Genomic DNA, 230,686 nt, shown 5'->3' on the forward strand with positions numbered 1-230,686 from the left:
TTTTAATTTATCTTTTTCATACACCTTAGAAATCCCAAAACTGCTTCCGGCTTTGTTGGCCTTGACAAAACATGGCAACCCGACTTTAGATACTATCGCATCTTCATCAATAATGTCGCTTAGGTTGAGGTAATAATTTTTAGCAGTTTTTATTCCGAACGGTTTCAATACAGAAATCAAATCCCGCTTATTAAAGGTCAATCCAGCCTGATACATGCTACAACTCGTGTGGGGAATGTTCAATAATTCAAAATAGGCTTGCATAAAACCGTCTTCGCCAGGCGAACCATGAATAGCATTGAATACGCATGCAAATGAGATTTTTTCAGAATGAACCATTACCGAAAAATCGTCTTTATTTATAGGGAATTCGGTTCCTGCTTCATCTACATAAACCCATTTGTTCTCAAAAATATGAATGGCATAAGGATTATAAACGGTGGCTTTCAGTGTTTCATAAACCACAGCCCCACTCTTCAACGAAATTTCGTATTCGCTAGAATAGCCTCCCATTATTATGGCAATATTTTGCGTCATCTTTAAGTTAACTTATACTACGTAAATGTATTATTTATTTTGAAGCAATGTCATCGATTTTTCAATTTTCAACGTAACTAATAGCGTGTTTACCAAATGGCGTATTCCATAAATTGATTAGATTTGCCATTATTACCCATCAGCCTATGAGTTTTATAAAATTTTTGACCAGTAAAACCTTTCTGAAGCAAATCGCTTTAGCGGTTGTCGCTTTAATTGTGTTGGTCTTTTTTGTTTTGAAGTGGTTAGACATTACTACCAATAATGGCGAATTTGTGGTTGTTCCGGAGTTAAAAGGAAAATCTCTGGAAACAGTTAAAATTGAATTAGATGATGCCGATTTGGTGATGGAAATTCAAGATTCCGCCAATTACAATCCTAATTATCCAAAATACGCTGTCATTGAACAAGACCCGCTTGCTGGCTCTCAGGTCAAGGAAAATAGAAAGATTTATCTCACCTTGAATCCTTCGGGCTACAGAAAAGTGGGAATTCCAAATATTGTGAACCGTACTTTTAGACAAGCCAAACCAACGCTTGAAGCTGTAGGCTTTAAAGTCGGGGAGAAAACCTATATTGATAATATCGGGAAGGATGTGGTTTTAGGCATTCGCCATAAAGGAAAAAAAATGAAGGCTGGTGATGTATTACCAATGACGTCAACCATAGATTTGGTGCTTGGTAACGGAAACAGACCATCTTCAAACTAACATGCAAGAAGACGAACTTAACGACCAACAAGATGACCTTTATGAGCATTACGCTTTTAAGGTTGAAAAAGGGCAAACCCCTTTACGTATCGATAAATATTTGATGAACTTTATTGAGAATGCCACACGAAATAAAATTCAGGCTGGCATTAAAGATGGCAGTGTTTTTGTCAATGATGAGCCTGTAAAGTCCAATTACAAGGTCAAGCCACATGATGTGATAATTGTTAAGTTTGAACATCCGCCACACGAAAACTTATTGGTTGGCGAGGATATCCCTATTGACATTGTTTATGAAGACGATGATTTGCTTGTCGTCAATAAACCTGCGGGGATGGTCGTGCATCCTGGGCACGGTAACTATTCCGGAACATTAATCAACGGTTTAATTTTTCATTTTGAAAATCTTCCAAAAAACTCAAGTGACCGACCAGGTTTGGTACATCGAATCGATAAAGACACCAGCGGTTTGTTGGTTGTTGCCAAAACCGAACACGCCATGAATCATTTGTCTAATCAGTTTGCTGAAAAGACGTCGGAGCGTGAATATGTGGCAATTGTTTGGGGAAATGTTGAAGACGATAAAGGAACGGTAGTCGGCCATATTGGGCGACACCCAAAGAATAGACTTCAGAATACTGTTTTTTTAGGCGATGAAGCCTATAAAGGAAAACCGGCCGTAACCCATTACGAAATCATTGAACGTTTGGGCTACGTTACCCTTCTAAAATGTAAACTCGAAACTGGGCGTACACACCAAATTAGAGTCCACATGAAGCATATTGGACACACACTTTTCAACGACGAACGCTATGGTGGTGAACGCATTTTAAAAGGCACTACATTTAACAAATACAGACAGTTTGTGGATAATTGTTTTAAGATACTGCCTCGTCAGGCTTTACATGCTAAGACCTTAGGATTTGAGCATCCAACCAAAGGCGAGTTTATGCGTTTTTCTTCGGAATTGCCCGAGGATATGTCTCTGTGTATCGAAAAGTGGCGCAACTATGCTAAGCATTTAGAAGATTAAGTCTAAATAGGCAACCCTTATAACCGCATCACTAAAATCGTTTTAAAACACTTTCAATCTGAAGGCGAAGGTTGTATTTTTACATAGCAATAGAATTAGAAAAACCTTCAAGCGCCAAACATGAAATTAGTTTTATCCCCAGCAAAATCTTTGGATTTCGAATCGAAATTACCAACAACCAAGTCGACAAAACCTCAATTTTTAGAGGACTCTGAACGCTTGAATAAAATACTAAAGAAGAAATCAGCTAAAGGATTATCGAAACTGATGAGTATTTCGGACGCTTTGGGGCAGTTGAATTATGAGCGCAATCAGGAGTGGGAATTACCATTTACCAAAGACAACGCCCGGCCAGCGATTTATGCATTCAGCGGTGATGTTTATAGAGGTTTTGATGCCTACTCGTTTGATATAAAGAAAACGAAAAATCTTCAAGATACGGTAAGGATTCTATCGGGTTTATATGGAATTTTAAGACCATTAGATTTAATCCAACCATACCGTTTGGAAATGGGCACTAAAATGCCTGTTGGACGTAAAAAGAACCTCTACGAATTCTGGCAAAAGAGCATAACAGAATCCTTGAATGATGAGTTAAAGGACGATGAGCTTTTCGTGAATTTGGCGAGTAATGAATACTTTAAAGCTGTAGATAAAAAACAGTTGAAAGTCCCTGTAATTCAAATTGATTTCAAGGAATTTAAGAACGATAAATACAAAATCGTAGCCTTCTTTGCCAAGTATGCACGTGGCTTAATGGCTCGTTATATTGTTGATAACACTATAGACTCGCTAGACGGATTAAAGGGCTTCAATGCTGAAGGTTATGGCTTTAGTGAAGACTTGTCTAAGCCTAACCATTTGGTCTTTACGAGATAGATTTAGCCTTTCGTTTTCTTTTCTATATTGATTTTCGCTTCGGTAGAGATACGCTTTTTAATACGTGGTCGTCTTACGCCGAAAGTGCCTCTATGAATTTTACCGCGTCTGGTTTTTTTGTCGCCTTTTCCCATGGTACTAGTTTTTTGTTCCCTATAAGATAAAGAATTTTCATAGATTTATGAAATACTAACCTAACTGCTTCATGCATTATTATTTGATTATAGCTTTTCAGGCATTTTGTATTTATCATGTCATTAAAAAGCGGAATGAATATTATTGGATTCTCCTCATCATTTTTTTGCCATTAGTAGGATGCTTAATTTATCTGTTCACACAAGTTTTAAATCGGAATAACATAGAATCGGTACAGCGCGATATTAGCAATACCATTCAGCCAACCCGAAAAATAAAAGAGCTCGAAAAGAAACTTCAATTTTCTGAAACCTATGCTAATCGCTTAGAATTGGCGGATGCCTATTTCGATTTGAAGGATTATAACAATGCCGTAAGTGAATATTTGAAAGTTCTTGAAGACCCAATTCAAGATGGTACTTATGCACAGCAAAAATTGATTGAAGCCTATTATCATTTAGACCAATTTGAAGAAATCATTTCATACAGTACATCGCTTAAAGACCAAAAAGCATTTGACACACCAAAAGTGAACTATTATTACGGATATGCTTTAATGAAAACGGGGAAAGTAGATGAAGCAGAGGAAGCCTTAAAATCTATAGATAGACCCTATTCAAACTACAATGAACGCCTAATGCTAGCTAAATTCTATTTAAGTCAAGATAGAAAAGAGGAAGCCAGAACACTGTTGAATGAACTTTCATCCGAATCTGCCAACCTAACAAAAGACAACCGTAGAAAATTTAGAGCTACGATGCTCGAAGTTGAGCGCGTTTTAAAATCGCTCTAATGTTCTTTCATCAACATCCTTACAAACCATTCATTCCCAAAAACGCTACCAAACTCATCGTTGGGACTTTACCACCGCCGAGATTCACTACGGGAGACCTGAAGCCAGACGACGTCAATTTTTGCTATGGCAGTAGAGATGGACAGCTATGGAAAATTTTAGACCAAATTTTCAGCCTGAATTTAACCTTTGAAAACACCGAAAGCGCCATCCAAGAGCGAAAGAATTTTCTAATAAAACATAACATTGGGATTTGTGATATTGTTGAATCGGCGGAACGTGATAAGATTGACGCTTCAGATTTAGGTATGCAAAACGTAAAATTGAGAGATATGATTTGGTATCTTCAAGAATATCCTAAAGTGGACACCTTATTATTTACGGGTGGTAATAGCAAGAATGGTCCAGAATATTTCTTTAGACGCTATCTTAAAGATTACAATTTGAAATTACAGGTCGTTTCAGACAACGTCCCGCGAATCCACGAGTTTCGCCTTCCAACGAAATCCAACCTGTCACATCGAGCGGAGTCGAGATGTGACACTTCTCTTAGGACCATAAAAACCATTTCCCTAACCGCACCTTCTGGCGCCGCAAATAGAGCGGTGGGAAGTATGGATTTGTACAAGCAACTAAAAACACAAAACCCGGATTTCAATACTTTCGATTTTAGGGTGATGCAATACCGAGCATTCTTCTTGGATTAAAACAGGCTGTTTTCTAACATTTTGATAATCAGTTTTTAAGATTTCAGGCATTACGGTTCACTTACATGTCCTTGTAATTTCAAAATAGGCAGAAAATTCCACAAAGGATTAAGGATTTCAACGCTATAATTTGTATTTGGTAGAATATATTCAATAAAAGGGTTTATTTATTGAAAATATTAAAACCGACCTCATCATAAGTGCGTAAGTATCTGTGAATGTAAATATTAATTAAAACTAACATCCAATGAAAAATTTAAAAATTTACCTATTATTCGGCGCATTTGCTGTCGCCACCTTTTTTGTTATTGCGGCAGATCATATTGATGCGCCAGCAGTAGCAGGTGGTCGCAGTGATATCACCGACTTTTATGCCTTTCAAGGCGAGAATACAGATAATCTGGTTTTTGTAGCTAATGTTCAAGGATTATTAAGTCCTAACAAAACAAATAGCGCAAAGTTTGACCAAGATGTCCTTATTGAGTTTAATATCGACACTGACGGCGATGCTATAGAGGATTTGGTCATTCAGGCGGCGCCACGTGGCAACCGCATGTTTTTTAGAGGACCAATTGTTCCGGATCAAACAGGTATTGTAACAACGTACAACCCAGATGCTGGGACAGATGTTAATTCTGTAAAGATTACACGATATGGTCAAGATGCCATCATTGAAAATGCTGATGGTATGAGCTTTTTTGCCGGTCCAAGAGACGATCCGTTCTTTTTTGACTTCGGTCAGTATACTGCGATCCTAGCTGGCGAGGCTACTTCATTTAAATCTGAAGGTGTAGATACCTTCGCGGGGACCAATGTTTTATCCGTTGTTGTTGAAGTACCAAAAGCACTGCTTGGGGACGGCGATAACATAAATACTTGGGTAGAAACAAAAAGAAAACAATAATCACTAAAGAATTAATTATGAAAACTATAAAATATATATTTGGAATGCTTGTCTTAGCGACACTATTCTGTGCTTGCAGTAAAGACGAAGCTTATAATGCCAATGAAGAAGCCAATTTTTCGGCTAAAGGCAATTCAGATCCATTTAGCGGTAACACTTGGATCCAAGAAGACCAAATGGGAAGACCAGCTGTAAATACAGTGTTTGTATCATCTGGAAGTAAAGATGATTTCAATCTTACAGTACCTTCGGAACAAGGTGCCGCTTTTCAACAAATGTTTCAAGATAATTTAATGTTCTTGAGCCCAGCTTTCAACGAGCCAGGCGACTTAAATGCTCTTGAATTGGATGCTAAAACATTTTCTTCGATTTTGGCTACGGATGTATTAACGGTTTCTAAAACGGGAACAACTACGTTTTTTGATGGTGATAATACACTAACTGGTCGTGCTTTAGCAGACGACGTTATTACGGTAGAACTTATTTTAATCTTTGGAGGTGAAACTGGTCTGAGTGATCCTGAATTTCCTGGATTATCAGATGATAACGTAGATGCTAATGATAAGGAATTCTTAACTTCATTCCCTTATTTGGCAACACCTTGGTAGAACTTAAATAAATAAAATGATATGAAAGACTGGTATTTTACCGGTCTTTCTTTTTATGTATGATACCTAATGCTTAACTTTTGAATTAATATTCAATGTATTTTGAACAACATAATAACACTACTGTTCTTAATTTTGAATAAAATATAATCAACATGAAAAAGACCCTTCAAATTGCCAATGGCGTGGCATTAGTATCTACGATTATTGTCAATTATCTTTCTAATACGGGATTACTTAACGGTAGGACGATTGGTGATATATCGGATAATATCCGTTCGTTATTTACGCCAGCAGGTTACACCTTCGCTATTTGGGGTATTATTTATTTGATGCTTTTTGCCTTTGCTATTTACCAAGGTCGAAGTCTATTCGTTAAAGTGAAAAACGATGATTTTGTGCTAAAAACGGGTTGGTGGTTTGTTCTTTCTTGTATGTTTAATTCGTCTTGGGTTTTTGCGTGGTTGTATGGTTATACGGGGCTCTCTTGTGTTTTTATTTTCTTACTGCTTTTGAGCCTGTTTAAAATTGTAATCAATAACCGAATGGAATTAGACGATGTTCGTTTTCCTGTTATAGCCTTTGTTTGGTGGCCATTTGTGATTTATAGTGGTTGGGTTACGGTTGCGAGTATTGCCAATGTATCAAGCTATTTGGTTAAAATTAATTGGGATGGTTTTGGGCTATCACCAGATGTTTGGACCATCATCATGATTATTATTGCAAGCCTTATAAATATTTATATGGTGTACAAACGAAATATGCGGGAATTTGCCGTTGTCGGTGCTTGGGCACTTATCGGGATTGGTCAGGCTAATGCCAATAACCATCAAACCATAATGGTGCTGTGCTATGTCTGTGCTGTAATTTTATTAATTACGGTCGCTGTTCATGGGTTTAAGAATTTTTCGACCAACCCGTTTATAAAGTTTCAACAGTGGCGGAATGAATAGTTCCTACAAATCATTAGAGCGAAAAAATTAACTGTACCTTTGCCATTCACAAGTCGATAACACATTTTGCGACTTATTAATAACCATCTATGTCATTTCAAAATTTGGGGCTTTCTGCTCCAATATTAAAAGCCATCTCAAAACAAGGCTATACAGAACCTTCACCAATCCAAGCAAAAGCCATTCCGCCCATTTTAGATGGAAACGATGTTCTGGCTTCAGCCCAAACAGGAACCGGAAAAACAGCAGGATTTACCTTGCCTTTATTACATCATCTTTCCACGACACAAGGTCAAGGCTATAAAGCTGTGCGTGCATTGATTTTAACTCCAACGCGTGAATTAGCCGCTCAAGTCCACGCCAACGTCAAAGCCTATAGTGAATTCTTAGATGTAACGTCGGCGGTAATATTTGGTGGCGTTAATCAGAATCCTCAAGTTAAGAAACTAAAAGCTGGGGTGGATGTACTCATTGCAACGCCAGGCCGATTGATAGATTTGGAGAATCAAGGCTTGTTATCATTAAGGCATGTGGAAATATTTGTGTTGGATGAAGCCGACCGTATGCTAGATATGGGGTTTTTAAGGGATATTGAACGTATTATGAATCTAATTCCCGCGAAACGGCAGAATCTGATGTTTTCGGCGACGTTTTCTAAAGACATCAAAAAATTGGCTTTCAAAATTTTGAATGACCCAATTCAAGTTGAAGCGACTCCCGAAAATACAGCAGTGGAAATCATCGACCAACAGGTGTATCGCGTTGCCAAGACTAAAAAGACAGGATTGATTATAAAACTTATTTCTGAAGGTAATTGGCAACAGGTTTTAGTATTTACCCGAACGAAGCACGGAGCAAACCGTTTGACTAAAAAAATGGTATCGGCTGGGATAACCGCAGCGGCTATTCACGGCAATAAAAGTCAGGGGGCAAGAACCAAGGCTTTGGATGGATTTAAGAAAGGACGCATTAGAGTTTTGGTAGCCACCGACATTGCGGCGAGAGGTTTAGATATTCCATTATTGCCACACGTTATAAATTTTGAATTGCCCAACATCTCCGAAGACTATGTTCACCGAATTGGAAGAACAGGGCGCGCCGGCGCAAGTGGGAAAGCCATTTCTTTGGTAAGTGCCGATGAGACTTCATTTTTAAGAGGGATAGAAAAACTAATTGACCAAAGGATTCCGGTAGAGATTATTGAAGGGTTTGAACCAGACCCCGATGCGTCCACGGAACCGATTAAGCCTGGGCAGAATAGACAAGGTAACCAAGGCAGGAGGAAGAATTCGGATTCAAGAAACTCAGGAGGTGGAAACAGTCAAAAGTCGAAGCCAAGACGGAACAGGAATCGTAATCGTAATCGATAAATAAGACTGGTGATAAAAGGTAAATGTATAAGATTTTGTTTTTCTAAAATTTCGGCAAACCGTCATTTCAACAGATAAATAATGTCACAACCTAACAATCCTTTACATGGCGTTAAATTAGAACAAATCATCAACGAGTTGGTGGCGCATTACGGTTGGGAATATATGGGCTATCAAATTAATATTAGGTGTTTCACTCATAACCCATCAGTAAAATCGAGTTTAAAGTTTTTGAGACGCACTCCTTGGGCAAGAGACAAAGTAGAAGAGATGTATCTAAATATGATACAAAAACGCCTATTCAAAGGAAATGAATAGGCGTTATTACAGAATTATTAAACAGTTATTGTTTATTCTGTTGTTTTTTGATGGTCGCTTTATCAATATCAAATTCGTTAGTCTTTTGATTGACATTTGCCGTTAAGTTCGTAGGATTGGTTTGTTCCTTTGTTCTCTTAAATTTCTTTTTATCTTCAATAATTCCCATAGTATTTTAATTTTTTAGATTCAAAATCAATATACGCAGAAACGAGTATGTACGCTTGTTCTAAACCATTGAAGATTGACGCAAAGCATTTTAGGCACAAGTTAATGTCCCAAAAAAGGTTTAACGAAGCGGTCTAAATTCGCAACCCCATGTTCAGTGACATGTTTTATAAACGCACTTCCGATGATAGCACCTTTAGCGTGCTTAGTCGCCTGAGTAAAAGTCTCATGGTTGGAAATGCCAAAGCCAACAATTTGAGGGTTCTTAAGATTCATGTTTGTGATGCGCGAAAAATAATCCGATTGCTCATTACCAAAACCAGATGTGGCACCAGTAGTACTCGCTGAACTTACCATGTAGATAAATCCGTTTGAAACTGAATCGATATAACGAATGCGCTCTTCGGAGGTTTGTGGCGTAATCAAAAGGACATTGATAAGACCGTATTTTTCGAAGATTAATTTGTAGTCTTCATGATAAACATCTACCGGTAAATCAGGAATAATTAATCCGTCTATGCCAATCTCTTGACATTTTTTACAGAACGCTTCCACACCATATTGTAACATAGGATTAAAATAGCCCATGATAAGAAGTGGGATGGAGACCGTTTCCCGAATATCTTTTAACTGGTTGAACAGCACTTCTGTAGTCATGCCATTTTTTAGGGCTTTTGTAGAACTATCTTGTATGGTTGGTCCATCTGCCAAAGGGTCGCTAAACGGTAAGCCAATTTCTATCATATCAACACCGCTTTTCTCCAAATTTTGAATGGTTGTTACTGTATCATCAATAGTTGGGTAACCTGCCGTAAAATAGATAGAGAGCAGTTTTTTATCTTCTTGTAATTTTTTATTTATTCTGTTCATATTTATTTCCCGTGGAAACGGGAATCTCTTTAAGTTGTATTTTGATTTGTAAGATGCTGAATCTAGTTCAGCATTTGAGCTAAAGCTCAAAATAATCTATATAATTCTGTAAATCCTTATCGCCTCGTCCAGAAAGATTAAGTACTATGATGTCGTCTGGCTTGAAGGCTTTGTGCTCAAAAACGGCCAAGGCGTGGGAGGTCTCAATGGCAGGAATGATACCTTCCAGTTGTGTGAGTTGCAATCCAGCGGTCATAGCATCATCGTCGGTGATAGAAATGAATTCGGCACGTCCAGTTTTATACAAATTGGCATGCATTGGGCCAACGCCAGGATAATCCAGTCCCGCAGAAATGGAGTAGGGTTCGGTAATTTGCCCATCATTAGTTTGCATCAATAATGTTTTACTCCCGTGGATGATACCTTCCTTACCCAAAGCAGAAGTAGCGGCACTTTCGCCAGAATGCACGCCTTTGCCAGCGGCCTCCACGGCGATGATGTTGACATCCATATCATCTAAATAATGATAGTAGGTGCCAGCGGCGTTACTGCCACCGCCCACGCAGGCAATAACGTAATCTGGTTTTGTTGTGCCTTCTTTTTCTTGGAGTTGCCATTGAATTTCTTCAGATACCACAGCCTGAAATTTTGCTACCATATCTGGATACGGATGTGGGCCGACTACGCTACCTATTATGTAATGGGTGTCTATGGGATTGTTAATCCAATCTCTGATGGCTTCGTTGGTAGCATCTTTTAGCGTACGACTTCCAGATAAGGCAGGCACTACTTTAGCACCTAGCATTTTCATACGGGCGACGTTCGGGGCTTGTCTGGCAATGTCTATTTCACCCATGTATACAATACATTCTATCCCCATTAATGCACAAACGGTTGCCGTGGCTACGCCGTGTTGTCCGGCACCTGTTTCGGCTATGATTCTGGTTTTACCTAGACGCTTTGCCATTAATATTTGACCTATAGTGTTATTGACCTTGTGCGCGCCAGTATGATTTAAATCTTCGCGCTTTAGGTATATTTTGGTGTTGTATTTTTCAGAAAGGCGCTTTGCAAAATATAGCGGTGAAGGTCGTCCCACATAGTCTTTTAAAAGCTGATTGAACTCTTCTTTAAATGAAGGTTCATTCATAATCTTAAGATAATTTTGGCGTAATTCTTCTACATTAGGGTAGAGCATTTCTGGGATGTATGCGCCTCCGAAATCACCGTAGTAACCTTTGTCGTTAATGTTGTATGTCATGTTTGAATTTTTCTAATTCTTCAATATGTTTTAAACCAGGTTCAATTTCAAACTTACTGTTAACGTCAATGGCGTAGCAGTATTTCGATGCTGGACTATTTTGAAATTCTTTCAGTTTATTCGTGGTTTCCAATCCAATACCACCACTTAAAAAATATGGTGTTTTGGATGGATAATCGTTTAGGACTTTCCAATCGAAGGTAAAGCCATTTCCGCCTGGAAGTTGCCCTTTTGTGTCGAAAAGAAAGTAATCAACGATACCTTCGTAGGGTTGTATTGCTTCAAAATTGAAGTGGTCTTTGATGCTAAATACCTTTATCAATTCTATTGCACTTCGACTGCGCTCAGTGTGACAGTGTTCTAAGATTGAAATCTTTAATTTCTTACAGAATTCAGCAGATTCTTCGCCATGTAATTGCACGGCTTGCAATTCGTGTTTTTTAATTAAATCAATGACCAAATCCATTTCCTCGTTCACAAAAACGCCTGTTTTTTTAATAGATTTTGAAACACTTGGAATCTGTCCATCAAAATATCTTGATGATTTATCATAGAAAATAAAACCCATATAATCGGGTTGAAGCCAGGAGAGCGCTTCAATATTATCTCGATATTTCATACCACAGACTTTTAGTTTCATGCTTCTAGCTGTTTAATGAATTGACTCGCTGATTCTCCAGGATTATCCGTTTTCATAAAACTCTCACCAATCAAAAAGCCTTGGTAGCCGTAGGGTTGTAACTCTTTTATGGCGTCGACAGAGCTAATCCCACTTTCGGAGACTTTTACAAAGCCATTGGGGATTAATTCGCTCAACTGCTTTGAGGTATTCAAACTGACGTCGAAGGTTTTTAGATTCCTGTTATTAACGCCGAGCATGTCTAAAGATGACATGATGGATTTCTGTAGTTCTTCTTCGTTGTGGACTTCTAAAAGAACATCGAGATGTAGTGACTTAGCCAATTCTGAAAACTGCTTTATCTCATATCTAGTTAAAATTGAAGCTATCAGAAGAATTACATCAGCACCATAGGCTTTGGCTTCCAAAATTTGATACTCGTCGATGATGAATTCCTTACGTAATAAGGGCAAGTTGCAACTAGCTCTTGCCGTTAATAAATCATCTAAGCTTCCTCCGAAATATTTCCCGTCAGTTAACACTGACATGCCACAAACACCAGCATTTTCGTAACCTTTGGCTACGTCTTGTGTATTTAAATTTTGGTTAATGGTCGATTTTGAAGGGGAACGTCTTTTGTGTTCGGCGATAATGCCAGAAGTGCTGTTTTTTAAGCGTTCTGCCAAGGAGATGGTGTCTCTGGCGAATAAGACGGACTTCTCGATCTGGCTTGTTGGAATTAGGGATTTCCTTAAATCAACTTCGTTGCGTTTGTCTTTTACTATTTTGTCTAGTATGGTCATATTAACTTCCTGCGGAAGCAGGAATCTTTTTAATTAATCTAAATTATTCTGTTTTTCTGTTCATTTTGCCTTGATGCAAAACGAACCAAAAAATCACAATCAAAATATAGGGAATTGCTCTCGCACCACTCGCTCTCGGAATTACGTGCTTAAAGCTTCGCTTTGCATCTCCATTCCTTCGCTCATTATTCCTGAATTTTGATGCTTCCGACTAGGTCGGAATTTGGGGGCATTCATATTTGCTTGATTTATTCCCTTTCATTTTGTTTCTACACTCTACACTCTACACTCTACACTCTTTCTTCTAATTACTTAACGACACTAATTTGTCTAAACTCACCTTCGCTCTTCCGCTTAGTAAGGACTCTTTTGCTAATTCAAATCCTTCCTTATGGTTGATTTGTTTTGATGTGGCTATGGCCAATCCGGCGTTAGCACAAACCACATTATTTTGGGCTTCGGTGCCATTTCCTGAAATAACATCCACGAAAATTTTTGATGCCTCCGCTACGGTGTTTCCACCGAATATCTCAGACTGTTTAATGTCTTTTACATTTAAATCTGAAGGCGAAAACAAGGTTTCAGAGGTGTTTGAAATTATTTTTGCTTTTCCTGTTAAGGAAATTTCATCATAGCCATCGAGTGCATGAACAACAGCATAGTTTTTATCGGATTCTTGATAGAGATAGCCGTATAATCGAAGCAATTCCAGATTGAAAACACCTACCATTTGATTTGGTGGAAACGCCGGATTTACCATAGGCCCCAACATATTGAAAAAGGTTTTTACACCAAGCGCACGACGAATTGGTGCTACATTTTTCATGGCAGGGTGGAAGAGTGGTGCGTGTAAAACACAGATGCCGGCTTCGTCTATGCTCCGCTTTAAAAAGTCTTTATCGTTGGAAAATTTTATACCCAAATGCTCCATCACATTTGATGAGCCACATGCCGAAGAAACACCATAATTCCCGTGTTTGGATACATTGACTCCAGCACCAGCCGTAACAAATGAAGCCAGTGTTGAAATGTTAAAGGTGTCTTTGCCGTCTCCACCTGTTCCGCATAAATCGATAGGATTGTAGTCTCCTAAATCTACAGCGATGCATAGTTCTAAAAGCGCGTCTCTAAAACCTCTTAACTCGTCTAAGGTGATGCTACGCATCATATATACTGTGAGAAATGAAGCAATTTGGCTTTCGTTATATTCGCCGTTGGAGATGTTTACCAATACGGATTTTGCCTCCTCGCTGGAGATGCTTTCTTGGTTAATGAGCCTGTTTAATATGTCTTTCATTCCTATCCCTAACCCTTTCCTGAGGAAAGGGAACTGTTTTGGTTATTATTTCATTTTACTACCAACTAATCAACTCTCCAGCCAATTCTTCAAAATCTGTTTACCGTTTGGAGTTAATACCGATTCTGGATGGTATTGAACGCCTTTAACATCATAAACTTTATGCCTTAAAGACATGATTTGTCCGTTCTCATCATAAGATGTGGCTTCTAAACTATCGGGCAAATTGGTATCGACAACCCATGAGTGGTAGCGTCCGACTTCAATTGTTTCATTCATATTATTGAATAAAGATTCATCATTGACGCATTGTCTTACTGTGGTTGATACGCCGTGATATACCGTATCTAAATTTTTCAAAGTGCCTCCGAAGACTTCACCAATGGCTTGTTGGCCAAGGCATACACCTAAAATACTTTTTATTGGTGCATATTCTCGGATTATTGATTTAAGGAGTCCAGCTTCATCTGGAATCCCAGGTCCCGGTGACAAGACGATTTTTTCGAATGGCCGAACGTCTTCAAGTGTTAGCTTGTCGTTTCGTTTTACTGTCACTTCGCAATCTAGTTCCTCTAGGTAGTGGACAAGGTTGTAGGTGAAACTGTCGTAATTGTCTATAACTAGTACTTTTTTCATAAGCCTTTCCTTACTCCTTTCCTAAGGAAAGGAAAATGTTACGGGTTAAAATTTTATTTATTGTTTTCAAAATAATCTAATTTTTTACTGAACACTGAACACTGAACACTGAACACTGAACACTGAACACTGAACACTGAACACTGAACACTGAACACTGAACACTGAACACTGAACACTGAATACTGAACACTGAACACTGAACACTATATCTCCTCCGCCATTGTAATCGCCTTTGTCAATGCGCCGAGTTTGTTGTATACTTCTTGCAATTCGCTTTCGGGTTTTGATTTGGCGACCAATCCTGCGCCAGCCTGCCAATAGAGTTTGTGGTTTTTGCTTAGGAAAGTCCTAATCATGATGGCATGATTGAAGTTGCCTTTAAAATCCATAAATCCTATAGCGCCCCCGTAGAAACTTCGACTTGTTTTTTCGTATTGTTCTATGAGTTGCATGGCTCTGTGCTTTGGGGCACCGCTTAAAGTTCCCGCAGGGAAGGTATCAGCCACCACTTGCATAGTTGGTGTATGCTCGTGCTTTTTTCCTACAACTTTACTCACCAAATGAATAACGTGCGAGAAAAACTGTACCTCGCGGTAAGTTTCAACCTTCACATCGCTCCCGTGTCTACTTAAGTCGTTTCGTGCTAAATCCACTAACATCACATGCTCACTATTCTCCTTGTCGTCTTTAACTAAAGCTTCGGCAGATTCTGCATCTTTTAAGTCATTGCCTGTGCGTTTAAATGTTCCTGCAATTGGGTGAATTTCCGCACTTCCCTTGTTCACAATCAATTGTGCTTCGGGTGAGCTTCCAAAAATCTTGTAATTCCCATAATCGAAATAAAAGAGGTATGGTGAAGGGTTGATACTTCTTAATGCGCGATAGACATTAAATTCATCGCCCTTAAACTCTTGCGAAAAGCGTTTAGATAATACCAATTGAAACACGTCGCCTCGTGCACAGTGTTTTTTGGCGAGTTCTACGTGTTGCTTGTAGTCGTCATCAGATAAGTTAGAATCAATTTTCGATGTTGTCTTAAAATTATATTGTGCGTATTGTTTAGTCTGAATGAGTTGTTTTAGTTGTTCGCAATTGTGCTTGCCATTTAGCGTATGCGAAAAGATATAAGCTTCATTCTTGTAGTGGCTAATTGCAATAACATTTTGATAAACGGCATAATAGATATCTGGAATATCAATAGAATTCGGTTTTTTCGAAATTTCAATATCTTCAAAATAACGCACCGCATCGTAATTGGTGTAGCCAAAAATCCCATTGGTAATGAATTTGAAATCTTCGTTGACGTCTGAATTAAATCGAGTTGAAAAATTATGAATCGCTTCGGTAACATTGTTTGGCGTGGCTTCTTCCGAAGACATTTCGCCATCAGGAAACTGCTGTGTAATAACATCGTTAGTGACGTTAATGGACGCAATGGGATTACAACAGATGTATGAAAAACTATTGTCATTGGCGCGGTAATCGCTGTTTTCCAATAAAATACTATTGGGGAAAACGTCACGTATTTTCAAATAAATATTGACAGGCGTAATGTGGTCTGCCAGCATTTTGGTGTAGTCGGTTTTTAAATGGTATGTAGTCATAAAGACGATTAAAATAAAAAAAGGCCTGTCGTGAATGACAAGCCTTTTTGATATGTTTTCACACAATGGACTATTTCACGAAACTTTCGTTAGTAAAATTCCACCACCATGTTTTGTTTGTTTGCATTGTTTTAAATATAGCTCAAATATAGAGAGGATAAAATTGAATTCAAAAGAGTTTTAAAAAAAAGATTCCCGAGCGGACTATAGGGCAATCGTTTCGGGAATCATAGAGCCTTTATGTGCTATTTCATCAAAAGGAATTTAAAAATAGGGTAACATAAAGGTCAAATTCATCATTAATGGCGCTATTCTTCAAGTTATTGAAGAAGCTTTTAGAGCCGTATCTTACATCGTATTTTGTGCGGTCTATGGATAATTCTGAACTTATGGAATCTTCCGCGACGGTAAGATTAAAGGTTATGGGTTCAGTGATATTTTTTAAGGTGAAATCGCCAATGACCTCATAGCCATTATCGGTTTTAGTGACTTTGGTAAATACCAATTTGGATTTTGGATGTGTCTCAACGCCGAAAAAATCTTCAGACTTCAAATGACCTTCTAGCTTGCCTTTGGATTTGCCATCTAAGTCCGTGACATTGATAGAGGTCATGTCAATGATAAATTCGCCACCTACCAATTCATCATTCTTATATAGAAGCTGACCAGATTCAAAATTGATAGTGCCGTCATGGCTTCCGGTAATTTTATGGCCTTTCCAAATGATGGTGCTCTTGTCGGTATCAATCGTTTTATTTTGGGCCGAAAGCGTATTCAGACTAAAAGACACAAAAAGTATCAGAGGGATTATGTTTTGGACTATTTTAAACATTGAGCTTTGCAAGTAATTTGTTTAACTGTCTGATTTCTTTGTCGTTAAGATTTTCGGTTACTTTCATTTCGGCTTTATCAATCAGCGGGTCGAGGGTTTTGAGAACTTCTAAGCCTTTTGCCGTGATGGAAACATCAACCTTTCTGCGATTGCTCTTGGATGGTTTACGCTTTGTAAATGACTTGTCAATGAGTTTATCTACAAGACGTGTTGTATTGCTAGATTTGGCGACCATTCTTTCGTTAATGTCTTGTAAATTCAAAGGTTTTCCGTTTTGTCCTCTTAAAATCCGAAGAACATTAAACTGCTCAATGGACAAATCGTAAGGTTTTAATTGCTCGGTTAGCGCTTCTTTAATTCCCATGTTTGAAAACAATATATGAACCACAGCAGACTTACTGTCGTTAATATCGCTAGTCAATTTTAATCTGTCCTTCAATTGTTTCATATACAATTGTTGTATATACAAACATAGGGTTCAAGTCATTGATATCCAAATTAATGTTATGTTAAATTGAAACGTTTTTAATGGCTCTTACTTAATTTTGAAATATGAAATATGTATTACTTATAATCTCAATGTTTCTTTTTAATTGCAACGAGCAAAAAAAAGGGGAGTTTAAGACAGATACCATTGCAAAGTCTGATGTTGAAAATGAAGCAGTCAATACTCAACTGCCTGAAGAACCATTGAACATCGCCGTCCATGATTATGCTGGTTTAAAACCTCTAATAAATAAGAAAGACGACGAACTTCACGTGGTTAATTTTTGGGCCACTTGGTGTGCGCCATGCGTTAAGGAATTGCCTTATTTTGAACAATTACGGGAAGAATACGCTGACCAAAATATTGATATGCTTTTGGTAAGTCTGGATTTTCCTAAACAATACACCACGAGATTGCAACCTTTTTTGGAGAAGCATAATTTAAAATCTGAAGTCGTGGCCTTTGATGATTTGGACCAAAACACGTGGATTCCGGATATCAATGAAAACTGGTCGGGTGCCATCCCTGCAACGATTATTTATAAAGGGAACAAACGAAGGTTCTATGAGCAATCGTTTACCTATGAAGAACTTAAAACTGAAATCGATAAATTTTTAAACTAAATCTCAATCATTATGAAAACATTCAAAATTTTAGTCGCAATATGCGGTTTGGTTATGTTCTCAGCCTTTACAACGTCTGATGTTGCAGATGGCTATAAAGTAGGGGACATCGCTACCGATTTTTCACTAGAAAACATTGACGGGAACATGGTCTCATTGGCTGATTATAAAAACGCCAAAGGCTTCATCGTTATTTTTACTTGTAATACCTGTCCTTACGCTGTTGCTTATGAAGACAGAATTGTGGAGCTCGATAAAAAATATGCTTCAAAAGGGTATCCCGTCATTGCCATTATGCCAAATAATACCGATGTAAAGCCAGGTGATAATATGGATGCCATGAAGGCTAGAGCCAAAGCAAAAGGATTTACCTTTCCGTATTTAATGGATAAGGGACAGAAGATTTACCCGCAATATGGCGCTACAAAAACCCCTCACGTTTACATTTTGGAAAAAACAAAAAAGGGCAATGAAGTGAAATATATTGGTGCCATTGATGATAATTATCAGGATGCAAGTGCTGTAAAAACAAAATATGTTGAGAACGCAGTAGACGCTCTTTTAGGTGGAGGAGATGTACCGTTAACCGAAACTCGCGCCATAGGTTGCTCCATAAAAGTGAAGTAATTTCATAAAAAAATCAAAGAAATTTGAATCCGAAGTGTAACGCTTCGGATTTTTTTTCGTCTATATCATAAGGAAATGTTAATTTTGTAAAGCAAAATCCTTATTAATGAACGATTTATCACAGCAAGAATGGACAAAACAGCTTAATGAAGCTCATGATGCTGTAATTATTGATGTACGTACTGCTGATGAAGTGGTGGAAGGTATGATTCCAGAAGCCTTACATATTGACATTTTTAAAGGTCAAGGGTTTGTTGATGAGATAAACGAATTGGATAAGACCAAATCCTATTTTGTGTATTGTAAATCTGGTGGACGAAGCGGACAAGCCTGTGCGGTAATGTCGCAGTTGGGTTTTGAAAAAGCTTACAATTTGGTCGGTGGATTTACGGAATGGCAAGGCGACAGCGTTTTGCCCTAGTACAAAAGTCTCAGTCAAACAGTCGCAGTTGGCAGTAGAATGTTTGAGTTACATAATTGAGCTGAGAATTAATTGATAATGTCTTTAGTAACTTAAAGAGCAAAAGGGAAAGACCCTGATTTCGACATAGTCGGAAGCATCAAAATTCAGGAATAGTGAACGAAGAAATGTAGATGCGAAGCGAAGCTTCAAGCACGAAATTTCGAGAGTGAGCGGTGCTTTAGCAATTCCCTAATTTTGATTGTGATTTTTTGGTTCGTTTTGCATCAAGGCAAAATGAACTATATAAAACAGATATTAATCACTAAAAACTGTCCTCTTTTCGGGGAAATGAATATGAAAAAAATAGTCTTCTCAATTTTAGGTATAGCGATGCTAGTAGTTACAAGCTGTATCAACGAAAAAAGTTTAGCTTCCGAAGTAAAATTAGTCACACCTGAAGAAATGGAAAGCATCCTTGAACTTGAGGATGTTCAGTTGGTGGATGTACGTACGCCAGACGAATATGCCCAAGACCACATTGAAAGTGCCCAAAATATAGATTTCAGCTCGCCAACGTTTGATGATGATATCGCTAAGCTCGATAAATCCAAACCAGTCGTCTTGTACTGCAAAGCTGGTGGGCGAAGTGCCAAATGCGTCAAAAAAATGGAACAAGCAGGGTTCCAAAAAATCTATGACCTTAAAGGTGGTATCTCTACTTGGAAACATTACAACTCGTCAAAGCAGGAAAAGAAGTCCTAGGGAGTTGGCAGTCTCAGTTTTCAGTCATAGCCTAAGTTTAGTTTTGCGTAAAGCGAAATCAGTAAACCTAAATCAGAGACGAATTTCACATTACACTCTAAACCTCACACTTTACATTAATCCCCTAAATAACCCAATAACTAATTAACCCCTTATACAGGGTTTTCATAAGGTTTTTATAAATTAGGCGACATAAAACCGTAAATATGTTTGCAAATTTTACATTTGTCATTCAAGCCTAAACCAATGCTAAAACAATTATATCTCGCAGTACTCTTTTGTACGGCTATTTCTGCCCTAAGTTTTGCACAGATTCTCGAACCTGTAAAATGGAAAGGCTCTGCCAACAAAATTTCCGATACAGAATATGAGTTAGTGTTTACGGCTACCATTGACGATGGTTGGGCCATTTACTCCCAGAAGGATTTAGGTGGATTTGCACCACAAACCTTATTTGAGTTTGAGAAGGAAGCTGGAAAATATGAGCTCATTGGAGAAACCTCAGAACCGCAGGTAGCACCTAAGTTTGATGAGATTTTTCAAGAAGACGTTATAAAGTTCAAGAAGCAAGCGGTATTTAGGCAACGCATAAGATTACTTGATGAGACTCTTAATATCGTAAAGGCTTATGTAGAATATCAAACTTGCGATGATGCCAAATGTATTCCAGGAGATTTTGACTTTAATATCGCCTTAGACGGCTCCAAATTTGCTATTGAAGCGGTAGAACTCGATGAGCGAAGTAGGGCGCTTTCAGAGGCTCTAAATCTTAATATAAAGGGGAAAGACAAGTACGAAGCCACAGTTAATGTTGAGGAAAAAACAAGTTTAGGCATTTTCTTCTTGGGCTTTTTAGGTGGATTGATTGCCTTGTTGACACCTTGCGTATTCCCTATGATTCCATTGACGGTATCGTTTTTCACCAAAAGTTCAGGTGAGAATAAGAAGGGGGTTTTTAATTCCATCCTTTACGGCGTATTTATCTTTTTAATTTACGCCTTACTGAGTCTGCCATTTCATCTAATTGATTCCCTAGACCCCGAAATTCTCAATAACATTAGTACAAATGTTACGCTTAATATCATTTTCTTTGCTGTTTTCATTGCTTTTGCTTTTTCGTTCTTTGGCTATTATGAATTGACTTTGCCCTCTTCTTGGAGTAATGCCTTAGATTCTAAAGCGAATAAAATCGGTGGTTTTATCGGTATCTTTTTTATGGCATTGACACTGGCCATCGTGTCTTTTTCTTGTACTGGTCCCATTTTAGGGACGCTTTTAGGAAGCTCGCTAACAGCTGATGGTGGCGCAATGCAATTAACGCTTGGGATGAGTGGCTTCGGCTTGGCTCTCGCTTTACCATTTACACTGTTTGCCATGTTCCCTAAGTGGTTAAATACCTTACCGAAATCTGGCGGGTGGTTGAATACCGTGAAAGTAGTTTTAGGTTTTATAGAATTGGCATTGGCCTTAAAATTCCTTTCGAACGCTGACTTGGTCGAGCACTGGGGACTTTTAAAGCGTGAAATATTCATAGGCCTTTGGATTATCATCGGTATTGGATTAGTCTTGTATTTATTTGGAAAGATAAAATTCCCGCACGATGGCCCTCTAAACAAACTCGGTGGTTTCAGAATCACAACAGCCATTTTGTTTTTGGCTTTTGTCATATATCTAATTCCTGGGTTGACCAATACCAAATACGCGAATTTGAAGTTATTGAGTGGTTTCCCGCCACCTTTGTTCTATAGCATTTATGACAAGGATTCTGAATGTCCACTCAACTTAAATTGCTATAAAGATTTAGACGAAGGCATTGCTGTTGCTAAGGCAGAAAATAAGCCTATAATGTTGGATTTTACGGGTTGGGCCTGTGTCAACTGCCGTAAGATGGAAGAACAGGTGTGGAGCACATCTGATGTGTACGATATGTTGTCTGAACAGTATGTGGTCATTTCGCTATATGTTGACGATAATAAGGATTTACCAGAGTCGGAGCAGTTTCAATTTCTACGGCCTAACGGTTCGGCTAAGACCATAAAAAGTATTGGAAATAAGTGGGCGACTTTGCAAACGATAAATTTTGAGAATAACTCACAGCCATTCTATGCTTTACTCAATCATGATATGGAATTACTCAACGCTACAAAAGGCTACACGCCTGATGAAGATGAGTATTACCAATGGTTGTTAGAGGGATTGGGGAATTTTAATAAGAACTAAATTCGTTTATAAACTTCCTCAAACGGAACTCGAAAACGAGGTCCGTAAATGCCTTTTTCGTTTCGGATACCACAGCTAATCACCATATTTATTTCTGCACCTCTCGGAAGATTTAATATCCGTTTTACGCGTAAGGTATCACTACCTTCCATGGGGCAGGTGTCATAACCGATGGCAGCCATACTTACCATAAAATTCTCAGCGGCCAACCCTGCACTTTTATGAGCTACAACACGCATATCGGATGCTCGTACTTGTCGATAAATAGGTCTAAATAAGCCTACAATTTGGAATGTGAAGTATTTTAGATACCCCAATATCCCAAGAAAGTCAGTATATACTGTAGGGATGAGTTTTTTGTAATAATTGGTTGCCATTTTTTTGCGTTTCAGGTCGCGCTCGCTCAAATTCGGTTTGTTATAAACCTTTCCTAAAAATTCAATATTGGCTTTAGCTCTTTGTCTCCAGAGGTCTTTTCGTGCTACTACAACAAGCAGTTGTTTTGCCGTTTTTGCGGCGTTTTGATCCAAACAGGCCTTTGATAGTTGTTTTAATATTTCGGTATCTGTAATATGGTAGAATTCCCAAAGTTGCAGATTACTACTTGTTGGTGCTAGTGATGCGTTATACAGGCATTGTTTGACTTTTTCGGTGTCTATCTCTTGGTCGGTATAAATCCGTGTAGAGCGACGGTAAGCAATAGCTTCGGTAACTGTTTTTTCCATATTTACGTCCTGTGAGAACAGGAATCTCTTTTAAATTCAAATTTAATTTAGCCTAAAAGTAAGTGATAGATTTTATCTCCTACAACATAGCCTAAAGATAATAGCATTGGGTATAATAAAAGCAACCACAAGTAATCCATAAAACGTGTTGCAGAAAAGGCTTTGGTACCATCATCGATAAAGTTGTTAATAGCTTCATACCATGACATGAGCCCCAATTTTGAAGCCAAGCCATTCGCCAAAATAGCAATGATTAATATGAACAAGCCAATAAGGTATAATCTAATCATGAATTATTATTTTCAATTTATAGCACTAAAAAATAAAGGTTTACAATCAAACTACTGTATGCTTTCAAACTAATTTTATTAAAAACAAAAACTATGAAAAATTTGAGTAATAAAGAAGCCGTAGAAAAACTGAGAGATTTGGCTACGGATATCGATTTTGCCATCTTGTCCACCAATTTGGGACAAGCAAAATTTGACGCCACACCGATGAGTACCAAAAAAGTAGATGACGAAGGGAATATTTGGTTTTTAAGCGGAAAGAAGAGTAATCATTACAACTACATCAAGGAAGATAATAAGGTAGCATTGATGTATTCCAAGCCAGGTAATATGTCGTTTATGAACGTCTTTGGAAAAGCCGAAATCGTCAGTGAGCAGTCGGTAATTTCAGAATTATATGGAACTGGTGATGATATGTGGTTTGATGGTGAAAATGACCCAAATATTTGTGCTCTCAAAATAACACCTGATGAAGCTGAATATTGGGAACCAAAACAAAATAAACTGATTTCATTCTTTAAGTTCGGCATCGCAACCATTAAGGGTGAGCAACCCGACTTGAGTCAACACGGTCATATTACCGTATAAAATTATTAATTAACTAAATCTTGTTAGAATAAATCCATGGAAAAATTACTTAGAATCATCGGTGCCGCTTGGGGTGCCAAAAAGATAGGCGGTGGCAAATGCGGTTGCTTTGGAACCATAATTGTATTCATCATCCTGTATTGGTTATTGGGCTATGTCTTTAAAGTGTTTTAAGTTTTTGCCAAACAGCGTCAAGACGCATATTCCTTTTTGTAAATTCTCACAAATAACAATAGTAAGCTGACCAACAATGGCCCAAAAATCAGACCTAAAAAGCCGAAAAGTGGAATACCAACCAGTACCCCAAATAAGGTTATAAGTGGGTGAACATTATCCAATTTTTTAAGGACAAATAGTCGAATAACGTTATCTGTTGCCGCAACTACAGTCATACCATAGATAAGTACGCCCCAAGCCTGAAACGAATCACCGTTGGAATAGCTAAGTATAAAAACAGGTATAGTACCCAATAAATTCCCAACAAAAGGAATCATGGAGCCAATGGCGACTACGACAGCCCAAAACGCAGGGTCATCAACGCCAAATATTAAAAAACCAATCAGTGCCACAATACCTTGAGCTATGGCAACAAGAGGGATTCCAAATGCATTAGATTTTACAATATCGTAGATTTCGGAACCCATAATTTTCAAATTGTCGTCTGCAATCGGGATGTAACTGAACAGGGATTCTCGTAAACGTTTTTGGTTCACTAGCATATAATATAGAATAAAATACATGATGGAGACTGCGATGAAGCCGTTAAAGGCATTCCCTAAAACTGCTTGTGAATTACTTGAAATCCAACTTGAAACTTTTTCGAGATTGATTTGAGACGTCAAATCGAAATTGATGTAAGCTTCTAAATGATTCAAATTGGCTTTTACCGCACTTATTATTTTTTCAGAATTAGAAATGGCATCGCCAACTTTATTGCCTAGCATCAATGCAATCGCTACTAAAGGCAAGGTTATAACAATGAAGGATATAAACATGAGTGTCAACGCCGCCAATGCAGGTCGCCATCCGCGATTAATAAGGCTTTGCATGTATTTTTTCATCAACACGTACAAGGTAATGGCGCCCAATATTCCGGAAAAGTAAGGCATAAGCTCTCTAAAAATAAGAACTACAATGACAAGTATCAGAATGATAATAAACGTTTGTCTTATGGTACTTTTTGCAATCAATGTTCGAGGTTTAGTTGTTAAGTATTATTTCTGCTGAATAGTTTTAGAATAGGATTAAATTTAGGTGAAATTTATAATATAGGCGAAGGATTATAGTTTCAGTTTAATGATTATGTTTCCATACCATAATAGTTATTTAATAAAATCAAATTATGGGATTAGCATTGATTATTGTAGTTTTAAGAAATGGTAAAAAATTAATTTATTTTGAATATCCTTCATATTTCTGCCGAATGTTATCCTTTGGCTAAAGTCGGTGGACTGGCCGATGTGGTTGGCGCTTTACCAAAATATCAGAACGGGTTAGGCCAAGAAGCATCGGTAATTATGCCGTTTTATAATCTCAAATTTTTTAATGAGAATACATTTGATGTGGTTTATAAAGCCAGATTGAAAATGGGTGAGTCTAACATCGATTTTTCAATTCTTAAATTGACCTCGCTTAATCTGGGCTTTGATATGTATTGTGTGGATATTCGTCCATTACTCTATCAGGATAATGTGTATTCAAACGATGATACTAAACGTTTTTTGGCGTTTCAGATTGCGGTTTTAGATTGGATAAAATCATTGACTAAAAAGCCGGAAGTCATCCATTGTCATGACCATCATACAGGTTTAGTGCCTTTTATGGTGCAACAGTGTTATGACTATAAAATATTACGCAATACACCTACGGTACTTACCATTCATAATGCACAATACCAAGGCTGGTTTGGTTATGAACATTTAAATTTGCTTCCAGAGTTCAACCATGATCATATTGGTTTATTAGATTGGGATGGTACCATAAACCCTTTAGCTGTGGCTATAAAGTGTGCCTGGCGCGTTACAACGGTTTCTCAGTCGTATATGGAAGAATTACAAAATGAAGCGAATGGTCTGGAAGCCCTATTAAAACACGAAAGTGCTAAATGCATAGGTATTCTTAATGGTATTGATACCGAAGTTTGGGATCCCATGAACGATGAATACTTAGAGAAAAACTATAAAGTTACGTCAGTGCTTTCAGGAAAAAAGGGAAACAAAAAATACTTATGTCAACAATTTAATTTAGACCCTTCAAAACCTTTGATATCTTTTATCGGACGGCTTGTTGGTGAGAAAGGTGCCGATATTTTACCCCAAGTTTTTGAATCTATCCTTAAGCAAGAGTCTTGTAATATACTATTATTAGGGTCGGGGTTTGATGAAACAGAAAAAGCGCTTCTTGCGTTAAAAGATGAATTTAAGGGTAACTATAATGTCTATGTAGGTTATAATGAACAGCTATCGCATATCATTTATGCCGGATCCGATTTTTTAATCATGCCCAGTCGTGTGGAGCCTTGTGGTCTTAACCAAATGTATGCCTTACGATACGGCACTATCCCAATTGTGAGAAGTATCGGTGGTTTAATAGATACGGTGACTGATATTGATGATAATGGTTTCGGAATCAGGCATAAAGAGGTCTCTGTAAAGAGTTCGTCAAGAGCTATTGAGCGAGGCATAGATTTGCACGCAAACACTACAAAATTTAATGACATCCGAAAACGCATCATGAAGATTGACCATTCATGGGATGTTTCCGCAAAAGCTTATGTATATTTATACAATTCAATAATCAACCCATGATAAATCAAAAAGTAATTTCCATAATTTTAGGTGGTGGTCAAGGCTCTAGACTTTATCCGCTCACCGCGACACGTAGTAAGCCTGCAGTACCAATTGCAGGAAAATACCGTTTGGTAGATATTCCTATTTCAAACTGTATTAATTCAGACATCAAACGCATGTATGTATTGACGCAATTTAATTCAGCGTCTTTAAATCAGCACATTAAGAATACTTATCACTTTAGTTTCTTCAGTTCAGCCTTTGTCGATGTATTGGCGGCGGAACAAACCATACAAAGTGATAAATGGTTTCAGGGAACGGCAGATGCAGTTCGCCAGAGTATGCACCATTTTTTGCAACACGATTTTGATTATGCCTTGATTCTGTCCGGCGACCAACTTTACGATATGGATTTTAATGACCTCATTAAAAAACATCGGGAGAGTGATGCCGAAATATCAATCGCCACCTATCCAGTAGATGCCAAAGCGGCAACTGGATTTGGGATTTTAAAAACAAATGAGGAGAACGTCATCACCTCGTTTATTGAAAAACCAGAGACTAAATTATTGCCAGATTGGACTTCGGATGTGAGCGATGCTATGAAATCCCAAGGCCGTCACTATTTGGCATCGATGGGTATTTATGTCTTTAATCGCGATTTATTGGTTGAGTTGATGAATAATCCTGATACGATTGACTTCGGAAAGGAAATCATTCCACAATCCATCAATAAGCATAAGACGGTTAGCTATTCTTACGAAGGCTATTGGACCGATATCGGAACCATAGAATCTTTTTTTGAAGCCAATTTGGGCTTAACGGACGATATCCCTCAATTCAATTTGTACGACGATAATAGAATTTATACCAGAGCTCGGATTTTGCCGACTTCAAAAATATCCGGAACAACGTTAAACAGAACGGTAATTGCAGATGGTTGTATCATCAATGCGGCACAGATTGAGCATTCGGTTATTGGTATTCGGTCTAGGATAGGAGATAAGTCTGTTGTGACAAATACCTACATGATGGGCTCCGACTATTATGAAACCTTAGAGGAAATGAAACCTGGAAAAATTTTGATGGGTATCGGTAAACGCTGTATAATCAATAATACCATAATGGATAAGAATTGCCGTATAGGTGACGATGTAACCATCAATGGTGGCAAGCATTTAGACGATATTGAAACAGACCAATACCTCATTAAAGACGGTGTGGTTGTCATTAAGAAAAATGCTGTAATACCTAACGGATTTTCAATGTAATTTATGGCAGAGGTTAAGGCATTTAGCTTGTTTTCAGAATTTGACATCAACCTTTTCAAAGCTGGAAAGCATTACCGTTTATTCGAAAAAATGGGGTCACATCCTGTTACTTACAATAATGAGGATGGCACCTATTTTGCGGTTTGGGCACCAAGTGCTAAAAAAGTGTCGGTTATTGGTGATTTTAACTATTGGAATGCCGAAACACACCCTTTAAAAGTCCGTTGGGACGAAAGCGGGATTTGGGAAGGCTTTATTCCCAAAGTGGGAAAAGGAACTTTATATAAATATAGAATTGAAAGTCATGCTGAAGGTGTGACCACCGAGAAAGCTGACCCTTATGCCAGACGCTGTGAGCATCCGCCAAATACAGCTTCTATTGTTTGGGATGATGATTACCATTGGAAAGACGCTAAATGGCTAAACACACGAAAAAAACATAACAGTCTTGAAGCCCCATTTTCAGTTTATGAAGTGCATTTGGGTTCATGGAGACGCCATGCCAAAGAAGAACGGTTTTTGTCTTATTACGAATTAGCCACGGAATTGGTAGATTACGTAAAGGACATGAAGTTTACCCACGTAGAGTTTATGCCCATTATGGAATTTCCATATGACCCGAGTTGGGGGTATCAAATCACAGGGTATTTTGCGCCTAGTTCGCGTTTTGGTTATCCTGAAGAATTAAAATATCTCATAGACGAGCTTCATAAAAATGATATTGGCGTCATCTTGGATTGGGTGCCTTCACACTTTCCTGAAGATGCCCACGGATTAGGTAATTTTGATGGCTCTTGCTTGTACGAACATCCCGATAAGCGCAAAGGTTATCATCCCGATTGGAAGAGCCTCATCTTTAACTATGAGCGCAACGAAGTACGCTCCTTTCTCATATCAAACGCTATTTTTTGGTTAGACCAATACCATGTGGACGGACTGCGGGTTGATGCTGTGGCCTCCATGCTCTTCTTGGATTATTCTCGAGAAGACGGCGAATGGGAACCAAATAAGTTCGGAGGACGTGAAAATTTGGATGCGATTTCCTTTATGCAGGAATTAAATACCGAAATCTATAAATCCTTCCCGGACGTGCAGACTATTGCCGAAGAATCCACATCATTTCCCGGTGTATCAAAACCCGTAGATTTGGGTGGCTTAGGATTTGGCATGAAATGGATGATGGGTTGGATGAACGACACATTACAATATTTTTCCAAAGATTCAATATATAGAAAACATCATCAGAATGATTTAACATTCAGTATGACCTATGCGTTTTCCGAAAACTTTATGTTGCCTTTAAGTCATGATGAAGTCGTCTACGGAAAACACTCTCTTTTGGATAAAATGAAAGGAGACGAATGGCAACGCTTCGCCAATTTACGTTTGCTGTATGGCTATATGTTTACGCATCCTGGCACCAAACTGCTATTTCAAGGTGGGGAATTTGGTCAAGGCAATGAATGGAACTTTCAGCAGGCTTTAGATTGGTATGTGTTGCAATATCAACCTCATAGTGGCGTACAACATTTGGTAAAGACACTCAACGGTTTGTACAGAAATGAGCCTTCACTTTATGAAAAGCAATTTTCCCATGAAGGTTTTGAATGGATTGACTACACCGATGCTGAAAACTCAGTCTTGGTCTACATTAGAAAAGGTAAAAAATCGAAAGATGACCTAATCGTAGCCTGCAATTTTACACCAGTACCTCGAGAGCAGTATCGCATTGGTTTGCCACGGAAAGGCAAACTTACCGAACTGTTAAATACAAACGCAAAAGTATTTTGGGGAAGTGGGGATTTTCAGAATGAAAAACTTATTTCAGAAGCTAAATCTTGGCATTCAAGAGCAAATTCAACCTTGATTAATATACCGCCATTGGCCCTTGTGATTTTAAAATACTCCAACTAAAACCAACTAAAACGTTTTCGTTAATAAATCGTAGAAAATAGTGAGGAAGAAAGCTGTGGATGCGGAATTTTTTCACGTTTTTTAATGCTTCAAATTAGACCATCATTATATGATTGTAAATACTGAATTAGAGCAAAAAGGGAATTTATTTCCATCTCAAATTATAGATTATAGCAAAGATGTCGACCAGCTTTTTTTTCATACGGAAAATGACGTGGTCCTTCAAATCACCATTCTTCGCGATAGCGTTTTACGCTTTAGATATACCACAACGGGGACATTTGAAAATGATTTTTCTTATGCCATAACCCAATATGCAAGTACGGGTTATAACCGATTGGATATAAAGGAAAATGAGACCCATTATGTCATCACCACTTCTAAATTGATATGTAAAGTGGCCAAAAAAGACCTTCATATTTCATTATATGATGCGTTGGATGAGACCTTGCTTTGCGATGATGAATTGGGCTTTCATTGGGAAGAAAATTATGAGTTTGGTGGCAATGTAGTGAAGATGAGTAAAGTCATCAACGACCGCGAAAGTTATTATGGTTTGGGCGATAAACCAGACCATCTAAATTTAAAGGGCAAACGCTTTCAGAATTGGGCAACGGACTCCTATGCCTATGGGAAGGAAACAGACCCTATTTACAAGGCGATTCCATTTTATACAGGCTTACACCATAACAAAGCCTATGGTATATTTTTCGATAACTCCTTCCGTTCGTTTTTTGATTTTGGTGGCGAACGTCGCAATGTCACCAGCTTTTGGGCGCATGGTGGCGAAATGAATTATTACTTCATTTACGGCCCTAAAATGCAGGATGTCGTAGAAAATTATACTGATTTAACAGGAAAGCCTCACCAACTGCCGCCACTTTGGGCATTGGGCTTTCATCAGTGTAAATGGAGTTATTATCCAGAGTCCGAAGTCAAAGAGATTACCTCAAAATTCAGGGAATTACAGATTCCGTGCGATGCCATTTATTTGGATATTGATTATATGGACGGTTTTAGGTGTTTTACTTGGAACAAGGAACATTTTCCAGACCCAAAACGCATGGTAAAAGAGTTGGCTGATGATGGGTTTAAAACGGTAGCAATTATTGACCCCGGTATTAAAATCGATAAGGATTATTCGGTTTTTACAGAAGCTTTGGAAAAGGACTATTTCTGTAAGCGTGCTGACGGGCCTTATATGAAAGGTAAAGTTTGGCCTGGCGAATGTTACTTCCCCGATTTCACAAATCCTGAAGTGAGGGATTGGTGGTCTGGCTTATTTCAGGAGCTAATTGAAGATATCGGTATAAAAGGCGTTTGGAACGATATGAATGAACCAGCCGTTATGGAAGTACCGAACAAAACATTCCCTAATGATGTGCGTCATGATTATGATGGCAATCCCTGCAGTCATAGAAAAGCACATAACATTTATGGTATGCAAATGGCACGGGCGACGTATCAGGGATTAAAGAAATTCAATTATCCAAAACGTCCATTCGTAATAACACGTTCGGCTTATTCTGGTACGCAACGGTATACTTCAACATGGACCGGCGATAACGTGGCCACTTGGGAACATTTAGGTATAGCGAATATTCAGGCACAGCGTATGGCCATGTCTGGCTTTAGTTTTGTTGGTAGCGATATTGGCGGATTTGCAGAGCAACCGCAGGGCGAATTGTTCACGCGTTGGATACAGTTGGGGATTTTTCATCCGTTCTGTCGTGTGCATTCCTCGGGCGACCATGGCGACCAAGAACCTTGGGCCTTTGATGAAGATGTTACGGATATCTGTAGAAAATTTATTGAACTTCGATATCAATTATTACCGTATTTGTATACCTGCTTCTGGAATTTAGTAGAGCACGGTACGCCGATTTTACAGTCTTTGGTAATGTTTGACCAAGAAGACCATCAAACCCATTACCGAACCGATGAGTTTATTTTCGGTGATAAAATTTTAGTGTGTCCTATACAAGAACCAAATGCCAAAGGCCGAAGAATGTACATTCCGAGAGGACAGTGGTATAACTATTGGACGGACGAACTTGTTGAAGGAGGCAAAGAAAAATGGGTGGATGCTGAAATCGATTCTATGCCAATTTTTATAAAAGAAGGCGCCATCATTCCAAAATATCCGGTGCAACAGTATGTCGGCGAAAAGGAGATTAAAGAATTGTCATTGGATGTTTATTATAAAGAGGGCAAGGAGCGCTCCACGTTGTTTGATGATGCTCATGATGGCTATGATTATACCAAAGGTCGCTTTAGTCTACGGACCTTTCAGCTTAATGGAAAGAATAAGGAATTGATTATTAGACAACATAAGGAAGGAAAGTATACCACGACTTATGAAACCTTTAAATTCAACATACACGGTTTACCTTTCAACGTAAAGGAAGTAGAGTTGGATGATGAGGTTATTTCATTAAAATATATAGAAGCAGACGGCACATTGTCCATGGTGATTGATAAGAATTTTAATACTATTCATATTAAGGGGAAGTAGATTCTCAGCTATTACAAGATATTTTTATTAGCCATTTTGTCAACCAAAATTAAAAACCTTTGAAATCTCTGTGTTTTCAAGGGTGTTTTGTGGAGTCGCAGAGATTAGCTTCGCTGTTCTCTATTAACTCCCATGCTGTAAATGTATCTTATGATAATTAACATCTTTAAACAACAAAGCGCAATCAAGTAAAACTTGTTGCGCTTTTTATGCGTAAAGCTGTTATTAAGCTACGCTTAATTGTGGAGTCGGAGAGAATCGAACTCTCGTCCAAACAAGTAACCAAAGGGCTTTCTACACGTTTAGTCTATGCTTGTTTTTTCGATTGTAAGCTGGCCAAAGACAACCTACTTACAACTTATCTTCTTTATCTCAATAAGGCAACAAAGCACTGCCCCATCTTGGTCAATTTTTACGATGCCTCTAAAAAGAACGCCACTAACCAAGGCTTTCTGGAGACATTTAGCCTTCCTACCTAGTAGGAATGAGCGGAAATCTTACTATAATTCAGATTACGCAGCTAAAGCGTAGTTATTCTCGCCGTTTAAATGTTTGGTTCAGCCTTTTACGTGTTTCAAAACCATTACACGACGTGCTTACCATCTAATTAATCTCGCTGTCAAAACCAGTCGACCCCTTAATCAAATAGTAATTTCCTATTATAAATAATCGAATTTATCTATAAAAAAGATTCGGAATTTAGACAATATACCCAATTTATTAAAAAGAATCAAAAAGTATTCCAACTTGTTATAAGTGAAATTGTTACTTATTATTTAATACTCATTATATCCAATCTGCCTTCATAAACTAGTATAAACTTTATTTCCAATGTTAAATGGTGTTTATCGATTTTTAGTTATAAAACAACCGAAAACATCAGTTCATTAAAAATTGAATGGTAAAATTAATTATAATTATTTTTATACCAATTTAGCATTTCATCTTTTAAATTTATAGTCGAAATATCAAGTTCTAAAAGTTGATCATAACTCATTACCTTAATATCTAAGCAATATCTAACAAATAACCAATACTCATAATAGCTTTTGGGAGCAATGGTATTGTCGTCAAGTTCTATATGCCAACTTGTTGGGTTATTTATATTTGCGATGTTATATTTGTCAATGTAATATTGAAGTGGTTTTTGATTAACGTTTTTTCGAGATATATATTCGGCATAACCTTCCCATTTCCAATGTGCATGATCGCCTAAAGGATTAGAATTGAATAATCCAAGCTTAAGAAACTGAAGGCAGTGTGTAAGCTCGTGAGCCATTAATTGCTCTAAATTCCATTTATATCCTCTTAAATTTATTTCATTTTTTGTAAAGTTAAAATCTCCTCTAAAAGTTGCAATATTATGAAATCCCCAACCAAAAGCAGGACCTCGTAATATTTCCATTAGTCTTGGATAAAAAGAGCCATCATTAAGGCATAATTTAAATTTTAGGTTTGAATTAAAATATTCACTTTTTTTTATGTAATAATCTACTTTGTTCAAACGGCTCTGAAATTCGGGCTCTAGCTCGGAAGAATGATAAATAATGTATTGCCCAAATTCTGTTTTATGAGTATAAAAAATACTGGGATTAAGTATGGCGAAGACAACTGTAGTAAGCGTCAAGGAAAAGATTATGAGTATTGTAATAATCCACTTTTTTTTGTGTTTGCTTAATTTAAAACTTTTCATTTTTTGACTATAATAGTTTGCAGGACTTTATCATTACGGGTATAAAGTCATCAATACAAGTATATTTATCTTTGTTTGATTCAAAATATTGCAGTTGTTCAATGAAGTGATCTAAGTAGATATAAGCTTCATGTTTATTTAAAAGATTTTGGTAATTCGTATCGTTTCTATTTAAAGCAGCAACTCGTATTTCAAAGGCAACTGCTAGGTGTTCTGAAAACATTGAATACCAATTTTGAATCTGTGGCTGGCCTTCAATAGGCTTATACAAATGTGAATACTTATCTAAAGCTTCTAAATTCTTTTTTCTATTTAGTGAATAGTTGAAAAAAAGATGAGAATATTCGTGCACAGTCCATTCTAAAATATGCTTTTTACTATCGTATCCTACATGATTTACAATGCCTTGTTTGTCAATAGATGCTGGTAAAAAAGGAGAAATAAAAGTAATATTATCAATTAAATTGTCTTTTCTCAACTGGTGAGCCATACCAAACTCAGTTTTAAAGAAAGGCATAATTATAAATTTATACGAGGCATGTCTTTTATTAAAATATTTTTCAAGAAATAGTATAAAATCTTGTTTTGGCAGATTAGCAAGAATTTCATTTTTTGCTTTTAAGTATACATCTTCATTCAGAGAATTAAATTTCTCGAATCCTGATACATTATAAAAATCTGAAATATGAGTCATTAAATTATCAATCTCCATTAGAGCGAGTTCATAATTTTCATTAATATCTTTTGTTAATATTTCGGGAATTTTTCTTTTTCTTTTTACTTGAGGAAAATCCTCGTAATAGAACGCATATAGAAAAAAGTCAGTGCCACTTCTTTTCATAAAAGACTTTGATTTAGAAATAGCTATATGATTTTTAAATCGATTAAAAAAATCATGGTTTTTTTTCATTAAGAAGGTGTTTTCAATCATTTCTTTTGAAATACCGTCATCCGAAAAAGGAGTCCATATTTGATTGTATATAGTAAAAAGAACTTCGAGATTTTTATTTCTTAAGACTTCTATATCTTTATTATTGGGATTCTTTGAAAGTGGACTTAAAGTCGATAAAACGAGTAATGATTGAATAATAAAGTTCATTTTTTTTCTTTATAGATTATTTAAATTTATTTAAAATAAAAAGTGTACCTGCAGTTTTTTCCAGTAAGTAATAATTATTGCTTTGGATTATTTGGATGCTTTATTTTCAAAGAGTCTGTAAACAGACAATGTTATATTGGTGGCGGCGGTGGAGGTGGCGGTGCTAGTTTTTCGGAATTATCATTTTTAACTAGAATATTTTTTGAGTTTAAATAGGATATCATATTAAATGCCTTATTAAAAACTTTTTCAATATTACCTTTTTTATCGATAATTAAATGAGTTGGATAAACGTTCAATCCCAATTTGTTTTCTATCAAGTCTTTTTGTTCTGCAATGACATTGTATTTAAATGATTTCTTTTTTAAGAATTTATTTAACTGTTCCTTTTTGTCCAAAGCTAGACTTAAAAACTGAATATTTCTATTTGGTTGATAATCCTCAACTAATTTGTTTAGTTCAGGAAACTCTGCAACGCATGGCTTGCAAGCTATAAACCATGTTTTAATTACCGTGAGCTTACCTTTTAAAATATCATTGTTATAGGTGTTTTTATTGATATCGGTAACATTAAATTTTGGAAAGGGTAGACCTTCCATCTTAAAATATTTATATTCGGTAGCTGTCGTATTTTTTATTGTATTAGCAATAGTTTTATGAGTTTTTTCGTTGAGTAAAAATAATTTGTAAGCAGTGGTTTTAATCTCTTTGGACTTAACTTCAATAACAATATAATTACCGGACATCACCCTTTTTAAAAATTCTGATTTTTCAATCTCCGTATTGTCTACGTCGTAAGCCAGAAAATCTTTACTTAAATCTATCTTATGATAGTGATAACTCCACCATGTATTATAGTTTTTGGTAAGATTATTAAACGCGATTACGGGTTTTAAATCTTTGCTTGGCTTAGTATTATTACTAGTGGTTTTAGATTCTGAACAACAGAAAAACATCAGTGCGATGGTAATTATTAAAATTCTTTTTATTAACATATTTTATTCTTTTAGCTATTTGCCCCTTAATAAATCCATCTAATAACTCAACTCGGTCAACTATTCCCGAATCATTAGTTAAGAAACGCAAAGCAGCATCTCTATCTGGCATGTAAAATTGATTCTTAGATTGGGGTATTAAATAAACTTCTTTAGAACCTAAAATTGTATATAAACTATCATTTCTGGTTATTATATCGAAATTGATATGCTTATTAAGAGCGTATTTCCCCTCGTAATCAGAAAGTAAATTTCTATTGATATCAAATGGTTGTCTTTTTAATGGAACTTTATAAGGTCTTCCTTTAAGTATTGAATCTATACCGTTTGTAATTTCTTTTGCCACAGGATGTCTAAAATTACTAAGTATTATAATGCATGTTTCATTTTTAGGATTATTGTAAAGAGAAAAACTGAATCCGTCATTTTTCATGTATCCGCTAACATCAATTACCTTTTCATCATTATATTTTGCAATTTTAAGTAAGTCTTTAGTAGTTGACTTAATGCCTCTTGAGCTAAGTGTAACATTTAAATCAGGACTAGAAGTTTTTTGTAATTCAAGACCATTGTTTCTGTAATTATGATATTGATATCCAATAGCGGTATTTTTGTCTAGCGCTGAATAGTGAGTGTTTTTTAAGTCTAATAAATCACTATATAAGTCAAGATTCTCTTGAAAAGATTTTTTACTTACCCGCTCAATCAGTAATCCCAGAATATTATAATTAATAGCGCTTTCATTTGTGTTTATAATTGAATCTTTATAAGAATTAACAGGCTCAATAAAATTATATTCTAAATCGGGGAGCTTTTCGATTAAAATATCAGTAGATGGGAAATGTGTTTGGTGATTAAGTAAATCTTGGATAGTATATTTAATATTTAATTCTGGTATATAGTCTGAGATACTGTCATTTAGGTTAATCTTTTTTTTCAACGCTAATTCTTCAACAATATTTTTTGTAATAATCTCAGATAGAATTCCAATCTTAAAAGCAGTTTTGTTTGTAAATGGTTTTGAGTGCTCATAATCAGCCAAACCAAAATTTGAGTCGTAAACTATAGTGTCGTTTTTTGAGACTATGATTGCGCCGCTAAACCGTTTTAGTTCACCGTATCTTTTTACAAGTTTATCTATCTTATTCTCAACAAAATCATCATTTTTACGCTTCTCACATGAGAAAATGAATATACCAAATAGTATGAATAAAGTTATAATTCTCATTAATTTTCTGGGTTAGGATATTTTCTCATCCATTTCAAAATATCACTATAGATATTTTGAAAATGTAAATCATCATCATTGATATTGTTTGAGAGTCGAATAAGTTCTCTATTAAACGCTTTAAAATGAATAAATTTTCTGTTTTCTACCATGAATTTCTCTTGAATACTTATAATCGTATCTCTATTTTTTTCTGAATACGTTTCTTTTGCAAATATGCTAAACACACCCCAAGTCATATATTCATTAAATGTTGATATCTTACTATTATACCCGCGCTTTTGTTTGTTCCAATCGCTGTAATCCATGATTGAGCTTTCTATAGATTTACTAAATGTGTCTGATAATGGATTAACGTAATTATGATTCATTTCAGTAAATAATTCTCTAGTAAACTTACTTTTAATTATTTCGAGTTCATCTTTTGTAAGTGTATCAATTTCAATATTTGGTGGTGCAGAAACAAAGAGCCAAGTTTGTTGCAGTCCTGTTTCTTTGTCTTTTAAACCTGGAAGTGTATTATGAAATCCTCCAGTTAAAGGAGAAAAAATGATGCGATACGAATTATAGCTTTCTGTAAATCGGTTTTCCAAAAAATTCCAACTGACTTTTATATCACAAAGCTGGTCAAAATCTGTAATCAATTTTTGATAATAAGATTGATGTTCTTTATAAAATTTACTAAAATCAGTTGCCTTAGCAAAATCCTCGATTAAATCTTCATATTCTGCATAATAAAATAGTTTGTCCTTAAAAAGTTTGATAAGTAGTTTATTTACATGAAACACTTCATTATGCACTAAAGTATTAGTGTCATCTATTTCATAATTTAAAGAAAAAAAGCGTATTGTTGGCTGTATTTGGGAGTATGGATTTGGTTTTAATTTATCTTCTAAGACTTGGATTAAATCATGATTTTTAAATTTTGAAAAATGAGATTTTACATCGTTTAAATATTTTGGAACTCGTTTACTAATTAAATTTGAATCATTCTGAAATGTCTCAGTTAAAGAACAGGCAATATACATCAGCTCATACATTTTTGGGATTTCAATCTTATAGGAATCGCTATATTCCTTTGCAATAGTAACCTTTGGATAAAGAAGCTCTATTGCAATATCTTCCATTAATTTTGGTTTAATTAAATAAGTAATAGTTATTAAAAGGGAGAAAACTATAATTGGTAGGACTACCCATTTTACAATTCTTTTAATTATTTTTTTAATGGACATTAAACTATCTATTTAATTTTGAGAATGGCTTCTCTAACTTTAAACGTGTCTGGTTGGTGATTAACACATTTCTGAACGCTATCCGGCGATAATTGCTTTATAAAATCATTATAATCTTTACATGATTTAAATATGTTGAATTCTTTATTTTTAAAATCCCAAACAATGCCTTTGCCTTTAATTAATTTACTTGCTGCAATTCTACCACCAATACCTAATTGAGAAAGGGATTGTTTTGCCCATTGATTTTTTAATTTTGCTTCAGTGTATAAGTAATTGTTCCCGCCAATGATAGTTCTTACAAAAGCGTTAGGAATGTATGTGGTCTGTGCTCTGTCTGTTTTGTTTCTGTTTTTTAAAATAGCTTTTAATTGAAAATATAGATGACCTTTATAAGAAACCGCAAAGACGTTTTTTATTTTTTTGTTCGTTTTCTTAAAATAAAAATAGGCACTATGATTTATGGCTTCGGATGAATCGATTTTAAATTTCTTGATTTCAAAGTCTTCTTTTGTAGATGGTGTTTTGTTTATAAATTCTTCCTTGGTAAAATAGATGCCTTGAGGATAATTAGGTCTGAATAATGTGTCGTTTTTTTCTTCTAGATAGTGAAAATGATTTTCTTTTGATTTTTGACTAAATCTATTTTGTTCATTGATATTAAATATTAAAACCAACAGCGGTAATGAAACTATAAAAATGATAATATTTTTCATACTTGTTTATAGTTGAATTTTACGAATACCACCATTAGGCCCGTATTCAGAGATGTAAAGTATTTTATTAAACTTATCACTTGTTATTCCGTTAGGGTAGTTGAGTGCAGCGTTCATAAGACTTCCATCTTTCGTTTTTCCCTCGCCGTTTCCTGCAAATATTTCAACCTTACCCTCAAGTGAAATTTTAAAAATTTTATTAACAACAATGCCGGTGGCATAAATATAATCATCGAGTACAGTGAGATGACCAATACCCCAACCTTGCTTGACAATATCTTCTAGATGAGCAATTTCTCTTATTTTTCCATTGGGCTTAACTGAAAATACTTTGGCTGTAGCGAAATTAGCTATAATTAGGTTGCCCTTTGAATCAAAGTCTATCCCTGCACTACCAATAAAATCATCGTGCTTTATAAAAGTACTAACCAAACCAGTCTGGTCTATTTTATAAATATTTGGTGTGTTGTAATTGGTTAGATATATATTGCCCTTTTTATCTATTTTCATTCCAATTGGCCATCCTTTTACTTCTGCAAATGGCGTCTGGTTGCCTTCCTTGTCAATTTTTAATATGATACTTCGTTTGGTGTCGTTGTCATTATTAATGTATAGATTTCCTTTTGAATCTTTCAATGTGCCAATTGGACCAGAAAGTGATGTGATGGAATCTAAAAGTTTTCCATGAGGTGAGATTTTATAAAGTCTAGTGCCACTTCCTCCGATTTGAGTGAAAACGCCATACTCTGAAGCATATAAATTGCCGTCTTTGTCTACATTTAAAAACCCGTTTGCAGGAAAGTTTGGAAGCAGAGTTTCTACATTTAATTCTGTGTTCTGGGCATTACTAATAAAAGAGATAGTGAGAGAAAGAACAAAGACGAAATGTAATATTAATACCTGTTTGAATTTCATATTTAATCTTGATTTATAAATTAAATCTAAAGTTAAAATGATCTTCTGAATTGCGCGTTCGTTTGCGTACAAACGAACATATTCCTTTCTAATTATTATTTATTTGTTTAATGTATTCGCCAGGAGTTGTGTCGGTTGTCAATTTAAAGGCTTTGTAAAAAGTGGACTTTGAGTTGAAGCCAACATCTAAAGCGATAGCAGTAATAGTATGTGTTTTAGAATCCCCGTTTTTAATACGTGTTATAAATTCTTCGACTCGATAACGATTGATATACTCATAAAAATTAGTGTTAAAACACGTATTAATTAGCCAAGACAAATCATTGTTGGAGATTTTTAACATATCCGATAAATCACTAAGTGATAAATCGCTTTTATGATAAACTTTTTCTTTTAATAATAAGCTATTCAGGGTTGTTTCGAGCTCTAAAATTTTATGTTCAGGAATGCGATTTTGATTATTCTTTTTAGAAGATGAGTTTATCCTAACTTTAAATATTTCTGGTTGTGTCAGAACATTAAGTCCAATAGCGTAAATAAAGACAGGTATAAATATCCAAACACTATCGTAACTTAAAAATTTGGAATAATTTTTAAAAAGATATAAATTAATGAAGCTGATAATCCAAAAAAATATACATAGCGCATATGCATTTAAAAAGTAATTTGAAAATTTTATTATGTTTTGATTAAAGGAAAAATTTTGTTTAACAGAATATTTGTATATACCTATAGTTTTATGGCTTTTATAAACAAAAAAACTATTGGTTATTATGCCTAAGATTTCTATGTAAAAATAATATTTGTTTAAGGCTCCGGAAGTTACTCTATTGTAATATGTTTCTATGCCTAGATTGTAGGTCCATATTGAAAAAAGCAAGTAGATAAGACTTGGTAGAAAGAACCAAGTTTTTAGTTTAGAGACATTTTGATTTTCAAATAAAAAAATGTTCAAAAAGTAGAATACTAATGGACCAAATATAAATACAGTTACATCGACTGTTGTGCCAATTCTGAAAAGTATAATATCGTTAAAATAGCGCAAATAAAAAACTCTGCCTATTAGCATAACTACAGCCAATAGAATAATGGTGGCTAGTATCAAATTCGCTTTTGTATTATTTCTTTTTATCAATAGCAATGCGCTTGCTATAAAAAGACCAATACTAATGCCAAAAAACAAAATGAAATCTACTACGCTGTCCAAAGTCATATGGTTTGCAAAAATAGTATAAATGATAAAATTTTTATTATGAATGTACACATTAGGACAAGTAGAACTTGAATTATGTCTAGTTTTAATTATTAAAGAAAATAAAATTTCATAATATTAAATCCTAGATAAAAATTTTCAATATAGATTAATATAATTCTGTAGGAATTTAAAATAGACTTATGAAAAAGTTGGTATTTGTCCTTTTTATATTACCCATTTCTTTTAATATTTCATCTCAAATAAAAGATGAATCATATCTCGATATAGACTTTTGGGAGTTTAAAACAAAACTCAGTTATGCTGTTTTAAAAAAAGACAAAGTCTTATTAGAACTTCTGCTTCATGAGGTCGTAATTGATTGCTGGGACGCTTTTGACTGTGCAGGTAAAGGAGGTTGTGGTAAAAAACAATTTATTGAAGTTTTTTTTAATGATAATGAAAGTGATCAATGGCAAATTCTAAAAAGTATATTAAGATTTGGTTTTAAACGAAAAAAAGATTCACTTGGTTATAATTTTAGTGCGCCGTCTTATACTGTAATGGATAGAAGCATTGTGATTTTGGCTGAAAATTTAAATATTAGAAAAGCACCTCGATTAACTGCTAAAGTTCTGGGTCAGATAAGTTTTTCAACTGTTAAATGTGCATTGGATAGTGAAGGTAATCCAATAATTTATAATAGAGAATGGGTAAAAATAATTCTTGAAAATGGTTTTGAAGGCTATGTGATGAAGCAATATACGTCTTCCGTAATTGATCGCAGACTAAAGGTGGCCAAAATTAATGGTGAATGGAAAATAGTAGAATATTATTGCTTAATGAATATTTAAAATTAATACTTATGAAACAAGTAAGATATTTCTTGCATATCGTTGTATTTTCTTCTCTGACTTTACAAGCTCAAGACCCAAGTTGCAATTATGTAGTAAATATATCAGAAATAAATACAAATAAATATGACTATCAAATATTTGTTCACGATAATAAAGAAAAAGTATCTATTAACAATCTAAAAAAGATATTACAAACAAACTGGTCAGACTACGACAATGGCAAATTATATCAAACAGTTTTAACTTCTAATAAAGGTAAAGAATTATTAATTGCGTATTCAAGAAACTATTGTTATGATTATCCATCAAACGAAAAAAATAAAATTAGAATTGTAATATCAAGAAAATTAAAGCGAAATTCAAAAATTAAATTAATGTATGCAAAATTTCCAATGCATTACGAAACAACAGAAATCAATATTCAAAGTTTTAGTTCTGGCGAAAGGAATATTGAAGAGATAGCTTATAAACCAACCAAAAATGATCGATTTGAAAGTAGTGGGTTTCAATATTTCTTGTCAGTTTTACCGAGAAAAATTTATATAAAATAGAAAATTTGTTTCACGCCACGCGAAATTTACGCTAACGTTATATTGTTAAAATTTCAGTGACAGAACTTATTCATCAATTATAGCTTTTTTACCTAAAAATAATTTTACAATTGAAAGACTTTAAAAGTGATGTTCAAAGAAGGTGTTTCAATGTATAAGGCTGAAATATAGTTTAGTAGGGGGGCTAGCGATTTATAGAATTTGGTCAATATGCATGTTTTGTTCTCGCTTATATGGGTTTAAAAGCGTTATGTTTATGCGATCTCTTGACGTTTAATTAACGAAAGAAAGATTTAAGGCATTAATGCAAAAAAAAGCAAAAGGATGCCGTTTCAATCCCTACCTACCTGCCGGCAGGCAGGCCTAACGCACTCACTCAGCCGAAAAATAGCTTTCGGAACAAGCGAAAGTGTGCGAAATTACTAAAATTATTAATGCAATAACTCTACCATCCGCATTTTATAAAAGCCTTAAGACAATATGTCTAGGCTGTCTTATACTTTTAATACAAATTAAAAACTATGATTAAAGAAGGAACCAAAGTAAAATGGAATTGGGGCAACGGCACCGCAGAAGGTAAAGTCATTGAAACTTATACCAAAGAAGTTACAAAAACTATTAAAGGAAATAGCGTTACTCGAAAAGGGGAGGAAGGGGACAAAGCTCTTTATATAGAACAAGAAGACGGCGATAAAGTCCTAAAATCCGAAAGCGAAGTCAGTAGAGTCGACTAGATTTTTCAGTTGGTAACACCGTATTATTCTTTTATTTTTGCGAGACTTAAAACCATACCATGAGTATAGCATTCGCCATTATAAAAGAACGTAAAAATCCGCCAGACCGTCGTGTCGTTTTTTCACCAGATATGCTGGCAGAGGCCAAAGCTAATTTTCCTGATGCCAAGTTCATTGTAGAATCTTCGGATATTCGGATTTTTAAGGATGAGCAGTATGCTTCAAAGGGATTTTCGGTTCAGGAGGACGTTTCGGCTTGTGATGTGATGATTGGTGTTAAGGAAGTGCCGATTGAGAGTCTTATTCCCAATAAAAAGTATTTTTTCTTTTCGCATACCATTAAAAAGCAACCGTATAATCGGGAGTTGCTCAAAGCTATTCTCGATAAAAATATTGAGCTCTACGACCACGAAACCATTGTAAAGGAAAGCGGTGCTAGACTCATAGGATTTGGACGCTACGCCGGATTGGTCGGTGCCTACAACGGATTTAGAGCTTTGGGTTTACGTGATGGATCGTTCAATCTTCCTAAGGTGGAAACGCTTGCGGATTTAGATGCCGTAAAAGCCGAACTCGATAAAATCACCATTCCAAGCATCAAAATTCTCCTTACCGGAACAGGGAAAGTTGCCAAAGGCGCCAAAGAAATTTTGGACCATTTGGGTATAAAGGAAATTAGTGACGCACTTTATCTCACTTCAAAATTTACTGAGCCAGTTTATGTCCGTGCGGATGTGATGGAATATGCCAAACGTGTAGATGGAAAAGTAGGAGATAAGTTTAAATTCTATAAAGACCCAAGTGGTTACGAAAGTAATTTTATGCCCTACGCTAAGGAAACCGATATGTTTATCGCGGGCCATTTTTACGGTAACAATGCGCCATATTTGTTTACTAGAGAGGATGCCCGTCATCCCGATTTCAATATCAATCTAATTTCTGATATTTCGTGTGATGTGGATGGTCCTGTAGCGTCAACCTTACGTGCTTCAACTATCGCTAAGCCTTTTTATGGCTATGACCCAATAAAAGAATCTGAAGTTGCTTTTGATGCCAAGGATGCTATCACCGTAATGGCTGTGGACAATTTGCCCTGTGAACTTCCAAAAGACGCTAGTGAAGGTTTTGGCGAAGCTTTTTTAGAGCATGTGATTCCGGCGTTTTTCAATGGCGATGCAAAAGGTATTTTAAAACGCGCCAAGATTACCGAAAATGGAAAACTGACAAAACGCTTTGCCTATCTTCAGGATTTTGTGGATGGGAAGGAATAGATGTGCAAAATCTTATTTTATTGGGTTATAGCTAGTTATTTTGAGATTTGGTTTTGAGAAATCGACAAATTTGTAACTTATCACATCGCTCTTATCAAAAACTCCATTTTTGTTTGTGTCAGAAATATATCTGAAGTAAAGCGTATTGTTAACTTCCAAATAATCCCAGTCAATAATTTGACTCATATCTGGGGTAAGCTTTTTAAATTCTGAACCATCGATTTTGCTGATATAAAGAGAGAGGACATCACTATAATTTAACTTTGAATCGTTGTTGGTGTCTGTGTCCCTTATCTTATATATTAAGTAGTTTTTTCCTGTTTGCTTTCTTAGTTTTTCTAGATAGGTCACAGACGAAATTTCGATAATTTCATCAGTTAATGCCGTTGTTTTTAATTCGTTAACATGTTGAAATATAAGATTGCTGAGCGTGCCATTAATGGTATATCCATTATGATTTGCCACGGAAAATGAAGTGTATCCTCTTTCGCTTCCATAACTAGAAAACCGTCGCCCATATTCCTCAACATTACCGATGGGATGAATTAAATAATCAGTACTATCTATATGTACGGGAAGGTCAGCTATTTCAATTTTTGAGCTATCTTTCTTCAGTTCTTTAATTTCAGTTTTATCGTGATTTATTTGTGTTTCACGCTTTTCGCAACTTGTAATAAGACAAACAAGTACTAGGAGAATAAGTTGTTTCATGATTTTTAATTTAATGATTTGTTGAATTTGTTAATTATGAATAGTCCGATATAAAGAAACCCACCAAAAGCCAAGGTAAATAACCAGGCTTCGGAATGCAGTTGAGGCTTTGTAATGATATCCCAAACGGTATTGGTTATCAATTGAGGCTGTGACAGCACATCCCAAGAATTAAAGCGAATAAATCGCCCTAAAAAGACTCCGAAACTTGAAAGTAGGAGTAATGTTGCAATAAATAGACTTTGTGATATCTTGGGAAAATGTTCATTCACGATAGCCTTCATATCGTTTAAGGAAAGATAAAACAACAATAAGCCTGAAAGCGCAAAAGAGAGTAATACTAAGATGTCTAACCACAGAAAACTCGTATTGGATACGCGTAAATGCAGAAAATCTGTAATAATATATGGCGCGTTGGGCAAAAACAAGAGCCATACTGCAAAGCTTAATCCCAATTGCCACTTTTTCAACCTTACGGTTTTTAAATACATAGTAATGGCGTAGGGGATGAGTGCCAAAAACGCATTCCAGACGAGGAACAAATAGAAAAAGGACTTATTCAGCTTCATGCGAAGCATTAATGTAAAAACACTGAATACCATGGCGATGAAAATGGCTGATAGGGTTTTAAAATCGGATTGTATGAGTTGTTTTATCGGTTTCATGCTCTAAGATGTTCAAGGATTAAAATGGAAATGACACCTAAAGTGTAGGCGATAAGGTCGGTTACTTGAAATGTGGTGCCAAAAACCAGTTTCAAAATGGAATGTTTTTCAAGACCAAGATGCTCAAGGATATTCAATAATTGGAGAAATTCTACTGCGAAGGCAAAAGCTAAAACGAAGAGTGATGCCTTCAAACTAGAGATATCAACAAAAGCTTTAATAAAACAATACACCAAAAACACCACCAAATAATCCCCGAAGGTGTGACGGACAAATCCGGATTTTAGATATACCGCTATCAGCACTTCAACTAACAAAAAGAACAGCGCTAAGAGAAAGTACAGTTTATTGAATTTGAATTTTATCTTCATTACAGTAAGGCGATTAAAATTATAAAATAGAGTATAGCAACGGGAATATTGAACAAAATTTGTCCAATCACTTTCAATAATTTGGGACGACGTTGTTTGTAAACAGCGATAGCCGAAATTAAAATGATGAGCATAGCCAGATTTACGAAAAAGGCCCACACCACATAGTATTGACCGATGTCAAAAATGAGTTCGTATTTGGGGAAACAGAGGTGCCAAAAAAACAAGACACTCCCAGCACTGAGGCTAATGGATGCCACGTAAGTTCCGATGATTTCTATGTCTTTTAGAAGATTCATGATTCAAAATAGTGGTTGAGCAACCCCATTCTTCCAAGTTTTAAGTTTTCAGAATGAGGCGCATCACACCAACTAATTAGTGGTTATTCCAATCTATTTTTCGAGAGACATACATCACACTGGCCAAGATGAGGAAGAGTCCGACGCTTCCTACCAAAAGCGCATAGTTTTCCAGCTGAATAATGACATATACAAAGCTGTAAAGTACCGTTAAGGATAGTCCGATAAAAGCCGTAAATCGGAACGATTTTAAAATCGATTTAGAGTAAAGCGTTATCAAGGTCACCACCGAAACACCCGCAATGAGATAGGCTTTGAGAAAACTACTATGCTCCGAAATGGACACCAAAAGCGTGTAAAACATAATCAATGCCAAGCCAATCATTAAATATTGAAACGGATGTATGCTGATTTTACTTAAGGTTTGAATGAGGAAGAATACCAAAAACGTCAACCCAATAACCAAGAATCCATATTTAGCAGAACGTTCGCTTTTTTGATAGTCGTCTACAAGAACCACGAATTTCGTCCCGAAGGCATACTCATCCAAATTTGGAATATTATTAGTGTAGGTCTGTGAAAATGGTCTATTGATGGAAAGTACTTTCCAATCGGCTGAAAAGCCTTCGGGTGTTATGGATTTAGTTTCATCGTTTGGGGCATAGCCACCGATGAAACCTGGGTCTGCCCAATTGGAGGTCATACTCAGGGTTGTTGTTTTTCCGACCGGAACGATTTGAAGTTTTTCACTGCCATCGTAGGTCATATTCATATTAAAATTGAAGGGTTCTTTAAGCACTTCAGAATCCATAAACGATGTTTCCAATTCATCCATACGATAGGCGCGATTTTGATGGTTTGAAAACTTGGTTTCAAAAGGTAAGCTGTTTTCTCCTACCGCAATTTCCATCTCGGTTTTTATGCCCTTCAGGTTTGTAGTTTTAAGTATAAAAGTGGCTTTTTCCCAATCAATAGATGCTGAGGTGATGCCTTTCTTTTCCAAATCGGGAAGGGCAAATGACCCATTCAATTTTAAATCCGAAGTAAATACCGCCGTCTCAAAATTGCCGAGGTGTTGCGTCTTTGATTTTACATTAGATGTTACGTTGAGCTCTTCAGGAAAAATATAGACATAATTCTGAACGGCCTCGCGCTCGGTTTTATAGCTTTTCGATTTTTCAATATACACTTGGGTTTCCGTATAGGTCGTGTAGGGCAACTTTAAAATTGGTCCATAGAGTAGAACTTCCGAACCCCATTTGGTGTTGATTTCAGTTATGACATCGCGTTGTCGGTGAGAACGTTCCGAAATTAAAACGTTAACGTAGGTTAGGGGAATGAGTAAGACTAAAACCAACGCGCCGACAATGAGCATGCGTGCTGTGATTGATGTTTTTAGCCAATGTCCGAATTTGTTTTGCTGTTGTACCATGATGTGATGTTTAAGTTAAAAGTACTTTGTATTTCAAAGCGAATGATTAAAAAAATTTGTTGTCGTCCTGAGCGCTCCCGACATTTCGGGACGAAGCGCATCTATTTATGTTTTACGAATGAGTTTTTCCAAAGCGTCGATATGTTTTTTGAATGCTGATTTCCCCAATTTGGTAGCGCTGTATTTGGTGTTGGGTTTTCGCCCGATAAAGGATTTTTCCACTGAAATATAGTCGGCCTTTTCCAAGGCCTTTATGTGACTGGCAATATTACCATCTGTTGCGCCAAGTAACTCTTTCAGGCTTGTAAAATCCATGGATTCATTCACCATAAGCACAGACATAATCCCAAGGCGAATGCGATGGTCAAAGAGTTTATTTATGTTATTGATGATGCTCACGTTAATTCAAAGTTCGGGGTTTAAAGTTTTAAGTTCAGTTCTCAGTTGATGTTTTTAGTCTTTAGTTTTTTAAAAAGAATATAGATTAAATATAAAATTGATACGACATTTAAAACTATCCATAGATAATATGAAATGTAGGCTATTCTTTCTGTCCAAGTCATGCCTCTTAAACTGAAATATGGTCCTTTAGTTGAATCCCAATTATCTTCATAATTGAGTAAAATCATTCCTATAATTATCCATAAAATCAAGTCTACTACAAGGATTGTAAATACCCAGCCAATTAAATTCAATATTCTTGATTTAAACATTTTCAAAATTTTTAATTATAAGTTTTTTCGAGTATGCTTTGCGTCTTAGCGACTTCGCGAGAACTATTTATCATATTTAAAATGCATCCAGGTCCCATAAACGATATGCATAATTCCGAAACCTACGACCCAAAGCCAAAAGCCATAACCTGGGTATAATGTGGCAATGAGACCTAAAATAATCTCTGCAAATCCTAAATATTTAATATCCCCAATACTGTATTTTGAAGCATTTACTAGTGCCAATCCGTAAAAAATAAGCATCAATCCTCCTGTTTGTCCATAACGGCCTTGACTTAATATAATAAGGCAATATAGTCCACCTACGACTAAGGGAATCAAAAAATTAAAGAGTAAACGTCTTGAAGAACTGTCCCATATTTTTTCATTGTTCTTTTTGGCTTTTCGGGTCGTTAAAATGATTCCTGTGACGATGCTAAAAAATGCGACTAGGAACAGAATTAACATAGCGGTTCTAAAAACCCAGCCATCGAGATATAGTTCGCTATTACTGTAGGTGTTTACCAGCCAAAAGGCAATTGTGGCACCGATTAAGGCATAAATACCCGCCATAATTCCGGATAAACCGCTTAAGGATATAAAGCGGGACGACTTGTTCATGAGATGTTTTATCTCGCTGATGTCTTTTAAATAATCTTCGTTACTCATAATTAAAAGTACTTTGAATTACAAAGTAAATAAATTTATTTGAATTCTGCTTGTTAATTTTTTTGTAAATTTAAGTCAACCAACTAACATAAGTCATTATGGGATTACTACTAATTATTGCGCAACTCTCTGGAGGTATTTTACTAGGATTAGCCACACTAGACAAATGGGATGGTGAGCGCAATTTCTTCAACAAAATTGCAGGTGTCTTGGCACCGTTTCAAACCGTGATAGGAGGTGCTTTGGTGATTTTGCCTTTATTTTCCTTTTGGAGTGGATTAATATTTAACATTGTAAGTATGCTTGGTGGCTTCTTGCTACTCACACACGTTTTTGGAAAAGTACCATCCATGGAAGCCTCACTTAGAAAGTTTTCTGATAAGTTGAGTCCTTTTAAGGCTATTATTGGAATTGCTTTAATTGTTATTGGGATTCTGGGGATATTTTAATTATTCCAGCACTTCATAAATTGTAATAGGATTGGCTTTATTTTTTAGGTCGATGCTTCCTATTTTACTGCATTTAAAGGACTCCTTTACCTTTTTATAACAATCCTCAGAGATTAGGATTTGATTTTCTTCGGCGACGTCTTGTAGCCGTGATGCCGTATTCACGGTATCTCCAACAACCGTATAGTCTAAACGTTTAAGGCTTGCAGAGCCGATATTTCCCGAAACCATTTCGCCACTTTTTAAACCAATGGACACTTTGGGTACAAATTTATATTCCGAATTTTCAACCGCAAAGTTTGATATTTTTTTACTGATAGCAAGCGCCGTATCAATGGCTCTATCTAAATGATAATCGCCTCGATACACCGCCATAATGGCGTCACCGATAAATTTATCGATATGGCCTTCATTCTCAATAATTTCTTTTACCATTTCATCAAAATAGCTATTGATTAGGTTAACCACCGTATCTGCTGATTCTGTTTCGCTAATTTTAGTAAATCCGCAAATATCAATAAACATAACCGTTCCTTCTATAGTTTCGTTAGACATGATGGTGGATTCAAACTCACGTTGTCCCATAAAATTCAACACGTTCTCGTCCACATACATCTTTAGGATATTATTTTCCTTTATGGCTTGTAGTGTGTCTTTCACGTATTTTGAATGCTCCAAGGTCTTTTCCATCGTAATGGTAAGGTCTTCAAAATTTATGGGTTTTGTGATAAAATCGAAAGCACCAAGATTCATGGCCGTTCTAATGTTGTCCATATCGCCGTAAGCTGAAACGATGACCGACTTTATCAACGGACTAGATACCTTAAGTTCCGATAGGAGCGTAAGACCATCCATTTCTGGCATGTTGATGTCGCTGAGAACAATGTCAATCTCAGGCGACGCCTTCAATTGTTTTAACGCCTCTACGCCATTTTCAGCAAACAGAAACTGGTATTGATTCTGCCGAATTTGCTTTCTGAACTTTTGCTTAATGAGAATTTCTAAATCTGCCTCATCATCAACTACTAAAATTGTTGCCATTATATATTCTGAATTAATTTTTCCTTCAATAGTTTGAAATCTACCGGTTTAGTTAAAAAATCATCCGCTCCGAGGGATTTTGCCGTGTTGTAATTTTCGTCATCGCCATAAGCCGTTACCATCATTACAACGGGTGGCGGTTCGTTAAAGTCGCGTTTAATGGTTTTCAATAATTCCAGGCCAGTCATTCCTGGCATATTGATATCCGACAAAATCAGCACTGTTTCATGCTTAATATCGTCCAACACTTTTAAGGCTTCCTCGCCCGAAAAAGCAAAATGAAAATTCAATTCGCCTTTGCGTATTTCTTTTCTAAACCTTTGTTGAAACAGGATTTGTACGTCCGTTTCGTCATCGACTACTAGTATTTTTGCCATGCGTTTATGTTTTTATGGGCAAGCTGATTTCAAATGCAGTGAATTCGCCTTGCTCTGTTTTTACGTTTATAGTTCCTCCGTGATTTTTTATAATGTCATAACTCATAGAAAGGCCCAATCCGGTGCCTTTACCTGTAGGTTTGGTTGTGAAAAAGGGCTCAAAAATTTTATCAAGTACATGCTTTGGGATGCCGTTACCATTGTCTTTTATGATGAGTTTTGCAATGTCTGATTGTTTCTCAGTCGCCACAGAAACGGTCGGAGCATAGCTTGCTTTCTCGTCCGGATTTAGGCTTTTTTGTTTTTCGTCCACAGCATAAAAGGCATTGGTAAACAAGTTGAGGATAACACGTCCAATCTCCTGTGGCACCATGGATATAAGGCCTAAGTCTGCGTCAAACTCTGTTTGCAAAGTAGCATTAAACCCCTTGTCCTTAGCCCTAAGTCCGTGATAGGCCAAGCGCATGTATTCATCAGCGAGTTTATTGAGGTCGGTAGGTTCTTTCTCTCCAGACGTGGTTCGGCTGTGTTGCAACATGCCTTTTACAATGGAGTCCGCGCGCTTCCCGTGATATTTGATTTTCTCTAGATTCTGTTTTATATCTGAAGCAATGGCCTTCACTTCTTCTAAATCGCCATTCTCTAATTCTTCATTCATCTCGTCAATCAGTTCGCTACTGACTTCTGAAAAATTATTGACAAAGTTCAACGGATTCTGGATTTCGTGGGCAATGCCCGCCGTGAGCTCTCCGAGACTTGCCATTTTTTCAGATTGAATTAATTGCGATTGCGTTGCTTTTAATTCTTCCAACGATTGGTTGAGCGATGCGGTACGTTCTTTAACTTGGCGTTCCAAAACTTGATTCTGATTGGCCAGCAGTTCCCGTTTTTCATTTGTGACTTGAATGACTTTGGAGGCCTCTTCTTCAACTTCCTTCAAAATTTCCTTAAATCGAACAGAAATGTAAACGAGCAAACAAAACGGCGCGGTCAGTACTATGATGGCATAGATGAGTTTTTCATATTCATTAAAAAAGTCGAGCGAATATTTATGTATAGCGATATAGACGAAATTGGTTGCAATGGGAATGATAATTGCCAAGAGCAACACCAAATTTATACCTCGAATTGAAGCACGATGCTTATAAAACAAGCGCGTAAAATATGTAACTAAGGTGATGAATACTAGGGTAAACGGCCAGGATACGGTAAATAGATGTGCATAAGTGCTAGTGGTGACTAAGCTAATTAAAAGTGCTACTGAAACCCACGATATGCGTTGGGTTAAGACCCATTCTAAAATCAAAAAACCATAGATAACCGCAACGGCTTGAAAGGTTACCGCGATAAAAAACCGAATCTTTTCGGCCGAATACCCCAACTCCACAAAATAACCAAGAAAGAGTCCGACTGCTGTGATGCATAGCACCGTAAAAAAGAAAGCAATATGCCGAAAAATCTTCTGGTCTTTATTGAGTCCTGATAACAGCCAAAATAGAAGACATAACAAAAAGGTGATACCAATACTTAAAGCGCCATAAACATAGGTTTTCTTTTTGTCGGTTTCAACCCAGGTTTTGTAATCTGGTCCGGTAAGATTAATAAATCGTTTTAAATTTTCGGGTTTAAGGCGAATCTCACGTTGTGTTAATGAGGTTTCGTAATCAACAAAATGAATTGCCAACTCATAGACTTTACCAATCTCAAGGTCAATCGGTACAGGATATTTCAAGACTGGGTTATAAGCTTCGTATGGATTGCCGGTATTTCCGAAAGCGTGAAACAGCTCGCCATCTACATACACATCGGTGGATGCCCAAAGGGTTCTAGAGATACTAAGCGGTATACCTTCTAGGCTCGCATCTAATTTCAATTTTGTTTTGAACCAGCCTTCAATACGACCATTTTCGTCTTCGAATTCTTTGGTAATCTCTGAGGGTTTTAGTTCTTGCCAATTGCTAAAGTCTGTAGTTGTTTTTCCCCAGTCGGGATTATGCCCTTTTCTAAAATACCAATTGCCTTTTTCCGCCAGAAAGATACTTTGGTTAGCTTTAAAATCATCTTTAGTCAATACAGTGATCTCGGTCTGCCCAAAAACAGGAAGACTATACACTATTAAGATACTAAGTTGTAGAATTAATTTTCGCATATTATTCAATCGGTAATAGTATAGTAAAGGTGGTGCTTTTCCCTTCTTCTGTTTGTACCTTCAAATTGCCACCATGTCCTTTGGTAATGATATCATAACTCATGGATAAGCCTAGCCCAGTACCTTTTCCTGTTGGTTTAGTGGTAAAGAAGGGTTGGAAAATTTTATCTAAAACATGTCTGGGAATGCCATTTCCGTTATCAGTTACTGTAATTTCAACGTAATCCTTAATCTGCCTTGTGGCTACTGAAACTGTGGGTTTATACTTATTGTCAGAAGTCTTGGCTAAAGACGACTTTTCGTCAACAGCATAAAAGGCATTGGTAAAGAGGTTAAGGATAACTCGGCCAATATCTTGTGGAATGACATTTATTGTTGGTAAATCAACACCAAAATCAGTGTTTAAAGTGGCATTGAATTGTTTGTTTTTTGCACGTAATCCATGATAGGCTAAGCGCATGTATTCGTCAGCCAATTTATTAATATCTGTCGGTTCTTTTTTATTACCACTTGCTCTGCTGTGTTGCAACATGCCCTTAACAATGCCATCGGCTCGCTTGCCATGGTGATTTATTTTTTCAAGGTTCTGAATAATGTCATCCATAATGGCTTTGACCTCTTCCATATCGCCATTTTCTATTTCTTCGAGCATTTCATCTAGTAACTCCTTGCTTACTTCTGAAAAATTATTTACGAAATTCAATGGATTCTGAATTTCATGCGCAATGCCAGCCGTTAATTCACCCAAACTCGCCATTTTCTCGGATTGGATGAGTTGTTTTTGGGTGGTTTGTAGTTCAGATAATGTATTTTCCAAACGTTGTTTTTCATTTAGAATTTCTATCGCTTGTTTTTCTTTTAATTGAAGGTCTAAGAATCGTGTATACGTAAGGTCGAACACCTTGGTAAATCGTTGGCTCAAATCAACGAGGTTATCATTTGGTTCTTCGGTAATCAATAATAGGTAGCCATGCTTAAAAAATCCAACATAGTAACATTGTTGTTTTGGTAGCGTAAGCCCAGAATCTTCCATTACCTTGATGGCTTTTGCAACAGAAGGAATGGTTCTTAAAAACGCATAATGCTCTTTCAAGGCTTTACCATTCCATACTTTGTGATATGAAGGTTCTTTTCTGAGAGAGGCCTCGTAGATATCCCGATGGGTGGGTTCTTTTTTATAGGGAATTAACATTGGTGGTAATAAGCCACCAGAATCTGCTCCCATCCATAACTCAACGTTGTCATTATCTTGCCAAATACAAAAGCCACAACTCCAAGTTTCTGAAGCGAGTTCCTTTATTTGCTGAAATAAAACGGCTGACGTTTCTGCCAATTCATCAGACTTTTGCATGCCCATTGTTCTAGAGCGTACACGCTCTAGCGCCATATCTATTTGGTTTTCGTGCGCTCTTTTTTCAGCTTTTTCAAGGTCCATAAAACGGATGTAAGCCTGTTCAAAAACCTTGGCAAAGCGCTTTAATATATCTGCATCGCTTTCAGAAGGACTAACTTCCGTGAATGAAGGAATTAATATGGCTGAATTTTTAGACCAAGCCGCCGTGATTCTATGGTTTTTAGCTTGAAGTGCATGTTGTTTAAACGCATCTGGAAAGTGCTTATAATCACTATGTTCAAAAGCATATTCGAAAAAATCGTTTTTGTCCTTAACCGAAAATTCCTTTGAAAAATAGGTGTCACCTCTATTCTTGGATTCCCAAGTATCTTTAAATATGGTGGTGTTGAAATAGGGTACCAAATAATTTCCCGAGTATGAAAAGTCTTCTGCGGCAATCCAGTGCATCACATCTTTATTATCTGGAAAATAGGTACAAAGAATCACGCCACCTGCATCGAAAATGACTCCTAAATCTCTAAGTTTTTCGGCAATTAAGGCGATTAACTCTTGTAATTCATCTGTAGAATGCATGGCCAAGGAACGTGATCGTACTTTCTCAAGCGCAGTTTCAATCTGTGCTTCCAGTGTCTGGGCCTCAGCTTTTTGAAGGTCGAGAAAACGTGTATAGGCTTGTTCAAAAACCATCCCTATTTTCTTAAAGATCGACGATTCTTCTTGAGAAAAAACGTCTCCGTTGTAACGACCAAAATGGAGTACCGAATTTTTGGAAATAATTGAGGCTCTATTCCAATTTTTAGCCTTCAAAATCATTTTCTTTCTTTCCTCTGGCATGTATTTCAAATCTGAATACTTCCAAGCCAAATCAAAATAGCTCTTAATGTCCTTTTCAGCATAGGTCTCTTCAATATATTCAACATTATTTTTCAAAGCTTTATATAATGATTCTGTTGCGCGATGTTTGAGAAACGGGACATGAAACTTATTCAAATACTTATCAGTGGCATTGTTGATGATAAATCCGTCATTAGGCTCATTGGTGAAGTCGGTTATAATCTGACAATAGGATACTGAAATGCCCAAACTGTTCAATTCTTGATGCAATTGCGAAACTACTTTAACAAGTTCTGAACTAACATGCATCGCCATGGAAGACGCCCGAATTCTTTCGAGTGCTGCTTCGATTTCTGCCTCTCTCGCTTGGGCCTCGGCTTTTTGAAGGTCGAGAAAACGTGTGTAGGTTTGCTGAAATACCTTATTTACCCTTGTCAATATTTCATTTTCTTCCCTTGAATATATAATCTTCCTATAGTTCCACATTGTAATACCAGCGTGTTTACCTAGTGCGGCAGAACCTGATATTCCTAAACCTTTGGCAATATGTTCTTTACGTTTTTTAGGAACATTTATACCTTCGGCTTTAGCATAAAAGTGCTCGAAATATAAATCCCTTGATTTTTCATCTTCATCGATGCTAAAGAATTCTACATTATTTTGTCTTGCCTCTTTGTTTAGCTGATGAATAGGATGCTTAAAGTAGGGTAAATGTACTTGCTCAGGATATATCGCAGTACCAGTACCAACCCAGATATTAAAACCGCGATTATCTTCATCAAATATATCGATGTAACAGGTGTCAATTACTAAGTTCAATAATTCTAATTGGCTGAACAATAACACAATTACTTCAGAGAGTTCATCTGTTTTGTGCATGGCCATGGAACGCGATCTAATTCGTTCGAGTGCAGCTTCAATTTCTGCCTCTCTCGCTTGTGCTTCTGCTTTTTTAAGATCTTGATATCTTCGATAAGTTTGGCCAAAAACTGAAGCAAATCGTCCGGGAATTTGCTCATGTTCCTGTAACATTTTTTCATCGATGAATAAATAAATAAAGCCTTCATTAAAATTAAAAGTGTAACACCATTCCTTTTCAGGTAAGGTGTCCAAATTAAACTTTACAGGAATATCAGTATATTTATTTAGTACCGTATAGTATGCTTCTAAATCATCTCCAATTAGTGGATATATGGTACCTGAATCTTTGTTTTTCCATGCTTTATAAACTTGTTTAGTCAAGTCATGAAGGCTCATGTCTAATTTCCAGGATATTAATTCAACTACATTATTTGTATTTGGTTTAGCGGTCCATATTTCACCATGTTCTTCTTCATCTTCATCTAAAATTATTATTCCATTTCGATTTGCTTTAATGCCTAAGCTTTCTAGCTCTTGGAACAAAAGAACCATTGTGTTACCGACATCCAGACTTGAATGCATCGCCATGGTTCGGCTTCGTACTTTTTCTAATGCTAATTCTATTTGTGTTTCGCGTGCTTGTTTTTCAGAATTTTGAAGGTCTTCAAATCGTTTGTAGGCTAAATCAAATACAGAAGCAAATCGAACCAAAATATCAATCGACGCCTGTGGTGGATTATCAATCTTTCCGGCGATACTAAAACCAATTTCGCCATGTGTAGTACGTGCAATAATAAACGTAAGACCACCAATGTGCAGTATGTCTTCTTCCGATGGTGCATTTGGATCAACCAACTTGTACTGACCATAGGTGTTCATTTTTTCGATATAGTCCCAAGCGTCTTTACCATTAAGTGCGAGCACAAAATATGGACTGTTGCTTTTTTCCCATTGAAATAAATCGTCCATTTGCTCATGAACAAACTTTGGAACTGTAATAATCATACCTAGGCGACCACCATCTTCGGCGGTCATGCACATTTCATAGTTGTCTTCGGCCCATTTCATATGCCAGAAATAGTCCGCTTCATGGCCTAATGAAAGGAACTCATTCCGCATGGTCACTACGACATCAAACAAATCAGATGATTTTTGCATGGCCGTTACGTTAGAACGAATGCGCTCTAATGACAATTCAATCTGGGTTTCCTTAGCTTGAGCTTCTGCTTTTTGAAGGTCTAAAAAACGTTGGTGTGCCAAATCAAATGCGCCCGCAAATTTTACCAAAATAGCAATATCTCCCTGTGCCGGTTTTTTTACTACGCCTGGTAGACTATATCCAATTTCGCCATGCGTCGTCCGCGCCATTATGAATGTTAAGCCTCCTATTTGCTCAATTTCATCATGCGTAGGTGCTTGTGGATCTATATTTTTAAAATCGCCCAAAGCCACCATTTTATCCACATAGTCAATTGCTTCTTCTACGTTCATGGCGTGTACAACGGTGGGTTTCTTACTTTTTTCCCATTTGGCCAATAGCGGAATGTCACCGTGCATATGCCTTGGTAAGGTCATCACGAAGCCTATTTTACTGCCATCACCAGAGGTCATGGCTTTTTCATAGGTTTCGGGCAACCACATCATGTGCCAAAAATAATGTGCTTCGTGCCCTAACTTTATAAACTCGTTGCGCATGGTAACGACGATATCTAGCAAATCTGAGGATTCTTTCATTGCTACCGCCTGTGCTCGGATACGCTCTAAAGCGGTCTCAACTTCGAGTTCTCGGTTTTTGGCTTCGAGCTCTATGGTGCGTCGTTGTATGGCTTCTTTTAGTTGTCTGTTTTCTGCGTTGATGTTGTCAAAACCAATGGTTTGTCCCACGTCTGATTTAGAATCGGGCACAGAGAAGTGTTGCAATACGAAACGCCATTCCTTATTGCGTTTTTGCATGACGGATGAAAACCGAAAACGTTGGTAATAGAGCCATTCGCCTTCATTAAGAAACCAGGCATCGAAGAAATGATGAAGTAGGATGGAGTCGCCAAATTCTTCAAAAACCTTGATGCTGTTTCTTAGGTCAGTCTTTCCTGAAAGTTGCTCGCAAGTTTGTCTAAAAAATTCTGTGGTCTCTTTTCGATCTAAGAACTCTTCATTATTTGTAGAACCTATAAAGTGGTAATCCTTATCAAAATAAGCGTCATAAGTTTTTACGTCGGCATTAATATAGGCATGAAGCCATGTGTCATAAATAGTCCAAATTGTGGCTTCCTCTTTCTTTGTCATCAAGTGGTGCGGTGTGGTTTAGTCAATGCCACAAAAAAGGGTTAAGTCTTAAGGTTTGAGATTGAGGGAGATAAAGTTTAAATTTAAGGAAAATACCTATGCAACACGTAAAGTATTTTCATGTAATTTTAAAGTTAAAAAATGAAACCCGCTGAAGCCTACATCTTAAATCAGGACGAGCCCTATCGCTCCATACTTCTGCAGTTGCAGATGATTATTGAATCTGTCGTCCCAGATTGTGAATTGTATTTTAAATGGCGGATTCCGTTTTATTATTCGAGAGACTTACCTCTGTGCTATCTCAATCAATCCAAAGACTATGTAGATTTGGCCTTTTGGCATGGGGAGCAATTGGAAAAATTTCAGGATAACTATGTGAAGACCAATCGGAAGTCTGTGATGTCTCTGCGTTATAAGAGCTTAGACGACATTGACGATGAAATCGTGGTTTATGTTATTGAGCAACAGCTTAGAATCAACACCAATCCCTTCAAAATGATTTTGGGCTCTAAGAAAAAATTAAAGTGAGTTTACGGTTTGTCTAATAGCGACTAAGTTAGACAATAAGGCTTCCAAGTTATCTAAGTGCAACATGTTTGCACCATCACTTTTAGCATTGGCAGGGTCAAAATGGGTTTCCATAAATAAACCGTCCACCTTATTGACCACGCCGGCCCTTGCAATGGTTTCAATCATATCTGGTCTTCCACCAGTTACGCCAACATTTTGGTTGGGTTGTTGTAAAGAATGCGTAACGTCTAATACCGTTGGTGCCATCTTCCGCATGGTTGGGATTCCTCTAAAATCCACAATCATATCTTGGTAGCCGAACATAGTACCTCGGTCTGTAATCCAAGCGTTTTGATTCCCGGCATCTTTAACTTTCTGTACCGCATGTTTCATGGCCTCGGGACTCATAAATTGTCCTTTTTTCAAATTGACGACTTTTCCTGTTTCAGCAGCGGCGACAACCAAATCGGTTTGACGCACCAAAAAAGCTGGGATTTGTAAGACATCCACATATGCAGCGGCCATGGCGGCGTCAGAGGCTTCATGTATGTCGGTTATTGTAGGCACGTCAAAAGTTTCAGATACTTTACGTAAAATTTTCAAGGCTTTTTCATCACCGATACCTGTGAAGCTGTCGATGCGACTTCGGTTTGCCTTTTTAAAACTACCTTTAAATACATAAGGAATATGCAATTTATCAGTAATTTCAACAACCCGTTCAGCAATGCGCAAGGCCATTTCTTCGCCTTCAATGGCACAAGGACCACAAAGCAGAAAGAAATTATTAGCATCTACATTTTTAATCTTGGGAAGATAATCAATCATATCATTCTATATTAAATGACAAAGATAGGTTTTAAAATTCTGGATTAAGACTACTTTTTATAATCCATAATGACATGAAGAAATTAGTGACAATCATAACTCCGCTAAATAGAAGAATATTGTCAATGGTGGTATTAACTTCCACTAAATTAAGATTATCGAAAAGATACATGATGATCAAGTATGCCGATGAACAGGTAAATGTGAGCCCAAGGTAAAAATTAATCATTCGAGATGGCTTAAGCAATTGCCATATAAAAGGTATGGCCAATAGAAATATAGGGTACGCTGTAATACCTTCCGTTTTATTTACAATGGTAAACCAATATGGAATTATCATTAGAAAGTATAAATAAGGCACGTACTTTTCATAGAATTTAAACGCTTTCATAATTTATTTTTCAGGTTTTCTTTAATTTACGTAATAGAGTTGGTAACAGATCTTTCCTTTAGAAAACGATAACAATCTTTAATAAGTATTAACATCTAATAATAATAACATATTATTAACGTCAAAACGATTATAGTGCGTACCTTTGCGCGCTTAAAATCAGCATATCTTATGGCTACGATTAAAAATATTGCAATTATCGCGCACGTTGACCACGGTAAAACCACCTTGGTAGATAAAATTATGTATCACTGTCAGTTGTTTCGTGAGAACGAAAATACGGGTGACCTCATTTTGGATAACAACGATTTGGAGCGTGAGCGTGGTATTACCATTACTTCTAAAAACGTTTCGGTAATTTATAAAGACACAAAAATTAACATCATTGATACCCCTGGTCACGCCGATTTTGGTGGAGAAGTGGAGCGTGTTCTTAACATGGCCGATGGCGTATTGCTGTTGGTGGATGCGTTTGAAGGCCCAATGCCTCAAACACGTTTCGTATTGCAAAAAGCTATTGATTTAGGTTTAAAGCCATGCGTGGTCATCAACAAGGTGGACAAAGAAAACTGTACGCCAGATGAGGTACATGAGAAGGTGTTCGATTTAATGTTTGAATTAGGCGCAGAGGAGTGGCAATTGGACTTCCCAACCGTTTATGGCTCGGCGAAGAATAACTGGATGAGTGACGATTGGAAGGATGAAACCGAAAACATCGAACCATTGCTAGATATGGTTATCGAGCATATTCCGGAACCAAAAATTGAAGAAGGCTCCACCCAAATGTTAATTACCTCTTTGGATTTTTCATCCTTCACGGGACGAATTGCCATCGGGCGTTTAACACGTGGTGATTTAAAAGTAGGGCAACAGATTTCTTTGGTAAAGAGAGATGGCTCTATTGTGAAAAATAGAATCAAGGAACTACACATTTTTGAAGGTCTTGGCCGTAAAAAAGTAGAGTCTGTACAAACAGGTGATATATGCGCGATTGTAGGTTTGGAAGGTTTTGAAATTGGTGATACAGTCGCTGATTTTGAAAATCCGGAAGGCTTAAAAACGATTGCTATTGATGAGCCAACAATGAGTATGTTATTTACCATTAACGATTCGCCGTTCTTCGGAAAGGATGGAAAATTCGTCACCTCTCGTCATATCAAAGAGCGTTTAACCAAGGAATTGGAAAAGAACTTGGCACTACGTGTTGAAGAAACGGATAGTGCGGATAAATTCATGGTCTATGGCCGTGGTGTACTCCATTTATCGGTATTGATTGAAACTATGCGTCGTGAAGGCTACGAGCTTCAAATTGGTCAACCACAAGTAATCATTAAAGAAATCGATGGTGTAAAATGTGAACCGTTTGAAGAAATGACGATCGACCTTCCTGAAAATGTATCGGGTAAAGCCATTGAAATGGTAACGATGCGAAAAGGGGAGATGTTGAGCATGGAAGCCAAAGGTGACCGTATGGTTTGTGAATTCATTGTACCATCTCGTGGTATTATTGGATTGCGAAATCAATTGTTAACGGCAACTGCGGGTGAAGCTATTATGGCACACCGTTTTAAAGAATATCAACCCTTAAAAGGTGGTATTCCTGAACGTCAGAATGGGTCATTGGTATCCATGGAAAATGGACAAGCCATTCCTTACTCTATTGACAAACTGCAAGACCGAGGGAAGTTTTTTGTTGACCCGGGAGAAGATATTTATGAAGGTCAGGTCATTGGTGAAAATTCACGTGGCGATGATATGGTTGTGAATGTCACCAAAACTAAAAAGTTGAGTAATGTACGTTCTTCGGGAGCGGATGATAAGGCCAAGATTGTACCAGCCATTAAATTCTCTTTGGAAGAGGCTTTGGAATACATTCAAAAAGACGAGTATGTTGAGGTGACACCAAATCACTTAAGACTACGTAAAATCTTTTTAAAGGAAGTTGATAGAAAGCGTAACAAATCTATCTAACCTAGAAACTAATTGTCATTCTATCCTTATTTTTTTGGGATGGATTCAAGATATATATTATAAAAAGAGAAGCTTTTGGGTTTCTCTTTTTTAGCTTAAGTATTAATTATAAGTTTACCGCTTTTGCGGCAACAAGATGGAATTATTCGGAATTACGGGAACAGAATATATAGGCTATTTGGCGTCATTTATGGTATTAGTGTCTTTCACTATGAAAGACGTTAAGAAATTACGATTAGTTAATATGACGGGTTGTGTTCTATTCATAATATACGGTTTTTTAATGCCTGCACTTAGAATAGGATTGCCTATTATTATCGCTAATGCGGCAATTTTTGCGGTAAATTTCTACTACTTATTTTTTAAAAAACCGAGTTAGTCTTTATTCTTTAGGCCTAGAATACTAAAGAAAAAACTAAACAAAATAATCTGTACGCCGAGTTGTAAACTCATCACTGCAGGAATAACAATGCGTAGGGTTTCTGTAGTGTTAAGATTTCCGAATGCGACGTCTTGCCATTCAAGATAGGCATTGACGCTTAGAGATATTCCTATGATCAGAATCAGGAGACCAAGTAGCAAACCCCGTTCAAGATTTAAGAATTTAAACAGATTTGCGTATCTGGAACTTTTGGGGAGTAGCCCGTTCTCCACCGCAAATATTTTGGTAAGTCCATAAAATACCACAAATTGAAATCCGATCAATATAAAAGCTGAGGCATAGAGTAGACTATGCACATCTAAAGTAATACCATTTATATCGGTGGGTTTAGCTCCAATAAATAGGAAGCCTAAAGTGCCAAATAGCATTAACACGATTCCTGGGAGTAAGAATAGCCAGTTTGGACTATAAAGCAGTAAGAAGCGCAGATGTCTCCAACCATCGCTCCAAGTATTTAAGTGAGGTGGCCTAGACCGGCCATCGACAGATAAGGTAGTTGGAACTTCAGTAATTTTTAAACCTTTCAATTTCGATTTTACGACCATTTCTGAGGCAAACTCCATCCCTGTCGTTCTTAAATCCATCATGTTATACGCTTTCTTGCTAAATCCCCTAAGTCCACAATGAAAGTCCCTGATTTTAATTCCGAAGAAAAGTCGACCTAAAAAAGACAATACAGGATTGCCTAAATATTTGTGTAGAAATGGCATGGCATTCTTTTCAACACCTCCTTTAAAACGGTTGCCCATAACCAAATCATAGCCCTCACGTAATTTTGAAACAAAAGGTTCTAAATCTGAAAAGTCATAACTGTCATCGGCGTCCGCCATAATGATGTATGTCCCTCGACTAGCTTCAATACCGCCTTTTAATGCATTTCCGTAGCCTTTTTCAATAACATCCACAACTTTAGCGCCATGCAATTTGGCTATGTCCTGAGACCCGTCCGTACTACCATTATCAGAAACAATAATTTCAGCTTCAATTGCCATTCCTGAGATGGAAGTCTTAGCCTTTTCTATACAAATGGCTAAAGTTTCCGCTTCATTTAAGCAGGGCATCACAACGGATAATTCAATCATTGGTCACCATTATTAATTGATGTAAAAGTACAAGGCCTGCTAAGAGCAACATAAAGTCATTATAAAATAAGTAACGCGAAATGGAATGACAAGCTACAGCAACAATCGTGGCATTAGATACCACCAATAGCACTGTAAGCATAACTAATCCGTTTAATGCAGTGAACTCCTTAATGGATTTTGAAAACGCCCATATTCCAAGAATTATGATGATAATGAGCAAAGGAATAGATTTTATACCATATGCAATACTTACTGCATAAAGCGTAGCATACTCTTTAAAATTAGACTTGATTAATGGCCACATGAGATTTTTACTGGTTTGCTCCGTCTTTATATAGCTTTCGGCAGGTGTAAAGCCTTTATCTATATAGTAATGCACTCCACCACTATGGATGTTTTGATTGCAAATCAAAGGGAAATCATTGTGAAAACGCATATACCTAAAGTACGGTTCTGTATACATGTTTTGGCCTTTGACTTTGGAGCTTAATAAATTAAGACTATCAATTCGGGCATATGCAAATTTAAAAATGGCTTTATCATCCTCATTATTAAATAAATCGGAGTCGTGTTTTTCTGAAACAAATAGAGGTAAAGCTACTGCATTAACATAGCTGTATGGTGTGCTAACAAACTGGTCATATGCTAAATACCTATAGGTCTTATCTAATAATTTTACTGACAAAGGAAGCAATAGCAGTACAGCTAAGAGCATGATTTTTTCTTTGCTTAAAATCTTCTTACGATGTTTTAAGCCATAAATAAAAGCTATTATAAGTGAGCACACGATAAACTGACCACGCGTAAGACACAACAAAATGAAGCTTGTTGCCACGAGCCAAAGCAGGTTCTTTCTTTCATGAAAAATGAATTGTAGACTGGAGCATATAAAGACAATGTAAAAAGGGAAGGCAAGACCTTCAGACGTTAAATTGTTGGCCACATAAATAGATTGAAAATATGGGCTTAATAAAACAACGAAGAGTGCAAGTTTAAAACCAACATTCAAATTGAATACTGATCCCAAAGTTTTTAAAGCATAACGTATAGCGCAAAAGCCAAGGATAAGTTGAAAGGCAACTAGAACGTATTCAAAATAACTTTGAAATACAAATCGAAAAAGATTGATGCAGATAACATAACCAGGGAAACGGGATATTTCTGCGTTTAAATAACTGTTAGTGTCATCCGTAACAATAGGGCCTTTAAATAAAAGTAGAATAAATGATACAGCAAAAACAACACTATATATGTGCTGTTCTCTTTTTTCTAAAAAGGTCTTGATTTGCAGAATCATTAAATCCTTAAATGATACCCAAATCTACAATTTAAAAATAGGATTTATCTATATTTACCTTTGAAGATCATCTTTAGGACATAAGCCATTTACACAGTAAAAACATATTCGGAATTAGACAAAAACAATTGGGATCACTTTATCTCAAAAGCGTGTAACGCCACATTTTTGTTTCAACGCGATTTTATGGAATATCACAGAGATCGGTTTGAAGACCATTCCTTGATAGTATACGACAAAGAGAAACTTGTAGCAGTTTTGCCTGCCCATAAAACGGGAAAGACTGTACTTTCGCATCAAGGATTGACTTATGGTGGATTAGTGTTTTTGCGCAATACGAGATTGGTAAAACAAGCAGGAGTTTTAAAATCTGTTTTGGAGTTTTTGGCGGATTCAGATATCGAACAGCTATCCATAAAATCATTACCAAATTTTTACAAGACTGAGGCAGAAGATGGGCTAGATTATCTTCTGAATGCCATAGGTCATTGTGAAAAACAGCAACTTTATTCCGTAGCAAGCATTGGTAATGTTGTTTTTTCCGACTCCCGAAAAGAAGGTTTTAAGAGAGGAATGTCTCAACAATTACATTTTGAAGAAACCAACGATTTTGCAGACTTTTGGGGTTCTATACTTATACCAAATCTTCAAAAAAAGCATAGTGTGAAACCCGTACATTCGCTTAAAGAAATTTCAAGATTAAAACAAAAATTTCCCGATAACATAAGACAATTCAATATTTATCATAACAACGGGCTTGTTGCTGGAGCGACTATTTTTGAAACAAAGCACGTGGCTCATCTTCAATATATTTCTGGCAATTCAGATAAAAACGCGTTGGGAAGTTTGGATTTTTTAATCACTAAGTTGATGACAGAAACATTTAATCATAAACGCTATTTTGATTTTGGAACATCCCACAACGCCGATGGCAGTATCAACGAAGGGCTTCACTTTTGGAAGGAGGGTTTTGGGGCTTTAAGTGCTATTCAGAATTTTTTTCGTGTGAATACCAAGGATTATAAGAAAATAGATGATTTGTTTAAGTAGTTGGGATGGCGGTTTTTCAGATTTTTCGTAGACTTGTAGCTGAATCGTATTTTGATGCTTCCCTCTAACCATCAGAAACCCTAACTAAGACAGATCACTTTGGGAAAATTTAATAACTACATCAATAAAAATGTTCTTTTTAATGTAGCTAATCTCAATTCTACTTCACAAGCCATAAAGATTTTAGCAGGGATATTTACCTCCAAAGCTATTGCTGTTTTTATTGGTGCGGAAGGACTCGCCTTGGTGGGTAACCTCAATAATTTTTTAAAGGCATTTCAGTCGCTCTCCACCTTAGGTTTTTATAAGGGACTTGTAAAATACATTGGACGCTACAAAGAGCAAGATGAGGTTTTAAGTAAGTTGCTGTCAACGGCTTATTTCTCAGGCTTTTTTGTGGCTATGGGTATTTCCATTCTTTGCTATTTTAATGCAGATTTGGTGAACAATTTTCTTTTTGGGGCGAGTTATAATTACGCCTATATCATAGAAATTTTGGCTTTAGCGTTACCCTTTTATACGCTCAATATGTTTTGCTTTTCCATAATGAATGGGTTTTCAAAATATAAGATTCTACTCATTATAAGTATTATTGGTCAGGTTGTTGGGTTATTAGTCACTCTATTATTGATTTGGCAAGACAATATAGACGGTGCCCTTATAGCTATTGCCATTACTCCGGCATTGATATTTTTAATCACGTTAGTTGGCATTTTATTTAGAAAGAATTTAATCTCTTTTATAAAGATATCGGAAGTCTCACAATCCATGTTTACAAAACTGGGGCCTTATTCATTGATGGCCTTAGCAACAACGGTAGCTGTTCCTATGGTAATGATTTTGATTAGAAATTACATTATTTCAGAAATTGGAATTAAGCAAGCGGGCTATTGGGAAGCAGTTAACCGTATTTCAGACTATTACCTTATGTTCGTGAACTCTCTGATAGTTCTGTATTTAGTACCTAAACTGTCCTTGCTTAATACTAAAAGAGAGTTTAGGGCGGAAATCGTCTCATTTTATAAAAGCCTAATCCCTTATTTCGGCGGGCTTTTGCTATTCCTTTATTTCACTAGAACATTTGTTGTACGACTTGTGTTTTCAAGAGAATTTCAGCCAACGGAAGATTTGTTTTTATGGCAGTTGGCCGGTGATTTTGTGCGCGTTTTGGCCATGGTTATTGCCTATCAGTTTTTAGCAAAGCGCATGTTTGGCCATTTTATCATCTTGGAGGTTTTCTTATTTGTAACGCTTTATTTTTCTAGTATTTATTTAATTGATGTTTTTGGACTCGAAGGTGTAGTCATAGGGCATTTCCTCACACATTTAATGCATTTTGGTATTGTATTGCTTATTTTTAGTAGTTCACTATTTGGTGTAATTTCAGATAGGGACGACGATACGGTTTCTCATGATTAAATTTTTGGATTTAAAATCGGTAAATGAACGCTTCAGGTCACAGTTTGAAGCCTTGATGCCTCATTTTTTGGATTCAGGCCATTATATTTTAGGTGAAGACGTTTCTAAATTTGAATCTGAATTCGCCTCATACTGTGGAACAAATTATTGTGTAGGAACTGCCAATGGTTTAGATGCTTTAACTCTGATTCTTAAAGGCTATTTAGAACTAGGTAAATTAAAGTTGGGAGATAAAGTTATGGTACCTGCCAACACATATATGGCAACTATTTTGGCTATTATTAATGCCGGATTAGAACCTGTTTTAATAGAACCAAACGACAAGACTTTCAATATTGATATTGAAGATATTGTTAGAAAACACAATCCAAATATCAAGGCCGTCATGGTGGTGCACCTTTACGGCCAATTATGCGATATGAAAGCGATTTCTGAGTTTACTAAAAAACATGGACTGTTGCTTTTTGAGGATGCCGCACAGGCACATGGTGCAATTGCTATAGACGGTATTAAAGCTGGAAACTTCTCCGATGCGGCCGCCTTTAGTTTTTATCCGACAAAGAATCTTGGTGCCTTAGGTGATGCAGGGGTCATTACCACAAATGACCATGAATTGAAAGAGGTTTTAAAGAAGCTTCGAAATTATGGAAGTTCTAAAAGATATATCAATGATTATTTGGGTTTAAACTCCAGGTTAAGTGGTCTTCAAGCTCGAGTATTATCTATTAAATTGAAGTATTTGGATGCTGATAATGATAAACGCCGAGCTATTGCCAAACGTTACTTCCAAGGGATTGTAAATCCGAAAATCACCTTGCCTAGCTATTCTGGCAGTTTGGATCATGTGTTTTATTTGTTTGTGATTAGGGTATCTAATCGTGATGCATTTCGAAATTACATGACTTCAAATGATATTGAGACTTTAGTACATTACCCGGTAGCACCACATCAACAGAACGCTTTTTCAAAATTTAAAGCTCTATCGCTACCGATTACTGAACGTATGCATGAGCAGGTTGTGAGTTTACCGATCTATCCAACAATGCCTCAAAATTTGGTAAATTCTGTTATTGATGTTGTAAATGCCTATTAATTACCACTGTTTTTATTCCAAAGTAATTTCCTGAAGTAAACATTTTTTAGTACAAAGTGAATGACATTCGTAATAAAATAAGCTATGGAAACACCAATGAAACCATAGTAATTCACTGCAAAAAGTGTTAGGGTTATAAACACCACTGCCCAACCGATTTGAAAGGCAATAAATGCCTTTGTATCCGCTTTTGCAATTAGAACATTTCCCAACACCCATGTATTAATTTTAAAGGCATCACCGAGTAAATGGAATAGGATAATGGTATTGATTAGTAGGAATTCTTCACTAAACAGTAAAGGGATAATAAAATCTCTGAGCAGATAAATCGTTAACGTGATTAATAGGATTGTGGGAATACTCAACCGCCAAACTTTAAATATTTCTCTCTTCAGAGCATTACCAGACAATTCTGAAAACGTAGGCAGTAAATAAAATTTAAAGGTAGTTGCCAAAAACATAATATAGATAGCAGACAAACGCCACATACCTTCCCAAGAGCCAGCATAGTCTTCTCCTAAATTCTCATTAAGATAAAACCTTACAAAAAGTGTGGCGCCGATTAAACAAAGAGGCGCAACCAATGCCATGAGGGAAAATTTGGTTAAGTTTTTAAAATGTAATGGGTCAACTTTAAGTTTGAAATATTTAAGACTAAAACCTTTCACTCTATGCAAGAAAAATAAGCAGAGCACCAAAACCAAAACCTGATGAAGTGCAATGGCGTAAAAAGCTCCGATGATATCATAATACATAACTAAAATAACCATTAAAACCGTTGATAGTACAGAACTGATTATGGTAATTGTTATATAGGTTTTTATCAGCTTTAAGCCATTGAAAACGGCCATAAAAAAGCTGTATAAAGCAACAGTCACAATTGATACTGACAACAAACCTAGAGTAAAGGCATATTGTGTGTCACCAAACAGATATTGAGACAAAGGCTGTCTAAAAAAAAAGGTCAACAAACAAACGGCTAAAGACGCATAGAGATGGAGTTTAAACCCTGTATTTAGTAAAGGTTTTAGATTTGCGTTATCTGATTTGTATTCGGAGGTATATTTAATGATACCATTGTCAGTACCAAAGCTACCTGTCGTTTTTGCCAACTCTAAAAAATCTTTGAGTTGCCCAAGTAAAAACATACCATTAGTACCCAAATAGACCGCAATTATTTTATTGGTAACAAGTTTAGTCACCAGTGAAACGGTGGTGCTAATTCCTGAGTAGAATGTCATTCTCAATAACCCCATAGTTAGCAGTTAAAGTCCTCCCAAAGGTTAAAATTTACACCGGTAACTTTTTTTAAATATACAACATCATTAATATAAAGCGATTTAAGATAGTTACGATCTTTAGCTGTCAAGGGCGGATAAGATGACTTAGAGGTTTTATTCAAAATGAAGGTATTAACATTTGATCTTAGAAACCGTTTTACTTGGCTTGGAACTACAGGATGAAGTGGTTTTAATAGTGATGAGCGCCCTCGATTTAAGTCTTGCAAAACACTATATAGTTTTGGATATTTTAAAAGCTTGGTTGTGTTGGTCTCCACAGTTGGAATATCTCTCAAAGTCTCAAGATTCAAAAACTTAAAACAGTTATTTAAAGTATTTAATTGATTTTTTACTAAATCTTCAAAAAGAATAATCTTGATTTGTGAAGTTTCAAAATTTGAATAAAATCGATCTAACCAATACCCGTAGCGCCCAAACTGATAGTAGTGCTTATACTTACCGTTTTTATGTCTAGAATATACGGTTGGTTCTATATCAAAATCGGATTGAACAGCAGATTTTAAATCGAGATGTTCGTCGCCCAAGCCCTTTAAATACCAATAATGAGAATAAAGTCTATCAATAGGGTTCCTAAGAATGAATATGAATTTTACTTCACTATAATTAGTGTTTTTAATTCGGTCAATAAACTCTGGTAAAACCATATAGGACGTGCTAGATTCACCTTTTATGGTACATTCATCTTTTAAATTGAATAATTGAAGATATGCTTCCCGAGCATTTAAATCCTTAGAGCTATACTTCGTGTCGACCCAATAATGCGGTTCTTTCTTTGACGACATACATATCTTGGGATGCAATTGCAACAAATCATGAAGTGTGCTTGTACCAGATTTGGCAGCACCAGGTATGTAAAGGTTGGGAAAACTATTTTGGTTCAAAAGCGTCAACAACTAATTGTGACCCTAAAATAGAAATTCAATGGCAGAGTATTGACGCTATCTGATATTAATTTCTTCAAGCTGTCCAAATCTTGATGTATGCCTCTGCTTGCTTTTTATGATTATGCTCGGTTTCTACAAAGCGTTTGGCACTCAATTTAATGCGTTGCCTTAATTCTCTATCCTTAATAAGACCCTCTAATTTTTCGACGAGATAATCAACATTTGGTTCAGCGTTTATAACAACCGAATCTTTTTCTATATTAAAATACGCTAGCCATCTATCTTCAGCTCCAGAAAATACGATTTTACCTTGAGACATGGCTTCTAACGCATTGTAGCCTTGCGAGTAGGAGTATACTTGGTCTAGCAAGATGTCTGCAGATTTTGTGGCTTCTATATATTCTTGGTAGGGTAAATCATGGGTTTCAATAACCTTAATCTGCTCACCATATTTGTTTTTAATGATGGCTAGTGCTTCTTCAAAAATGTGATTTCCCTTTTTATAGTAATTGAAAGAATTTATACCGTGAAAAATTGTCAACTTTTCAGCTTCGACAATTTCTTGTTCATCTAAATTCATTTTAAACGGAAAAGGAACATAACCTAAATAGCGAGGTGTATTTGCATAGGCCATAGCATAGTCCATATTTGCAGCAATAATCCCTGCGCAGTTTGAAATAACATAGTCATGCAACAATTTCTGTGAAGACTTGAGGTATTTTAAACTATCCCTGAAAAACTTTCTTTTGTTTGAATCTTCAAAATACGGATCGAGTATAGAATACTTGAGGTCATTGGTTTTTAAGTAATTATTGTATTGGTAGTCATCGCCACAAGCCGAGAGAAAAACCTTAGAATTATTCTTAAATAAGAATTGGAGAATATTTTTCTCTAATTTGGGATGGGTCTGAAGCGGAAAAGGATTAATTAAAAATACCACATCAAAATTAGTAAACCGATGTCTATTTCTTTTGAAATTCTGATAAACCTTAAGTCCGGAGATATCGTAATTAAAGATTTTGTGTATAGCCTTTCTAAACAAAAGCCAAGTAGTGTTGTTTCTCCTTTTGTCTTCAAGATTTATATCAGTAGCATAGGCCTTAAAACCGTCTTCTCTAGCAGCGAGTGTTACCGTGTGTCCCAATTCAATAAGCCCGGATTTAAGGTGGTTAAAAAAGCCACTATATTCGCCAAACAAAAGTATATTCACTAAGAATCGATATTTTTGGGCAAGTTACTTAAATAAATACTGTTGCAAAACCAAAATAAAAAGATAGGATTGATTGTGGATTGTCTGTCTTTTGGTGGTGCTGAGCGTGCCGCAGCAATCGCATCGCAATTGTTTCATAAAGCAGGTTATGATGTGCTCATTGTGACATTAAAACCAGAAGTTTCCTATAACTATTCAGGACGTTTGGTGCATCTAGGAGAATCAGTTTCTTCAATTAAGCCAATAAAGCAATTTCAAAAACTTTGGAGACTGCGAAAAATCATTAAAGAAAACCCCAATACCATTTGGATTGATTATAGAATGCGAAACCGCTGGTGGATGGAGTATTTGATCTATCAAACTAGTTTTAAGAACGAAACTGTTATTTATACCGTTCATAATTATCATATCGACTACCATATCCCGAAAGGTGATTTTTTCAGAAAGCTTTATGCCAAAGCCACTGTGACTTCAGTTTCTAAAGGCATTCAGACGCGATTAAAAAACGAAAAAGGTGTAGATAGTCATTATTTGCCGAATCCTATAGATCGTCAGAGGATTTTTGATAAATCAATGGCACACTCTGTGGAAGGTAATTATGTTGTTGCCGTTGGGCGGTTATTAAATAGTGTGAAGCAGTTTGATTTGCTGATTGAAGCCTATTCAAATTCTAACTTAAGAACGAAAGGCATTCGTCTTAAAATTCTAGGTGAAGGGCCAGATTATGATGTATTAAAACGTCAAATAGCTTCATTGGGATTAGATAATCATGTGGAACTTCTAGGGTTTGTGGAAAATCCTTATCCGTATATAAAAAGTGCAAAATTTCTCTGTCTAACCAGTAAGTTTGAAGGCTTGCCAATGGTAATTCTCGAAGCTTTGAGTCTAAAAACACCAGTTTTGGCTTTTGATTGTCCTTCGGGCCCATCAGAAATGATTATTTACAATAAGAATGGTATTTTAGTAGAGAATCAAAATACCAATGATCTTGTAGATACGTTGAACACCTTGGCCGAGGATTCTGAATTCCTAAATAAACTGTCGGAAACTAATCCTGAAATTGATTTAAAAAACTACAGTTTAGAGCAACACTTAGAATCTTGGAAAGTAATTTTTAAAACTCTATGAACACTAAAATAACCGACTGCATAACAAAGCATTTACCTAAGATTGAAGACCATCGCGGCAATATTTCCGTGATTGAAAAAGACGTACTGCCCTTTGCAGTGAAACGGGTTTACTATTTATATGACGTACCGTCTAACTCAAGACGTGGCGGTCATGCCCACAGAGAATTGCACGAATGTTTGGTGGCAGTCAGCGGTAGCTTTGATGTAATTCTGAATGATGGTGAAAATTCAAAGACTGTGACACTTAATAAACCTGATATTGGTCTTATTATTCCGGATGGTATTTGGAGAGAGCTTGAAAATTTTTCATCGGGTTCAGTGTGCTTGGTTTTGGCCTCACAAGAATTTAATGAAGACGAATATATCAGGGATTTCAACGATTTTAAAGCGCATAAATTCAATTAAGCTTAACTTAGAATGCGCTTTGTTGATTTTATTGTTTTTAGCAACCAAGGAGGCAAAGCTAATAGTGTTTTCTGTTTTGTATTTAGATTATTAGGATTAATAGGTTTTGTTATTATTTTAAATCGTTCAATATTTCCAAGTGCTTTGTAATCAGATCCAAAACAATAGCGGTAAAAATCAATAAATCGTTTTAGACTTTTATTTTTTTTAGCTATAGATTCATACTTATCTAGATTAATGATTCTTTTTTTAGTAAAATCTGTTGAGGTCATTTGTCCATCAACATGTGTTCTTACAAAAACCAATTCAGAATGGTCTATGGCTAAAGTTTCAGTCTGAAAAAGCTGTATGTACATATCAATATCTTCAGCATAGTCGATGGACTCATCATATTTTATAGTAGGATATAGCGACTTTTTAAAGCCGAAACTACTTTGGGATATATATGGCCCGTAACGACAGGTTTTAAAAAAATCAACGATGAGTTCGGTACTATTAACCTTTGATTGTTTTGAAGGATCATTTCTATTTTTAAAACGTCTAAACCGACTTCCAAAGCAATTTGTATCGGGATAAATATTAAAGAGATATACCATCCGTTTAAGAAATTCTTCATGCCAAAAGTCATCTGCATCTAAGAAAAACACCAGTTTACCGTTACAATGTTCAATACCCGTATTCCTAGCATTACTCAAGCCTTTATTGACTTGTGAGATGATGTTGTAATTCAGTTTTTTTTCAGTTGAATTAAAAAATGCCTCAATGCAATCTAGGCTATCATCGGTAGAGCCATCATTGACAATTATTATCTCAAAATTCTCGTAGGATTGGTCTGCAATACTTTTCAAAGTGGCTTCAACAAAAGCAGCTTTGTTGTAAACAGGTATGACTACAGATATTAAGGGATTCATCTAATGCGTTTAAATTCTAGACGTATGCAATCGTAAATTTAAAGTATTGATTGTTTAATTTAGATTAAATTTGGGCAAGAGTTACCACAACCTTTCAAATCAATTTGTGAATAAACACCTCCACATTGTCGCTTTTGATAATCCGTACCCACCAAATTACGGAGGTGCGATTGATGTTTTTTACAAAATCAAGGGGCTTTACGAGTCTGGAATACATATTCATCTTCATATTTTTATAAAGGAAAGAAGAGATTTATTACCATTAGAAGACTATTGCAAAAATGTGTATTCCTACCCTCAAAAATCGGCATTTTCAGCTGTTTTTTCACGTTTGCCGATACGCCTAATGGTTAGGGAAAATAAAACTCTATTTCAGCGACTAAAAAAAACTAATGACCCAATCTTATTCGAAGGCTTACACACCACACACAGCTTAAACGTTCAGGATTTAAAATCAAAAATCTTGGTAAGGACACATAATATTGAGCACGATTATATGCAGGGTTTAGCCGAAAGCTCTTCGTCATTTATCCGAAAATTCATTTATAAATTTGAAGCCCGAAAATTAAAGGCTTATGAGCCAATCTTAAATAAGACGGACCATATTCTGGCATTATCCCATAATGATTCAGATTATTTTGAATCGCAGTACGATGCAAAAGTATCTCTCCTTCCAGTGTGTCACGGATTTGAAAAAGTAACGTCTAATGAGGGCTTTGGAAAATATGCAATTTTCCATGGTGACTTAACAACAGCTGATAATATAAAGGCCGTAGAATTTTTAATTGAGGTGTTTGCAGGATTGGATTTTCCATTGAAAATTGCAGGTTCAGACTTACCAAAAGCGTTGGAATATAAAATAGAGCGCCAGTCAAATGTCTCTTTGGAACGAATTGCGAATAGAGATCAACTAACTTCATTAATTTCAGAAGCCCATATCAATGTGCTTTATTCCTTTCAAGAATCGGGCACAAAACTGAAGGTGTTTTATGCCTTGTATCAAGGACGACATTGTATTGTGAATTCCAATATTATTGATGATAAACAAATTCTAGGGCTTTGCGAGATTGCAGAAAACGTCACAGATTATCGCGCAAAAGTTCAAAGCTTGATGGGGAAAGAGTTCATACTAACTTCGGAACGAAAAGAAGTCCTCGAACGTTACAAGACGTCTGTAATTATTGAAGATTTGGTTGAGATTTTGAACGAATAATCATCATCTAGATTTACATTGGCATCATTCTTGAAATTTCATTCAATATGAAAAAACTACTCGCCATTTTCGTTCTGCAATTATTTCTTTTGCCACTTTTTGCGCAGAAGGAGTTTCATGTGTTTCCTACAAATCATAAAACAACCAAAGGCACACCAAACGGTGACGGTAGTCTGGCAAATCCATGGGATTTACAAACGGCGCTCAATAAAAAAGCTGAAGTAAAGGCCAAGGATATTATTTGGTTGCATGGCGGTGTTTACAAAGGCCGTTTTTCAAGTTCTCTTTCAACCAATTCGCCTTCAGAAAGAATTACTGTAATGCCTTTTCAGGATGAAAAAGTGGTGCTAGATGGCAATGTGAAATCGGGTAGGGAAGCTGTGTTGGATGTCAACGGGAATGGACTTATTTTTAAAGATTTTACAGTGACCTTTCATGGTGAGTTTCCAAGAAAAACTTCAGATGCAGGCTTTAAATCCATTACCGGAATCAATCATAGGCAAGGTCGAAACTGTGTGTTTCAAAACATAACGATTCACAACGTGCCAGGCTCTGGATTTGGAAGCTGGAAACGTACAGGAAATACCGAAATTAGAAACTGTATTATCTATAACAACGGTTACATGGGTAAGCGTGGTCATGGAGTTGGGATTTATGTTCAGAATGAAAGTAATGAGCAACGACTGATTGAAGGTAACATCATTTTTTCGAATTATTATAAAGGCATACAAGTGTGGTCAGCGTCTAACGGCGGTGGCAAACAGTTTGTGAAAAATGTGATTTTAAAGGATAATGTGGTGTTTAATTCGGGTCAGCCAACGGGTCGGTTTAAGGATAATCTCATAGTTGCGACTGGTGACGGCAAAGGGCAACATATAGCTCATGACATTGTGGTAAAAGACAACGTATTTTATCATAATACGGATATCAAAAACGGTGAAATAATCGGTGGGGGAATGAGTGTAACCCTTGGCTTCAATAGGAATGCGCCAATCCGCGATGTTCATTTTTTAGAAAATGTCGTCGTCGGAGGGAAAGATGGACTACGATTAATGCATGTTAAAGGCTTGGAATTTAAAGGCAATACGGTGTATTCGGAATTTGTAAGATTGAATCCTGAATTCCTCAAAAAAGATAACAACTTTAAGTTTTCAAACAATAGCTATTTTACGAGACGTGCCACGGCTTTCCGATTTTTGAAAGTTGGCGATTATAATTTAGACCGATGGCAAAACGAATTGAAATTGGATTCCGATAGTAAATGGGGACCTTCAAAAGCCTTCAAGACAGAATCGGTTTTAAAGTTGCTTCAGATTAAAGACCGTCCGAATGAATTTTTAGTAAACATCCTTCAACCTGAAGCGGGAACAGTTGCCGTAGATTTTTCAAACTACAGAGATTTAAAAGGGCAAAATTTCAAGATTTATGATATTGAAAATCCTGAAAAAACCATAGCATCAGGTCAGCTTGCCAATGATTTAGGCCTCAATTTGGACATGACAAAGGCATATACTCTTAACCCTTCAGACCAGAAATCATCGCCCAATTTCGGGGTGTATAAAATCGTGTTTGGTGATGTAAAAATGGCGTCTAGTTCTAAACAGAAGAGAGGCTCTTTTATAAAACGGCTTTTTCGAAATCTCGGGTTTTAAGATTTACGTTGCACCACTTCAAACACCTTATTTTCATCACACTTTAGCGTCTTACTTGGGTATTTAAGAAGAAGAGCATAATCGTGCGTGGCCATTAAAATAGTGTTACCGTTTTTATTGATGTCTTGCAACACTTCCATAACTTCAACGCTTGTCTGTGGGTCAAGATTTCCTGTAGGCTCATCGGCCAAAATCAATTGAGGGTCATTGAGTAAAGCACGTGCAATGGCAATACGTTGTTGCTCGCCACCTGAAAGCTCGTGCGGAAATTTAAAGCCCTTGGTTTTCATGGCGACTTTGTCTAATACCTTTTCAATTTGGTCCTTGATTTTGTCTTTCTCTTTCCAGCCTGTTGCCTTTAGAACGAATTCCAAATTCTGGTTAATAGTTCGGTCGGGAAGGAGCTTAAAATCCTGAAAAACAATTCCCAACTTTCGTCGTAGAAACGGAATGTCTTTCTCCTTCAAGGTACGCAGGTTATAATCCACAATAGAACCTTGTCCCTTTGTTAAGGTTAAATCACCATATAAGGTTTTCATAAAACTACTTTTACCACTTCCGGTTTTTCCGATAAGATAGACGAAATCGCCTTTTTTCATTTCAAAATTAACATCAGAAAGGACCATGTTATCACCTTGATAAATGGTAGCATCTTTGAGTTCTAAAATGGTTTCAGCCATAGTTGGGATTTGTATTAACCTTGCGTAAAAGTATTACTAAAATTGAGCAATATCAAACGATGTTTCAAAAGATAACGCGTTGCAGTTGCATTTAGTTTGAAGGCACTTGGTTTTCAGTTAATAGATTATCGTAATATTGCAATATTACGATAGATTGATATCAAATCCCGAATTCCAAAACCAAAACCCAAATTTCAATCTTCGAGTTTGAAGTTCAAAACAGCTTGAATAAAGAATAGAAATAAAAAATAACTCATGTGCTTAGCAAGTGATAACTGCCAACTGCGACTGAAAATCGAGACTTAACATTGCAATGATATCCAGCGACGTCAGCCTAAAGCCAAATTCAAAAAAAAGTAACCATCAACTCCCCGAATTCACTCTTTTTCATAAGTCGTTTATAATTATATGCCGATTACGGCGTTATAGATTTGGTATTGATTTATTTTTGAATTGATACTTAATTCATCATAAAAACGAAATCAAAAAACGATGCTAATGACGCTAGTAAAAAAACGCCTATTATTGGTTTTTCTTGTCACTACTACCTTCCTTTTTGCTCAAAAATCCGCCATTTACACAAGTGACCTTCTCGATTATCAGAAGGCTCTGACGTTGTACAATAACCAGCAGTACAAGGCGGCCCAATCCCTGTTTGACGACGTAAAACGTGAGACCGAGGATGAGAATTTAAAATCTGATTGTACCTACTACATCGCCAACTGTGCGGTGCGACTCAATCAGAAAAATGCCGATAACCTCATAGAGGATTTTGTTGAAGAATACCCAACGAGCACCAAGCGAAATACCGCTTTTGTTGATGTTGCAGATTACTATTTCGAAAATTCGAAATATGCTTACGCCCGAAAATGGTATGAAAAAGTAGATGAAAACAGCATCAGCCGTTCGGAGCGTGAAAAGTTCAATTTCAATTATGGCTATTCCAATTACGCTACGGGTAATAAAAATGGAGCGAATAAGTATCTGAACCGTGTTGTGAATTCCAAGGAATACGGTTCGCAAGCAAAATACTACATTGGTTATATGGCCTATGAAGGCGATGATTACGACCGTGCCAATGAGTATTTTGAACAAGTTAGCGATAACGAAAAATATCAGGAGAAACTGAACTACTATCAGGCCGACCTAAACTTCAAATTAGGAAAGTTTGAAAAAGCCATTGAACTCGCCGAAGCACAATTACCAAATAGTACGCCTGAAGAAGTTTCAGAATTGAATAAAATCATTGGCGAAAGCTATTTCAATTTAAAGCAATATGAGACGGCAATTCCGTATTTAAAGGCCTACAAGGGCAAGCGTGGTAAATGGAACAATACTGATTTCTACCAGCTTGGATATGCTTACTACAAGCAGAAAGATTACGAAAATGCCATTGCCGAATTCAACAAAATCATTGACGGCACCAACGCTGTAGCACAAAACGCCTACTATCATTTAGGTGAAAGCTATATCAATTTAGATAAGAAACCCGAAGCGCTAAACGCCTTTAGAAATGCATCCCAAATGGATTTTGATGAGCAGATTAAAGAGGATGCTTGGTTGAATTATGCTAAAATCAGTTATGAAATTGGAAACCCCTATCAATCCGTACCTCAAGTACTTTCGGGCTACCTTGAAGCCTATCCTAAAACCGAATATAAAGAAGAGATTGAAACGCTTTTAATCGATTCATATATCACATCAAAAAACTACAAAGAGGCTTTGACCTTATTGGAAGAACGTAACAGTTTTGAAAACAAAGTCGCTTACCAAAAGGTAGCGTTCTATCGTGGTGTGGAATTGTACAACGAATCTAATTACGCTGAGGCTTCAGAGATGTTCGATAAATCCTTAGGCCAACCACGCGACCCCATTTTTACGGCACGAGCTACATATTGGAAAGCCGAAACCGATTACAATCTTACCAATTACAACGAGGCTTTGATTGGCTTTAAGCAGTTCAATCAATTCAGCGAAGCTTCAAGCTTAGAAGAGAACAAAAATCTCAATTATAATCTAGCATACACGTATTTCAAACTAAAAGATTACAATCAATCGTCTCGCTATTTCGACAGTTTTTTGACCAAAGCCGGTGATGACAAACTCCGAAAAAATGATGCGTATCTAAGATTGGGCGATGGATATTTTGTGTCGAGCAATTATCAAAATGCCATTAATGCTTACGATAAGGCCATTTCCATTAATGAGATAGAAACTGACTATGCGGCCTTTCAAAAGGCGATGAGCTATGGCTACATTGGGCAGGGCAGTACCAAGATTAAGCAATTGAATAGTTTTATAAACGGCTATCCAAAATCAGGATTACGGGACGATGCCATGTATGAGTTGGCCAATTCGTATGTCAAAGCAAATGAAACCACTCAAGCCATGAAAACCTACGAACGATTGGCAAAGGACTATCCGCGGAGTGCTTTTATCTCCAAAGCCTTGTTACGTCAAGGTTTGGTGCATTACAATGGCAATGACAATGAGCGCGCGTTGAGTAAATTTAAACAAGTGGCGAGTCAGTACCCAAATTCTGAAGAAGCCGTACAAGCCGTATCTACTGCACGCTTGATTTACATTGACCTCGGTCGTGTGGACGAATATGCCCGTTGGGTTCGAACTCTTGATTATGTTGAGGTTACGGATGCCGAATTGGACAATACGACTTATGCTGCCGCAGAAAAGCAGTATTTAGATGGTAATACAGATGAAGCGATTCGTCAGTTCAATAAGTATCTAAATGCTTTCCCGAATGGCATTCATGCCTTGTCATCACATTTCTATGTGGCACAATTGTATTATAAAAAGGAATTATTTGAAAATGCTCAACCGCATTATGCTTATGTTGTTGACCAGGCTAAGAGTGAGTATACCGAGCAAGCCATGGTAAAGCTGAGTGAGATTTATTTGAATAAGTCAGATTGGAACAGAGCCATTTCAATTTTGGAACGTCTTGAAAATGAAGGCGATTATCCGCAAAATATCACCTATGCGCAGTCTAATTTAATGAAGGCCTATTACCAGACTGAGAATTATTCCCAAGCAGAAACCTATGCCGAAAAAGTGCTGACAACTTCAAATTTAGATAGTAAGATTCGGAGTGACGCACAACTCATCATTGCGCGTTCAGCCATTAAATCGGGTGATGAATCAAAAGCAAAATCGGCCTATGCAAAAGTGGAATCATCAGCTACAGGCAGTACCGCGGCGGAAGCTTTGTACTACAACGCTTATTTTAAAAATAAGGAAGGCAGTTATAAAGCCTCTAACACGGTCATTCAGCGATTGGCCAAGGATTACAGCAGTTATAAATTGTATTCGGCGAAAGGCTTGGTCGTTATGGCGAAGAACTTTTATGCTTTGGATGATGCTTTTCAAGCGACCTATATTTTGGAAAGTGTGATTTCGAATTTTCCAGAATTTGAAGATGTCGTTGCAGAAGCGCAACAAGAATTGCGACGTATTAAATCCGAAGAAGCCAAAACAAATTCATCAATCACAACAGGAGATAACTAAAAATTAAGTAGAAGCCTTTTTAATTTGAAGGCCATCGACAATGAAACAGTTATCATTCAAATCAAGAATCACAATGAAAATCACATATAGTTTTTTAGTAACCACCATCCTAAGTTTGAGTTTCTCCTTTTCCCAGAATCGGGAAAAGGATACCATTGACAGCCAGACCGTGAATGTGGTTAAGCCTTATACGCCGACCATTTCAGATGCTTTTAAAATTAAGGACAATCCGTCTTTGGAGGATAAAAACACCATTCAAAAAAAGGAGGTGCGCTACAATATTTTTTCTATCCCTGTGGCGTCAACCTTTACACCAGCCAAAGGTAAAGCGGCCAATGTAGATAAGCGCCCACCTGCAAAATTGTATGATAATTATTTAACCGGCGGTGTTGGCTCATTTACAAATATTATGGGCGAGTTGTATTTAAATCATGCGCTAAACAACACCGAAAATGTTGGCGGTTATTTTAGTCATCATTCGTCAGGTGGCGGTATTGAAGGCGTACAGTTAGATGACAGCTTTTCAAAAACGGCATTAAACGCTAATTACTCCCAAAAGTTAAGTGACTTTAGTTGGAAAATAGATTTGGGTGCCGACCTACAATCCTATAATTGGTATGGCTTGCCCGAAGGTGTATTTGACCAAACGGAAATCAATATGATTGACCCGAGTATTTCCTACACAGGTTTTGAAGTGGGTGGTAACATTAATTTTGAAGATGCGATTATCGAAGGTGGTAACGTACGTTTTAGACGTTTTGGTGATGCGCGTGATTCGGGCGAAAATCGATTTTTAGCAGATACCCGTTTCGCAATTCCAATTTTAGATGAAGAAATAAAAATAGGTTTACGCGTCGATTATCTCAACGGCAATTTCGATAGAAATTATATCACAGAGGAAGGTCTCAACTACGGCAATACCACTTTTGGCGCCAGTGGTTATTATGAAATGATTGAAGACGATTTAACTCTGCAATTGGGACTTAATTTCGTCTATTTACGCGATTCTGAAACGGAAGATAATGAGTTTTATATCTTCCCAAATTTTGAAGCTTCGTATCGATTGGTGGATGATATTCTCATTTCCTATGCGGGAATTAAAGGCGATTTAATTCAGAATTCATTCTACGACATCACACAGGAAAATCCATTTGTAAGTCCGACGGTGTTGATAGCGCCAACCGATAGAAGCTACGATGCCTATTTAGGTTTAAAAGGGCGTTTGTCTAATAATGTGAGTTACAATATCAAAGGCCGTTACATCGCTGACCGTTTTAAACCATTATTTAAATTGAATGATGCGCAGACCTTTGCCGAAGAGGATTATCAGTATGGGAATTCCTTTAATTTGGTATATGACAATGTCAAGACTTTATCGGTTGCGGGTGAGTTGAATATTGCTGTGAATAGAAACTTCAATCTTCGAATTCAGGGCGAATACTTTAACTATTCAACGACCAATGAACGAGAAGCATGGAACCTCCCAGATATCACAGGGAATGTCTTTTTAGATTATCAGATTTCTGAAAAGTGGTTTGCAGGAGGAAGTCTATATTACATGGGACAGCGTAAGGATGAGTTTCAGTTAGACGGAACGCTTGTGGATACCGACCCAACACTCATTACTTTAGATGCGTATTTTGATGCCAATGCGCATGTGGGTTATAAGATTACCGACCAATTCTCGGTGTTTGCCAAAGCGAATAATATTGCGAATAATAATTACCAGCGTTGGGCCAATTTCCCAGTACAGAATTTTCAGGCCTTGGCTGGTGCGACGTATCAGTTTGATTTTTGACACATTTTCTCATCCTGAACTCGTTTCAGGATCTCATTCAAGATAACGTTGAATTAAATTCACATGAGCAAGAAAATATGAATTAGAGTTTATTTCAAATTACTAGACCAAAAGTTAAAAGCGTTTCCATATGAAGCGCTTTTCTTATTTTTAAGTCGGACTAAATCATTAAAATCCTGAATTATGAAATATATAGCCACACTCGTTATTTGTTTGTTAAGCCTTCAATTAGCAACAGCGCAGAAAACCAACCCTAATTACGATGCCGAATTGGCAGAGAAAGTTGGAGCAGATGAATATGGTATGAAACTCTACGTATTTGTAATGCTGAAAACGGGTGAGAATACATCAAAAGAAAAAGAGCCGATGGATAAAGCATTCGCGGGCCACATGGCAAATATCAACCGATTGGTAGAAGAGGGGAAACTTATTGTTGCTGGCCCCATGCAACCAAATGATAACAACTATCGAGGTATCTTTATTTTAGACGTCAGGACTATTGAAGAGGCCGAAAAATTAATGCAAACCGACCCAGCGATTAAAGCAAAATATCTCAAGCCAGACCTATATCAATGGTACGGCTCAGCGGCCTTGCCGGAGTATTTACCTGCTTCTGACAAGGTTTGGAAGGTTGGTTTTTAAGTTATGTCGCGGAGGAACACCGGGGAGTCACAGAGATTCACGGAGATGTTCGGGGTTAATATTGAATACTGAAATTCTCCGCGCATCTCCGTGTTAACTCCGCGGAACTCTGCGTTACCGCTCAAAACAGTCGCGCCAAATAATCATAATGCTCGCCATCCATTACCTTTTCGCATTGAAGCCCTACGGCGGTGCAGGCGGTTTTTAAAGTGTCAAAATCGAGATAAAGCCATTTTAGTGGGATTTCTTCTTCGCCTTTGTAGCTGAGGTAATAATCGAGTTCACCGAAGTAACGTTCAGAATAATACGCATCATACATGTAGCTAATATCTGAGGAATCAATTAGGATTTGTCCGCCAGGATTTAATATCGATTTTAAATGCTTCAAATAAAAGCCAACCTGCTTTAGTTCTTGGAAGATACCCGTCCCATTCATAAGCAGGAGAATGGTATCGAAGGTTCGAGTTTCATCGGATAAGGCTTTTAGCTCAGCATGTTTTACACCTCTTGCTTTGGCAACGCCTACAGCACCTTGGGAAATATCTATAGCGTGGACGTCTTTTCCTCTGTTTTGTAGCCAAAGACTATGACTACCACTCCCGCAACCGACATCTAAAATTTTTCCTTTAGCGAGTTGTAGTGCTTTCTGTTCGAGCTTTGGCATGTCTTTAAATGGTCGGAATAGGTAGGGCAGTGGTAAGACATCTTCTTCTGAAATGTTGGTCCATGTAATGAGGTCTTCGGTATAGTTTCCAGCGTGGTAATCTATTAATGCTTTTCCGAAGAGGTCTTTGGTCATGTTTAGTTTTTGATTGTAATATTATATTTGATTCTGTAATGTAATTTAATTATTGATTTTTTTGAATTTCGCTTTCTAACAAAGCATTGATTTTATCTAATAATTTATCTGTCTTTCCCATAGCTGAATAATAATTATCAACAGCTATGACTAAATTTTCAATCAAATTTTCGAATTGAAGCGCACCCAATAAATCCCTATTATCTGTTTTAAAACCAGATATTGGGAATGTCACATTTCTAATTCTTTCATCTGCTTGATCTGCATTAAGCCAACTACCACGTTCAAGAATATAGAAATTTAAGAGATCTTCATTTTTATCTACAGTGTTAAATTGTTCTGTTAAAATGTCTACTTCTGGCTTCCAAGATGACAATAGATTTCTCAATTCTGTATTTTTAAATATTCCAAGTTTACCAGAACTTAACAGGTCATCTAAAAAACCATTTTGCGGGTAATAGGGTGTACTGTTAAATAAATCATTTATTAGATCATTAAATCCATCTTCAGCCTCTGGTTTAGTTTTATTTCCGGTATGATTAAGGATTTGTACGCCTGAATTCATCATTAAAAATGATTTTGTTTTCACGTCATCAAGAATGGCTTTGTTTTTTAAAAAATCGCGATGAATATTGTTTAAGGCATTTTGTTCTTGGATATCAGATTTTCGATTTTCATTCCAGTTATTAATTTGAAGTGCAATTAAAATACCAACAACGACAAGGACGATCTCGCCAATAGCGTATTTGAAATAGCGACCCGTACGATTGGCGAGTATGGATGAACCTGTTTTATTATTTTCCATAATGATGGTTTGACGGATATGACGGAAGAATTTAATCACGGTTTTTAATATCCTGTTTTAATTGCTTCAACTTTTTTTGTCTAATTTCTATTTTGCCTAAAGCATTGTAGGTTCTACCCATATCACCAATAATGTAATTTTCCATTCGAGGGTAGTTCAATAAGTCTTGATAATTGTAGTCTATATTTCTTTTGTCCGGTATGGATGCAATTTTTTTATAAAACCCAGTAACATCTGATTGATTGATCACGAGTTCACCCGTATTTTCGTTCATGTAACCTTCAGGAAGGCTGTACATCATTGGTTCAAACTGGTTTTCGATAAAACGTTCAAGGGAACTGAAATTATTCTTTACCAGCATAAAGTCAGCGTAATACTCAGATAGGTTTTTGAGCAAAGTTTTATCTGAAATAACACTAAAAGTGCCAGCAGACTTGGCAGATTCAAATGTAGCATCGTTAATGGTTGGTTGTTCCGAATAGAAAATTGGCTCAACGTACTTACCAAATTTGTCAATACCCATTATTTTTTGTGGGTTTCGCACATATGCTAAGAGCGTATCTAAATATTCGATGCGTTTTATACAGAAACGTTTGTAATAGTTAAGTTTTTTTTCATCCTTTTCTAAATCCATCAGAATATCTCCATAGAATGTATTTTGCGTGACTCTTGCCTTACGTTGCTCGTTATAGTTATTTATCTGCAGTGCAATGAGAATACCAATGACTACGAGGATGATTTCTCCAATGGCATAAATGAGGTATTTGCTGAATCGATTCTCTCTAATGAGTCGTTGGCGTATATGGCGGAAGAATTTAATCATCTAATTCCTGTTGAATTATATTTATAATAGTGTCAACAAGTGCAATTGCATTTTTAAGTTGTTCAACACTTCCATTCCAGTTGACCTTGTTAAGTATCAATAGATTCCTCACTTCGCCACCTTCATTTAAAGCCTCATAGTCTGCTAATTGTAAAAACACCCCAAAATTTTGAGCCTCTACGTTCTTTTTAAGTATAGGAATCCAATCACCTATAAACATAATTTCTAGGTCTTTGCATGCTTGGGTAATTCGTAAGGATTCATCATCGTAATAGGTGCCCAATAAAAACTGTAGTTGCTTATTAGATACCTGGTCTATGCCTTTGGATTTGAGTACCTCAAAAGCATTAGTTAAAGGTCTAAACCTATCAAAACGTACAATATCGCCTAACCAATATTTTATGCTGTCATTAGTTTGCCAGGCATTAGTTACGCTAAGTATCTTATCTGTGGATTGAACTGCTTTTTCACCATTTTGAGCATATGTCCTAAGCGTTTGTCTATCCTTTTTAAGATTAGCTTCTATCTGTTTTAGTATTTCCTTCTCAAAAACTACTCTTTTTTTGCTCTCATTCCAATTATTAATCTGTAGCGCTATAAGAATACCAATAACAACGAGGATAATTTCACCAATGGCGTATTTAAAATAGCGAGCTGATTTTGAGTTTTCCATTATGATGGTTTGTCGTATTTGGCGGAAGAATTTAATCATGGCTAGTTTCATTTTCTATAAGCATTAAAACCGCCTTTGTTTTTTCTAAAACTGCTTTAAGCTCCCTTGTCATTAGCCTGTACAGATTTCCCTTAGAAGTTCCCCAGCCGTTTAGCCTCAGTGCGAGATCCTTTTTATCTATGTCAGACCACATCAGTTCTCTTATTTCTCCAGATTTTATAAACGAAAAATCTAAAATAAACGGATAACGTTCGTTTAAATTCATAATATGATCCACGTATATATCACTGTATTTATTGAGGGTAGATTGCACTTTTTCTTGTAAAACAGAAAGTTCGAATAAGTTATTTTTTAACTTATTATTTATAATTTCAATATTTCCTGATGATTTTGCTGAATTGTATGCATTATTATTAAAACCTTCAAAAGGATTATAAAATTGAGATGCCTTATTTGTGAAATTGACTAAGGAATCCATCGTAAACGAAACACTACTTATATAGTCGCTTTGTTGTTTCAGTGTATTTTGATCTTTGATTGTTTCTTCTAACAGGTTACTTAACATTAAAACATCGGCGCTTAAATCTTCTTTTATAGAGGTTATCAATTGCTTTCTTTCTGCCGATAGTTTCCTTTTTTCATTCCAATTATTAATCTGTAATGCTATTAAAATCCCAATCACCACAAGAATGATTTCGCCTATGGCGTATTTGAAATAACGAGCTGATTTTGAGTTTTCCATAATGATGGTTTGTCGTATTTGTCGGAAGAATTTAATCATGGTTCTAACTCTGATTTTATAATATCCAATAGTTCTACAATACGTTCTCTAAGCGCATAGGACTGGATATTTGTGAGTTCTGAAAAGCTAACGCAATCCGCAATATACCCTTCCAATCCATAATCGTTCAGAACAACGGCACTATCAAAATTTGTTTTTGACTTCGCTAACTTGAATGTGGTTGTCTTGCCTTTATCTAAATGAAAAGCACTCATTCTTCGGTTTTCCCAGAAGGCATGACTGATTGTTCTTCCAGGGACTAAAGTGTTTAGATGAGGTAAAAAATGATTAGCACTAATGTTGCCCCAAGAGATCTCTTCTTCTGTAACCTGAACGACTTCGCTTGTCCAACGTGCTAATTTTTCTTTCAGCACTTGATTTTTTATCAACTGCATTTGTCCAGAACTTACTAAGTCGTTTACGATGGGATCAAACGTAGGTACCATCTGTGTAATCGATAGATATGCAATTAAACTGTCTTGATTTGCAGTTTCGGGATCGTCGAAATAGGCCAGAATCTTAAGTGATGCATTGAGCATATCATCACGAAGGCGTATTTTTTGATCGAGCTGGTCTAAGTTGCTTTGAAACTCTGATTGTAACTGGCCCAGCAATACCTGTTCTTGCTGACGTTCTTTTCTGTTTTCGTTCCAGTTGTTGATCTGTAAAGCAATGAGAATACCTATAACCACGAGAATGATTTCGCCAATGGCATATTTGAAATAGCGGGTTGATTTGTTTTGCATAATTAAGTTGTGACGAATATGACGGAAGAATTTTATCATTGCTAGTTCTGAATTATAATTATTCTTTTAATTCTGTATTAATTAGCCTCACAATGGTGTCAATTTCCTTTAGCATATCTTGAAAATTAGATACGGATTCTTGTTCGGATATGCTCTTCCATCGATGTACTCCCTCATAGACGAAAAGTACCTCCCTCAAATTTTGATCTATCTTAAAAAAATCTTTCATTTTTGGCTGATGTTTAAGTCTTTCGATTAAGGTTGTGGACCCCAACAATGGGTTTAAATTTTGAATGATGGCGTTTTTACCTTCGTTTGTATAATTGGCTCTCATTATCGTAAGCTTTTGTTGACGTTTTAAATCGATTAATCGGTTTCTTATTTCTGAGGGAATTAAACTGATATCACCACTGTTTTGCAACGTTTCTATGGTACTGGAGTTGAAGGTAAATGAGGTGGATAAGACCGGAAGCTTAGAGATTTGCTTGTATGCTTCTTCAGGCATAAGCACAGAATCTTGATAATATGAATTGTTATAGGTTGCGAGATCATTTAAGTAGTTATCAAATTTTTCTATAATTTGATGTGCAAAACTGACGTCCTTGTTTAGGTCGTCCAATAATTGCACATAGTACTCTTGTGTTTTTGCTTCTAACTTTTTTACTTCGTTCCAATTATTGATTTGCAATGCAATCAATATTCCGATAACTACCAAAATGATTTCCCCAATGGCGTATTTAAAATAGCGCGAGGTTTTTGAGTTTTCCATGGATTTATAGCGTATATGGCGAAAGAATTTAATCATAGTGATTCTTTTTTTATGATCTCAAGTGTAGATTCAATTCTGCATTTTAATTCTTTTAGCCACGCTTTCTCTATCATAAATTTTGTGTAATATTTATGTAGCAATTGATACGTCTCCGGCTCTTTTAAATAGTCAATTAAGGCTTGCTCATTTAAAACCAATTCTGGATGCCCTAAAAGATTTGTTTCTGGATACGATACATTATGAAAGTTCTCTAACGAATTAAACCGAATGATCAAATGCGACCAATCTTCATCAAAATATGAGTTTGTAATATCTATAAATCTCAGATAATTCGTTACATAAGTCTCATAATCTGTAAGTGATGTGGTCATTTTTTCTGATAACAAACTGAATTTACCAGATGATTTTGCACCACTTATTCTCGAGTTATTTAATTTTGGAACTTCAATTATTAATACATTTGTAACATAGGATTTTAAACTATCTAATGGTTCATTTGTGCTTGAAGTAGCCGAAAAATTTAAGACCTTAATAAGGTTTTTATTTACATCATCTAAGCGCTTAATTCTATAGTTAAATTGATTTAAGTTTTCATTAAGTTCCTGTTTAATATTGGCAGTTAAGGCTAACCTTTCTTTATTTTGTTCATTGTTTATATTAAGATTATTAATCCAAAGCGCAATCAGAATACCAATCACCACAAGAATGATTTCTCCAATGGCGTATTTAAAGTAGCGCGCTGATTTTGAGTTTTCCATAACTATGTTTTGACGTATTTGGCGAAAAATTTTAATCATTTTCACTTTTTAAATTCAGATTCTATTTTACCTATTAAATCCTTAATCTCTTTGATACATACTTTTAGCGCCTGTATTGTATATTCATCATGGTATTTTTGATAACGAATTAAATTTAAAAACTCTTTGTTTTGAATAAGTTCATCATAGTTTAAGGGTTTAAAGGATACATAGAATGTAGATAAATTGCGGTCATAATCAGTAAAATAAAGTTTATAAACAGGATTAAATTGTTCAATACTTATTTTATTGTTTTTCTCTCCCAAATCATTAATAAATCCGTACCATCTATCGTATAGGTCGATAATAGATTTTCGTAAAGAATCGTTTGAAATATATTCAAAACCTCGAGATTTAAGATTTTCGAAACCGCCAGTATTTATGGTGAGTTGTGTGTTGTACTGCACATTGCCAAAATGTAAGTTAAGAGAATCATGATATGGTTGTCCGAGTTGAAGCACATCATTTATCAGATTATTTGAAGCTATTGTTCTAGTGTTCAGATATACGTCTTCCTCTAAAGACATTAGGTTTGTCTTTGAATCACTCAACAATTCCTTTAATATAGAAAGTTCAATAGCTTTACTTTTTCTATTCTCATTACAATTATTGATCTGAAGAGCAATCAGAATACCAATCACCACAAGAATGATTTCGCCTAAGGCATATTTAAAGTAACGACCTGTTTTTTCTGTTTCCATTAATTTAAATCTTATGTTTCTAAAAAACTTTATCATAGTTAACTATTAATGCCGGCGCGGCAGTCTGGTCTCTTCACTAAAATAGTCCACTGGTCTATTTATTAACGCTCGATTCTGCAAGATTTTTAGCATCATTAGAGGTTATTAAGTTCTTCATTAATCAATTGAATGAGCGTTTCTGCTTCTTTTTTAGTTTGTTTTGCAATAGCAATCCCAAGTGTCTTTCTGTCAATATTATGTCTTAAATTATTTCTGCCCAGATTCGATTCTGTTTTTTTAATGATGGCTTTTTTTCTTAGCTCCTCACTTTCTATGTATGGGAGGTTCATGTTTTTGGCAGATTTGTTATGGAGTAGGTTGATTTCGTAATCATTTGTAAGAAACCAAAAATCATCATCTCTAGTAGAACGCTCTTTATCATATTGCAAGTAGGTACTTAATCGATCTATCCCGTTTGAATAATAGTGGTTTATAGCATTATTCAATTCTTTGGAACCTAGGTTATCAGAGAGCCCTGAATTTTTTATTTTTTGATACGTTTGATCTACAAATTGATGCATTTCAAAAAGACTGGTGATACTGTAGACAATTGAATCTAAGGGCAAATCTTGATAGTTTTCATCTTTGAATATTAAGGTATTGGCTTCGACTTGACGCTCAAAGTTCCCAATGATTCTATCATATGCCAGAGTATCGCTATTTAAATCTATGACCATGCTATTTAAATAGTTTTTGACTTGGATGTTTTGTCTTCTATTTTCATTCCAATTGTTGATTTGCAGTGCAATGAGAATACCAATAACCACAAGGATGATTTCACCTATGGCATATTTAAGGTAGCGAGACGTTTTACCTTGGGAAATAAGGTTATGGCGGATACGCCTAAAAAATTTCAGCATTTACTTTCTGTCTTGAAAGCAGATGAGGTTGATGGTTGTAGATGAGTTTGGTAACTAATACGTATATAAATATAGTAATATGTTACAGAAGTCATTAGCCTTGTGCTCCATAATTAAACTTTAACTAAATTTACATTATGCAAGACGTCCTAGAAAATCTGCCAGAAAAAGCCCAAGAAAAACATAAGGAAAACAAGGCTTTTTTCGCCAAGCTAAAAAAGAAACCACCCAAGCAACTCGATTATATCATGCAAGAGTTGCACGAGGAAGAGTTTAAGCGTACCGATTGTCTTAACTGCGCCAACTGCTGTAAAACCACGGGGCCACTATTTACCGACAAGGACATTACGCGCATTGCAAAACACCTTAAAATGAAGCCCCAACAGTTTACGGAACAATTTTTGAGGGTAGACGAAGACAATGATTATGTGTTGCAGTCGGTGCCGTGTACGTTTTTGGGAGCCGATAATTACTGCTCTATTTATGAGGTAAGACCAAAGGCCTGTAGGGAGTTTCCGCATACGGACCGCAAGAAATTTCAACAGATTTCTAACCTTACCCTAAAAAATGTTGCTATTTGCCCTGCCACGTATAACATTGTAGAAGCTATGAAAAACCGAATTAAACTATAATCTATGCGACAATTTTTTGCGCTCTGCCTAATGCTTTGCTCTTATGTTAGTCTTGCCCAACAGCAATGGTATACCTCTTTGGAGTTTGCCAAAACCAAAGCCATTTTAGAAAATAAAATGATACTGATGATTTGGGAGGATGCTACCCAAATTCCCTATCCGGTATCAGTGGATAGTGATAATGGAGGAAGTGTTTTCGTTGAAAACCTGTTTGAAAGTAAAGCCCTTTACGACTTGCTTTACGCTAATTTTGTGCCTGTTATTGTGAGTGAGGATATCTATTCAGATTGGTATTTCAGCATTAAAGACAAACGCAGTTTTGATTATATGGCCCAATTCGACGACCAAAATTTTAAGGTGCTAGATGCCGTCGGAAACATCCTCAATACCAACGAACCCCTAAACATTTTTTTCGGCGACTATTTTAAACTTACCATGTTTATTGAGCGTTACGCCTTAAATACAGCTTTACTTAAACAGGAATTACTCAATTATAACGCAAAACCTGATTTTTACAGCGCCTATTTTTTGGCTGATAAGTATCTCGATTTTACGGTATTCAACCAAAAGAAGCTCCGAGGGGAATTGTTGAATTTATTTGATATTTATTTGAGCGAAGCGCGCTCCTTTATTTCCGAAACAGAAGACGCTAAGCTCTGGCAACGCTGTGAATTGTTAGAACTGAAAAAGGATTTGGTATTAAACCGCCCAGGTAAGGTATTACGCCAGCTTAAAAAAATGCAAGACCAAACAATCGATACCGAAAATGATGCATTTGTGGCCATGCTTTATTATATTTCGTACCGATTAAAAGGTGATGTTGATGAGGCTTCGCCTTATGAGTCTGGTTTAAACGGCCTCCAGAAAAAGGTAGCCAGCTCAATCATCAATATAAATACCAAATAGACTTGGAAACTATTTTTAATTATTTTGAAACCATTCCGTCTTCACACCGAAGCCTAATTTTGGTTGGAGGCATTACCTTCTTTTGGTTGTTGGAAGGTGCTGTGCCTTTAATTAAATTCAATTATAAAAAATGGCGCCATGCATTGCCGAATCTGTTCTTTACGGCGACGACAATCATCATCAATTTTGGTCTGGCGTTTCTACTTTTAGGTACAGCCGATTGGGTGGTAGCAAATGACTTTGGCCTTATTAATTGGTTGCCCGAAATGCCTTTGTGGTTATATGTATTCTTGGGCGTATTGTTTTTGGATTTCTTTGGCGCCTATTTGGCACATTTGGTGGAGCACAAAGTAAAACCATTATGGATGGTACATTTAGTCCATCATACAGACCATAAGGTGGATACTACAACGGCGAATAGGCATCATCCTATTGAGAGTGTCATTCGGTTTTCATTCACATTATTGGGTGTGTTTTTGGTGGGAACGCCGATTGCTATCGTTATGCTGTACCAAGCCATGTCATTGATATTTACGCAGTTTACCCATGCTAATATTAAAATGTCTAAGAAACTGGATAAGGCCATAAGCTATGTGTTAATTTCCCCAGACATGCACAAAATCCACCACCATTACCGATTGCCATATACGGACTCTAACTACGGAAATATCTTTTCGGTTTGGGACCGCCTTTTTGGGACGTACAGATATATGGAGCGCGAAGACATTGTCTATGGTGTCGATGTTTTTTTTGATGAAGACGCCAACGGTAAAATTGGGACGCTACTAAAGCAACCTTTCCAGAAATACAATCAACCGACGATGATGCCGGATGCCGAATAAATTCTGTGTTTTACTATTATTAGTGTTCATGAGCTGTCAAACTCAAATACATATTGACATCCAAGGCCACCGCGGTTGGCGAGGAAAATATCCCGAAAATTCAATGATTGGGTTTCAAAAAGCCATGGAGTTGGGCGTTACAACCCTTGAGTTGGATATTGGCGTTACCAAAGACCGCGAGATAATCATTTCCCACGAGCCGTTTATGAGTCGGAAGATTTGCCTAAATCCTCATGGCGAAGAGATTCCAGAAGAAATGGATATGGTCTACAACCTTTTCCAAATGTCTCATGATAGCATCAAGCAATTTGATTGTGGAACCAAATTCCATCCCGATTTCCCTAAGCAGGAAAAAGTGGACGTTTACAAGCCTTTACTTTCAGAATTGATGACCTTTATTCTTAAAGAAAACGCTTCCGTTAAACTGAATGTTGAAATAAAATCCAAACAAGGATACTACGGCATCTATACACCACACCCAAAAGACTACGTGGCTTTGGTTTTGGAGGAGATAGAGTCTTATAATTTTCAAAATAGAGTGACACTACAATCGTTTGATATCAATATCCTTGAAGAAATTAATAAGCAAGCCCCAAAGCTTCAAATCGCGCTATTGGTAGATGATAATGAGAAAATTCAAGCCAAATTAAAAGCACTATCTTTTTTGCCTTCCATTATCAGTCCGTATTATGAATTGCTGACTGCCTCAAACGTAACATCCCTTCAATCTTCAGGTTTTAAAGTTATTCCATGGACTGTAAATTCTGATGAGGCAATTCAAATTATGATAGACTTTCAGGTGGATGGTATTATTTCAGACCATCCTGAAAAAGTTTTTCAAGCTATAAGAGAGTAAGAATTCAGACAAATATTGCTGTTTAACCGATAATTACAACAGTTAATAGGGATAATGAGTATTGTTACTATTTATTCACCTTATATTACAAGTCGGATTAATTAATGACTGTTGAGTGAAACGAATGTAGAACTTGATAGTTTTTTAGTGAAAAAAATCACCCTCATTGTTACAGTGGTCATAGCAACCACGATAACCAGCCCTTTGTTTGCGCAGGTAAATTTTGCTAAGATTGATAAAAATAGAAATGTTCAGGCTTCTGGACTTTATCATGACCTTAACAAGACAAAGGATACTCTAGTCTTAAAGAGTGACCGAAAAATTAATTATGTGTACGCACTCAATGGTGGGACTTCTCCTGCAAAAGAATATTACATTGATAAACCAAGTTACAAGATTGCCCTGAACCAGTTTAAGAAGGGCAAGCACGTATTTGTCGCCGTTCAACAACCGCTCCAGATAGTATTTGTAGTCTATGTTTTAAAAGATATCCCAATCTTGACAACTGAAGTGAGAACTAATACTTCCAATCCAGTATTGGCGCATCAGGATAACCCCAAAACTTTATCGCCAGACGACTCTAATCGTAGATAACCTATTTAAGACTGAGTAATTGTATTCTACCAAGTTGCATTTCTTTATGTTCCACCAATTTATAGGATCTCAATTTTAAAAGATCCAACACCCTATCCCAAACGTAACTAATTGTACCCTCGGTTTAACTTATTTCATAAAACATTATGAAGTGATTTGCGTTATAAATTTACTTAAACCTACATATGATGAAAAACATTGCCCCGTGTTTTTTATTGATGGTCTGTTGTTGTTTGTCAACGACCATTAATGCACAATCTGAGTTTGCGAGTATTCGCAAAAACAAAAACTTTAGAGCTTCTGAACTCTTTCACGATTTAAACAAAACTAAGGATACCTTAGTTTTAAGAAGTTCGAAAAAAATCAATTACGCCTACGCTATTGATACCGAAAACAATTCCCAAAAAACTGAGTTTTATATTGATAGTAATTCCTTTAAGATTCCGTTGAATCAATTCGGAAAGGGAAAACACGTATTCGTAGCCGTGCAGCCCCCAAAGCAAATTGTTTTTGTGGTAAATGTGCTTCAGGAGTCATCAGAGATGAAGCTGAAACGTCTAAAATCGGCGCTCCAAGAACAAGGAACTGTAGTTGGTACGGACGAAGAGAACGACGATGATAATTGAGGTTTTTCCTAGTCGTAAATGAGATATTTGGCGCGGGTCTTTTTAAAGTCTTCCAAGTCTTTCTCCCAAGTTTTACGGATTTCAGCTTCTGTTTTACCGGCTTCTATCTGTTTTTGAAGTTTGGCTGTACCCGCATGTGTAGTGAAATTTTTCGTATTAAATACTTTCGATTTGTCCGTTGAATTTTGGTAAGCGTCGATCACATATTTTAGTGTGAATGCGCGTTCTGCTTTTACTTCAGATAAATCAACTCCGTAGGATAATTTACCATCGTGCTTGGGATATTTAGACCCAAAATTAGGCTGTGGCGTATAGCTGAATTCATAATAGCTCTTGTCCAAAAACGGCGCGCCATAACGCTGAAACTGAAACTCTGTGCCTCGTCCGGCATTGATGTTGGTCCCTTCAAATAAACCAAGGCTAGGGTAGAGTGTTATGGCTTGGTCATTCGGTAAGTTTGGCGATGGTCTTACAGAAAGACTATATCTCGATTCGTGTGTGTAATTTTCTAAAGTAACAATGCTAATATCACATTGAACACCATCAATCAACCAATTTTCGCCATTAATCATTTGGGCATATTCACCAATAGTCATTCCATGCACCAATGGAATAGGATGTTTTCCTAAAAAACTAGAATGTTCCTTTTCCAAAGTTGGCCCATCCACATAATTACCGTTGGGATTGGGGCGGTCCAAAATGATGAGCGGTATATTGTTTTCGGCACATGCTTCCATCACATAATGTAGGGTAGAAATGTATGTATAAAAACGAACGCCCACATCCTGAATATCAAAAACCACAGCATCCAATCCGTTCAGCTGTTCATCACTCGGTTTTTTGTGTTTGCCGTGAAGTGAATAAATCGGCAATCCTGTTTTAATATCTTTTCCGTCGCTGACCAATTCTCCCGCATCAGCTGTACCTCTAAAACCGTGCTCTGGCGCAAAAACACTGGCGACATTTACGGAGCGATTCTCATGCAAAAAATCTACCAAATGCACATCAACCATCTCGCTTCCCATGGTGCTCGCATCAATGGCTTTACGTTGTAAACGTTGCACTATTGAAGTTTGGTTGGCAACAATACCAATGGTTTTTCCGTTTAATAGTTTAAGATATTCGCTGGTTCTGTTCGCGCCGACGATGATGTCATTACTAGCTGTTTCTGGAGTGGTTTCGTTCACAGCCAAGGCTTCTGAAGTATCAGTTTCAGGTGTGTTGCCATCGACTTTATTTCCGCAGGACAACACTACCATTACCAAGAATAAAACTGTATTTTTGAACATCTTAAAAGCCATTTCAGGATTTGAATTTCGAGTTATTTATAGCTAAACGCATTATCGGTAACAAAACGTATAAAAGTAGCGTTTCGGCACCAATAATTAAAATCGGTATCACGGCAATCGCCATTGGTATTATCGTTATGCTTATTGCCATTGCTACAGGCTTTGGCCTGCAACAAAAAATCAGGGATAAGGTGTCGGCATTCAACGGTCATATCGTCATTGAAAATTATGATACCAATGCTTCGGACGAATCCCAAAACCCGATTTCCACGAAGCCCGATTTCCAAAAAAACGTAATAGCTATAGATGGTGTAAACCATGTGCAAGGTGTCGCTTCAAAATTCACGGTTATAAGAACTACAGAAGAGTTTGAAGGTGTTGTCATAAAGGGTGTAGGCAAGGATTACCGTTGGACTTATTTTGAAGAATTTTTAGTGGAAGGCCGATTGCCCAATTATTCTGAAGGTTTGAATAACGAAGTATTGGTCTCTACCTATTTAACCAACCGAATGAACCTTAAAGTTGGAGATTCTTTTGAAAGCCTTTTTGTCAATGGTGCAGATTTTGACCAATTACCAAGACAGCGGAAGTTTGAGATTGTCGGGGTGTATAATTCAGGATTTCAAGAGCTAGATGAAAAGTATGTTATTGCCGACATTCGACATATACAGCGTTTGAATAAATGGAAAAAAAACCAAGTGGGGAACTACGAAGTCTTCATTGACGACTTCCGTCAGCTGGAACAAAAAACCGTGGAAGTCCACGACACCGTAGACCGGAATCTGAAAGCCGTCTCAGTAAAAGAAAAATTCTACACGATTTTTGAATGGATTAAAATCTTCGATAATAATACCTATATCATCATCGCTATTATGATTTTGGTCGCTGGTATCAACATGATTACCGCCTTGCTCGTACTCATCTTAGAAAGGACCCAAATGATTGGGATTTTAAAAGCACTCGGTACGGACAATTGGAGCATTAGAAAAGTGTTTTTGTATAATGCCTCTTACTTAATCGGGTTGGGTCTGTTATGGGGAAATCTCATAGGCTTGGGATTGCTTTTGGCGCAGAAGTATTTTAAACTCTTCCCCCTAAATCCCGAAACCTATTACGTCACGGAAGCACCGGTTTACTTAGCCTGGGATTACATTATCGCTTTAAACGTCGGCACCTTCGTCATTGCCTTATTAATGCTTTTAATTCCGTCCGTAATTATCTCTATGATTTCGCCCGTGAAGGCGATACGCTTTGATTAGAAGCCCTAGAAGCCCCTCGGATAGCCTTAAGTCTTGCCTAATGTTTGCTAATATTTCCCGAAGGGGAACGGATTTTGGTTGTTTCTTTCTGAATGTATTATAAAATGTTCAGTTTCTCTACACTCTACACTCTACACTCTACACTCTACACTCTACACTCTACACTCTACACTCTACACTCTACACTCTACACTCTACACTCTAGACTCTACACTCTAGACTAACAACTAACGACTAACATCAAACTTTAAACCCCGAACTTTGAACATTGAACCACTTATCCGTACTTTTGCACCGCAATTTTGAAGCTATGGATTACAAAGAAAATATACTCGAAACCATTGGTAATACGCCTTTGGTAAAAATCAATCGTATCACTAAGGACTTACCTTGTTTGGTACTTGCCAAATACGAAACTTTTAACCCGGGCAATTCGGTTAAAGACCGTATGGCTTTGAAGATGATTGAAGACGCTGAAGCTGACGGACGCCTAAAACCAGGCGGAACGATAATCGAAGGTACTTCAGGAAACACGGGTATGGGACTAGCCTTAGCCGGAATTGTAAAAGGCTATAAGTGCATCTTTGTAATGGCGGATAAACAGTCCAAAGAAAAAATAGACATCCTTAAAGCCGTTGGTGCTGAGGTGGTGGTTTGCCCGACTAATGTAGAGCCTACTGACCCACGTTCGTATTATTCGGTATCGAAGCGTTTGGGCGAGGAAACGCCGAATTCGTGGTATGTCAACCAATACGATAACCCGAGTAATGCCAAAGCCCATTACGAAAGCACAGGCCCAGAAATCTGGAAACAGACTGATGGAAAAGTTACGCATTTCGTGGTTGGTGTTGGGACTGGAGGGACCATTTCGGGTGTTGGAAAATACTTAAAAGAGCAAAATCCTAATATCAAAGTCTGGGGTGTGGATACTTACGGTTCAGTCTTTAAAAAATATCATGAAACCGGCGAGTTTGATGAAAATGAAATCTATCCCTATGTTACCGAAGGCATTGGCGAAGACATCCTCCCGGAAAATGTAGACTTCTCAATTATCGATGGCTTTACCAAAGTAACCGATAAAGATGGCGCTGTTTATACACAACGTCTGAGTAAGGAAGAAGGCATGTTTTTGGGGAACTCCGCAGGCTCTGCGATTAAGGGTGTACTTCAATTAAAGGAGCATTTTAAACCTGAAGATGTCGTTGTGGTCTTATTCCATGACCATGGCAGTCGTTACGTTGGAAAGATGTACAACGACGATTGGATGCGTGAGATGGGCTACATCGAATAATTTTTTGCTCAAATTTGGTTTCCTTTTGTAATTTAGACTGCTATGCAAGAGGACTTTCTTCACTATATCTGGAAATACAAAAAATTCGATTTTCAAAATCTGAAAACGGTTGACGGCAAATCTGTTATCATCACTTCTTTTGGGCAACACAACCATGATGCAGGGCCCGATTTCTTCAATGCACAACTAAAAATCGATGGGCAAACATGGGCGGGTAATGTGGAGATTCATATAAAATCGTCAGACTGGTATGTGCATCGGCATGAAAAGGACAAAGCCTACGACAATGTTATCCTTCATGTCGTTTGGGAACATGATGCCGACATCTACAGAGCAGATAATTCAGTACTAGATACGCTGGAATTGAAACCCTATGTCAATCCTAAACTGCTGGCCGAATACGAAAAATTGATGTATCAATCCAACGCATGGATTAACTGCGAAAATGACTTTAATTCGATAGATAATTTCACTTTGGAAAACTGGTTAGAACGACTCTATTTGGAGCGTTTACAATGTAAGTCCGAAGACATCAACCAACTTTTGAAGAAAGCTCAAAACGATTGGGAGGCAGTACTATTTATAATGTTGGCAAGAGCTTTCGGATTGAAAGTCAATGGTTCTGCCTTTTTAAGTATGGCACAGTCAATACCGTTTTCAATAGTCCGGAAGGTGGCATCGGATGGTCAGGATTTGGAATCCTTATTTTTTGGACAATCCGGATTGCTTGACCTAGATTCTGAAGACGCTTATTTTAAAGATTTAAAAAAACGTTATTTCTACTTAAAGCAAAAGTTTCAATTTGAAAATGGAGCTGTAGAGTCTTCAAGATTTTTCAGGCTTCGTCCGCCAAATTTCCCGACGATTCGCTTAGCGCAATTAGCTACCTTATACACCCAGCAAAATCTGTTTTCAAAAGTCATTCAAACCAACACTTTAGACGATTTTTACAAGCTACTTTGTGTGACACCTTCAAACTATTGGCAAACGCATTACAATTTTGGGACGCCTTCCAAAGCTTCCAAAAAGAAAATGACCAAACCATTTGTAGACCTCTTGCTCATCAATGCCATCATTCCTTTAAAATTTAGTTATGCCAAGGCTAATGGTAAGACTATCGATTCAGAATTACTTGATGTCATCAGCGAAATTAAATTGGAGTCGAATTCCATCGTAGATAAATTCTTCGAATTAAAACCCATGAAAAAATCGGCATTGACCTCGCAGGCGCTCATTCAGCTTAAAAATAACTATTGCGATAAAAATAGATGCGTCTCTTGCGCTATTGGTAACCAATTAATCCTAGGAAATAATTAACTTGCCGTATGAAATTTTTCTACGAGCTCCTTTACTATTTTCAAAAGCGAGGTTATTATGTCTGTCAGCGTATTGCCGACCGTCTGGGAATTAGAGCCAAGATTGTTCGTACATCTTTTATGTACATCACTTTTGTGACCGTTGGCTTTGGATTTGCGCTCTATTTATTTTTAGCCTTTTGGATGCGTATTAAAGATATTATCTACACTAAACGAACGTCAGTTTTCGACCTATAATCTATGATAAATCCATTACTCGGTTTATTTCGTTCTAAAATATATATCGCATTTACGCTTTTGTTTTTGCTTCTGTTGGTTGGTGTTTTGGGGTTTCGGCTTATTGCAGATTACGCTTGGGTCGATGCTTTGTATATGACGGTTATTACCATTACCACGGTAGGCTATGGTGAAGTCGGTCCTCTAGACGCTAATGCTAAACTTTTTACGGTCGTCCTTATTTTGGGAAGCGTCGTTATAGTAGGTTATGCCATTTCGATTATTACCGAATATATTTTAAGTAAAAACAGTCTAGAAAATATTAAACAACGCCAAATGCAGAAAAAGATTGATAAACTCGAAAACCACATTATTATTTGTGGTTATGGCCGAAACGGAAAGCAGGCCGCTCGTAAATTGGCCGCTTACAAAAAGCCGTTTGTGGTCATTGAAAAGAACAAGGAAGTTGTGGAAAAAGTGAAAATCGATAACGTCAATTTTATAGTGGGTAATGCCAATGACGATGATGTTCTTAAAACTGCTGGTATTGAAAAAGCAAGTACCTTGATTTCGGCTATGCCAGATGATGCAGATAATTTATTCGTGGTTTTAAGCGCAAGACAGCTCAATAAAGATTTATGTATAATCAGTAGAGCTTCCGAAGAAACCTCATATAATAAACTAAAACTCGCCGGAGCTGACAATGTTATTCTCCCAGACCGTATTGGTGGCGATCATATGGCATCTTTGGTTGTGGTTCCAGACCTTATTGAGTTTATCGATAATTTGTCAATCGTCGGCGCAGGCAATATCAATATTGAAGAACTGGCCGTAGAGCAATTGTATGATGCGCAACGCAAAAAAACGATTCGGGATTTGGATCTAAGACAAATCAGTGGCTGTACCGTTATCGGTTTTAAAACGGCTGAGGGTGACTATATCGTCAATCCCGAGGCCAATACCAAGCTCGTTCCAGGATCTAAAGTAATTGTACTCGGACGACCAGAACAGATTGAAAAGCTAAATTCTGAATACGATATTGACCTTTAAAACCTAGATTTTAACGGTACTCACTTTAATAACTGAGAATTTTTTAGCATCTTGTCGACTTGAAATTTCATAACTAACTAATAACTAACTCATGAAGAAATATCTTCTATCAATAATTGCCCTAGCGGTTCCTTTTTTAAATTTTGCACAAGAAACCGAGGATGTTGGATTAGACCAAAAAATAGACCAAGCGTTTCAACCTGTTGCAGATTTTTTTACCAATGTTATTTTCTTCCCGATATACCAAGATGATGTGTATACTATACCATTTGTATTGGTCCTTTTGGTAGGTTCGGCATTATTTTTTACTATTTATTTTGGTTTTCCAAACATCAGATATTTTTGGACAGCGATCAATACGGTTCGTGGTAAATACGAAGACATTGAAAAGCACGGTGCGGCTGAATTATACGGAGAAGACGGTATAGCGCAAGGACAGGATTTGTCTAACGTTAATATTGAAGAGCATTTAGATAAAGTTGAAGAAAAATTAGCCAGTAATAATGATTTGGCTATCGATGGAGATATCGTAGATACCATTAGAGATGAAAGTTCTGATGGAGAGGTGTCTCACTTTCAAGCATTAGCTACTGCGGTTTCAGGAACTGTTGGTAACGGAAATATCGCGGGTGTAGCATTAGCCATTGCACTAGGTGGTCCTGGAGCTACATTTTGGATGATTGTTTGTGGTCTATTGGGGATGTCTACAAAATTTGTGGAATGTACCTTAGGTGTTCAGTATAGAGATGTTGGTGAAGACGGAACAGTTTACGGAGGTCCAATGTACTATATCAGTAAAGGATTAAAATCTAAAGGCTTTAAGACCTTTGGAAAAATCGCGGCAGGTATTTTTGCTGTGTTCTGTATTGGTGGTTCTTTTGGTGGTGGCAACGCGGCACAGTCTAATCAAGCGACTATAGTAATTAAAGAATTATTCAACTGGGAAAGTACTGCGGCCGGTGCCATTGTAGGTTTAGTGCTCGCTGCCTTAGTTGGAATTATTATAATCGGTGGTATTAAGCGTATCGCTCAAGTAACAGAAAAGGTTGTTCCTTTTATGGCTGTAATGTATGTGGCGGCGTGTTTGTATATTATCCTAAGTAACTTCAGTTTAATCGATGATGCTGTTGGTCTTATAGTAAGGGAAGCCTTTAACCCAACGGCCTTTGGTGTTGGTTCTTTAATCGGTGTTCTTTTAGTAGGTTTCCAACGTGCTGCATTCTCTAACGAAGCTGGTGCAGGTTCTGCATCTATTGCGCATTCAGCGGTGAAAACAAAATATTCAGCTTCTGAAGGTTTAGTTGCCTTATTAGAACCATTTATTGATACGGTATTGATTTGTACGATGACTGCTTTGGTTATCGTGATTTTCAATTTCGGAGGTTTCTTTGAGTATGGTGGTGACGGTTCTGGTGTTGTTTACATCGATGGACAACCATTAGAAGGTGCGGGAATTACCTCTGCGGCCTTTGCACAGTATATTCCAGGTTCACAGATTTTCTTAACTATAGCCGTGGTACTGTTCGCTGTGTCAACGATGATTTCATGGTCATACTACGGACTTCAGTCATGGAAGTTTTTATTCGGAAGAGGAAAAACAGCCGATTTAGTTTATAAATTGTTATTCTTAACTTTTGTGGTGATTGGAGCAGCAGCAAGTATGGGATCAATCTGGGCGTTCTCAGATGCAATGATTTTTGCAATGATCTTCCCTAACATGGTAGGGCTATTCTTCTTATACCCAGTAGTGAAGAAGCAATTAAAGCGTTATCTCGATGCCATTAAGTTAAAGGCTGACGCTATCGAAGATTAACACATAAGTTTTAAATATGAAATCCCACTACCAGTTTACAAAACAACAACGGAGTGGGATTTTTTTATTAGTACTACTCATCGTTGCGGTGTACGGGATTTACTTTTTTGTTGATTTTGATTCGAAACACCAGAGTTCTCAAAACGATTCTTCTGAATTAATCGCGTTTCAAAATGAAATCGATTCCTTGAAAAAGGTAGAATTGGAGAACCGCAAACCGAAGATTTATCCGTTTAATCCCAACTTTATTACGGATTACAAAGGGTATTCGCTGGGGATGAGTCAAGAAGAAATCAATCGACTATTGGCGTTTCGGGAGAAAGATCAGTGGATTAATTCTGTAGCGCAGTTTCAGACGGTCACTCAAGTTTCAGATTCATTGTTAAATAAAATATCGCCGTACTTTAAGTTTCCAAATTGGGTGACGAATCCTAAACCTCGTAATTCGTTTCAAAGCTATTCCAACTCGTATTCAAATTCACCGAAAACTTATGATCAAAAAATTGATCTTAATACAGCAACAGTAGAACAATTGAGAAAGGTTAACGGCATCGGTGAGGCACTTTCAAAACGTATTATTGATTACCGAAACAAATACAAAGGTGGTTTTATTGCGGATGTGCAATTGTCTGAAATTTGGGGGCTATCTCCTGAAGTCATTGAGCGGGTTCTGCAACAATTCACGGTAAAGACACCACGCCAAATTGAAACCTTCAATCTTAATACAGCGACCATAGACCAATTGGTTAGGATTCCGCATATCGATTATGAAATTGCAGGCAAAATTATTGAAGAGCGTACCTTAAGAGATGGCTTTAAAAGTCTTGATGACTTAACAAAAGTTGAAGATTTTCCGCTCAATAAAATCGAGATAATTAAGTTATATTTACAGCTCTAAAAAAAGCTATATATGTCTACCTTATATTTTACAGAAGAACATCACTTATTTAGGGAAAGTCTTCGGGATTTTTTACAAAAAGAAGTCGTCCCCCATATCGATAAATGGGAGGAAACGGGCCATATTGAGCGATTCATCTGGGTTAAATTTGGAGAGATGGGCTATTTTGGATTGACCTATCCTGAAGCTTACGGCGGACTGGATTTAGACCTGTTTTACATGGTCATTTGGTTAGAGGAAATGCAACGTATTAATTCGGGAGGTTTTGCAGCCGCTATGTGGGCACATGCTTATTTGGCGATGACGCATCTAAACAAAGAAGGCGATGAAGCCATAAAGCAAAAGTATCTAGTGCCAAGTATTTCCGGGGAAATGATAGGGTGTCTATGTATTACTGAACCTTTTGGCGGAAGTGATGTAGCAGGTATGAGAACCACAGCGGTAAAAGAAGGCGACAATTATGTCATTAATGGTTCAAAAACGTTTATTACTAACGGTGTTTATAGCGATTACTTGGTCGTTGCGGCGAAGACAAATCCTGAACTCGGTAATAAAGGCATCAGCATCTTTGTAATGGATCGTGACACTTCAGGTATTTCGGCTACAAAGCTAGATAAGTTGGGTTGGAGGGCTTCGGATACGGGTGAGATTGCATTTGATAATGTAAAGATTCCCGCTTCAAACTTAATGGGAGAGGAAAATCAAGGCTTTCCATACATCATGCAACACTTCGCATTAGAGCGTTTAATTATGGGTGTCAATGCACACGCCAGAGCAGAATACGCTTTAGAATATGCCAAGCAATATATGAGTGAACGAACAGCCTTCGGGAGAACGATAGATCGTTTTCAGGCCTTGCGTCACAGTTTTGCAGATTGTGAAACACAGACGGAGATTGTAAAGCAATTCAACTACTACGTCACCAAGCGATTAGATCAAGGGGATTATGTAGTGAAAGAAGCAACCATGTCTAAATTACAATCCACAAAAGTGGCGGACGACGTTATCTACCAATGCCTTCAATTTTTAGGTGGTTACGGTTATATGGAAGAATATCCTCTGGCACGAATGGCACGCGATAGTCGATTAGGGCCAATTGGCGGAGGTACTTCGGAGATTTTACGTGAAATCATTGCGAAGATGGTCATTGATAACAAGGACTACAAGCCAGCGACTTAAGAATTATTGATATGAAAGCCCCAAACTTCAAAATTTATTTTACTGGTCTAGCCTTGATTTGTGCATCCTTCGGATTTGCGCAACTAGAAATCAAAGGCAAGGTGGTAGACTTTATGAAGTTGTTGCCTTTAGACAATGCCAACGTTTATATTCAGAATACCACGATAGGAACCATCAGTAATACGGACGGAAAGTTTGTACTTCAAATTCCGCAGTCACTGGCGCAAGATACATTAGTGGTTTCATCCATTGGATTTAAAAGTTTTAAAGTAAGGGTAGCGGATTATGATGCCACCCAAGATATTTTTCTAGAAGAAGATGTAGCCTCTTTGGATGAAATCCTTCTTGTAGCAGAAACCAGACCCAAAACCGGAAACGATATTGTACTACGCGCCTTGGAGCGTTTGGAGGACAACCTTCCAGATTCTTCCTATGTTCAAAAAGGGTTTTTACGACATAAAGAACGAAACAGTAGGGAATTTAAATGGCTCATAGAAAGTGCCATCACGGTTTATGATTCGGGATATGCGTCGTCGAGTTCGGAGCATTTAAAAGTGAATGTGGACGAAGTTCGAAAAAGTTATGACCTTCGGGATTTAGATTCGGTCTTTGCCTACGTATCCTATAAAAACCGAAATGCTGGAAAAAGCCGATTGAAGATTACCGATGTCAATCGCCGGGATTTGCAAACTTCCGAATTGGTGAATGCTATACGCTGGAATGACACTCGGGTTAACGGCCTTCAGAATATCTTTCAAGGCAAATTGAATTTATTCAGAAATGCCAATGATAATAAAGCACTGTTTGGCGAAGATGTTTTACGGACCCATCAGTTTCAGTTAGATACTATTTTGGTGGATAACGACCGTAAAATTTATAAGATTAAGATTGAAGATAGCGAAGCGTTTGTCGGGCTGGATACTGAAGGCATGTACAATGAAGGCTACCACGCCAATGGTTGGCTCTATATCTATTACGATAATTATGCCATTAAACGGGTGGAGTATGATTTAACGGCCGCGTCCAAAGTTCAGAAGGAGCGTAGCAAGCGACTCTTCGGCACGCAGACCAATCATAAGTTGGTTATTAATTATATGGAGTTTGAAGACAAAATGTATCCTAACTATATTTATTACGAAACGCCAAAGCTCGTTAATGTCGGTCTGAAAGGAAAAGGTAAGATCACGGAAGCTGAGCGAAAGCGATATAATGAAAATGAACGCTACTACTACACCGTTCAAGAGATATTGTTTTCTGAAATAATATTGGATGATATTGTGATTCAAACCAAGCTTCAAGAGGAATGGGATATGGATATCTTTTCGCCTAAACCTTATAACGAAGCCTTCTGGAAAAACTATAATGTACTTCTAGAAAGTGATGAGGATGAAAAGCTTATTCAGGATTTAAGCAAACGCGCGACGCTTTTTAAAAATTAATTTTCAAAAACTTCAAATTAGGCTATTGTCAGATTCTGAATAGTTTATATATTTGCCGCTCAAAATTATAGCCCTGTCATTTTTATGGCTGCGGTGATCTAAAAGAGAGGAGGTTAAGACCTATGTTAAAGATTCAGGTAAAAGAAGGCGAAAATATAGAAAGAGCGTTAAAGCGTTACAAGCGTAAGTTTGATAAAACGGGAACACGCCGTGCATTGCAGACTAGAAAGCAGTTCACTAAACCTTCTATTGAGCGTAGAGCACAGTTGCAGAAAGCACAATATGTTCAAGGTTTAAGAGACGCAGAGCAAGAATAGATTTCCTATTTAAATAACAAAATCCCGACAGCACGTCGGGATTTTTTGTTTTTAGGTCATTACGAGAAACGCAGTGACGTGGTAATCTCATGAGCTAGAAAAAAATTAAGAGATTGCCACATCACCTTTGGACGTGATTCGCAATGACGTAGTTTGTGGATTGTAAAAATTTTAATTCAAATCGTCATAACGAGAATCCCGAAGTTTCGGGAGACGTGGTTATCTCATGGAACTAGTAAAAGATTAAAAGATTGCCACATTACGCTATGCGTAATTCGCAATGACGCACAATCAAAAATAACTTGAGATTACCTATATTAGTCTAATGACATTAGACGCATTTTTTGACTATCTCCTTTTAGAGAAAAACTATTCCCAGCATACCATAATAGCTTATGAAAATGATTTGGAAGGCTTCCAGCTATTTTTAAATGAGACCTATGATGGTGATGCCATTGCGGCAGTCAATTATGCACAGATCAGACAATGGATTGTCTTTCTAGTTGATGACGGTGTATCAAACCGAACGGTCAACCGAAAAGTGAGTGCGTTGAGTACTTACTTTAAATACCTCCAAAAAGTTGAAGCCCGAAAGGATAATCCACTTCAAAAACATCGTGCCCTAAAAGTAGAGAAAAAGGTGCAGATTCCTTTTTCTGAAGATGAACTCTCTAACACTATAAAACTTATTTCGCAAGAAGACGATTTTGAAGGCTTGCGTGACCGATTGATTGTAGAACTTTTCTATGCTACAGGAATCCGACGTATAGAATTGGTGGATCTAAAATTGAATGCTATCGACTATGGTAATAATACGTTAAAAGTCCTCGGTAAGCGAAATAAGGAACGTTTCATTCCGTTAATAGATACAGTGATGCAAACACTTAAAGCGTATTTGAATCATCGTAACCGGCTGGAAATCATTGTAGATAGCGATTATCTCTTTTTAACAAAAAAAGGTCTTAAAATTTACGAAATGCTTGTTTACAGAATTATAAATAAGTATTTTAGTAGAACGTCATCAAAGCTAAAATGTAGTCCTCACGTCTTAAGGCACTCTTTTGCGACTCATTTGCTGAATGGCGGTGCTGACTTAAACGCAGTAAAGGAACTTCTCGGGCATTCTAGTTTGGCAGCGACACAGGTGTATACACACAACAGTATAGCCGAATTAAAAAAAGTGTATGCCAAAGCGCATCCGAGAAACACAAAATAAAGTCTAACCTAAAACCAAAGACGTATGAAAGTAAACACGCAATCCGTCAACTTCGTAGCAGACCAAAAACTCATTAATTTTATTCAAAAGCGATTAGACAAGTTAGATTTATATTACGACAAGATTATACAATCAGATGTTTATTTAAAAGTTGAAAACACCAGCGAAAAGGCCAACAAAATTTTTGAAGCTAAAGTAAGTGTACCGGGTGATAGCTTTATCGTTAAAAAGCAATGCAAGAGTTTTGAAGAAGGCGCTGACAGTGCCGCCGCTTCTTTAGAAAGACAGTTGTTGAAACGTAAACAAAAGTTGCGCGCACATTAATCAAAAATTTTTCAAAATTATTTTGAATAAATAAATAAAACACTACATTTGCAGTCCGTTAGAAATAGCGGACTTTTTTATGCGTCATTTTTAGCATGAAAAAGGGCAGAAAAGCCGATGTAGCTCAGCTGGCTAGAGCAGCTGATTTGTAATCAGCAGGTCGTGGGTTCGAGTCCCTCCATCGGCTCTTAAATTTCGAAATAAAAGCGAAATAAAAAGTTCTTTAAAAGAATGGCATATCAATGAAAAAGCTGTATTTTTGCAGCCCATAAATTGATGGACGGGGAGATACTCAAGCGGCCAACGAGGACAGACTGTAACTCTGTTGTTTTTTAACTTCGCAGGTTCGAATCCTGCTCTCCCCACAAAAATTTTGAATGAACAGTTGTCAAAAGCTCGCTTTTGTAAAACTGTGTTTCAAAATTTTTTGTGAAGGGTTCCCCTTCACGGATGAACGAGCATAGCGAGTTAATCTTTTAAGTAATGAAAGGGTTGTTAGTCTAATGCAAGGTCATCCAAACTTGAAATATTGAATACCATTCAATTTTCAAATTAAAATCCGATCCATTTTGGAGTATGGAATTTAGTCTTTGGAATTTGATAAACGCGGGAGTAGCTCAGTTGGTAGAGCGTCAGCCTTCCAAGCTGAATGTCGCCGGTTCGAACCCGGTCTCCCGCTCAAAGTGGAATGTCGTCACGCTGAAAAGCGTGATCGCCCGCTCTATAATTTACGAGTTAAGAAGTGCGATTTCAGGATCGTAAATCACAAATCGGCAATCGTAAATGAAAAGCCGGTGTAGCTCAGGGGTAGAGCGTTTCCTTGGTAAGGAAGAGGTCACGAGTTCAAATCTCGTCATTGGCTCTATAAAGGAGCTAGAGGTCATCACGCAAAAAGCGTGGTCATTGGCTCAATTTTATTAAGGAGACTAAAATTGCAATTTCAGTTGCGATTTATAGCTCTATTTTTAGGTTATACCTATTTAACATTTGAACACTAATATAAATTAAGATTAAAATAAATTAAACATGGCAAAGGCAACTTTCGATCGTTCAAAACCACACTTAAACATTGGTACTATTGGACACGTAGATCACGGTAAAACAACTTTAACTGCTGCTATTACTAAAGTATTAGCTGATGCAGGTTTATCTGAAGCAAGATCATTCGATCAGATTGATAACGCACCAGAAGAAAAAGAAAGAGGTATTACAATTAATACTTCACACGTAGAATATGCAACAGCTAATCGTCACTACGCTCACGTTGACTGTCCAGGTCACGCGGATTACGTAAAGAACATGGTTACTGGTGCTGCTCAAATGGATGGTGCTATCTTAGTTGTTGCTGCAACAGATGGTCCTATGCCACAAACACGTGAACACATCCTTTTAGGACGTCAGGTAGGTATTCCTCGTATCGTTGTATTCATGAACAAAGTGGATATGGTTGATGATGAAGAATTATTAGAATTAGTAGAGATGGAGATCAGAGATCTTTTATCTTTCTATGAGTACGATGGTGATAACGGACCTGTAGTTGCTGGTTCTGCTTTAGGTGCACTTAATGGTGAGCAAAAGTGGGTTGATACAGTAATGAAGCTTATGGAAGAAGTTGATGCTTGGATTGAAGAGCCAGTTCGTGATATGGACAAGCCTTTCTTAATGCCAATCGAAGATGTATTCTCTATTACTGGTCGTGGTACTGTAGCAACTGGTCGTATTGAGACTGGTGTTGCTAACACAGGTGATCCAGTTGAGATCATTGGTATGGGTGCTGAGAAATTAACGTCTACTATTACTGGTATTGAGATGTTCCGTCAAATCCTTGATAGAGGTGAGGCAGGAGATAATGCAGGTATCTTATTAAGAGGTATTGAGAAAACTCAAATCTCTAGAGGTATGGTAATCACTAAGCCAGGTTCTGTAACACCACATGCTAAATTCAAAGCTGAGGTTTATATCCTTAAGAAAGAAGAAGGTGGTCGTCACACACCATTCCATAACAACTACCGTCCACAGTTCTACGTACGTACAACTGACGTAACAGGAAACATTGCGCTTCCTGATGGAGTTGAAATGGTTATGCCTGGTGATAACTTAACAATCACTGTTGATTTGATTCAGCCAATTGCAATGAACGTAGGTTTACGTTTCGCTATCCGTGAGGGTGGACGTACAGTTGGTGCTGGTCAGGTGACTGAAATTTTAGACTAATTATATAGTTAAATAATCAATTAAGGTGTTCCGATTTTTCGGGATACCTTGATTGTTATTTACGGGTTTAGCTCAGTTGGTAGAGCACTGGTCTCCAAAACCAGGTGTCGGGAGTTCGAGCCTCTCAACCCGTGCTAATTAAAATTAACGAGGCGAGAAGCCTGTCCCGAGCGAAGTCGAGGGGAGCATCTCAACCCGTGCGAGACAATAATTTTAAAGACTTAGGTCTTAAATAATATAAATACAGATGGCAGGATTAATTACATACGTTAAAGAATCATTCGACGAGTTAAAGAATAATGTAACGTGGACACCTTGGCCAGAAGCACAACGTTTAACCGTGCTTGTAGCCGTGTTCTCTATTATCTTCTCTTTAGCTATTTGGGGCGTAGATACGGTGTTCAGTAGAGCAATTCAGTATTATTTTTCTTTAATCAATTAATCTAAACAACGGTAATCAAACTTATGTCTGAAAAGAATTCAAATAAAAAATGGTACGTTGTTAGAGCTGTAAGTGGGCAGGAAAACAAAATCAAAAACTATATTGAGAATGAAATTTCTCGATTGGGTTTAGAAGATTATGTAGACCAAGTTTTAGTGCCTACTGAAAAAGTGATTCAGATTCGTAACGGAAAAAAAGTTAACAAAGAACGCGTTTATTTTCCGGGTTACATTATGATACAGGCTAACCTTAGTGGTGAGATTCCTCATATTATTAAGTCCATTACAAACGTAATTGGCTTTTTAGGGGAGACCAAAGGTGGAGATCCTGTGCCATTAAGACAATCTGAAGTCAATAGAATGTTAGGTAAAGTTGATGAGCTTGCGCTTGAGGCTGACTCTAACATTGCTATTCCGTTTACCATCGGAGAGACTGTAAAGGTCATCGATGGGCCATTTAATGGTTTTGATGGTACGATCGAAAAGATCAATGAAGAAAAGCGTAAGCTTGAAGTAATGGTTAAGATTTTCGGAAGAAAGACACCATTAGAGTTAAGCTATATGCAAGTTGAAAAAGTATAATAATTGTTACAATACATAGTGTTTACTCTAGCTTCCAATTAGAGAACGCACGGCAAATTATTTAAAAATGGCAAAAGAACTAGACAAAGTAGTTAAATTACAAGTTCGGGGAGGTGCAGCGAATCCATCGCCACCGGTTGGACCCGCTTTAGGTGCCGCTGGAGTTAATATCATGGAGTTCTGTAAGCAGTTTAATGCTAGAACCCAAGATAAACCAGGTAAAGTATTACCTGTGGTAATCTCTGTTTACAAAGACAAATCATTTGAATTTGTAATCAAGACTCCACCAGCAGCAGTACAATTATTAGAAGCGGCCAAAGTAAAGAAGGGATCTGGAGAACCGAACCGAAGAAAAGTAGCAAAAGTCACTTGGGATCAAGTAAAAACTATTGCAGAAGACAAGATGCAAGATTTGAATGCATTTGAGATTGGATCAGCTATGAAAATGGTAGCTGGAACAGCGAGGTCAATGGGTATCACAGTTAAAGGAGGAGAAGCTCCAAACTAAAATTTTTGAAATGGCAAGATTAACAAAAAAGCAAAAAGAAGCTAGAGGTAAAGTTGATAGAAACAAATTTTACTCTCTAGAAGAAGCTTCTTCTTTACTTAAAGAAATCACGACAACAAAATTTGATGCTTCCGTAGATATCGCTATTCGTTTAGGCGTTGATCCACGTAAAGCAAATCAAATGGTTCGTGGTGTGGTATCCTTACCACATGGAACAGGTAAAGACATGAAGGTTCTTGCATTAGTAACACCAGATAAAGAAGACGAAGCTAAAGAAGCAGGTGCGGATTATGTGGGGTTAGATGAGTACCTAGATAAAATCAAAGGTGGTTGGACAGACGTTGACGTTATCGTCACTATGCCAAGCATCATGGGTAAATTAGGTCCATTAGGTAGAGTATTAGGTCCAAGAGGTTTAATGCCAAATCCAAAAACAGGAACAGTTACTATGGATGTAGCCAAAGCGGTAAGTGAAGTTAAAGCTGGTAAAATCGACTTTAAAGTTGATAAAACTGGTATCGTTCACGCACCAATTGGCAAAGCATCATTTAGTGCTGAGAAGATTGTAGGTAATGCAAGTGAATTGATTACTACAATTGTAAAGATGAAGCCAACGGCGTCAAAAGGAACCTATGTAAAGAGTATCTTCTTATCAAGTACTATGAGCCCAAGTATCCCTGTTGACCCTAAGACAAATCAGAAGTAATAGTAGTAAACTTTAATAATTATGACAAGAGAAGAAAAATCATTGGTAATTGAAGAGTTAACTGCTCAACTTGCAGATAATACAAATATCTATTTAGCTGATATTTCTGGATTAAATGCAGTGGACACTTCAAATTTACGTAGAGCTGCTTTTAAAGCAAACGTAAAGTTAGCTGTTGTAAAAAATACATTGTTAGAAAAGGCGATGGAAGCCTCTGATAAAGATTTCGGAGACTTACCAACGACTTTAAAAGGTAATACTTCGGTAATGTATTCTGAAACAGGAAATGCGCCGGCTAAATTGATTAAAAACTTCAGAAAGAAGTCTGAAAAGCCTTTATTAAAAGGAGCCTTCATTGAAGAGTCAATTTACATTGGTGACGATTTATTAGATACGTTAGTAGATATCAAATCAAGAGAAGAATTGCTTGGTGAGATTATTGGCTTATTACAGTCACCTGCTAAGAACGTTATTTCAGCACTTAAATCTGGTGGTGGAACAATCGCAGGTATCTTAAAAACTTTATCCGAAAAAGAAGGATAATCAACGTGTACGCACTTAAAAATTAAAATAAAAACACACTTATTAAAACGATAGAAAAATGGCAGATTTAAAAGATTTCGCAGAACAATTAGTTAATTTAACTGTAAAAGAGGTTAATGAATTAGCTGATATTTTAAAAGAGGAGTACGGTATCGAGCCTGCTGCTGCAGCTGTAGCTGTTGCTGCTGGTGGTGGCGCTGCTGGTGGAGAAGCCGCAGAAGAGCAAACTGAATTCGACGTAATCCTTAAAGCCGCAGGTGGTTCTAAACTTGCAGTTGTAAAATTAGTTAAGGAATTGACTGGTCTTGGTTTAAAAGACGCTAAAGGTTTAGTTGATGATGCACCAAGTGCAATCAAAGAAGGTATCGCTAAAGACGAAGCAGAAGCATTAAAAGCATCTTTAGAAGAAGCTGGAGCTGAGGTTGAGCTTAAGTAAGCTTAACACATACCTACAAGATACGGTTTAGGTTTATCCCGCAAAAATTTGCGGGGTAGGACCTAAACCCTTTTGTGTATATAATTGCTATATACACTTTATTATTTTTTTTAATCATAATCTCGTTCATAGATGTTAGCACAACAAGCTGAAAGATTAAATTTCTCCTCTATAGTGAACAGAACTGAGTATCCAGATTTTCTGGACATTCAGATTAAATCCTTCCAGGATTTTTTCCAATTAGAGACAAAATCAGATCAAAGAGGAAATGAAGGTTTATACAATACCTTCATGGAGAACTTTCCAATTACCGACACAAGAAATCAATTCGTATTAGAATTCTTGGATTATTTTATTGATCCACCACGTTATTCTATCGAAGAATGTATTGAAAGAGGATTAACATACAGTGTACCGTTAAAGGCACGTTTAAAATTGTACTGTACAGACCCTGAACATGAGGACTTCGAGACTATTGTCCAGGATGTGTACTTAGGAACAATTCCTTACATGACGCCAAGCGGAACCTTCTGTATTAATGGTGCAGAGCGTGTAGTTGTGTCTCAGTTACACAGATCACCAGGTGTATTCTTTAGTCAGTCTTTCCATGCTAACGGAACAAAATTATATTCAGCAAGAGTAATTCCTTTTAAGGGCTCTTGGATAGAATTCGCAACAGATATCAATAGCGTAATGTATGCGTACATTGACAGAAAGAAAAAGCTTCCTGTTACAACGTTGTTTAGAGCTATCGGATATGAGCGCGATAAAGACATTTTAGAAATTTTTGATTTGGCTGAAGAGGTAAAAGTCTCTAAAGCTGGATTGAAAAAAGTCATCGGTCGCAAACTTGCCGCGCGTGTATTGAACACATGGCATGAGGATTTCGTTGATGAAGATACAGGTGAAGTTGTATCTATTGAGCGTAACGAAATTGTATTGGACCGTGATACGATTGTTGATAAGGAAAACATCGAGGAAATCCTTGAAGCTGGTGTAAAGACTATTCTTTTACATAAAGAAAGTGCACAGCAAGGCGATTATGCTATTATCCACAACACACTTCAGAAAGATCCAACAAACTCTGAAAAAGAAGCCGTTGAGCACATCTACCGTCAGTTACGTAATGCTGAGCCGCCAGATGAGGAAACCGCTCGTGGTATTATCGACAAGTTATTCTTCTCGGATCAACGTTACTCTCTTGGAGAAGTTGGTCGTTACAGAATGAACAAGAAATTACAGTTAGATATCGGTATGGATAAGCAAGTGCTTACCAAATTAGATATCATAACGATTATCAAATATTTAATTGAGCTAATCAACTCTAAGGCAGAGATTGATGATATTGATCACTTATCTAACCGTCGTGTACGTACCGTAGGTGAGCAGTTATCATCTCAGTTTGGTGTTGGTTTAGCGCGTATGGCGCGTACCATCCGTGAGCGTATGAACGTTCGTGACAACGAAGTTTTTACGCCGATTGATTTAATTAACGCTAAGACCTTGTCTTCAGTAATTAATTCATTCTTTGGTACCAACCAGTTGTCTCAGTTTATGGATCAAACAAATCCATTGGCGGAGATTACACACAAACGTCGTTTGTCGGCATTAGGACCTGGAGGTTTGTCTAGGGAGCGTGCAGGATTCGAGGTTCGTGATGTTCACTATACACACTACGGACGTTTATGTCCTATTGAAACACCAGAAGGTCCAAACATTGGTTTGATTTCTTCGCTTTCGGTTTATGCGAAAGTGAATTCTATGGGATTCATTGAAACACCATATCGCAAAGTTGAAAACGGTGTTGTTGATATTAAAAATGCACCGACATATCTAAGTGCCGAAGAGGAAGAAGATATGTTGATTGCACAAGCAACCATTGAAGTTGATAAAAAAGGAAAGATTTTACCAGAAAAAATTATCTCTCGTCAAGAAGGTGATTTCCCTGTAATTGATCCTTCAAATGTTAATTATACGGATGTTGCACCTAACCAAATTGCATCGATTTCAGCATCGTTGATTCCATTCTTGGAGCATGATGATGCCAACCGTGCATTGATGGGGTCTAACATGATGCGTCAGGCCGTACCATTATTACGTCCTGAGTCGCCGATTGTTGGTACAGGTTTAGAGCGTCAAGTCGCTTCAGATTCTAGAGTATTGATAAATGCAGAAGGAAACGGAACTGTTGAGTACGTTGATGCGGAAAAGATTACAATCAAATACGAGCGTACCAAGGAAGAAGCTATGGTAAGCTTTGATAGTGATACCAAGTCTTATCCTTTAGTGAAGTTTAGAAAAACCAACCAAGGAACGTCTATTAACTTAAAGCCAATCGTTCAGAAAGGCGATAAAGTTGAAAAAGGACAAGTTCTTTGTGAAGGTTATGCGACACAAAAAGGAGAATTAGCGCTTGGACGAAACATGAAAGTTGCCTTTATGCCTTGGAAAGGGTATAACTTTGAAGATGCAATCGTGATTTCTGAAAAAGTGGTAAGAGACGATATCTTCACCTCTATCCATATCGATGAGTATTCGTTGGAAGTAAGAGATACCAAATTAGGTAACGAAGAGTTGACTAATGATATCCCTAATGTTTCTGAGGAAGCCACAAAAGACTTGGATGAGAATGGTATGATTCGCGTTGGTGCTGAGATTAAGCCAGGCGATATCTTAATTGGTAAGATTACGCCAAAAGGTGAATCTGATCCTACGCCAGAAGAAAAGTTATTACGTGCCATTTTTGGTGATAAAGCTGGTGATGTAAAAGATGCATCATTGAAAGCATCGCCATCTTTAAATGGTGTTGTGATTGACAAGAAATTGTTCGCAAGAGCCATTAAGGATAAACGTAAGAGAGCACAAGACAAGGAGGATATCGAGAAGCTGGAAGATGCTTACGATAACCGTTTTGATGAGCTTCAGAGCGTATTGGTTGAGAAGTTATTTGCCATAGTAAATGGTAAAACAGCGCAAGGTATTTATAATGATCTTGGTGAGGAAATCATTCCAAAAGGAAAGAAATATACCTTAAAGATGTTGAACGCTGTAGATGATTACACGCACTTAACGTCAGGAAAATGGACGACTGATGACGCTACAAACGCTTTGGTTGAAGATTTAATCCACAACTATAAGATTAAGGAAAATGATCTTCAGGGGTCATTGAGACGTGAGAAGTTTACCATCTCTGTAGGTGATGAGCTTCCAGCCGGAATTATTAAATTGGCTAAAGTTTACATCGCTAAGAAACGTAAGCTTAAGGTTGGTGATAAGATGGCAGGGCGTCACGGTAACAAAGGTATAGTTGCACGAATTGTTCGTCAAGAAGATATGCCTTTCCTTGAAGACGGAACGCCAGTTGATATCGTATTGAATCCACTTGGGGTACCATCTCGTATGAACATCGGTCAGATTTATGAAACCGTTCTAGGTTGGGCAGGTCAGAAGTTAGGTCGTAAGTATGCAACACCAATTTTTGATGGAGCTACTTTAGATCAAATTAATGGCTTTACCGATGAAGCAGGTGTACCACGTTTCGGTCATACGTATTTATATGATGGTGGAACAGGAGATCGTTTTGACCAACCAGCAACTGTAGGAGTTATCTACATGATTAAGCTTGGTCACATGATTGACGATAAGATGCACGCACGTTCTATTGGACCATACTCATTGATTACCCAGCAACCACTTGGTGGTAAAGCACAGTTTGGTGGTCAGCGTTTTGGTGAGATGGAGGTTTGGGCACTTGAGGCTTATGGAGCGTCTAGTACTCTACGTGAAATCTTAACCGTAAAATCGGATGATGTTATTGGTAGAGCTAAAACTTACGAAGCTATCGTTAAGGGAGAGCCAATGCCAGAGCCAGGACTACCTGAATCTTTCAACGTACTTATGCACGAATTGAAAGGATTGGGATTAGATATTAGATTAGAAGAATAAAGAATAGTCAGTAGTCTTTAGTCGGTAGAATTCTATCGACTAAAGACCAAAGACTCAAGACTATAAAGAACATGGCAAGAAGACAAGATAAGAATACAGTACAGAAATTTAACAAAATTTCTATTGGTTTAGCGTCTCCAGAATCTGTTTTGGCAGCATCTAGAGGAGAGGTTTTAAAGCCAGAAACTATTAATTATCGAACACACAAACCAGAACGTGATGGTTTGTTCTGCGAGCGTATTTTTGGTCCTGTAAAGGATTTTGAATGTGCCTGTGGAAAATATAAAAGAATTCGCTACAAAGGCATTGTTTGTGACCGTTGTGGTGTAGAGGTAACCGAAAAGAAAGTACGTAGAGACCGTGTTGGGCACATCAATTTGGTGGTGCCTGTAGCACATATCTGGTATTTCCGTTCGTTACCAAATAAAATTGGTTACTTATTAGGATTGCCCTCTAAGAAATTAGACATGATTATCTATTATGAGCGTTACGTAGTGATTCAACCAGGTATTGCTATGAATGCTGAAGGGGAACCGCTTCAGAAAATGGATTTCCTAACGGAAGAAGAGTACTTGAATATTCTCGAATCCATTCCACAAGAAAACCAATACCTAGACGATACAGATCCTAACAAATTCATCGCTAAGATGGGTGCAGAATGTTTAATTGACATTTTAGCACGTATCGATTTAGATGCATTATCATACGATTTACGTCATAAAGCAAATAACGAAACCTCTAAGCAACGTAAAACAGAAGCGTTGAAGCGTCTTCAAGTTGTTGAAGCCTTTAGGGATTCTAACGAGAATAGAGAGAATAAGCCAGAATGGATGATTCTTAAGGCTATTCCTGTAATTCCACCAGAATTAAGACCTTTAGTGCCTTTAGATGGTGGTCGTTTTGCAACGTCAGATTTAAATGATTTATACCGTCGTGTCATTATCCGTAACAACCGTCTTAAGCGATTGGTTGAGATAAAAGCACCAGAAGTTATTTTGCGTAACGAAAAGCGTATGCTTCAAGAATCTGTAGATTCTTTATTCGATAACACGCGTAAGTCTTCTGCGGTTAAAACAGATTCTAATAGACCATTAAAATCACTTTCAGATTCACTTAAAGGTAAGCAAGGGCGTTTCCGTCAAAACTTATTAGGTAAGCGTGTGGATTATTCGGCACGTTCCGTAATCGTCGTTGGACCAGAATTAAAATTGTTTGAGTGTGGTCTTCCAAAGAATATGGCAGCAGAGCTTTACAAGCCGTTTATCATCAGGAAACTGATTGAACGTGGTATTGTAAAAACTGTAAAATCTGCCAAGAAAATTATAGATCGTAAAGAGCCTGTGGTTTGGGATATCTTGGAGAACGTCCTTAAAGGACATCCGGTATTGCTAAACCGTGCGCCTACGCTTCACCGTTTGGGTATTCAGGCCTTCCAGCCGAAACTTATTGAAGGAAAAGCGATTCAGTTACACCCATTGGTATGTACGGCATTTAATGCCGATTTCGATGGTGATCAGATGGCTGTACACTTACCGTTAGGCCCAGAAGCAATTCTTGAAGCGCAATTGTTAATGTTGGCGTCTCACAATATCCTAAACCCTGCAAATGGTTCTCCGGTAACGGTACCATCTCAGGATATGGTTTTGGGACTGTACTACATGACCAAGTTGCGTAAGTCAACCAAAGAAGTACCTGTTAAAGGAGAAGGTTTAACCTTCTATTCTCCAGAAGAGGTAACTATTGCTTACAACGAGAAGAAAGTTGATCTTAATGCCGGAATTAAGGTAAGAACAATGGACTTCAACGAAGAAGGTGAGTTGACCAGACAAATTATTGAAACAACTGTAGGACGTGTATTATTTAACGAAAAAGTTCCAACGGCAGCTGGATATATTAATGAAGTATTAACTAAGAAGTCTTTAAGAGATATCATCCATGGTATTCTTAAAGTAACTTCTGTGCCAGAAACGGCGGAGTTCTTAGATGAAATTAAGACTCAAGGTTATAAGTTCGCCTTCCAAGGTGGTTTATCATTCAGTTTGGGTGATATTATCATCCCACAAGAGAAGCACACCATGATTGATGCAGCCAACAAACAAGTTGACGGTATTATGGGCAACTATAACATGGGTCTTATTACCAATAACGAACGTTACAACCAAGTTATTGATATATGGACCTCTACCAACGCAGAATTAACAGAGTTATCCATGAAGCGTATCCGTGAGGATCAGCAAGGATTTAACTCGGTATATATGATGCTTGATTCTGGAGCTCGTGGATCTAAGGAACAGATTCGTCAGTTAACTGGTATGCGTGGATTAATGGCCAAGCCGAAAAAATCCAATGCTGGTGGTGGTGAGATAATTGAAAATCCAATCTTATCTAACTTTAAGGAAGGACTTTCAATCTTAGAATACTTTATCTCTACGCACGGTGCACGTAAAGGTCTTGCGGATACGGCTCTTAAAACGGCCGATGCAGGTTACTTAACACGTCGTTTGGTAGATGTGTCACAAGATGTAATTGTTTACGAAGAAGACTGTGGCACATTAAGAGGTATTGAGGTTTCTGCATTGAAAAAGAATGAAGAGATTATTGAGAAACTTGAAGCTAGAATCGTAGGTAGAACATCACTTAACGATGTTTATGATCCATTAACTGAAGAGTTATTGGTTGCTTCAGGAGATCATATTAACGATGCTATTGCTAAGCGTATCGGAGATTCAGCAGTTGAAGCTATCGAAGTACGTTCACCATTAACTTGTGAAGCCAAAAAAGGTATCTGTGTGAAGTGTTACGGACGTAACCTTGCAACAGGCAAATTGGTACAACGAGGCGAAGCTGTTGGTGTTGTTGCTGCGCAATCTATTGGTGAGCCAGGAACGCAGTTGACGTTACGTACATTCCACGTAGGTGGTATTGCAGGTAACATTTCCGAAGAGAATAAATTAACGGTTAAGTTTGATGGAATCGCCGAAATCGATGATTTAAAGACCGTTAAATCTAAAGATAATGAAGGTAACGACGTTGATGTTGTTATCTCTCGTACATCAGAATTGAAATTAACCGATGCCAAAACAGGTATCGTCTTAAGTACAAATAACATTCCTTATGGGTCACACATATTTGTGAAGCCAGGGGATAAGGTGAAGAAAGGTGATGTCATCTGTTCTTGGGATCCGTATAACGGTGTAATTATTTCAGAATTTGCCGGTAAGGTACGTTATGAAAATATCGAACAAGGTGTAACATACCAGGTAGAGATTGATGAACAAACAGGTTTCCAAGAGAAAGTAATTTCTGAATCTAGAAACAAGAAGTTGATTCCAACCCTTCTTATCGAAGATAAAAAAGGTGAAACAATCCGTTCTTACAACTTACCAGTAGGTGCACACATTATGATTGACGATGGCGAGAAAATCGATATCGGTAAAATCTTAGTGAAGATTCCTCGTAAGTCAGCCAAAGCGGGTGATATTACAGGTGGTCTTCCTCGTGTAACGGAATTGTTTGAAGCACGTAACCCATCTAATCCAGCTGTAGTTAGTGAGATTGATGGTGTAGTGTCTTTCGGAAAAATCAAAAGAGGTAACCGTGAAATTATCATTGAGTCTAAACTTGGTGAAATCAAGAAATACTTGGTGAAACTTTCGAATCAGATTCTTGTACAAGAGAACGATTACGTTAAAGCTGGTATGCCATTGTCTGATGGTTCTGTAACGCCAAACGATATCTTAAACATTAAAGGCCCTGCTGCTGTACAACAGTACTTGGTTAATGAGGTTCAAGAAGTCTATCGTTTACAGGGTGTGAAGATTAACGACAAGCATTTTGAAGTGGTTGTAAGACAGATGATGCGTAAAGTTAGAATCATTGATTCTGGTGATACCATCTTCCTAGAAAACCAATTGGTTCATAAGTCAGATTTCATTGAGGAGAATGATAAGATGTTCGGCATGAAAGTCGTTGAAGAAGTAGGAGAGTCTGAAAACTTGAAGCTTGGACAAATCGTAACGATGCGTCAGTTAAGAGATGAAAACTCAATCCTTAGAAGAGAGGATAAGCAATTAGTTGTTGCCAGAGATGTAAATACAGCTACAGCAACACCAATCCTTCAAGGAATTACGAGAGCTTCGCTTCAGACTAAATCGTTTATCTCTGCAGCATCTTTCCAAGAGACAACTAAAGTATTGAACGAAGCCGCCGTAAACGGTAAAGTAGATACCTTAGAAGGTCTTAAGGAGAATGTTATCGTCGGACATAGAATCCCAGCCGGTACAGGTGTTAGGGCTTACGAAAATATCATCGTAGGGTCTAAAGAGGAATTCGATGAGATGATGAAGCAGAAAGAAGAGATGAATTTCAACTAATTTGTTTTGTCATTTCTGCGAAGGCAGGAATCCATAAATATAAAGCCTTCATTCTATTTTAGTTTGAAGGCTTTTACTTTGGTACAAATTTGATGCATCTGTTCGAGTGCGATTTTGCAAAAATCGTGTATCGAGAACAACTATTTAAAATCGTGTAGGTATCTTTATCAATAAAGCGTAAATTAATAGACTTTCTACAGATCGCTATCGGGACAGTTGAAAGTGAAAATAAATCAAAACTAGACTTCCAATCCAGTTGGGAGCATTAACAAGTTCAAAATGGCAGAAGACAAAAAAGCCCCTAAAAAGGGACAGATTAACATAGAATTAGATGAACAAATTGCGCAAGGCACATACTCTAACCTAGCAATCATCAATCACTCTGTATCAGAGTTTGTGGTGGATTTTGTAAATATTATGCCAGGTGCGCCAAAGAGCAAGGTGAAATCTAGAATCATCCTAACCCCACAGCACGCTAAGCGTTTGGTAAAAGCTCTAAACGAAAACGTAAAACGGTTTGAAAAGGCGCACGGAGAAATTAAAGATTATGATAAGCCTCCAATGCCACTGAACTTCGGACCGACGGGACAGGCCTAACTGTCATTCCTGCCCCCGACGTTTCGGGGGGGCAGGAATCTCAAAAACACGCAAGACGATCAAAAGGTAGCTTTATTAAAAGTGAGCGTAGCCGAGCAACCATCAATGCCATTTTCCCGAAGCGTCGGGATTGGTCAAAAAGGCTAAGCATAAATTTATACCAAAGGCTACAGATTCATTTTATGTTTTCCTTTTAGTCCCATAAGTCAAAAATTAAGGGGTAAATACAGAATAGATTATTTTTATAACAAAAAATCTATTATAGATTTTGATTATAAAATCTAAGCTATTTACAGCTGTTTTAACGAGTTTTTAAAGATCTCGAAAGAGAAGCATTATAATATTTCACGTTATATAGCTTAAATCGTCTTAAAACAATTTTAAGCCACTTTTCGGACATCAAATTGTTTTAAATCTCATTTTGAGGTTTCATTTTCACCAATAGTTAAGCAACCTCTTGTTGTTGATTCATAAAATATTGAAGTGCTCCAGACGGACACTTTTTAATCTGTTTAATGATTTTTTTGCTTTTAGCGCCGTCTAAATCAATCCATGGAATTACGGATTGACGAAAGACATCAGATAATTGTCTAGCGCATAACTCAGCGTGGATACAACAATTAGGCTCGTAGGTCACAGTTAGTTTTCCATTGGAAAACACATTAGCGTTAGGTTTCATACAGCAGATTATTTGGGGTTAATCTTAAAATGAAATTAGCGGTTTCACGAAGCAATATATATAAATTAACGACAAAACAACAAAATTTATCGATGAAATACATTACTATGTTGCTTTTTCAGATAAACGACACCGTTAAATGTCTGGTAATCATAATCTTAATTGTATCGAAATCATTGCGTAATACTTTGCGTCTCCGCGTCTTAGCGAGTAGAATGACTAACTATCATACTCGGACGTAAAATGAAATATTATACTCGGATACTTCTGTTGTGTCATTTGCAAAGTAAACATAGAGTCCGCTAAAAATACCAATTGACCGCGTTTGTCTTTCGCCAGAAACCGTTGTTTAACACGTGAGAATTCTTCAAACTCTTGGTTCTTCTTGTCCGTTGGTTCAACCCAACAGGCTTTGTGAACATTAAGATTTTCGTAAGTGCACTTGGCTCCATACTCATGTTCTAATCGATATTGAATTACTTCATACTGAAGTGCACCCACCGTACCAATCACTTTTCGCCCATTCAATTCTAAAGTAAATAATTGGGCGACCCCTTCGTCCATCAATTGGTCAATGCCTTTATAGAGTTGCTTGGATTTTAGAGGGTCGGCATTGTTGATGTATCTAAAATGCTCAGGAGAGAAGCTAGGTATACCTTTGTAATTTATAACCTCCCCTTCGGTTAGGGTATCTCCAATTTTAAAATTCCCCGTATCGTGTAAACCTACAATATCACCAGGGTAGGAAATATCCACAATTTCCTTCTTCTCAGCAAAAAATGCATTGGGACTCGAAAATTTTAATTTCTTGTTATTACGAACATGAAGATATGGTGTATTACGTTTAAAAGTACCGGATACAATTTTTATAAAAGCCAAGCGATCACGGTGATTGGGATCCATATTAGCATGAATTTTAAAAACAAACCCTGTAAACTTATCTTCGTCGGGCTTTACCAAGCGTTCTTCACTTTGCTTGGCTCGTGGCGTTGGCGCAATTTCAACAAAGGCATCTAACAGCTCACGTACTCCAAAATTATTCAATGCCGAACCAAAGAAAACAGGTTGTAAGTGACCTTCAAGATATTTGGTTTTATCAAACTTAGGATAAATACCCTGTACCAATTCTATATTATCACGCAATTCTTCAGCAGAAGCATCGCCGATAAGTTCATCTAACTTTTCAGAAGATAAGTCGCTGATTTCCGTAGTTTCTTCAATATTCTTACGACTGTCACCACTAAATAAATTTACATTTTGTTCCCACAGATTGTAGATACCTTTAAAGTCGTAGCCCATGCCAATTGGGAAACTCATAGGAGTTACCTTAAGTCCTAGTTTTTGTTCCACTTCGTCCAACAAATCAAAAGCATCTTTTCCCTCACGGTCTAACTTATTGATGAAAACTATCATAGGTATATTGCGCATACGACATACTTCCACCAACTTTTCTGTTTGTTCCTCAACACCTTTAGCTACATCAATCACAACAATTACACTATCTACAGCGGTTAAAGTTCTAAAAGTGTCCTCAGCAAAATCCTTATGACCTGGCGTATCGAGTATGTTTATTTTAGTGCCTTTATATTCAAAAGCCAAAACAGAGGTAGCTACGGAAATACCACGCTGGCGTTCAATTTCCATAAAGTCACTAGTAGCCCCTTTCTTAATTTTATTACTCTTTACGGCACCAGCTTCTTGTATGGCACCACCAAAGAGGAGTAATTTTTCAGTTAAGGTTGTCTTACCTGCATCGGGGTGGGATATAATGCCAAAGGTTCTTCGGCGGGCTATTTCGGACTTAAAACTCATAAATATTCTTTCAAGCCAGCAAAATTAGTCAATTTTGATTCAATTCTTTGGCTTTACAACTATCATGTATTGATCAATCTATATTTTATTAGTTATATCTATAATTTGAAACCAATAGATAGTATTTTTGTTTATATGGATATTGAAGAAATGGTCATCCTCGTTGATGAAAATGATAATAAAATTGGCTTAATGCCCAAAATGGAAGCACATGAAAAAGCACTTTTGCATCGGGCATTTTCTGTTTTTATTTTCAATGATACAAATGAATTAATGTTACAACAACGTGCCTTGCACAAGTACCATTCCCCAGGATTATGGACCAATACCTGTTGTAGCCATCAACGCGATGGCGAAACCAATTTGGAGGCCGGAAAGCGACGACTCATGGAGGAAATGGGCTTTGAAGCACCATTGGAAGAGACCACTTCATTCATCTACAAAGCCCCTTTTGACAATGGATTGACGGAGCACGAGTTAGATCATATTATGGTTGGCTATTACAACGAGAAACCAAAAATAAATCCAGATGAGGTTGCCGATTGGAAATGGATGCCGCTGGAAGACGTTAAAAGTGATATGCAATCACATCCTGAAAATTATACCGCTTGGTTTAAGATAATTTTTGAGAAGTTTTACGAACACATAAACATCACAAAATGAAAGTCACCGTAAGTCGTAAAGCACATTTTAATGCCGCACATCGGTTATATAGAAAAGACTGGTCGTTCGAAAAGAATGATGCCACCTTCGGAAAGTGCAATAACCCTAATTTTCACGGGCATAATTATGAATTAATTGCGAGTGTTACCGGGGAAATTGATCCAGAAACGGGTTACGTCATTGATATGAAAGTGTTAAAAGACATTATTAAATCTGAAGTGGAAGATGCCTTCGACCATAAGAACTTAAATATTGAAGTCCCTGAATTTAAAGACTTAAATCCGACGGCGGAAAATATAGTTGTTGTGATTTACGATAAATTGAAGGCCAAGCTTAATCCAGATTTAGACTTGGAAGTCACACTTTATGAAACCCCAAGAAACTTCGTCAGTTACAACGGAAACTAACAGTATGATACCGTTATATCCACTAAAATTTAGCCCCATACTCAAACAAAAAATTTGGGGAGGAGAGAAACTTGGAAAACTATTACATAAGAATTCTAAATCACCAAATGTTGGTGAAAGTTGGGAAATCAGTGATGTGGAAGGTGATACTTCGGTCGTTGTCAATGGTAAATTGCAACAGACATCATTAAAAGAATTACTTCAAAAATATAAAGGTCAATTGGTAGGCGAGAAGAATTATCGGCGTTTCGGAGATAAGTTTCCCCTACTGATAAAATTTATAGACGCTAAGCAAGATTTAAGCATTCAATTGCATCCCAATGATGAATTGGCAGCAAAGCGCCACAACTCTTTTGGAAAAACCGAAATGTGGTATGTGATGCAGGCGGACAAAGATTCAAATTTAATAGTAGGGTTTAATCAAAAAGTAACTGGAGAGACTTATTTAGAACATCTTGAGAAGAAGACATTACCTAAAATCTTAAACTTTGACAAGGTAAAAGAAGGCGATACCTATTTTATTGAAGTCGGTCGAATCCATGCTATTGGAGCCGGTGTTTTATTGGCAGAAATTCAACAAACCTCAGATATCACCTACAGGGTTTATGATTGGGATAGGGTAGATGACCAAGGCAACGAAAGGGAACTACATAATGATTTGGCTATTGATGCCATTGACTTTGATATGCCGGATAACTTTAGGGTAGATTATGGGAAGACTGTAAATCAACCCAATGAGATGGTGAGTTGTCCTTATTTTACAACGAATTATTTGGAGCTTTCAGAGTCCATTCAAAAGGAAAATACAGAAGATTCATTTATTATCTACATGTGTGTTGATGGTCAATGCGAAATCGATACTGACGGTGATTCAATTTCACTTAAAAAAGGTGAAACGGTTTTAATTCCTGCTTCAATCACAGCGTTTCAAATTGAGTCAGAATATGCAAAACTTCTCGAGGTATATGTATAAAGCTTATGCGTTTTATACTATGATATAAGCTAAGGATATACTACATTTGCGCCAAATTAATTAGACCTTATTATGGCAAACAAAAGAGATTTAAAAAAGGACATCAATTACGTTCTTGGAGATATTATTGAAGCAGTTTACGTTTGGGAATTGGCCAATACGCAAAAGCCAACGAAAGAAAGTGAAGCCATTATTGATGAAGCTATTGCTACGTTTGATGATCTTATCGCAAAAGTAAACGATAGAGATGTTGATAATAAAAAAGCACACTTTAAGGCAATCAACGAAGAGCTTGAAACTAAGGCTAAAGGATTGGTTGAAAAAATCAACAAACTGTAATTTTTTAGGTGCAGATTTAAGAACAATTTTTAAATTTGTGCCACAAAAGCCGATGTAGCTCAGCTGGCTAGAGCAGCTGATTTGTAATCAGCAGGTCGTGGGTTCGAGTCCCTCTATCGGCTCCAAGGTAACTCCAATTATAACTATATGATTGGAGTTTTTCTTTTTATAGTTAATAGTCTGGGACGAGAAGCCTGTGCTGAGCGTAGTCGAAGTAAGTCCCTCTATCGGCTTTAAATCAACTCCAATTGTCATTTGATGGTTGGAGTTTTTTTATGTAAGAAATCTTTCATGACGAGAATCCCTAAGTTTCGGGAAAAGAGATCATCTCATGATAGTAGCGATAATTTGAAAGATTGCCACATCACGCTTTGGCGTGATTCGCAATGACGCATAAAGAATAAACGAAAAAATCCGATGCTAGGGCATCGGATTTTTTTATAATCGCATAAACAACTAAACAACTAAACAACTAAACAACTAAACAACTAAACAACTCCACGACTAAACGTCAAAGACTATTTAATCATCTCATAGCTTCGCTTAATAAAGTTGGTCAGCTCTTCGCCTTTCAATAAACCTTGCGAGAGTCGAGCTAAATCCAAACTCTGATTAATTAAGCGCTCTTGCTTTTTTCGGGTTTTGGTATTCATAATTTCAGAAATCAAATCCGAATTGGTATTCACCACCAAATTGTACATCTCTGGCATGTTACCCATACCGAACATACCGCCACCACCAGTTTGTTGCATCTCCTTCATACGACGCATAAACTCAGGTTGCGTAATCATAAACGGTGTAGCATCACTATCCATGGTTTCTAATTGTACCATGAATTTTTCAGACGGCACAACCTCTTTTAATAATTCTTCAAGCTTGGTTTTCTCTTCATCACTTAATTTTGAAATCTTGGTATCGTCCTTTTTAATGAGATTATCGATATGGTCCGCATCTACACGTGCGAAAGAAATATTCTCCTTAGAAGTTTCCAATTTCTGCATTAAGTGTGAAACAATAGGCGAATCCAATAATAATACCTCATAACCTTTGGCCTTAGCGGCTTCAATGTATGAGTGTTGCTCATCTTTGTTTGATGCATAAAGAATCACCAATTTATCATCCTTATCCGTCTGATTGGCTTTAATTTTATTATACAATTCCTCGTAAGTGTAATAGGTGCCATCAACAGTCGGGTACAATGCGAAAGCGTCTGCTTTTTCGAAGAATTTATCTTCAGAAAGCATTCCGTATTCAATTACAATTTTGATATCATCCCATTTCTTTTCGAAATCTTCACGGTTGCTATTAAACAATGATTTCAATTTATCAGCCACTTTACGTGTGATGTAGGATGAAATTTTCTTCACCGCGCCATCCGCCTGAAGGTAACTACGAGACACATTCAAAGGAATGTCCGGTGAATCAATAACCCCACGAAGCATCGTTAAGAATTCAGGAACAATACCTTCAACATTATCGGTTACAAAAACCTGATTCTGGTAAAGTTGAATGCGGTCCTTCTGAATGTTCATATCATTTGTCATCTTAGGGAAATACAAGATTCCCGTTAAGTTGAATGGATAATCCACATTGAGATGAATGTTGAATAAAGGTTCTTCAAACTGCATCGGATAGAGCTCTCTGTAGAATTCCTTATAATCCTTATCCTCTAAATCAGTAGGTTGTTTGGTCCACGCCGGATTAGGGTTGTTAATGATGTTATCTACCGTCTTAGTTTCTGGTTTGGCATCTTCTTTTGCGTCTTCCGGAAGTGGTAAAGTTTCTTCCTTCGTCCCGAATTTAATCGGAATCGGCATAAACTTATTGTACTTATTTAAAAGTTCAGTAATACGATGGTCTTCTAAAAATTCGGTGGAATCTTCAGCAATATGAAGGATGATTTCAGTACCGCGATCGGTTTTATCAGCGTCAACAAGCGTAAATTCTGGAGAGCCATCACAAGTCCAATGTGCCGCTGGTTCGTCTTTGTATGACTTGGTGATAATCTCAACCTTATCCGCCACCATAAATGCTGAATAAAATCCTAGACCAAAGTGCCCAATAATACCTGAATCCTTTGCAGAATCCTTGTACTTATCTAAAAACTCTTCAGCGCCCGAAAATGCGACTTGGTTGATATATTTTTCAACCTCTTCTGCCGTCATCCCCAAACCTTGGTCAATGATATGAAGCGTCTTAGCATCCTTATCGACTTTGACTTCGATAATTGGGTTGCCGTAATCCACTTTAGCGTCACCGACATTGGTTAAATGCTTCAATTTAAGTGTTGCATCTGTTGCATTACTCACCAGCTCACGAAGAAAAATTTCGTGGTCACTGTATAAAAACTTTTTAATAAGTGGAAAAATATTGTCCACTGATACATTAATAGTTCCTGTTGCCATAATTTATGTTTTATTATTTGTTCGGTGTTAATTGAAAAGTTTTAGTTTCTAATTCTTGTCACTCCCGACCTTTCGGTAGAGCGCAGTCGAAATGCATTTAAAAACAGAATTTGTGATTTCTCGCCTTAGCTCGAAATGACTATGTAAACCTTTTTAATTCACCTTCTTAATTTCGTTCAATCGTTAACAGTCAAAAAAAATACCAAGACCTGTTAAGTGACAAGATGACACAAAAAAACTGCCTCTATAGAATTAGTGAATTACAAAGGCAGTTTGTTTTAATCCGGAGAAGGATTAGTTTTTCATCTCCTTCTCTTTTTCAGTTATAGGCTGTTCATCTACTGATCTATTTTTAACGTGGGTTTCTAACCATTGATCTTGTTCCCATAGCAAGTGCATAATGGACTCTTTGGCTCTATAGCCATGACTTTCCTTTGGTAGCATAACCAAGCGCACCGTCGCTCCAAGGCCTTTAAGCGCATTGAAATAACGCTCACTCTGAAGTGGATAGGTTCCTGAGTTATTATCAGCTTCGCCATGAATTAAAAGTAAAGGCGTTTTCATCTTATCAGCATGCATAAATGGAGACATGTTGTAGTAAACTTCTGGTGCTTCCCAATAACTACGTTGTTCGCTTTGAAAACCAAACGGCGTTAACGTTCTGTTATAGGCACCACTACGCGCAATTCCTGCGGCAAAAAGATTGGAGTGAGACAGCAGATTAGCCGTCATAAATGCACCATAGCTGTGACCACCAACAGCCACACGATCACGATCAATATATCCCAAATCGTCAACGGCATCAATGGCCGCTTTGGCATTCCCAACCAGTTGAGATCTAAAGCTGTCATTTGGCTCATCGTCGCCCTCACCAACTATCGGGAAAGCGGCATCATCCAATACAACATAACCACGCGTTACCCAATAAATTGGTGAACCATAATATGGATAAACAAATTCGTTTGGGTTTGTTGTGCTTTGCGATGCACTGGCTTTATCCTTGTATTCTCTGGGATAAGCCCATAACACCATTGGGTACTTTTTGCCTTCTTCGTAATCTAAAGGTAAGTATAAGGTGCCTTCTAGACCCAAACCATCATTACGCTTATAATTGATGACGCGCTTGTCAATAGATTCTAAAGCCTTAAACGGATTTTCAAAAGATGTGATTGGCGTTAATTCGTTCTTATTGATATTCCTGATGTAGTAATTAGGATATTCAGTTTGTGATTCAATTCGGACTAAAATCTCACCATTTTTCATATCAATGGCGGTGTTTAGATTTTCTAATTTGTCTGTGTATTCAGATTGGTAGATACGTTCTGTTTTTCCGGTTGCGATAGAATATTTGTCAATAAATGGAAACTGTCCTTCTTTGGTATAGCCAGGCCCCATCAAAAAGAGGTTATCGCCATCCATTTCTAAGGTATAGCTTCCGTATTTGTTTTTAGAACTCACAAAATTCCCTGGATTGCTATAGACATCTTGATAGTTTCGGTCTGAAATGACTTTGGCGTCTTCTTTATATTTTGAAGGATTAAAAACATAAGTTTTAGTATTCCGGGTATTCCACCAATAGTCGTAAGCCAAGGCAACAGTATCATTGCCCCAATCTATGCCTGAAAAACGTTGCTTGGTTTTTAAAATGAGCTTTGGATTGCCGTTAAATGGCGCATCGACTTGATATACAGCATCTCTATACGGAACCTCATTTTCTGGGTCACCTTTATCCAAGGCTTCCGCCCAAACCAATGTTGCAGGCTTGTCGGCTCGCCAAGAGAGGTTTCGTTTTCCCATACGTGTCGCCATAAAACCTTTTGGTCTTACTTCATCCAATGGAACTTCATTAACGGTTTTGACTAGTTTTCCGTCGGAAGAATAAATAGAGGTCTCGCTTGGAAAACGCGTGTAGGTTACCAAATAGGAAAACGGTCGTTTAATAGTTGTAGTCATCAGATAGTTGCCATCTGGTGAAAAACTTAAACCACGATACATGGCATCTGGGAGAAAATCTTGAGTAGCTCCAGAAACAGATACTTTCTTAATTTCTGAACGCGCGAGTTGTTCAAAATTAAACTCGTCATTCGGGTTTTTTAATAAATCTTGATAGGTTCTGTTTTGCGCTTTTGCTCCATTACTCACTGAGATTGTTGGGCCAGTGGGTACGGCAATGGCTGTATTGATTAAGTCTTCTCTTTTATCAGAAAGTGTTTTTACCAATAAGGCCGAATTGTCCTTAAACCAAGTCATAGCACTACCCATATTGGCGTTGACATTGGCGTCGGTAATTTTTTTTGCGGATGCAGAGGCAATATCTAAAATCCAGACTTCAACTCCAGTATTGGTGGTATTAAGGCAGGCTATCATTTTTTCATTGGGCGACCATCTGAAGCCAGATAATCTTGCATTATCTGGTAAACCTTTGACTTGGGTCGCATTTTCATCAGTGGTTTTCTTAACCTTTAAATTGTTGAAAAATGTGGTACGGCTCCCGATATTAGTAACAGGATTAATACGTAATCCAGCAAGTCGTAATTCTTTCTCGGAAAGCTCAGCAATAGATTTGTATTGGTCTCTGTAAATCAAAACCATGTTCTCACCTTTACTGTCTATTTGTACACCTGGTGCTAAAGAGACATCCGCCAGGTCGTTAATGGCTTTGTCTGGTGTTTGGTAGGGAAGATTGTCTTGAGCATAAGCCGAAAAGACAAACAATGCGATAAAAAATGATAAGAAACGTTTCATAAAGGTTGGCTTTAAAAAATTTCTTGAAGTTACTTAAAATGTAGGTTGCTCTATCTTATGATGATGTTAAAATAGCGAGGTGGAGTATCAAAAATTAGTTATTATGCATGCATAACGAATACAGGCCATTCAAAAAATCGTGATATGATTAATAGTTATTTTTGTTCCTTATAGATATTATGAGATTTCCGATGCCTCGGAAATGAAAACAAGTTTTCAATGTACAATTCAAAAATTATAGGTTTAGGTAAATACGTGCCAGAGAATGTGGTGACCAATGACGATTTATCAAAACTGATGGACACTAATGACGAGTGGATTACCGAACGCACCGGTATAAAGGAAAGACGCTGGGTAAAGGAAGGCTCGGATGATACCACGGCTACTATGGGTGTAAAAGCGGCCAAGATTGCTATTGAGCGTTCTGGTTTAGATAAAGACGATATTGATTTCATCATTTTTGCGACCTTGAGTCCCGATATGTATTTCCCTGGCCCTGGTGTACAGGTGCAACATGCTTTAGATATTAAGACAGTCGGCGCTTTGGATGTTCGTAATCAATGCTCGGGATTTGTATACGCTTTGTCTGTTGCCGATAATTTTATAAAAACTGGGATGTATAAAAACATTTTGGTGATTGGGTCTGAGTTACATTCTTATGGACTCGATAAAACGACTCGTGGTCGCGGTGTTACCGTGATATTTGGAGATGGTGCAGGAGCGGCTGTCATAACACGGGAAGAAGATACTTCAAAAGGCATATTATCCACGCATTTACATTCCCAAGGTGAACATGCCGAAGAATTGGTGTTGATTGCTCCTGGTATGGGTAAGCGCTGGGTAAACGATATTTTGGCAGAGAATGACCCTAATGACGAAAGTTACTTTCCGCACATGAATGGTCAATTTGTTTTTAAAAATGCTGTAGTACGATTTAGCGAGGTGATAATGGAAGGTTTGATGCAAAACAATATGGACAAAGATTCCATTGATATGCTGATTCCTCACCAAGCTAATTTGAGGATAGCACAATTCATCCAGACGAAATTTCAACTGTCGGATGACCAAGTGTACAACAATATTATGCGTTATGGTAATACTACTGCCGCATCGATTCCTATCGCCTTATGCGAAGCTTGGGAAGAAGGGAAAATTAAATCGGGCGACAATGTGGTCTTAGCTGCTTTTGGAAGTGGCTTCACCTGGGGAAGCGCTATTATAAAATGGGCTTAGTCAATTAAGCCGAATACCAACCAGAAAAAAAGCCGTAATCGAGAGACTACGGCTTTTTCAGCTATTAACCAACTTTAACTAACACTGAAATGTTGTGAAACATTCCGTTACTTAAAACTTATCACTTACTTAGACGTAGTTTTTCTTCTTTTATTGCAGGGTTTAACAATTTTAACTAAAAATTAGAAGTTTTTTATCTGTCTTCAGAAATTCGTGAGAGAATGATGAAAATACAAAATAGAAAATCCAAGGTTGGGGAACCTTGGATTTAACGATATGTGCGCATGTGTTTCTATTATTTTGAAGACTAACTCAAATAATTGTTTAGGTGCATGTCACTCATAGTTTTAGTTGTAAAATCGAAGCAAAAATTACATGCTGACGTTCCTGCGGAAGTCAGCATGCAATACTTGTCTTCCTTTTGAACGTCAACACGTTAATTTCAAAGAGTCTGCCATACTGACGTTCATTTCGGAATTCAGCATGTGATACTCAGACGTTTCCTTCTGAAAGTGAGCTTTTAACGCTTAAATGTTCCTTTTGAAAATCAAAATTTTTGATAGTCATTACTCGGCAATTAGTGATGAAAAAATAACCCTGACTTTCGTAAGAAACGTCAGGGTTTTAATAGCAAGGCACTAACACTAACCATCAACTATTGATGCCATAGCTATTAAACTATTTCCTAAAAGAAGCCTCCGCCATCTTTCTCGTTGTCATCACGTCTTTTACGAGATTTAGCGCGGTACTTACCACCACCAAAACGATAAGACAGACTTGCGAAGATGGTCTTGAATTCATTTTCAAAATTGACATTCTGAACAAACGGACGTTCACTGAGTACATTTATTTCCTGTGTGTCAAATACATTATTGAAGTTAAGGCTAAACGTTGCTCTATTCTCTTCCAAGAAACTATAACGTAATCCTAGATTCACAAGGTAAATAGGGTCAACCGTAAAGTTGAGTCCAGTTTCTTTTCCACGATATAATGCGAAAGCAGAAAGCGATAGTTTCTTAGAGACCTTAAAATTATTAAAGACCCTAAAGTTATAGATGAGGTTATCTACAGTAACAGTATTGGTAGAAATATCTGCTTCTGTTGGATTTGGTAATGTCGGGTCTATGGTTTCCGCAATTCCTTTTTGCTTTTGATTATACAAATCAAAACTTGCATTAAGACTCCACCATTTTGTAGGTCTGTACTGGCTAGACAATTCTAAACCGTAAGCTGAGGTTGTATCAAAATTTCCATTGGTTAAAATCACTCGGCCCGAGTTGAGGTCGGAGCGGTCTACGATTACCACCTGATTGATTTCATCTTCAATTAATCTATAGAATACGCCACCTGTGATGCTTCCTTTTTCTAACTTTCTGGTGTAATTGGTTTCAAAAGAGTTGGTGAATTGTGGTGTTAATTCAGGATTCCCAAATTGCGATAATAAAGCGGTATTAAATTCTGGGATAGGATTTACCTGCCCAACACCTGGGCGGTCTACACGTCTACTTAAACTAAATTGGTAAGAATTCTTTTCAGAAGGGGTGTAGGTGAAAAATGCTGAAGGATAAAACTGTACATAGTCATTTTCAAAAGGAAAATCCGTTGTGCTGTTATCCGTTAAATCCGTTTCTACAGCAAAGGCATCCACTTGGACCGTTTCTGCTCTCAGGCCTAATTGATAAGACCATTTTTCAAAAGACTTGCCATAGCTGACGTAGGCTGAATAAATATCCCTAGTATAATCAAATGCCGTTTGCGTGGGGATGAAATTACCATTCTCATCTCGTACTCGGGCATCTGAATTATAGCCCAATTTATTCTCGAACAAGCGTGCTTGTAATCCAAATTCCAATTTTGATTTTTCTGTTAGTGGATTCACATAATCTAAATTAATGGTGGTTCGGTTTCTGTCGTATCCTGAAAACTCATCAAAATTAGGACGTGTAAATAAGCCTGAAAATCTATTGTTGACTTCTGAGGATTGGTCAAAAATGTTGTGGTCTACTTCTAGCTCAATATTGTGACCTTCGGCAAAATCGTGCTTGTAATTGAAGTTATACTGCTGTGATTCATTATCACTCAAGCCTAAAATAGATTGCACTTGGGTGTTTGAATTTGCCATGTTAGATAATGTTGTTTCAACATCAGCACCACCATCAAAGAAATTTTGATTGGTAAAAACCGATACTGTATTCTTTTCGTTGATGTAATAATCGATTCCAAATTTCAGTAAGTGCGAATCGTTTTCATCCTCAATATCCAAATCTTGAATCAGTCCCGTTTGCTCTTGTGCTAAACGCCCGCGATTAACATTTCGTCTTATACTGTTGCCGTAACTTCCGTAGAAATTTAGTTTTCCGTTGCGGTAGTTTGCATCGATAGAGCTGTTAAATTTTGGCGCAATTTGATATCCCAAGCCAACATTAAGATTTCCGTTGAAGCCTATGTTGACGTTCTTGTGCAAAATGATGTTAATAATACCACTCATACCATCAGGATTGTACTTTGCAGAAGGATTGGTAATCAATTCAATTTGCTTAATTGAGCTTGAAGGTAACTGTCTAAGAAGTTGTGCGGCCGGGACATTGGATAGTTTTCCATCGACCATAACCTGTACATTCTGGTTGCCTCTTAAGGACACATCTCCAGTTTGCTGGTCGACGTTGACGGATGGAATGTTATTCATAATATCCGAAGCTGTTGGGCCAGCAGTGGTTAAATCCTTTCCGACGTTAATCACCTTACGGTCAACCTTTTGTTGAATCGTAGAGACTTCAGCGACTACGGTAACTTCATCGAGGCTTTCGGCATCTTCAGACAAATTGATGTCACCTAGATTCACCTTATAATTGTTCTTACCAATAGTTATGGATTGGTTAATCGTCTTATAACCGATGTAGGTTATTTCAACATTGACGGAACCTTCTGGGATTTTTTCAATTTTAAAGTTTCCATCCGCATCTGTGATGCTTCCTGTAATAACTTTATTGTTTTGATCTTTAATAATAACATTGACATAAGGCAAAGGTGCTTTTAGGGTGGCGTCCATAACGCGCCCTTCAATAGAACCAGTTTTAATGTCAGTGTTTGGGTTGGGTTGTGCGCTTACTAGGATTGATGAGACCATAGCAAGCATTACGAAGAAATGCTTCATTTTGGTTTGATTGTTTTTTGATTGATTGATAGTATTCTAAAGTTAAGACGACTATTTTTACATTCTGTTACCACCTTGCTGTGGGCTTAACAATTTTTTAACAAAAAACAGTTTAGTTTGAAGAAGAAAACTTTGGTTATGGGAGCTTCCTTAAAACCCCATAGATACTCGAACATTGCTATCAGTAGATTGGTGAATTATGGTCATGAGGTAGTCGCTTTCGGTATGCGTGAAGGTCAGGTGGCAGATGTTAACATTGATACGGTTTTGATGTCTTACAAGGATATTGATACGGTAACACTCTATCTCAACCCTACTAGACAAGAACCCTATTACGATTACATCATTGGTTTAAATCCCAAACGTGTCATCTTTAACCCAGGTACGGAGAATCCAGATTTTTATGCGCTTTTAAAGGCGAATTCAATTGAGTTTGAAGTCGCTTGTACTCTTGTGTTGTTGGGGACGGGGCAGTATTAGTCTGTAGTCTCAGTTGACAGTCGCAGTTATCAGTTGCAGTATTCAGCTTGCACGTATTAGAATAAAGTATACAGTTTAAGCTTTGGAGTTTTTATCAGTGAAACCCTTTACGACTTTGCGACTCAGCGAGAAGACGTCTTTCGTGAAATTAGCAACAATCCCAAAAACGTTATCGCCCCATTAATAGGAAGAATTTCCCAATGGAATATGTAAGTTCCAATAACAGTTTCTGGAAGGGATGTAATTAAAAAGCTTAAGGTAATGGAGACCAAAGCCACAATCCAAGCGAATTGGTCCTTAATCTGGCGCTTTGTTAATATCCCAAAAGCAAACAAACCCAACAATGGTCCATAGGTAAAGGTTGCAAATTTGAATAGGTTACTTACCACACTACCATCAAGCAAATTGAAAATAATAACCACAACCACCAAAACTGCGGAAACTCCAACATGTACTTTCTTACGTAGCGGTTTTTGTTCAGCTTCTGGCTTCTTTTCAATATTGAGAAAATCGACGGAGAATGAGGTGGTCAGAGAGGTCAATGCCGAATCGGCGCTCGAGTAGGCGGCGGCAATTAACCCAATAATAAAAATGACAGCGAGTCCTTTGCCCAAACCTTGATTCATAGCGATTTCAGGAAAAAGTAAATCCGTTCGGGTGCGACCATCGACGATAGGGATATCCAACCCGAATTTTTTGGCATAAATAAAGAGTAAGGCACCAAGTGATAGAAACGCAAAGTTGACAATGACCAATAAAACGGACATGGAGACCATATTTTTCTTGGCTTCCGATTCGTTTTTACAAGTGAGATTTTTTTGCATCATGTCTTGGTCCAATCCTGTCATGGCAATGGTGATAAAAATGCCACCGATGAAATATTTCCAGAAATAAGTCTTGGCATTGGGGTCGTCAAAAAAGAAAATCTGACCTTTTTTGGCAAAGGCTTCAGAATTTAAAAATTCCATATACGACCAATCCAGTTTTTCATTTATTAAGATGATGGCCAAAACAACCGCAGTCAGCATAGTTAAAGTCTGTAAGGTATCTGTCCAAATAATGGTTTTGATACCGCCACGATAGGTATATATCCAAATAAGTAAAATGGAAATGACGACTGTCACCCAAAATGGTACGCCAATTTGTTCAAAGACGATGTATTGCATGGCCAAAGCCACGAGGAATAATCTGAATGAAGCGCCAGTAACTCGCGATAACAAAAAGAAAAAAGCCCCCGTTTTATAACTGACGACCCCAAAACGTTCTTCCAAATACTGGTATATGGAAGTTACATTCATTTTATAATAAATAGGAAGAAGCACTAAAACTATGACGAGATAGCCCACGAAAAAGCCCAAAACACCTTGCATGTAGGCAAATTGTTCGCTTCCTATCAAGCCCGGAACAGAAATAAAAGTCACGCCAGACAATGATGCACCAATCATCCCAAAGGCCACCAGGTACCAAGGAGCACTTTTGTTCGCTTTAAAGAAAGCGTCGTTAGAATCTTCTTTTCCTGTGAAGTAGGAAATGATGATAAGCACCACAAAATAAGAGGCTATTAATAATAATATGGACGTTGGAGACATAGTTTTTCGCTTTGTATTTCCGAAAATAAACTTTTTATAAAACTTATGAGAAGCCAAAGAAATAATTCTTCAAACCATCGCTTTAAGTTTCCGATTAACCTCTCCTTTTGGGGAGGTCAGAATTTCTTTTTTTGAAATTCTGGGAGGGGCTAATTAGAAAAATAAGTACCTTCGTTGCGATGGAATTCTCTTCAAAATTATTGGAAAATGCAGTGAATGAAATGTCTCAATTGCCAGGTATTGGTAAGCGCACGGCACTGCGTTTGGTCTTGCATTTATTACGCCAGCCAGAGGAGCGCGCATTTCAGTTATCTTACGCCATACAGAAAGTCAGGGCTGAGGTCAATTTCTGTAAATCATGCAACAACATCAGTGATACGGAACTTTGTGAAATTTGCGCCAACCCAAATAGACATAACGGCGTCATTTGTGTCGTTGAGGACATTCGGGATGTTATGGCGATAGAAAACACGGGGTCATTTCGTGGTTTGTATCACGTTTTAGGCGGTAAGATTTCACCTATGGACGGTATCGGGCCTCAGGATTTAAAGATTCAATCCTTGGTAGAGAAAGTGAAAAGTGGCGAAACCAAGGAATTGATATTTGCCATGAGTCCAACGATGGAAGGCGATACCACCAACTTTTATATTTTTAGGCAGTTGGACGGATTAGATGTAAAAACATCAACCATCGCCCGTGGTATTTCGGCAGGAAATGAATTGGAATACGCCGATGAAATCACATTAGGGCGCAGTATTATCGACAGAATTCCGTTTGTAGCCTCATTAAAATCTTAACGTATTTTGAAGCTTTCCGTTGTCATCCTCAATTATAATGTCAAACATTTTTTGCAGTTATGCCTTCAAAGCGTAGAAGCGGGTTTAACCGATTTGGATGCTGAAATCATAGTGGTTGATAATGATTCCGAAGATGGAAGTGCTGAAATGATTTCAAAGCTGTTCCCGAATGTAAAATTGATTGAAACGGGTGCCAATCTTGGGTTTTCCAAAGGTAATAATATCGGCGTAGCTGAGGCCAAGGGCGAATATGTCTGTATTCTCAATCCGGATACGATGGTCGCCGAAGATACATTTAAAACACTTTTGGAAGTTGCCGAATCACAAGAGAACCTTGGAATTTTAGGCTGTCAATTGATTGATGGTGCAGGGCATTTTTTACCAGAAAGTAAACGGAATATTCCAACCCCAAGCGTTGCTTTAAAAAAGGTGGCTGGGCATTCAGAATCCTATTATGCCAATACTGTTGCTACAGATGGGGAAGGCGAGGTAGCCATTTTAGTCGGTGCATTTATGTTGTTAAGGAAGAGCGTCTATGAAACTGTCGGTGGTTTTGATGAAGACTACTTTATGTATGGCGAAGACATTGATTTATCGTATAAAGTACTACAAGCTGGGTTTCAGAATTATTATTACGGAAAGACGACGGTACTTCACTTTAAAGGCGAGAGTACAGTAAAAGATGGGGATTACGCCAAACGCTTTTACGGTGCCATGTCCTTGTTCTACAAAAAACATTTCAAGGGTAATGTTGCCACACGATTTGCGGTAGATATGGCTTCAAAATTGGGTGGATTGACTTTTAAACCTTCATCAGTAACTTCGGAAACACCTGAACATTTTATGTCGACATCGGAGGATTTGCCTTCAGAATTAAAAGAGGTTTGGGTGCAAGATTTTGGGATTCTAGACTATTCAGATATGAAACCCAATACTCAAGTTCTGTTTGATGCTAATCATATGTCTTTCAAATCGATTATAGACCAGTTAAAAATAAATGCATTGAAGGAAAAAATCAGGAATAGGATATGGCCAAAAAATAGTAATTTTATCCTCGGAAGCGATAGTGCTTCAAGTCGGGGAGAGGTTCTGGAGTTCTGATTTCAATTCGATTTTATTTTACATTTAATTCAAAAAATAAGAGTGTTTTTTAGTAATTTTGCATTCTAAATTCAATAAAACACTATCAAATTACAGATATGGCAAAGTTTGAACTTAAGCTACCTAAAATGGGAGAGAGTGTTGCAGAGGCAACCATTACATCTTGGTTAAAGGAAGTGGGTGAAACCATTGAGGCTGATGAAGCCGTTTTGGAAATTGCCACAGACAAGGTGGATAGTGAGGTGCCAAGTGAAGTTGATGGTGTATTGATAGAGAAATTGTTCGAGGCGGATGCCGTTGTGCAAGTTGGCCAGACGATTGCTATTATTGAAACTGAAGGTGGTGATGAAGCCGAAACTTCAAAAGCGAGTGAACCAGCTGTTGAAGTGACGCCAGAGCCTGTTGCCGTTGCTGAAAAAGCAGTAGCTGAAGCTAAAGAAACCGTTGCGCCTATTACTAATGATGGCGACCGTTTTTATTCGCCATTGGTAAAAAATATCGCTAAGCAGGAAGGTATTACTCAAGCCGAATTGGATACCGTTCCGGGTACCGGAAAAGACGGCCGTGTGACTAAAAACGATATCTTAAGTTATATCGAAAATCGTGGTTCTGCACCAAAAGGAGCAACTTCACCAGCTACAGCGCCTGCTCAAGCTGATACACCAAAGCCAAGTTCAAAACCAAGTACACCAGTTGTGGCTTCAGGTGATGATGAGGTAATTGAAATGACCCGTATGGGCAAGCTCATTGCCAAGCACATGGTCGATTCTGTACAGACGTCTGCACATGTTCAATCTTTTATTGAAGCTGATGTAACTAATATCTGGAACTGGCGTAATAAGCATAAAGATAGTTTTAAGAAACGTGAAGGTGAGAATCTTACATTCACACCGATTTTTATGGAAGCCGTGGCGAAGGCCTTACGTGATTTCCCAATGATGAATATTTCGGTGCAAGGCGAAAGCATCGTTAAGAAAAAGCATATCAACTTAGGTATGGCAGCGGCCTTACCAGATGGAAATTTAATTGTTCCGGTTATTAAAGATGCTGATCAGTTGAATTTGTTGGGCATGGCGAAGAAAGTAAATGATTTAGCCACGCGAGCAAGACAAGGCCAGTTAAACCCAGATGATATCCAAGGCGGTACGTATACCGTAACCAATGTCGGGACCTTTGGAAGCATTATGGGGACTCCGATTATCAATCAGCCACAAGTGGGGATTTTAGCCTTGGGTGCCATTAGAAAAGTACCTGCGGTTATTGAAACGCCAGAAGGTGATTTTATTGGTATCCGTTACAGAATGTTCTTATCACATTCTTACGACCACCGTGTTGTAAACGGTGCGTTGGGTGGCCAATTTGTAAAAGCCGTAAAAGATTATCTTGAGGCTTGGGATATGGATAGAGAAATTTAAAGCATTCCTGCGAATGCAGGAATCTCAATATAAAACAGAAGCACAGTATTTTTACTGTGTTTTTTTAGTTATTCTATATTAATGTATTGATTTCGCTTTTTAAATGAGTGAAATCAATGGGTTTTGTAAAGAAGTCTTTGGCTCCAGATTGCATTGCCCTATCAAAGTTGTCTTTATCACCATAGGCAGAAATCATGCTAACTTCAATTTTTGGATACTTGGTTTTAATGATTTTGAGCAATTCAAGTCCTGTCATTCCGGGCATATTGATATCTGAAAAAACATAAATCACTTCAGGGGGAGAATCCTGTTCTAGGAGTTCCAAAGCTTCGGCGCCTGAAAAAGCAAATTGAAACTCAATTATGCCTTGTCTAATTTCTTTTCTAAACTTTTGACGAAAAAGTATTTCTACATCACGTTCATCATCGACTATAAGTAGTTTCATTATTTAATGTTTATTGGTAAGGTTATGGTGAAGGTTGTACCTTCGTTTTCTACACTTTTTACGGTTAATTCGCCATGGTGTGCTTTTACGATATCATAACTCATGCTCAAGCCCAATCCAGTACCTTGACCAGTCGGTTTTGTGGTAAAAAAGGGTTGAAATATCTTATTAATTATTTTCTTTGGCATGCCACCTCCATTATCAGATATATGTAGATGCACTTTATCATTTAGCATTTCGGTAGACACACTGACTTCGGGTTGGTAGTCCTTTGGATGTTTCTTGAATTTTTCATTAACGGCATAGAATGCGTTATTGATGATGTTGAGAAATACTCTCCCAATATCCTGTGGTACAACTTCAATGGCTTCTATCTTTAAATCAAAACTGGTGTCAATTTTAGAGTTGAAGGTTTTGTCCTTGGCTCTTAAGCCATGATAAGAAAGATTAAGATACTCTTCTGCTAATTGGTTAATATTGAGAAATTCCTTTTTCCCAGAATTATTTCTGCTATGCGATAGCATACCTTTTACAATACTATCTGCACGTTTACCATGATGGTTAATCTTTTCAAGATTGATACTTAGATCACTCAATAAAAGCTTAACTTCTCCAAGGTCATTTTTATTTAGTTCTTCATGCACATCGTCAATGAGCTCTCCACTAACCTCTGCAAAATTGTTTACAAAGTTTAGTGGGTTTTGTATTTCATGGGCAATACCTGCGGTAAGTTCACCGAGGCTTGCCATTTTTTCTGAAAGCACCAATTGTTTTTGGGTTTGTCTTAATTCCTTCAAAAGCGTATTGAGTTTTTTGTTTTTCTTTTCAATGAGATGTCGCTGTTTATTAACTTCCACCAAGGATTGATTAAGTTCTGTCTTGGATTGTTCAATGATTTCTTTTTGTATTTCTATCTCTGCCATACTCGCATTTAAAATATTGGTAATTGCGGCTTTATCTACAAGGGTTCTATTAAACTTAAATTCCAAAATGGAATTTTGTTTTGAGATACCTTTATAAGCATTGATGAGTTTGTTTTTATCCTCATCGTTAAGGGGCAGAGACTCTATAAGCTGTTTGGTGTTTTCGTCCATAAAAAATCGCTAGGCTTTTTCTTGTAAAAGTATTAAGGAACAGGTTTCATTATGAAAATCACAGGTACTATTTTCAGCGGTACCGATTTCGCCATAACTGAAAAAGCCTATAAGCGGTTTGTTCCATATTCCTCTCAGTTTGCCTGCCTCATCCTCCATGATTGGCCCGAGAGCAAGGTGCCTTGCCTTACAAGAAAAAACGACAACGGCATCGGGATTCTCCATTTCTGATTTTAATTCACTGGCTTTAGAACAAGTTTTGTCTATCAAATCAAAACCTGGTGGTACCGAAAACTTTACTTTGCTGCCTTGGGGAATTCCTCCTGCAAAAATTAATGAACCACTATCTACATCGGCCATCATCGCCGACCGAAGGACAACATTGCCATTATCTTTTTTCATTTGAAGTGGATATTGAGCAAAGTTTGTGGCTACAACCTCTGCTTTGTCATAGACACTATCTGTAAATTGAAAGAACTTAACAAAAACATCAACGGCCGATTCCCCATCAATGGTGTAAACCACATTTCCTTCGGATTTTGTGATGGTCTTTTCTACACCAATTGTATCCCAACCACTTGTAGCCATACCCTTAACATTGACCGAATCTTCGTCTATAATGAGACCGAGTAGCCCCATGTTGGTTTCAAAGCCATTGCTAAAAACAAATGAAGACTCCATCTTTAGATCATCGCCAGCCAACCCGCCATAAAGAGAAACGTTTTCATCGACGCTTTGCACACCTTTGATAATTTGTTCCGCGTCAACGGTTAAGCCACTCGATGTAATCACTATAGCCGGATTCTTGAATTTTTCCTTCGCCATTTTTACCATATCAGATGCACTTGTAAAAGTTTCTGATGACGCCACCTTGTGGATATGGTAGTGGGATTTTTTCATATCCAACAACATAATAACGGATGAGTGCTCAAATACTTCAGAATCCAATATTTCTCCTGCTGTTGTACAACCATAAATATCGACTTCCCTTTCCGTAAAAAATTCGTCTAGTTCTTTTCTATTCTGACTGGGCGAACAAAAGATGATGGCTAAATTGGGTTTAAATCCGTCTTGGACGGCTTCCTCAAAATCAGATTTAATTTCAGAAAATGAACTTCCCTTTATATTTTTTGCTTTCATTGATATGTGATTTAAGATGAATGTTGTTGTGAGGTTAGGTCATTAGCAATAGTTGTTAACGATGAAGAAATCACGCCCATAAGTGTTGGTATAAATGAACCATCTACAGTATCGGACAACCAAGGATTCATGATGGTAGAAATAATAAAACTGACGCTAGCATCAGATAAATTTTTATTATTGACCTTTAATTGACTAAGTAGGTTGCTCATAAACTTGTCACCATAATCACCAGTAGTAAATGATGATGAGGTCACAACAATATCTGGGACGTGTTCTGTCTCTCCGGGATTTTGTCTAAAACTGAAGGCCTTGTAAACCGCATCATTAAGCGCATTAATTTTAGATAAGTTTCCCGCATAGGGATGTCCCTCCCTAAAGTTGTACATGTAGGTGATGATGGTTTGGTCGCCACCTAAGATTTTGAAGAGATTGAAAGCTTCCGTGTCCTTCATCAACTGTTCATTTGATACATTGACTATACGATCTCTAATAAATAGATATTGTGTTTTGATTTCCGCTTCGCTTTCTCTGTTCTGTATGGCTGGTATAGGAATGAGTGGCGTTACGCAGAACGGTAGATTTTCTTCAATATTTAAGCAAACCAAGGCCGCATAAAACCGTTTAGCATTAAAAAAGCAACGACCAGATAGTTCCCCGTATCCGTCTTTATTGGGCGCAATGGTTCTGTGGCTAAAATAAACGGCAGAGGCAGCGGCTCCTGGTTTTGATCCTTCAACGCCATAGACACCAACCGTGGGATCTACACCACCATGATAAACTACGGGAGCAGTAAAAGCGACCAGATTTCTCATTGCAGAATTTCTATAACAGAGACCACCTGCAGGATATGGGATGTAGCCCGATTTGTGCGGATCTATGGTTATGGAATCACTTTTTGCAAGGGCTATGTACTGTTTTGCCACATAGTCACTCATCGGTAACAAAGCACGTTGCGATTCATCCATAACATTAAAGTGGGTGTGGGAAACATTATCATCATGACTTTCTAAAAGCATGGTCCTAAAGTAACCACCCCAAGCGGCATCTGCGTGTACGGCAAACTCCATACCCTTTAACCTGTAGTGTTCCCTTAATTCCAAAATATCGCTAAGAGGATCTACTGCACTCTCTTCAGTTGAACCAATAATGGCAACGACATTCATAACAGGTGTTTTGGTGGCGAGACATTCATCAAGATGAGTTTTTAATTCATTGAGTTCCATTCGTGCTTTTTCATCAACATAAATACTTCTCATGTGCTTAGCACCCAAACCCAAAATTGCAGCGCCTTTGGGCCAGGAATAATGTCTTGTTGAAGAACAGAAAGATGCAGGATAATGTTTTATATCTGGAAGAAATTCTGCTAGTAATTGATGGCAGCCTAGAGTTTGTATGGAATATTTATTAATAGCATCAGCAATACTAGTCACGCTAAGATTATTAGGATCTGCTTGAAGGATTTTATCAGGAATGCTTAAGACTTCGTCAATTGGTAAGTTGAGTACAGACCAGTCATCCAAACTAATGAGGTCAGCTTCTGTACCATCGAGCAATGTTACCTTGAGATTTTCTACATGTTTGAAGATTTCGAGATTTTGAAGCGCAGCCCTAACGCTGACAGCATAAAATTTAAGGTTTCTTGCCATCCATAACGCTTCAAGATTGGCCACACTGCCGTCGCAGGTAATGTGCCCCCATGCTGTAGGCGTTTCAGTATCCTGATTTGTCGTCGTGCTATCTGTATTGGATAAACCAATTGGTTTTACATTAAAACCTAGCATTTTACAGAGTTCGTTACCTACATACATTTCCATTAATGTGGTAACGGGAGAGGCTTCTGCCGCAACATTGTTTTGGTTATAGAGCAATGCGGCAAAATACCCTAAAGTACCTGGTATGGCTGTGTCCCAAAGCATATGACCAACACTTCTCATACTAAAAAAAGTTCCAGATCCTTTGAGCTGTTCTACTAGAAGTTTATACTCATCTTCGAGGTGAGCCATTGTGGCTTTAAAACCTTCGGATTGCTTTACGGCTTCATCGATATAACCGGGGTCTTCTGGGAAATAGCTTTGTCGATTCTCCATAAATCCCTGCAACGCCATGGTCATAAGATGTAACATCTCTGGCGTGTTTTCAGCTTTGGTACCAGGGAAAAAAGCTTCTAATGTTTGGAGTGATCTATTGGATAGGCCGATTTGTTTATCCTTTGGGGTAAGCTCATGGTCATGTAGCAATTGGGTTGCAAAATGTAGGGATTTTTCGGAAGTTGTGTGTCTCATTTTTTTTAGTTTAAGGTTGGTTTTTTTTCTTGCGGAATTGTGTGTTATGTTGACAACACTACCTTATGCATATTGTAAAATTTAGTTTAAGTCGGTTTTGTATTTAAACGAAAGTCGGTGAATCACAATCTTAAAATATAAGGGGGAGATATATACCAAGCCTTGTCCATAATTGCTTTTTAGTCATTAGGGAGTCATTATTCAACAATGAGAACATCAAAAATTAAATAAGTATGGCTATTGAAATAGAAGAGTGGGGGTACTCGTCGCAAAAGGAATTTAAATATAGTGATTTAATTTCAATAATTCACTAATTTTTAGATGTTTAGTTAATATGGACTTGATTTGTAGGATTAATCTATAACTGATTAAATGGAGCTTCAAAAAATGTAGATTTCATTAATAAATTTTGGCGGTAGATTTTAATCATTAGTTATTAATTCTATCTTTTATGAGATCTTCAAGATTTTCGAATACGTTGATTAATGCTTCTAAAAGCCTTAATTGATTTCTTTGTCACTCCCGAAGTTTCGGGAGAGAGCAGTCGAAATGCACGAGCATTCAAGGTTCTAAGTTTTTCGACTGCGCTCAAAATGACATTCGCATTTGTTTTTTAGACCCAGTATAGGAATGAAAAAGCACAGTTCTTAACTGTGCTTTTTTAGTAATAAGCATCTATGGCTTCTATCAGCTTTTTCGTTCTCACTTGAAATTCAATAAGCAAAGAGAGGTGAATTTTGGCAACAGTTTCTCGTTTAGTGATGTAGTTGGCCAAGGTGAGTTCATTTGCAGGGTCTTTTAGGAGTTCTTTACTGATTTCAATAAGATGGCTTACGTTTGAAGCGGATAGAAGGCGTGGCGAGCTGTATTTTGTGTTGAATCCACCGAAGACATTATCCCACAAGGCAATTTGGTCAGCAAATCCCAATTGGAGTATGGCAGGATTGAATTGCTGGTCTGTAAAAAGTGCGTTATTGCCCTGGATTATTTTTTCAATGCGCTCTAATTCTTGATAATAATTTATGAGTTGGTTTCTAAATTCTTCATTTTTTATAAGCTGAATATTACCGGAAGCGATGAGTTCCTTGTAGGACGGATTGGGATTTAAAAAGGTGCGTCGACCTGTCATGGCGCCAAGGTTTTGAGCAAATGTGCTATCTACGGTAAACGCATTGGTGTTTAAATAAGATGAAACACTATTTATGCATGCATCTGCCGTGGAAGCTTCAAAAGCCATTTGTAGGTCAATGGCTTGTAGTTGATTGTCTAAATCTCGCTTAATGTTTTGAATATATGTGGCTTCTCGGTTGGTGTCTATCCGATTGGTGTTCCAATTATTAATAGAAAGTGCAATCAAAATTCCAATGACAACGAGGATAATTTCGCCGATGGCGTATTTTAAGTACCTGCCTGCCGGCAAGGCAGGTTTGCCTGTTTTGTTTTCACTCATAAGGTTGTAGCGTATTTTTCTGAAGATTTTTATCATTTTACTTGTCATTACGAGGATCCCGAAGCTTCGGGAGACGTGGTAATCCGTAGCTTTGTGACTCCAATTTGTAAGATTGGCACGCGATGCTCGCATTAGCAGTCCGTATATGTTTACAGAATTTCATCATAATTAATCATCAGCATCTTTCTTTTGGTCTTTTTTCATCTTTATATAACCAGTCACTAAGCGAACACCCAATCTTGCGAAAAGGATAATGGCTATGACCATAACAATATCAAATCCCTTCATTATTACTTCATTCAGATTGATGGTTTTATAAGACCTAAAGCGCTTCCTAGATGTTTCGGTTTATAGGTTTTGATTTAATATGTATTTTAGTTGCGATACTATAAAGTTAAACAATGAAACGATTATATCCGTTATTACTCGTCACTCTATTTTTTGCCTGTAATGATAACACTATTTCAGCCGATGCAGAAGCTCAAACCATTGATCCAGAAATGTATTGGGGTGAGAGTCCATGGCCAGAGATTAGAAAACAGCGTATAAACCAATTATTACCTATCGCTTTAAAAGCGGCAGAGGTCGATTGTTGGTTGGTGATTTGTAGAGAAAATAACAACGACCCTATAGCGGATCATATTGGTGGTGAAAATGCGGGTGGAACGGCTGTGTTCTTATTTTATAATGATGAGACTGGCTTCCATTCTAAGGTGTTTTCGCCTTCTGGTGAAGCTACAGCTTTAGGTGATTTAGATATACACGACGAGGTAATAAGTGTTGAGCGTGGTACATCCGCAGTAGTGATGGCTGTAGATTTTATAAAGGAAAAAGAGTTTGGGATTATAGCTGTTAATTCGTCTGAAAGCAATGCTATGGCCGATGGATTGTCATATTCTCAACGACAGAATTTAGAGGAATTATTAGGGGATTATTCCGACCGTTTAGTACCATCTACAGAAGTCGTTTACGAATGGCTATCGATTAAACTACCTGAAGAAGTTGAGATTCTACGTAAGGCGGCACAGTTGACGGCCGATTGGCAAATCGAAGCATATAAAGAAGTTGTTCCGGGAACATCCACAGATGCAGACATTGCTAAATTTTTAAAGCAAAAAATGGCAGAATATGGTGTGAAAAACGGTTGGGCGCCAGACCAAAATCCTAATGTCAACTCAGGTGTAGACCGTGGTCATTCTCATGCTACTGACAAAGTAATTATGCCGGGTGATGTGATTCAAATAGACTTTGGCATAAAGGTTTATGACCGTTGGGTGAGTGATATACAGCGTTTTGCTTACGTGTTAAAAGATGGTGAAACTGAAGCGCCAAAAGATATCTTACACTATTGGGAAAGTGCAAAAGCTGGTAATCGTGTAGCGCTTGCCACTATGAAACCAGGCGCAAAGGGTGTTGACGTTGATAGGGCACAACGTGTACTTATGAAAGAAGCAGGCTCAGATTATGTGATGTGGAGTACAGGGCATCCTGTGGGTTATGTGGCGCATGATGTTGGGCCAAATCTTGGTGGCTCGCAAGCGTCGCATGTAAGACCGGCGTCAGAAAAACTAATAAAAGAAGGTATGACATTTGCCTTTGATGGTTTCCACGCATGGAAACTTGAGGATGGCGGAACAAAAACCATATCTGTAGAGGAAATGGCTGTTGTAAAAGAAAACGGTGCTGAATATCTAATTGCTCCGCAGGAGGATTTGATATTAATAAGCAATTAGTTATATCTTTCTATATTTCATCTTTAATAAAACGAATAAGTTCTTGAGTTAGGTTTAAGATTGTATTAAGCTCAATAAGGTCTGCATTGTTAGAACTATCTCTTACATTTAAGGACTTATTTACATTTGGTATTTCTTCAATCATTTTTTCTTTGACGTCTAAATGATTTAAAAGCTCTTTTTGATTGTCCCAAAGCGACTTGTTTAGTGGAAATAAAAAGTTTAAATCACCAACCATTTCAGTATAGAATTTAAATCGTTCATTACTGTCAAATATGTGATCTAGTTGTTCATTTTGCAATGCTAAAAGTGCGTTTTTAATTTTGGGATTAATAAGTTTTATATCTCCAGTAGAAAGTAATACATCTATTGTCTTTGTGTTAAAAGATGTGTTCTCTATAATAAAATCAGCTTTTTGATATACCATTAAAATAGAGTCTAAAGGCAAATTAGGGACACTTAAAGCATCACTTATTTTTTTGTATTGCTTTATATCATTTTCTAATCGTTTTATAGAGAATGTAATGGCATTAATATCCAGCTCTAACTCTTCTAATAATTGGTTGTAATAGGTTTGTACTTGTGCTTTTTCTTTTCGATTTTCATTCCAATTGTTAATCTGAAGTGCGATGAGAATCCCAATAACTACAAGGATGATTTCTCCAATGGCGTATTTAAAGTACTTTCCCATTTTGTTTTGTTCTAAGAGTGATTTACGAATATGTCTGAAGAGTTTTATCATTTATCTCTTAATTTCTTTATCTAAAGCCTTTAGAATGATGTTTATTCGTTTCATTAAGGTTTCTGATTCTTGATTGTTAAACATATTTAGGGTTAATGCCCACGCAATCTTACCTTCTAATTTTGGGTCTCTCAAAAGTTCATCCGTAGATCTTGTAACGAGTTTTGATTTTCCTGGGACAAGGTTTTCGACTTGTTTGGATTCTAACAAGTTTGTAGGTATGTCTTTAAAAAAGTTATATGCTATATCACGCTGTATATCTATTTCATTTACATAGGGATAGAGTCTCTGTTCACAAAATCTAAGAAATATGCGCTCTACTTCTTGAAGTTGAATCACATCAGTGCTCCAGTTAACGAGTAGTTGTTTTAATTCTTCATCTTTCAGAATTTCTATAGTTCCAGAACTTACTAAGTCGTTTTGTATGGGGTCAAAAGTTGGTGGTTGAATGGTGCTTAAATATACAAGAATACTATCGCGTGTAACGTTTTCTGGCTTGTCAAAATAGTCTAATAATTGCTTACAACTCTTAATCAAAGTATTTCTGAACTCAATTTTATCTTGAAGTTGTTCTTTATTAGATATAAATTCCTTTTCAAGTCTTTTTAATATGGCTTGCTCATTACTATTTTCTTTGCGTTGTTCATTCCAGTTATTAATCTGTAGGGCCATTAAAATACCAATAACTACAAGGATGATTTCACCGATGGCGTATTTAAGGTAACGACCAGTCTTATTCTGTTCCATGAGGTTATATCTTATTTTTCGAAAGAATTTAATCATTGGCTTTGTTTCAATTCTTTATTTATTACAGAAATAAGTGTATCTGTATATTGCTTTATTTGGTTCATTTTAATGTAATTACTCCGTTGTCCGCCAGATATTTTACTAATGCCAATTTGCATGTTTTGATAGTCTTCTGAAGATGGATTAAAATACCAAGGGTAATTGTCTAAACTAAACTTAGTAGAATCCATATGATAATCTAGTTCTAGCTTAAGTAGCCCTTTTTCCATAAGGTCATACCCCTTGTTCGCATCTTCTGTATTAAATTTATTATACAAGTCTTCGCGCTCACATCGTTTGTAATAATCTTTAATGGCAGTGATTAAAGTATCGGAACCCAGAGTGTACAACTTACCTGTATTAATCAATTCTTCATAAATACTATTATGGATATTTAAATAAGAACCTCCAGCACTGAAGCGTCCGTTGACAATAAAATCTAAATCTGATGTTTTTAACCCTCTGTAGCTTATACGTAAAAGCGAATCACAGTTTTTATAGGCTTCCTTTAAACTAGGCCAGCGGGTAACGCCCACGTTGGCAATTTTATGCATACGAGCTTTGTTTAGTTCTAATTCGGTAAGCATTTTGTTAAGTAAAATTTTGTTACCCTCTTCTAATTGTTTGTTACCATACCATACGTTTATTTGCACAGCGATTAAGATACCAATAACAACGAGGATGATTTCGCCGATGGCGTATTTGAAGTACCTTCCTGTTTTGTTCTCACTCATAAGGCTGTAGCGTATTTTTCTAAAAAATTTAATCATAGTCTTCCATCAGTTTTAATATCGATTCTGTTTTGGTAAGCAAATCACTAAAACCACTATTTGTCATTCTAATAAAATTGCCTCTTGAGGTTCCCCAAAGATTTAATTTTAATGCCAAATCTTTCTTGTTTACATCAGTCCACATCAATTCATTTAAATCGCCTTCATTTATATAAGAAAATGATAAACTGACTGGATAATTCTCCATCAAATCATTTGTTTTATCCAAAACGACTTGAAAATAGGTTGCATTGGTAGTTAAAATTTCCTCTTGTTGCATAAACAAATCAAATAACTCGTTTTTTAAATTTTCATCAATAATTTGAAGCTTACCAGTAGATTTTGCGGAATTGTACGTATTGTTATTAAATCCGGTAAACTCATTCATATAGATAAACATCTCGTTTCTAACAAAATGAACCAGCGAATCTTTGTTTTGAGACATCTTAGAAAGCTTTTGTCTCTCTGCTTTGAAGATACTGTCTAAATAGTTTGTTTGAGACAAATAAGTCTTTATCATATCTACATCAGCTTCAAGTTCCGCTTTTATAGATTTTGTGAGTTGCGCCTTTTCTTTATTAATTTTACGCTGTTCATTCCAATTGTTGATTTGAAGTGCAATTAAAATACCAATGACAACAAGGATGATTTCGCCAATGGCGTATTTGAAGTATTTTCCTGTTTTATTTTCACTCATAAGGTTGTAGCGTATATGTCTGAAGAATTTAATCATATTTTATGTCCCGAGAAAGCGTTAATCTTATTGGTTTGTCTGTCCTTTAGTTAGTTGTTTAATTCTTCCTCTATCAACTTTAAGATTTCCAAATTGTTCTTTTTTATGACGCCTAATTCGTTTGTGTAGCCTCGAGAATCTAAATAACATAAGCTGGCATAATCTTCAAATAGAGGATCTTTAAATAGGCTTTTATAATCTGAAGGGTAGTTGCTAGGTATTAAACCAGGTACAATGCCTACTAAAGCATCATGAGTTCTTATATATTTCTGCCTAAACTCATAAGATGCGTCTTTGTGATATATTGCTCTATCACCTTCTTCTCCAGAATCTTTTACAACGTCTTCCCAACTGAACAATAATTCTATAAGATGTTCATTTTTAATCAGATGAATTTCTCCAGATGATATGGCTGAACGAAGTGCACCATTAATAGGATCAAAGGTCCAGGCATAACCTAAATTTAAATAAGGCTTAACATATGTTGAATCATCTACATCAGCCGTATCCTTTTTTATGAGATCCATCACAATAGGATAAGCATCCTGAATTTTATTTTGGTAAAAAAGCACGGTGTCTAATTGTGATTTATTAGACATAAATTCTGCTTTTAATGATGTTAAAACATTTTGCTTTTGCTTTGTGTTCAGTGCATTGTTTCTCCACTCATTTAATTGAATAGCAATTAATATTCCAATAACGACAAGGATTATTTCTCCAATGGCATATTTAAAGTAGCGCCCTGTTTTGTTTTCACTCATAAGATTGTAGCGTATTTTACGGAAGAATTTTAGCATAGACTTTAGTTTAGGTTTTTTCTATGATTCGTTAAGTCTTTTAATACGCTGTGATTTTTGTTTTGCAGAATTTCAATTTGATTCTTTACATTGATTGACAACCCTCTTATTAGCTCAAAACGTGCTTCCAATTTTGGATTTTTAAAAATGGCTTTCATCTCCTCGAGCGTTGATGTTGAGTCATAAGGTTTTAGAGCTTCAAAATATTCCAATTCCAGAGGTATGATATAATCTTGAAGATTTTTATTCAACAGTTCTGTTGCACCATCCATCATAGTAACTAAATACGCATATTGCATTAATTCTTCTCTTAACTCTAAGTTACTTATTTGCTTAAAATCTTCAGAATGATTGCGTATGAGATTAGAACCATCATTCAAATTCACAAATGGTGAAAGCTTACCAGAGTAGTTAATTTTAATGTATGTATTCGTAGAATCTTGGTTCATAGCAACATAATGCCCAAAAATACTGTCTATAAGCATTGTACCTTCAATTCTATAATCAAATAAAAGGGAGTCTGCTTTGGCCTGACCAATCATTTTATCGACCAGCTTGTACTCAGAAATAGTGTTTTTTCGGTTCTCATTCCAGTTGTTGATTTGTAGCGCAATTAAAATACCAATCACCACGAGGATGATTTCGCCAATGGCGTATTTGAGATATTTACCAGTTCTGTTCTCATTCATAAGATTGTATCGTATTTTTCTAAAAATTTTTATCATTGGTTAATTTGGTTTTGCTCTTTTCGAACATAACTATAAGCTTTCAATGTTTCTTGAATTGATTGATATCTTGAGGAAAGTATCTTGGACCTTGATTCGGCAAATTCAAGTTTAGCATTAAGTAAATACTTTAAGGTTCCGTCAGTTCTAAATGATTTTAGCAAGAGGTCTAAAGTCTTGGAATCCATTTTATTAGTCGTCTCTCTTTTAAATCCATTAAGTATTTTACTGTAAGTCTTGCCAATATGCAGGGTTATTTCTTTTGAAATGTCATACTCCTGAGTAATCATTTCATCCAATCTATGCATTAATCTATAAGAACTTGATAAATTCTTAGCAAATTCATCATCTACTAATGAAATTGTTCCATCAGCTATGGATTTTTTGAAAATGTCATTTTTTGGGTCATTGAATTGAGAATATGAAGTCAATACGAATAGAATAGATAAATTGTTTTTTTGAAATTCCGTTCTTTTAAAAGATTCCAGTGTTTCTAAATCGAGGCGATTCCAGTTATTTAGTGTACTTTCTAAAAATGATATATATAAGTCGTTTCCTTCTTTTGCATGTTTAAGAATTTCACCTGTTTCTGAATATTCATCATATAATTCATTGAAAAGCTTTTTTCCTGAGTTTTCAGTCTTTTTCCTTTCATTCCAGTTATTAATTTGTAATGCAATGAGAATCCCAATGACGACGAGAAGAATTTCGCCGATTGCATATTTGAAGTAATTGCCCACCTTCGCTGAAGCTTCGGTGGACGAGCCTATTTTGTTTTGCTCTATTAAGGATCTACGAATTTGACGGAATAATTTAATCATTGAAAGTGCTTTAGTTCATGGTCAATAGTTTTACTTAGTTTAATATTGAGTTTTAACATATCCTCAAATTGTTGGATTATATTATTACGAGAAGCTAAATTAGTTCTCAAGAGATGTCTGAAAGGTGATTGAAGCATGAGGTTATTCATAATTTCACTTTGTGAAACTCCTGCTGTGTTATTACCGGCTTGTAGGTAATAAGTTCTTAGCATACTAGAATTCTTTATAATTTTTTCTTGTCGTGCTTTTGCAATTTCAATTTCTTTAATGTAATATGCATTTAATATCGCTTTAAGACTATCATTTTTAATATGGATTAAAGTGCCCTTGTTCTTAGCATTTTCAAAACCACTGTTATCTAGAAATAAATTAGGTCTACCTAATAAATCAATTAAAGCACTCTTGTCCACCGACGAATCCTTATTCAGAAAGGATTGTCGCTCTTCATTAATGCGTCTTCCGTTAATTAAATTAGTGTTGATAGTAATGGAATCGCTTTTTAGGTTCTCTTTAATCGTGTTTAGGTCTGAAACGTATTCTGCTTTGAGCTTTCTGTCCTCATTCCAATTGTTAATCTGAAGTGCGATGAGAATCCCAATAACAACAAGGATGATTTCGCCAATGGCGTATTTAAAATAACGACCAGTCTTATTTTGCTCCATGAGGTTGTATCTTATTTTTCTGAAAAACTTAATCATTTTACTTGTCATTACGAGGAGCCCCAAGCTTCGGGAGACGTGGTAATCTGTGACTTTGTGACTCCAGTTTAAAAGATTGCCACGCTATGCTCGCAATGACAGTTCGTATATGTGTAAAGAATTTAATCATTAGTTAAGTTGATATAATTTTCAATAAGCTTTTGAATGTTTTCACCCTTTTCAATAGCCTTTACATAAAACTCTATTTGGTTTTTTAATTGATAATTCCTAGCAAATATTAATGTAGCCAGTTTATGGTCATTTTTTATTTTTTCTACATCTAGCGCTATTGGTTGTCTATTGTCGTTTTTATAATAGTCACTAAAAATAGGATGTTGATTACTGCCTTTTCTGTGATATATACTGTAATAATCAAAATAATATGGTTCTAAATTCTTTTTTATGAAGGTATTGGAAATTTCTTCGCGTTCTTTTACACGGTCTAATAGATTGTAATAATAGGTGATCTCACTCTGCAAATCTTTGGGCAAAATAGAGAACTCACCACTCTGATTTAATTTGTCATAAGCTGCGGTATTGTTGTGAAAATTACGTTCAAATACATTATCTAAGATATAACTGGTGGTTAACGAATCGAAAGGTTTTATGAGTTGAAATTGTTCGGATAGCTTTTGGCATGAGGCTAAACTGCTAGTGACATTAGTATTTGACGCGTTTAACAATATAAGATCGTCTGAAATGTTTTGGTATAATTGATTGAGTTGTATGTCAGCAGATGCTTTGGCTTTGGTCTGTTCATTCCAATTGTTGATTTGTAGTGCGATTAGAATCCCAATGACTACTAATAGAATTTCGCCTATGGCGTATTTAAAGTAGCGCCCTGTTTTGTTCTCACTCATAAGATTGTAGCGTATTTTTCGAAAGAATTTAATCATTTATATAAGTTCTTATGGTTTCCATTAAAGCTGAGTTATCCTTAGTGAGAACATTAATGAACACTCTTAATTCGTTCAATTTTATGGAAGACTCAAAGAGCAGTTGTTGAAAATCTTCATCTTTAGATAAAAGTTCTAAACTTTCTGAAGATATAATATCGGGAACTGTTTCAATATTTTCGCCTAAACTCATTTTGCTCTCAAACCAAGCAGAAAGATTGTGTCCTTTCCTTTTACGAAGAAATTCCCTGATCTTTAAAACAACGGCATCAAATTCAGAATTAGATTCGTCGGTGTCACTCATTTGCCTGTAGTAGTTTTGAACCCTTTCTCGTAAAGTCTTATCATTGAGTTTTGACGTAATATCGGGATTGTTTTCTCTTGCAATAGGATTATATCTAAGGTTACGTCGTATATAATTTGGCTCCTTAAGCGTAATGTTTTTTGCATCTTTTAAACCAATTTTATACAAATCTGTATGTAGCTGATTAATATCTTTAAGTCTATAGTTATTAAATTGAAAGAACGTAGAATCAGATTCTAAATCTTGTAAAAACTTAGTCAATACTACTCTTTCGTTAATTAGGCTTTTTCGATTTTCATTCCAGTTATTGATTTGAAGTGCTATGAGGATACCAATAACCACCAGGATAATTTCGCCAATGGCATATTTGAAATATTTACCTGTTTTGTTTTGTTCCATGAGGTTGTAGCGTATTTTACGGAAGAATTTAATCATCGCTTCTATGCTTTAGTTCGGATTTAATAAGGTCTGCAATATCCGAGACATTTTCTTCGAGCTTTCTAAATGTACTAAGTTGTCTATGGTAGTTATCACTCATCATATGCAACACGTTGAACATTTTTTTACTGTTCATAATCTGCTCAAAAGATTGTAGCATGAGAGTGTATGCGGTTGCTTTTTGTTCTGGTGTAAACTCCATAGTGTTGTATTCTGAGAACATAATATCAAAAGGTGCACTGTCCCTAATATCATAGAGATTTAATGTCTCATCAAACATTCTGGCATGTGATGCCTCAACGGTTTCATCCCAGCTGGCAATGGCTTTGTAGTCTCTATGTAGGTTGATTAATTTTATTTTAATGGAATCATTTTTAATGATATCTAAATTACCACTGCTAAGCATTTCTGTGTAGGTCTGTTGGTTTGGATTAATGTCTGACCACGTTGCTGCTGTCTTAAGTTTTGGTGCCAACTCATTGAAATTTAAGCGCTCTTCTTCGGGCTTATATTTAAGACTAATAACATCTTGTATAATTTGAACTTGATTTTTCCTTCTTTCATAGATAGAAGCCCAGAGGTTCTTATCTTCTTCTAAATCAATCAGAAGTCGTTTTAGGTAGCTTACTTCTATAGCTTTTTGCTTGCGTTCTTCGTTCCAATTATTAATGCTCAAAGCAATGAGGATACCAATGACGACGAGGATGATTTCGCCAATGGCATAGATAAGGTATTTACTGAATTTATTTTCAGAGAGTAGTTTTTGTCGGATATTTCTGAAGAATTTTATCATTGGATAGCGGTTTGTACTGTCGTTATTTATTCAATTCAGTATTAATTTTTTCAATCATTTCAGATGCTACATTTTTTTGATGTTTCATTCTTTCCAACATCGTCTTCATTTGTTTATTAGTGTTCCAGGCACCGTTTCTAAAATAAGTTGACTTAAGATATTCTCTAAATACTAATTCGTATTCCTTATTTATACTTTGGTTTGATTTGGTATTAGTTTTCTTTTCAAATTGAAGAAAATCGATTTTTTCATACAATCCGAGTAAATATTCAGGTTTGTTTGGGTTCATCCCATTTTCTTTATCCCATTCTAAATATTCTAACCATGTATTATACTCTTCTGTATAATATTCATTAATATCAATAAATATGTCATTAAAATTTTTACTTTCTACAAAGCCACTATTGGTCAGTTTTGAAAAAGTTGAATTATTTATTTGATAAATTCTTGCTGAATGAAATACCGTTTCGATAGCGATAACTTTAAAAAGTGAATCTATAGGTAATGTGTTCACTTTTTCGATATTTAATATATCATCCTGTACTATTAGTGATTTTTTAAATCTACTAATTCCAGCCTCGAAAGTAGTTGTGTCTGCAATTAAATCCTTTTTAATAGTATTTAAATAGGTTATTGAGAGATTATTTGTATTTCTACTTTCGTTCCAATTGTTTATTTGAAGGGCAATGAGAATACCAATAACCACAAGGATGATTTCGCCTATGGCGTATTTGAAATACTTGGATGTTTTGTTTTCCATTAGCAAATTTTTTCTGATATTTCTGAAGAATTTAATCATATTACTAATTGTCATTCCGCACTTGATGCGGAATCTGTCTTAAAAGTTTATAGATTGATATAGATTCCTGCTTTCGCAGGAATGACAAAACGTTTTGTTTTCACTCATAAAGTTATAGCGTATTTTACGGAAGAATTTAATCATTGGTTATTTTCTAATTCATTTGATATCATTTCCATCACAGCTCTAATTTGTTCAAGATTCCCTTTTGCAATTCTTGTATAGACGCTATTTTGGGCAATTAAATATTCTGTTTGTGTTTTAAATTCGTGGCTTTTGATAGATTCCCAAGAATTTAGGGTCTGATCAGATTCGCTCCAAAATTTTTTATTTTCCCAATCTACTTTTCCTACAACCCCATCTAAAACTTCACCGTTGTATATGAGTCTTTTGTAGAAATGGTTGTATAAGTTTAAAATGCCATATTTTAAGCTATCATTTTTAATGTTCTCTATTTTCCCTGCTGAAAGGGCCGAATCGTAAACGCCTGTTGTTGGAAAAAAAGTCCTATTACCATATTGCGCAATGGCATATACGGAATCAATCATTGCTTTATCATCTTTAGTGGCTGTTTTTATGAGTTCTAAAACGTTTCGGTTTGCGTTGCCTTTATTAATTTGCATATTGTAAACAGCGGTTAACTGCTCGTAGTCATTTTTCAGTTCATTTCTTAAATCTTTTAAGAATCTCTTTTCCCAGGTATTGGTCTTTTGTATTTCATTCCAGTTGTTGATTTGAAGCGCAATTAAGATTCCTATAACCACGAGGATGATTTCGCCGATGGCGTATTTAAAATAACGCGAGGTCTTTTTATTTTCCATAGATTTTAAGCGTATTTGACGGAAGAATTTAATCATTAGTGTAGTTTTAGTGTTGCAAGTTTTTAAGAAGAGAAATGATATCTTCCGTAGTCCCCAGAAGACCATCTAACCTTCTTTTTTTGTTTCTCACAAAGAGACTTGCTGTGTGAAATCCTGTCGCTACTAAAGGCTGGTCTAAAATGCGTTTGTACTCTTCGTAAGTGAGACCTGGTATGGGATTAGACCCTGCAAGCACATCTGGTTTTACGGTTTTTCTTATTTCCCATAATGAGCCGTTAAAATAGGCATGTGTTTTCTCTCCGTCTAGTTTTCTAAAGGCCTCATAGTAAATTTCGAACTCCGTGAATTTTTTATAAAGTTCTTTATTCTTTAGCAGGCTTAGTTTACCGCTCGAAGAGGCTTCATTTAATGTTGAAAGCGTTGGGATAAAGGGATAGGATCTAAAAAAAGAAATTGCTAAATTTCTTAGTGAATCTACCGAAACAGAAGGAACGTCTTGTTTTATCAAATGATTAAATATTTCTATATCCTCTAATGCCTTATTTATTACCGGCAATCGGTCATTTTTAATAGAAGTCTTGGTGTATTCAAAATCCTCTAGCAATGCAGTAATGAGTTGATGGCGTTCTATGCTTAGTTTTCGTTCTTCATTCCAATTGTTAATCTGAAGTGCTATTAGGATTCCTAAAACCACAAGGATAATTTCGCCGATGGCGTACTTAAAGTACCTGCCTGCCGGCAAGGCAGGTTTACCTGTTCTGTTCTCACTCATAAGGTTGTATCTAATTCGTCTAAAAAATTTTATCATTTTACTTGTCATTACGAGGATCCCGAAGCTTCGGGAGACGTGGTAATCCGTAGCTTTGTGACTCCAATTTGTAAGATTGCCACGCTATGCTCGCAATGACAGTCCGTATATGTGTAAAGAATTGAATCATATTTTATGCCCCGAGAAAGCGGGAATCTTATTGGTTTATCTATGCTTTCATTGTTTTTTGCATTTCCTCTCTAAAATTTCTTTGATAGTATCCACCTCTTTTTCTATCAACAGCAATATTTCACTTAGTCTTTGGGTAGCAGTTCCAAGAAAAAGTGCTATATCATATAATTTTGATTTGTAGTTGTCTGATATATACTTGGGTAAATCCGCCTTGACTTTAAGTACAATATCTTCAGGGAAGTTTTTGTTGTTGTCTTCGAAATAGGCTTGGTAAAACCCAGCTTCAAAATAAGTTTGCAGACTATGTATCTTACTATCTAAACTTTTTCTATTTGATAAAATAGCTTCTGAATGCCCATTGACATTTTTAAAATATAAATTAAGCGCATTGGTGATTGTCTTATCTTTAATAAGCTTTAAATTCCCACTCGATTTTATATCTGAATACGCTGCGTCATCAGGTTTAAATGTAGTACTTGATTGAAACGCTGGGAACCATTTTTTTGCAAATAGCACAGTTTCGGGCTTTTCTTTCTGTATTTCTCTTATAAGTTCAAAACTAGCCTCAAATCGCTTTTGGACTAAGATTTTAAGTTGTGTTATTTGCGCTTTGTCCTGTTCTATATTTTGTAATAACATACAATAGTACTCTTGTTCTTGGATATTGGCTTTATGCCTTTCATTCAAATTATTAATTTGTAGTGCAATGAGAATACCAATAACCACAAGTATGATTTCGCCTATGGCGTATTTAAAGTATTTACCTGTTCTGTTCTCACTCATAAGGTTGTATCTAATTCGTCTAAAAAACTTTATCATAGTTTTAATTAATGTTAGGAATACGTCCGCAAGCGGCTATCGTCACCAAAGGTCTACTAGACCTTTGATTTTGCAAAGGCAAAATTCTGTTGCGATAACGTATTTTGCGAAAGAATTTTAGCATAGATTTTAGTTTGAGCTTGTTTCTAGATAATCAAGAATTTTGTTTAATTGATTTAAAGTTTTTTTCTGATCTAAAACCCAAGTGTTGTGTAATATCCATTTTATTGATATTAAGTTTTTATATTCATCATCATCGTAAAGTGCTTTAAAATTTATGTCTTTAGATGTCTTTTTTCGAACTACTTGGTCAACTACTGAAAGGGCAAATTTCTTTCTAATTAAAAACTCGCTCGTATTCGAATTCCAAAAGTCATCAAGAAATGCCTCGTTAATGTTCATTTTTTTATAGAGTGAATTCAGTTCTCTTAAAAGTTGTAATAAATGTGTGTCTGATAGTGGTGTAGTTTCGTTATTCTCTAATACAGACAGAATTAAGGGTATTTCTGTATCGATATTGTTGTGTGACGCTAAGTATATTAGCTTAGGAGACTCTTTATCGGTTTCAGGTAATTGGTCGTCCAAATAAAGAGACATGTCATTTAAAATTTTGCTGTTTTGTTTTAAGCTGGTGCTTAGATTTATTTTGGACGCTTTTACCTCGTCAACAATTGAGGTAATAAGATTTTTTTCATTCTTAAGCTTTACACGTTTTTCGTTCCAATTATTAACCTGTAGCGCTATTAAAATGCCAATTACCACAAGGATGATTTCGCCAATGGCGTATTTAAAGTACCTGCCTGCCGGCAAGGAAGGCTTGGATGTTTTGTTTTCCATAATCAGATTTTGACGAATTTTTCGGAAGAATTTAATCATTGTATTTTCCTAAATAGGATTTAAGTTTTATTATTAATTCTTCATTCGCTTCTAAAAAGTTGGTTAAATTCTTAATTCCATCAGAATTTTTACTATTTATAAATTTAACAAGCCCAATACCAGTATCACTATCACACAAGAAACTATAATCAATTACTGATTTTGCTTTGTAAGTATTTGGTATTATTTGATGATATCTTATCCGGAATTTAGCAAAATCATTTTCAATTCTACTATTATGATTTTCAAGAGACGTAGCTACATATTTATGTTTAGAAATATAATTGCGAAGACTCTGTTTTAAAATGTTATTGTCTAATTCAACAGATGCTTCTGGATTATTTGTTATTAGATTAGATTGATAAATTAATTGAATAAACGGTTGGTGAAATAATGAAGAATCTAGCTCCTTCCTAATCTCATCCTCACTTATTTCGTTATTGCAAAATTGAAAAAGTTCGTTATAGAATCTTTTTTGACCTTTTAGTGATTTCACTCTATCATTAAAAAATTGAGAGTCTGTTTTTGCATCTTCTAGTAATTGTTGCACTAAAATAATTTCATTCTTTTTTGCAATTCTTGCTTCATTCCAATTGTTAATCTGTAATGCTATCAAAATACCAATAACCACAAGGATGATCTCACCAATTGCGTATTTAAAGTATTTGCCTGTTTTGCCTTTTTCCATTAGGTTGTATCTATTTCGTCTAAAAAACTTAATCATAGTTTTATGTTCTATTTTTCAATTTGTATCCTTATCAAAGGTCTGCAAGACCTTTTATTTCGGATAGTCTGAAGAATTTAATCATTACTATTTTTACATTTAGTATCGAGTACTTCAATCATGGCTACTATTTCTTTTTCAAGTCGCATTAATAGTTGTCTGCTTCTTGAATTAATACCTAAGTAAAATATAGCATCATTCAACATATTTTTTCTGATTTCTTTACTGAAGTTAATATTAGATTTGAGTGATTCATAGTTGACTTTTGTAGTATCTATTGTATTAAAATCCTCGATTAATTTTATCCATCCAGAACTTAATAAATCTTCACTTTCAAAAAAGCGTTTGTCTGTAATTGCCAAACCACTACTTTCTATTACAGTACTTGTATTTGCTAATGTTTTATAATACGCTGCTAATTGATTTTTTATTGATAAATCCTTAATAATATTTAAGTTTCCACTTGATTTAATATCCTCAAAGGCATCAGTTGTAGCTTTGGTATCTCTAATAGAATATTTTATGGACTTTATAACAAGTGGTGCAATGCTATCTAAAGGCATTAAGTCATCTAATAGTCTTTGGATTAGAGTGTTATTTACGTCTATCCTTTCCTCTAATAACGCTACATAATCGTTATAGTTTACTAAATCTTGATTAACATCTTCTAGTAATCTGCAGTAGTATTGCTGTTCTAACTTTTGGTCTTTTTTATTCTGATTCCAATCGTTAATCTGCAATGCAATTAAAATCCCAATAACCACAAGGATAATTTCGCCAATGGCGTATTTAAAATAGCGGCCTGTTTTATTTTCACTCATAAGGTTGTAGCGTGTTTTTCTAAAAAATTTAATCATATTCTGTCATTCCTGCGTAGGCAGGAATCTATTTTAAAGTAAGTATTTTGGTGTGGATTCCTGCCTACGCAGGAATAACAAACGTTTTGTTTTTGCTCATAAGGTTATATCTTATTCTTCGAAAGAATTTAATTATTTTTACTTGTCATTTCTAGGATCCCGAAGCTTCGGGAGACGTGGTAATCCCCAGCTTTGTGACTCTAATTTGTAAGATTGACACGCTATGCTCGCGATGACAGTCCGTATATGTCTAAAGAATTTCATCATAACTAATCATCTGTCTCTTTCTTTTTGTCTTTTTTCACCTTTATGTAGCCAGTTACTAAGCGCACACCTAATCTTGCGAAAAGGATAATGGCTATGACCATGACAATGTCAAATCCGTTCATGTGTTATTTGGGTTTTTAGGGTTCAGTTTGTTTGTTAAGATTTTCTTTAAGGTCTTCTAAAAGGTTTAAAAACAGTTCTAATCTCTTTTTTACATTACTGGTGGATTCTAACTTTAAGGTCGTGATATTCCACAGTTCCATGGAATTGAACATGGCATTAAAATCTGTTTTTGGTCCGCCTTCCACTAAATATTTGCGATAGTACTTCATAGCATTGTTACTGTAATTGATGTGCTTAGCAAAAAAGGGTTCAATTAAGGTGTTGTATTGTGTTTCTACATAATCATCATTTCCTTCTATATTTAAAAGCTCTAGCTTTACATCTTGAAAGTTTTGTTTTAAATTTTGATCCTTAATCTTTGTCACTAAGCCTTTTTGAAGAAACTCATCAAAAATCACAAATGAAAAATCATTATACCAAGCTGTGGCTACAGCGCCAATATTTTCCTTGAGTTCTGGGATATCATCCTCGTTTTTTGAGTTTAGAATTTGTAGTGTCCGTCTTTGTTGTTCAATAAGTGTATCTTCTAAAGCTATAAAGCGCTGGGCTTTTGCAATATTTTGATTTACTTCTCCATGGAGTTTGGTGTAGTAACTATTTAATAGTTGGGCTTGTTTACGCTCATCGTTCCAGTTACTTACTTGAAGTGCTATTAAAATTCCTATAACTACAAGTATGATTTCGCCTATGGCGTATTTAAAGTAGCGGGATGTTTTTCCTGTTTCCATGAGCTTGTATCTAATTTTTCGAAAAAACTTTATCATAATTGTATAATATCTGTCCTGCTCTGTATTTGAATAAAAGGTTTACTAAAACTTTTATTCAAATAGTAAAGAATTTAATCATTTCAAGATTTGTTTAATACCACTTTTAATTCTTCAGTAATCTCATTAAGAGTTGCAATTGATAGTTTTAAAGAGGCAACATAATTGGCATACCTAGTATTGTAGTTGTTAATTACGTGATACCTGTATTCTTTACTGTTAAGAAAATAGTCTTGTAATCCTTCACTGCTATTATTTTGCATAATAGTTTTACTCATATATTCTGGATACCAATCATACTTTTCCCTGAACAGCCTCATTAATTCTTCGGCTTCTTGATTAATGCTCTTTTCTATATTGTCAATAAGTATGTGTTTCATTTGGTCGTAGGTTTCAATAATTTTATGAGACAAAGGATCATTAGTATTCAATGCTCTTAATTGATTTACACCTGTTGTGTTCAAGGTTGTCGCCACGGGATTATTTACTACTATTCTTGATAAGCCGACATCAAATAAATCTGGTGTGATGGAATCATTGATCACCCGTTTAAAAATATATTCCATACTATCGTGAAGTTTTACGGTTGCAGTCAACTCTTGTATGTCATTATTGATATCTGTTAAGGTATGCTCATATACAGATAGTAGTTGCTTTTTTTGGATTCTGTTTTCATTCCAGTTGTTAATCTGTAATGCTATAAGAATACCAATAACTACAAGGATTATTTCGCCGATGGCGTATTTAAAGTAACGTCCTGTTTTACCTGTTTCCATAAGGTTATATCTAATTTTTCGAAAAAACTTAATCATAATTGTATAAAATCTGTCCTGCTCTGTATTTTATCTCCCGAAGCTTCGGGAGGTTTACTAAACCATTTATTCAAATAGTAAAGAATTTAATCATAGCTAGCTAATGATTCATTGATTATATGGCTTAACTTTTTAGCTTCATCAACAATTTGAATCATCTTCCCTTTGTTATTATTTTGACAGTTTTTTATCACAGATATGCCCAATTCAAAATTCTTATATTCGATAGATTTTGGATTAAAATAAAATGGATAATCAGTCAGAAGAAAGTTGCGTGGATCTTGATTGTATTTCATAAAAAGGAAGTTAAAACCATCTTCAAATTTAACTGCTCCACGATTTATGTCATCAATATTAAATTCTTGATATCTTGTCTCGCGTTCACAAAATTTATAAAAATTTTGGATGGCTTTTATCAACTCATCTGAGCCTAAATTATATAGGCGACCAGTATTTAAAAGTTCTTTGTACGTATTGTCATAGATATTTATGAGCGTATTTCCCTGAATAGGTCTTAATTGAGCCAAATACTCTAAATGCTCTTCTTTTAATCCGCTTTGAGTTAGCTTTAAAATAGTATCGCAAGCATTGATGGCCTTTGTTAAACTCTGGTAGTTAAAATCGTTATCGGTATCATAGGTATAGACGATACTGTTTAACCGCGATTCTATATTTTCCAAGTCAATCAACATTTTTTTGAGAAATAATTGATTGGTGCGTTTGACTTGTGAATTTTGATTCCAATTGTTGATTTGAAGTGCAATCAATATTCCGATAACGACGAGGATGATTTCACCAATGGCGTATTTAAGGTAACGCGAGGTCTTTTTGTTTTCCATAGATTTTAAGCGTATTTGGCGGAAAAATTTAATCATTGATTCTCTGTTTTATTTCGGAGCGGATAAGGTCAACTAGCTCTGAGGCGTCTTCTTTGAGCTGTTTAAACTCACCAAGTTGCCTATGGTAATTGTCGCTCATCATATGTAAAATATTGAACATTACCTTACTATCCATAATCTGATTAAAGGATTGTTGCATTGAAAAATAGGCACTGGCTTTTTGCTCTGGGGTGAACTTCATGTTGTTATAATTAGAAAACAAATCGTCAAAAGGTGCACTATCCCTAATATCATAGAGACTCAATGTTTCATCGAATATTCTGGAGTGCGATGCCTCAACCGTTTCGTCCCAATTGGCTATACTTTTATAGTCGGTATTTAGGTTTATTAATTTTGTTTTAATAGAATCATTTTCTATGATGTCTAAGTTGCCACTGCTCAGCATTTCTGTAAAGGTCTGTTGGTTTGGGTTTATGTCGTGCCAAGTGCAAGCCATTTTAAGTTTTGCTCCCAAAATTTCTAAATTTAAACGCTCATCATTTGGCTCATACTTAAGACCAATGACCTCGTGTATGATTTCAACTTGTCTTTTTCTTCTATCATGAGTGGATATCCAGAGTTTCTCGTCATTTTCTAGATCGACCAGTAACCGTTTTAAATAACTGATTTCAACAGCTTTTTGTTTGCGGGCTTCATTCCAATTATTGATTTGAAGCGCGATTAAAATACCTATAACGACGAGAATGATTTCGCCGATGGCGTATTTAAAATAACGGCCGGTTTTATTTTTTTCCATAGATTTTAAGCGTATTTGGCGGAAGAATTTATTCATTGTTTGCTGTTAGTTTCACCCCCAGCCCCTAAAGGGGTGTTTGGCATTAGCTCAAAATTGATGACTTCAGCTACACGGCGCATGTTGTTGTTGATGTCATCATTTGTAAATCGTATTTCCTTAATACCACAGTCGTTGATAAATTGGGTGCGTTCCAGATCTTTTACTATTTGCTCTTGCTTTAAATGATAGTCTCCATCTATTTCTATGGAAAGTCTTATGTGATGGCAGTAAAAGTCTAGGATGTAAAGCCCACAAGGATGTTGTCTTCTAAACTTATATCCATAAGGTTTTGTTTTGAGATAATCCCACAATAACGACTCCTCAGCTGTCATTTTACCTCTCAGAATTCTAGCGTTTTTAAAGATTTTTGGAGGTGCGCCAAAATGCATTCCTATGTAGCTAGGACTTTTCATATTTTTATTTTCAAGAGATTATCAATCGCCCCTTTAGGGGTTGGGGGTAAAATCCCAATTACCACAAGAAGGATTTCGCCGATGGCGTATTTAAAATAACGGCCGGTTTTATTTTGACCCATAAGTTTAAATCTTGTATTTCTGAATAACTTTATCATGGTTTGTTATGGCTTGGATAAATTCCAAACCTTAGTAAATGGATACTTTTTCTCGTTAAAAAACCTCAACATTACCCAATCTGCCCATCCTCATTAATATCGGTGCCAGAGCGTTCTTCTAATACTTTAAGGGTTTTAAGAAGTAAGGCTTTTGTTTTTTCTAAGTCAGTTTCAAGAAGTGTAATGCGCTCTTCTAAAGATTCGGCTTTGCCTTTTTGTTCTTCGAGTTCGCTTTGCTGTATGAGGTCCCAGAATAGTCCCATGATGGTTGGTTTTTTAGAAGTAGGGGTACTGAGGTAGAGCTTGGGTATGTCTATAAGTATTTAAATATAGTAATATGTTACAAAATAGGTATCCGTAAACTATTAACAATCAATACTAAAGTGTTCATTACTCTTGTTTTTTTGAGTCTTCTGCTTTTTGGTCCTTGAGATATCGGAAAATAAGTTTTACAATGACTCGGAGAATAAGTGCGCCTGCAACGAGATAAATAATGGTTTGTGTGTCCATGGTTTATTGAGGTTTTGGTTTTTTAGTCTAAAGGATTTTTCTAATGTATAGGAAACATATATCCCAATAACAACGGGAGCATTATAAATCTTAAAATGATAAAGATAAAAATGGCTAAAACAAGTTTTAGAAAACGCAGAATGGGATGATTCTGCTTAAAAAAGCGCATGCCAGCCCAGAGGTAATAAGCTACAATAATATGCATTACTGTTTTTGCATTTATATGAATATCAAAAACTAGATTCGCCGGTGTTACAGTAAGTATGGCTATAAAGATGGAATTAGACACAAAATAAAAACTAGCCACTAAAAGTTCTGTATAGCTATAGCGAAGTGCCCTGAACAGCAGATAAAAACCAACTGGGAACATAAGCGCTTCTATGGCATTACTTAGCAGTCCGTAATCTAAGGCCAGGGCCAATTGCCAATAATGCATGCTCTCAATTAATTGTTCCGATAAAAACGAAAAGGAAGGGGGTTTCTCGCTTTTTAACAGCTCATCCGAAACGGATAAATAGTTTATTAACCCCTGTATGGCCAAAGCAATGACCAGATAGCGCGTTGGGTTGGTGTAGCGTTTTCTTCGTCCCTTAATATAATCCCCTACCACTACCTCCGGACGGACCATAAGTTGCCAAAATGTAAAAAAGAAACCACGGTGGAGGTTGAACGTGTTATCCAGAAAATCAGCGATAATGTCTTTAAATTTTAACCGCTTATTGGCATAAAGGCCTTGCCCACAAAAGTTACAAAAGTCTCCGTTGAAATTGTTGTTGCAGTTATGACAGGTGTTTTTAGTCATGGCCTAACAGTTTAATTTCATCATCTATTAGTGCGATGAGTTGTTGCCCTATAGAATCTATGCGTTTTAATCTAAAAACGATGCCTTGGCGCAATATCAAAGTTCTGTTTAGTTTTAATTGTAACGGATAGTCATTTTTTAGGGTTTCTGCATCTAAGACCTCCCATTTTTTTGGCGGATACTTTAAATCATCATACCAGGCCGAATCACTTTTAATCGTTTTATCAACAGGTTTAAAATGTTTTTCTAAGTACGGCCACAGCTTATTTGTAAAATTTGTAGAACCCTGGGAAATGCGGCCTAAATCAATAGCATCTTTTATTTCAATTTGATAAAAATCTGTAACACCTAATCTAATACTATCGTTAGAAATTATATCTAGCCCTATGGATTTAACAGACTCCAAGGCACTTGTTTTTGCATACAACTGATAATGTTCAATGCTTCTCTGAAAATGGTGCGTTAAAGAATCGTGATACTCTATTTTATTAAAGAAAAAATCTTGTAAATGACGAATACTGTTGATGTCTTTCTCGTAAAGTTCGGTGTCAAATCTTGCATCTTTGAGGGTTTCAGAAATATCACTCTTTAATTCTTTAAGGTGTTTAATCTCTAGGGCAGTTCTCTTGGTGTTTTCGTTCCAATTGTTAATTTGTAGCGCAATGAGAATACCGATGACCACGAGGATGATTTCTCCGATGGCGTATTTGAGGTACTTAGAGGTTTTGCCTGTTTTCATAAGATTGTATCGTATTTCTCTTAAAAACCTAATCATCGTTTATTTCTTTTTCTATAGCGTCTAATAATTCTTTCCCTAAGCTTAAATAGTTGTTCCATGATTTGCGTTGTTCACTTTGACTAGCTAATTTTAAGGTTATTAGCCTCATAAATTCAGGATCTTTACCTAACGCTCCTATGTCTAATTCTGGAAGTCGAGACTCTGACCCAAAAAGATTCATGATGTCCTTTGTTGTCATAAACTTTTCAAAAAATATGGGCAGTGCTTTATTACTTTGCTCTATGTTAAGTTTATCATTTAAAGGCTGCTTTGTTGTTCTGTAATAATTAAAAATGGCTTGTCTTAGTGAATCATTTGGAACGTATTTTAGGCTCCCTACCGAAACGGCCTCATCAAACGTACCGCTATTGACTTCGAAAACATTGTCAAATGAAATATTGCGTATACATAAATTGATAAATTTTTGCTTATCATGCCCTGACTCTGGAGCCACTAAATCGATAATGGCAATAAGGTTGGAATCTCTTTTAATGGTTTTATCGTAGATGTCCCTTAATTGAATGGTGTCGTTGATGACATCTTTTCTGAGGTCTTTTAGCATGCGTTGGGCTTCACTGTCCTGTTTGGATTTTTCATTCCAATTGTTGATTTGCAGTGCAATTAAAATCCCTATAACCACGAGGATAATTTCTCCGATGGCGTATTTAAGGTAACGCGAGGTTTTATTTTTTTCCATGAGGTTGTAGCGTATTTGTCTGAAGAATTTAATCATTAGATCTCAAATTAATTTCGTTTATAATAACCGTACCTGTTTCCTCAAGCTCATCATAGAGTTTTATTAAATAGTTAGCGCCTCTATTTCTAGAATTAGAGGCAAAGAAGCTCGGATGACTCAAATTAGCGTTAAGCCTTTCTACTTCTTCATGGTTTAGTTGGCTAAGGGTGATTTTTCTTCTAAGGATATTTAATTCTTGCATTACATTGTTTTTGTACAGATCGTAGACCATTTCTTTCATAAGGTCGTTCAATTCTCCTTCTTCATCATTTATGTCTGACACAAGGCTGTAGTATTTAAACAGTTCGGTTTCTATTTTACTGTCTTGAATTCTGGGGAGGAACCCCGAATTTTTTAAGGACTCAAACCCACTTAAATTTGATTTGAATTTTTCTTTAAAAAGTGGTGAATATTTTAAGTATTTAGAAAAATAAACGCGTGCATCTTCTAGATCTACAGGGGCTGTATCCATCATTTCTATAAAAAACCTAGAACCAATTATTGAGCTATCCCTAAAAGATTTTATTCTTTTTAAGTTGATTTTATCGGTCTTAATATTCTCAGCAATATTGTGCAAATAACCGTTGAGCACTTTGAGCTCTTGTTTGTTTGAATTCCAATTATTGATTTGAAGAGCAATAAGAATCCCTATAACCACAAGGATGATTTCACCAATGGCATAAAGCAGGTACTTTTTTGTTCTGTTTTGATGAATCATATTTTGGCGTATTTGGCGGAAGAATTTAATCATCGGTTAGTCATTTTGTTATTTTTCCTCTCTCTCAATTTTGATGGTGTGAATAGTTTTCTCAATAGCCTCCCTGGTCTTATTGGCAAATCCTACATATACACCTGTAAATCTCATAACGAATCCAAGTTGGTCTAAAAAGTCTTTATCTGATAATCCTTTCCCATCATAGCGTTGGGTTGTACTGGTATTATCTATGTATTTGCGACTTTCCCATTCAAGTAATTCACTCCGCTCGTCGTTGATTTGCCCAACATAATTGATTCTCTTATAATAATATTCATAGAGATTTACTATCTCACTTTTTAAAGTGTCGTTTTCTAAATTCTCAATCATACCAGTTCCGCTTGCCGTTTTGTATGCACCTGCTACAGGAAAAAACGTCCAATTTCTGCCTATATCTATTTGACGGTTCTTATTGTCTTCGCCTATGTCATTCTGTTTGGATTCATTACCAAGAGAAATCAACTGTTTTAAACCTTTCAGCCTATTTTCTTGGACTTCAATAATTTCTGTTATTGTCGACAAATCATTATTTAAGTCAGATTCCAAACTACTTAGAAAGGTATCAACATTGCGTTGTGTTTTTTTGTTTTCATTCCAATTGTTGATTTGTAGGGCTATCAAAATCCCAATAACCACGAGGATGATTTCGCCGATGGCATAAAGCAGGTATTTTTTTGTTCTGTTTTGATTAATCATATTTTGTCGTATATGGCGAAAGAATTTAATCATAATGCAATGTCAGTTTCGATTATAGCAATAGTGTCTTTTAGAAAGTCTGCCAAGTCTTTATGCATACCAGCTAAAAAGCCATTATTCATCATTGCAAGCCTTAATCCGTTTTGAAACACTGGGTCATTGTGTTGCCATTTGGCATCGTCTATCATTTTTTGATGTTGAGTCTCAGGAATGTCATCGATGCTTAATCGTTTTGGAAATCCGTATGTTGGCTCCTTTAAATCAAAAAAGCCTAAAGCCCTGATATTTGTGACATGGGGGTCGTAGAGATAGGTTTCGTGCTCTCGCCTCATGTGTTCTTCGCCAGTGGCTATATTGGAGTATTGCTTGTCTAGCTCTAGCAGTTTGTTTTTTATAGCTTCGTTTTTAATTAAGCTGAGATTGCCAGAACTTAAGAGTTCTTTAAAGGTATTGTTGTTAGGTACATAGACATGCCAAATAAAAACTTGCTCATACGTGTTGGTATAATTCTCTACATCTTCGATGGAATTGGGTGCTTCCGAATTTAAGAGTAATGATGCGGACTTGGCTTTGGCATAGCGGTAATCGGCAAAGTTTTTTGTGTTCTCAATCTCACTAGACAAATCTGCCTTAAGATTTTTAAGGTAGTTAATTTCACTTGCTCGTGCTTTTCGGCCTTCGTTCCAATTGTTGATTTGAAGCGCTATCAAAATCCCTATGACTACGAGGATGATTTCGCCTATGGCGTATTTTATGTAGCGTCCAGTTTTATTCTGTTCCATAAGGTTGTAGCGTATTTTTCTGAAAAATTTTATCATAAACCGGTTTTCTTATTTAAAAGCAGCAATACTTTTTCGGTCTGTGTATTTACCTGGGTTGTTAAGTCTATATATCTCCTAATGGTATGCCTTTGCAGAGCCAGTGAATTAATTTGAAAGGTCAGAAACTCTTTAGGGTTATAGTTGCTCGTTAAAAACTGTTTAAGGTTGGCATTGCTTAAGAACCCATTATCCTTTAAGAATTGATTGCCATGACGGCTAATTCCATCAAAATATGATTGTGAATTACTGCTAGATATTTTTAACTCGGATAACTGTAAACGATTTAGTTCCATCAGTTCATTGGTGAAATGGTTGGTGAATAGATCTATATTACCACTAGATACCAAGATGTTAAATGTATTTACGTTGTAAGTATTGATAATACGAAGACCAATTATACGATTTCGCAATAGTGATAGATCGGTTAATTCCTTAGGACTAAGATCTGTTGTGTCTAGGAACATTTGAATGGAGTCTAATGCGATGAGCGCATTTTCGTTATATTTTAAACGTGCGTTGAGTTGTGTGGTGTCTTTTTGTAAATCACTAATTAAGTTAGTGGCATAACTCTTTTTTAATAGTTGTTTTTTACGGTTTTCATTCCAGTTATTTATCTGTAATGCGATGAGAATACCAACCACAACGAGGATGATTTCGCCGATGGCGTATTTGAAGTAGCGCCCTGTTTTGCCTTTTTTCATAAGGTTATATCGTATTTTTCGGAAGAATTTAATCATTGATGTTTTTATTTAATAAATCCAGAATCTTCAATAAAAAACGTTCGACTTCTTCTTCATTAATGGTTACAAAGGTTTGGTTGATATAATGGCTGTACCAAGCATTATCTACTTCTGTATCTTCAATAAATAATTGATAATTAGCAGTATCAACCTCTATTGGTTTAATTTGGTAGCTTTTTTGATAATCTGATCTATCTTGTGTTTTATCACTATTTCTTACTGGTACGTACCTGGTTAAGATGGCATAATTAATAGAGACAAAGTTTCTTCTTAGAACAACATCCTCTACATAATCACTCAATTCACCAGTCCATTGATTTAATAAAAGCCTTAAGTCGGCATCTTTTATAAGCTCTAGTTTGCCCGAAGAAATGACATCATTAACAACACCCAGGCGTGCATCAAAAGTGGCGTAGTCTAGGGCAGTGCCCAATAAGCTATCTATTTTTAGTGGATTAGCAGGTTTGGTTTTATCGATGCCCAAAAGGACATAACACGCCTCTAAACATTCTACATTAAATGCATGGTCTCTTCTAAGTTCTTGTAAATTCTGAAGGACTTCAGCTTTTAAGTTTTTTAATACATCTTGTTCTTTTTTTATGTTTTGTTGGTGATTGTTCCAATTATTAATCTGCAATGCAATCAGAATTCCTATAACAACGAGGATGATTTCGCCAATGGCGTATTTAAGATATTTAGACGTTTTTCCTTTACTCATATGGTTGTAGCGTATTTTTCGTAAGTAACTAAGCATAACTAATTGATAGATTTGTGATATTCGTGATGCCCACTTTCGTTGATAATGATTAGGGTTGGTGATTTACTATCATTATTTGATATAAATTTGAATACCTGTTGCAAATTAGAGCCATAGTACAAGCTGTTACTATGAGGGTACAAAGGGATTTCTTTATTTCCGTTTGATATAAAGACTTGTTGATTTTTATACGTTACTTGTAGTTGTTTATCTTCCTTGGTACTCAACTCTGGCTTTTGTAAGGTATAATCTCCAATCAAATCATTTGCAAAAGTTTCCTGAGTAAATACTTGGTCTTTATACAAATTATCAGATTCGCCAAGTCTATTAGCTATTAACTGAGAAACCTGTAGTGCCTGAATTCGGAAGGTTTGGGCGTCTCGCACTAGATTTAAGTAATCATTAATATATACAGCTACTTGGTTTTTATAAAATTCATCTTTTAGATAAAATTCCAAATAGTCTGTATCTAATAGGCTGGGTGAAGAGGCATTCCATTTGTAATACCAATCCTTGTTTTTTGCTAGATAATCAATATTTTCATATACCGTGTTTTGTAGTCGTTTTTCGAATACTTCTATATTGGTTTTTAGAGGCACAAACATATTGTCCAGCATATTTGTAAGCGTGTCATTTGCAGAAGAATTATCCCCAATAAGTCCTTTATATTTAAGATAAGCATTATCTGAAATTTCATATGTAGCATACCAATAGGCAAAATATACACCATACAAATCCCCTTTATTATACATATAGTCTTCCTTGGTTAGTTTATTATTATTAACCATTTGATAGAGCGAGTCTTTACCTATATAACCATCAAATAATTCACTCGCCTTTAAAATGTTTTTTTGTAGATCAGTTTGAATCTCTTTTAGAACAGCATTTATATTTCGTTGTCGTTGCCGTTCACTATTCCAATTATTGATTTGTAAGGCAATTAAAATTCCAATGACCACCAAGATGATTTCGCCTATGGCGTATTTAAGGTATCGCGAGGTCTTATTATTTTCCATGGATTTTAAGCGTATTTGGCGAAAGAATTTAATCATTGTGTATCTGTTGAATTTTCAAGAATGCCATCAATAACTTGTAGAAAGTCGGTAATTCTAATGTCGTAACTTGCTAGGTTGTATAAAAAATCATCCACAATATTTTCAAATTCTAAATCGCTGAAAATGGTGTATTTGTTAATCTCAATTTCCGAATCGTTTTCCCAAGCAAGTATTCCATATCTATCAATATTTTTTAAGGGATAACGTGACATTAAATAGTCTACTAAATAATCCTGTTTCCTATCCATATTTTGTCTAGTGCGTTCAATTCTATTTTTATGTTGAGTCCAATCTAAAATCAAGGATTTTAATTTTTCATTTTCTAAATGTTGTAATTGACCGACTTGCATGATTTCCAAAACCGTATTTTCTGATATTTCAAAACCTCCTACTTCAAAAATTTGAAAGATTAAACTATCTGTATTTATCCGTTTTAAGGTTTCAATGTCTTTGTTCATTAAACTCATTATTGACCTTCCTGTTTTTAATGCTTCAGTATTCTTTTTTTTTGCGTTTTCTAAATAGGCCTTATTTAATTTGAATTCACTTTGGATGCCTTTTAAAAATTTTAATTCATTTTGATGTTGGAGTCTATTTTGATTCCAATTATTAATCTGAAGAGCAATTAAAATACCGATAACTACGAGGATGATTTCGCCGATTGCGTATTTAAAGTAACGACCCGTTTTATTTTGTTCCATAAGGTTGTAGCGAATTTGTCTGAAAAATTTAATCATTTATTGTCTCACTTTTTTATATACAGCACCATTATTAGACTCTATTAACGTATGTTCTTGATTTATTTTATAAGTAAAATAATAGCCTTTGTTTACTGTATAAAACTGTGTTTTAGAAAAAGGGAGTACTTCATATTTTGTAGTATCTAAAGGGCTTGCCATAAATAGACGGTTGTTATTCTCAATTATGGTTAATTGCTTTACTGGTTTCTTAGGACCCCACATAAAACCATTCTCTATATGAAGCTCTAGTTTATAGATCCCTGTATATATTTCAGGATTTTTTATTTCCCAAACCATATCTTCGGATTCTACATCTAATTCTAAAAGTTTAGCAATTTGTAAATAATTGCTTATGGCTTCTTCCCTGTATTCCATTGTCTCACGCACTAAATTATTAATAACTATGTCATGCATATAGGCCACCTTATTCCTGTATTTTTTGTTATTAACATAGTATTCTACCAAGGGTGTGTTCCCATTTTCAGAATAATTAGAGAACCAGTCATAATTTTCTGCCTCATACTTTACGTAGTCTTGAAATTCTTTCTTAAAAATAGTATTCCATTCATCGACATCTCTTTTTAAGATTTTATTGAGGTGACTTAAATCCTTGATAATGGTTTTATAGCGCAATGGCGTATCTTCCATATTGGCCATTAAGACATTGAATGCTTCCTCGAGCAAATCAACACTTTCCGTATTATTCAGCATATATTTAAATTCAGGAAACTCAGGACTCAAGTAGGTTTCTTCTGTGACTTGTTTAAACATTATGGCATTGAATACGCTATCCTTTTCATGAAAATAGGGGAGCTTTTCAGTCGAAATTCCAATATTCTTTTCAATTTCATTAAGGACATCCAGTAATAGAGTAGTTGTTTTTTGTTCTTTGAGACGCGCGTCATTCCAGTTGTTAATTTGTAACGCTAATAATATGCCAATGACAACCAAAAAGATTTCACCAAACGCGTATACTATGTAAGATCGAGTTTTGTTATTTTTCATAAGACGAAAGCGAATTTTTTTAAAGAGCGTTATCATTTTAAGAGTTGATGATTTTTATTTATGGATGCGTTATTAATTGATTAACTAAAAGATCATTGAATCCGAGATTTGAGAATGGGTACAAGCTTCTCGGTCTCTTCCATAAGTGTTTTTAAGTAATACCTAAATTCTCTCAGCTTTAAATGCAATTCAAAAAGTACCTCCCTAAATCCTACAGAACCAAATTGTTCTTTTAGAGTGTCATAATCAATAAGATTTACTTCAACAGCGTCTACAGGAACAAGTGCACCATCGATGTTGTGCACTCCGTGCTTTCTCAAAAAAGGTCTTACCAATTGGAGAATGACTGTACCGTAAAATTTATTGGACTCCAATACGCGCTGTTGTGATCTTTGATAGGTTTTAAGAAGTTCAATATTTTCTCTTCTTTGAATGCCATCGGGGATATTATCGGCAAAAGTGACAGGGTGGATTGTAGCCCAAAATCGCAAATAACTGAGATCTGCCGATTTTGATAGAAAAGAATCGTTTGGATTTTTAATTAACAATTTAACTACATCCTCTTGAATGGATAATAGCGAATCGTTTACCTTCAATTCTTGAAAATCTAATTTTAAATCTTCAATAATATCCGCCAGTAAGAGGCTCTCAGTTGCCATTCGCTTCCTATGCTCGTTCCAATTATTGATTTGAAGCGCAATTAAAATCCCAATAACCACAAGGATGATTTCACCAATAGCGTATTTGAAGTACCTGCCAGTTATGTTTTCACTCATAAGGTTGTATCGTATTTGCCGGAAGAATTTTATCATTTGGTATTTTTTTTCTTACCTCAATAGTTTTTCAATTCAGATGTTATTAAATCTTTGAAATTTTCATTGGCTTCAATTACTTGGTCGAGCCTATCGTTAAATTCATGCCACTTTGCATTAAGTTCAAATAAGAGTTGTTGAAATTTATTTGTTTTTGCTAATGCGATGAATCTTTCTTTATCGACTATATTTTTACCATTGATTGATGTGTATGTGAGATCTTTGCTGAAGCCTTTTTTTTCTAAAGAAAACCAACTCTTCGGGTTATAAACTTCACTTTCATAAAGCAATGGCTTTAACCTATTATTAATCATTGATTCGAGTTGGATGGAGTATAGAACTTCCATATCCTTGACGCGCCTTGTATATTTAGTCAATGCCTCGTCGATTTTTTTATTGTTAATTGCCGGTATATCCTTTTTAAAATCCGAATCTACAAGCTGTGTAAAATATAAGGATCTTCTAATAAGAACGGGTTCCGAAATAGAATCCGCTGGTAATTGTCCTTGTACTAAACGATAAAGCTCTATATGTAGCTGGTCAATTTGTCTAAAAGTTTGTTTGTAGTAATTAAACTGTGAAAAATCTGCAGTTAAATCTTTTTCTAATTTTGTCAGGGTAATTTTTTCTTCATTCCTGTTTTGTCGTTTTTCGTTCCAATTATTTATTCCTAAGGCAATTAAAATACCAATAACCACAAGGATGATTTCGCCGATAGCGTATTTAAAGTACCTGCCAGTTTTATTTTCACTCATAAGGTTGTATCGTATTTGACGGAAGATTTTAATCATCTTAAATTGTTTACATATATCTAATTGGAGTCTAATTCTTGTTCAATCATAGTGATCAGTTTTTCAATTTCGTTCTTATATTTTGGATAGACCCCTTTTTCTAAATGCATGGAGGAGGCCAGTTTTATTAAAAGGATATTTTCAAATACTCTAGAGTTTAAAACAGATTTGTTGCTTTCGTTAACATCTAATCGTTCTAACTCAACATAATCCGAATAGGTCGTATGGTCAAAAAGCGTTCTGAATTTCCCCTTTGCTTCAAAGAAATCATTGCTTTTATTCCAATAGGTGCTCAATGAATTTTCCTGTTCGCGAATTTTGTAAATCTTACTTTCCCAAGACGATAATTTATTTCTAATACTGTCATTAGTGATATCCTTTAAATTGCCGGATGTTATAAGCTCCGTTAAAACACCGTTTTCATAATTTACCGAGATATCATTAGAAATAGAATTGACCAAAATTTGAGATAAGTGTAATTCGCTTAACGTATCCTGCGCATCTTTATCCTGCATTAGTTTTAGATGGATTTGTTGGTTTAAAATAACCTTAGAAAGCGTTAGACGCTCTTCATCTAGCGATTTGAGATTGTTTATCATCTCATTTTGTATGAGCGCTAAATAGGTCGCCTGTTTTGTATTTGTTTTTTGAAACTCATTTCTATTGTTAATCTGCAGTGCAATTAAAATCCCAATAACCACAAGGATGATTTCGCCAATGGCGTAAAGTATGTATTTTGAAAAACGCCCATTCCCAACAAGGCGTTGCCGGGTGCGTCTAAAGAAATTAATCATCGGTCAGCTAGTTTAGCACTAAGCAGGGAAGGTCTATGTAGAGATGGTTGGTTATGCTATTGGTTTATAAATGTAAGTAAATGTTACATTTTACACTCTTTTATTATGAATTTAAATCCTTGTAAGTAAATTAATTAGATGTCGATTTAGGTTGGAGAAATATCATATTCTCAGCCAACTATGCGCCAAAACCGCAATCCCACAGATTCTCTTTATCTTTGCCATCCATAAATACAACTCATGCAATTAAACCTCAATAAACCCATCTGTTTTTTCGATTTAGAAACCACGGGTATCAATATCACAAATGATCGTATCGTAGAAATCGCCATTTTAAAAGTACATCCAGACGGTAAGGAAGACAACAAAACCTGGGTCGTAAATCCAGAGATGCCGATTCCGCCAGAAGTGACGGCAATTCATGGTATTTCGGATGCCGATGTGGCTGATAAACCAACATTTAAAGACATATCAAAAGATGTTTATAACATGATTAAAGATTCGGATTTGGGTGGGTTTAATTCCAACCGATTCGATATTCCCTTACTCGCCGAAGAACTGTTACGAGCCGATATTGATTTTGATATGAAGAGCCGTCGTTCGGTAGACGTGCAGACCATTTTTCATAAGATGGAACAGCGCACACTTACAGCCGCATATAAATTCTATTGCGATAAAAATTTAGAAGATGCCCACAGCGCTGAAGCCGATACCAATGCTACTTACGAAGTCTTGAAAGCACAAATAGAGAAATACGACGAATTAGAAAATGACACCAAGTTTTTGGCAGAATTTAGCTCAAGAAAAAAGTTTGCCGATTTCGCAGGTTTTCTGGTGTACAACAAAGAAGGTGAAGAATGTTTCTCCTTTGGGAAGCACAAAGGCAAACGTGTTTTGGATGTGTTGGAGCAGGAGCCGGGCTATTTTGGTTGGTTACTTAATGCCGATTTCCCGAGGTACACTAAGAAGGTATTGACGGCGATTAAGTTGAGCCAGTTTAATAATAAAATCTAAGAATCTAATTATCTAAGTAATCTAAAAGAATCTAAGCCATCTAGACCATGAAACTCATCTGCATCGGAAGAAACTACACAGAGCATATTGAAGAACTTCAGAACGAAAAACCTTCAGACCCTGTGGTGTTCATAAAGCCAGACTCTAGTGTACTTCTGAAAAAACAACCCTTTTTTATTCCAGATTTTTCAGATGATGTGCATCATGAAGTTGAGGTTCTGGTAAAAATAAATCGTATCGGGAAGCATATCGATAAAAAATTTGCCCACAAATATTATGATGAAATTGGCTTGGGAATAGATTTTACAGCGCGAGACCTTCAAACCAAATTAAAAGCCAAAGGATTGCCTTGGGAAAAAGCAAAGGCTTTTGATGGTGCCGCAGTCATTGGTAAGTGGTTGCCAAAGTCTAATTTCAAGGATATCAATAACATAGATTTTAGTTTAAAAGTGGACGGAAAAGTCGTCCAAAAAGGAAATACTGCCCTGATGCTGTGGAAAATCGATGAACTCATCGAATATGTGTCTAAATATTTTACTTTAAAAATTGGAGACATTATCTTTACAGGAACACCTGCAGGAGTCGGCAAGGTTGTTGCAGAACAAAAACTCAAAGGATATATCGGAGACACAGAACTGTTTTCGGTTAAGATTAAATAGCAAAAATGGCAGAACATTATAATTTAAGTCGTGTACGTGAATTGGCAGACGGCGATGAAGATTTCGTAGCGGCACTGGTTGCTGCTTTTATCGAAGAAGTCCCTGAAGATGCTGAGCGTTTACGTGTTGGTGTACCAAACAAGGATTATTACGATACCTATCAGGCCGCCCACAAAATGAAACCCACCATCGACATGTTTGAACTTGGCGTTTTAGACAAGCTGATAGACATTCAAGATTGGGGTAAGTTTGAACAAGACGATACAGACGTCTCAGACCAACTACAGACCGTTTTACGTGCTATTGAGAATGCCACGGCTGAATTAAAAGCTGACTTTGGCCTATAATGAATGCCGAAATTATTACCATTGGCGATGAAATTCTCATAGGTCAAATTGTCGATACCAACTCCGCATTTTTAGGAAGTGAACTCAGTAAAATTGGGCTCTCCGTTATTCAGATTAGTTCTGTTAGAGATGACAAGCAACACATTTTAGATGCGCTAGCAGAAGCCGAGGCACGGGCTGATGTTATTCTTATAACTGGTGGTTTAGGCCCTACAAAGGATGATATTACCAAACATACCTTGTGTCATTATTTTGAAGATGAATTGGTGGAAAACAAGGCGGTTTTGCATCATGTCGAAGAACTCTTTAGAAAATACATCTCTACACCAATTTCAAATCTAAATCGGAAACAGGCTTTGGTGCCTTCAACATGTGAAGTACTGATGAATAACTATGGTACAGCGCCAGGAATGTGGTTCAACAAAAGCGGAAAAGTTTTTGTCTCCATGCCCGGAGTCCCTTATGAAATGAAGGCTTTAATTAAGGATAAAGTCATTCCTAAGTTGCGAGAAAGCTTCAAATTCCCCTTTATTAAACATACCACATTGTTAACTTACGGTTTGGGCGAAAGCGCCATTGCAGAACGCATAGAATCTTTTGAAGATGGATTGCCTCCGTTTATAAAATTGGCATACTTACCAAGTTTGGGTAGAGTACGTCTTCGTCTTTCCGGAAAAGATATAGACCGAGAAAAAGTAGAAAAAGCATTAGAACAAGAAGTTCAGAAAGTATTGCCTCTCATTGATGATATCTTTGTTGGTTTTGAAGAAGACGCAACACTAGAGCAACGGATTGGTATGAAATTAACCGAGTCAGGGAAAACACTGTCTATTGCGGAAAGTTGCACAGGCGGTAGTTTGGCACAAGCCATTACGGCGAATGCCGGAGCTTCAAAATACTTTAAAGGGAGCTTGGTCAGTTATGCTACAACTATAAAACGGGATGTTCTGCATATCCCCGAGGACCTAATAAACAAAGATTCGGTGGTGAGTGAATCTGTGGCCAAGGCCATGGCAGAATCAATCCGAAAACAATTCAATACAGACTACGCCATTAGCACAACGGGTAACGCTGGTCCAACTAAAGGAGATGCTGATGCTGAGGTAGGTACGGTGTGGATTGCAATTGCCACAAAGGAATGTGTTTATGCTCAAGTTTTCAATTTCGGCAATCATCGTGAAAAGGTCATCAAAAAAGCGACCAACAAGGCCTTTGAAATGCTTCAAAAAGAAATAGAAAAAAACTAAAAGTTCTATTTGTCAATCAATAAAGATTTCCTAAATTTGCACCCTGTTAAAAAATATCTGTGTTCGGGTATTGGTATTGTTTAAAAGTCAAGACTTTACGGCAATCAAAAAAACAGATTATAATTATAGACCTAAAGTTAGATAAAGATGTCAAGAGTTTGTGAACTTACTGGGAAAAAAGCGATGGTCGGAAACAACGTTTCCCACGCTATGAACAAGACTAAACGTACCTTTGGTGCCAATTTGATCAAAAAGCGTTTCTACATTCCAGAAGAAGATAAGTGGGTAACATTAAAAGTAGCAACTTCTACACTTAAGACTATCAATAGAATTGGTATCTCTGCAGTGTTAAAAGAAGCTAGAGCAAAAGGATTTTACAAATAAGCGGTAACGCTAAAGTCAATTTACAATGGCAAAAAAAGGAAATAGAGTACAGGTTATCTTAGAGTGCACGGAGCACAAAGCCACTGGTCAGCCAGGAACTTCAAGATACATTACAACAAAGAATAAAAAGAATACGCCAGACCGTATGGAGATTAAAAAATTTAATCCTATCCTTAAGCGTATGACAGTTCATAAAGAGATAAAATAAGAAGACCATGGCAAAGAAATCAGTAGCATCGTTACAGACAGGATCTAAGCGTTTAACAAAAGCGATTAAAATGGTAAAGTCTCCAAAAACAGGAGCTTACATGTTCGTAGAGTCAGTTATGGCACCAGAATTTGTTAATGAATTTTTGGCGAAAAAATAAACGCCATCAGATATAGATTTATAAAACTGCTTTCACTTAGGAAGCAGTTTTTTTTTGTGAAGATTCAATTATCTTTACCAATGGTCTGACAACTTAGCAGATACAATAAATAGGCAAGGTTGTTGACAACGATTTAATGTGAATTGGGGGTGCTCATTGGCCCTTGAGAATTCACGCTAAACAGCTAAACAGCTAAACAACAAACGACTAAACATTAGTATGAGTTTTTTCAAAAAGATATTTAATTCCGAAAAAAAGGAAACCCTCGATAAAGGTTTAGAGAAGTCTAAATCCTCATTCTTCAATAAATTAAACAAAGCAGTTGCAGGAAAATCAAAAGTTGACGACGATGTTCTAGATAATCTTGAAGAAGTCTTAGTCACCAGTGACGTCGGTGTCAATACCACACTTAAAGTTATAGAGCGCATTGAAGAACGTGTGGCTAAAGACAAGTACTTAGGCACTTCAGAACTCAACCAAATCCTGCGTGAAGAAATTGCCGCCTTATTGTCAGAAACTAATTCTGGAGAAGCCACAGAATTTACGGTTCCAACGGATAAGAAACCCTATGTTCTTATGGTCGTAGGCGTTAATGGTGTTGGCAAAACTACAACCATTGGTAAGTTAGCTTATCAGTTTAAACAACAAGGCTTAAACGTTGTTTTAGGCGCAGCGGATACCTTTAGGGCAGCGGCAATCGATCAACTTCAGGTTTGGGCGGACCGTGTGGATGTGCCGATAGTAAAGCAATCTATGGGTAGTGATCCAGCATCTGTTGCTTTTGATACTTTAAAAAGTGCAGTGAACCAAAAGGCTGATGTAGTCATTATTGATACTGCAGGGCGATTACATAATAAAGTCAATTTGATGAATGAATTGACCAAAGTAAAACGGGTGATGAAAAAGGTGGTTGATGATGCACCACATGATGTCTTGTTAGTCCTAGATGGCTCCACAGGACAAAACGCCTTTGAGCAAGCCAAACAATTTACTGCTGCAACGGAAGTAACGTCATTAGCCGTTACCAAATTAGACGGAACAGCCAAGGGCGGTGTCGTTATTGGCATTTCAGACCAATTTCAAATTCCGGTAAAATATATCGGCGTTGGCGAAGGTATTGAAGATTTGCAGGTCTTTAATAAATACGAATTTGTGGATTCCTTTTTTAAGTAACATATTCCTGCACCAATTCTGTTCGAAGATGAAGTGAAGGATTAAGTCAGGAATCTTTCAATTAATATATTAAACCTGACAGGTTTTCAAAACCTGTCGGGTCTTTTTTATAACTACTACTTTTCCGTATTTTTATTAAAAATACAAATCATGCACAAATACCTTTTTCTCAGCGCTTTTTTCATAATAGCATCCTGCAAAAACACATCAACTACAACATCTGAAGATGTAAAAGATAAAACCGAAACCGCAGTTGATAATACAGATACTGACCTATCTGATATTTCTACTAAGGACTTTCGGGAATTCAAAGTATTGGATTCTAAAAACTTAACTAAAAGCGAAATTTGGGAAAATGTCTCTCCTAAAATGGATGATTTTACGGAAGCTGATTATAATCGCTTAAAAGCAATGGTGATTGAAAAGGATATTCCGACCCTTCAAAAATTGCGTTCCGAAAATAAATTTACGTATGAGGAATTGGTCAAGTTCTACCTCTATCGTATCCGTAAATACGATCGTGAAAATGATAAATCCTTAAATTCTGTGATTGCGGTTAATCCCAACGTCATTGCGGAAGCTCAACAAAAAGACCGTGAATTTTTAAACAGAAAACGAAAGCATAAAATCTTTGGAATGCCTATTTTATTGAAGGACAATATCAATGCTTCAGGGATGGCAACAACTGCGGGCGCTTTGGCTTTAAAAAATAACACAACTGAGGATGCTTTTATTGTTGAGCAATTAAAAGAGCAAGGTGCATTGATCCTTGGAAAAGCTAACCTTAGCGAATGGGCTTATTTTTTCTGTGGGGATTGTCCTAGTGGCTATTCGGCCATTGGAGGTCAGACCTTAAATCCTTATGGAAGACGTGTGTTTGATACAGGTGGCTCAAGCTCAGGCAGTGGTGCTTCGGTTGCTGCCAATTTTGCAGTGGCCGCCATTGGTTCGGAAACGTCGGGTTCTATTTTATCGCCATCGAGCCAGAATTCCGTAGTGGGACTAAAACCAACCATAGGTTTAGTGAGTCGTTCTGGGATTGTTCCTATTTCTTCAACCTTAGATACTGCTGGGCCAATGACTAAATTTGTCGTGGACAATGCTATAGTATTGGACGCCATGTTTGGCGAAGATGAATCTGACAGCAAAACCATTTACAGCATTTGGGATCGTAATTTTTATGACAAGGATTTAATGAACGCCAGTCTAGAAGGGAAACGCTTTGGTGCTCCAAAACGTTTAATGGAGAATAAATTATACGTCGATGCGTTGGATGTTCTAAAATCTAAAGGTGCTGAAATTGTTGAAATTGATGAAGAATCCTTAGGTCTGCCAAACTTTATAAGATTGCTGAACGTAGATATGAAGCGCGATCTTCCAGCATATTTGGAGAATTATGCCAATAAGGATTTAGGTTTTAAAGATGTGGATGATATCATGGCATTCAATCTTCAGGATTCATTAAATGCTATGCCTTATGGTCAGCGTTTATTCGAAGGGATTTCTGCCGATATGGGCGATGATGATTTCCTCGAAAAAATTAGAGACACCCTTTACAGAAATGGAAAACTGTATTTTGACAAACCGCTTCAATCTTTAAAATTGGATGGCTTTTTGTCTATCAATAATTTTCATGCTGGTTTTGCAGCAGTTGCCGAATATCCGGCAATTACGGTACCGATGGGCTATGATGAGGATGGTGAACCCAAAGGCTTGACTTTTATCTCAATTAGATTGCGAGAAAAACAATTGTTGGAATGGGCTTATGTCTACGAGCAAGCTTCAAAGGCACGTAAAGCTCCAACGCTATTTTAGTTGATTAAGGCCTTGATTTTGATCCAGAATTCATCGTCAAAATTTGAAAGTGCAAAATTAGAGTCATCCGCTGCATTGCCCATACGTATCACAACTAATTTTTTACTTGGAATAACATAAATTTTCTGGTCATCCCTACCTAAGGCCGCATACATATCATCCGGCGCTGAAGGGATAAGTGATCCTGTAAATTCAAATTGACTTTGTGGTAGCCGATATGATGACTTTCCGTTGAGCCACCAGAGATAACCATAAGATTTATTAAGGTTTTGTGATGTATTTGTAGCGTCAGACAAAAAATCTGCTGGAATAATCTGCTCCCCATCCCAATTGCCTTGATTCGCCATTAACAAACCAAACCGCGCCATACTTCGGGCATTGCTCCAATACACGTTAAAATCACTATTTTCAATCCAAGCGCCAGTCATCCCGATTTTAGTTTTCAAACTAGAATTAAAATAATTATTCCAGGTCGAATTGCTAGTACTTGCCACAACATCTTGCAGCTTTTTATAGACATTGTGATAGGCCCACCGTGACCCTGCGTCAGCGACATATGTTAAATCTTCATTTGAAACACCTTGTCCCATGCTGTCATCGAGACCAGAGGTCATAGACAAAAGATGCTTTACGGTAATTAAATTTTCCTTTTCTGTCGGTGCATCAGTCCATCCATCGCCAATATAATCCGAAATTTTCGCGTCAATATCCAATAAGCCTTCATTTGCAGCAATACCTGTAAGTGCTGTGGTCAACGTTTTTCCTGCACTGGCCCAATACCATGAGGATTCCAATGTGTGGTTGTTAAAATAATTCTCCACCACTATTTTTCCGTTATAAAGTATAATAAAACTTTTACTGTTTTTCTGTTCCAAAAAATCCAACAAAGGCTGTAAAGCATTAGTATCCCAATTTAGGTTAGAAACACTTTCAGACTCCCATTCATCAGAATCTATGGGAGGGAAATAGACGCTATCGATTGTTGTTGAGTCATCTTCTATAAGTGGATCTGTACTGCTACAATTAATGATGCAGCATAAAACAAATATGTAAGCGAGGTATCTCATGATAGATGTTGGTGGTTTGTTTTTAGACCACTAAAAATACTAAAGGTTTAATTTAGGTTGTATCTTTGCCGCCTGATTAAAAAGCATATGCGTACTAAGACTCTTAAGAAAAATAGGATTAATGTCATTACACTCGGCTGTAGTAAGAATGTTTACGACAGTGAAGTGCTTATGGGACAATTGAAGGCGAGCGGTAAGGATGTTGTCCATGAGCAGGAAGGTAATGTTGTTGTCATTAACACTTGTGGTTTTATCAATAATGCCAAGGAAGAAAGCGTCAATACTATTTTGGAGTATATGCAAAAGAAGGAAGATGGGGAGGTCGACAAGGTCTTTGTAACGGGATGTCTTTCTGAACGTTATAAGCCCGATTTAGAAAAAGAGATTCCTAATGTAGACCAATATTTTGGGACAACAGAATTACCTGGTCTTTTGAAAGCTCTAGGCGCCGATTACAAGCATGAATTAATTGGCGAACGCCTAACTACCACACCAAAGAACTATGCTTATCTAAAGATTGCGGAAGGTTGCGACCGACCGTGTAGCTTCTGCGCTATTCCCTTAATGAGAGGTAAGCATAAATCCACAGCGATTGAAGATTTAGTGACTGAAGCTGAAAAGTTGGCGGCCAATGGCGTAAAGGAATTGATTTTAATTGCGCAAGATTTAACCTATTACGGTTTAGACCTATACAAAAAACGAAACCTTGCTGAACTGCTAGAAAACCTAGTGAAAGTTGAAGGCATCGAGTGGATTCGTTTACATTATGCGTTCCCAACGGGTTTCCCGATGGATGTATTAGATGTGATGAATCGCGAATCTAAAATCTGTAATTATTTAGACATTCCACTACAGCATATTTCGGATTCTATTTTGAAAAGTATGCGTCGTGGCACAACGAAAGAGAAGACCACAAAATTACTTCAAGAATTTAGAGCGAAAGTACCTGAAATGACGATTAGAACAACACTGATTGTTGGGTATCCTGGAGAAACGGAAGAGGATTTTCAGACCTTAAAGCAATGGGTAAAAGAGATGCGTTTTGAGCGATTGGGTTGTTTTACCTATTCACACGAAGAAAACACACATGCCTTTAATTTGGAAGACGATGTGCCTGAAGACGTAAAGATGCAACGCGCCAATGAGATTATGGAAATTCAATCACAAATTTCTTGGGAATTGAATCAAGCTAAGATTGGTCAGGAGTTTAAAGTCATCATCGATAGGAAAGAAGGTAATTATTTTGTGGGACGTACTGAATTTGATTCGCCCGATGTGGATAATGAGGTGTTAATTGATGCTTCAAAATTCTACGTGAAGAATGGTGAATTCACAACTGTGAAAATCACCGAAGCTGAGGATTTTGATTTGTATGGAGATATTATGTCTCCCTGAGCGCAGTCGAAGGGTTAATTTCTTTAATGTTTCAATATCCATCAATACCATTGACATAACGTTCAATGATTTGGAGGTCTTCAGCATATTCTGAACCGCTAAAACCAGAAATATTGTTATACGTGATAGAGTCATTATACATTTGAAGATAATCTTTTGCCAATGGCATATACGACCAATGCCAGCGTTCTAAATTGTAACCTGTTCTTCCATTAGACTTTTCGGTATAGACTTGATAGAATCCATAGTCATTAGCATGTTCTGTCAGCCAATCATAGATGCGTTTACCTTCGCCCGTTTCAAAATACGCATTTTTCAAATTGTTTAAGTCAATGTCTGTGCCCCAATGATGTCGTGATGTCCCTGGCATAGAACTGTATTCCATGATTTTTGCGATTCGGTCTTTCGGCTCTAAGTCCGAATACCGTTGCCACTTGCGCTCCCAAATGCCTTTTTGATAGTTGAAATTCCGCGCGCCAGACAGAATGTGGAGATGAATATTATCTTTCAAAGCATCATTATACATTCTCAAAAAAGCATCGTAGGTCGCATTTCTCAAATAAGTAGTCTTATTCGTGTATTTTGAATCGACTTTAATGAAATTTGAATCTTTTTCAAATTCAATTTTACCTAAAAGCGCTTGTTTAGAAATTTCGGGCTTTATGACGTCAGTAGACACGTCTTTAGTTTCAGCCTTTGAGTAGTTCTGTCCAACCTTAACGAGAGGTGAGGATTTGTCTTGACATGAAAAACATAAAAGAAAAACAAAAAAGCAGAGGCCAATTTTCATTGTACTAAAATACAAGTTCAGAAAGCATAATTCTAACGATATTCTGGGTTTTCAAAATTCCAGCGTGTGCCATCGTCCCATGCATTTCTAGAATTTCCATAAGCCGAATAGCCATTATCTTGCTTCAATTTATAAGCCAAATGCATTAAATTATAAGTCATAAAGGTGGTATTTCTGTTGGTAAAATCGTTGTTTTTTGCATCGGCTTCTTTGTCTAAATAACTCGGTCCGGGACCAACTTCACCAATCCATCCACAATCGGCCTGTGGTGGTATGGAGTACCCAATATGCTGTAAAGCATAAAGAATCCCCATGGCACAATGTTTTACACCATCTTCGTTTCCAGTAATGACGCAACCACCTACTTTACCGTAAAAGAGATACTGTCCTTTTTCGTTTTGTTTCCCACTCATGGCGTACAAACGCTCTATGAGTTTTTGAGCTTCGGACGATTTTTCGCCAAGCCAAATAGGTGTTCCGATGATACAAATATCCGCATCAAAAATACGTTCAAACAAGGCCGGCCAGTCATCCGTATCCCAACCATGTTCCGTCATATCTGGGTACACACCCGATGCTACATCGTGGTCAACAAGTCTTATTTCATCAATCTGAACGCCTTCGGTTTTCATGATATGTTTTGAAACATCCATCAAACCTTGGGTATGACTTTTATCTGGCGACTTTTTTAGAGTACAATTGATGTAAACGGCTTTGAGTTTTGAAAAATCGGGAGTATTCATCGGTTTTGGATTTTATTAAAGATACCGATAAAATTAGAACCTCCATTTTTAAGTAGCTACTGCGAAAACTCAAGAAATGTGCTCATTCCACTAGGCGTTCATCAAATTCTGAAAGCGCTGTAATAAGGTTGGGTGCGAGTAATGCGCAAATACGTAAGCCTTGTGTGGCGTTAGATTACTCAAGCTGTTTTGGGAGAGTTTTTTCAATCCCGAAATTAAAGGTTCAGCTCTATAGGTCTCTTTGGCGTAATTGTCTGCCTGATATTCAAACTTGCGGGAAAGGTAATTCATCACCAAGCCTGTCACTTCTGAAATTGGTGCATAGAGCAGTCCGAAAGCCACCAAACCAACATGAAAGCTATGCGTCTCAACACCTATGGCTTGGGATAACATGGGATTTGAAATGAAAAGTGATAAAATAAAAAGCGTTAGTCCCGTCAATAGCAGTGAAGCCACTAAATTGAAAATAATGTGTTTTCGTTTGTAGTGTCCAACTTCATGAGCGAGTACGGCAACAATTTCTTCTTCGTCCAAATCATTAATCAGCGTATCATAGAGCGTTACCCGTTTTTCCCTACCAAACCCCGAAAAATAAGCATTGGCTTTGGTGCTTCTTTTGCTTCCGTCAATGACGAAAATTTTATTCAAACTAAATCCAACAGATTGCGCGTAGTTTGAAATCTTGGTCTTTAAATCAGAATCTTCTAAGGGCGTTTGTTTATTGAATAACGGTACGATTAATCGCGAATAAAATAGATTCATAAAGAGTGTGAACACGCCAACCAAAGTCCAGGTGTACCACCAAAAATTATCTTGGGTCTGCTGGTAAAACCAAATAATGGCTGACAGTATTAGCCCACCGATAACAGCCGTCATCAAAAGACCTTTCAATTTATCGATAAAAAATAGACGTTTTGTGGTTTTATTAAATCCAAATTCTTCTTCAATCACAAAGGTTTTGTAATAGGCAAATGGCGTGGAGATGATATCACTACCAAGCATAATAATCCCAAAGAAAATGAGCGCCACACCGATAGGGCTGTCAGTAAAACTTCGCGCTAAATTATCTACATATTCAAAGCCGTCCAAAAACAGAAAAGCAAGCGTTAGTCCCAATGAAAACAAGGAGCTCCATATCCCGAAACTATAATTCACTTTTTTGTACTGCTGTGATTTCTCATATTTCTCCGCATCATACACATCCCTTAGTGGCTCTGGTATGGGGTCATCAAAATGCTTGGCGTTTAAGGCATCTAACCATTTATCGATGATGAAATTCAGGATGATAATTCCAATAATGATATAAAAAAGAGTGTCTGCTGTCATTTAAAATTGCGTTGTCTTTTGGCTTCAAAAATCAGGATACCTGCCGAAACCGAAACATTCATGGAATCAATCACACCTTGCATGGGAATTATTACGTTTTTAGTGGATGCATCTCGCCAAATTTGCGTTAATCCTGTCGCTTCTGTCCCGACAACAATTGCAGTTGGTAAAGTGTAATCTTCTTCATGATACGGACTAGAATCCTGAAGCGTGGCACAGAATATATTAAAGTTCAGATTCTGCAAGTAAGTAATAGCGTCCTCGGACGTGGCCATGGCAATTTCAGTGGTAAATACACAACCTACGCTAGAGCGAATGATATTTGGATTGTATAAATCGGATTTAGGATTGGCAATAATCACGGCATCGACATTCGCCGAATCCGCTGTTCGTAATAATGCGCCGATATTTCCGGGTTTTTCAGGCGCTTCGGCAACCAAAATCAAAGGATTTTTATTGTGAAGTTTTAAATCGTCAAGAGTATGGTCCTTAGATTTTACAATAGCAATCACACCTTCTGTACTATCACGATGTGCCAATTTTTGAAACACCGTTTGTGAAATTTCAATGATGTCAATGTGATACCGTTCTAGAGCTTTGGCTTCAGATTCTGAAAAATATTCAGGATAAAATAAAAGGGTTTCAATGGTATATCCACCTTTGATGGCTAGGGATAATTCGCGCTTACCTTCAATAACAAAAGTTCCGGAAGCCTTGCGTTCACGGGACTTGGTCTTCAGTTGCAATAGACTTTTAATTAACGGATTGTTGGTACTGCTAATCTGTTTTGCCATAGATGGACAAAATTAGGGTTAAAAATGTAATTTTGAAGTAGAAAACACGTCAAACCACCATACTAATCATAAAACCTAATCATGAAAATTAAATTTTTAAGCTTCTTTGTTCTTACTTTATTGATGTCTTGTAAGAATGATGCAAAGACAACAGAAGACACTGTAACTACCGAATTTGAGACAGAATTGGTGACGACAAGTATTTACCCAGAAGACGTTACTAAGGTCTTTGATGCCCACGGCGGTATTGACACATGGAATAAAATGCAAACCTTAAGCTTTACGATACAAAAGCCAAATGGCGCAGAAGTGACGACCACAAATTTGAAAACAAGGGATGAAGTTATAGAAACGCCAACTTACACAGCCGGTTTTGATGGCTCTAAGTATTGGGTTGTTGAGAAAGATGGCAATGAGTACAAAGGAAATGCCAAGTTTTACAAAGGTCTTATGATGTATTTCTATGCCATGCCTTTTATTTTGGGTGATGACGGTATAGAATACCAAACAATTGAACCATTGGAGTTCGAAGGAAAATCATATCCTGGATTCATGGTGTCTTATGAAGCAGGCATTGGTGTTGCCTCTAATGACCAATACAAGTTATTTTATGATGCCGAAACTGGACAAATGCAATGGTTGGCCTATACGGTGACTTTTGGTAAGGATGAGAAAAGTGATAAATTTAGTTACATCCGTTATAACAATTGGGAAAACGTCAATGGCGTAGTATTACCTAAAAGTATTGACTGGTACACTGTTGAAGATGGGCAACCTACAGAAAAGCGTAACACGGTTATTTTTGAAGATATTAAACTTTCTCAAGAAGCACCTGCCGAAACTATGTTTTCGGCGCCTGAGGGAGCTAAGATGATTGAGTAATTCAACAAAGCCTATAACTATAAAAAACCGATAATCTCAATCTGAAATTATCGGTTTTTTAGTTTTCAATCGTCAATCGTCAATCGTCAATCGTCTAATCTTCCCCATTTATTTTTTTGTTATAGCGTTTCCACAATTCCGTTTGGTGGGTTTCCAAACTGAGGTTGCGTCCATCAATAAATGCATGGGTTACTTGATTGGTGCGCATATCTAAGGCATCACCTTCACTGATAAAAAGTGTAGCGCTTTTACCAACCTCTAGAGTGCCGTACATATCATCAATACCCATGATTTTTGCTGGGTTTTGCGTAATCAATTGTAAAGCTTGAGCTTTAGTTAGGCCATGGGCTACGGTTGTTCCAGCATAGAACGGTAGGTTTCTAGAATTCATACGCTCCATTTGACCGCTTGGCTCTAAAGCCACAACCACGCCAGCATCGACTAAGGTTTTGGCCAATTTGAAAGGAAGGTCATAATCATCATCTTCCAACTCTGGTCGCGTATGTACTCGTCTTAAGAAAACAGAGACATTATTTTGTTTTAAGAAGCTAGCGACATTTCCTGCCTGGTAGCCACCGACGATAGTAATCCCTGAAATACCTTGCTCTTTGGCAAAATTTACGGCATCCGTAATACCTTTCTCATCATCTACATGGATGTAAATGTTTTTTGCGCCATTAAACAGTCCTGCCATGGCTTCGAAAGGTAGGTGACGTTCACTTTTAGAACCTTTACCATAGGCTTTTGCGCCATTGAAAAAATCTTCCAATTCCATGACTTGCTTGCCGTAGTCCTTATTTGGTTTAAGAGCTGGGTCTTCGCCTAACCACCAACGGCCACGGCTAAAACTACTTGGCCAATTGATGTGGATACCTTCGTCATTTTTAACGGTAGCATCTTCCCAATTCCAAGCATCATACTGCACCACAGATGAGGTGCCCGAAATTCGACCGCCTCGTGGCACAACTTGTCCTAAAAGAACACCATTTGGGCGCATGGATTCCGCAATTTTTGATTCTGCATTATAAGCGATAATGGAACGGATATGCGGATTGTAAGCACCCATTTCAGAAAGGTCGTTTGATGCTTTTACAGCATCAACTTCAACCAATCCTAAGGTTCCGTTAGCGACAATAAATCCAGGATACACATGTTTACCGGACGCATCGATGACTTCCATATTGCTCATATCCATTTTTACAACGGTAGCATCAGCAACATTGGTGATTTTTCCGTTTGAAAATGTAATGACGCTATTTTCTATAACTTCACCATTTCCCAAATGCGCTGTGGCATTAACTATAGCAATGTCTTTGGTTTGCTTATCTCCTGGTGTTTGTTGCGCGAAGGAAAGACTCGCTATAACTAGCACAACCAGCGTTTGAATTTTATATAGTGTTTTCATATTTCTATCTTTTAAAAGATTAGTCCATTGAATCACAATGCAATAATTCTTTTTCTTTCTTTTTTACGGGTTGGGTTTTTAAACCTTTGTTTTTTTCTTGAAGCATTTTATTGATAAGCTCACTCTTTTCTTTCTGAATGGCGGCTCTCATTTGTTGGTCACGTTCTAAATCAAAGTAAGTGATCCCTTCAATAATAGTCTTTTCAGCTTTAGCATAAATTGACATCGGATGGTCGCTCCAAAGGACAACATCTGCATCTTTCCCCACTTTTAGACTTCCTACGCGGTCATCTAAATGCAAGAGCTTTGCAGGGTTAAGTGTTACGGTTTTCCAAGCATCTTCTTCACTCAGGCCACCGTACTTTATGGTTTTTGCAGCTTCCTGATTTAAGCGTCGAGACATTTCAGCATCATCACTATTAATTGCTACTGTAACTCCCGCATTATGCATAATGGATGCGTTATACGGAATGGCGTCATTGACCTCGTATTTATAGGCCCACCAATCACTAAAGGTAGAACCTCCAACACCGTGTTCTGCCATTTTATCAGCGACTTTATAACCTTCAAGAATATGTGTGAATGTGTTGATTCTAAACCCGAATTGCTCCGCTACCTTCATCAACATGTTGATTTCACTCTGCACATAGGAGTGGCAAGAGATATAGCGTTCGCCATTTAATATCTCTGCCAAGACTTCCATTTCAATGTCTTTTCGATAAGGTTGACCACTTTTCTTAGCCTTGTCATAGGCTTTAGCTCTACTAAAATAATCGACATACACTTGCTCAACACCCATGCGCGATTGTGGGAATCTTGCATTGAATTGGCTTCTAGATTGCTTTACGTTTTCACCCAAAGCAAACTTGATGAACTTTGGCGTATTATCATATACCAGATTTTCTGCTGGCTCACCCCATTTCAATTTAATAATGGCGGAGCGTCCTCCAATCGGATTGGCAGAACCGTGCAAAATCTGAATCGAAGTGACGCCACCAGCTAAGTTGCGGTAGATGTCAATATCCTCATCATCAATAACATCTTCAATGGTTACTTCAGCTGAGGAATTTTGGCCACCTTCATTTATGGATGCCGCCGCAATGTGGGAATGCTCATCAATGACACCAGCCGTGATGTGTTTTCCTGTGGCGTCAATCACTTTTGCGCCACTACCCGAAAGGTTTTTTTCAATCTTGGAAATCTTTCCGTCTTTAATTAAGACATCGGTGTTCTCTAAAACGCCTTCAGACTCATTGGTCCATACCGTGGCGTTTTTAAACAATAAGGTTTCTGCTTTCGGTTTCTGCGTAAAGCCATAAGCCAAATTAGGATAGGTGATTGGGCTCATTGCTTTGGCATCAGCCATATCATCTTTCTTCTTTTTATCGTCTTTTTCCTTAGTCTCACTCTTAGATTTTATAGCGTAGAAATTGGCAGAGTTTCCATTCGGAAGCGTTGCCTTACCATTTAAAGCATTGCCATTTGGAGAGGTAGCAACGATTCTGATGAATTCAGTCTTGGTTGTGTCTTTGGTTCTCATCGTTAGGTTGAGCCAATCATCACTATAAACCGCTTTAGTACCCAAAGATGTATCGCCACTTTCAATTTTTACATTAGGTTTGCTCGTGCTTCCAGAAACCGTCATATTATACGAATCACCCGCAAGATTAAACGCATAGTCGCCATCTATATTTGTGGTGTTCATAACCTCCAAAACATGAGGTTCACCTTGTACCCAATTTTCAAAAAGAGTGGTTTTTTCATCAAAAATATCACCAGAAGCGATTAAGAAATTAGCATAGCTTCCCGATTTTAAAGACCCAACCTCATTGCTCTTACCAATGACTTGAGCAGGAACTGTAGTTAATGCAGCTAAGGCTTTTTCTTTGGCTAATCCATGCTCAATCGCATTTCTAAGATTGGACATAAAAGTCTTTTTCGATTTTAAACCATGCGTCGTCAATACAAATGGAATGTCGCTCTCAGCCAATAATCGAGGATTGTGAGGCTCTTGATTCCAAGCGCGCATATCGCTAAGAGACATGGTCGATGCCAAAAAAGGATTTTCCACATCGTAGGCTTTTCTAAAATCAAGCGGTAATATCACTGTGGCATTTGTAGCTTTTACTTCTGAAAGGCGTTCATATTCATCACCACCACCGAGAATAACATATTGTACACCACTATCATCGCCAACTTTATCTGCGCGTAGCAAATTGGCACGACTTCCAGCATCAAAGATTTGCACTAAGTTTTTATTCTTGTTTAAAGCCTCTAATGACAAATCTCGAGTTTCCGAAGCACCACTAGCATACCAGTTGGCATCAGAATAGACTTGTCGTAATAAGGCCATACTGCCCATAATTGAAGATGGATAGACTTGTCTTGAAGCGTTACTTTTACTAAATGAAGAGTACTGCGCCGATTCGCCATCTAAAATTCGGTAGGCATTATCCGCATTATTATTCAAGGCAATCAAAGCGCCGTTTCCTCTAATAATACCGTCTGGTATGTGTGTGTTAACCACACCGAAACCAAGTTTATGCATTTCGGATGCTGTTTTGGAATCATACTTAAATGAAGTCATTACGTTCTGCTCCGGACGAATATGATCGTTCCAATAATAGCCGCTTCGACCAGCTTCGTATTGTGGAAAATTACCACCGCCAGAACGTTCCGGTTTTTTCACCCCAAATTCTGTAAAGATGTCAATGAATGATGGATAAATCGTTTTTCCCGTTAAATCAACCCTTGTGGAATTTTGAGGAATGGATACGTTTTTTCCAACGCTAACCACTTTTCCGTCTTTAATTAATAAAGTACCATTGGAAATAATCTCCGTGGGACTAACATAGATCTTAGCATTGGTCAATGCCGTGTAGTTGGTGTTTTTGGCAATTACGCCCGAGTTGCTCGGAAAATAGTCTTGCCCAAACAATGAAAAACTGCATAGTACCAAAAGCAGTTTCAAATAAAATTTTGTCATGAATGTTGGTGAGTTAGATTAGTGACTTAAATATAGGCAATACATAGATTGTAGTAAAGCAATGCCTAATTTTTAACGTTTAGGTCTTGAGTATTAGCCTGAAAATAATTCACAAAAAGCGCTACAACATAGCTATAACTTTCCATCCCTTTAGATTGGTTATTCGCTTTAAGAAAACTATCATAAGTGGTTTTAAAAGCAGGCTCCAAAGGATTTTGATAGCTCATCCAAAAATCTCGTACTTCTTGATAATTTGTCAGAATACCTTTATTTATGGTTTCAAGTTTTGCCTCGTAAAGGTTTTGGTCTCTCTTAAACAAGTCATACAAACAATGGCGCAAAGCGAAAGCACGACCAGAATATTGAAAATAAGGATCCGGATTATTGATTGCGGCCAAACCGCCGATAAAATTAGCTTCATTTTCGGCCGCAAATCCCAATTGGTGAGCTACTTCGTGACTTCCTGTGGTTGGTAGTTTAAATTTTGGGATTAAAATATCCACTTGTGCTTCGTTGGTAAAGGGATTCAAATACCCTGAAAATCCCATATACGTTAGCATAGTGCTGTACATGGATGTTTTAATACTGTGGGGTTGGTAGTTTAGTTTGGGAAATTCTTTATGAAGTTGCACATAACCATCAGGGACTTTGTCTAAAATCTCGTATTTAGAATAGGGAAACTCAATTTTTAAGGAATCAACCTTGCTCAATCTTGAATGTGCTGTATTGGCTTCAGAAATTAAATAATCAATGACGTTTGAAAGTTCTTCGATTGTATACTCGTTATCAATATCCAAAGCTATATGCAAGGGTTGGCGGTAGTAATTAAAGGCCCACAATACGTGAAATGCTATATAAGCGATGGATAGTGTTGAAAGCAATTCTAAACCCCATGCTTTCGTGTCTTTAAATAGTCGTTTTCTGGAATTTATCAACCAGCGAAGTACCAAAAGAATAGCAAGCGTGTAAAGGATATCGCCAACCGAAAAAGGTAACCAACCAAATACAAAACGCATGGCTTTGGAGATATACACATAGATGCCGTTACTATAGAAACGTTCTACAAATTCGGGTTGGGACTTTAAGATTTGGTTGAGCAGAAAGACCACAAAACCCGATAATGGCAGTCCGTATGTTTTTAGCTGTTGCACCCTCAAAAATAGACATAAAAACAATTAGTTCTTGTACCTTTGTTAACCTTAAATAATAGATATGAATTCTGAAATACGAGCCTTAGAACCCAAAGCCCTTTGGAATAAATTTGCAGACTTAAATGCTGTGCCAAGACCTTCAAAAAAGGAGGAACGTGTCATTCAATTTATGAAAAATTTTGGTACAAAATTGAATCTTGAAACCCTAGAAGATGAAATTGGGAATGTCATCATTAGAAAACCAGCAACCGCAGGTATGGAAGATAGAAAAGCCATTGTGATGCAATCGCATTTAGATATGGTGCACCAAAAAAATAATGATACTGAGTTCAATTTCGACACTCAAGGCATAGAGATGTTTATTGAGGGTGATTGGGTAAAAGCCAAGGGCACAACGCTCGGAGCTGATAACGGTTTGGGCGTTGCAACGATTTTGGCCATTTTGGAAAGTGACGACATCCCGCATCCTGCGCTAGAAGCTTTATTTACCATTGATGAAGAAACGGGCATGACGGGCGCCAAAGGTCTTAAAGGTAGTTTATTGAAAGGCGACATTTTGCTGAATCTAGACACCGAAGAAGACGATGAAATCGGGGTGGGTTGTGCAGGAGGTATCGATGTTACGGCAACACGAAATTATGAGCAAGAAGAGACACCAGAATTTAAAATTGGATTTCAACTTGAAGTGAAAGGCCTTCAAGGTGGTCATTCTGGTATGCAAATCCATGAAGGCTTGGGCAATGCCAATAAAATTATGAATCGTCTATTGTTTGATGGTTTTGAGTTATTCGGGTTACGGATTTCAGAAATCGATGGTGGAAGCCTTCGCAATGCTATTCCGAGAGAGAGCAGAGCAGTAGTCGCTATTGATGCGATACACGAAGCGGCTTTTAAATCTGAAATCGAGAAACGTGCCTCTGAAATAAAAAAGGAGTTTAAAACCATGGAGCCCGATTTGGATATTGTTTTGGAATCTACTGATACACCTGAAAAAATTATGGACTTAGGTGTGCAAGAAGGTTTAACCAGAGCCTTGTATGCTGCACTGAATGGCGTATATAGAATGAGTGCTGACATTCCTGATTTAGTGGAGACTTCAAACAACATTGCCCGTGTCATTGTAAAAGACGGACAGATAAAAATAGGCTGTTTGACACGTTCTTCTGTGGAAACATCAAAATGGGATTTAGCTAATACTTTGAGAGCGACTTTTGAATTAACGGGGTGCGAGGTGGAATTTTCTGGAGATTATCCAGGTTGGACACCAAATATGGACTCTGACATTTTAAAAGTAATGGTGCCGCTCTATGAAAAACTCAATGGTGAAAAACCGCATGTTGCTGCCTGCCACGCCGGATTGGAATGTGGTATCCTTGGTACCAATTATCCAGATATGGACATGATTAGTTTCGGGCCAAACATTAAAGGTGCACATTCACCCGATGAACGCGCACAGATTTCTTCAGCTCAGAAGTATTGGAAGTTTGTTTTAGAAATTTTGAAAAACATTCCGAAGAGGTAAAATAACTTCAGTTAAGATGCATTTCGACTACGCTCAATGTGACAGAAGAACTGAATTAGAATATGGTAACGCAAAAAAATGCCTCGCAATCTGCGAGGCATTTTTTATCTATCTTAAATCTATTTGACTTATTTCGCCATTTCAACCAATTCAATAATAAAGGCTAAATCGGTATTTGGAGCCACTAATGGTGCTCGTCCACTTTCGCCATAAGCAATATGGGACGGGAAGTAGAAAAAGGTCTTTTCTCCAATTTTCATAGAAGCTAAGGCTTCCTTAAACCCTGCAAACAATGGTGCGTCTGGGCTAATTGTCATCGGTGTCGGAGCGTACATGCCACGCTGTTCTTTCATAGGGTTTACAGCACCATAACGTTCCTCAACAGACTTCACATTACTATCTAAAATACGACCGTCAGCAAAATAACCTTCATAATTCACCATTACGGATTCACCTGTTTTTGGTTTTGGTCCAGTTCCTTCTTTCAAGGTATAATATTGCATCCCAGACTCTGTAGTTTTCGCTTTAGATTTGTAGTCATCAATTGTTGGCTTAAAGGTAGCTGCAGCTTCCTTGATTTTTTCTTCCTTGGCTTTTTGCTCAGCTTCAGCTTTGGCACGTTGTTCTTCTTTTATGGCTTCAATCTTACCTTCAACTAAAGGTAATTGTTCGTTAAAGACTTCGGCGGCATCAAATTTTTTGGCATCAGAACCGATTCTGATGATGTTCAATTTCGTAATCACAACATCTTCTACTGGTTTGTTACGTGCACCAACTTGGACATTAGAAATAGCATCTTGTACCTCAATACCTTTGACCAATTCCCCAAAAACAGAATGGCAACTTACACGAGGTGCGCCACAGTTTTTCATGTTCCCCTCTGCATCAAAAGCATCTAGACTTGGATAAGGGACTTCAGTAATAAAAAATTGACTTCCATTGGTATCCATACCTCCAGAATTCGCCATAGAAAGAATACCCGGTTTGTCGTGCTTTAAGTCTGGGTCAAAATCAGCGGTAAAACGGTAGCCGGGAGTTCCTGAACCAGTTCCGGTAGGGTCCCCACCCTGAATCATAAACTGATCCATGACGCGGTGAAATGTTAGTCCATCATAAAATGGTTTTCCTTTATATTGTTCTTCGGCTAGTGGGTGAGTTCCCTCGGCCAAAGCCACGAAATTTGCTACAGTAAGCGGTACCTTATCATAAAATAATTTGGCAATCATGGTGTCCTTAGTGGTCACAAATTCGGCATAAAGACCATCATCCAAATCTTGGTATTGGGTTTTGCAAGAAGTGGTATAGCCTAATAGAATTACTAACGCTAAGGGTAATAAAATACGTTTAATCATTGTTGTTTTGGGTTATTGAGTTTAATGTTACTTCGCTAATCAGTGGCACATTGGTGCCTATTTTTTTGTCATCGCCATAATAGCCATAAGCGGTATAGGATGGAAACACAAAGGTAACGTCTTCGCCAGGTTTCATGAGTTTTAAGCCTTCGCGCAATCCTGTGAAAAGTATTTCTTTTTCCATCACGTAATCTCGATTTCCGATAGACGCTTTACTGTATATGGTTTCTCCGTTGAGGTGTTTAAGGTTGTAATCAAAATTAATGGTGTCGCCGAAATCTGCTTTTATGGTATCTTGTTCAACCTTGGTGTCATAGCTATACCAAAACCCGTTTTCTGAAGCAATAAATTGTTTGTCAGACTGTTGGGAGATAAATGCTTCTATAGTAGCACGTTCTTGCTCCACTAATTTTTTGTTGAGTTTTGCGGATTCTTTAATGTAAGAACCTGACTTTGTAGATAGGGGCTTTCTGGCTTCATTAGTCTTACAACCAAACGAAACTAGAGAGACTAAAAGTATGATGACTAGATTTTTCATTGGGACAAATCTGATTTGTAAGCGTCCAATATACTAATAAAATTGTCAACTGTGTCTTGTAGGTTTAAGTCGCTTTTACCGCCTGCTGCGTTGGTATGGCCACCGCCACTAAAGTGTGCCCTAGAAAATTCATTGACCGAAAAGTCCCCTTTACTTCGCAATGAAATCTTAATAATATCGTCTTGCTTATTCTCAATAAATATGGCCGCGAAAATGATGCCCTCTAGTGACAAGGCATAATTGACAAAGCCTTCGGTGTCTCCCTTTTTAAATTTGAATTGATCCAATTCGTTTTGGGACAAGGTAATATAAGCTGTTTTTAATTCTGGAATTACCTTTAAATTCTGAAGGGCACAACCCAGCAATTGAAGCCTGCTGTAACTATTGGTGTCGTAAATGTTGTTGTGAATTTCAGAATTGTCCGCCCCTTTTTCGATTAAATGAGCAATAACACGATGGGTTTTCTCAGTCGTCGCCGGAAAGCGAAACGAACCCGTATCCGTCATAATTCCAACATACAAACAGGTGGCAATTGTAGCATCAATTTTATCCGAGTCGCCTAAAAAGTCAATAAAATTATAGACCATTTCGCAGGTTGATGACATGGACACGTCGGAATACATGTATTTGGCATAATCATCCGGTTGCTGGTGATGGTCAATCATCACTTTTATGGCATCGGTCTGTTCTAAAACTGAACCCATATCATCGCCAACGCGACTTAAAGAATTAAAATCCAAAGTAAAAATGACCTCTGCTTTATTTAAAAGGTTTGTTGCATTTTCTGAATCACTTTCAAACTTCAAAATCGAAGCTTCACCAGGGATCCATTTCAGGAAATTAGGATAATCATTTGGTGCAATAACGGTACAGCTATGGCCTAGGGTATTCAAATAATGGAACAATGCTAACGTGGAACCAATAGCATCACCATCTGGGTTTTTATGTGGAATAATGGCAATCTGTTTAGGCGTGTTTAATAGCGCTTTTATGCCGTCTATAGTCTCATTTGTCATAGCTGACGAAGATACAATATTTTAGGAGTTTGGGGACTTGATTAATCGAAGAAATGCATTACTTTTGCACGGAATTTACCGAGGCCAAAATTCGGTTAAAACACGAAAACAATTAAACATGGCAACTAACAGAACATTTACAATGTTAAAGCCAGATGCTGTTGAAAAAGGACACATCGGCGCAATATTAGAAAAAATCAATGCTGCAGGATTTAGAATCGTAGCAATGAAATTGACACAAATGACAGCGGCTGACGCTAAGGAATTTTACGCTATCCACAGTGAGCGTCCATTCTTTGGGGAGTTGGTAGAGTATATGACCAGAGGTCCTATTGTTGCAGCTATCTTAGAAAAAGATAACGCGGTTGAAGATTTTAGAACTTTAATTGGGGCTACAAATCCTGCTGATGCGGCCGAAGGGACCATCCGTAAATTATATGCGGCATCTATCGGTGAAAATGCAGTACACGGAAGTGATAGTGATGAGAATGCGGCTATTGAAGGTGCATTCCACTTTGCAGGACGCGATATGTTCTAAACCGATCTTTAGGTTTACAGTTTATAGAAAAAATCCGATGCATCACATCGGATTTTTTAGTTTACACCCCTAAAGTCCCCTCAAGGGGACAATAGTTCAATTCAAATTATGTGGATTGTCCCCTTGAGGGGACTTTAGGGGTGTTTGTCAATCTTATTTATACGTAAACCTACTATTGATCCAGCCCTTCCAACTTTGGATTAACCAAAATTGGCTCCCCAAAACCAAGCTGTTTTAACTTGTCGAGTTGGGTTTTGGCATCACCAACCACAACGTAAATCATTTGGTCTGGATTGATATATTTTTCTGCTAGTGCTTTAATATCCTCAACGGTCATGGCTTTAACAATGGCTTCACGTTGTTTGGCATAATCGGTGTCAAATCCGTAGTTACTGATGTTAGATAGCATATTCAATTTAGCGCCAAGTGTTTCAAAAGCTCGGGCATTACTCTTCACCATAAAGCCTTTGGTCACGGCTAAATCCGTTGAGTCGTAATTTTTGCCATAATTCTCCATAATCTCTTTCACTAAGGCAGATGATTCATAAGTAACATTAGAACGTACTCCAGAATTTATCCTAAAGCTTCCCGTAAGATCATTACCTGAGAATCTAGAACCAATACCGTAAGTATAACCCTTTCCTTCACGCAACTGTTGCGTGAGTTGAGACGCAAAACTACCACCCCCCAATCTGTAATTCATTACTGTCGTTGGATAGTAATCTTCATCGGTGACCTTTGGGCCTGGATATCCAAAATTGATTATGGATTGTTTGGCATTAGGGACGTCATAGAAATAGACTTTTGAAGTCTCCACTTTTGGCATCGGTGGTAATTCAGGGATTTTAATGTCTTTAGCTTCCCATTCAGTATTTAAACGCTCTAGACTTTTCACTACGTCACTTTCATCGATGTCACCTACCACATGAACCTTCGCTAAAGTAGGGCTAAGGTTGTTTTTGTAATAGGCTTTTAGGTCCTCCATGGTAATGTTTCCTACAGATTCTTCGGTACCTGAATTATTGTATGCCAAAATGTTGTTTTCGCCATAGAGGATTTTTGAAAATGTATTGGCAGCAATGGTATTGGGATTGGCCGCTTGACGTTGGATTCCGCTGATGACACTACTTTTTATAAGCTCGAATTCGGTTTCATCCCATCTTGGTTCCAGAAATAGTTCTGATACCAAAGCCATAGTTTTATCAAAATTCTTAGCCAAGGTATTTCCTGAAATATAAATGGCGTCATCCCCAGCAAACGCATTGATATTGGCACCAAGCATATTGATTTCGTTTTCCAAGGCTTCGACCGTTTTGTTCTTTGTGCCCTTGGTCATGAGTCTGGCCAAAAGGTTAGAGACACCTACTTTATCTTTAGTTTCAAAAAGTAAACCACCATCCATCTGAATTTGAAATTGTACCAAGGGCACTTCATCGTTTTCAATACCAAAGACTTTTAAACCAGAATCTAAATCAGCCGTCCAAACCTCAGGCACTTTTAAATCTGGGCTTTGGCCATAGTTTGGCTCAATGGTTCTATCAAACGATGACGGCGTACGCTCATATTCTGCAACGATAGACGCATCAAAAGTTTCTTCTGCGCCTTCAACAATTTCTTCTTCCACAACTTCAGCTAAGGCTGAATTATCTAAAATCAAGTTCTTTTGACCTTTTGGTACAAAGCTCGTTGCGACGTAATTTTTGTCTTTGATGTAGGTTTCGTAAACGCGCATCACATCCTCTGGCGTTACGGCTAATATTTTTTTGACATCTTCATTGATGTAGCCTGGGTCGCCTGCAAAGATTTCGTATTGTGCCAATTGAAAGCCTTTTCCTAAAACACTGGATAAACCGTTATAGAAGTTGGTTTCTTGTCCTGCTTTTATTCGGGCTAAGTCTTCTTCGGAAATACCATTGATTTCAAAATCTTCGAAGGCTTCGTTTATGGCTTTTGCAACATCGTTCAATTCAACTTGGTCAAAAGCCGTTACTGTTAAATACAATTCGCCTGCTAATTCTGACGTAGAATTGAACATACCTACGTTACTTGTCAACTTTTGCTCTTCAACCAGCACTTTGTTCATTGGCGCTTTTTTGCCTTCCGTTAAATATTCTGAAAGTACACGCAAGGCATAAGAGTCTGGGTGGTATTGGTGTACCGTTGGCCACACCATGTTTAATCGAGGCGCTCTTGCGAAGTTGTCTTCGTAATATAAACGCTTAGACTCTTTAAGATTGACAGGTTGCTTCTCTAAGGTAGCAATATCTTCACCTCTTGGGATTTCATTAAAATATTTCTTAACCCAAGTTTTGGTTTGTTCTACATCTATGTCCCCAGCAACGGTCAATATCACATTGTTTGGCACATACCATTTATTGTAAAAGTCTTTGACATCCTGAAGGGTTGCATTCTGAAGGTCTTCCAAAGACCCAATCACCGTCCAGCTGTATGGGTGTCCTTTTGGGTATAAATTTTTATTGACGACCATGGAATTATGACCGTATGGTCTGTTGTCTACGGATTGGCGTTTTTCGTTTTTAACCACTTGCTTTTCCTTGGCCAAAACGGGTTCGGTCACGGTATTGATGAAGTACCCCAACTTATCGGCTTCTGCCCAAATCATTTTCTCTAAAGCATCAATCGGCACGGTTTGAAAATAATTGGTTCTATCTCTACTCGTAGACCCATTGGCGCCGGAGCCACCGATGCGCGCACTCATTTTGTCGAGGCCACCTTTACCTAGATTTTCTGATTCTAAAAACAGAAGATGCTCAAATAAATGGGCGAAACCTGTCCGTCCTTCTTTTTCTCTTGCTGAACCGACATGCGCTGTTAAAGCAACTGCGGCCACTGGATCGGAACGGTCTACATGCAGTATGACTTTTAAACCATTGTCTAACGTAAAGGTTTCATAATCGACCTTGAAGTCTTGTGTTTCTGATTTAGATGATTGTTCATCGTTACAAGATGTTAAACCTAGGGCTAGAAAGACTAGGAGTAAGGTTTTAAATGCTTTCATGATTGATGTTATTTAGTTGTTTGTTGTATGTCGTTGAGTCGTTTTTTGTTTAGTCGTTTTTTGTTTAGTCGTAAAGTGTTATGCGTTTTATGTCTAACGACTCACAGCTAACGACTCGCAACTCTACAATTCAAATGCATTATTATTTACAAAGAAAATTGAGTTTACAAAGAAGAGTTTTCCATTTTCCCAGAAGCTTCGGAACATGACATCATCTACAAAATAGATAAAGCTACCACTACCATTGCGCTCTTCACCAAAGACTAGGGTATCGTCTAGTTTTTTTACGGCGCGACGACCAGCAAAACCAGAATACACCTTAGTATCATCAATATGCGCTACATTGTAACCACTGTTTAATAATTTGTAGGCTGAGCTTCCCAATTTAAGCGTGAAGTAATCGTTTCCATAGCCAAAAGCCATAGGATGCGTATTATCTACCTTGGTTTTAAAAATGGCACCTGTGATAAGGTCATTGGCATAGTCACGCTCGCGCTCAGCGTAGGAGAGGAGGTTGTTGCTTTCAGACTCCTCATCGTCCGATGATTTGTAACCCAAATCAAAACCATCTTTTCCTGCAAAGGAACTCAATGCACGGTCAATAGCGATGACTTTACCACCTTGTCTCACCCAGTCTTTCAATTTTTTCATACCACTCTCATTCAAGATACGTCCATAGTACCCGCTTGGCATAATGAGGACGTTGTATTTATTCAAATCAACCCGACTAAAATTGTCGGTATTAATTGAGGTGACAGGATAGTGTAATTGCTGTTCAAAGAAATGCCAAAGCGCACCATAACTTAATGAAGACGTACCTTCACCGGAAAGCATGGCGACTTTTTGCGGATTTACGAGTTTAATATCAGGCGAACCGATATCTGGCGTTGTGGTTGAAAATCCTGAGTTGATAACACTAACCTGATGCTTTTGCTCAATCAATACCGTATTGAATTTTTCCAAGAAATCATCCAAATGACCATTGTCCCCTTTGGTAATGATTAGTGAACCTCGGCTAAATGATTTTCCATTGCTTGTGAATGGTTTTTCAGTAAAGCGTACTCTTATATCTTCTTTCAATAAAGCCGTTAAGAATTGTGCATCATCTAAACTGTTCCATTCCGAAACATAGCCATATGCTGATGGAACCGTTTTACCCACAACTTCTGTATCGAATTTTGAAAGCCCAACCACTGACGTACTCGCCACAGCGTTTAAGCCATAGGCATACGGTAAGGACCACGCCGTAATATCATAGGTTAGCGAATCGCTCAGTTTGGCATCTGGTTCAAACAATACTTTAATCATTTTACCTTTAGGCTGATTGGTGGGAATGACCAAATCATTAATTGTAGCATCAAGATTACCTTGTTTGCCTGTGCCATAATGATAGCCAGAAACACGGCCTTTATCTGGGCTTCCGTAACGTATTTCGTGTTTATCTAAAAGCGCCTTTAAACTTTCAATTTTTTTAGCATTGCCTTGAAGAACGTAGCTCTTGTATTTTAAATTTCTGTTATCAAAGAATTTTGAAAATTCGGTATTTAGACGCTCTGTATTTTGTGAGGCAATTTCAACCGTGGATAGTCCTGTAGTGGTATGATGCGTTAAACGCTCTACCAAAGTCAATACATGGCCTTCATCATTTAAAATACCTAGTCCTGCACGGCCATGACCGCCTTGCTCATAGGTCATACCGATTGCACCCATATAGGTCGGGTAGGTGTCGCCATAACTTGGATAAAACAAATCGAAACGCTCACGTGTAAAGAATAACCAGCCTTCTTCATCAAAATATTTGGCGTGGTTTTTTCCGATTTCGGTTTGAAAATCGCGCTGAAAATCCGTGATGATTTCATGGAAGGGTTCCGCCGCAGGCGCAAAATAATAGGGTTCATTAATGCCTTGTTCATGAAAATCCACATGAATATGAGGCATCCATTTGTTATAGGCTTTTAAACGTTGAGCACTTTCAACTTGTGATGCCCAAGCCCAATCACGATTCAAATCAAATAAATAGTGATTGGGGCGTCCGCCCGGCCAAGGCTCGTTGTGTTCGCTCGCTTGGGGGTCGATATCGTAAGGCTGACTTGCGGTTTTGTTAAACCAGTTGACGTAGCGGTCGCGCCCGTCTGGGTTAATACACGGGTCAATAATAACCACCGTATTTTTTAACCAATCTTGCTTTTCGGTCAGCAGTTTGTATAAGGTCAACATAGAGGCTTCCGTGCTCGAGGCTTCATTGCCATGCACGTTATAACTTAACCAGACCATAGCTACATCTGGCGTTGATGCAGTTCCGTCTGAAAGTCCAGCATTTTTAAGATGGTTATCTCTTATGCTTTCAATATTTGCTATGTTTTCTTCGGAAGAAATCACCGCCAAATACAAAGGACGTCGCTCGTTGGTTTGTCCGTATTTTTCTAGCTTTACCTGATTTGGAAATGCCGAAGCCACATGTTGAAAATAATCCACCACCTGATGGTGTCTGCTAAATTGCGTACCAATATCATAGCCCAAAAATTCTGAAGGCGATTGTAAATTCTGTGAAAATGCTAAAGAAATGGTCCCCATTACGACGAAGAGGAAAGTGCAAATTTTGCGCATGCTGGTTGAGTTTAGTTCGTAGCTAGTAAATATAATACGTCCTGTTCAATTTTTATTCATGACTTATTGAATTAACTAAAAATTAGCAGATAGAATGCGCTGTTGAATTATCTTTATGCCTTTAAAACCAATTTATGCCGACTGAATGTATTCCGTTTAGGACCACCAACTACTTTTCAGACTTTATATGTGATTATCTCGATGCTAAGCCAGAATTAAAAAGGCTTTACGGGCATTTTCCGACTTTGGAAAATTTTAAACTTCAGCTTGAAGAAAAATCCAAAACATTTCAATCTGAAGGTCGAAAGGTGCTTTCGGAAGTACTTTTAAAACAGTATTCATCTCTTGAAACGTCTGAAGGCACAGCGACAAATATTCAATCTTTAAAAGATAAAAACACCTTTACCGTTACTACGGGTCATCAGTTGAATCTGTTTACTGGACCGTTGTATTTCCTTCATAAAATAGTGTCTACCATTAATTTGGCGAAGCAATTGTCTGAGGCTTATCCGGCGCATCATTTCGTCCCTGTATATTGGATGGCGACGGAAGACCATGATTTTGAAGAAATCAATTACTTCAATTTTAAAGGCACCAAAATCCGTTGGAACAGTCAACAGACAGGAGCCGTTGGACGATTCAATACCGAAGGCTTGGCCGAGGTTTATGCTGTGGTTGAAGAGGCCTTTGGACCAGGAAATTATGCCAACGAATTAAAATCGCTTTTCAAAAGTGCTTATTTGGAGCATAAAAACTTGGCGGACGCCACGCGCTATTTAGCGAATGCCTTATTCGGAAAGCATGGATTAGTAATTTTAGATGCCGATGACCGCGATTTAAAGCATCTCTTTATTCCGAATATGGAAAAAGAGTTGTTGGAACAATCCAGCTATAAAGATGTTTTGGAGACGAATACAACGCTTGAAGAATTGGATTATGGCATTCAGGTGAATCCTCGGGAAATCAATTTGTTTTATATCCATGATGGACTTAGAGAGCGGATAGTTTTTGAAGATGATATGTTCAAAGTCAATAATACGGATATCCATTGGAATGATAAGGATTTAATAGCTCATCTCAACCAAGCACCAGAGCGTTTTTCACCGAACGTAATCATGCGTCCGTTGTATCAAGAAGTTATTCTGCCAAATCTCTGCTACATTGGCGGTGGAGGCGAATTGGCTTATTGGTTTCAATTGAAGCGTAGTTTTGAAAGCCATAATGTTACGTTTCCTATGTTGTTGCTTCGGAATTCAGTGTTGATTAAAACCAAGAAACAAGCCCAAAAGCTTGAAAATCTGAATATATCAACAAAAGATATTTTTCTGAAGCGCGAACAGTTTATCAATAAAAAAGTACGCCAGATTTCAAATATTGATATCGATTTTTCAGACCAAAAAGACCATTTGCAAGAACAGTTTAAAGCAATGTATGATTTAGCGGAGCAGACCGATAAATCCTTCATCGGTGCCGTAAAAGCACAGGAAGTAAAGCAACTCAAAGGTTTGGAGCATTTGGAAAAACGATTGCTCAAAGCCCAAAAGAAAAAATTGGCCGATGAGGTTGGCCGAATGACCGATATCCAAGAACAGCTCTTTCCTAACCAAAGCCTTCAAGAACGGAATACCAATTTTTCAGAATTGTATCTCGAGTTTGGCGAAGGATTGATTGAGAGGTTACTTCAAGATTTAGAACCTTTAAAAGGGGAATTTACAGTGTTGACAATTTGATTTAAAAAGTTCTTGTAGTTGTTTAGATATATTATGCCCAATCTTTATTTTTGTGCATGCAACACGACAAAGTTTTAATCTTAGATTTTGGCTCGCAATACACACAACTGATTGCGCGCCGTGTAAGGGAACTCAATATCTACAGTGAGATCCATCCATTCAATAAAATTCCAACGGCGATAGAGGACTATAAAGCGGTTATTCTTTCGGGGAGCCCGGTTTCTGTGCGGTCAGAAGAAGCCCTACATCCTGAGCTTTCAAAAATAAAAGGTAAAAAGCCTCTTTTAGGCGTTTGTTATGGCGCACAGTATTTGGCACATTTTAATGATGGTGAAGTGGCCTCATCAAACACGCGAGAATATGGTCGTGCTAATTTAGCTTTTGTTGACCAAGACGAACCCTTTTTAACTGGTATTTCTGAAGGGAGTCAAGTATGGATGAGCCATAGTGACACTATTAAAACCTTGCCATCTGGTGGGAAATTAATTGCCAGCACACATGATGTTGAAAATGCAGCATATAAAATTGAAGGTGAAACTACCTATGCTATTCAATTTCATCCAGAAGTGTATCATTCAACAGATGGTAAATTATTACTCGAAAACTTTTTGGTAAAAATCGCAGGAGTCAATCCGGATTGGACACCACAATCCTTTGTGGAAGAAACGGTAGACGGACTAAAAGAAAAATTAGGTAACGATAAAGTTGTCCTTGGTTTGTCTGGCGGCGTCGATTCCTCCGTGGCGGCGATGTTGTTGCATAAAGCTATTGGCAAAAACCTCTATTGTATTTTTGTCAATAACGGTTTGTTGCGTAAAAATGAATTTACAGACGTCCTCAAACAATACGAAGGCATGGGCCTTAACGTAAAAGGTGTAGATGCTTCGGCACGCTTTTTGGATGCTTTGGCAGGGAAGAGCGATCCGGAGGAAAAACGAAAGGCAATAGGCCGTGTGTTCATTGAAGTGTTTGATGATGAGGCAACAAGTATTCAGGATGTAAAATGGTTGGCGCAAGGCACCATCTATCCCGATGTGATTGAAAGTGTCTCGGCTACCGGAGGACCGAGTGCTACGATAAAAAGTCATCATAATGTCGGAGGTTTACCCGATTTTATGAAACTGAAAATTGTGGAGCCACTCAAATCCTTGTTTAAGGATGAGGTTAGGCGTGTTGGTGCAAGTATGGGTATTGACGCAAAATTATTGGGCAGACACCCATTTCCTGGTCCTGGATTGGCGATTCGTATTCTCGGTGATCTAACTCCTGAGAAAGTACGTATATTACAAGAGGTCGATGCTGTTTTTATAGACAACTTAAGGTCTTGGGGATTGTACGATAAGGTGTGGCAGGCAGGCGCTCTTTTGCTTCCGGTAAACAGCGTTGGTGTGATGGGTGATGAGCGTACATACGAAAAATGTGTGGCTCTAAGAGCTGTTGAAAGCACTGATGGAATGACCGCAGATTGGGTAAATCTGCCTTACGAGTTTTTACAAAAAACTTCGAACGAAATAATAAATAAAGTGAAAGGCGTTAATAGAGTAGTCTATGACATCAGCTCTAAACCGCCGGCAACTATAGAGTGGGAGTAGTCCACAACAAATAATTGATAGCACTATGAAATACGTTTTAATCCTTTTACTGTTTATCGCAGGCTTTTCGGCCTCGGCGCAAAACTATAAAACACACAAGGTAAAGTCTGGCGAAACGCTTGAAACGATTTCTAAGGAATACCTCGTGACACCTTTTGATATTTTGGCGTTAAACCCAGATGCTAAAGCAGGATTAAACGAAAGCATGACCTTGATTATTCCAAATTCTAAGGTAAAGAACAATCCTATTGAGCCAACAACAAAATCAGTTATTGGCTATAAAAAGCATAAGGTAAAGCGAAAGGAAACCTTATTCAGTTTATCGCAACAATACGGTGTTTCCATTGATGATATTAAGCGAGAAAACAAACAATTGTACGCCAAACCACTTCAAAAAGGGGATAAAATCAGAATTCCTCGTTATAAGACCGTTTCTTCACAACAAACCTTGACCAATACCATCAAAAAATACATGGTTCGTCCGCGTGAAGGTAAATGGCGGATTGCCTATAAATTTGGGATTACAGTGCCAGAGCTAGAAGACTTAAACCCTAAAATGAATGAAGTGCTTCAACCAGGCGATATGATTAACGTCCCTAACATTGCGAATAATGATGAGAAGGCTGTTGAAGACGATAAGTACAATTACTATACGGTATTGAAGAGTGAAGGTTTTATGGCACTCAACCGAAAATTGGGCTTAACCCAAGACGAATTAGAAGCCCTAAATCCTGAATTAAAAGCTAGTGGCTTAAAATTTGGAATGGTACTAAAAGTGCCTGCCAACATACAAGTCAACGGTCCTGATGAAATCAATGGCGACATGCCAGAGTTGGAAGGTGTTAATACTACAGACTTAAGTCTTAACATCAAAGACCGAAGTACTAAACGCATTGCCTTATTGTTGCCGTTTAGATTACAGCGTTTAGACATGGATTCTATTGCTGAGGTTAAGGATATGATGAAGGACGACAGACTATTGTCGGTGACTCTAGACTTTCATTCTGGTGCGCTTATGGCTCTTGATTCTGCAAGTAAGGTAGGCATTTCAACCCGTTTGAAAGTGTTTGATACCAAAAACCGTATTTCTGAAATTTCTTCAATATTAGACCGAAATGATTTCAACAGCTATGATGCTATTATTGGCCCTTTTATGGCAAATAATTTTGACAAGTTTGCGCCAGAAATTCAAGATACCAAAGTGCCTTTGATTTCACCTGTAGCCATTCCGAAGAAAGTGTATAGCAATGTGTACCAGACGGTGCCTTCAGACAAAACGTTAAGAGATAAAATGCTCAATTTTGTGAAGCGTGACAGTCTTGAACAAAACGTAGTGCTGATAGCGGATAGAGGGCATTCGGCCTCTGTTGATATTCTAAAACGTGAATTCCCAAAAGCCAAAATCATACTATCTGAAAAAGACAAGAAATCAGGAAAAGACAATTTCTTCATTTACCCTACCTCGTTAGATGGCGTGTTTGAAGATGGTAAAACCATTGTGTTTTTGGAGACTAAAAATCCGGCGCTGGCCTCAAGTGTCATCAGCCTTTTGAATGGTCATAATAGTGGCGATAAGGAAATTGTGTTGTCTACCTTAAATCACAATAGCGCATTTGAATCTAAGGATGTGGATAATTATCACTTATCTAATCTTAAGTTTCAATACCCGTCGGTGAACCGAAGTTATGATGATGCTAATCCTGGCGCCTTTGTAAAAGCCTATGAAGACAAATACGGAGTAAGACCAAATCGTTATGCCTCACGGGGATTTGATATTATGATGGATGTTTTATTCCGATTGGCGAATACCGAAGGTAATCTCTATGAAGCCTCTAGCAGTGATGTGGAAACAGAATATGTAGAGAACAAATTCCGCTATAACAAGCAGTTATTTGGAGGCTACATTAACGAGGCAGTTTACATTGTAAAGTATGATGACCTAAGAATTACAACGGTCGGTCAGTAAGTCGGATTTGTAAAATAATTAGGAATTCCCTACGTTTAAAGCTATACATCCCAAATTAAACTATTATGAAACTTAAACTTATTCTACTTGCCGGATTGTTTTTATGCCTCGGCCAAAGCTCCAAAGACGAACGTTTTGAATGGCGCGAAACCCGAAAATTAAAATGGGTAGATTTTAAACGCCCTGCACAATCAGGCTCCGATGCGGCTGCAATGACTTCTGCGGGTATTACATTTGGGTATTCATTACGTCAACGCGTGGTCAATGGGCCGATTATAGGATTCAATACGGATGTGAAGGCCTACTTTTATCCACAAAAATCATGGGTTAAAAAGGGTTCGAATACGCCATATATATTATCTCACGAGCAATTACATTTTGATTTAACGGAACTTTACGTACGTAAATTCAGAAAGCGTATTACGGAATTGGAATTATCTGATAATATCAAAGCCGAATTGAAAGAACTTCAAATACAAATTAATAAAGAACTCAACGAAGAGCAGTTTTTGTATGATATCCAGACCAATCATTCCATTAGAAAAGATGCCCAGGCCGAATGGAGTAAAAAGATAAAGGCTGAATTGAAGGAATACGAGGCTTTTAAGTCGAAGTAAACTAGTTTTGGAGTCTCCCAAATTCAATCAAAACGCTCTCATAGAACTCGCCCACTACAAAATGCCATTTGGCAAGTACAAGGACGAATATTTGATTGATATCCCAGAATATTACTACACCTGGTTTAAACAAAAAGGCTTCCCTGATGGTAAATTGGGACGCATGATGACACAGATGCACGAGATTAAAATCAATGGCTTAGAGGAATTGATTTATACCATTCGGAGGAATTTTAGCCAATAATTTTTCACTTGCTTATCCATAAGTTCACCGCATTAACTTGACAAGTTCTTCTATTTCCTTTTTGTTGTCAATATCTTCACCGATAATATTTAAATTATCAGTCATTTTGAATTTAGGATTTATAGTTAGAATGATATCAGGGAATTCATCTCTGATATTCAAACAAATCAAGTGTATGATATCATAAAATAGGTTTTTTTCAGAATTTGAATTAGGAATTATGTAATCATAATTTTTGAATTCAGTAGAGAAAAAAGATTCTTTCTTTTTTCTGAAATTATGTGCGATGATAACATTTCTAAAGTCATTAAGGTCTTTCCATTTATTTATCCTTTTTATCCCTGGTTTGTTCTTTTTTCTTATATAATTTACTCTTCTCGAAAAATGATCTTCAACATAAGAAGGCGAGAAGAATTTATTATATTCTTCTAAAAATGAGCAAAATGAAATGATTGTATGGTTAGAAATTATCGAAACCAAAGAGTTTTTAAACGAAATCTGATCTGCAAAAAAACCTTCGTGCTTTATTTTGTCTATAAAATTTTTATTTACATAGACCTTGTTTAGTGTTTCGATTTGAAGTTTTATTTGAGTATCAATACTAAATAGTGTTTGAATTACATGTCTAAGTTTACTCATTCAAATAGATTAAAAATAGTTTGTTCTTACCAAAATACATAATATTCATTCATTTTGATAACGAGTTTAGCTTCTGCTTTTAATGAAACTCAAGTCCAAAAGAAAATCTTTATAAGCTATTCTATCTTTTACGCATACTTTAAGTTTTGCTTAGACATTTATGTTGAACCATTAAAGTGTTGTTAATTTTTTATATATGGGAGGAGTTTTAGAATATACAACTTTGCGTTGGCCAGTTGCGCAGAAGAGAATATGGCTTTGCATCGGTTGTTTATGGTTTGGAATTCATAACGTTATATTTTCTTGATAATTGTAAGGAATTGATGTTCCCATATCCTAAATAACTCGCATATTTTCGTAAATTTGCCTGCGTTTAACAGCGCAACATGACTACAGATCCCAAGTATATTTTTGTCACAGGTGGTGTGTCTTCTTCTCTCGGAAAAGGCATTATCGCAGCGTCTCTGGCAAAATTACTCCAAGCACAAGGTTACCGAACCACTATTCAAAAACTAGATCCTTACATCAACATTGATCCTGGTACGTTAAATCCTTACGAGCATGGCGAATGTTATGTCACAGATGATGGTGCAGAAACTGATTTGGATTTGGGCCATTATGAGCGCTTTCTAAACGTACCAACGTCACAAGCCAATAATGTCACTACTGGTCGTATTTACCAAAGCGTGATTGATAAAGAACGTCGTGGCGAATTTTTGGGCAAGACTGTTCAAGTCATTCCGCATATTACGGATGAGATTAAACATCGCATTCAGATTCTGGGGAATTCTGGAGATTACGATATCATCATTACCGAAATAGGAGGTACCGTCGGTGATATTGAGTCCTTACCTTATATTGAAGCAGTGCGTCAGTTACAATGGGATTTAGGTGAAGAAAATGCCTTAGTCATTCATTTAACCTTAGTACCATATCTTTCTGCGGCAGGCGAATTAAAAACAAAGCCTACCCAACACAGCGTCAAAACTTTGATGGAAAGTGGTGTGCAAGCCGATATTTTGGTTTGTAGAACGGAGCACGAATTAAACGAAAGCATCAAAATTAAACTGGCACGTTTTTGTAATGTTAAAAAGGAAGCGGTTATTCAATCTATTGATGCGTCTACTATTTATGATGTTCCCAATTTAATGCTCGAAGAAGGTTTAGACCGCGTAGTTTTGAATAAACTTGGCTTGGAAAGTTCGCGTCCCGATTTACAACGTTGGAACCAATTCCTAAAGCGTCATAAAAACCCTAAATCTGAAGTCACTATAGGCCTCATCGGAAAATATGTAGAGCTTCAAGATTCCTATAAATCTATATTGGAAGCCTTTATTCATGCTGGGGCGGAGAATGAAGTACGGGTCAATGTAGAATCTATTCATTCTGAATTTTTATCAGAAAATGATGTCGCTTCAAAATTAAAACATCTCGACGGGGTATTAGTCGCGCCAGGTTTTGGAGAGCGTGGTATAGAAGGAAAAATTGATGCCGTTAGATATGTGCGAGAAAACAATATTCCATTTTTAGGGATTTGTTTGGGCATGCAAATGGCCGTTATAGAATTTGCTAGAAACATCCTGAATTTAAAGGGTGCCAACTCTACTGAAATGGATGAGACAACGCCACATCCGGTGATCGACCTGATGGAATCACAAAAAACAGTTGTCGATAAGGGCGGTACCATGCGTTTAGGTGCGTGGGATTGTGAATTAGAAGACGAGAGTATTGTGTCGTCAATTTATGAAGATTCGATAATAAAAGAACGTCACCGTCACCGTTATGAATTTAATAACCATTATAAGGAACAGATCGAAAAAGCAGGACTCAAAGCTACTGGTTACAACCCAGAAACAGGTCTTGTAGAAATTGTGGAATTACCCACCAATGATTGGTTTGTCGGCGTACAATACCATCCAGAATACAAGAGTACTGTGGCGAATCCACATCCATTATTCATTGCCTTCGTAGAAGCAGCTCATAAATACAAACAGAAAAAATAATATGTCATAGTGGCACAAAACTAACTTTGGACGGTTTTTTGGTGACCACATCGCACAGCGCAGACTACATTAGCGCTTGGAATTACTAACTAGACGACCGCTTTGGCGGGAAAAATATGGAAGAAAAGAAATTTGACCTCAATTCAATTATAGGTTTTGTACTGATATTCGGAATCCTATTGTGGATTATGTATCAGCAACAACCGACCGAAGAGGAAATTGCCGCACAAAAGCAAGCGGAAGCAGAACAGGTTGAGGCTGAGAAAAAAGCAAAAACCATTGAAAATGGTCAAACCAAGCAGACCACAGCAGAGGACTATACAAACTTCAGCGCAATGGATTCTACACAGCGTGCTGGTCTTCAAAGTAAATATGGCGCCTTTGCTTATGCCATGTCTTTGCCATCAGCGAATAAAGAGTTTACCGAAGTCTCAACGGAGGTTTTGGATTTAAAATTCAGTACCAAAGGTGGTTTTCTTTCTGAAGTAAAATTGCGCGATTTTGTACGTTTTGACTCTATTCCGATTTATATGGTCAAGGATGGTAATACGGAATTCAATGTTAAGTTACCAACTACTGATAGTCGTACAATGAATACATCGACCCTGCCTTTTGAACCAACAGTAACCCAAAATGGTGGGAATACGGTGGTATCAATGAAACTTAAAGTAGCCGCAGATAAGTATTTGGAATACCGTTACGAGCTAAAACCTAACGATTACATGATCGATTTTAGCATCAAGTCCCAAGGTATGGATGGTATCATCGATGGATCACAGACTATTGATTTAGATTGGGCAATGACACAATTGCGTCATGATAAGAGTGTATCCTACGAAAATCGCTACACAAGATTAACCTACCGCCACGAAGATGGTAAGATTGATAAGCTGTCCCAAATGGGTAATGATGATGAGATTATTGAGGAGGTTGATTGGATATCTTACCGTCAGCATTTCTTCAGCTCTATATTAAAGACAGATACACCTTTTCCTTCAGCAACCATTACGTCTGAAGATTTAGTTGAGGATGAAGCCGTTGATACCTTATATACCAAAAGATACACCACCAAATTAGCGTTGGATGTAAAGGGTGGTGAACTTGCCCAAAATATGAATCTCTATTACGGCCCTACAGATGCTAAGATTCTTAAGAATTATGATGATGAGCTTGTAGAAAGTATTCCTTTTGGTTGGGGAATTTTTGGTTGGATTAATAAGGCCATTTTCATACCGTTATTTAACTTTTTAAGTGGCATGTTGCCTTATGGTATCGCCATTATTGTGATGACTATTTTGGTGAAAATAGTATTGTCTTTTGTACAGTACAAGCAATTCTTGTCACAGGCAAAAATGAAGATCCTTAAACCAGAATTGGATGCCATCAGAACGAAATATAAAGACAATAAGCTTAAAGCACAGCAAGAGACTATGGCACTTCAGAGTAAGGCTGGGGCAAGTCCGCTAAGTGGCTGTCTACCAGGTTTAATGCAGATTCCGGTGTTCTATGCCTTGTTCATGTTTTTCCCAACAGCATTTGCATTAAGACAAAAAAGTTTTTTATGGGCAGACGATTTAAGTTCGTATGATGTGATTGCAGAATTACCATTCAGCATTCCGTTTTATGGCGACCACGTAAGTTTATTTCCAATATTAGCCGCTGTAGCAATTTTCTTTTATATGAAGATGACTACGGGTCAACAAATGGCGAATCAACCTACACAAGAAGGTATGCCAGATATGGCTAAGATGATGAAGTACATGATTTACTTCTCGCCATTATTAATGTTGTTTTTCTTTAATAACTACGCATCCGGATTGAGTTTGTACTATTTTGTATCTAACTTAATTAGTATTGGGATTATGCTGGTTATAAAAAACTTCATTATTGATGAAAATAAAGTATTAGCCAAGATTGAAGACAATAAGAAAAAGCCTAAGAAGCAAAATCGTTTCCAAAAGAAGATGGCGGAAATGATGGAGCAAGCTGAGCAACAAAAAAAGGTACAGCAAAATAGAAGAAAATAGAAGTCAAATAACTTTATAATTAACCCTCATTCGTAAAAGATTGAGGGTTTTTTAATGAACAAAAAACCCTTCGGAAAAGCTCCAAAGGGTTTTACTAACTAAATCAATCAATATAAAAATGAGGTAATCAGCCTCGATCTTTCTTTTATTCAGCAGGTAGAATTACTCTATCTACAACATGTACAACACCGTTACTCCCTTGGATATCAACCAATGATGGCACTATGTTGATCTCTCTATCTCTTGGATCAGTAATTGTTAAACTACCAGCATCAACCATAATGTTCCCGCCAAGTGTGGCTACCATTCCAGTAGTCAACTCACCTGAAGTTACATTGGCATTGGTTATAACGTGTGTCAATAACACAGCTTCTACGGTTTCCGCATCAATATCTGTTAATGCGCTTACACCTAATTCAGAGAGTAGGGCCAAAAAGGCATCATTAGTTGGTGCAAACGTTGTAAATGTACTGTTCTGTGATAATGTAGCGACCAAATCTGTTCCGTCTTGAGTGTCTGCATAAACTAAAGCATCTACTAATACACTCAATGCAGGGTTTGCAATAGCATGGTCTGCGGTAGTCGGCGGTAATAATACTTTATTAATCACATGGACAACACCATTATCTGCCATTTGGTCTGGAGTGATAACATTAGCACCGGCATCAGTGCTAGATCCTCCATTTAACTGTACTACACCATTAACAACATTAAAGTACAAACTTAAATTTGTAGATTCAGGACCTGATGCCCCAGTTGTTTCATAACCACTTCCCGCACCGATTAATGTTGAAGCAGGAATGTTTTCGCCTATTATTACATGGTTTAATAAAACCTCAGTTAAAGTATTTAAAGGAATATCATCTAAAGAATTCCAGTTATTATTACTATCTAATAAATCCTGAAAAGCTTGGTTAGTAGGTGCAAAAACCGTAAAAGGGCCTTCTTCTTCAAGCGTAGTTACTAAATTTGCACGTGTCAAAGCATCTGCTAATACTGTAAAATTAGCATCAACTGCTACATCAACTACAGTAGTTTCTGAAGGCATAGGCGTATTATCATCGTCTGAGTCACAAGACTGAAACGTAACCATCACAAAAGCTAGGGGAAGAATAAGCAGAGTTTTTAAAATATTTTTCATTTTTTTGGGTTTAATAGTTATTAACTCATTTTTAAAAGTGTTTAACAAATTTAAATAATGATTAAACAAAGTTACGTGCGCAATCGCTCATTTGCTTCACTCATTTGCATTTTTACCATTTTTTTAACAACCATAAGTGCTCAAAATGAGCTCAATGGCTTTGATAATAATGGAGAACGGCATGGGGTTTGGACCAAATATTTTGAAGGTACCAATCAACCTAGATACACAGGTAAATTCAATCATGGAAAGGAAATAGATACGTTTAAGTTTTACACCCTGAGTAACAAAAAAAGTGTCTTGAGTGCCGTTAAGGTATTCAATGCTGAAAATAACCTTGCAGATGTTAAATTTTTAACTTCTTACGGTAAAATTATAAGCCAAGGCCAGATGGATGGCAAAAAGTATATTGGAGAATGGGTCTATTTTCACAAATCATCAAAAACTATTATGACGACCGAGAATTATAATGATGATGGAAATCTCGATGGACCTCGAAAAGTATTCTATAAAAACGGTAAACTCGCTGAAGAAGCCGTTTATAAGGACGGAAAGCTCCACGGTACCTCCAAATGGTATACGGATTCAGGTGGCCTTTTACGAACTTCAGAATATAAGAATGACAAACTTCATGGTGACTCAGTCTTTTATGACACAGAAGGGCGCATAGCTACGCTAGGTGAATACAAAGCAGATAAGCGTGTAGGAAGGTGGACGTATTACAAGGAGGGCAAAGTCGTTAAAGTGGAAGATTTAGGGGATGGCGATTAAGTGTATTTCAGACAATAGGCTAAACGCATTTATACAATAGATTAGGACAATGGTATTCAAGCTCGGGTACCATTTTTATTTGTAATTTTGCCACCTTAAATTCAAGTAACTAGAACATGAAACGGGTCATAGTTGGTCTTTCTGGAGGTGTAGATTCTAGCGTTGCAGCCTATCTTTTAAAGGAGCAAGGTTATGAGGTGATCGGCTTATTCATGAAGAATTGGCACGATGACAGCGTGACTATTTCTGATGAATGTCCATGGTTGGAAGATAGTAATGACGCCATGTTGGTCGCCAATAAATTGGGGATTCCTTTTCAAACGGTAGACTTAAGCGCACAATACAAAGAACGTATCGTTGATTATATGTTTAAGGAATACGAGAATGGACGAACGCCAAATCCCGATGTGCTTTGCAATAGAGAAATTAAGTTTGATGTCTTTATGGACATCGCTTTAGAATTGGGTGCGGATTTTGTCGCTACAGGTCACTACTGCCGAAAGGATACGATTACAAAGCATGGTAAAGACGTTCATCGCTTACTGTCCGCCAAGGACACTAATAAAGATCAATCTTATTTTTTGTGTCAACTTTCACAAGCCCAATTGGCAAAGGCTCTATTTCCAATAGGCGAATTAACCAAACCAGAAGTCCGGGAAGTTGCCAGAGCGCAGGATTTAATCACCGCGGAAAAGAAAGATTCCCAAGGTTTATGCTTTATCGGAAAAGTACGATTGCCCGAATTTCTGCAACAACAACTAAAACCAAAAGAGGGTGTTATTGTTGAAATTCCTGAAGTACATTCATTGTATTCAGAAGCCATTCCGAAGTTTGAAAACAAATCTGCTGAATTAGCTTATTTCTCAAACCCCAAAAGCTATCAAATCCAAGATGGAACTGTTGTAGGAAGGCACCAAGGCGCTCATTATTTTACCAAAGGGCAACGCAAAGGGTTGGCGGTTGGTGGCACCAAAGAACCGCTATTCGTTATTGATACGGATGTGAAAGAAAATGTCATTTACACCGGCCAAGGAAAAAATCATCCTGGCTTGTTGCGTTCTGTTTTGTTTGTTAACAACGACGATGTGCACTGGATACGAGAAGATTTAGAATTAGTCGAAGGTGAAACTATGGAAGTCGAAGCTAGAATACGCTACAGACAGCCCCTTCAAAAAGCGACTTTGCATAAAATGGATTCGGGATTATATGTTGAATTTCAAGGTCCACAATCCGCTATTACTGAAGGTCAGTTTGTTGCATGGTATATTGATGATGAGCTATTGGGTTCCGGCGTTATTTCTTAGGTTCTATGGCTACTGCAGTTGGTTTGTCATTCCTGTCCCGACGCTTCGGGAGCTGAATCTCAAAATTTTATCTCGCCGTATTCATTAATAATTAAAGAGGGCTTCTTTTTTCAGAAAAAGGAATCAATATATTTACAATTCAATTAAGACCTTAGTCACACTGGGTCTCTCGAAGTGCAATATCAAACATCATCCACATGCCAAACAGAATCACCCAACTCTTCAATATAAAGTATCCCATTGTACAAGCCGGAATGATCTGGAACAGCGGTTGGCGCTTAGCCTCGGCAGCTAGTAACTCAGGAATTTTGGGTCTCATCGGGGCAGGGTCCATGTATCCTGATGTATTGCGAGAGCATATTCAAAAATGCAAAAAGGCCACGGATAGGCCGTTTGGTGTGAATGTTCCTATGCTGTATCCCAACATCGAAGAGATTATGGATATCATTGTTGAGGAAGGTGTGAAAATTGTATTTACATCAGCAGGTAACCCTAAGACTTGGACCAAATGGTTGCAAGATAGAGGCATCACCGTTGTACATGTCGTCAGTAGTGTAAAATTTGCATTAAAAGCACAAGAGGCAGGTGTGGATGCGGTTGTAGCGGAAGGATTTGAAGCTGGAGGCCATAACGGGAGAGATGAAACCACAACTTTGACTTTAATCCCCATGGTGAAAGAGCAGATCAAAATTCCATTAATTGCTGCTGGAGGTATTGCAACAGGAAAAGCGATGTTGGCCACAATGATATTGGGTGCCGATGGGGTTCAAGTTGGAAGCCGATTTGTGGCCAGCGAAGAATCTTCGGCCCATCAAGCCTTTAAACAGGTGGTGGTTGATGCCAAGGAAGGGGACACTCAATTGACTTTAAAAGAACTGGCGCCAGTTCGCCTAATTAAAAATAAATTCTATAATGATCTCCAAGATCTATATAAAAAAGGACCAACAATTGATGAACTCAAAGAACTACTCGGTAGGGCAAGAGCGAAACGTGGTATGTTTGAAGGGGATCTCGAGGATGGCGAATTAGAGATAGGACAAATCTCTGGACTTATTCATGACATAAAACCAGTTTCTGAGATTGTAGATGAAATAATAACAGAATTTAAAAGAGCGCAGACATCAATCTCTAAGCTATAAATTAATTCAGAATATTTTAGGTCTTATAAGATTAGTATGACGAATAGTAGATTCGGATAAGACAATCATAGATTATGACGAGTGTACTTATATATGATGACGCAACTTTGTAGTGTAATTATAAAACACAACAAAAATGAGTCAAAAAACTGCAATTATTACTGGAGGAAGTCGAGGATTAGGTCGTGATATGGCGCTTAATCTCGCAAAAGACGGTATCAATGTTATCTTTTCGTACAATACAAATCTTGAAAAAGCCAAGGAGGTTATTTCAGACATTGAAGCCTTAGGACAAAAAGCGGTTGCTTTTCCGTTTAATGCCAACAATCCCAACACAGCGAAGCTATTTATGTCCAAAGCCACCGAATATCTTATGGAAGAAAACGGAAAGCCAAATTTTGATTTTCTGATCAATAACGCCGGAACAGGAACCTTCAATATGATCAACGACACCACGGAAGATCAATTTGATGAAATGATGAATGTTCACCTTAAAAGCGTCTATTTTTTAACACAAGCGGCTTTACCATATATAAATTCTGGAGGTCGTATTGTTAATATTTCAAGTGGTTTGGCGCGCTTCAGTCTGCCCGGTATGTCGTCCTACGCCATAATGAAAGGTGCTATCGAAGTATTTACACGTTATTTGGCTAAGGAATTGGGCTCCAGAAAAATAACGGCCAATGTTATAGCGCCAGGAGCCATTGCCACAGATTTCGCTGGTGGAAGCAATAAGCAGGAGGATAAAGCTGCTGTCATTTCGAGCATTACCGCTTTAGGCCGTGTAGGCGAAGCTGAAGATGTTGGTGGAACGGTGGCCTTTTTATGTTCGGACCGCGCTGGATGGATCAATGGACAGCGTATGGAAGTGTCCGGGGGGATGCTTGTGTAAAATCTTTTCAATACTTTTAGGAAAATGAATGAATTAAAACATTTTAAAAAGGTTGGCGATTATCATAAAATTGCCAACCTATCCCCGCCAGAGCATCCGCTAATCAGTCTTGTGGATTATAGTGAGGTCAAATATCCCGAAGATATCGATGCCTTAAAGTGGAAACAAGACTATTATACCATTGGTCTCAAACGTCATATACCTTATAAGATGTTTTATGGCCAACAAGAGTACGATTTTGATGAAGGCCTAATGACATTCATTGCACCAAACCAAGTGATGGGCCTAGGCAATAACCCCAATGTAAAAGCCTCTTCCCCAAGTGGTTGGCTATTGTTGGTTCATCCCGATTTTTTATGGAATACCTCTTTGTCAGAATCTATTAAAACGTTCGAATTTTTCGACTACAGCGTCAGTGAATCGTTGTTTTTATCTGAAAAAGAGGAGCAGATGATGGAAGATTTGTTAAAGAACATTCAGCGAGAGTATAGAGCCAACATTGATAAGTTCAGTCAACAGATTATAGTCTCCCAGATAGAATTGCTGTTGAATTATGCCAACAGATTCTACGAACGCCAATTTATAACACGGCAAATCACAAACCATGGAATTGTCGCGAAAGTTGAGAAGCTACTGACTGATTATTTCGCAAACGATGATCTTATGAAAAAAGGTCTGCCTTCCGTAAGTTGGGTTGCTGATTCTGTTAATTTATCACCCAATTATTTGAGTAGTATATTAAAGACGGTCACTGGACAGAGTACGCAGCAACATATTCATAACGCCTTGATTGAGAAGGCGAAACTTCAATTATCAACTACGGCACTGTCAATTAGTGAGATTGCTTACACTCTAGGCTTTGAGCGTCCGGCGTCATTTTCAAAATTATTTAAAACCAAAACCGAGTTATCTCCTTTAGAATTCAGAAAAGCATTTAACTAAATGGATTAGTCGCAAAACCGCTATTTTTGCGCTGTGGTTTTGAGCAATTACATTAAAGAATTCAAATATAATCTGCAACTGGCAACGCCCGTTATTTTAGGGATGCTCGGTCATACTCTAGTGTCGTTCGTAGATAATATTATGGTAGGCCAGTTGGGCAGTGCCGAGTTGGCTGCCGTGTCTCTGGGCAACAGTTTTATTTTTATTGCTATGTCTTTGGGCATAGGCTTTTCAACGGCCATAACCCCGTTGGTAGCCGAAGCAGATGCCGAGGGCAATTTTGAAAAAGGGAAATCGGCATTTAAGCATGGCTTGTTCTTGTGTACTACCTTAGGTCTAATTCTGTTTGTAGGACTCTATTTTTCCAAGCCATTAATGTCTATCATGGATCAGCCGCAAGAGGTAGTGATTCTCGCAGGGCCTTATTTGGATTTAGTGGCATTCTCATTGGTGCCGCTTATTGTGTTTCAGGCATTTAAACAGTTTAGTGATGGCATGTCTCTAACGCGATATCCTATGTACGCTACCATAATTGCTAACCTCATTAACGTCGGGATTAACTATGTCCTAATCTTTGGGAAGTTTGGTTTCCCGGAGCTTGGCATCGTTGGTGCAGCTATTGGGACTTTGGTCTCGCGCTTTGTAATGCTACTTTACCTTTGGGTACTGTTAGCAAAAAAG

General features: G+C 37.0%; 221 protein-coding genes, 6 tRNA genes, 1 other RNA gene and 1 pseudogene (2 of these 229 only partly in view). 110 read left to right on the top strand and 119 right to left on the bottom strand.

Going from position 1 to position 230,686, the window contains the following annotated elements; genetic code table 11:
* Positions 1 to 537 carry the 5' portion of a D-alanine--D-alanine ligase gene (locus tag ACFOSX_RS07300; protein WP_386098555.1) on the bottom strand. 441 nt of this gene lie to the left of the window's left edge, so the window shows 537 of its 978 coding nt (coding positions 1–537); the start codon lies at positions 535 to 537; its stop codon lies beyond the left edge, outside the window.
* Between the two features lie 146 nt (positions 538 to 683).
* Between ACFOSX_RS07300 and ACFOSX_RS07305 the strand changes: the two genes are divergently transcribed.
* The 3 genes from ACFOSX_RS07305 (at position 684) to yaaA (ending at position 3,159) form a co-directional block, all read left to right on the top strand.
* Positions 684 to 1,247, top strand: coding sequence for a PASTA domain-containing protein (locus ACFOSX_RS07305; RefSeq protein WP_386098558.1), 564 nt, complete (start codon positions 684 to 686; stop codon positions 1,245 to 1,247).
* 1 nt (position 1,248) lies between these two features.
* Positions 1,249 to 2,280, top strand: a complete 1,032-nt coding sequence (locus ACFOSX_RS07310; protein WP_386098561.1) for an RluA family pseudouridine synthase — start codon at positions 1,249 to 1,251, stop codon at positions 2,278 to 2,280.
* 120 nt (positions 2,281 to 2,400) lie between these two features.
* The gene (yaaA, locus tag ACFOSX_RS07315) at positions 2,401 to 3,159 is read left to right on the top strand and encodes a peroxide stress protein YaaA (protein WP_386098564.1); all 759 of its coding nucleotides are present in this window, start codon (positions 2,401 to 2,403) and stop codon (positions 3,157 to 3,159) included.
* A 2-nt stretch (positions 3,160 to 3,161) separates the two neighbouring features.
* On the opposite strand, the gene ACFOSX_RS07320 is transcribed toward yaaA, so the two are convergent.
* A complete protein-coding gene (locus ACFOSX_RS07320; RefSeq protein ID WP_386098567.1) occupies positions 3,162 to 3,293 on the bottom strand; it encodes a 30S ribosomal protein THX in 132 nt (43 codons plus the stop codon).
* A gap of 71 nt (positions 3,294 to 3,364) precedes the next feature.
* Here ACFOSX_RS07320 and ACFOSX_RS07325 point away from each other — a divergent pair, with 71 nt between their 5' ends.
* The 7 genes from ACFOSX_RS07325 (at position 3,365) to ACFOSX_RS07355 (ending at position 8,947) form a co-directional block, all read left to right on the top strand.
* Positions 3,365 to 4,087 carry a hypothetical protein gene (locus ACFOSX_RS07325; RefSeq protein ID WP_386098570.1) on the top strand — a complete coding sequence of 241 codons (723 nt, stop codon included), beginning with the start codon at positions 3,365 to 3,367 and terminating at the stop codon, positions 4,085 to 4,087.
* Positions 4,087 to 4,794 carry a uracil-DNA glycosylase family protein gene (locus ACFOSX_RS07330; RefSeq protein ID WP_386098573.1) on the top strand — a complete coding sequence of 236 codons (708 nt, stop codon included), beginning with the start codon at positions 4,087 to 4,089 and terminating at the stop codon, positions 4,792 to 4,794. The genes ACFOSX_RS07325 and ACFOSX_RS07330 overlap by 1 nt, the downstream gene beginning before the upstream one ends.
* A 247-nt stretch (positions 4,795 to 5,041) precedes the next feature.
* Entirely contained in the window at positions 5,042 to 5,698 is a 657-nt protein-coding gene (locus ACFOSX_RS07335; RefSeq protein ID WP_386098576.1) for a DUF4331 family protein, read from the top strand.
* Positions 5,699 to 5,715: 17 nt separating this feature from the next.
* Positions 5,716 to 6,306: a DUF4331 family protein gene (locus ACFOSX_RS07340; RefSeq protein ID WP_386098579.1), complete on the top strand. Its 591-nt coding sequence runs from the start codon at positions 5,716 to 5,718 to the stop codon at positions 6,304 to 6,306.
* A 155-nt stretch (positions 6,307 to 6,461) separates the two neighbouring features.
* Positions 6,462 to 7,259 (top strand): tryptophan-rich sensory protein, encoded by a 798-nt coding sequence (locus ACFOSX_RS07345; protein WP_386098582.1) that lies wholly within the window; start codon positions 6,462 to 6,464, stop codon positions 7,257 to 7,259.
* A gap of 89 nt (positions 7,260 to 7,348) precedes the next feature.
* Positions 7,349 to 8,629, top strand: a complete 1,281-nt coding sequence (locus tag ACFOSX_RS07350; protein ID WP_386098585.1) for a DEAD/DEAH box helicase — start codon at positions 7,349 to 7,351, stop codon at positions 8,627 to 8,629.
* 81 nt (positions 8,630 to 8,710) lie between these two features.
* Positions 8,711 to 8,947 carry a VF530 family protein gene (locus ACFOSX_RS07355; protein ID WP_386098588.1) on the top strand — a complete coding sequence of 79 codons (237 nt, stop codon included), beginning with the start codon at positions 8,711 to 8,713 and terminating at the stop codon, positions 8,945 to 8,947.
* Positions 8,948 to 8,972: 25 nt separating this feature from the next.
* Here the strand turns inward: ACFOSX_RS07355 and ACFOSX_RS07360 are convergent, their stop codons facing one another.
* The 10 genes from ACFOSX_RS07360 to ACFOSX_RS07405 all read right to left on the bottom strand — a co-directional run bounded on the left by ACFOSX_RS07360 (position 8,973) and on the right by ACFOSX_RS07405 (position 17,488).
* Positions 8,973 to 9,116, bottom strand: a complete 144-nt coding sequence (locus ACFOSX_RS07360) for a hypothetical protein (RefSeq protein ID WP_386098591.1) — start codon at positions 9,114 to 9,116, stop codon at positions 8,973 to 8,975.
* Between the two features lie 101 nt (positions 9,117 to 9,217).
* Positions 9,218 to 9,985, bottom strand: coding sequence for a tryptophan synthase subunit alpha (gene trpA, locus ACFOSX_RS07365; protein WP_386098594.1), 768 nt, complete (start codon positions 9,983 to 9,985; stop codon positions 9,218 to 9,220).
* A gap of 79 nt (positions 9,986 to 10,064) precedes the next feature.
* Positions 10,065 to 11,246: a tryptophan synthase subunit beta gene (gene trpB / locus ACFOSX_RS07370; protein ID WP_386098597.1), complete on the bottom strand. Its 1,182-nt coding sequence runs from the start codon at positions 11,244 to 11,246 to the stop codon at positions 10,065 to 10,067.
* Positions 11,230 to 11,886 carry a phosphoribosylanthranilate isomerase gene (locus ACFOSX_RS07375; RefSeq protein ID WP_386098600.1) on the bottom strand — a complete coding sequence of 219 codons (657 nt, stop codon included), beginning with the start codon at positions 11,884 to 11,886 and terminating at the stop codon, positions 11,230 to 11,232. The genes trpB and ACFOSX_RS07375 overlap by 17 nt, the downstream gene beginning before the upstream one ends.
* Positions 11,883 to 12,668 carry an indole-3-glycerol phosphate synthase TrpC gene (trpC, locus tag ACFOSX_RS07380; RefSeq protein WP_386098603.1) on the bottom strand — a complete coding sequence of 262 codons (786 nt, stop codon included), beginning with the start codon at positions 12,666 to 12,668 and terminating at the stop codon, positions 11,883 to 11,885. The genes ACFOSX_RS07375 and trpC overlap by 4 nt, the downstream gene beginning before the upstream one ends.
* A 304-nt stretch (positions 12,669 to 12,972) precedes the next feature.
* Positions 12,973 to 13,965, bottom strand: a complete 993-nt coding sequence (trpD, locus tag ACFOSX_RS07385; protein ID WP_386098606.1) for an anthranilate phosphoribosyltransferase — start codon at positions 13,963 to 13,965, stop codon at positions 12,973 to 12,975.
* 69 nt (positions 13,966 to 14,034) lie between these two features.
* Complete coding sequence (locus ACFOSX_RS07390; RefSeq protein WP_386098609.1) at positions 14,035 to 14,601, bottom strand: anthranilate synthase component II; 567 nt, start codon at positions 14,599 to 14,601, stop codon at positions 14,035 to 14,037.
* A 206-nt stretch (positions 14,602 to 14,807) separates the two neighbouring features.
* Positions 14,808 to 16,208 carry an anthranilate synthase component I family protein gene (locus ACFOSX_RS07395; protein WP_386098612.1) on the bottom strand — a complete coding sequence of 467 codons (1,401 nt, stop codon included), beginning with the start codon at positions 16,206 to 16,208 and terminating at the stop codon, positions 14,808 to 14,810.
* A gap of 253 nt (positions 16,209 to 16,461) precedes the next feature.
* Complete coding sequence (locus ACFOSX_RS07400) at positions 16,462 to 17,040, bottom strand: YceI family protein (protein ID WP_386098615.1); 579 nt, start codon at positions 17,038 to 17,040, stop codon at positions 16,462 to 16,464.
* Entirely contained in the window at positions 17,033 to 17,488 is a 456-nt protein-coding gene (locus ACFOSX_RS07405; protein WP_386098618.1) for a MarR family winged helix-turn-helix transcriptional regulator, read from the bottom strand. Before ACFOSX_RS07405 ends, ACFOSX_RS07400 begins: the two co-directional genes overlap by 8 nt.
* Positions 17,489 to 17,592: 104 nt before the next feature.
* Here ACFOSX_RS07405 and ACFOSX_RS07410 point away from each other — a divergent pair, with 104 nt between their 5' ends.
* From ACFOSX_RS07410 to ACFOSX_RS07430, 5 genes are all read left to right on the top strand, one after another.
* Positions 17,593 to 18,150 carry a TlpA family protein disulfide reductase gene (locus ACFOSX_RS07410; RefSeq protein ID WP_386098621.1) on the top strand — a complete coding sequence of 186 codons (558 nt, stop codon included), beginning with the start codon at positions 17,593 to 17,595 and terminating at the stop codon, positions 18,148 to 18,150.
* Between the two features lie 12 nt (positions 18,151 to 18,162).
* Positions 18,163 to 18,777: a thioredoxin family protein gene (locus ACFOSX_RS07415; protein WP_386098624.1), complete on the top strand. Its 615-nt coding sequence runs from the start codon at positions 18,163 to 18,165 to the stop codon at positions 18,775 to 18,777.
* Positions 18,778 to 18,883: 106 nt separating this feature from the next.
* A complete protein-coding gene (locus tag ACFOSX_RS07420) occupies positions 18,884 to 19,198 on the top strand; it encodes a rhodanese-like domain-containing protein (protein ID WP_386098627.1) in 315 nt (104 codons plus the stop codon).
* A gap of 336 nt (positions 19,199 to 19,534) precedes the next feature.
* The gene (locus ACFOSX_RS07425; RefSeq protein WP_386098630.1) at positions 19,535 to 19,942 is read left to right on the top strand and encodes a rhodanese-like domain-containing protein; all 408 of its coding nucleotides are present in this window, start codon (positions 19,535 to 19,537) and stop codon (positions 19,940 to 19,942) included.
* 246 nt (positions 19,943 to 20,188) lie between these two features.
* On the top strand, positions 20,189 to 22,162 hold the full coding sequence (locus ACFOSX_RS07430) for a protein-disulfide reductase DsbD family protein (RefSeq protein ID WP_386098633.1): 1,974 nt from the start codon (positions 20,189 to 20,191) through the stop codon (positions 22,160 to 22,162).
* Here ACFOSX_RS07430 and ACFOSX_RS07435 read toward each other — a convergent pair.
* On the bottom strand, positions 22,159 to 22,887 hold the full coding sequence (locus ACFOSX_RS07435; RefSeq protein ID WP_386098636.1) for a nitroreductase family protein: 729 nt from the start codon (positions 22,885 to 22,887) through the stop codon (positions 22,159 to 22,161). The two genes, ACFOSX_RS07430 and ACFOSX_RS07435, sit on opposite strands and share 4 nt — an antisense overlap.
* Before the next feature lie 47 nt (positions 22,888 to 22,934).
* On the bottom strand, positions 22,935 to 23,177 hold the full coding sequence (locus ACFOSX_RS07440) for a DUF7672 family protein (RefSeq protein ID WP_386098639.1): 243 nt from the start codon (positions 23,175 to 23,177) through the stop codon (positions 22,935 to 22,937).
* 93 nt (positions 23,178 to 23,270) lie between these two features.
* Between ACFOSX_RS07440 and ACFOSX_RS07445 the strand changes: the two genes are divergently transcribed.
* Both ACFOSX_RS07445 and ACFOSX_RS07450 read left to right on the top strand, forming a co-directional pair.
* Positions 23,271 to 23,765: a pyridoxamine 5'-phosphate oxidase family protein gene (locus tag ACFOSX_RS07445; RefSeq protein ID WP_386098642.1), complete on the top strand. Its 495-nt coding sequence runs from the start codon at positions 23,271 to 23,273 to the stop codon at positions 23,763 to 23,765.
* Positions 23,766 to 23,801: 36 nt separating this feature from the next.
* Complete coding sequence (locus ACFOSX_RS07450) at positions 23,802 to 23,939, top strand: hypothetical protein (protein ID WP_386098645.1); 138 nt, start codon at positions 23,802 to 23,804, stop codon at positions 23,937 to 23,939.
* A gap of 17 nt (positions 23,940 to 23,956) precedes the next feature.
* Here ACFOSX_RS07450 and ACFOSX_RS07455 read toward each other — a convergent pair whose 3' ends face one another.
* The gene (locus tag ACFOSX_RS07455; protein ID WP_386098648.1) at positions 23,957 to 24,955 is read right to left on the bottom strand and encodes an AI-2E family transporter; all 999 of its coding nucleotides are present in this window, start codon (positions 24,953 to 24,955) and stop codon (positions 23,957 to 23,959) included.
* A 207-nt stretch (positions 24,956 to 25,162) separates the two neighbouring features.
* On the opposite strand from ACFOSX_RS07455, the gene ACFOSX_RS07460 reads away from it, so the two are divergent.
* The 4 genes from ACFOSX_RS07460 (at position 25,163) to ACFOSX_RS07475 (ending at position 32,254) form a co-directional block, all read left to right on the top strand.
* Positions 25,163 to 26,572 carry a glycogen synthase gene (locus ACFOSX_RS07460; protein ID WP_386098651.1) on the top strand — a complete coding sequence of 470 codons (1,410 nt, stop codon included), beginning with the start codon at positions 25,163 to 25,165 and terminating at the stop codon, positions 26,570 to 26,572.
* Entirely contained in the window at positions 26,569 to 27,825 is a 1,257-nt protein-coding gene (locus ACFOSX_RS07465) for a glucose-1-phosphate adenylyltransferase (protein WP_386098654.1), read from the top strand. Before ACFOSX_RS07460 ends, ACFOSX_RS07465 begins: the two co-directional genes overlap by 4 nt.
* A 3-nt stretch (positions 27,826 to 27,828) precedes the next feature.
* Positions 27,829 to 29,739 (top strand): 1,4-alpha-glucan branching protein GlgB, encoded by a 1,911-nt coding sequence (gene glgB, locus ACFOSX_RS07470; protein WP_386098657.1) that lies wholly within the window; start codon positions 27,829 to 27,831, stop codon positions 29,737 to 29,739.
* Positions 29,740 to 29,848: 109 nt separating this feature from the next.
* Positions 29,849 to 32,254, top strand: coding sequence for a glycoside hydrolase family 31 protein (locus ACFOSX_RS07475; RefSeq protein WP_386098660.1), 2,406 nt, complete (start codon positions 29,849 to 29,851; stop codon positions 32,252 to 32,254).
* Positions 32,255 to 32,494: 240 nt separating this feature from the next.
* Here ACFOSX_RS07475 and ssrA read toward each other — a convergent pair.
* The 9 genes from ssrA to ACFOSX_RS07520 form a co-directional block, all read right to left on the bottom strand.
* Positions 32,495 to 32,891, bottom strand: a transfer-messenger RNA (tmRNA) gene (gene ssrA, locus ACFOSX_RS07480).
* 270 nt (positions 32,892 to 33,161) lie between these two features.
* Positions 33,162 to 33,947: a hypothetical protein gene (locus ACFOSX_RS07485; protein ID WP_386098663.1), complete on the bottom strand. Its 786-nt coding sequence runs from the start codon at positions 33,945 to 33,947 to the stop codon at positions 33,162 to 33,164.
* A gap of 7 nt (positions 33,948 to 33,954) precedes the next feature.
* A complete protein-coding gene (locus ACFOSX_RS07490; protein WP_386098666.1) occupies positions 33,955 to 35,046 on the bottom strand; it encodes a DUF4932 domain-containing protein in 1,092 nt (363 codons plus the stop codon).
* Positions 35,047 to 35,177: 131 nt separating this feature from the next.
* Positions 35,178 to 36,041, bottom strand: coding sequence for a TlpA family protein disulfide reductase (locus tag ACFOSX_RS07495; protein ID WP_386098669.1), 864 nt, complete (start codon positions 36,039 to 36,041; stop codon positions 35,178 to 35,180).
* On the bottom strand, positions 35,977 to 37,269 hold the full coding sequence (locus ACFOSX_RS07500; protein ID WP_386098672.1) for a serine hydrolase domain-containing protein: 1,293 nt from the start codon (positions 37,267 to 37,269) through the stop codon (positions 35,977 to 35,979). The genes ACFOSX_RS07495 and ACFOSX_RS07500 overlap by 65 nt, the downstream gene beginning before the upstream one ends.
* Positions 37,269 to 38,396: a DUF4932 domain-containing protein gene (locus ACFOSX_RS07505; RefSeq protein ID WP_386098675.1), complete on the bottom strand. Its 1,128-nt coding sequence runs from the start codon at positions 38,394 to 38,396 to the stop codon at positions 37,269 to 37,271. Before ACFOSX_RS07505 ends, ACFOSX_RS07500 begins: the two co-directional genes overlap by 1 nt.
* Positions 38,397 to 38,509: 113 nt before the next feature.
* Positions 38,510 to 39,217, bottom strand: a complete 708-nt coding sequence (locus tag ACFOSX_RS07510; protein WP_386098678.1) for a hypothetical protein — start codon at positions 39,215 to 39,217, stop codon at positions 38,510 to 38,512.
* 6 nt (positions 39,218 to 39,223) lie between these two features.
* Entirely contained in the window at positions 39,224 to 40,132 is a 909-nt protein-coding gene (locus ACFOSX_RS07515; RefSeq protein ID WP_386098681.1) for a hypothetical protein, read from the bottom strand.
* Between the two features lie 88 nt (positions 40,133 to 40,220).
* Positions 40,221 to 41,339 carry a helix-turn-helix domain-containing protein gene (locus ACFOSX_RS07520; protein WP_386098684.1) on the bottom strand — a complete coding sequence of 373 codons (1,119 nt, stop codon included), beginning with the start codon at positions 41,337 to 41,339 and terminating at the stop codon, positions 40,221 to 40,223.
* Between the two features lie 188 nt (positions 41,340 to 41,527).
* Here ACFOSX_RS07520 and ACFOSX_RS07525 point away from each other — a divergent pair, with 188 nt between their 5' ends.
* The 4 genes from ACFOSX_RS07525 (at position 41,528) to ACFOSX_RS07540 (ending at position 44,737) form a co-directional block, all read left to right on the top strand.
* Positions 41,528 to 42,178, top strand: a complete 651-nt coding sequence (locus tag ACFOSX_RS07525) for an SH3 domain-containing protein (protein WP_386098687.1) — start codon at positions 41,528 to 41,530, stop codon at positions 42,176 to 42,178.
* Between the two features lie 11 nt (positions 42,179 to 42,189).
* A complete protein-coding gene (locus ACFOSX_RS07530) occupies positions 42,190 to 42,732 on the top strand; it encodes a hypothetical protein (RefSeq protein ID WP_386098690.1) in 543 nt (180 codons plus the stop codon).
* A gap of 521 nt (positions 42,733 to 43,253) precedes the next feature.
* On the top strand, positions 43,254 to 43,466 hold the full coding sequence (locus tag ACFOSX_RS07535) for a hypervirulence associated TUDOR domain-containing protein (RefSeq protein ID WP_386098693.1): 213 nt from the start codon (positions 43,254 to 43,256) through the stop codon (positions 43,464 to 43,466).
* 65 nt (positions 43,467 to 43,531) lie between these two features.
* Positions 43,532 to 44,737: an NAD(P)-dependent oxidoreductase gene (locus tag ACFOSX_RS07540; protein ID WP_386100252.1), complete on the top strand. Its 1,206-nt coding sequence runs from the start codon at positions 43,532 to 43,534 to the stop codon at positions 44,735 to 44,737.
* Positions 44,738 to 44,749: 12 nt separating this feature from the next.
* On the opposite strand, the gene ACFOSX_RS07545 is transcribed toward ACFOSX_RS07540, so the two are convergent.
* The 7 genes from ACFOSX_RS07545 to ACFOSX_RS07575 all read right to left on the bottom strand — a co-directional run bounded on the left by ACFOSX_RS07545 (position 44,750) and on the right by ACFOSX_RS07575 (position 49,597).
* Positions 44,750 to 45,448 carry a hypothetical protein gene (locus ACFOSX_RS07545; protein ID WP_386098696.1) on the bottom strand — a complete coding sequence of 233 codons (699 nt, stop codon included), beginning with the start codon at positions 45,446 to 45,448 and terminating at the stop codon, positions 44,750 to 44,752.
* Between the two features lie 5 nt (positions 45,449 to 45,453).
* Complete coding sequence (locus tag ACFOSX_RS07550) at positions 45,454 to 46,113, bottom strand: DUF1361 domain-containing protein (protein WP_386098699.1); 660 nt, start codon at positions 46,111 to 46,113, stop codon at positions 45,454 to 45,456.
* Complete coding sequence (locus tag ACFOSX_RS07555) at positions 46,110 to 46,484, bottom strand: ribosomal maturation YjgA family protein (RefSeq protein WP_386098702.1); 375 nt, start codon at positions 46,482 to 46,484, stop codon at positions 46,110 to 46,112. Before ACFOSX_RS07555 ends, ACFOSX_RS07550 begins: the two co-directional genes overlap by 4 nt.
* Entirely contained in the window at positions 46,484 to 46,783 is a 300-nt protein-coding gene (locus ACFOSX_RS07560) for a hypothetical protein (protein WP_386098705.1), read from the bottom strand. Before ACFOSX_RS07560 ends, ACFOSX_RS07555 begins: the two co-directional genes overlap by 1 nt.
* A 76-nt stretch (positions 46,784 to 46,859) precedes the next feature.
* Complete coding sequence (gene creD, locus ACFOSX_RS07565) at positions 46,860 to 48,215, bottom strand: cell envelope integrity protein CreD (protein ID WP_386098708.1); 1,356 nt, start codon at positions 48,213 to 48,215, stop codon at positions 46,860 to 46,862.
* Between the two features lie 105 nt (positions 48,216 to 48,320).
* Positions 48,321 to 48,614: a winged helix-turn-helix domain-containing protein gene (locus ACFOSX_RS07570; RefSeq protein ID WP_386098711.1), complete on the bottom strand. Its 294-nt coding sequence runs from the start codon at positions 48,612 to 48,614 to the stop codon at positions 48,321 to 48,323.
* 377 nt (positions 48,615 to 48,991) lie between these two features.
* On the bottom strand, positions 48,992 to 49,597 hold the full coding sequence (locus tag ACFOSX_RS07575) for a hypothetical protein (protein ID WP_386098714.1): 606 nt from the start codon (positions 49,595 to 49,597) through the stop codon (positions 48,992 to 48,994).
* Between the two features lie 98 nt (positions 49,598 to 49,695).
* Here ACFOSX_RS07575 and ACFOSX_RS07580 point away from each other — a divergent pair, with 98 nt between their 5' ends.
* A complete protein-coding gene (locus ACFOSX_RS07580) occupies positions 49,696 to 50,046 on the top strand; it encodes a hypothetical protein (RefSeq protein ID WP_386098717.1) in 351 nt (116 codons plus the stop codon).
* On the opposite strand, the gene ACFOSX_RS07585 is transcribed toward ACFOSX_RS07580, so the two are convergent.
* The 4 genes from ACFOSX_RS07585 to ACFOSX_RS07600 are packed head-to-tail and all read right to left on the bottom strand — an operon-like array spanning position 50,047 to position 58,948.
* Positions 50,047 to 51,087, bottom strand: a complete 1,041-nt coding sequence (locus ACFOSX_RS07585) for an adenylate/guanylate cyclase domain-containing protein (protein WP_386098720.1) — start codon at positions 51,085 to 51,087, stop codon at positions 50,047 to 50,049. It lies immediately after the preceding gene.
* Entirely contained in the window at positions 51,087 to 51,464 is a 378-nt protein-coding gene (locus ACFOSX_RS07590; RefSeq protein ID WP_386098723.1) for a response regulator, read from the bottom strand. Before ACFOSX_RS07590 ends, ACFOSX_RS07585 begins: the two co-directional genes overlap by 1 nt.
* Positions 51,465 to 51,468: 4 nt before the next feature.
* The gene (locus ACFOSX_RS07595; RefSeq protein ID WP_386098726.1) at positions 51,469 to 53,613 is read right to left on the bottom strand and encodes a sensor histidine kinase; all 2,145 of its coding nucleotides are present in this window, start codon (positions 53,611 to 53,613) and stop codon (positions 51,469 to 51,471) included.
* A gap of 1 nt (position 53,614) precedes the next feature.
* The gene (locus tag ACFOSX_RS07600) at positions 53,615 to 58,948 is read right to left on the bottom strand and encodes an ATP-binding protein (RefSeq protein ID WP_386098729.1); all 5,334 of its coding nucleotides are present in this window, start codon (positions 58,946 to 58,948) and stop codon (positions 53,615 to 53,617) included.
* A gap of 141 nt (positions 58,949 to 59,089) precedes the next feature.
* Here ACFOSX_RS07600 and ACFOSX_RS07605 point away from each other — a divergent pair, with 141 nt between their 5' ends.
* The gene (locus ACFOSX_RS07605; RefSeq protein ID WP_386098732.1) at positions 59,090 to 59,476 is read left to right on the top strand and encodes a DUF1801 domain-containing protein; all 387 of its coding nucleotides are present in this window, start codon (positions 59,090 to 59,092) and stop codon (positions 59,474 to 59,476) included.
* Here ACFOSX_RS07605 and kdsA read toward each other — a convergent pair.
* Both kdsA and ACFOSX_RS07615 read right to left on the bottom strand, forming a co-directional pair.
* Positions 59,468 to 60,283 carry a 3-deoxy-8-phosphooctulonate synthase gene (kdsA, locus tag ACFOSX_RS07610; RefSeq protein WP_386098735.1) on the bottom strand — a complete coding sequence of 272 codons (816 nt, stop codon included), beginning with the start codon at positions 60,281 to 60,283 and terminating at the stop codon, positions 59,468 to 59,470. The two genes, ACFOSX_RS07605 and kdsA, sit on opposite strands and share 9 nt — an antisense overlap.
* Before the next feature lie 31 nt (positions 60,284 to 60,314).
* A complete protein-coding gene (locus ACFOSX_RS07615) occupies positions 60,315 to 60,674 on the bottom strand; it encodes a hypothetical protein (protein ID WP_386098738.1) in 360 nt (119 codons plus the stop codon).
* A gap of 171 nt (positions 60,675 to 60,845) precedes the next feature.
* Between ACFOSX_RS07615 and typA the strand changes: the two genes are divergently transcribed.
* Together typA and ACFOSX_RS07625 are read left to right on the top strand one after the other, a co-directional pair.
* Positions 60,846 to 62,645 carry a translational GTPase TypA gene (gene typA, locus ACFOSX_RS07620; RefSeq protein ID WP_386098741.1) on the top strand — a complete coding sequence of 600 codons (1,800 nt, stop codon included), beginning with the start codon at positions 60,846 to 60,848 and terminating at the stop codon, positions 62,643 to 62,645.
* Between the two features lie 136 nt (positions 62,646 to 62,781).
* On the top strand, positions 62,782 to 63,024 hold the full coding sequence (locus ACFOSX_RS07625; RefSeq protein ID WP_386098744.1) for a uroporphyrinogen decarboxylase: 243 nt from the start codon (positions 62,782 to 62,784) through the stop codon (positions 63,022 to 63,024).
* On the opposite strand, the gene ACFOSX_RS07630 is transcribed toward ACFOSX_RS07625, so the two are convergent.
* Together ACFOSX_RS07630 and ACFOSX_RS07635 are read right to left on the bottom strand one after the other, a co-directional pair.
* Positions 63,021 to 64,169: a glycosyltransferase family 2 protein gene (locus tag ACFOSX_RS07630; protein ID WP_386098747.1), complete on the bottom strand. Its 1,149-nt coding sequence runs from the start codon at positions 64,167 to 64,169 to the stop codon at positions 63,021 to 63,023. The genes ACFOSX_RS07625 and ACFOSX_RS07630 overlap by 4 nt on opposite strands.
* The gene (locus ACFOSX_RS07635; RefSeq protein WP_386098750.1) at positions 64,162 to 65,469 is read right to left on the bottom strand and encodes a hypothetical protein; all 1,308 of its coding nucleotides are present in this window, start codon (positions 65,467 to 65,469) and stop codon (positions 64,162 to 64,164) included. Before ACFOSX_RS07635 ends, ACFOSX_RS07630 begins: the two co-directional genes overlap by 8 nt.
* 186 nt (positions 65,470 to 65,655) lie before the next feature.
* Between ACFOSX_RS07635 and ACFOSX_RS07640 the strand changes: the two genes are divergently transcribed.
* From ACFOSX_RS07640 to ACFOSX_RS07650, 3 genes are all read left to right on the top strand, one after another.
* Entirely contained in the window at positions 65,656 to 66,519 is an 864-nt protein-coding gene (locus ACFOSX_RS07640; protein WP_386098753.1) for a GNAT family N-acetyltransferase, read from the top strand.
* A gap of 99 nt (positions 66,520 to 66,618) precedes the next feature.
* On the top strand, positions 66,619 to 67,938 hold the full coding sequence (locus ACFOSX_RS07645) for an O-antigen translocase (RefSeq protein WP_386098756.1): 1,320 nt from the start codon (positions 66,619 to 66,621) through the stop codon (positions 67,936 to 67,938).
* A complete protein-coding gene (locus ACFOSX_RS07650) occupies positions 67,931 to 69,031 on the top strand; it encodes a DegT/DnrJ/EryC1/StrS family aminotransferase (protein WP_386098759.1) in 1,101 nt (366 codons plus the stop codon). Before ACFOSX_RS07645 ends, ACFOSX_RS07650 begins: the two co-directional genes overlap by 8 nt.
* Here ACFOSX_RS07650 and ACFOSX_RS07655 read toward each other — a convergent pair.
* From ACFOSX_RS07655 to ACFOSX_RS07665, 3 genes are all read right to left on the bottom strand, one after another.
* Complete coding sequence (locus tag ACFOSX_RS07655) at positions 69,028 to 70,287, bottom strand: O-antigen translocase (protein WP_386098762.1); 1,260 nt, start codon at positions 70,285 to 70,287, stop codon at positions 69,028 to 69,030. The two genes, ACFOSX_RS07650 and ACFOSX_RS07655, sit on opposite strands and share 4 nt — an antisense overlap.
* 2 nt (positions 70,288 to 70,289) lie before the next feature.
* Positions 70,290 to 71,225 (bottom strand): sulfotransferase domain-containing protein, encoded by a 936-nt coding sequence (locus ACFOSX_RS07660; protein WP_386098765.1) that lies wholly within the window; start codon positions 71,223 to 71,225, stop codon positions 70,290 to 70,292.
* 64 nt (positions 71,226 to 71,289) lie between these two features.
* Entirely contained in the window at positions 71,290 to 72,426 is a 1,137-nt protein-coding gene (locus ACFOSX_RS07665) for a glycosyltransferase (protein WP_386098768.1), read from the bottom strand.
* 42 nt (positions 72,427 to 72,468) lie between these two features.
* Between ACFOSX_RS07665 and ACFOSX_RS07670 the strand changes: the two genes are divergently transcribed.
* Positions 72,469 to 73,554 carry a glycosyltransferase gene (locus ACFOSX_RS07670; RefSeq protein WP_386098771.1) on the top strand — a complete coding sequence of 362 codons (1,086 nt, stop codon included), beginning with the start codon at positions 72,469 to 72,471 and terminating at the stop codon, positions 73,552 to 73,554.
* On the top strand, positions 73,551 to 73,961 hold the full coding sequence (locus ACFOSX_RS07675) for a sugar 3,4-ketoisomerase (protein ID WP_386098774.1): 411 nt from the start codon (positions 73,551 to 73,553) through the stop codon (positions 73,959 to 73,961). The genes ACFOSX_RS07670 and ACFOSX_RS07675 overlap by 4 nt, the downstream gene beginning before the upstream one ends.
* A 2-nt stretch (positions 73,962 to 73,963) precedes the next feature.
* Here the strand turns inward: ACFOSX_RS07675 and ACFOSX_RS07680 are convergent, their stop codons facing one another.
* Positions 73,964 to 74,872, bottom strand: a complete 909-nt coding sequence (locus ACFOSX_RS07680) for a glycosyltransferase family 2 protein (protein WP_386098777.1) — start codon at positions 74,870 to 74,872, stop codon at positions 73,964 to 73,966.
* Between the two features lie 106 nt (positions 74,873 to 74,978).
* Here ACFOSX_RS07680 and ACFOSX_RS07685 point away from each other — a divergent pair, with 106 nt between their 5' ends.
* Positions 74,979 to 76,085: a hypothetical protein gene (locus ACFOSX_RS07685; protein ID WP_386098780.1), complete on the top strand. Its 1,107-nt coding sequence runs from the start codon at positions 74,979 to 74,981 to the stop codon at positions 76,083 to 76,085.
* A 47-nt stretch (positions 76,086 to 76,132) separates the two neighbouring features.
* Positions 76,133 to 77,737, top strand: coding sequence for a right-handed parallel beta-helix repeat-containing protein (locus ACFOSX_RS07690; RefSeq protein WP_386098783.1), 1,605 nt, complete (start codon positions 76,133 to 76,135; stop codon positions 77,735 to 77,737).
* Here the strand turns inward: ACFOSX_RS07690 and ACFOSX_RS07695 are convergent.
* Entirely contained in the window at positions 77,734 to 78,417 is a 684-nt protein-coding gene (locus ACFOSX_RS07695; RefSeq protein ID WP_386098786.1) for a cell division ATP-binding protein FtsE, read from the bottom strand. The genes ACFOSX_RS07690 and ACFOSX_RS07695 overlap by 4 nt on opposite strands.
* Positions 78,418 to 78,915: 498 nt before the next feature.
* On the opposite strand from ACFOSX_RS07695, the gene ACFOSX_RS07700 reads away from it, so the two are divergent.
* From ACFOSX_RS07700 to ACFOSX_RS07710, 3 genes are all read left to right on the top strand, one after another.
* Complete coding sequence (locus ACFOSX_RS07700) at positions 78,916 to 81,939, top strand: tetratricopeptide repeat protein (protein ID WP_386098789.1); 3,024 nt, start codon at positions 78,916 to 78,918, stop codon at positions 81,937 to 81,939.
* Between the two features lie 73 nt (positions 81,940 to 82,012).
* Positions 82,013 to 83,737 (top strand): TonB-dependent receptor, encoded by a 1,725-nt coding sequence (locus ACFOSX_RS07705; RefSeq protein ID WP_386098792.1) that lies wholly within the window; start codon positions 82,013 to 82,015, stop codon positions 83,735 to 83,737.
* Positions 83,738 to 83,920: 183 nt separating this feature from the next.
* The gene (locus tag ACFOSX_RS07710) at positions 83,921 to 84,379 is read left to right on the top strand and encodes a YciI family protein (protein WP_386098795.1); all 459 of its coding nucleotides are present in this window, start codon (positions 83,921 to 83,923) and stop codon (positions 84,377 to 84,379) included.
* A gap of 121 nt (positions 84,380 to 84,500) precedes the next feature.
* Here ACFOSX_RS07710 and ACFOSX_RS07715 read toward each other — a convergent pair whose 3' ends face one another.
* The 10 genes from ACFOSX_RS07715 to ACFOSX_RS07760 all read right to left on the bottom strand — a co-directional run bounded on the left by ACFOSX_RS07715 (position 84,501) and on the right by ACFOSX_RS07760 (position 92,172).
* Positions 84,501 to 85,178, bottom strand: a complete 678-nt coding sequence (locus ACFOSX_RS07715; protein ID WP_386098798.1) for a class I SAM-dependent methyltransferase — start codon at positions 85,176 to 85,178, stop codon at positions 84,501 to 84,503.
* A 49-nt stretch (positions 85,179 to 85,227) separates the two neighbouring features.
* Positions 85,228 to 85,983: a DUF6090 family protein gene (locus ACFOSX_RS07720; protein WP_386098801.1), complete on the bottom strand. Its 756-nt coding sequence runs from the start codon at positions 85,981 to 85,983 to the stop codon at positions 85,228 to 85,230.
* A 31-nt stretch (positions 85,984 to 86,014) separates the two neighbouring features.
* A complete protein-coding gene (locus ACFOSX_RS07725) occupies positions 86,015 to 86,806 on the bottom strand; it encodes a DUF6090 family protein (protein WP_386098804.1) in 792 nt (263 codons plus the stop codon).
* Positions 86,799 to 87,518 carry a DUF6090 family protein gene (locus ACFOSX_RS07730; protein WP_386098807.1) on the bottom strand — a complete coding sequence of 240 codons (720 nt, stop codon included), beginning with the start codon at positions 87,516 to 87,518 and terminating at the stop codon, positions 86,799 to 86,801. The genes ACFOSX_RS07725 and ACFOSX_RS07730 overlap by 8 nt, the downstream gene beginning before the upstream one ends.
* The gene (locus ACFOSX_RS07735) at positions 87,511 to 88,221 is read right to left on the bottom strand and encodes a DUF6090 family protein (RefSeq protein WP_386098810.1); all 711 of its coding nucleotides are present in this window, start codon (positions 88,219 to 88,221) and stop codon (positions 87,511 to 87,513) included. Before ACFOSX_RS07735 ends, ACFOSX_RS07730 begins: the two co-directional genes overlap by 8 nt.
* 35 nt (positions 88,222 to 88,256) lie before the next feature.
* Positions 88,257 to 89,006 carry a DUF6090 family protein gene (locus ACFOSX_RS07740; RefSeq protein ID WP_386098813.1) on the bottom strand — a complete coding sequence of 250 codons (750 nt, stop codon included), beginning with the start codon at positions 89,004 to 89,006 and terminating at the stop codon, positions 88,257 to 88,259.
* Between the two features lie 58 nt (positions 89,007 to 89,064).
* On the bottom strand, positions 89,065 to 89,811 hold the full coding sequence (locus ACFOSX_RS07745) for a DUF6090 family protein (protein WP_386098816.1): 747 nt from the start codon (positions 89,809 to 89,811) through the stop codon (positions 89,065 to 89,067).
* Positions 89,808 to 90,533, bottom strand: coding sequence for a hypothetical protein (locus tag ACFOSX_RS07750; RefSeq protein ID WP_386098819.1), 726 nt, complete (start codon positions 90,531 to 90,533; stop codon positions 89,808 to 89,810). Before ACFOSX_RS07750 ends, ACFOSX_RS07745 begins: the two co-directional genes overlap by 4 nt.
* A gap of 41 nt (positions 90,534 to 90,574) precedes the next feature.
* A complete protein-coding gene (locus ACFOSX_RS07755; RefSeq protein WP_386098822.1) occupies positions 90,575 to 91,273 on the bottom strand; it encodes a DUF6090 family protein in 699 nt (232 codons plus the stop codon).
* Between the two features lie 134 nt (positions 91,274 to 91,407).
* Positions 91,408 to 92,172, bottom strand: a complete 765-nt coding sequence (locus tag ACFOSX_RS07760) for a DUF6090 family protein (RefSeq protein ID WP_386098825.1) — start codon at positions 92,170 to 92,172, stop codon at positions 91,408 to 91,410.
* 137 nt (positions 92,173 to 92,309) lie between these two features.
* On the opposite strand from ACFOSX_RS07760, the gene ACFOSX_RS07765 reads away from it, so the two are divergent.
* The 6 genes from ACFOSX_RS07765 to ACFOSX_RS07790 all read left to right on the top strand — a co-directional run bounded on the left by ACFOSX_RS07765 (position 92,310) and on the right by ACFOSX_RS07790 (position 96,628).
* Complete coding sequence (locus ACFOSX_RS07765; RefSeq protein ID WP_386098828.1) at positions 92,310 to 92,804, top strand: YkgJ family cysteine cluster protein; 495 nt, start codon at positions 92,310 to 92,312, stop codon at positions 92,802 to 92,804.
* A 3-nt stretch (positions 92,805 to 92,807) separates the two neighbouring features.
* Positions 92,808 to 93,710, top strand: a complete 903-nt coding sequence (locus ACFOSX_RS07770) for a hypothetical protein (protein WP_386098831.1) — start codon at positions 92,808 to 92,810, stop codon at positions 93,708 to 93,710.
* A gap of 2 nt (positions 93,711 to 93,712) precedes the next feature.
* Positions 93,713 to 94,552 carry a sterol desaturase family protein gene (locus ACFOSX_RS07775; protein WP_386098834.1) on the top strand — a complete coding sequence of 280 codons (840 nt, stop codon included), beginning with the start codon at positions 93,713 to 93,715 and terminating at the stop codon, positions 94,550 to 94,552.
* A gap of 28 nt (positions 94,553 to 94,580) precedes the next feature.
* Positions 94,581 to 95,408 carry a glycerophosphodiester phosphodiesterase family protein gene (locus tag ACFOSX_RS07780; protein ID WP_386098837.1) on the top strand — a complete coding sequence of 276 codons (828 nt, stop codon included), beginning with the start codon at positions 94,581 to 94,583 and terminating at the stop codon, positions 95,406 to 95,408.
* A gap of 147 nt (positions 95,409 to 95,555) precedes the next feature.
* Positions 95,556 to 96,002: a hypothetical protein gene (locus ACFOSX_RS07785; RefSeq protein WP_386098840.1), complete on the top strand. Its 447-nt coding sequence runs from the start codon at positions 95,556 to 95,558 to the stop codon at positions 96,000 to 96,002.
* A 188-nt stretch (positions 96,003 to 96,190) separates the two neighbouring features.
* On the top strand, positions 96,191 to 96,628 hold the full coding sequence (locus tag ACFOSX_RS07790; protein WP_386098843.1) for a hypothetical protein: 438 nt from the start codon (positions 96,191 to 96,193) through the stop codon (positions 96,626 to 96,628).
* A gap of 8 nt (positions 96,629 to 96,636) precedes the next feature.
* On the opposite strand, the gene ACFOSX_RS07795 is transcribed toward ACFOSX_RS07790, so the two are convergent.
* Positions 96,637 to 97,917: an exo-beta-N-acetylmuramidase NamZ family protein gene (locus ACFOSX_RS07795; protein WP_386098846.1), complete on the bottom strand. Its 1,281-nt coding sequence runs from the start codon at positions 97,915 to 97,917 to the stop codon at positions 96,637 to 96,639.
* A 20-nt stretch (positions 97,918 to 97,937) separates the two neighbouring features.
* Between ACFOSX_RS07795 and ACFOSX_RS07800 the strand changes: the two genes are divergently transcribed.
* The 27 genes from ACFOSX_RS07800 to ACFOSX_RS07930 all read left to right on the top strand — a co-directional run bounded on the left by ACFOSX_RS07800 (position 97,938) and on the right by ACFOSX_RS07930 (position 124,580).
* Positions 97,938 to 99,176 carry an ABC transporter permease gene (locus tag ACFOSX_RS07800; protein ID WP_386098849.1) on the top strand — a complete coding sequence of 413 codons (1,239 nt, stop codon included), beginning with the start codon at positions 97,938 to 97,940 and terminating at the stop codon, positions 99,174 to 99,176.
* Between the two features lie 310 nt (positions 99,177 to 99,486).
* Positions 99,487 to 100,467 (top strand): PLP-dependent cysteine synthase family protein, encoded by a 981-nt coding sequence (locus ACFOSX_RS07805; protein WP_386098852.1) that lies wholly within the window; start codon positions 99,487 to 99,489, stop codon positions 100,465 to 100,467.
* Between the two features lie 42 nt (positions 100,468 to 100,509).
* Positions 100,510 to 101,784, top strand: a complete 1,275-nt coding sequence (locus ACFOSX_RS07810) for a DUF2851 family protein (RefSeq protein WP_386098855.1) — start codon at positions 100,510 to 100,512, stop codon at positions 101,782 to 101,784.
* A gap of 8 nt (positions 101,785 to 101,792) precedes the next feature.
* Positions 101,793 to 102,020 carry a PspC domain-containing protein gene (locus ACFOSX_RS07815; protein WP_386098858.1) on the top strand — a complete coding sequence of 76 codons (228 nt, stop codon included), beginning with the start codon at positions 101,793 to 101,795 and terminating at the stop codon, positions 102,018 to 102,020.
* 3 nt (positions 102,021 to 102,023) lie between these two features.
* Positions 102,024 to 103,049, top strand: coding sequence for a potassium channel family protein (locus ACFOSX_RS07820; protein WP_386098861.1), 1,026 nt, complete (start codon positions 102,024 to 102,026; stop codon positions 103,047 to 103,049).
* Between the two features lie 91 nt (positions 103,050 to 103,140).
* Positions 103,141 to 104,862 (top strand): alanine/glycine:cation symporter family protein, encoded by a 1,722-nt coding sequence (locus ACFOSX_RS07825; protein ID WP_386098864.1) that lies wholly within the window; start codon positions 103,141 to 103,143, stop codon positions 104,860 to 104,862.
* Positions 104,863 to 104,878: 16 nt separating this feature from the next.
* Positions 104,879 to 105,760, top strand: coding sequence for a ComEA family DNA-binding protein (locus tag ACFOSX_RS07830; protein ID WP_386098867.1), 882 nt, complete (start codon positions 104,879 to 104,881; stop codon positions 105,758 to 105,760).
* 12 nt (positions 105,761 to 105,772) lie between these two features.
* Entirely contained in the window at positions 105,773 to 106,939 is a 1,167-nt protein-coding gene (locus tag ACFOSX_RS07835) for an acyl-CoA dehydrogenase family protein (protein ID WP_386098870.1), read from the top strand.
* Positions 106,940 to 106,950: 11 nt separating this feature from the next.
* Positions 106,951 to 108,378 carry a carboxypeptidase-like regulatory domain-containing protein gene (locus ACFOSX_RS07840; RefSeq protein ID WP_386098873.1) on the top strand — a complete coding sequence of 476 codons (1,428 nt, stop codon included), beginning with the start codon at positions 106,951 to 106,953 and terminating at the stop codon, positions 108,376 to 108,378.
* 122 nt (positions 108,379 to 108,500) lie between these two features.
* Positions 108,501 to 108,695, top strand: coding sequence for a 30S ribosomal protein S21 (gene rpsU / locus ACFOSX_RS07845; RefSeq protein ID WP_386098876.1), 195 nt, complete (start codon positions 108,501 to 108,503; stop codon positions 108,693 to 108,695).
* Positions 108,696 to 109,020: 325 nt separating this feature from the next.
* Entirely contained in the window at positions 109,021 to 109,911 is an 891-nt protein-coding gene (locus ACFOSX_RS07850; RefSeq protein WP_386098879.1) for a tyrosine-type recombinase/integrase, read from the top strand.
* A 24-nt stretch (positions 109,912 to 109,935) separates the two neighbouring features.
* Positions 109,936 to 110,235, top strand: coding sequence for a ribosome hibernation-promoting factor, HPF/YfiA family (hpf, locus tag ACFOSX_RS07855; protein ID WP_386098882.1), 300 nt, complete (start codon positions 109,936 to 109,938; stop codon positions 110,233 to 110,235).
* Between the two features lie 113 nt (positions 110,236 to 110,348).
* Positions 110,349 to 110,422: transfer RNA gene (locus ACFOSX_RS07860), tRNA-Thr, on the top strand.
* Positions 110,423 to 110,517: 95 nt separating this feature from the next.
* Positions 110,518 to 110,600 (top strand) — tRNA-Tyr (locus tag ACFOSX_RS07865).
* Positions 110,601 to 110,841: 241 nt separating this feature from the next.
* Positions 110,842 to 110,914 (top strand) — tRNA-Gly (locus tag ACFOSX_RS07870).
* A 111-nt stretch (positions 110,915 to 111,025) separates the two neighbouring features.
* Positions 111,026 to 111,097: transfer RNA gene (locus ACFOSX_RS07875), tRNA-Thr, on the top strand.
* Between the two features lie 164 nt (positions 111,098 to 111,261).
* A complete protein-coding gene (tuf, locus tag ACFOSX_RS07880) occupies positions 111,262 to 112,449 on the top strand; it encodes an elongation factor Tu (protein WP_386098885.1) in 1,188 nt (395 codons plus the stop codon).
* A gap of 61 nt (positions 112,450 to 112,510) precedes the next feature.
* Positions 112,511 to 112,583 (top strand) — tRNA-Trp (locus ACFOSX_RS07885).
* A gap of 113 nt (positions 112,584 to 112,696) precedes the next feature.
* On the top strand, positions 112,697 to 112,891 hold the full coding sequence (gene secE / locus ACFOSX_RS07890) for a preprotein translocase subunit SecE (protein WP_386098888.1): 195 nt from the start codon (positions 112,697 to 112,699) through the stop codon (positions 112,889 to 112,891).
* Between the two features lie 23 nt (positions 112,892 to 112,914).
* The gene (gene nusG, locus ACFOSX_RS07895; protein ID WP_386098891.1) at positions 112,915 to 113,472 is read left to right on the top strand and encodes a transcription termination/antitermination protein NusG; all 558 of its coding nucleotides are present in this window, start codon (positions 112,915 to 112,917) and stop codon (positions 113,470 to 113,472) included.
* Between the two features lie 67 nt (positions 113,473 to 113,539).
* On the top strand, positions 113,540 to 113,980 hold the full coding sequence (gene rplK / locus ACFOSX_RS07900) for a 50S ribosomal protein L11 (protein ID WP_299111865.1): 441 nt from the start codon (positions 113,540 to 113,542) through the stop codon (positions 113,978 to 113,980).
* Between the two features lie 10 nt (positions 113,981 to 113,990).
* Entirely contained in the window at positions 113,991 to 114,686 is a 696-nt protein-coding gene (rplA, locus tag ACFOSX_RS07905) for a 50S ribosomal protein L1 (RefSeq protein ID WP_386098895.1), read from the top strand.
* Positions 114,687 to 114,707: 21 nt separating this feature from the next.
* A complete protein-coding gene (gene rplJ / locus ACFOSX_RS07910) occupies positions 114,708 to 115,229 on the top strand; it encodes a 50S ribosomal protein L10 (RefSeq protein WP_386098898.1) in 522 nt (173 codons plus the stop codon).
* Between the two features lie 58 nt (positions 115,230 to 115,287).
* Positions 115,288 to 115,665 carry a 50S ribosomal protein L7/L12 gene (gene rplL, locus ACFOSX_RS07915; protein ID WP_386098901.1) on the top strand — a complete coding sequence of 126 codons (378 nt, stop codon included), beginning with the start codon at positions 115,288 to 115,290 and terminating at the stop codon, positions 115,663 to 115,665.
* A gap of 132 nt (positions 115,666 to 115,797) precedes the next feature.
* Positions 115,798 to 119,610 carry a DNA-directed RNA polymerase subunit beta gene (gene rpoB / locus ACFOSX_RS07920; protein ID WP_386098904.1) on the top strand — a complete coding sequence of 1,271 codons (3,813 nt, stop codon included), beginning with the start codon at positions 115,798 to 115,800 and terminating at the stop codon, positions 119,608 to 119,610.
* 71 nt (positions 119,611 to 119,681) lie between these two features.
* Positions 119,682 to 123,983, top strand: coding sequence for a DNA-directed RNA polymerase subunit beta' (gene rpoC, locus ACFOSX_RS07925; RefSeq protein ID WP_386098907.1), 4,302 nt, complete (start codon positions 119,682 to 119,684; stop codon positions 123,981 to 123,983).
* 279 nt (positions 123,984 to 124,262) lie between these two features.
* The gene (locus tag ACFOSX_RS07930; protein ID WP_386098910.1) at positions 124,263 to 124,580 is read left to right on the top strand and encodes a DUF3467 domain-containing protein; all 318 of its coding nucleotides are present in this window, start codon (positions 124,263 to 124,265) and stop codon (positions 124,578 to 124,580) included.
* A gap of 445 nt (positions 124,581 to 125,025) precedes the next feature.
* Here the strand turns inward: ACFOSX_RS07930 and ACFOSX_RS07935 are convergent, their stop codons facing one another.
* Positions 125,026 to 125,259, bottom strand: a complete 234-nt coding sequence (locus ACFOSX_RS07935) for a (4Fe-4S)-binding protein (protein WP_386098913.1) — start codon at positions 125,257 to 125,259, stop codon at positions 125,026 to 125,028.
* 219 nt (positions 125,260 to 125,478) lie between these two features.
* On the bottom strand, positions 125,479 to 127,071 hold the full coding sequence (locus ACFOSX_RS07940) for a peptide chain release factor 3 (RefSeq protein WP_386098916.1): 1,593 nt from the start codon (positions 127,069 to 127,071) through the stop codon (positions 125,479 to 125,481).
* Positions 127,072 to 127,206: 135 nt separating this feature from the next.
* Here ACFOSX_RS07940 and idi point away from each other — a divergent pair, with 135 nt between their 5' ends.
* From idi to ACFOSX_RS07965, 5 genes are all read left to right on the top strand, one after another.
* Entirely contained in the window at positions 127,207 to 127,734 is a 528-nt protein-coding gene (gene idi / locus ACFOSX_RS07945) for an isopentenyl-diphosphate Delta-isomerase (RefSeq protein ID WP_386100254.1), read from the top strand.
* Positions 127,731 to 128,141, top strand: a complete 411-nt coding sequence (locus ACFOSX_RS07950) for a 6-pyruvoyl trahydropterin synthase family protein (protein ID WP_386098919.1) — start codon at positions 127,731 to 127,733, stop codon at positions 128,139 to 128,141. The genes idi and ACFOSX_RS07950 overlap by 4 nt, the downstream gene beginning before the upstream one ends.
* Before the next feature lie 4 nt (positions 128,142 to 128,145).
* Positions 128,146 to 129,114, top strand: a complete 969-nt coding sequence (locus ACFOSX_RS07955) for a type I phosphomannose isomerase catalytic subunit (protein WP_386098922.1) — start codon at positions 128,146 to 128,148, stop codon at positions 129,112 to 129,114.
* A gap of 72 nt (positions 129,115 to 129,186) precedes the next feature.
* Positions 129,187 to 129,453, top strand: coding sequence for a hypothetical protein (locus ACFOSX_RS07960; protein WP_386098925.1), 267 nt, complete (start codon positions 129,187 to 129,189; stop codon positions 129,451 to 129,453).
* Positions 129,454 to 129,501: 48 nt separating this feature from the next.
* Positions 129,502 to 129,578 (top strand) — tRNA-Thr (locus tag ACFOSX_RS07965).
* Positions 129,579 to 129,971: 393 nt separating this feature from the next.
* Here ACFOSX_RS07965 and htpG read toward each other — a convergent pair.
* Together htpG and ACFOSX_RS07975 are read right to left on the bottom strand one after the other, a co-directional pair.
* Positions 129,972 to 131,858 (bottom strand): molecular chaperone HtpG, encoded by a 1,887-nt coding sequence (htpG, locus tag ACFOSX_RS07970; protein WP_386098928.1) that lies wholly within the window; start codon positions 131,856 to 131,858, stop codon positions 129,972 to 129,974.
* Positions 131,859 to 132,152: 294 nt separating this feature from the next.
* Positions 132,153 to 134,603 (bottom strand): prolyl oligopeptidase family serine peptidase, encoded by a 2,451-nt coding sequence (locus ACFOSX_RS07975; protein WP_386098931.1) that lies wholly within the window; start codon positions 134,601 to 134,603, stop codon positions 132,153 to 132,155.
* A 219-nt stretch (positions 134,604 to 134,822) separates the two neighbouring features.
* Here ACFOSX_RS07975 and ACFOSX_RS07980 point away from each other — a divergent pair, with 219 nt between their 5' ends.
* Positions 134,823 to 135,836, top strand: a complete 1,014-nt coding sequence (locus tag ACFOSX_RS07980) for a 3-oxoacyl-ACP synthase III family protein (protein ID WP_386098934.1) — start codon at positions 134,823 to 134,825, stop codon at positions 135,834 to 135,836.
* A gap of 685 nt (positions 135,837 to 136,521) precedes the next feature.
* Here ACFOSX_RS07980 and ACFOSX_RS07985 read toward each other — a convergent pair.
* Positions 136,522 to 138,990, bottom strand: coding sequence for an outer membrane beta-barrel protein (locus tag ACFOSX_RS07985; protein ID WP_386098937.1), 2,469 nt, complete (start codon positions 138,988 to 138,990; stop codon positions 136,522 to 136,524).
* 117 nt (positions 138,991 to 139,107) lie between these two features.
* On the opposite strand from ACFOSX_RS07985, the gene ACFOSX_RS07990 reads away from it, so the two are divergent.
* Positions 139,108 to 139,470, top strand: coding sequence for a CoA-binding protein (locus ACFOSX_RS07990; RefSeq protein ID WP_386098940.1), 363 nt, complete (start codon positions 139,108 to 139,110; stop codon positions 139,468 to 139,470).
* Positions 139,471 to 139,592: 122 nt separating this feature from the next.
* On the opposite strand, the gene ACFOSX_RS07995 is transcribed toward ACFOSX_RS07990, so the two are convergent.
* Positions 139,593 to 141,059 carry a sodium:solute symporter gene (locus ACFOSX_RS07995; protein WP_386098943.1) on the bottom strand — a complete coding sequence of 489 codons (1,467 nt, stop codon included), beginning with the start codon at positions 141,057 to 141,059 and terminating at the stop codon, positions 139,593 to 139,595.
* Positions 141,060 to 141,238: 179 nt separating this feature from the next.
* Here ACFOSX_RS07995 and recR point away from each other — a divergent pair, with 179 nt between their 5' ends.
* The 3 genes from recR (at position 141,239) to ACFOSX_RS08010 (ending at position 144,372) form a co-directional block, all read left to right on the top strand.
* Positions 141,239 to 141,856 carry a recombination mediator RecR gene (gene recR / locus ACFOSX_RS08000; protein ID WP_386098946.1) on the top strand — a complete coding sequence of 206 codons (618 nt, stop codon included), beginning with the start codon at positions 141,239 to 141,241 and terminating at the stop codon, positions 141,854 to 141,856.
* A 6-nt stretch (positions 141,857 to 141,862) separates the two neighbouring features.
* The gene (locus tag ACFOSX_RS08005; protein ID WP_386098949.1) at positions 141,863 to 142,957 is read left to right on the top strand and encodes a glycosyltransferase family 2 protein; all 1,095 of its coding nucleotides are present in this window, start codon (positions 141,863 to 141,865) and stop codon (positions 142,955 to 142,957) included.
* Between the two features lie 98 nt (positions 142,958 to 143,055).
* Complete coding sequence (locus ACFOSX_RS08010) at positions 143,056 to 144,372, top strand: dihydrolipoamide acetyltransferase family protein (protein WP_386098952.1); 1,317 nt, start codon at positions 143,056 to 143,058, stop codon at positions 144,370 to 144,372.
* 73 nt (positions 144,373 to 144,445) lie between these two features.
* Here ACFOSX_RS08010 and ACFOSX_RS08015 read toward each other — a convergent pair whose 3' ends face one another.
* From ACFOSX_RS08015 to ACFOSX_RS08035, 5 genes are all read right to left on the bottom strand, one after another.
* Positions 144,446 to 144,817 (bottom strand): response regulator, encoded by a 372-nt coding sequence (locus tag ACFOSX_RS08015; protein WP_386098955.1) that lies wholly within the window; start codon positions 144,815 to 144,817, stop codon positions 144,446 to 144,448.
* A complete protein-coding gene (locus tag ACFOSX_RS08020) occupies positions 144,817 to 145,911 on the bottom strand; it encodes a sensor histidine kinase (protein WP_386098958.1) in 1,095 nt (364 codons plus the stop codon). Before ACFOSX_RS08020 ends, ACFOSX_RS08015 begins: the two co-directional genes overlap by 1 nt.
* 9 nt (positions 145,912 to 145,920) lie before the next feature.
* Entirely contained in the window at positions 145,921 to 147,051 is a 1,131-nt protein-coding gene (locus ACFOSX_RS08025; RefSeq protein WP_386098961.1) for an FIST signal transduction protein, read from the bottom strand.
* An 11-nt stretch (positions 147,052 to 147,062) separates the two neighbouring features.
* Positions 147,063 to 149,336, bottom strand: coding sequence for a pyridoxal phosphate-dependent decarboxylase family protein (locus ACFOSX_RS08030; protein WP_386098964.1), 2,274 nt, complete (start codon positions 149,334 to 149,336; stop codon positions 147,063 to 147,065).
* 661 nt (positions 149,337 to 149,997) lie between these two features.
* Entirely contained in the window at positions 149,998 to 150,918 is a 921-nt protein-coding gene (locus ACFOSX_RS08035; protein WP_386098967.1) for a DUF6090 family protein, read from the bottom strand.
* Positions 150,919 to 151,187: 269 nt separating this feature from the next.
* On the opposite strand from ACFOSX_RS08035, the gene ACFOSX_RS08040 reads away from it, so the two are divergent.
* Positions 151,188 to 152,519, top strand: a complete 1,332-nt coding sequence (locus ACFOSX_RS08040; protein ID WP_386098970.1) for a M24 family metallopeptidase — start codon at positions 151,188 to 151,190, stop codon at positions 152,517 to 152,519.
* Positions 152,520 to 152,529: 10 nt separating this feature from the next.
* Here ACFOSX_RS08040 and ACFOSX_RS08045 read toward each other — a convergent pair whose 3' ends face one another.
* The 38 genes from ACFOSX_RS08045 to ACFOSX_RS08230 all read right to left on the bottom strand — a co-directional run bounded on the left by ACFOSX_RS08045 (position 152,530) and on the right by ACFOSX_RS08230 (position 182,860).
* A complete protein-coding gene (locus ACFOSX_RS08045) occupies positions 152,530 to 153,261 on the bottom strand; it encodes a DUF6090 family protein (RefSeq protein ID WP_386098973.1) in 732 nt (243 codons plus the stop codon).
* A complete protein-coding gene (locus tag ACFOSX_RS08050; protein ID WP_386098976.1) occupies positions 153,262 to 154,044 on the bottom strand; it encodes a DUF6090 family protein in 783 nt (260 codons plus the stop codon).
* Positions 154,041 to 154,817 (bottom strand): DUF6090 family protein, encoded by a 777-nt coding sequence (locus ACFOSX_RS08055; RefSeq protein WP_386098979.1) that lies wholly within the window; start codon positions 154,815 to 154,817, stop codon positions 154,041 to 154,043. The genes ACFOSX_RS08050 and ACFOSX_RS08055 overlap by 4 nt, the downstream gene beginning before the upstream one ends.
* Entirely contained in the window at positions 154,810 to 155,550 is a 741-nt protein-coding gene (locus ACFOSX_RS08060) for a DUF6090 family protein (protein ID WP_386098982.1), read from the bottom strand. Before ACFOSX_RS08060 ends, ACFOSX_RS08055 begins: the two co-directional genes overlap by 8 nt.
* Before the next feature lie 50 nt (positions 155,551 to 155,600).
* Positions 155,601 to 156,347 (bottom strand): DUF6090 family protein, encoded by a 747-nt coding sequence (locus ACFOSX_RS08065; protein ID WP_386098985.1) that lies wholly within the window; start codon positions 156,345 to 156,347, stop codon positions 155,601 to 155,603.
* A 5-nt stretch (positions 156,348 to 156,352) separates the two neighbouring features.
* A complete protein-coding gene (locus ACFOSX_RS08070) occupies positions 156,353 to 157,072 on the bottom strand; it encodes a DUF6090 family protein (protein WP_386098988.1) in 720 nt (239 codons plus the stop codon).
* Positions 157,069 to 157,893, bottom strand: coding sequence for a DUF6090 family protein (locus ACFOSX_RS08075; protein ID WP_386098991.1), 825 nt, complete (start codon positions 157,891 to 157,893; stop codon positions 157,069 to 157,071). The genes ACFOSX_RS08070 and ACFOSX_RS08075 overlap by 4 nt, the downstream gene beginning before the upstream one ends.
* Entirely contained in the window at positions 157,890 to 158,591 is a 702-nt protein-coding gene (locus ACFOSX_RS08080; RefSeq protein WP_386098994.1) for a DUF6090 family protein, read from the bottom strand. Before ACFOSX_RS08080 ends, ACFOSX_RS08075 begins: the two co-directional genes overlap by 4 nt.
* 122 nt (positions 158,592 to 158,713) lie before the next feature.
* The gene (locus tag ACFOSX_RS08085) at positions 158,714 to 159,487 is read right to left on the bottom strand and encodes a DUF6090 family protein (RefSeq protein ID WP_386098997.1); all 774 of its coding nucleotides are present in this window, start codon (positions 159,485 to 159,487) and stop codon (positions 158,714 to 158,716) included.
* A complete protein-coding gene (locus tag ACFOSX_RS08090; RefSeq protein WP_386099000.1) occupies positions 159,480 to 160,226 on the bottom strand; it encodes a DUF6090 family protein in 747 nt (248 codons plus the stop codon). The genes ACFOSX_RS08085 and ACFOSX_RS08090 overlap by 8 nt, the downstream gene beginning before the upstream one ends.
* Positions 160,219 to 161,022: a DUF6090 family protein gene (locus ACFOSX_RS08095; RefSeq protein WP_386099003.1), complete on the bottom strand. Its 804-nt coding sequence runs from the start codon at positions 161,020 to 161,022 to the stop codon at positions 160,219 to 160,221. Before ACFOSX_RS08095 ends, ACFOSX_RS08090 begins: the two co-directional genes overlap by 8 nt.
* A 22-nt stretch (positions 161,023 to 161,044) precedes the next feature.
* On the bottom strand, positions 161,045 to 161,782 hold the full coding sequence (locus tag ACFOSX_RS08100; protein ID WP_386099006.1) for a DUF6090 family protein: 738 nt from the start codon (positions 161,780 to 161,782) through the stop codon (positions 161,045 to 161,047).
* 179 nt (positions 161,783 to 161,961) lie between these two features.
* The gene (locus ACFOSX_RS08105) at positions 161,962 to 162,678 is read right to left on the bottom strand and encodes a DUF6090 family protein (protein ID WP_386099009.1); all 717 of its coding nucleotides are present in this window, start codon (positions 162,676 to 162,678) and stop codon (positions 161,962 to 161,964) included.
* Between the two features lie 10 nt (positions 162,679 to 162,688).
* Positions 162,689 to 163,450, bottom strand: a complete 762-nt coding sequence (locus tag ACFOSX_RS08110) for a DUF6090 family protein (RefSeq protein WP_386099012.1) — start codon at positions 163,448 to 163,450, stop codon at positions 162,689 to 162,691.
* Between the two features lie 177 nt (positions 163,451 to 163,627).
* Complete coding sequence (locus ACFOSX_RS08115; RefSeq protein ID WP_386099015.1) at positions 163,628 to 164,365, bottom strand: DUF6090 family protein; 738 nt, start codon at positions 164,363 to 164,365, stop codon at positions 163,628 to 163,630.
* A gap of 165 nt (positions 164,366 to 164,530) precedes the next feature.
* On the bottom strand, positions 164,531 to 165,238 hold the full coding sequence (locus tag ACFOSX_RS08120; protein WP_386099018.1) for a hypothetical protein: 708 nt from the start codon (positions 165,236 to 165,238) through the stop codon (positions 164,531 to 164,533).
* A gap of 31 nt (positions 165,239 to 165,269) precedes the next feature.
* A complete protein-coding gene (locus ACFOSX_RS08125; RefSeq protein ID WP_386099021.1) occupies positions 165,270 to 165,965 on the bottom strand; it encodes a DUF6090 family protein in 696 nt (231 codons plus the stop codon).
* A 113-nt stretch (positions 165,966 to 166,078) separates the two neighbouring features.
* Positions 166,079 to 166,822, bottom strand: coding sequence for a DUF6090 family protein (locus ACFOSX_RS08130; RefSeq protein ID WP_386099024.1), 744 nt, complete (start codon positions 166,820 to 166,822; stop codon positions 166,079 to 166,081).
* 440 nt (positions 166,823 to 167,262) lie between these two features.
* Positions 167,263 to 167,976 (bottom strand): hypothetical protein, encoded by a 714-nt coding sequence (locus ACFOSX_RS08135; RefSeq protein WP_386099027.1) that lies wholly within the window; start codon positions 167,974 to 167,976, stop codon positions 167,263 to 167,265.
* Positions 167,977 to 168,095: 119 nt separating this feature from the next.
* Positions 168,096 to 168,824: a DUF6090 family protein gene (locus ACFOSX_RS08140; protein ID WP_386099030.1), complete on the bottom strand. Its 729-nt coding sequence runs from the start codon at positions 168,822 to 168,824 to the stop codon at positions 168,096 to 168,098.
* Between the two features lie 86 nt (positions 168,825 to 168,910).
* Positions 168,911 to 169,699, bottom strand: a complete 789-nt coding sequence (locus ACFOSX_RS08145; RefSeq protein ID WP_386099032.1) for a hypothetical protein — start codon at positions 169,697 to 169,699, stop codon at positions 168,911 to 168,913.
* Positions 169,692 to 170,495: a DUF6090 family protein gene (locus ACFOSX_RS08150; protein WP_386099035.1), complete on the bottom strand. Its 804-nt coding sequence runs from the start codon at positions 170,493 to 170,495 to the stop codon at positions 169,692 to 169,694. The genes ACFOSX_RS08145 and ACFOSX_RS08150 overlap by 8 nt, the downstream gene beginning before the upstream one ends.
* The gene (locus ACFOSX_RS08155; RefSeq protein WP_386099037.1) at positions 170,492 to 170,911 is read right to left on the bottom strand and encodes an endonuclease domain-containing protein; all 420 of its coding nucleotides are present in this window, start codon (positions 170,909 to 170,911) and stop codon (positions 170,492 to 170,494) included. The genes ACFOSX_RS08150 and ACFOSX_RS08155 overlap by 4 nt, the downstream gene beginning before the upstream one ends.
* 229 nt (positions 170,912 to 171,140) lie before the next feature.
* Complete coding sequence (locus tag ACFOSX_RS08160) at positions 171,141 to 171,332, bottom strand: hypothetical protein (protein WP_386099040.1); 192 nt, start codon at positions 171,330 to 171,332, stop codon at positions 171,141 to 171,143.
* Between the two features lie 287 nt (positions 171,333 to 171,619).
* On the bottom strand, positions 171,620 to 172,381 hold the full coding sequence (locus ACFOSX_RS08165) for a DUF3667 domain-containing protein (RefSeq protein WP_386099043.1): 762 nt from the start codon (positions 172,379 to 172,381) through the stop codon (positions 171,620 to 171,622).
* Positions 172,374 to 173,120 (bottom strand): DUF6090 family protein, encoded by a 747-nt coding sequence (locus ACFOSX_RS08170; RefSeq protein ID WP_386099046.1) that lies wholly within the window; start codon positions 173,118 to 173,120, stop codon positions 172,374 to 172,376. The genes ACFOSX_RS08165 and ACFOSX_RS08170 overlap by 8 nt, the downstream gene beginning before the upstream one ends.
* Before the next feature lie 28 nt (positions 173,121 to 173,148).
* Positions 173,149 to 173,892 (bottom strand): DUF6090 family protein, encoded by a 744-nt coding sequence (locus ACFOSX_RS08175; protein ID WP_386099049.1) that lies wholly within the window; start codon positions 173,890 to 173,892, stop codon positions 173,149 to 173,151.
* Positions 173,885 to 174,646, bottom strand: a complete 762-nt coding sequence (locus tag ACFOSX_RS08180) for a DUF6090 family protein (protein WP_386099052.1) — start codon at positions 174,644 to 174,646, stop codon at positions 173,885 to 173,887. The genes ACFOSX_RS08175 and ACFOSX_RS08180 overlap by 8 nt, the downstream gene beginning before the upstream one ends.
* A gap of 15 nt (positions 174,647 to 174,661) precedes the next feature.
* Positions 174,662 to 175,378: a DUF6090 family protein gene (locus ACFOSX_RS08185; RefSeq protein WP_386099055.1), complete on the bottom strand. Its 717-nt coding sequence runs from the start codon at positions 175,376 to 175,378 to the stop codon at positions 174,662 to 174,664.
* Positions 175,375 to 176,163 (bottom strand): DUF6090 family protein, encoded by a 789-nt coding sequence (locus tag ACFOSX_RS08190; protein WP_386099058.1) that lies wholly within the window; start codon positions 176,161 to 176,163, stop codon positions 175,375 to 175,377. The genes ACFOSX_RS08185 and ACFOSX_RS08190 overlap by 4 nt, the downstream gene beginning before the upstream one ends.
* On the bottom strand, positions 176,160 to 176,903 hold the full coding sequence (locus ACFOSX_RS08195) for a DUF6090 family protein (RefSeq protein ID WP_386099061.1): 744 nt from the start codon (positions 176,901 to 176,903) through the stop codon (positions 176,160 to 176,162). Before ACFOSX_RS08195 ends, ACFOSX_RS08190 begins: the two co-directional genes overlap by 4 nt.
* Positions 176,896 to 177,624: a DUF6090 family protein gene (locus tag ACFOSX_RS08200; protein ID WP_386099064.1), complete on the bottom strand. Its 729-nt coding sequence runs from the start codon at positions 177,622 to 177,624 to the stop codon at positions 176,896 to 176,898. Before ACFOSX_RS08200 ends, ACFOSX_RS08195 begins: the two co-directional genes overlap by 8 nt.
* Before the next feature lie 38 nt (positions 177,625 to 177,662).
* Entirely contained in the window at positions 177,663 to 178,715 is a 1,053-nt protein-coding gene (locus tag ACFOSX_RS08205) for a DUF6090 family protein (protein WP_386099067.1), read from the bottom strand.
* Positions 178,712 to 179,455 carry a DUF6090 family protein gene (locus tag ACFOSX_RS08210; RefSeq protein ID WP_386099070.1) on the bottom strand — a complete coding sequence of 248 codons (744 nt, stop codon included), beginning with the start codon at positions 179,453 to 179,455 and terminating at the stop codon, positions 178,712 to 178,714. The genes ACFOSX_RS08205 and ACFOSX_RS08210 overlap by 4 nt, the downstream gene beginning before the upstream one ends.
* Positions 179,456 to 180,463, bottom strand: coding sequence for a DUF6090 family protein (locus ACFOSX_RS08215; RefSeq protein ID WP_386099073.1), 1,008 nt, complete (start codon positions 180,461 to 180,463; stop codon positions 179,456 to 179,458).
* Positions 180,464 to 180,555: 92 nt separating this feature from the next.
* Positions 180,556 to 181,275 carry a DUF6090 family protein gene (locus ACFOSX_RS08220; RefSeq protein WP_386099076.1) on the bottom strand — a complete coding sequence of 240 codons (720 nt, stop codon included), beginning with the start codon at positions 181,273 to 181,275 and terminating at the stop codon, positions 180,556 to 180,558.
* A gap of 20 nt (positions 181,276 to 181,295) precedes the next feature.
* Positions 181,296 to 182,066: a DUF6090 family protein gene (locus ACFOSX_RS08225; RefSeq protein WP_386099079.1), complete on the bottom strand. Its 771-nt coding sequence runs from the start codon at positions 182,064 to 182,066 to the stop codon at positions 181,296 to 181,298.
* A 20-nt stretch (positions 182,067 to 182,086) separates the two neighbouring features.
* Entirely contained in the window at positions 182,087 to 182,860 is a 774-nt protein-coding gene (locus tag ACFOSX_RS08230) for a DUF6090 family protein (protein WP_386099082.1), read from the bottom strand.
* 240 nt (positions 182,861 to 183,100) lie between these two features.
* Here ACFOSX_RS08230 and ACFOSX_RS08235 point away from each other — a divergent pair, with 240 nt between their 5' ends.
* From ACFOSX_RS08235 to ACFOSX_RS08275, 9 genes are all read left to right on the top strand, one after another.
* The gene (locus tag ACFOSX_RS08235; protein ID WP_386099085.1) at positions 183,101 to 183,874 is read left to right on the top strand and encodes an exonuclease domain-containing protein; all 774 of its coding nucleotides are present in this window, start codon (positions 183,101 to 183,103) and stop codon (positions 183,872 to 183,874) included.
* 47 nt (positions 183,875 to 183,921) lie between these two features.
* Positions 183,922 to 184,533 (top strand): fumarylacetoacetate hydrolase family protein, encoded by a 612-nt coding sequence (locus tag ACFOSX_RS08240; RefSeq protein ID WP_386099088.1) that lies wholly within the window; start codon positions 183,922 to 183,924, stop codon positions 184,531 to 184,533.
* 5 nt (positions 184,534 to 184,538) lie between these two features.
* Positions 184,539 to 184,880, top strand: a complete 342-nt coding sequence (locus tag ACFOSX_RS08245; RefSeq protein ID WP_386099091.1) for an Hpt domain-containing protein — start codon at positions 184,539 to 184,541, stop codon at positions 184,878 to 184,880.
* Positions 184,880 to 186,127 carry a competence/damage-inducible protein A gene (locus tag ACFOSX_RS08250; RefSeq protein ID WP_386099094.1) on the top strand — a complete coding sequence of 416 codons (1,248 nt, stop codon included), beginning with the start codon at positions 184,880 to 184,882 and terminating at the stop codon, positions 186,125 to 186,127. The genes ACFOSX_RS08245 and ACFOSX_RS08250 overlap by 1 nt, the downstream gene beginning before the upstream one ends.
* A 147-nt stretch (positions 186,128 to 186,274) precedes the next feature.
* Positions 186,275 to 186,511 carry a 50S ribosomal protein L28 gene (gene rpmB, locus ACFOSX_RS08255; RefSeq protein WP_386099096.1) on the top strand — a complete coding sequence of 79 codons (237 nt, stop codon included), beginning with the start codon at positions 186,275 to 186,277 and terminating at the stop codon, positions 186,509 to 186,511.
* A 25-nt stretch (positions 186,512 to 186,536) separates the two neighbouring features.
* Complete coding sequence (gene rpmG / locus ACFOSX_RS08260) at positions 186,537 to 186,719, top strand: 50S ribosomal protein L33 (RefSeq protein ID WP_316661420.1); 183 nt, start codon at positions 186,537 to 186,539, stop codon at positions 186,717 to 186,719.
* 7 nt (positions 186,720 to 186,726) lie between these two features.
* Positions 186,727 to 186,879 (top strand): DUF4295 domain-containing protein, encoded by a 153-nt coding sequence (locus ACFOSX_RS08265; RefSeq protein WP_386099099.1) that lies wholly within the window; start codon positions 186,727 to 186,729, stop codon positions 186,877 to 186,879.
* A 219-nt stretch (positions 186,880 to 187,098) separates the two neighbouring features.
* The gene (gene ftsY / locus ACFOSX_RS08270; RefSeq protein WP_386099102.1) at positions 187,099 to 188,052 is read left to right on the top strand and encodes a signal recognition particle-docking protein FtsY; all 954 of its coding nucleotides are present in this window, start codon (positions 187,099 to 187,101) and stop codon (positions 188,050 to 188,052) included.
* 150 nt (positions 188,053 to 188,202) lie between these two features.
* A complete protein-coding gene (locus ACFOSX_RS08275; RefSeq protein ID WP_386099105.1) occupies positions 188,203 to 189,867 on the top strand; it encodes an amidase family protein in 1,665 nt (554 codons plus the stop codon).
* Here the strand turns inward: ACFOSX_RS08275 and ACFOSX_RS08280 are convergent.
* Positions 189,864 to 190,934 carry a serine hydrolase domain-containing protein gene (locus ACFOSX_RS08280; protein ID WP_386099108.1) on the bottom strand — a complete coding sequence of 357 codons (1,071 nt, stop codon included), beginning with the start codon at positions 190,932 to 190,934 and terminating at the stop codon, positions 189,864 to 189,866. The two genes, ACFOSX_RS08275 and ACFOSX_RS08280, sit on opposite strands and share 4 nt — an antisense overlap.
* A gap of 87 nt (positions 190,935 to 191,021) precedes the next feature.
* Here ACFOSX_RS08280 and rimO point away from each other — a divergent pair, with 87 nt between their 5' ends.
* A complete protein-coding gene (gene rimO / locus ACFOSX_RS08285) occupies positions 191,022 to 192,329 on the top strand; it encodes a 30S ribosomal protein S12 methylthiotransferase RimO (RefSeq protein WP_386099111.1) in 1,308 nt (435 codons plus the stop codon).
* A 31-nt stretch (positions 192,330 to 192,360) separates the two neighbouring features.
* Here rimO and ACFOSX_RS08290 read toward each other — a convergent pair whose 3' ends face one another.
* The 4 genes from ACFOSX_RS08290 to ACFOSX_RS08305 form a co-directional block, all read right to left on the bottom strand.
* Positions 192,361 to 193,008, bottom strand: coding sequence for a M15 family metallopeptidase (locus ACFOSX_RS08290; RefSeq protein ID WP_386099114.1), 648 nt, complete (start codon positions 193,006 to 193,008; stop codon positions 192,361 to 192,363).
* A 143-nt stretch (positions 193,009 to 193,151) separates the two neighbouring features.
* On the bottom strand, positions 193,152 to 193,862 hold the full coding sequence (locus tag ACFOSX_RS08295) for a flavodoxin family protein (protein WP_386099117.1): 711 nt from the start codon (positions 193,860 to 193,862) through the stop codon (positions 193,152 to 193,154).
* Positions 193,863 to 193,952: 90 nt separating this feature from the next.
* A complete protein-coding gene (locus tag ACFOSX_RS08300; protein ID WP_386099120.1) occupies positions 193,953 to 195,188 on the bottom strand; it encodes a M48 family metallopeptidase in 1,236 nt (411 codons plus the stop codon).
* Complete coding sequence (locus ACFOSX_RS08305; RefSeq protein WP_386099123.1) at positions 195,185 to 195,982, bottom strand: TrmH family RNA methyltransferase; 798 nt, start codon at positions 195,980 to 195,982, stop codon at positions 195,185 to 195,187. Before ACFOSX_RS08305 ends, ACFOSX_RS08300 begins: the two co-directional genes overlap by 4 nt.
* 81 nt (positions 195,983 to 196,063) lie before the next feature.
* Here ACFOSX_RS08305 and ACFOSX_RS08310 point away from each other — a divergent pair, with 81 nt between their 5' ends.
* On the top strand, positions 196,064 to 196,864 hold the full coding sequence (locus ACFOSX_RS08310; RefSeq protein WP_386099126.1) for a hypothetical protein: 801 nt from the start codon (positions 196,064 to 196,066) through the stop codon (positions 196,862 to 196,864).
* A gap of 94 nt (positions 196,865 to 196,958) precedes the next feature.
* On the opposite strand, the gene ACFOSX_RS08315 is transcribed toward ACFOSX_RS08310, so the two are convergent.
* The 3 genes from ACFOSX_RS08315 to ACFOSX_RS08325 all read right to left on the bottom strand — a co-directional run bounded on the left by ACFOSX_RS08315 (position 196,959) and on the right by ACFOSX_RS08325 (position 202,406).
* A complete protein-coding gene (locus ACFOSX_RS08315; RefSeq protein WP_386099129.1) occupies positions 196,959 to 198,269 on the bottom strand; it encodes an amidohydrolase family protein in 1,311 nt (436 codons plus the stop codon).
* A gap of 19 nt (positions 198,270 to 198,288) precedes the next feature.
* Complete coding sequence (locus tag ACFOSX_RS08320; protein WP_386099132.1) at positions 198,289 to 201,255, bottom strand: amidohydrolase family protein; 2,967 nt, start codon at positions 201,253 to 201,255, stop codon at positions 198,289 to 198,291.
* Positions 201,256 to 201,320: 65 nt separating this feature from the next.
* A complete protein-coding gene (locus ACFOSX_RS08325; RefSeq protein WP_386099135.1) occupies positions 201,321 to 202,406 on the bottom strand; it encodes a DUF3810 domain-containing protein in 1,086 nt (361 codons plus the stop codon).
* A gap of 61 nt (positions 202,407 to 202,467) precedes the next feature.
* Between ACFOSX_RS08325 and ACFOSX_RS08330 the strand changes: the two genes are divergently transcribed.
* Positions 202,468 to 203,928 carry an aminoacyl-histidine dipeptidase gene (locus tag ACFOSX_RS08330; protein ID WP_386099138.1) on the top strand — a complete coding sequence of 487 codons (1,461 nt, stop codon included), beginning with the start codon at positions 202,468 to 202,470 and terminating at the stop codon, positions 203,926 to 203,928.
* 128 nt (positions 203,929 to 204,056) lie between these two features.
* Here the strand turns inward: ACFOSX_RS08330 and ACFOSX_RS08335 are convergent, their stop codons facing one another.
* The 3 genes from ACFOSX_RS08335 to ACFOSX_RS08345 are packed head-to-tail and all read right to left on the bottom strand — an operon-like array spanning position 204,057 to position 206,834.
* Positions 204,057 to 205,280 (bottom strand): peptidylprolyl isomerase, encoded by a 1,224-nt coding sequence (locus tag ACFOSX_RS08335; RefSeq protein WP_386099141.1) that lies wholly within the window; start codon positions 205,278 to 205,280, stop codon positions 204,057 to 204,059.
* Positions 205,273 to 205,818 carry a gliding motility-associated peptidyl-prolyl isomerase GldI gene (gldI, locus tag ACFOSX_RS08340; protein ID WP_386099144.1) on the bottom strand — a complete coding sequence of 182 codons (546 nt, stop codon included), beginning with the start codon at positions 205,816 to 205,818 and terminating at the stop codon, positions 205,273 to 205,275. Before gldI ends, ACFOSX_RS08335 begins: the two co-directional genes overlap by 8 nt.
* Complete coding sequence (locus ACFOSX_RS08345) at positions 205,815 to 206,834, bottom strand: DHH family phosphoesterase (RefSeq protein WP_386099147.1); 1,020 nt, start codon at positions 206,832 to 206,834, stop codon at positions 205,815 to 205,817. The genes gldI and ACFOSX_RS08345 overlap by 4 nt, the downstream gene beginning before the upstream one ends.
* A 118-nt stretch (positions 206,835 to 206,952) precedes the next feature.
* Here ACFOSX_RS08345 and ACFOSX_RS08350 point away from each other — a divergent pair, with 118 nt between their 5' ends.
* Positions 206,953 to 207,372 carry a nucleoside-diphosphate kinase gene (locus ACFOSX_RS08350; RefSeq protein ID WP_386099150.1) on the top strand — a complete coding sequence of 140 codons (420 nt, stop codon included), beginning with the start codon at positions 206,953 to 206,955 and terminating at the stop codon, positions 207,370 to 207,372.
* A gap of 172 nt (positions 207,373 to 207,544) precedes the next feature.
* On the opposite strand, the gene ACFOSX_RS08355 is transcribed toward ACFOSX_RS08350, so the two are convergent.
* Complete coding sequence (locus ACFOSX_RS08355; protein ID WP_386099153.1) at positions 207,545 to 210,391, bottom strand: M16 family metallopeptidase; 2,847 nt, start codon at positions 210,389 to 210,391, stop codon at positions 207,545 to 207,547.
* Between the two features lie 123 nt (positions 210,392 to 210,514).
* A complete protein-coding gene (locus tag ACFOSX_RS08360; protein WP_386099156.1) occupies positions 210,515 to 212,998 on the bottom strand; it encodes a M14 family metallopeptidase in 2,484 nt (827 codons plus the stop codon).
* Positions 212,999 to 213,132: 134 nt separating this feature from the next.
* On the opposite strand from ACFOSX_RS08360, the gene bshC reads away from it, so the two are divergent.
* From bshC to ACFOSX_RS08385, 5 genes are all read left to right on the top strand, one after another.
* Positions 213,133 to 214,728, top strand: coding sequence for a bacillithiol biosynthesis cysteine-adding enzyme BshC (bshC, locus tag ACFOSX_RS08365; protein ID WP_386099159.1), 1,596 nt, complete (start codon positions 213,133 to 213,135; stop codon positions 214,726 to 214,728).
* A 56-nt stretch (positions 214,729 to 214,784) separates the two neighbouring features.
* Entirely contained in the window at positions 214,785 to 216,320 is a 1,536-nt protein-coding gene (gene guaA, locus ACFOSX_RS08370) for a glutamine-hydrolyzing GMP synthase (RefSeq protein WP_386099162.1), read from the top strand.
* Positions 216,321 to 216,345: 25 nt separating this feature from the next.
* Positions 216,346 to 218,286, top strand: coding sequence for a LysM peptidoglycan-binding domain-containing protein (locus ACFOSX_RS08375; RefSeq protein ID WP_386099165.1), 1,941 nt, complete (start codon positions 216,346 to 216,348; stop codon positions 218,284 to 218,286).
* 65 nt (positions 218,287 to 218,351) lie between these two features.
* Entirely contained in the window at positions 218,352 to 218,903 is a 552-nt protein-coding gene (locus ACFOSX_RS08380) for a DUF922 domain-containing protein (protein ID WP_386099168.1), read from the top strand.
* 7 nt (positions 218,904 to 218,910) lie between these two features.
* A complete protein-coding gene (locus ACFOSX_RS08385; protein ID WP_386099171.1) occupies positions 218,911 to 219,147 on the top strand; it encodes a DUF3820 family protein in 237 nt (78 codons plus the stop codon).
* Between the two features lie 24 nt (positions 219,148 to 219,171).
* Here the strand turns inward: ACFOSX_RS08385 and ACFOSX_RS08390 are convergent, their stop codons facing one another.
* Positions 219,172 to 219,786, bottom strand: a complete 615-nt coding sequence (locus tag ACFOSX_RS08390; RefSeq protein ID WP_386099174.1) for a hypothetical protein — start codon at positions 219,784 to 219,786, stop codon at positions 219,172 to 219,174.
* 386 nt (positions 219,787 to 220,172) lie between these two features.
* Between ACFOSX_RS08390 and ACFOSX_RS08395 the strand changes: the two genes are divergently transcribed.
* Both ACFOSX_RS08395 and yidC read left to right on the top strand, forming a co-directional pair.
* The gene (locus tag ACFOSX_RS08395; protein WP_386099177.1) at positions 220,173 to 221,789 is read left to right on the top strand and encodes a CTP synthase; all 1,617 of its coding nucleotides are present in this window, start codon (positions 220,173 to 220,175) and stop codon (positions 221,787 to 221,789) included.
* A gap of 116 nt (positions 221,790 to 221,905) precedes the next feature.
* The gene (gene yidC, locus ACFOSX_RS08400) at positions 221,906 to 223,816 is read left to right on the top strand and encodes a membrane protein insertase YidC (protein ID WP_386099180.1); all 1,911 of its coding nucleotides are present in this window, start codon (positions 221,906 to 221,908) and stop codon (positions 223,814 to 223,816) included.
* Positions 223,817 to 223,961: 145 nt separating this feature from the next.
* Here yidC and ACFOSX_RS08405 read toward each other — a convergent pair whose 3' ends face one another.
* Positions 223,962 to 224,909 carry a fasciclin domain-containing protein gene (locus ACFOSX_RS08405; protein WP_386099183.1) on the bottom strand — a complete coding sequence of 316 codons (948 nt, stop codon included), beginning with the start codon at positions 224,907 to 224,909 and terminating at the stop codon, positions 223,962 to 223,964.
* A 105-nt stretch (positions 224,910 to 225,014) separates the two neighbouring features.
* Here ACFOSX_RS08405 and ACFOSX_RS08410 point away from each other — a divergent pair, with 105 nt between their 5' ends.
* From ACFOSX_RS08410 to ACFOSX_RS08440, 7 genes and pseudogenes are all read left to right on the top strand, one after another.
* Positions 225,015 to 225,728 (top strand): toxin-antitoxin system YwqK family antitoxin, encoded by a 714-nt coding sequence (locus ACFOSX_RS08410; RefSeq protein ID WP_386099186.1) that lies wholly within the window; start codon positions 225,015 to 225,017, stop codon positions 225,726 to 225,728.
* A gap of 29 nt (positions 225,729 to 225,757) precedes the next feature.
* A pseudogene (locus tag ACFOSX_RS08415) lies at positions 225,758 to 225,841 on the top strand (DUF3884 family protein); the annotation flags it as partial.
* A gap of 3 nt (positions 225,842 to 225,844) precedes the next feature.
* Complete coding sequence (mnmA, locus tag ACFOSX_RS08420; protein WP_386099189.1) at positions 225,845 to 227,032, top strand: tRNA 2-thiouridine(34) synthase MnmA; 1,188 nt, start codon at positions 225,845 to 225,847, stop codon at positions 227,030 to 227,032.
* A gap of 197 nt (positions 227,033 to 227,229) precedes the next feature.
* Positions 227,230 to 228,171, top strand: a complete 942-nt coding sequence (locus ACFOSX_RS08425; RefSeq protein WP_386099192.1) for an NAD(P)H-dependent flavin oxidoreductase — start codon at positions 227,230 to 227,232, stop codon at positions 228,169 to 228,171.
* 136 nt (positions 228,172 to 228,307) lie between these two features.
* Positions 228,308 to 229,063, top strand: a complete 756-nt coding sequence (locus ACFOSX_RS08430) for an SDR family NAD(P)-dependent oxidoreductase (protein WP_386099195.1) — start codon at positions 228,308 to 228,310, stop codon at positions 229,061 to 229,063.
* A 24-nt stretch (positions 229,064 to 229,087) separates the two neighbouring features.
* Entirely contained in the window at positions 229,088 to 230,005 is a 918-nt protein-coding gene (locus ACFOSX_RS08435; RefSeq protein WP_386099198.1) for a helix-turn-helix domain-containing protein, read from the top strand.
* A 33-nt stretch (positions 230,006 to 230,038) separates the two neighbouring features.
* Positions 230,039 to 230,686, top strand: partial view of an MATE family efflux transporter gene (locus tag ACFOSX_RS08440; RefSeq protein WP_386099201.1) — the start only. Its footprint extends 738 nt past the window's final position; 648 of the gene's 1,386 nt are visible here — the first part of the coding sequence; its start codon is at positions 230,039 to 230,041; its stop codon lies off the right edge, out of view.

Origin of the sequence: Winogradskyella maritima (genome assembly GCF_042650215.1) — a bacterium.
GTDB lineage: Bacteria > Bacteroidota > Bacteroidia > Flavobacteriales > Flavobacteriaceae > Winogradskyella > Winogradskyella maritima.

Bases quoted from the DNA above. Each gene is read 5' to 3' on its own strand.
- ACFOSX_RS08110 (WP_386099012.1), bottom strand. From the start codon at position 163,450: ATGATAAAATTTTTTAGACGAATTAGATACAACCTTATGAGTGAGAAC.
- ACFOSX_RS07395 (WP_386098612.1), bottom strand. From the start codon at position 16,208: ATGACTACATACCATTTAAAAACCGACTACACCAAAATGCTGGCAGAC.
- ACFOSX_RS07560 (WP_386098705.1), bottom strand. From the start codon at position 46,783: ATGAATCTTCTAAAAGACATAGAAATCATCGGAACTTACGTGGCATCC.
- ACFOSX_RS08115 (WP_386099015.1), bottom strand. From the start codon at position 164,365: ATGAGTGAGAACAGAACAGGTAAATACTTTAAATACGCCATAGGCGAA.
- ACFOSX_RS08040 (WP_386098970.1), top strand. From the start codon at position 151,188: ATGAAACGATTATATCCGTTATTACTCGTCACTCTATTTTTTGCCTGT.
- rplA (WP_386098895.1), top strand. From the start codon at position 113,991: ATGGCAAGATTAACAAAAAAGCAAAAAGAAGCTAGAGGTAAAGTTGAT.
- hpf (WP_386098882.1), top strand. From the start codon at position 109,936: ATGAAAGTAAACACGCAATCCGTCAACTTCGTAGCAGACCAAAAACTC.
- ACFOSX_RS07615 (WP_386098738.1), bottom strand. From the start codon at position 60,674: ATGAAAGCGTTTAAATTCTATGAAAAGTACGTGCCTTATTTATACTTT.
- ACFOSX_RS08150 (WP_386099035.1), bottom strand. From the start codon at position 170,495: ATGAATAAATTCTTCCGCCAAATACGCTTAAAATCTATGGAAAAAAAT.
- ACFOSX_RS08235 (WP_386099085.1), top strand. From the start codon at position 183,101: ATGCAATTAAACCTCAATAAACCCATCTGTTTTTTCGATTTAGAAACC.
- ACFOSX_RS07415 (WP_386098624.1), top strand. From the start codon at position 18,163: ATGAAAACATTCAAAATTTTAGTCGCAATATGCGGTTTGGTTATGTTC.
- ACFOSX_RS07640 (WP_386098753.1), top strand. From the start codon at position 65,656: ATGGAATATCACAGAGATCGGTTTGAAGACCATTCCTTGATAGTATAC.
- ACFOSX_RS07375 (WP_386098600.1), bottom strand. From the start codon at position 11,886: ATGAAACTAAAAGTCTGTGGTATGAAATATCGAGATAATATTGAAGCG.
- ACFOSX_RS07390 (WP_386098609.1), bottom strand. From the start codon at position 14,601: ATGAAAAAAGTACTAGTTATAGACAATTACGACAGTTTCACCTACAAC.
- ACFOSX_RS08195 (WP_386099061.1), bottom strand. From the start codon at position 176,903: ATGATTAAATTCTTCCGAAAAATACGATATAACCTTATGAAAAAAGGC.
- trpA (WP_386098594.1), bottom strand. From the start codon at position 9,985: ATGAACAGAATAAATAAAAAATTACAAGAAGATAAAAAACTGCTCTCT.
- ACFOSX_RS08425 (WP_386099192.1), top strand. From the start codon at position 227,230: ATGCCAAACAGAATCACCCAACTCTTCAATATAAAGTATCCCATTGTA.
- ACFOSX_RS07840 (WP_386098873.1), top strand. From the start codon at position 106,951: ATGAAAGCCCCAAACTTCAAAATTTATTTTACTGGTCTAGCCTTGATT.
- trpB (WP_386098597.1), bottom strand. From the start codon at position 11,246: ATGACATACAACATTAACGACAAAGGTTACTACGGTGATTTCGGAGGC.
- ACFOSX_RS08100 (WP_386099006.1), bottom strand. From the start codon at position 161,782: ATGGAAAACAAAACATCCAAGTATTTCAAATACGCCATAGGCGAAATC.
- ACFOSX_RS08250 (WP_386099094.1), top strand. From the start codon at position 184,880: ATGAATGCCGAAATTATTACCATTGGCGATGAAATTCTCATAGGTCAA.
- ACFOSX_RS07940 (WP_386098916.1), bottom strand. From the start codon at position 127,071: ATGAGTTTTAAGTCCGAAATAGCCCGCCGAAGAACCTTTGGCATTATA.
- ACFOSX_RS08430 (WP_386099195.1), top strand. From the start codon at position 228,308: ATGAGTCAAAAAACTGCAATTATTACTGGAGGAAGTCGAGGATTAGGT.
- ACFOSX_RS07680 (WP_386098777.1), bottom strand. From the start codon at position 74,872: ATGAATCCCTTAATATCTGTAGTCATACCTGTTTACAACAAAGCTGCT.
- ACFOSX_RS08315 (WP_386099129.1), bottom strand. From the start codon at position 198,269: ATGAAAACACTATATAAAATTCAAACGCTGGTTGTGCTAGTTATAGCG.
- ACFOSX_RS07830 (WP_386098867.1), top strand. From the start codon at position 104,879: ATGAAATCCCACTACCAGTTTACAAAACAACAACGGAGTGGGATTTTT.
- ACFOSX_RS08395 (WP_386099177.1), top strand. From the start codon at position 220,173: ATGACTACAGATCCCAAGTATATTTTTGTCACAGGTGGTGTGTCTTCT.
- ACFOSX_RS08080 (WP_386098994.1), bottom strand. From the start codon at position 158,591: ATGATTAAGTTTTTCAGAAAAATAAGATACAACCTCATGGAGCAAAAT.
- ACFOSX_RS08135 (WP_386099027.1), bottom strand. From the start codon at position 167,976: ATGGAAACAGGAAAAACATCCCGCTACTTTAAATACGCCATAGGCGAA.
- ACFOSX_RS08190 (WP_386099058.1), bottom strand. From the start codon at position 176,163: ATGATAAAATTTTTCAGAAAAATACGCTACAACCTTATGGAACAGAAT.
- ACFOSX_RS08405 (WP_386099183.1), bottom strand. From the start codon at position 224,909: ATGGTTACGTTTCAGTCTTGTGACTCAGACGATGATAATACGCCTATG.
- ACFOSX_RS07330 (WP_386098573.1), top strand. From the start codon at position 4,087: ATGTTCTTTCATCAACATCCTTACAAACCATTCATTCCCAAAAACGCT.
- ACFOSX_RS07950 (WP_386098919.1), top strand. From the start codon at position 127,731: ATGAAAGTCACCGTAAGTCGTAAAGCACATTTTAATGCCGCACATCGG.
- ACFOSX_RS07635 (WP_386098750.1), bottom strand. From the start codon at position 65,469: ATGATTCTGCAAATCAAGACCTTTTTAGAAAAAAGAGAACAGCACATA.
- ACFOSX_RS07735 (WP_386098810.1), bottom strand. From the start codon at position 88,221: ATGGAAAACTCAAAATCAGCTCGTTATTTCAAATACGCCATAGGCGAA.
- ACFOSX_RS08305 (WP_386099123.1), bottom strand. From the start codon at position 195,982: ATGGCAAAACAGATTAGCAGTACCAACAATCCGTTAATTAAAAGTCTA.
- ACFOSX_RS08380 (WP_386099168.1), top strand. From the start codon at position 218,352: ATGAAACTTAAACTTATTCTACTTGCCGGATTGTTTTTATGCCTCGGC.
- ACFOSX_RS07625 (WP_386098744.1), top strand. From the start codon at position 62,782: ATGGAATTATTCGGAATTACGGGAACAGAATATATAGGCTATTTGGCG.
- ACFOSX_RS08070 (WP_386098988.1), bottom strand. From the start codon at position 157,072: ATGATAAAAATTTTTAGAAAAATACGATACAATCTTATGAATGAGAAC.
- ACFOSX_RS07575 (WP_386098714.1), bottom strand. From the start codon at position 49,597: ATGAGTAACGAAGATTATTTAAAAGACATCAGCGAGATAAAACATCTC.
- ACFOSX_RS08300 (WP_386099120.1), bottom strand. From the start codon at position 195,188: ATGACAGCAGACACTCTTTTTTATATCATTATTGGAATTATCATCCTG.
- ACFOSX_RS07705 (WP_386098792.1), top strand. From the start codon at position 82,013: ATGAAAATCACATATAGTTTTTTAGTAACCACCATCCTAAGTTTGAGT.
- ACFOSX_RS08295 (WP_386099117.1), bottom strand. From the start codon at position 193,862: ATGAATACTCCCGATTTTTCAAAACTCAAAGCCGTTTACATCAATTGT.
- bshC (WP_386099159.1), top strand. From the start codon at position 213,133: ATGCCGACTGAATGTATTCCGTTTAGGACCACCAACTACTTTTCAGAC.
- ACFOSX_RS07815 (WP_386098858.1), top strand. From the start codon at position 101,793: ATGAAATTTTTCTACGAGCTCCTTTACTATTTTCAAAAGCGAGGTTAT.
- ACFOSX_RS07360 (WP_386098591.1), bottom strand. From the start codon at position 9,116: ATGGGAATTATTGAAGATAAAAAGAAATTTAAGAGAACAAAGGAACAA.
- ACFOSX_RS07400 (WP_386098615.1), bottom strand. From the start codon at position 17,040: ATGTTTAAAATAGTCCAAAACATAATCCCTCTGATACTTTTTGTGTCT.
- ACFOSX_RS08350 (WP_386099150.1), top strand. From the start codon at position 206,953: ATGGCAACTAACAGAACATTTACAATGTTAAAGCCAGATGCTGTTGAA.
- ACFOSX_RS07405 (WP_386098618.1), bottom strand. From the start codon at position 17,488: ATGAAACAATTGAAGGACAGATTAAAATTGACTAGCGATATTAACGAC.
- rpmB (WP_386099096.1), top strand. From the start codon at position 186,275: ATGTCAAGAGTTTGTGAACTTACTGGGAAAAAAGCGATGGTCGGAAAC.
- ACFOSX_RS08355 (WP_386099153.1), bottom strand. From the start codon at position 210,391: ATGAAAGCATTTAAAACCTTACTCCTAGTCTTTCTAGCCCTAGGTTTA.
- ACFOSX_RS08020 (WP_386098958.1), bottom strand. From the start codon at position 145,911: ATGGACGAAAACACCAAACAGCTTATAGAGTCTCTGCCCCTTAACGAT.
- ACFOSX_RS07935 (WP_386098913.1), bottom strand. From the start codon at position 125,259: ATGAAACCTAACGCTAATGTGTTTTCCAATGGAAAACTAACTGTGACC.
- ACFOSX_RS08035 (WP_386098967.1), bottom strand. From the start codon at position 150,918: ATGCGAGCATCGCGTGCCAATCTTACAAATTGGAGTCACAAAGCTACG.
- ACFOSX_RS08435 (WP_386099198.1), top strand. From the start codon at position 229,088: ATGAATGAATTAAAACATTTTAAAAAGGTTGGCGATTATCATAAAATT.
- ACFOSX_RS07305 (WP_386098558.1), top strand. From the start codon at position 684: ATGAGTTTTATAAAATTTTTGACCAGTAAAACCTTTCTGAAGCAAATC.
- ACFOSX_RS08015 (WP_386098955.1), bottom strand. From the start codon at position 144,817: ATGAAACTACTTATAGTCGATGATGAACGTGATGTAGAAATACTTTTT.
- rimO (WP_386099111.1), top strand. From the start codon at position 191,022: ATGCGTACTAAGACTCTTAAGAAAAATAGGATTAATGTCATTACACTC.
- ACFOSX_RS08130 (WP_386099024.1), bottom strand. From the start codon at position 166,822: ATGAGTGAAAATAAAACAGGCCGCTATTTTAAATACGCCATTGGCGAA.
- typA (WP_386098741.1), top strand. From the start codon at position 60,846: ATGGCTACGATTAAAAATATTGCAATTATCGCGCACGTTGACCACGGT.
- ACFOSX_RS08145 (WP_386099032.1), bottom strand. From the start codon at position 169,699: ATGATTAAATTTTTCCGCCAAATACGCTTAAAATCTATGGAAAACAAA.
- ACFOSX_RS07465 (WP_386098654.1), top strand. From the start codon at position 26,569: ATGATAAATCAAAAAGTAATTTCCATAATTTTAGGTGGTGGTCAAGGC.
- ACFOSX_RS07420 (WP_386098627.1), top strand. From the start codon at position 18,884: ATGAACGATTTATCACAGCAAGAATGGACAAAACAGCTTAATGAAGCT.
- idi (WP_386100254.1), top strand. From the start codon at position 127,207: ATGGATATTGAAGAAATGGTCATCCTCGTTGATGAAAATGATAATAAA.
- ACFOSX_RS07340 (WP_386098579.1), top strand. From the start codon at position 5,716: ATGAAAACTATAAAATATATATTTGGAATGCTTGTCTTAGCGACACTA.
- ACFOSX_RS07725 (WP_386098804.1), bottom strand. From the start codon at position 86,806: ATGATTAAATTCTTCCGCCATATACGCCAACGACTCATTAGAGAGAAT.
- ACFOSX_RS08210 (WP_386099070.1), bottom strand. From the start codon at position 179,455: ATGATTAAATTTTTCAGACAAATTCGCTACAACCTTATGGAACAAAAT.
- ACFOSX_RS08055 (WP_386098979.1), bottom strand. From the start codon at position 154,817: ATGATTAAATTTTTTAGAAAAATACGCTACAGCCTTATGAGTGAGAAC.
- ACFOSX_RS07350 (WP_386098585.1), top strand. From the start codon at position 7,349: ATGTCATTTCAAAATTTGGGGCTTTCTGCTCCAATATTAAAAGCCATC.
- ACFOSX_RS07825 (WP_386098864.1), top strand. From the start codon at position 103,141: ATGAAGAAATATCTTCTATCAATAATTGCCCTAGCGGTTCCTTTTTTA.
- ACFOSX_RS07310 (WP_386098561.1), top strand. From the start codon at position 1,249: ATGCAAGAAGACGAACTTAACGACCAACAAGATGACCTTTATGAGCAT.
- ACFOSX_RS07495 (WP_386098669.1), bottom strand. From the start codon at position 36,041: ATGTTAATAAAAAGAATTTTAATAATTACCATCGCACTGATGTTTTTC.
- rpsU (WP_386098876.1), top strand. From the start codon at position 108,501: ATGTTAAAGATTCAGGTAAAAGAAGGCGAAAATATAGAAAGAGCGTTA.
- ACFOSX_RS07780 (WP_386098837.1), top strand. From the start codon at position 94,581: ATGAGCTGTCAAACTCAAATACATATTGACATCCAAGGCCACCGCGGT.
- ACFOSX_RS08360 (WP_386099156.1), bottom strand. From the start codon at position 212,998: ATGCGCAAAATTTGCACTTTCCTCTTCGTCGTAATGGGGACCATTTCT.
- ACFOSX_RS07485 (WP_386098663.1), bottom strand. From the start codon at position 33,947: ATGAAAAGTTTTAAATTAAGCAAACACAAAAAAAAGTGGATTATTACA.
- ACFOSX_RS08175 (WP_386099049.1), bottom strand. From the start codon at position 173,892: ATGATTAAATTCTTCAGACAAATACGCTACAACCTCATGGAAAAAAAT.
- ACFOSX_RS07335 (WP_386098576.1), top strand. From the start codon at position 5,042: ATGAAAAATTTAAAAATTTACCTATTATTCGGCGCATTTGCTGTCGCC.
- ACFOSX_RS07695 (WP_386098786.1), bottom strand. From the start codon at position 78,417: ATGGCTGAAACCATTTTAGAACTCAAAGATGCTACCATTTATCAAGGT.
- ACFOSX_RS07430 (WP_386098633.1), top strand. From the start codon at position 20,189: ATGCTAAAACAATTATATCTCGCAGTACTCTTTTGTACGGCTATTTCT.
- yidC (WP_386099180.1), top strand. From the start codon at position 221,906: ATGGAAGAAAAGAAATTTGACCTCAATTCAATTATAGGTTTTGTACTG.
- kdsA (WP_386098735.1), bottom strand. From the start codon at position 60,283: ATGATTGATTATCTTCCCAAGATTAAAAATGTAGATGCTAATAATTTC.
- ACFOSX_RS08085 (WP_386098997.1), bottom strand. From the start codon at position 159,487: ATGATTAAATTCTTTCGAAAAATACGCTACAATCTTATGAGTGAGAAC.
- nusG (WP_386098891.1), top strand. From the start codon at position 112,915: ATGTCTGAAAAGAATTCAAATAAAAAATGGTACGTTGTTAGAGCTGTA.
- ACFOSX_RS07555 (WP_386098702.1), bottom strand. From the start codon at position 46,484: ATGAAGATAAAATTCAAATTCAATAAACTGTACTTTCTCTTAGCGCTG.
- ACFOSX_RS08220 (WP_386099076.1), bottom strand. From the start codon at position 181,275: ATGATAAAATTCTTCCGGCAAATACGATACAACCTTATGAGTGAAAAC.
- ACFOSX_RS07980 (WP_386098934.1), top strand. From the start codon at position 134,823: ATGTACAATTCAAAAATTATAGGTTTAGGTAAATACGTGCCAGAGAAT.
- ACFOSX_RS08065 (WP_386098985.1), bottom strand. From the start codon at position 156,347: ATGCTAAAATTCTTCCGTAAAATACGCTACAATCTTATGAGTGAAAAC.
- rplL (WP_386098901.1), top strand. From the start codon at position 115,288: ATGGCAGATTTAAAAGATTTCGCAGAACAATTAGTTAATTTAACTGTA.
- recR (WP_386098946.1), top strand. From the start codon at position 141,239: ATGGAATTCTCTTCAAAATTATTGGAAAATGCAGTGAATGAAATGTCT.
- ACFOSX_RS08390 (WP_386099174.1), bottom strand. From the start codon at position 219,786: ATGAGTAAACTTAGACATGTAATTCAAACACTATTTAGTATTGATACT.
- ACFOSX_RS08120 (WP_386099018.1), bottom strand. From the start codon at position 165,238: ATGGAAAACAAAACATCCAAGCCTTCCTTGCCGGCAGGCAGGTACTTT.
- ACFOSX_RS07690 (WP_386098783.1), top strand. From the start codon at position 76,133: ATGAAAAAACTACTCGCCATTTTCGTTCTGCAATTATTTCTTTTGCCA.
- ACFOSX_RS08060 (WP_386098982.1), bottom strand. From the start codon at position 155,550: ATGATTAAATTCTTCAGACATATACGCTACAACCTTATGAGTGAAAAT.
- rplJ (WP_386098898.1), top strand. From the start codon at position 114,708: ATGACAAGAGAAGAAAAATCATTGGTAATTGAAGAGTTAACTGCTCAA.
- creD (WP_386098708.1), bottom strand. From the start codon at position 48,215: ATGGTACAACAGCAAAACAAATTCGGACATTGGCTAAAAACATCAATC.
- trpD (WP_386098606.1), bottom strand. From the start codon at position 13,965: ATGAAAGACATATTAAACAGGCTCATTAACCAAGAAAGCATCTCCAGC.
- ACFOSX_RS07675 (WP_386098774.1), top strand. From the start codon at position 73,551: ATGAACACTAAAATAACCGACTGCATAACAAAGCATTTACCTAAGATT.
- gldI (WP_386099144.1), bottom strand. From the start codon at position 205,818: ATGAAAAATCTAGTCATCATACTTTTAGTCTCTCTAGTTTCGTTTGGT.
- ACFOSX_RS07630 (WP_386098747.1), bottom strand. From the start codon at position 64,169: ATGATTGAATTATCCGTTGTGATGCCCTGCTTAAATGAAGCGGAAACT.
- ACFOSX_RS07510 (WP_386098678.1), bottom strand. From the start codon at position 39,217: ATGAAAAATATTATCATTTTTATAGTTTCATTACCGCTGTTGGTTTTA.
- ACFOSX_RS07590 (WP_386098723.1), bottom strand. From the start codon at position 51,464: ATGGCAAAAATACTAGTAGTCGATGACGAAACGGACGTACAAATCCTG.
- ACFOSX_RS07750 (WP_386098819.1), bottom strand. From the start codon at position 90,533: ATGGAAAACTCAAAATCAGCGCGCTACTTTAAATACGCCATTGGAGAA.
- ACFOSX_RS07790 (WP_386098843.1), top strand. From the start codon at position 96,191: ATGAAAAACATTGCCCCGTGTTTTTTATTGATGGTCTGTTGTTGTTTG.
- ACFOSX_RS08140 (WP_386099030.1), bottom strand. From the start codon at position 168,824: ATGATTAAGTTTTTTCGAAAAATTAGATATAACCTTATGGAAACAGGT.
- secE (WP_386098888.1), top strand. From the start codon at position 112,697: ATGGCAGGATTAATTACATACGTTAAAGAATCATTCGACGAGTTAAAG.
- ftsY (WP_386099102.1), top strand. From the start codon at position 187,099: ATGAGTTTTTTCAAAAAGATATTTAATTCCGAAAAAAAGGAAACCCTC.
- ACFOSX_RS08215 (WP_386099073.1), bottom strand. From the start codon at position 180,463: ATGAAAAATAACAAAACTCGATCTTACATAGTATACGCGTTTGGTGAA.
- rpmG (WP_316661420.1), top strand. From the start codon at position 186,537: ATGGCAAAAAAAGGAAATAGAGTACAGGTTATCTTAGAGTGCACGGAG.
- ACFOSX_RS08375 (WP_386099165.1), top strand. From the start codon at position 216,346: ATGAAATACGTTTTAATCCTTTTACTGTTTATCGCAGGCTTTTCGGCC.
- ACFOSX_RS08090 (WP_386099000.1), bottom strand. From the start codon at position 160,226: ATGATTAAATTCTTCCGTAAAATACGCTACAACCTCATGGAACAAAAC.
- ACFOSX_RS08330 (WP_386099138.1), top strand. From the start codon at position 202,468: ATGAATTCTGAAATACGAGCCTTAGAACCCAAAGCCCTTTGGAATAAA.
- ACFOSX_RS08245 (WP_386099091.1), top strand. From the start codon at position 184,539: ATGGCAGAACATTATAATTTAAGTCGTGTACGTGAATTGGCAGACGGC.
- ACFOSX_RS07700 (WP_386098789.1), top strand. From the start codon at position 78,916: ATGACGCTAGTAAAAAAACGCCTATTATTGGTTTTTCTTGTCACTACT.
- ACFOSX_RS07850 (WP_386098879.1), top strand. From the start codon at position 109,021: ATGACATTAGACGCATTTTTTGACTATCTCCTTTTAGAGAAAAACTAT.
- ACFOSX_RS08105 (WP_386099009.1), bottom strand. From the start codon at position 162,678: ATGATTAAATTCTTCCGTCAAATACGCTTAAAATCTATGGAAAATAAA.
- ACFOSX_RS08030 (WP_386098964.1), bottom strand. From the start codon at position 149,336: ATGAGACACACAACTTCCGAAAAATCCCTACATTTTGCAACCCAATTG.
- ACFOSX_RS07505 (WP_386098675.1), bottom strand. From the start codon at position 38,396: ATGGAAGATATTGCAATAGAGCTTCTTTATCCAAAGGTTACTATTGCA.
- glgB (WP_386098657.1), top strand. From the start codon at position 27,829: ATGGCAGAGGTTAAGGCATTTAGCTTGTTTTCAGAATTTGACATCAAC.
- ACFOSX_RS07500 (WP_386098672.1), bottom strand. From the start codon at position 37,269: ATGAGAATTATAACTTTATTCATACTATTTGGTATATTCATTTTCTCA.
- ACFOSX_RS07475 (WP_386098660.1), top strand. From the start codon at position 29,849: ATGATTGTAAATACTGAATTAGAGCAAAAAGGGAATTTATTTCCATCT.
- ACFOSX_RS08165 (WP_386099043.1), bottom strand. From the start codon at position 172,381: ATGACTAAAAACACCTGTCATAACTGCAACAACAATTTCAACGGAGAC.
- ACFOSX_RS07450 (WP_386098645.1), top strand. From the start codon at position 23,802: ATGGAAAAATTACTTAGAATCATCGGTGCCGCTTGGGGTGCCAAAAAG.
- ACFOSX_RS07345 (WP_386098582.1), top strand. From the start codon at position 6,462: ATGAAAAAGACCCTTCAAATTGCCAATGGCGTGGCATTAGTATCTACG.
- ACFOSX_RS07550 (WP_386098699.1), bottom strand. From the start codon at position 46,113: ATGAAACCGATAAAACAACTCATACAATCCGATTTTAAAACCCTATCA.
- ACFOSX_RS08310 (WP_386099126.1), top strand. From the start codon at position 196,064: ATGAAAATTAAATTTTTAAGCTTCTTTGTTCTTACTTTATTGATGTCT.
- ACFOSX_RS08075 (WP_386098991.1), bottom strand. From the start codon at position 157,893: ATGATTAAATTATTCCGTCAAATTCGTAGATCCTTAATAGAGCAAAAC.
- ACFOSX_RS07955 (WP_386098922.1), top strand. From the start codon at position 128,146: ATGATACCGTTATATCCACTAAAATTTAGCCCCATACTCAAACAAAAA.
- ACFOSX_RS07650 (WP_386098759.1), top strand. From the start codon at position 67,931: ATGATTAAATTTTTGGATTTAAAATCGGTAAATGAACGCTTCAGGTCA.
- rpoC (WP_386098907.1), top strand. From the start codon at position 119,682: ATGGCAAGAAGACAAGATAAGAATACAGTACAGAAATTTAACAAAATT.
- ACFOSX_RS07930 (WP_386098910.1), top strand. From the start codon at position 124,263: ATGGCAGAAGACAAAAAAGCCCCTAAAAAGGGACAGATTAACATAGAA.
- ACFOSX_RS08280 (WP_386099108.1), bottom strand. From the start codon at position 190,934: ATGAGATACCTCGCTTACATATTTGTTTTATGCTGCATCATTAATTGT.
- ACFOSX_RS08205 (WP_386099067.1), bottom strand. From the start codon at position 178,715: ATGATTAAATTCTTTCGCCAAATACGCTTAAAATCCATGGAAAATAAT.
- ACFOSX_RS07730 (WP_386098807.1), bottom strand. From the start codon at position 87,518: ATGATTAAATTCTTCCGCCAAATACGACAAACCATCATAATGGAAAAC.
- ACFOSX_RS07740 (WP_386098813.1), bottom strand. From the start codon at position 89,006: ATGCAAAACAAATCAACCCGCTATTTCAAATATGCCATTGGCGAAATC.
- ACFOSX_RS07530 (WP_386098690.1), top strand. From the start codon at position 42,190: ATGAAACAAGTAAGATATTTCTTGCATATCGTTGTATTTTCTTCTCTG.
- ACFOSX_RS07535 (WP_386098693.1), top strand. From the start codon at position 43,254: ATGATTAAAGAAGGAACCAAAGTAAAATGGAATTGGGGCAACGGCACC.
- ACFOSX_RS07515 (WP_386098681.1), bottom strand. From the start codon at position 40,132: ATGAAATTCAAACAGGTATTAATATTACATTTCGTCTTTGTTCTTTCT.
- ACFOSX_RS08275 (WP_386099105.1), top strand. From the start codon at position 188,203: ATGCACAAATACCTTTTTCTCAGCGCTTTTTTCATAATAGCATCCTGC.
- ACFOSX_RS08155 (WP_386099037.1), bottom strand. From the start codon at position 170,911: ATGAAAAGTCCTAGCTACATAGGAATGCATTTTGGCGCACCTCCAAAA.
- ACFOSX_RS07410 (WP_386098621.1), top strand. From the start codon at position 17,593: ATGAAATATGTATTACTTATAATCTCAATGTTTCTTTTTAATTGCAAC.
- ACFOSX_RS07975 (WP_386098931.1), bottom strand. From the start codon at position 134,603: ATGAAACGTTTCTTATCATTTTTTATCGCATTGTTTGTCTTTTCGGCT.
- ACFOSX_RS08045 (WP_386098973.1), bottom strand. From the start codon at position 153,261: ATGATAAAACTCTTCAGACATATTCGTAAATCACTCTTAGAACAAAAC.
- ACFOSX_RS08125 (WP_386099021.1), bottom strand. From the start codon at position 165,965: ATGGAAAAAGGCAAAACAGGCAAATACTTTAAATACGCAATTGGTGAG.
- rpoB (WP_386098904.1), top strand. From the start codon at position 115,798: ATGTTAGCACAACAAGCTGAAAGATTAAATTTCTCCTCTATAGTGAAC.
- ACFOSX_RS07760 (WP_386098825.1), bottom strand. From the start codon at position 92,172: ATGCTGAAATTTTTTAGGCGTATCCGCCATAACCTTATTTCCCAAGGT.
- htpG (WP_386098928.1), bottom strand. From the start codon at position 131,858: ATGGCAACAGGAACTATTAATGTATCAGTGGACAATATTTTTCCACTT.
- ACFOSX_RS07710 (WP_386098795.1), top strand. From the start codon at position 83,921: ATGAAATATATAGCCACACTCGTTATTTGTTTGTTAAGCCTTCAATTA.
- ACFOSX_RS08010 (WP_386098952.1), top strand. From the start codon at position 143,056: ATGGCAAAGTTTGAACTTAAGCTACCTAAAATGGGAGAGAGTGTTGCA.
- ACFOSX_RS08160 (WP_386099040.1), bottom strand. From the start codon at position 171,332: ATGGGACTATTCTGGGACCTCATACAGCAAAGCGAACTCGAAGAACAA.
- ACFOSX_RS07325 (WP_386098570.1), top strand. From the start codon at position 3,365: ATGCATTATTATTTGATTATAGCTTTTCAGGCATTTTGTATTTATCAT.
- ACFOSX_RS08345 (WP_386099147.1), bottom strand. From the start codon at position 206,834: ATGACAAATGAGACTATAGACGGCATAAAAGCGCTATTAAACACGCCT.
- ACFOSX_RS08025 (WP_386098961.1), bottom strand. From the start codon at position 147,051: ATGAAAGCAAAAAATATAAAGGGAAGTTCATTTTCTGAAATTAAATCT.
- ACFOSX_RS07435 (WP_386098636.1), bottom strand. From the start codon at position 22,887: ATGGAAAAAACAGTTACCGAAGCTATTGCTTACCGTCGCTCTACACGG.
- trpC (WP_386098603.1), bottom strand. From the start codon at position 12,668: ATGACCATACTAGACAAAATAGTAAAAGACAAACGCAACGAAGTTGAT.
- ACFOSX_RS08185 (WP_386099055.1), bottom strand. From the start codon at position 175,378: ATGATTAAATTCTTTCGCCATATACGACAAAATATGATTAATCAAAAC.
- ACFOSX_RS07425 (WP_386098630.1), top strand. From the start codon at position 19,535: ATGAAAAAAATAGTCTTCTCAATTTTAGGTATAGCGATGCTAGTAGTT.
- ACFOSX_RS07600 (WP_386098729.1), bottom strand. From the start codon at position 58,948: ATGACAAAGAAAGAGGAAGCCACAATTTGGACTATTTATGACACATGG.
- ACFOSX_RS07995 (WP_386098943.1), bottom strand. From the start codon at position 141,059: ATGTCTCCAACGTCCATATTATTATTAATAGCCTCTTATTTTGTGGTG.
- ACFOSX_RS08410 (WP_386099186.1), top strand. From the start codon at position 225,015: ATGATTAAACAAAGTTACGTGCGCAATCGCTCATTTGCTTCACTCATT.
- ACFOSX_RS07715 (WP_386098798.1), bottom strand. From the start codon at position 85,178: ATGACCAAAGACCTCTTCGGAAAAGCATTAATAGATTACCACGCTGGA.
- ACFOSX_RS07960 (WP_386098925.1), top strand. From the start codon at position 129,187: ATGGCAAACAAAAGAGATTTAAAAAAGGACATCAATTACGTTCTTGGA.
- ACFOSX_RS07320 (WP_386098567.1), bottom strand. From the start codon at position 3,293: ATGGGAAAAGGCGACAAAAAAACCAGACGCGGTAAAATTCATAGAGGC.
- ACFOSX_RS08095 (WP_386099003.1), bottom strand. From the start codon at position 161,022: ATGATAAAATTCTTCAGAAATATCCGACAAAAACTACTCTCTGAAAAT.
- ACFOSX_RS07820 (WP_386098861.1), top strand. From the start codon at position 102,024: ATGATAAATCCATTACTCGGTTTATTTCGTTCTAAAATATATATCGCA.
- ACFOSX_RS08050 (WP_386098976.1), bottom strand. From the start codon at position 154,044: ATGATTAAATTCTTTCGAAAAATAAGATATAACCTCATGGAACAGAAT.
- guaA (WP_386099162.1), top strand. From the start codon at position 214,785: ATGCAACACGACAAAGTTTTAATCTTAGATTTTGGCTCGCAATACACA.
- ACFOSX_RS07580 (WP_386098717.1), top strand. From the start codon at position 49,696: ATGGGATTACTACTAATTATTGCGCAACTCTCTGGAGGTATTTTACTA.
- ACFOSX_RS07805 (WP_386098852.1), top strand. From the start codon at position 99,487: ATGGATTACAAAGAAAATATACTCGAAACCATTGGTAATACGCCTTTG.
- ACFOSX_RS08230 (WP_386099082.1), bottom strand. From the start codon at position 182,860: ATGATTAATTTCTTTAGACGCACCCGGCAACGCCTTGTTGGGAATGGG.
- yaaA (WP_386098564.1), top strand. From the start codon at position 2,401: ATGAAATTAGTTTTATCCCCAGCAAAATCTTTGGATTTCGAATCGAAA.
- ACFOSX_RS08170 (WP_386099046.1), bottom strand. From the start codon at position 173,120: ATGAAAACAGGCAAAACCTCTAAGTACCTCAAATACGCCATCGGAGAA.
- ACFOSX_RS07755 (WP_386098822.1), bottom strand. From the start codon at position 91,273: ATGGAAACAGAAAAAACAGGTCGTTACTTTAAATATGCCTTAGGCGAA.
- ACFOSX_RS07770 (WP_386098831.1), top strand. From the start codon at position 92,808: ATGCGACAATTTTTTGCGCTCTGCCTAATGCTTTGCTCTTATGTTAGT.
- ACFOSX_RS08335 (WP_386099141.1), bottom strand. From the start codon at position 205,280: ATGATTAAACGTATTTTATTACCCTTAGCGTTAGTAATTCTATTAGGC.
- ACFOSX_RS08180 (WP_386099052.1), bottom strand. From the start codon at position 174,646: ATGATTAAATTCTTCCGCCAAATACGCCAAAATATGATTCATCAAAAC.
- ACFOSX_RS07655 (WP_386098762.1), bottom strand. From the start codon at position 70,287: ATGGGGTTATTGAGAATGACATTCTACTCAGGAATTAGCACCACCGTT.
- ACFOSX_RS07605 (WP_386098732.1), top strand. From the start codon at position 59,090: ATGAAACCCGCTGAAGCCTACATCTTAAATCAGGACGAGCCCTATCGC.
- ACFOSX_RS07440 (WP_386098639.1), bottom strand. From the start codon at position 23,177: ATGATTAGATTATACCTTATTGGCTTGTTCATATTAATCATTGCTATT.
- ACFOSX_RS08265 (WP_386099099.1), top strand. From the start codon at position 186,727: ATGGCAAAGAAATCAGTAGCATCGTTACAGACAGGATCTAAGCGTTTA.
- ACFOSX_RS08240 (WP_386099088.1), top strand. From the start codon at position 183,922: ATGAAACTCATCTGCATCGGAAGAAACTACACAGAGCATATTGAAGAA.
- ACFOSX_RS07595 (WP_386098726.1), bottom strand. From the start codon at position 53,613: ATGCGAAAATTAATTCTACAACTTAGTATCTTAATAGTGTATAGTCTT.
- ACFOSX_RS07745 (WP_386098816.1), bottom strand. From the start codon at position 89,811: ATGATTAAATTCTTTCGCCATATACGCTATAAATCCATGGAAAACTCA.
- ACFOSX_RS07445 (WP_386098642.1), top strand. From the start codon at position 23,271: ATGAAAAATTTGAGTAATAAAGAAGCCGTAGAAAAACTGAGAGATTTG.
- ACFOSX_RS07585 (WP_386098720.1), bottom strand. From the start codon at position 51,087: ATGGCAACAATTTTAGTAGTTGATGATGAGGCAGATTTAGAAATTCTC.
- ACFOSX_RS08225 (WP_386099079.1), bottom strand. From the start codon at position 182,066: ATGATTAAAATCTTCCGTCAAATACGATACAACCTTATGAGTGAAAAT.
- ACFOSX_RS07525 (WP_386098687.1), top strand. From the start codon at position 41,528: ATGAAAAAGTTGGTATTTGTCCTTTTTATATTACCCATTTCTTTTAAT.
- ACFOSX_RS07835 (WP_386098870.1), top strand. From the start codon at position 105,773: ATGTCTACCTTATATTTTACAGAAGAACATCACTTATTTAGGGAAAGT.
- ACFOSX_RS07545 (WP_386098696.1), bottom strand. From the start codon at position 45,448: ATGAAACAACTTATTCTCCTAGTACTTGTTTGTCTTATTACAAGTTGC.
- mnmA (WP_386099189.1), top strand. From the start codon at position 225,845: ATGAAACGGGTCATAGTTGGTCTTTCTGGAGGTGTAGATTCTAGCGTT.
- ACFOSX_RS08200 (WP_386099064.1), bottom strand. From the start codon at position 177,624: ATGAGTAAAGGAAAAACGTCTAAATATCTTAAATACGCCATTGGCGAA.
- ACFOSX_RS08320 (WP_386099132.1), bottom strand. From the start codon at position 201,255: ATGACAAAATTTTATTTGAAACTGCTTTTGGTACTATGCAGTTTTTCA.
- ACFOSX_RS07810 (WP_386098855.1), top strand. From the start codon at position 100,510: ATGCAAGAGGACTTTCTTCACTATATCTGGAAATACAAAAAATTCGAT.
- ACFOSX_RS07765 (WP_386098828.1), top strand. From the start codon at position 92,310: ATGCAAGACGTCCTAGAAAATCTGCCAGAAAAAGCCCAAGAAAAACAT.
- ACFOSX_RS07795 (WP_386098846.1), bottom strand. From the start codon at position 97,917: ATGTTCAAAAATACAGTTTTATTCTTGGTAATGGTAGTGTTGTCCTGC.
- ACFOSX_RS07490 (WP_386098666.1), bottom strand. From the start codon at position 35,046: ATGAACTTTATTATTCAATCATTACTCGTTTTATCGACTTTAAGTCCA.
- ACFOSX_RS07720 (WP_386098801.1), bottom strand. From the start codon at position 85,983: ATGGAAAATAATAAAACAGGTTCATCCATACTCGCCAATCGTACGGGT.
- rplK (WP_299111865.1), top strand. From the start codon at position 113,540: ATGGCAAAAGAACTAGACAAAGTAGTTAAATTACAAGTTCGGGGAGGT.
- ACFOSX_RS07985 (WP_386098937.1), bottom strand. From the start codon at position 138,990: ATGAAGCATTTCTTCGTAATGCTTGCTATGGTCTCATCAATCCTAGTA.
- ACFOSX_RS07355 (WP_386098588.1), top strand. From the start codon at position 8,711: ATGTCACAACCTAACAATCCTTTACATGGCGTTAAATTAGAACAAATC.
- tuf (WP_386098885.1), top strand. From the start codon at position 111,262: ATGGCAAAGGCAACTTTCGATCGTTCAAAACCACACTTAAACATTGGT.